166 protein-coding genes, 3 tRNA genes, 18 pseudogenes and 1 riboswitch (1 of these 188 only partly in view) are annotated in these 190,744 nt (G+C 58.4%); of the genes and pseudogenes, 97 read left to right on the top strand and 90 right to left on the bottom strand.

The annotated features are described in order from the left end of the window. On the bottom strand, positions 1-662 hold a 662-nt coding region (locus ACZ1HM_RS21085), incomplete at its 3' end, for a LysR family transcriptional regulator (RefSeq protein WP_472744532.1). A 108-nt stretch (positions 663-770) separates the two neighbouring features. On the opposite strand from ACZ1HM_RS21085, the gene ACZ1HM_RS21080 reads away from it, so the two are divergent. From ACZ1HM_RS21080 to ACZ1HM_RS21045, 8 genes are all read left to right on the top strand, one after another. Further along, positions 771-1,370, top strand: coding sequence for an amino acid synthesis family protein (locus tag ACZ1HM_RS21080; protein WP_472744531.1), 600 nt, complete (start codon positions 771-773; stop codon positions 1,368-1,370). After that, a complete protein-coding gene (locus ACZ1HM_RS21075) occupies positions 1,342-2,121 on the top strand; it encodes an alpha/beta fold hydrolase (RefSeq protein WP_472744530.1) in 780 nt (259 codons plus the stop codon). Before ACZ1HM_RS21080 ends, ACZ1HM_RS21075 begins: the two co-directional genes overlap by 29 nt. Next, positions 2,118-3,032 (top strand): flavin reductase family protein, encoded by a 915-nt coding sequence (locus tag ACZ1HM_RS21070; RefSeq protein ID WP_472744529.1) that lies wholly within the window; start codon positions 2,118-2,120, stop codon positions 3,030-3,032. The genes ACZ1HM_RS21075 and ACZ1HM_RS21070 overlap by 4 nt, the downstream gene beginning before the upstream one ends. An 11-nt stretch (positions 3,033-3,043) precedes the next feature. Then, positions 3,044-4,078: an LLM class flavin-dependent oxidoreductase gene (locus ACZ1HM_RS21065; protein WP_472744528.1), complete on the top strand. Its 1,035-nt coding sequence runs from the start codon at positions 3,044-3,046 to the stop codon at positions 4,076-4,078. An 8-nt stretch (positions 4,079-4,086) separates the two neighbouring features. Continuing rightward, complete coding sequence (locus ACZ1HM_RS21060) at positions 4,087-5,565, top strand: aldehyde dehydrogenase (protein ID WP_472744527.1); 1,479 nt, start codon at positions 4,087-4,089, stop codon at positions 5,563-5,565. Between the two features lie 665 nt (positions 5,566-6,230). Further along, complete coding sequence (locus tag ACZ1HM_RS21055) at positions 6,231-6,590, top strand: Hpt domain-containing protein (RefSeq protein WP_472744526.1); 360 nt, start codon at positions 6,231-6,233, stop codon at positions 6,588-6,590. Positions 6,591-6,644: 54 nt separating this feature from the next. Continuing rightward, positions 6,645-9,875, top strand: a complete 3,231-nt coding sequence (locus ACZ1HM_RS21050; protein WP_472744525.1) for an ATP-binding protein — start codon at positions 6,645-6,647, stop codon at positions 9,873-9,875. A 26-nt stretch (positions 9,876-9,901) separates the two neighbouring features. Continuing rightward, positions 9,902-10,297, top strand: a complete 396-nt coding sequence (locus ACZ1HM_RS21045) for a response regulator (protein ID WP_472744524.1) — start codon at positions 9,902-9,904, stop codon at positions 10,295-10,297. A gap of 93 nt (positions 10,298-10,390) precedes the next feature. On the opposite strand, the gene ACZ1HM_RS21040 is transcribed toward ACZ1HM_RS21045, so the two are convergent. Together ACZ1HM_RS21040 and motA are read right to left on the bottom strand one after the other, a co-directional pair. Then, a complete protein-coding gene (locus ACZ1HM_RS21040; RefSeq protein ID WP_472744523.1) occupies positions 10,391-10,834 on the bottom strand; it encodes a flagellar motor protein in 444 nt (147 codons plus the stop codon). Between the two features lie 3 nt (positions 10,835-10,837). After that, positions 10,838-11,707: a flagellar motor stator protein MotA gene (gene motA / locus ACZ1HM_RS21035; protein ID WP_472744522.1), complete on the bottom strand. Its 870-nt coding sequence runs from the start codon at positions 11,705-11,707 to the stop codon at positions 10,838-10,840. Between the two features lie 170 nt (positions 11,708-11,877). On the opposite strand from motA, the gene ACZ1HM_RS21030 reads away from it, so the two are divergent. Beyond that, positions 11,878-12,477 (top strand): flagellar motor protein, encoded by a 600-nt coding sequence (locus ACZ1HM_RS21030; protein WP_472744521.1) that lies wholly within the window; start codon positions 11,878-11,880, stop codon positions 12,475-12,477. A gap of 6 nt (positions 12,478-12,483) precedes the next feature. On the opposite strand, the gene ACZ1HM_RS21025 is transcribed toward ACZ1HM_RS21030, so the two are convergent. Together ACZ1HM_RS21025 and ACZ1HM_RS21020 are read right to left on the bottom strand one after the other, a co-directional pair. After that, positions 12,484-13,743 (bottom strand): flagellar motor protein MotB, encoded by a 1,260-nt coding sequence (locus ACZ1HM_RS21025; RefSeq protein WP_472744520.1) that lies wholly within the window; start codon positions 13,741-13,743, stop codon positions 12,484-12,486. A gap of 143 nt (positions 13,744-13,886) precedes the next feature. Next, positions 13,887-14,351, bottom strand: coding sequence for a Ros/MucR family transcriptional regulator (locus ACZ1HM_RS21020; RefSeq protein ID WP_472744519.1), 465 nt, complete (start codon positions 14,349-14,351; stop codon positions 13,887-13,889). 145 nt (positions 14,352-14,496) lie between these two features. Here ACZ1HM_RS21020 and ACZ1HM_RS21015 point away from each other — a divergent pair, with 145 nt between their 5' ends. The 6 genes from ACZ1HM_RS21015 to ACZ1HM_RS20990 all read left to right on the top strand — a co-directional run bounded on the left by ACZ1HM_RS21015 (position 14,497) and on the right by ACZ1HM_RS20990 (position 18,477). After that, positions 14,497-14,643 carry a hypothetical protein gene (locus ACZ1HM_RS21015; protein WP_472744518.1) on the top strand — a complete coding sequence of 49 codons (147 nt, stop codon included), beginning with the start codon at positions 14,497-14,499 and terminating at the stop codon, positions 14,641-14,643. A 460-nt stretch (positions 14,644-15,103) separates the two neighbouring features. Further along, a complete protein-coding gene (locus tag ACZ1HM_RS21010) occupies positions 15,104-15,787 on the top strand; it encodes a winged helix-turn-helix domain-containing protein (RefSeq protein WP_472744517.1) in 684 nt (227 codons plus the stop codon). 363 nt (positions 15,788-16,150) lie between these two features. Beyond that, positions 16,151-16,591, top strand: a complete 441-nt coding sequence (locus tag ACZ1HM_RS21005; protein ID WP_472744516.1) for a hypothetical protein — start codon at positions 16,151-16,153, stop codon at positions 16,589-16,591. 225 nt (positions 16,592-16,816) lie between these two features. Continuing rightward, on the top strand, positions 16,817-17,218 hold the full coding sequence (locus tag ACZ1HM_RS21000; RefSeq protein WP_472744515.1) for a flagellar biosynthesis regulator FlaF: 402 nt from the start codon (positions 16,817-16,819) through the stop codon (positions 17,216-17,218). Positions 17,219-17,223: 5 nt separating this feature from the next. After that, the gene (locus tag ACZ1HM_RS20995) at positions 17,224-17,643 is read left to right on the top strand and encodes a flagellar biosynthesis repressor FlbT (protein ID WP_472744514.1); all 420 of its coding nucleotides are present in this window, start codon (positions 17,224-17,226) and stop codon (positions 17,641-17,643) included. A gap of 9 nt (positions 17,644-17,652) precedes the next feature. Next, a complete protein-coding gene (locus ACZ1HM_RS20990; RefSeq protein WP_472744513.1) occupies positions 17,653-18,477 on the top strand; it encodes a DUF1217 domain-containing protein in 825 nt (274 codons plus the stop codon). Between the two features lie 70 nt (positions 18,478-18,547). Here the strand turns inward: ACZ1HM_RS20990 and ACZ1HM_RS20985 are convergent, their stop codons facing one another. The 7 genes from ACZ1HM_RS20985 to ACZ1HM_RS20955 form a co-directional block, all read right to left on the bottom strand. Beyond that, positions 18,548-18,682 (bottom strand): hypothetical protein, encoded by a 135-nt coding sequence (locus ACZ1HM_RS20985; RefSeq protein WP_472744512.1) that lies wholly within the window; start codon positions 18,680-18,682, stop codon positions 18,548-18,550. 10 nt (positions 18,683-18,692) lie between these two features. Beyond that, complete coding sequence (locus tag ACZ1HM_RS20980) at positions 18,693-19,580, bottom strand: flagellar motor switch protein FliG (RefSeq protein WP_472744511.1); 888 nt, start codon at positions 19,578-19,580, stop codon at positions 18,693-18,695. 78 nt (positions 19,581-19,658) lie between these two features. Beyond that, positions 19,659-20,459 (bottom strand): flagellar type III secretion system pore protein FliP, encoded by an 801-nt coding sequence (gene fliP, locus ACZ1HM_RS20975; protein WP_472744510.1) that lies wholly within the window; start codon positions 20,457-20,459, stop codon positions 19,659-19,661. Between the two features lie 12 nt (positions 20,460-20,471). Next, positions 20,472-20,828 carry a FliM/FliN family flagellar motor switch protein gene (locus tag ACZ1HM_RS20970; RefSeq protein WP_472744509.1) on the bottom strand — a complete coding sequence of 119 codons (357 nt, stop codon included), beginning with the start codon at positions 20,826-20,828 and terminating at the stop codon, positions 20,472-20,474. Between the two features lie 85 nt (positions 20,829-20,913). Next, positions 20,914-21,483, bottom strand: coding sequence for a FliH/SctL family protein (locus ACZ1HM_RS20965; protein ID WP_472744508.1), 570 nt, complete (start codon positions 21,481-21,483; stop codon positions 20,914-20,916). Further along, positions 21,480-22,538, bottom strand: a complete 1,059-nt coding sequence (locus ACZ1HM_RS20960) for a flagellar M-ring protein FliF C-terminal domain-containing protein (protein ID WP_472744507.1) — start codon at positions 22,536-22,538, stop codon at positions 21,480-21,482. Before ACZ1HM_RS20960 ends, ACZ1HM_RS20965 begins: the two co-directional genes overlap by 4 nt. Continuing rightward, positions 22,478-23,209 carry a hypothetical protein gene (locus tag ACZ1HM_RS20955; RefSeq protein WP_472744506.1) on the bottom strand — a complete coding sequence of 244 codons (732 nt, stop codon included), beginning with the start codon at positions 23,207-23,209 and terminating at the stop codon, positions 22,478-22,480. The genes ACZ1HM_RS20960 and ACZ1HM_RS20955 overlap by 61 nt, the downstream gene beginning before the upstream one ends. A 134-nt stretch (positions 23,210-23,343) precedes the next feature. On the opposite strand from ACZ1HM_RS20955, the gene ACZ1HM_RS20950 reads away from it, so the two are divergent. From ACZ1HM_RS20950 to ACZ1HM_RS20935, 4 genes are read left to right on the top strand one after another with little or no spacing between them, the layout of a single operon-like run. Beyond that, complete coding sequence (locus ACZ1HM_RS20950; protein WP_472744505.1) at positions 23,344-24,072, top strand: flagellar basal body-associated FliL family protein; 729 nt, start codon at positions 23,344-23,346, stop codon at positions 24,070-24,072. A 10-nt stretch (positions 24,073-24,082) separates the two neighbouring features. After that, positions 24,083-25,036 (top strand): flagellar motor switch protein FliM, encoded by a 954-nt coding sequence (locus ACZ1HM_RS20945; protein WP_472744504.1) that lies wholly within the window; start codon positions 24,083-24,085, stop codon positions 25,034-25,036. Further along, positions 25,017-25,388, top strand: coding sequence for a flagellar motor switch protein (locus ACZ1HM_RS20940; RefSeq protein ID WP_472744503.1), 372 nt, complete (start codon positions 25,017-25,019; stop codon positions 25,386-25,388). Before ACZ1HM_RS20945 ends, ACZ1HM_RS20940 begins: the two co-directional genes overlap by 20 nt. A gap of 3 nt (positions 25,389-25,391) precedes the next feature. After that, complete coding sequence (locus tag ACZ1HM_RS20935; RefSeq protein WP_472744502.1) at positions 25,392-26,051, top strand: MotE family protein; 660 nt, start codon at positions 25,392-25,394, stop codon at positions 26,049-26,051. Between the two features lie 62 nt (positions 26,052-26,113). Here the strand turns inward: ACZ1HM_RS20935 and flhB are convergent, their stop codons facing one another. The 9 genes and pseudogenes from flhB to ACZ1HM_RS20890 all read right to left on the bottom strand — a co-directional run bounded on the left by flhB (position 26,114) and on the right by ACZ1HM_RS20890 (position 32,292). After that, the gene (gene flhB / locus ACZ1HM_RS20930; protein WP_472744501.1) at positions 26,114-27,244 is read right to left on the bottom strand and encodes a flagellar biosynthesis protein FlhB; all 1,131 of its coding nucleotides are present in this window, start codon (positions 27,242-27,244) and stop codon (positions 26,114-26,116) included. Positions 27,245-27,246: 2 nt separating this feature from the next. Then, positions 27,247-27,920 (bottom strand): annotated as a pseudogene (locus tag ACZ1HM_RS20925) (flagellar biosynthetic protein FliR). Between the two features lie 84 nt (positions 27,921-28,004). Further along, on the bottom strand, positions 28,005-29,138 hold the full coding sequence (locus ACZ1HM_RS20920; protein WP_472744677.1) for an FHIPEP family type III secretion protein: 1,134 nt from the start codon (positions 29,136-29,138) through the stop codon (positions 28,005-28,007). Then, the gene (locus ACZ1HM_RS20915) at positions 29,056-30,108 is read right to left on the bottom strand and encodes an FHIPEP family type III secretion protein (RefSeq protein ID WP_472744500.1); all 1,053 of its coding nucleotides are present in this window, start codon (positions 30,106-30,108) and stop codon (positions 29,056-29,058) included. The genes ACZ1HM_RS20920 and ACZ1HM_RS20915 overlap by 83 nt, the downstream gene beginning before the upstream one ends. Position 30,109: 1 nt before the next feature. Next, positions 30,110-30,892: a lytic transglycosylase domain-containing protein gene (locus tag ACZ1HM_RS20910; protein ID WP_472744499.1), complete on the bottom strand. Its 783-nt coding sequence runs from the start codon at positions 30,890-30,892 to the stop codon at positions 30,110-30,112. Between the two features lies 1 nt (position 30,893). Next, positions 30,894-31,163, bottom strand: coding sequence for a flagellar biosynthetic protein FliQ (locus ACZ1HM_RS20905; RefSeq protein ID WP_472744498.1), 270 nt, complete (start codon positions 31,161-31,163; stop codon positions 30,894-30,896). 31 nt (positions 31,164-31,194) lie between these two features. Next, positions 31,195-31,512, bottom strand: coding sequence for a flagellar hook-basal body complex protein FliE (fliE, locus tag ACZ1HM_RS20900; RefSeq protein WP_472744497.1), 318 nt, complete (start codon positions 31,510-31,512; stop codon positions 31,195-31,197). A 3-nt stretch (positions 31,513-31,515) separates the two neighbouring features. Continuing rightward, positions 31,516-31,926, bottom strand: a complete 411-nt coding sequence (gene flgC / locus ACZ1HM_RS20895; RefSeq protein WP_472744496.1) for a flagellar basal body rod protein FlgC — start codon at positions 31,924-31,926, stop codon at positions 31,516-31,518. 12 nt (positions 31,927-31,938) lie between these two features. After that, positions 31,939-32,292, bottom strand: coding sequence for a flagellar basal body rod protein FlgB (locus tag ACZ1HM_RS20890; protein WP_472744495.1), 354 nt, complete (start codon positions 32,290-32,292; stop codon positions 31,939-31,941). 62 nt (positions 32,293-32,354) lie between these two features. Between ACZ1HM_RS20890 and ACZ1HM_RS20885 the strand changes: the two genes are divergently transcribed. Beyond that, on the top strand, positions 32,355-33,758 hold the full coding sequence (locus ACZ1HM_RS20885; RefSeq protein WP_472744676.1) for a FliI/YscN family ATPase: 1,404 nt from the start codon (positions 32,355-32,357) through the stop codon (positions 33,756-33,758). 127 nt (positions 33,759-33,885) lie between these two features. Here the strand turns inward: ACZ1HM_RS20885 and ACZ1HM_RS20880 are convergent, their stop codons facing one another. The 4 genes and pseudogenes from ACZ1HM_RS20880 to ACZ1HM_RS20865 all read right to left on the bottom strand — a co-directional run bounded on the left by ACZ1HM_RS20880 (position 33,886) and on the right by ACZ1HM_RS20865 (position 36,855). Beyond that, positions 33,886-34,710, bottom strand: coding sequence for a flagellin N-terminal helical domain-containing protein (locus ACZ1HM_RS20880; protein ID WP_472744494.1), 825 nt, complete (start codon positions 34,708-34,710; stop codon positions 33,886-33,888). A 168-nt stretch (positions 34,711-34,878) separates the two neighbouring features. Then, positions 34,879-35,367, bottom strand: coding sequence for a flagellar biosynthesis protein FlgI (locus tag ACZ1HM_RS20875; RefSeq protein WP_472744493.1), 489 nt, complete (start codon positions 35,365-35,367; stop codon positions 34,879-34,881). Further along, the gene (locus ACZ1HM_RS20870; protein WP_472744492.1) at positions 35,364-35,684 is read right to left on the bottom strand and encodes a rod-binding protein; all 321 of its coding nucleotides are present in this window, start codon (positions 35,682-35,684) and stop codon (positions 35,364-35,366) included. Before ACZ1HM_RS20870 ends, ACZ1HM_RS20875 begins: the two co-directional genes overlap by 4 nt. Then, positions 35,684-36,855, bottom strand: a pseudogene (locus ACZ1HM_RS20865) (flagellar basal body P-ring protein FlgI). The gene ACZ1HM_RS20870 and the pseudogene ACZ1HM_RS20865 overlap by 1 nt, the downstream one beginning before the upstream one ends. A gap of 159 nt (positions 36,856-37,014) precedes the next feature. Between ACZ1HM_RS20865 and ACZ1HM_RS20860 the strand changes: the two are divergent. Then, positions 37,015-37,719 carry a winged helix-turn-helix domain-containing protein gene (locus ACZ1HM_RS20860; RefSeq protein WP_472744491.1) on the top strand — a complete coding sequence of 235 codons (705 nt, stop codon included), beginning with the start codon at positions 37,015-37,017 and terminating at the stop codon, positions 37,717-37,719. Between the two features lie 62 nt (positions 37,720-37,781). On the opposite strand, the gene ACZ1HM_RS20855 is transcribed toward ACZ1HM_RS20860, so the two are convergent. The 4 genes from ACZ1HM_RS20855 to ACZ1HM_RS20840 form a co-directional block, all read right to left on the bottom strand. Then, a complete protein-coding gene (locus ACZ1HM_RS20855; protein WP_472744490.1) occupies positions 37,782-38,864 on the bottom strand; it encodes a flagellin N-terminal helical domain-containing protein in 1,083 nt (360 codons plus the stop codon). Between the two features lie 10 nt (positions 38,865-38,874). Continuing rightward, complete coding sequence (gene flgK, locus ACZ1HM_RS20850; RefSeq protein ID WP_472744489.1) at positions 38,875-40,290, bottom strand: flagellar hook-associated protein FlgK; 1,416 nt, start codon at positions 40,288-40,290, stop codon at positions 38,875-38,877. 22 nt (positions 40,291-40,312) lie between these two features. Further along, a complete protein-coding gene (locus ACZ1HM_RS20845; RefSeq protein WP_472744488.1) occupies positions 40,313-41,614 on the bottom strand; it encodes a flagellar hook protein FlgE in 1,302 nt (433 codons plus the stop codon). Between the two features lie 131 nt (positions 41,615-41,745). Continuing rightward, entirely contained in the window at positions 41,746-43,443 is a 1,698-nt protein-coding gene (locus ACZ1HM_RS20840) for a tetratricopeptide repeat protein (protein ID WP_472744487.1), read from the bottom strand. Positions 43,444-43,669: 226 nt separating this feature from the next. Between ACZ1HM_RS20840 and ACZ1HM_RS20835 the strand changes: the two genes are divergently transcribed. The 5 genes from ACZ1HM_RS20835 to ACZ1HM_RS20815 are packed head-to-tail and all read left to right on the top strand — an operon-like array spanning position 43,670 to position 47,113. Continuing rightward, positions 43,670-44,398, top strand: coding sequence for a flagellar hook-basal body complex protein (locus tag ACZ1HM_RS20835; protein WP_472744486.1), 729 nt, complete (start codon positions 43,670-43,672; stop codon positions 44,396-44,398). A gap of 27 nt (positions 44,399-44,425) precedes the next feature. After that, positions 44,426-45,211, top strand: coding sequence for a flagellar basal-body rod protein FlgG (flgG, locus tag ACZ1HM_RS20830; protein WP_472744485.1), 786 nt, complete (start codon positions 44,426-44,428; stop codon positions 45,209-45,211). Between the two features lie 16 nt (positions 45,212-45,227). After that, positions 45,228-45,914, top strand: a complete 687-nt coding sequence (gene flgA / locus ACZ1HM_RS20825) for a flagellar basal body P-ring formation chaperone FlgA (RefSeq protein ID WP_472744484.1) — start codon at positions 45,228-45,230, stop codon at positions 45,912-45,914. Beyond that, positions 45,911-46,630 (top strand): flagellar basal body L-ring protein FlgH, encoded by a 720-nt coding sequence (locus ACZ1HM_RS20820; RefSeq protein WP_472744483.1) that lies wholly within the window; start codon positions 45,911-45,913, stop codon positions 46,628-46,630. Before flgA ends, ACZ1HM_RS20820 begins: the two co-directional genes overlap by 4 nt. Before the next feature lie 12 nt (positions 46,631-46,642). Further along, a complete protein-coding gene (locus ACZ1HM_RS20815) occupies positions 46,643-47,113 on the top strand; it encodes a flagellar biosynthesis protein FlgH (RefSeq protein ID WP_472744482.1) in 471 nt (156 codons plus the stop codon). 6 nt (positions 47,114-47,119) lie between these two features. Here ACZ1HM_RS20815 and ACZ1HM_RS20810 read toward each other — a convergent pair whose 3' ends face one another. From ACZ1HM_RS20810 to ACZ1HM_RS20800, 3 genes are read right to left on the bottom strand one after another with little or no spacing between them, the layout of a single operon-like run. Continuing rightward, the gene (locus tag ACZ1HM_RS20810; protein WP_472744481.1) at positions 47,120-47,788 is read right to left on the bottom strand and encodes a flagellar hook assembly protein FlgD; all 669 of its coding nucleotides are present in this window, start codon (positions 47,786-47,788) and stop codon (positions 47,120-47,122) included. Between the two features lie 13 nt (positions 47,789-47,801). Continuing rightward, positions 47,802-49,760: a hypothetical protein gene (locus ACZ1HM_RS20805; protein WP_472744480.1), complete on the bottom strand. Its 1,959-nt coding sequence runs from the start codon at positions 49,758-49,760 to the stop codon at positions 47,802-47,804. Position 49,761: 1 nt separating this feature from the next. Further along, positions 49,762-50,445, bottom strand: a complete 684-nt coding sequence (locus ACZ1HM_RS20800; protein ID WP_472744479.1) for a sigma-70 family RNA polymerase sigma factor — start codon at positions 50,443-50,445, stop codon at positions 49,762-49,764. A 387-nt stretch (positions 50,446-50,832) separates the two neighbouring features. On the opposite strand from ACZ1HM_RS20800, the gene ACZ1HM_RS20795 reads away from it, so the two are divergent. The 3 genes from ACZ1HM_RS20795 to ACZ1HM_RS20785 all read left to right on the top strand — a co-directional run bounded on the left by ACZ1HM_RS20795 (position 50,833) and on the right by ACZ1HM_RS20785 (position 52,888). Then, positions 50,833-51,816 carry a response regulator gene (locus ACZ1HM_RS20795; RefSeq protein WP_472744478.1) on the top strand — a complete coding sequence of 328 codons (984 nt, stop codon included), beginning with the start codon at positions 50,833-50,835 and terminating at the stop codon, positions 51,814-51,816. 102 nt (positions 51,817-51,918) lie between these two features. Next, positions 51,919-52,338: an acyl-CoA thioesterase gene (locus ACZ1HM_RS20790; protein WP_472744477.1), complete on the top strand. Its 420-nt coding sequence runs from the start codon at positions 51,919-51,921 to the stop codon at positions 52,336-52,338. 151 nt (positions 52,339-52,489) lie between these two features. Next, positions 52,490-52,888, top strand: coding sequence for a hypothetical protein (locus tag ACZ1HM_RS20785; RefSeq protein ID WP_472744476.1), 399 nt, complete (start codon positions 52,490-52,492; stop codon positions 52,886-52,888). A 6-nt stretch (positions 52,889-52,894) separates the two neighbouring features. Here ACZ1HM_RS20785 and ACZ1HM_RS20780 read toward each other — a convergent pair whose 3' ends face one another. Together ACZ1HM_RS20780 and ACZ1HM_RS20775 are read right to left on the bottom strand one after the other, a co-directional pair. After that, complete coding sequence (locus tag ACZ1HM_RS20780; protein ID WP_472744475.1) at positions 52,895-53,800, bottom strand: amidohydrolase family protein; 906 nt, start codon at positions 53,798-53,800, stop codon at positions 52,895-52,897. A gap of 44 nt (positions 53,801-53,844) precedes the next feature. Continuing rightward, positions 53,845-54,969: an aminotransferase class I/II-fold pyridoxal phosphate-dependent enzyme gene (locus ACZ1HM_RS20775; RefSeq protein ID WP_472744474.1), complete on the bottom strand. Its 1,125-nt coding sequence runs from the start codon at positions 54,967-54,969 to the stop codon at positions 53,845-53,847. Positions 54,970-54,993: 24 nt separating this feature from the next. On the opposite strand from ACZ1HM_RS20775, the gene ACZ1HM_RS20770 reads away from it, so the two are divergent. Next, on the top strand, positions 54,994-55,752 hold the full coding sequence (locus tag ACZ1HM_RS20770; protein WP_472744473.1) for an MBL fold metallo-hydrolase: 759 nt from the start codon (positions 54,994-54,996) through the stop codon (positions 55,750-55,752). A gap of 14 nt (positions 55,753-55,766) precedes the next feature. Here ACZ1HM_RS20770 and ACZ1HM_RS20765 read toward each other — a convergent pair whose 3' ends face one another. Next, entirely contained in the window at positions 55,767-56,483 is a 717-nt protein-coding gene (locus tag ACZ1HM_RS20765; RefSeq protein WP_472744472.1) for an SDR family NAD(P)-dependent oxidoreductase, read from the bottom strand. Positions 56,484-56,647: 164 nt separating this feature from the next. Here ACZ1HM_RS20765 and ispD point away from each other — a divergent pair, with 164 nt between their 5' ends. The 3 genes from ispD to ACZ1HM_RS20750 all read left to right on the top strand — a co-directional run bounded on the left by ispD (position 56,648) and on the right by ACZ1HM_RS20750 (position 60,736). Beyond that, positions 56,648-57,334 carry a 2-C-methyl-D-erythritol 4-phosphate cytidylyltransferase gene (ispD, locus tag ACZ1HM_RS20760; protein WP_472744471.1) on the top strand — a complete coding sequence of 229 codons (687 nt, stop codon included), beginning with the start codon at positions 56,648-56,650 and terminating at the stop codon, positions 57,332-57,334. 358 nt (positions 57,335-57,692) lie between these two features. After that, positions 57,693-58,646, top strand: coding sequence for a response regulator (locus ACZ1HM_RS20755; RefSeq protein WP_472744470.1), 954 nt, complete (start codon positions 57,693-57,695; stop codon positions 58,644-58,646). Beyond that, positions 58,643-60,736: an ATP-binding protein gene (locus ACZ1HM_RS20750; RefSeq protein WP_472744469.1), complete on the top strand. Its 2,094-nt coding sequence runs from the start codon at positions 58,643-58,645 to the stop codon at positions 60,734-60,736. The genes ACZ1HM_RS20755 and ACZ1HM_RS20750 overlap by 4 nt, the downstream gene beginning before the upstream one ends. Before the next feature lie 23 nt (positions 60,737-60,759). Here ACZ1HM_RS20750 and ACZ1HM_RS20745 read toward each other — a convergent pair. After that, positions 60,760-60,845, bottom strand: a tRNA-Leu gene (locus ACZ1HM_RS20745). 167 nt (positions 60,846-61,012) lie between these two features. Between ACZ1HM_RS20745 and ACZ1HM_RS20740 the strand changes: the two genes are divergently transcribed. The 11 genes and pseudogenes from ACZ1HM_RS20740 to ACZ1HM_RS20690 all read left to right on the top strand — a co-directional run bounded on the left by ACZ1HM_RS20740 (position 61,013) and on the right by ACZ1HM_RS20690 (position 75,899). Continuing rightward, on the top strand, positions 61,013-61,999 hold the full coding sequence (locus ACZ1HM_RS20740; protein ID WP_472744468.1) for a complex I NDUFA9 subunit family protein: 987 nt from the start codon (positions 61,013-61,015) through the stop codon (positions 61,997-61,999). Then, on the top strand, positions 61,999-62,805 hold the full coding sequence (locus ACZ1HM_RS20735; protein WP_472744467.1) for an undecaprenyl-diphosphate phosphatase: 807 nt from the start codon (positions 61,999-62,001) through the stop codon (positions 62,803-62,805). The genes ACZ1HM_RS20740 and ACZ1HM_RS20735 overlap by 1 nt, the downstream gene beginning before the upstream one ends. A gap of 156 nt (positions 62,806-62,961) precedes the next feature. Continuing rightward, positions 62,962-64,435, top strand: a pseudogene (locus tag ACZ1HM_RS20730) (NAD(P)-dependent oxidoreductase). Between the two features lie 250 nt (positions 64,436-64,685). Next, positions 64,686-69,216 (top strand): annotated as a pseudogene (gene gltB, locus ACZ1HM_RS20725) (glutamate synthase large subunit). 160 nt (positions 69,217-69,376) lie between these two features. Further along, positions 69,377-70,294, top strand: coding sequence for a Hint domain-containing protein (locus ACZ1HM_RS20720; RefSeq protein WP_472744466.1), 918 nt, complete (start codon positions 69,377-69,379; stop codon positions 70,292-70,294). Between the two features lie 127 nt (positions 70,295-70,421). Continuing rightward, positions 70,422-71,063: a monofunctional biosynthetic peptidoglycan transglycosylase gene (gene mtgA / locus ACZ1HM_RS20715; RefSeq protein ID WP_472744465.1), complete on the top strand. Its 642-nt coding sequence runs from the start codon at positions 70,422-70,424 to the stop codon at positions 71,061-71,063. A gap of 57 nt (positions 71,064-71,120) precedes the next feature. Then, complete coding sequence (gene fzlA / locus ACZ1HM_RS20710; protein ID WP_472744464.1) at positions 71,121-71,786, top strand: FtsZ-binding protein FzlA; 666 nt, start codon at positions 71,121-71,123, stop codon at positions 71,784-71,786. A 91-nt stretch (positions 71,787-71,877) separates the two neighbouring features. Continuing rightward, the gene (gene queG, locus ACZ1HM_RS20705; RefSeq protein ID WP_472744463.1) at positions 71,878-72,921 is read left to right on the top strand and encodes a tRNA epoxyqueuosine(34) reductase QueG; all 1,044 of its coding nucleotides are present in this window, start codon (positions 71,878-71,880) and stop codon (positions 72,919-72,921) included. A gap of 65 nt (positions 72,922-72,986) precedes the next feature. Then, a pseudogene (locus ACZ1HM_RS20700) lies at positions 72,987-74,989 on the top strand (hydantoinase/oxoprolinase N-terminal domain-containing protein). 189 nt (positions 74,990-75,178) lie between these two features. Continuing rightward, positions 75,179-75,436 carry a YjhX family toxin gene (locus ACZ1HM_RS20695; RefSeq protein WP_472744462.1) on the top strand — a complete coding sequence of 86 codons (258 nt, stop codon included), beginning with the start codon at positions 75,179-75,181 and terminating at the stop codon, positions 75,434-75,436. 10 nt (positions 75,437-75,446) lie between these two features. Continuing rightward, positions 75,447-75,899 carry a GNAT family N-acetyltransferase gene (locus ACZ1HM_RS20690; RefSeq protein WP_472744461.1) on the top strand — a complete coding sequence of 151 codons (453 nt, stop codon included), beginning with the start codon at positions 75,447-75,449 and terminating at the stop codon, positions 75,897-75,899. Positions 75,900-75,971: 72 nt separating this feature from the next. Here the strand turns inward: ACZ1HM_RS20690 and msrA are convergent, their stop codons facing one another. Continuing rightward, positions 75,972-76,481, bottom strand: a complete 510-nt coding sequence (msrA, locus tag ACZ1HM_RS20685; protein ID WP_472744460.1) for a peptide-methionine (S)-S-oxide reductase MsrA — start codon at positions 76,479-76,481, stop codon at positions 75,972-75,974. After that, complete coding sequence (gene msrB, locus ACZ1HM_RS20680) at positions 76,478-76,921, bottom strand: peptide-methionine (R)-S-oxide reductase MsrB (protein ID WP_472744459.1); 444 nt, start codon at positions 76,919-76,921, stop codon at positions 76,478-76,480. Before msrB ends, msrA begins: the two co-directional genes overlap by 4 nt. Before the next feature lie 179 nt (positions 76,922-77,100). On the opposite strand from msrB, the gene ACZ1HM_RS20675 reads away from it, so the two are divergent. The 3 genes from ACZ1HM_RS20675 to ACZ1HM_RS20665 all read left to right on the top strand — a co-directional run bounded on the left by ACZ1HM_RS20675 (position 77,101) and on the right by ACZ1HM_RS20665 (position 78,679). Then, positions 77,101-77,574, top strand: a complete 474-nt coding sequence (locus tag ACZ1HM_RS20675; protein ID WP_472744458.1) for a glutathione peroxidase — start codon at positions 77,101-77,103, stop codon at positions 77,572-77,574. A 108-nt stretch (positions 77,575-77,682) separates the two neighbouring features. Further along, the gene (locus tag ACZ1HM_RS20670; RefSeq protein ID WP_472744457.1) at positions 77,683-78,309 is read left to right on the top strand and encodes a class I SAM-dependent DNA methyltransferase; all 627 of its coding nucleotides are present in this window, start codon (positions 77,683-77,685) and stop codon (positions 78,307-78,309) included. 70 nt (positions 78,310-78,379) lie between these two features. Next, complete coding sequence (locus tag ACZ1HM_RS20665; RefSeq protein WP_472744456.1) at positions 78,380-78,679, top strand: DUF3775 domain-containing protein; 300 nt, start codon at positions 78,380-78,382, stop codon at positions 78,677-78,679. Positions 78,680-78,744: 65 nt separating this feature from the next. Here ACZ1HM_RS20665 and ACZ1HM_RS20660 read toward each other — a convergent pair whose 3' ends face one another. The 6 genes and pseudogenes from ACZ1HM_RS20660 to ade form a co-directional block, all read right to left on the bottom strand. After that, positions 78,745-79,683, bottom strand: a complete 939-nt coding sequence (locus tag ACZ1HM_RS20660; RefSeq protein WP_472744455.1) for an MBL fold metallo-hydrolase — start codon at positions 79,681-79,683, stop codon at positions 78,745-78,747. Positions 79,684-79,770: 87 nt separating this feature from the next. Beyond that, entirely contained in the window at positions 79,771-80,769 is a 999-nt protein-coding gene (locus tag ACZ1HM_RS20655) for a GlxA family transcriptional regulator (protein ID WP_472744454.1), read from the bottom strand. Positions 80,770-80,831: 62 nt separating this feature from the next. Next, the gene (locus ACZ1HM_RS20650; protein ID WP_472744453.1) at positions 80,832-81,701 is read right to left on the bottom strand and encodes a DMT family transporter; all 870 of its coding nucleotides are present in this window, start codon (positions 81,699-81,701) and stop codon (positions 80,832-80,834) included. A gap of 153 nt (positions 81,702-81,854) precedes the next feature. Continuing rightward, positions 81,855-82,142 (bottom strand): HU family DNA-binding protein, encoded by a 288-nt coding sequence (locus tag ACZ1HM_RS20645; RefSeq protein ID WP_472744452.1) that lies wholly within the window; start codon positions 82,140-82,142, stop codon positions 81,855-81,857. A 129-nt stretch (positions 82,143-82,271) separates the two neighbouring features. Continuing rightward, positions 82,272-83,690, bottom strand: coding sequence for an AMP nucleosidase (locus tag ACZ1HM_RS20640; protein WP_472744451.1), 1,419 nt, complete (start codon positions 83,688-83,690; stop codon positions 82,272-82,274). Between the two features lie 88 nt (positions 83,691-83,778). Then, positions 83,779-85,576, bottom strand: a pseudogene (gene ade / locus ACZ1HM_RS20635) (adenine deaminase). Positions 85,577-85,663: 87 nt separating this feature from the next. Between ade and ACZ1HM_RS20630 the strand changes: the two are divergent. The 5 genes from ACZ1HM_RS20630 to ACZ1HM_RS20610 all read left to right on the top strand — a co-directional run bounded on the left by ACZ1HM_RS20630 (position 85,664) and on the right by ACZ1HM_RS20610 (position 89,801). After that, positions 85,664-86,095: an arsenate reductase family protein gene (locus tag ACZ1HM_RS20630; RefSeq protein ID WP_472744675.1), complete on the top strand. Its 432-nt coding sequence runs from the start codon at positions 85,664-85,666 to the stop codon at positions 86,093-86,095. Between the two features lie 108 nt (positions 86,096-86,203). Continuing rightward, positions 86,204-86,632 carry a VOC family protein gene (locus ACZ1HM_RS20625; protein WP_472744450.1) on the top strand — a complete coding sequence of 143 codons (429 nt, stop codon included), beginning with the start codon at positions 86,204-86,206 and terminating at the stop codon, positions 86,630-86,632. 31 nt (positions 86,633-86,663) lie between these two features. Continuing rightward, entirely contained in the window at positions 86,664-87,419 is a 756-nt protein-coding gene (locus tag ACZ1HM_RS20620) for a class II aldolase and adducin N-terminal domain-containing protein (RefSeq protein ID WP_472744449.1), read from the top strand. A 216-nt stretch (positions 87,420-87,635) separates the two neighbouring features. Beyond that, positions 87,636-88,892, top strand: coding sequence for a glycosyltransferase family 4 protein (locus tag ACZ1HM_RS20615; RefSeq protein WP_472744448.1), 1,257 nt, complete (start codon positions 87,636-87,638; stop codon positions 88,890-88,892). Between the two features lie 54 nt (positions 88,893-88,946). Continuing rightward, positions 88,947-89,801 carry an SDR family oxidoreductase gene (locus tag ACZ1HM_RS20610; RefSeq protein ID WP_472744447.1) on the top strand — a complete coding sequence of 285 codons (855 nt, stop codon included), beginning with the start codon at positions 88,947-88,949 and terminating at the stop codon, positions 89,799-89,801. Positions 89,802-89,826: 25 nt separating this feature from the next. On the opposite strand, the pseudogene dxs reads toward ACZ1HM_RS20610, so the two are convergent. The 5 genes and pseudogenes from dxs to ACZ1HM_RS20585 form a co-directional block, all read right to left on the bottom strand. Further along, positions 89,827-91,760 (bottom strand): annotated as a pseudogene (gene dxs, locus ACZ1HM_RS20605) (1-deoxy-D-xylulose-5-phosphate synthase). Between the two features lie 9 nt (positions 91,761-91,769). Then, a pseudogene (locus tag ACZ1HM_RS20600) lies at positions 91,770-92,635 on the bottom strand (polyprenyl synthetase family protein). A 6-nt stretch (positions 92,636-92,641) separates the two neighbouring features. After that, positions 92,642-92,884, bottom strand: coding sequence for an exodeoxyribonuclease VII small subunit (locus ACZ1HM_RS20595; RefSeq protein ID WP_472744446.1), 243 nt, complete (start codon positions 92,882-92,884; stop codon positions 92,642-92,644). A 127-nt stretch (positions 92,885-93,011) separates the two neighbouring features. Next, positions 93,012-93,713: a response regulator gene (locus tag ACZ1HM_RS20590; protein ID WP_472744445.1), complete on the bottom strand. Its 702-nt coding sequence runs from the start codon at positions 93,711-93,713 to the stop codon at positions 93,012-93,014. After that, the gene (locus tag ACZ1HM_RS20585) at positions 93,710-94,222 is read right to left on the bottom strand and encodes a MarR family winged helix-turn-helix transcriptional regulator (RefSeq protein WP_472744444.1); all 513 of its coding nucleotides are present in this window, start codon (positions 94,220-94,222) and stop codon (positions 93,710-93,712) included. Before ACZ1HM_RS20585 ends, ACZ1HM_RS20590 begins: the two co-directional genes overlap by 4 nt. Positions 94,223-94,378: 156 nt before the next feature. Here ACZ1HM_RS20585 and ACZ1HM_RS20580 point away from each other — a divergent pair, with 156 nt between their 5' ends. Beyond that, a complete protein-coding gene (locus tag ACZ1HM_RS20580; RefSeq protein WP_472744443.1) occupies positions 94,379-95,248 on the top strand; it encodes a branched-chain amino acid aminotransferase in 870 nt (289 codons plus the stop codon). A gap of 43 nt (positions 95,249-95,291) precedes the next feature. On the opposite strand, the gene ACZ1HM_RS20575 is transcribed toward ACZ1HM_RS20580, so the two are convergent. Genes ACZ1HM_RS20575 through ACZ1HM_RS20565 form a run of 3 tightly spaced genes read right to left on the bottom strand, consistent with a single transcriptional unit; the run spans position 95,292 to position 97,633 of the window. Then, positions 95,292-96,056, bottom strand: a complete 765-nt coding sequence (locus tag ACZ1HM_RS20575; protein ID WP_472744442.1) for an SDR family NAD(P)-dependent oxidoreductase — start codon at positions 96,054-96,056, stop codon at positions 95,292-95,294. Beyond that, positions 96,056-96,649 (bottom strand): cob(I)yrinic acid a,c-diamide adenosyltransferase, encoded by a 594-nt coding sequence (gene cobO / locus ACZ1HM_RS20570; RefSeq protein WP_472744441.1) that lies wholly within the window; start codon positions 96,647-96,649, stop codon positions 96,056-96,058. Before cobO ends, ACZ1HM_RS20575 begins: the two co-directional genes overlap by 1 nt. 9 nt (positions 96,650-96,658) lie before the next feature. Then, the gene (locus ACZ1HM_RS20565) at positions 96,659-97,633 is read right to left on the bottom strand and encodes a DMT family transporter (RefSeq protein WP_472744440.1); all 975 of its coding nucleotides are present in this window, start codon (positions 97,631-97,633) and stop codon (positions 96,659-96,661) included. 117 nt (positions 97,634-97,750) lie between these two features. On the opposite strand from ACZ1HM_RS20565, the gene ACZ1HM_RS20560 reads away from it, so the two are divergent. Next, positions 97,751-98,146, top strand: a complete 396-nt coding sequence (locus ACZ1HM_RS20560) for a RidA family protein (RefSeq protein ID WP_472744439.1) — start codon at positions 97,751-97,753, stop codon at positions 98,144-98,146. A gap of 19 nt (positions 98,147-98,165) precedes the next feature. After that, a complete protein-coding gene (locus ACZ1HM_RS20555) occupies positions 98,166-98,852 on the top strand; it encodes a helix-turn-helix transcriptional regulator (protein WP_472744438.1) in 687 nt (228 codons plus the stop codon). Here the strand turns inward: ACZ1HM_RS20555 and aroC are convergent. Together aroC and ACZ1HM_RS20545 are read right to left on the bottom strand one after the other, a co-directional pair. Beyond that, the gene (aroC, locus tag ACZ1HM_RS20550) at positions 98,849-99,961 is read right to left on the bottom strand and encodes a chorismate synthase (protein ID WP_472744437.1); all 1,113 of its coding nucleotides are present in this window, start codon (positions 99,959-99,961) and stop codon (positions 98,849-98,851) included. The genes ACZ1HM_RS20555 and aroC overlap by 4 nt on opposite strands. 141 nt (positions 99,962-100,102) lie before the next feature. Beyond that, the gene (locus ACZ1HM_RS20545) at positions 100,103-100,543 is read right to left on the bottom strand and encodes a 6,7-dimethyl-8-ribityllumazine synthase (protein WP_472744436.1); all 441 of its coding nucleotides are present in this window, start codon (positions 100,541-100,543) and stop codon (positions 100,103-100,105) included. Positions 100,544-100,621: 78 nt separating this feature from the next. After that, a riboswitch (FMN riboswitch) is annotated at positions 100,622-100,774 on the bottom strand. Positions 100,775-100,836: 62 nt separating this feature from the next. On the opposite strand from ACZ1HM_RS20545, the gene ACZ1HM_RS20540 reads away from it, so the two are divergent. The 5 genes from ACZ1HM_RS20540 (at position 100,837) to ACZ1HM_RS20520 (ending at position 105,071) form a co-directional block, all read left to right on the top strand. Continuing rightward, positions 100,837-101,463: an FMN-binding negative transcriptional regulator gene (locus ACZ1HM_RS20540; RefSeq protein ID WP_472744435.1), complete on the top strand. Its 627-nt coding sequence runs from the start codon at positions 100,837-100,839 to the stop codon at positions 101,461-101,463. 84 nt (positions 101,464-101,547) lie between these two features. Then, a complete protein-coding gene (locus ACZ1HM_RS20535) occupies positions 101,548-102,225 on the top strand; it encodes a glutathione S-transferase (RefSeq protein ID WP_472744434.1) in 678 nt (225 codons plus the stop codon). 112 nt (positions 102,226-102,337) lie between these two features. Beyond that, positions 102,338-102,913, top strand: coding sequence for a ubiquinol-cytochrome c reductase iron-sulfur subunit (petA, locus tag ACZ1HM_RS20530; RefSeq protein ID WP_472744433.1), 576 nt, complete (start codon positions 102,338-102,340; stop codon positions 102,911-102,913). A gap of 11 nt (positions 102,914-102,924) precedes the next feature. Further along, positions 102,925-104,268: a cytochrome b gene (locus ACZ1HM_RS20525; protein ID WP_472744432.1), complete on the top strand. Its 1,344-nt coding sequence runs from the start codon at positions 102,925-102,927 to the stop codon at positions 104,266-104,268. Positions 104,269-104,279: 11 nt separating this feature from the next. Then, positions 104,280-105,071, top strand: a complete 792-nt coding sequence (locus ACZ1HM_RS20520) for a cytochrome c1 (protein WP_472744431.1) — start codon at positions 104,280-104,282, stop codon at positions 105,069-105,071. A gap of 117 nt (positions 105,072-105,188) precedes the next feature. Here the strand turns inward: ACZ1HM_RS20520 and mtaB are convergent, their stop codons facing one another. After that, positions 105,189-106,442: a tRNA (N(6)-L-threonylcarbamoyladenosine(37)-C(2))-methylthiotransferase MtaB gene (mtaB, locus tag ACZ1HM_RS20515; RefSeq protein WP_472744430.1), complete on the bottom strand. Its 1,254-nt coding sequence runs from the start codon at positions 106,440-106,442 to the stop codon at positions 105,189-105,191. After that, positions 106,439-107,281 carry a diaminopimelate epimerase gene (gene dapF / locus ACZ1HM_RS20510; protein WP_472744429.1) on the bottom strand — a complete coding sequence of 281 codons (843 nt, stop codon included), beginning with the start codon at positions 107,279-107,281 and terminating at the stop codon, positions 106,439-106,441. Before dapF ends, mtaB begins: the two co-directional genes overlap by 4 nt. Positions 107,282-107,377: 96 nt before the next feature. Here dapF and ACZ1HM_RS20505 point away from each other — a divergent pair. Beyond that, positions 107,378-107,453, top strand: a tRNA-Lys gene (locus ACZ1HM_RS20505). Positions 107,454-107,500: 47 nt separating this feature from the next. On the opposite strand, the gene ACZ1HM_RS20500 is transcribed toward ACZ1HM_RS20505, so the two are convergent. Further along, the gene (locus tag ACZ1HM_RS20500) at positions 107,501-109,945 is read right to left on the bottom strand and encodes a GcvT family protein (protein WP_472744428.1); all 2,445 of its coding nucleotides are present in this window, start codon (positions 109,943-109,945) and stop codon (positions 107,501-107,503) included. 185 nt (positions 109,946-110,130) lie between these two features. On the opposite strand from ACZ1HM_RS20500, the pseudogene ACZ1HM_RS20495 reads away from it, so the two are divergent. Next, positions 110,131-111,653 (top strand): annotated as a pseudogene (locus ACZ1HM_RS20495) (trimethylamine methyltransferase family protein). Between the two features lie 28 nt (positions 111,654-111,681). Here the strand turns inward: ACZ1HM_RS20495 and ACZ1HM_RS20490 are convergent. The 3 genes and pseudogenes from ACZ1HM_RS20490 to ACZ1HM_RS20480 form a co-directional block, all read right to left on the bottom strand. Then, the gene (locus tag ACZ1HM_RS20490) at positions 111,682-112,353 is read right to left on the bottom strand and encodes a LysR family transcriptional regulator substrate-binding protein (RefSeq protein ID WP_472744427.1); all 672 of its coding nucleotides are present in this window, start codon (positions 112,351-112,353) and stop codon (positions 111,682-111,684) included. Between the two features lie 149 nt (positions 112,354-112,502). Continuing rightward, a pseudogene (locus ACZ1HM_RS20485) lies at positions 112,503-112,655 on the bottom strand (helix-turn-helix domain-containing protein); the annotation flags it as partial. 159 nt (positions 112,656-112,814) lie between these two features. Further along, a complete protein-coding gene (locus ACZ1HM_RS20480; protein WP_472744426.1) occupies positions 112,815-113,840 on the bottom strand; it encodes a LacI family DNA-binding transcriptional regulator in 1,026 nt (341 codons plus the stop codon). A 107-nt stretch (positions 113,841-113,947) separates the two neighbouring features. Between ACZ1HM_RS20480 and ACZ1HM_RS20475 the strand changes: the two genes are divergently transcribed. The 18 genes and pseudogenes from ACZ1HM_RS20475 to ACZ1HM_RS20390 all read left to right on the top strand — a co-directional run bounded on the left by ACZ1HM_RS20475 (position 113,948) and on the right by ACZ1HM_RS20390 (position 138,282). Then, positions 113,948-115,459 (top strand): tripartite tricarboxylate transporter permease, encoded by a 1,512-nt coding sequence (locus ACZ1HM_RS20475; protein ID WP_472744425.1) that lies wholly within the window; start codon positions 113,948-113,950, stop codon positions 115,457-115,459. Next, positions 115,456-115,926 carry a tripartite tricarboxylate transporter TctB family protein gene (locus tag ACZ1HM_RS20470; protein WP_472744424.1) on the top strand — a complete coding sequence of 157 codons (471 nt, stop codon included), beginning with the start codon at positions 115,456-115,458 and terminating at the stop codon, positions 115,924-115,926. Before ACZ1HM_RS20475 ends, ACZ1HM_RS20470 begins: the two co-directional genes overlap by 4 nt. Before the next feature lie 44 nt (positions 115,927-115,970). Then, positions 115,971-116,938: pseudogene (locus ACZ1HM_RS20465) on the top strand (tripartite tricarboxylate transporter substrate binding protein). A gap of 65 nt (positions 116,939-117,003) precedes the next feature. Continuing rightward, a pseudogene (sauS, locus tag ACZ1HM_RS20460) lies at positions 117,004-118,418 on the top strand (acylating sulfoacetaldehyde dehydrogenase). Further along, positions 118,415-119,902: pseudogene (locus ACZ1HM_RS20455) on the top strand (AMP-binding protein). The pseudogenes sauS and ACZ1HM_RS20455 overlap by 4 nt, the downstream one beginning before the upstream one ends. A gap of 221 nt (positions 119,903-120,123) precedes the next feature. Next, positions 120,124-120,708: an ANTAR domain-containing response regulator gene (locus ACZ1HM_RS20450; protein ID WP_472744423.1), complete on the top strand. Its 585-nt coding sequence runs from the start codon at positions 120,124-120,126 to the stop codon at positions 120,706-120,708. Beyond that, positions 120,705-121,787 (top strand): CmpA/NrtA family ABC transporter substrate-binding protein, encoded by a 1,083-nt coding sequence (locus ACZ1HM_RS20445; RefSeq protein WP_472744422.1) that lies wholly within the window; start codon positions 120,705-120,707, stop codon positions 121,785-121,787. Before ACZ1HM_RS20450 ends, ACZ1HM_RS20445 begins: the two co-directional genes overlap by 4 nt. A 317-nt stretch (positions 121,788-122,104) precedes the next feature. Then, complete coding sequence (locus ACZ1HM_RS20440; protein WP_472744421.1) at positions 122,105-123,475, top strand: CmpA/NrtA family ABC transporter substrate-binding protein; 1,371 nt, start codon at positions 122,105-122,107, stop codon at positions 123,473-123,475. Between the two features lie 183 nt (positions 123,476-123,658). Beyond that, the gene (locus ACZ1HM_RS20435) at positions 123,659-124,732 is read left to right on the top strand and encodes an ABC transporter permease (RefSeq protein WP_472744420.1); all 1,074 of its coding nucleotides are present in this window, start codon (positions 123,659-123,661) and stop codon (positions 124,730-124,732) included. A gap of 5 nt (positions 124,733-124,737) precedes the next feature. Beyond that, positions 124,738-126,423: an ABC transporter ATP-binding protein gene (locus ACZ1HM_RS20430; RefSeq protein ID WP_472744419.1), complete on the top strand. Its 1,686-nt coding sequence runs from the start codon at positions 124,738-124,740 to the stop codon at positions 126,421-126,423. Between the two features lie 127 nt (positions 126,424-126,550). Further along, positions 126,551-128,988 (top strand): annotated as a pseudogene (gene nirB / locus ACZ1HM_RS20425) (nitrite reductase large subunit NirB). After that, complete coding sequence (gene nirD, locus ACZ1HM_RS20420; RefSeq protein ID WP_472744418.1) at positions 128,985-129,320, top strand: nitrite reductase small subunit NirD; 336 nt, start codon at positions 128,985-128,987, stop codon at positions 129,318-129,320. Before nirB ends, nirD begins: the two are co-directional and overlap by 4 nt. Beyond that, positions 129,317-131,893, top strand: a complete 2,577-nt coding sequence (locus ACZ1HM_RS20415; protein ID WP_472744417.1) for a molybdopterin-dependent oxidoreductase — start codon at positions 129,317-129,319, stop codon at positions 131,891-131,893. Before nirD ends, ACZ1HM_RS20415 begins: the two co-directional genes overlap by 4 nt. After that, positions 131,890-132,825: a glycosyl transferase family 3 gene (locus ACZ1HM_RS20410; protein WP_472744416.1), complete on the top strand. Its 936-nt coding sequence runs from the start codon at positions 131,890-131,892 to the stop codon at positions 132,823-132,825. The genes ACZ1HM_RS20415 and ACZ1HM_RS20410 overlap by 4 nt, the downstream gene beginning before the upstream one ends. Next, positions 132,822-134,216, top strand: coding sequence for a siroheme synthase CysG (cysG, locus tag ACZ1HM_RS20405; RefSeq protein ID WP_472744415.1), 1,395 nt, complete (start codon positions 132,822-132,824; stop codon positions 134,214-134,216). Before ACZ1HM_RS20410 ends, cysG begins: the two co-directional genes overlap by 4 nt. Before the next feature lie 381 nt (positions 134,217-134,597). Beyond that, the gene (locus tag ACZ1HM_RS20400) at positions 134,598-135,542 is read left to right on the top strand and encodes a GlxA family transcriptional regulator (RefSeq protein WP_472744414.1); all 945 of its coding nucleotides are present in this window, start codon (positions 134,598-134,600) and stop codon (positions 135,540-135,542) included. A gap of 45 nt (positions 135,543-135,587) precedes the next feature. Next, positions 135,588-137,968: pseudogene (locus ACZ1HM_RS20395) on the top strand (DUF1989 domain-containing protein). Next, on the top strand, positions 137,965-138,282 hold the full coding sequence (locus ACZ1HM_RS20390; protein WP_472744413.1) for a globin domain-containing protein: 318 nt from the start codon (positions 137,965-137,967) through the stop codon (positions 138,280-138,282). The pseudogene ACZ1HM_RS20395 and the gene ACZ1HM_RS20390 overlap by 4 nt, the downstream one beginning before the upstream one ends. A 102-nt stretch (positions 138,283-138,384) precedes the next feature. Here the strand turns inward: ACZ1HM_RS20390 and ACZ1HM_RS20385 are convergent, their stop codons facing one another. The 6 genes and pseudogenes from ACZ1HM_RS20385 to ACZ1HM_RS20360 form a co-directional block, all read right to left on the bottom strand. Next, positions 138,385-139,098: a type 1 glutamine amidotransferase gene (locus ACZ1HM_RS20385; RefSeq protein WP_472744412.1), complete on the bottom strand. Its 714-nt coding sequence runs from the start codon at positions 139,096-139,098 to the stop codon at positions 138,385-138,387. After that, a pseudogene (locus ACZ1HM_RS20380) lies at positions 139,098-140,433 on the bottom strand (NAD(P)-binding domain-containing protein). Before ACZ1HM_RS20380 ends, ACZ1HM_RS20385 begins: the two are co-directional and overlap by 1 nt. A 79-nt stretch (positions 140,434-140,512) precedes the next feature. Beyond that, entirely contained in the window at positions 140,513-141,841 is a 1,329-nt protein-coding gene (gene glnT / locus ACZ1HM_RS20375; RefSeq protein WP_472744411.1) for a type III glutamate--ammonia ligase, read from the bottom strand. 62 nt (positions 141,842-141,903) lie between these two features. Then, positions 141,904-143,247: an FMN-binding glutamate synthase family protein gene (locus tag ACZ1HM_RS20370; protein ID WP_472744410.1), complete on the bottom strand. Its 1,344-nt coding sequence runs from the start codon at positions 143,245-143,247 to the stop codon at positions 141,904-141,906. A gap of 12 nt (positions 143,248-143,259) precedes the next feature. Further along, entirely contained in the window at positions 143,260-143,937 is a 678-nt protein-coding gene (locus tag ACZ1HM_RS20365) for a protein GlxC (protein WP_472744409.1), read from the bottom strand. Beyond that, on the bottom strand, positions 143,938-144,867 hold the full coding sequence (locus ACZ1HM_RS20360) for a class II glutamine amidotransferase (RefSeq protein ID WP_472744408.1): 930 nt from the start codon (positions 144,865-144,867) through the stop codon (positions 143,938-143,940). A 216-nt stretch (positions 144,868-145,083) separates the two neighbouring features. Between ACZ1HM_RS20360 and ACZ1HM_RS20355 the strand changes: the two genes are divergently transcribed. The 6 genes and pseudogenes from ACZ1HM_RS20355 to ACZ1HM_RS20330 all read left to right on the top strand — a co-directional run bounded on the left by ACZ1HM_RS20355 (position 145,084) and on the right by ACZ1HM_RS20330 (position 150,709). Beyond that, positions 145,084-146,472: an ammonium transporter gene (locus ACZ1HM_RS20355; RefSeq protein ID WP_472744407.1), complete on the top strand. Its 1,389-nt coding sequence runs from the start codon at positions 145,084-145,086 to the stop codon at positions 146,470-146,472. 20 nt (positions 146,473-146,492) lie between these two features. Then, on the top strand, positions 146,493-146,663 hold the full coding sequence (locus ACZ1HM_RS20350; RefSeq protein WP_472744406.1) for a hypothetical protein: 171 nt from the start codon (positions 146,493-146,495) through the stop codon (positions 146,661-146,663). A gap of 177 nt (positions 146,664-146,840) precedes the next feature. After that, entirely contained in the window at positions 146,841-147,989 is a 1,149-nt protein-coding gene (locus ACZ1HM_RS20345; protein WP_472744405.1) for an aminomethyl transferase family protein, read from the top strand. Positions 147,990-148,046: 57 nt separating this feature from the next. Beyond that, a complete protein-coding gene (gene dmmA, locus ACZ1HM_RS20340) occupies positions 148,047-148,643 on the top strand; it encodes a dimethylamine monooxygenase subunit DmmA (RefSeq protein ID WP_472744404.1) in 597 nt (198 codons plus the stop codon). Further along, positions 148,640-149,626, top strand: a complete 987-nt coding sequence (locus ACZ1HM_RS20335; protein WP_472744403.1) for a PDR/VanB family oxidoreductase — start codon at positions 148,640-148,642, stop codon at positions 149,624-149,626. Before dmmA ends, ACZ1HM_RS20335 begins: the two co-directional genes overlap by 4 nt. Before the next feature lie 16 nt (positions 149,627-149,642). Next, a pseudogene (locus ACZ1HM_RS20330) lies at positions 149,643-150,709 on the top strand (heme-dependent oxidative N-demethylase family protein). Between the two features lie 77 nt (positions 150,710-150,786). Here the strand turns inward: ACZ1HM_RS20330 and ACZ1HM_RS20325 are convergent. Further along, positions 150,787-151,446: a helix-turn-helix domain-containing protein gene (locus tag ACZ1HM_RS20325; protein ID WP_472744402.1), complete on the bottom strand. Its 660-nt coding sequence runs from the start codon at positions 151,444-151,446 to the stop codon at positions 150,787-150,789. 325 nt (positions 151,447-151,771) lie between these two features. Here ACZ1HM_RS20325 and ACZ1HM_RS20320 point away from each other — a divergent pair, with 325 nt between their 5' ends. Together ACZ1HM_RS20320 and ACZ1HM_RS20315 are read left to right on the top strand one after the other, a co-directional pair. Continuing rightward, on the top strand, positions 151,772-152,599 hold the full coding sequence (locus tag ACZ1HM_RS20320; RefSeq protein ID WP_472744401.1) for an HAD-IIB family hydrolase: 828 nt from the start codon (positions 151,772-151,774) through the stop codon (positions 152,597-152,599). Further along, complete coding sequence (locus ACZ1HM_RS20315) at positions 152,556-153,776, top strand: glycosyltransferase family protein (protein WP_472744400.1); 1,221 nt, start codon at positions 152,556-152,558, stop codon at positions 153,774-153,776. The genes ACZ1HM_RS20320 and ACZ1HM_RS20315 overlap by 44 nt, the downstream gene beginning before the upstream one ends. Here ACZ1HM_RS20315 and ACZ1HM_RS20310 read toward each other — a convergent pair. Next, positions 153,773-155,518: a sugar phosphorylase gene (locus ACZ1HM_RS20310; protein WP_472744399.1), complete on the bottom strand. Its 1,746-nt coding sequence runs from the start codon at positions 155,516-155,518 to the stop codon at positions 153,773-153,775. The genes ACZ1HM_RS20315 and ACZ1HM_RS20310 overlap by 4 nt on opposite strands. A gap of 246 nt (positions 155,519-155,764) precedes the next feature. Between ACZ1HM_RS20310 and ACZ1HM_RS20305 the strand changes: the two genes are divergently transcribed. Further along, positions 155,765-156,148: a hypothetical protein gene (locus ACZ1HM_RS20305; protein WP_472744398.1), complete on the top strand. Its 384-nt coding sequence runs from the start codon at positions 155,765-155,767 to the stop codon at positions 156,146-156,148. Here the strand turns inward: ACZ1HM_RS20305 and ACZ1HM_RS20300 are convergent. Both ACZ1HM_RS20300 and phnN read right to left on the bottom strand, forming a co-directional pair. Continuing rightward, positions 156,145-157,275 carry an alpha-D-ribose 1-methylphosphonate 5-triphosphate diphosphatase gene (locus ACZ1HM_RS20300; RefSeq protein WP_472744674.1) on the bottom strand — a complete coding sequence of 377 codons (1,131 nt, stop codon included), beginning with the start codon at positions 157,273-157,275 and terminating at the stop codon, positions 156,145-156,147. The genes ACZ1HM_RS20305 and ACZ1HM_RS20300 overlap by 4 nt on opposite strands. A 75-nt stretch (positions 157,276-157,350) precedes the next feature. Further along, positions 157,351-157,902 carry a phosphonate metabolism protein/1,5-bisphosphokinase (PRPP-forming) PhnN gene (phnN, locus tag ACZ1HM_RS20295; protein ID WP_472744397.1) on the bottom strand — a complete coding sequence of 184 codons (552 nt, stop codon included), beginning with the start codon at positions 157,900-157,902 and terminating at the stop codon, positions 157,351-157,353. Between the two features lie 159 nt (positions 157,903-158,061). Between phnN and phnF the strand changes: the two genes are divergently transcribed. Then, positions 158,062-158,784: a phosphonate metabolism transcriptional regulator PhnF gene (gene phnF / locus ACZ1HM_RS20290; protein WP_472744396.1), complete on the top strand. Its 723-nt coding sequence runs from the start codon at positions 158,062-158,064 to the stop codon at positions 158,782-158,784. A gap of 128 nt (positions 158,785-158,912) precedes the next feature. On the opposite strand, the gene ACZ1HM_RS20285 is transcribed toward phnF, so the two are convergent. Together ACZ1HM_RS20285 and ACZ1HM_RS20280 are read right to left on the bottom strand one after the other, a co-directional pair. Continuing rightward, a complete protein-coding gene (locus ACZ1HM_RS20285; protein ID WP_472744395.1) occupies positions 158,913-161,201 on the bottom strand; it encodes a DUF4214 domain-containing protein in 2,289 nt (762 codons plus the stop codon). A 277-nt stretch (positions 161,202-161,478) separates the two neighbouring features. Next, positions 161,479-161,868: a DUF3307 domain-containing protein gene (locus ACZ1HM_RS20280; RefSeq protein WP_472744394.1), complete on the bottom strand. Its 390-nt coding sequence runs from the start codon at positions 161,866-161,868 to the stop codon at positions 161,479-161,481. Positions 161,869-162,051: 183 nt separating this feature from the next. Here ACZ1HM_RS20280 and ACZ1HM_RS20275 point away from each other — a divergent pair, with 183 nt between their 5' ends. Further along, positions 162,052-164,997: an ABC transporter transmembrane domain-containing protein gene (locus ACZ1HM_RS20275; protein ID WP_472744673.1), complete on the top strand. Its 2,946-nt coding sequence runs from the start codon at positions 162,052-162,054 to the stop codon at positions 164,995-164,997. Positions 164,998-165,150: 153 nt separating this feature from the next. On the opposite strand, the gene ACZ1HM_RS20270 is transcribed toward ACZ1HM_RS20275, so the two are convergent. From ACZ1HM_RS20270 to ACZ1HM_RS20235, 8 genes are all read right to left on the bottom strand, one after another. Further along, on the bottom strand, positions 165,151-165,918 hold the full coding sequence (locus ACZ1HM_RS20270; RefSeq protein WP_472744393.1) for a LamB/YcsF family protein: 768 nt from the start codon (positions 165,916-165,918) through the stop codon (positions 165,151-165,153). Positions 165,919-165,928: 10 nt separating this feature from the next. After that, a complete protein-coding gene (locus ACZ1HM_RS20265) occupies positions 165,929-166,945 on the bottom strand; it encodes a 5-oxoprolinase subunit C family protein (RefSeq protein ID WP_472744392.1) in 1,017 nt (338 codons plus the stop codon). Further along, complete coding sequence (locus ACZ1HM_RS20260; protein WP_472744391.1) at positions 166,942-167,679, bottom strand: 5-oxoprolinase subunit B family protein; 738 nt, start codon at positions 167,677-167,679, stop codon at positions 166,942-166,944. The genes ACZ1HM_RS20265 and ACZ1HM_RS20260 overlap by 4 nt, the downstream gene beginning before the upstream one ends. After that, positions 167,672-168,598 carry a hypothetical protein gene (locus tag ACZ1HM_RS20255; protein ID WP_472744390.1) on the bottom strand — a complete coding sequence of 309 codons (927 nt, stop codon included), beginning with the start codon at positions 168,596-168,598 and terminating at the stop codon, positions 167,672-167,674. Before ACZ1HM_RS20255 ends, ACZ1HM_RS20260 begins: the two co-directional genes overlap by 8 nt. 12 nt (positions 168,599-168,610) lie before the next feature. Beyond that, on the bottom strand, positions 168,611-169,921 hold the full coding sequence (locus tag ACZ1HM_RS20250; protein ID WP_472744389.1) for a TRAP transporter large permease: 1,311 nt from the start codon (positions 169,919-169,921) through the stop codon (positions 168,611-168,613). 3 nt (positions 169,922-169,924) lie between these two features. Then, positions 169,925-170,446 (bottom strand): TRAP transporter small permease, encoded by a 522-nt coding sequence (locus tag ACZ1HM_RS20245; RefSeq protein ID WP_472744388.1) that lies wholly within the window; start codon positions 170,444-170,446, stop codon positions 169,925-169,927. Positions 170,447-170,509: 63 nt separating this feature from the next. Continuing rightward, positions 170,510-171,499: a TRAP transporter substrate-binding protein gene (locus ACZ1HM_RS20240; protein ID WP_472744387.1), complete on the bottom strand. Its 990-nt coding sequence runs from the start codon at positions 171,497-171,499 to the stop codon at positions 170,510-170,512. 30 nt (positions 171,500-171,529) lie between these two features. Then, on the bottom strand, positions 171,530-172,768 hold the full coding sequence (locus ACZ1HM_RS20235) for an NAD(P)/FAD-dependent oxidoreductase (RefSeq protein ID WP_472744386.1): 1,239 nt from the start codon (positions 172,766-172,768) through the stop codon (positions 171,530-171,532). A gap of 166 nt (positions 172,769-172,934) precedes the next feature. On the opposite strand from ACZ1HM_RS20235, the gene ACZ1HM_RS20230 reads away from it, so the two are divergent. Further along, positions 172,935-173,627, top strand: coding sequence for an aspartate/glutamate racemase family protein (locus tag ACZ1HM_RS20230; RefSeq protein WP_472744385.1), 693 nt, complete (start codon positions 172,935-172,937; stop codon positions 173,625-173,627). A gap of 237 nt (positions 173,628-173,864) precedes the next feature. On the opposite strand, the gene ACZ1HM_RS20225 is transcribed toward ACZ1HM_RS20230, so the two are convergent. Further along, positions 173,865-175,460 (bottom strand): GMC family oxidoreductase, encoded by a 1,596-nt coding sequence (locus tag ACZ1HM_RS20225; RefSeq protein WP_472744384.1) that lies wholly within the window; start codon positions 175,458-175,460, stop codon positions 173,865-173,867. Positions 175,461-175,579: 119 nt separating this feature from the next. On the opposite strand from ACZ1HM_RS20225, the gene ACZ1HM_RS20220 reads away from it, so the two are divergent. The 4 genes from ACZ1HM_RS20220 (at position 175,580) to ACZ1HM_RS20205 (ending at position 179,973) form a co-directional block, all read left to right on the top strand. Beyond that, positions 175,580-176,812 carry a TRAP transporter substrate-binding protein gene (locus ACZ1HM_RS20220; protein WP_472744383.1) on the top strand — a complete coding sequence of 411 codons (1,233 nt, stop codon included), beginning with the start codon at positions 175,580-175,582 and terminating at the stop codon, positions 176,810-176,812. A gap of 104 nt (positions 176,813-176,916) precedes the next feature. After that, the gene (locus ACZ1HM_RS20215) at positions 176,917-177,762 is read left to right on the top strand and encodes a TRAP transporter small permease (protein ID WP_472744382.1); all 846 of its coding nucleotides are present in this window, start codon (positions 176,917-176,919) and stop codon (positions 177,760-177,762) included. Beyond that, positions 177,762-179,153: a TRAP transporter large permease gene (locus tag ACZ1HM_RS20210; protein WP_472744381.1), complete on the top strand. Its 1,392-nt coding sequence runs from the start codon at positions 177,762-177,764 to the stop codon at positions 179,151-179,153. Before ACZ1HM_RS20215 ends, ACZ1HM_RS20210 begins: the two co-directional genes overlap by 1 nt. A gap of 46 nt (positions 179,154-179,199) precedes the next feature. Continuing rightward, positions 179,200-179,973 carry an IclR family transcriptional regulator gene (locus tag ACZ1HM_RS20205; protein WP_472744380.1) on the top strand — a complete coding sequence of 258 codons (774 nt, stop codon included), beginning with the start codon at positions 179,200-179,202 and terminating at the stop codon, positions 179,971-179,973. On the opposite strand, the gene ACZ1HM_RS20200 is transcribed toward ACZ1HM_RS20205, so the two are convergent. Both ACZ1HM_RS20200 and ACZ1HM_RS20195 read right to left on the bottom strand, forming a co-directional pair. After that, positions 179,953-181,173 (bottom strand): winged helix-turn-helix domain-containing protein, encoded by a 1,221-nt coding sequence (locus tag ACZ1HM_RS20200; RefSeq protein WP_472744379.1) that lies wholly within the window; start codon positions 181,171-181,173, stop codon positions 179,953-179,955. The genes ACZ1HM_RS20205 and ACZ1HM_RS20200 overlap by 21 nt on opposite strands. Continuing rightward, a complete protein-coding gene (locus ACZ1HM_RS20195) occupies positions 181,173-182,207 on the bottom strand; it encodes a LacI family DNA-binding transcriptional regulator (RefSeq protein WP_472744378.1) in 1,035 nt (344 codons plus the stop codon). The genes ACZ1HM_RS20200 and ACZ1HM_RS20195 overlap by 1 nt, the downstream gene beginning before the upstream one ends. A 122-nt stretch (positions 182,208-182,329) precedes the next feature. Here ACZ1HM_RS20195 and ACZ1HM_RS20190 point away from each other — a divergent pair. After that, positions 182,330-182,406, top strand: a tRNA-Arg gene (locus tag ACZ1HM_RS20190). 281 nt (positions 182,407-182,687) lie between these two features. On the opposite strand, the pseudogene glpK reads toward ACZ1HM_RS20190, so the two are convergent. From glpK to leuC, 7 genes and pseudogenes are all read right to left on the bottom strand, one after another. Beyond that, positions 182,688-184,174, bottom strand: a pseudogene (glpK, locus tag ACZ1HM_RS20185) (glycerol kinase GlpK). Between the two features lie 54 nt (positions 184,175-184,228). Then, positions 184,229-185,830, bottom strand: a complete 1,602-nt coding sequence (glpD, locus tag ACZ1HM_RS20180) for a glycerol-3-phosphate dehydrogenase (protein ID WP_472744672.1) — start codon at positions 185,828-185,830, stop codon at positions 184,229-184,231. A 262-nt stretch (positions 185,831-186,092) separates the two neighbouring features. Then, positions 186,093-187,199 (bottom strand): 3-isopropylmalate dehydrogenase, encoded by a 1,107-nt coding sequence (leuB, locus tag ACZ1HM_RS20175; RefSeq protein ID WP_472744377.1) that lies wholly within the window; start codon positions 187,197-187,199, stop codon positions 186,093-186,095. 185 nt (positions 187,200-187,384) lie between these two features. Then, positions 187,385-188,323 (bottom strand): endonuclease/exonuclease/phosphatase family protein, encoded by a 939-nt coding sequence (locus ACZ1HM_RS20170; RefSeq protein ID WP_472744376.1) that lies wholly within the window; start codon positions 188,321-188,323, stop codon positions 187,385-187,387. 56 nt (positions 188,324-188,379) lie between these two features. Further along, positions 188,380-189,222, bottom strand: a complete 843-nt coding sequence (locus ACZ1HM_RS20165) for a hypothetical protein (protein ID WP_472744375.1) — start codon at positions 189,220-189,222, stop codon at positions 188,380-188,382. Between the two features lie 307 nt (positions 189,223-189,529). Further along, positions 189,530-190,135 carry a 3-isopropylmalate dehydratase small subunit gene (gene leuD, locus ACZ1HM_RS20160; RefSeq protein ID WP_472744374.1) on the bottom strand — a complete coding sequence of 202 codons (606 nt, stop codon included), beginning with the start codon at positions 190,133-190,135 and terminating at the stop codon, positions 189,530-189,532. Between the two features lie 110 nt (positions 190,136-190,245). Continuing rightward, positions 190,246-190,744 carry the final stretch of a 3-isopropylmalate dehydratase large subunit gene (gene leuC / locus ACZ1HM_RS20155; protein ID WP_472744373.1) on the bottom strand. 908 nt of this gene lie beyond the right edge of the window, so only the last 499 of its 1,407 coding nucleotides appear in the window; its start codon lies beyond the right edge, outside the window; its stop codon occupies positions 190,246-190,248.

The following is a 190,744-nucleotide window of genomic DNA, read 5'->3' as shown; positions in this document are numbered from 1 at the left end:
TGGGCGGCCAAATGCAGGGCGGCCCCAAAGGAATCCACATAAAGGGAGGGGTCTCTTTCCCCGCCAAAGCGATCGTGCCAAGCGGCCCATCCCCCCGATGTTCCCACCGCTTCGATCAGGGGCAGAGTGTCCAAGTCACCTTCTAGGGCAGGTGATTTGAGTGCGACGAGGTCATTGGGAATAAGAGGTGTCGCATTCTTGCCGACCTGGCGTTCAGACCCAAACCGTATCTCCACATCCGCGCGGGACGTGGTGAAATCATCGGGCCAGATCGCGCTGAGAAAGCGCAAACGGATATCCGGATGGCGGGCGCGGAAATCTGGCAGATGCGGCGACAAAATCCACTGCGCCACACTGACAGAGGTAGCGATGGTCAGCAGATTGTCGGACATCCCTGTTTCGAACTGCCGCGTCGCGCCGGCCAGCGTTTCCAACGCAGATCCGACCTGCGGCAAAAGCTTTCTGCCCTCATCGGTGATCGACAGCCCGCGCGCATGACGGTTGAACAGCGCCACGCCAAGGCGGGTTTCCAGGGCTTTCACCTGTTGGCTGACAGCGGATTGGGTCATGCCAATTTCATCCGCCGCCGCGGTAAAGCTCAGACTGCGGGCAGCCGCCTCAAACGTGCGGAACCAGGTCAAGGGAGGAAGCGATTTGGCCATGGGTTAAGTGAGCCATTAGTCTTGCTAATAGACAAGCCCCCAATTCATTCGTTTGCGCCAAAACGACAGGCTGAGGATAGTGCTTTGACACATGCACAAGGACCACCAATGCAGCCTGAAATCCGCAAAATCGTGACTTATGACGAAGAGACCATGATCGAAGGCTTCCGACCGGCCGCTCAGCCGTGGCGCATGTTCGCGGTGGCGGCTGTTGTCAAAAACCCCTGGGCTGGTCGGTATGTCGAAGACCTCAAGCCCGAGATACAGGCCTACGGTCCCGTTCTGGGTGAGATGATGACACAGCGCATGATCGCCCTTGCGGGCAGTGGCGCGGCGATTGAGGCCTATGGCAAAGCGGCTGTGGTTGGATTGAACGGGGAGATTGAGCATGCGTCCGGCCTGATCCACACGCTCCGCTTTGGGAATTTCTACCGAGAGGCCGTTGGCGCGAAGTCCTACCTGGCCTTTACCAACACACGCGGCGGGGCAAACGCGCCGATCATGGTGCCCTTGATGGATAAGAACGATGCGGGGCGCCGTTCGCATTACCTGACCATCCAATTCGCCATTCCCGATGCGCCCCGCGATGATGAGATTGTTGTGGTGTTGGGCGCGGCGCTTTCGGGCCGTCCGCATCACCGGATCGGAGACCGCTATCAAGATTTGAAGGACTTGGGCCATGACGTGGACAACCCAGCCGCGGTCTGACGTCGGTGGTCTGGCGGGGATCGTCTCGGGCGATGGGCCGCTGGTGCTGATGATCCATGGCGTTGGCCTGCGGGCTGAGGCTTGGGGCGCGCAGAAAACGGCTCTAACAAATGGCCATCGTGTTATTTCGGTTGATCTGCCGGGCCATGGGCAAAGCGAAATGTTGGGCTCCGTGTCGAGCCTCACCGATTATGTAGAAGCGGTTGAAACTGCTTTAATAGAGCCTGCTTTTGTGGTGGGCCATTCGATGGGCGCGTTGATTGCATTAGCTCTGGCGGTCAAACGCCCTGAGCGTGTCAGGGGCGTTTGCGCGATGAATGCCATCTACCGTCGGGATGCAAAGGCCGAAGATGCCGTTCAGGCGCGCGCGGCGGCGTTGGATGGGGTGCACCCCGCAGATCCTGACCCCACGCTGGTGCGCTGGTTCGGTACGGAGCCCTCAGCAGCGCGTGCGGCCTGTGAGACATGGCTGCGTCAGGTGGACCCGGCAAGCTACAAAGCCGCCTACAGTGTTTTTGCCCATGGTGATGCGCCAGCAGATGGCGCGCTTAGCCAATTGCAGATGCCCGCGCTTTTCATGACAGGCGGATTAGAGCCTAATTCGACGCCTGAAATGTCCAAGGCGATGGCGGATTTGGTGCCGCAGGGGCGGGCAGTCATTGTCCCAGAAGCGGCGCATATGATGCCGATGACGCATGCAGATGCCGTCAATCAAGCGTTGGTCGATTTCGCCCAAGAGGTCTGGACATGAGCGGGTTGGACCCCAAAGCGCTCCGCGCCGCCTTTGGCCAGTTCATGACCGGTGTAACGGTTGTCACGGCGTGCCAGGATGATGGAACGCCAGTGGGCTTTACCGCCAATTCCTTCACCTCAGTATCGCTTGATCCGCCGCTTTTGTTGGTGTGCCCTGGCAAATTTCTGTCCAGCTATGAGGTGTTCCGCCATTGTCGCCAGTTCGCCGTGAACATCCTCGCGGAGGGGCAAGAGGATGTTTCAAACATCTTTGCCCGGTCCGGCGCGGACCGTTTTGGCCAGGTGTCGCATGCCCGTGATCATAACGGTGTTCCAGTGATAGACGGCGCCATCGCGCAATTTTCCTGCACCACCCATCAAGCGCTTGATATGGGCGATCATTGCCTTCTGATCGGAGAGGTTACGGCCTTTGAAACGGGTCCGGGCCAGGGTTTGGGATACGTTGGCGGAAACTACTTTAGCCTAGGGCTTGAGCGCGCAGCGCTTGAAGTGGCTGAGGCCAATTCCATTTGTGGCGCGATCATCGAAACGGGCAATAGCGTTTTGTTAGAGACTGTTTCTGACGGGCTCAGGCCCATCCAAGCCACATATGATGCGATGGGAGATTTGCTGCCCAACTTGCGAAACGCCTTTGCCGCGCATGGGATAGATCCCAAGCTGGGGCAGACCTATTCGGTCTTTGATGACGCGGCCACGGGCGTACATTCAACCTATTTTCTGGCCGCCACGGACCAGCGCCCCGACACGCCTGACTTGGCGGTTGTGCCAATCGCTGACCTGCCCGACCAAACCTTTGCCACCCCTGCCATCGCGCGGATGATGGCCCGTTTTGCCACAGAGGCACGAACCCGCAGCTTTGCTCTCTACCTCGGAGATGCAGAGCGCGGCGACGTGCACAGCCTGCCTTAAGGAGATTTCGGATGGAGTTTTCGCTTTTCGCTCATATGGAACGGATCACACCGGATCAGCCGCATGACGTCCTGCATCAAGAACTGATCTCGCTTTGTCAGATGGCGGATGATGGTGGGATGCGGGCGGTTTGGACGGGCGAGCATCATGGGATGGAGTTCACCATCGCGCCAAATCCCTTCCTGACGCTGGTCGATCTGGCGCATCACACCAAAAACCTGCGCCTGGGCACCGGCACTGTAATTGCACCGTTCTGGCACCCGATCAAATTGGCGGGGGAAGCGGCAACAGCGGATTTGCTCACCCAAGGGCGGATTGAGATTGGCGTGGCGCGCGGGGCCTATTCCTATGAATACGAACGCATGATGCCGGGCATGGACGCTTGGGAAGCAGGCTTGCGGATGCGAGAGACGACACCCCTGCTGCGGCAGCTCTGGGAGGGGGATTGCGCCCATGAGGGGGAGTTCTATCAGTTTCCGGCGACAACCTCAGCGCCCAAGCCGGTACAGGACGGCGGCCCGCCTATTTGGATCGCGGCGCGGGATCCAAACAGCCATGAGTTTGGCGTTCACAATGGGTTCAACATCCAGGTGACCCCATTGTGGCAGGGCATGGAAGAGATTGAGACGCTGATGCAGCGCTTTAACAATGCCTGCGCAACCTATGACGGGCCAAGGCCAAAAGTGATGTTGCTGCATCATACCTACGTCGGCTCCGACACGACGGATGTGGACCGCGCCGCGCAAGAGCTGTCGCGCTTTTATTGCTATTTCGGGGCTTGGTTTCAGAACAAGCGCCCCGTTGAGCAGGGGTTGATCCAAGAGCTGAGTGCCGAAGAAATGGCCGCGAATGAGATGATGTCCCCGGCCAATATGCACCGGGATTTGACCATCGGCACCGCGCAAGAGGTCATTGACCAGATCAAACGTTACGAAGACCTTGGGTATGACGAATTTTCGTTCTGGATCGACAATGGGATGAGCTTTGAGCGCAAGCGCGCTTCCCTTGCGCGGTTCATTGATGACGTCATGCCAGCATTTCAATGAGGACCCAGATGTCAGAACAACCGCATTACCAACTCTTCATTGATGGCACCTGGTGTGAAGGCAGCGCGGGCCAGGTCATGACCTCGCAAAACCCTGCGACGGGGGCGGATTGGGCCAGCTTTGCCTGTGCCGCACCTGCGGATGTGGAACGGGCAATTGCGGTGGCACGGCGCAGTTTGAACGATCCGGCCTGGCGCGACATGACGCAGACCCAGCGGGGCAAGTTGCTTTACCGGTTGGCAGAACTGGTTGAGGACCACGCGGAGGTGATCGGCAGGGTTGAGACCACCGACAGCGGCAAGCTTTTGGCCGAGACAGCGAGCCAGACTGCCTATGTTGGGGACTACTACCGCTATTATGCCGGTTTGGCCGACAAGATCGAAGGCGCGGTGCTGCCCATCGACAAGCCGGACATGCATGTCTTTACCCGGCAGGAACCCATTGGTGTTGTGGTGGCGATTGTGCCGTGGAACGCGCAGATGTTCCTGACGGCGACCAAGCTGGGCCCCGCGTTGGCGGCAGGCTGTTCGGTGGTTCTGAAAGCGTCCGAGATTGCGCCCGCCCCGATGTTTGAATTTGCCAAGCTGATTGAGCAGGCCGGTTTCCCGCCGGGCGTGGTGTCTGTCATCACAGGGGATGCGGAAAATTGCGCCATTCCGCTCACCCGGCACAAAGATGTGGACCGTATCGCCTTTACCGGCGGGCCAGAGACGGCGCGCCATGTGGTGCGCAACTCGGCTGAGAATTTCGCGGTCACAACGCTGGAACTGGGCGGGAAATCCCCGATTGTTGTCTTTGAAGACGCCGATCTGGACGGCGCGGCCAATGGGCTGATCGCGGGGAATTTCGGTGCCTCGGGGCAAAGCTGTGTTGCGGGATCACGTGCATTGGTGCACCGCCCGATTTTGGCGGAGCTGATCAAAAGGGTCAGCGAAAAGGCCGCCGGTATCGTGATTGGCGATCCTTTGGATGCGCAGACGCATGTGGGGCCTTTGTGTACGGCGGCGCAGGTGGACAAGATCAAAGATACCTTGGCCAAGTCACAAGCGCAGGGGGCCAAGATCCACTTTGGCGGCGCGCCGGTGGATCGTCCGGGGAACTTTATGGCTCCCACTTTGGTGGAATGCGCCGGGCCGCAGACAGAAACGCTTAAGGTCGAGATGTTCGGCCCAGTGATGTCGATGTTGCCGTTTGACACCGAAGAAGAAGCCATCGCGCTGGCGAATGCGTCTGACTTTGGTTTGGGCTCTGGCGTGTTTACCCAGAACCTGGCGCGGGCGCACCGGGTGTCGGCACGGCTAAAGTCTGGCATTTGCTGGATAAATACCTATCGCGCGGTGTCCCCGATTGCCCCATTTGGGGGGTACGACCAATCCGGCTATGGACGCGAGGCGGGCTTGGATGCGATCCGGGATTACACGCGCACCAAAACCACCTGGATCAGCACCTCTGACACCCCGATGGCGAACCCATTTGTGATGCGGTAACGGCGCTGGGCCTTACCGCCGTTGTTTCGAAAGCTGGCATAAAGCGGCAAATTCTCATATTTTGTTGCCTGCGCCCTACTTTCGCCACATTTCCTTTGCAGTGTGTTTCTGCACGAAAGACGGCTCCCGCATTCTTAGGCGTTCGGAGCCTTCGCCAGAAGGCGAGAGCTTTCCCGTTGACCCGTGGTCACGGTTGAAAGTGGATCAGCACTTTGAGCGGTGTGACATGATTTTCCCCAGCGCGGTAACAGACCATAGCTATTTGGATTGCGTAGCAAAGTTCCAGATTGGTCTGAGCGGCGCGCAGGCATGCAGGGCGCATTACAGGATGGCTTCCCTCCACATCCATCATGCGCGGCAGGTCTTTTCGGGCTCCTCCGCCTCACACGATCCACTGACGAAAGCCACACCTCTGGCGCGCCGTCCGGCTCTCTCATCCGGGATGGCAGGCACTTATGCAGGGTGTGACAGTGCAACCTTCGCCAAAGGCATTGCCTTGGCGCGATAGGAAGACCCCTGGCAGAACGCGGGGCAGAAGAAAGCAAGGCAGTTGCAGGCTAAGGATACAGAGTGATCCGTCTGCAAGGCGCGGTGCGCATCATGGGTAAGAGCAGACCCAGCACCGCCATGGGACCAAGACCTTGCAATAAGAACTGAGGCTAAAAATGCAGCAGGCGATTGAACAAGATAAGCTTGCCCTTCTTCAAGCAGGGCTGGCCAAGATCAAGGCCGCGTTCATCGAAGGGCTTCCTGGCAAGGTCGCCGAATTTGATGCGTTGATGGACCGGCTTTTTGATGAAAGCGAAGACACCGACAAAGTGCTCGAAGAGATCGGGCAGAAGGCACACAAACTGCATGGTCAGTCCGGATCGTTCGGCTTTGACCACGTGGGCAAGATCGCAGCCAAGGTCGAATATGAGGTCGTTCGCGTTCTCGAAGGGCCCAAGCCGCGGGATGTGGATGGTGTTGAGGCCTTTTTGGTAGCGCTTCTGGATCAGATCGAAGCCAGTCTGGACAACGGTTGATCCAGGATGTTTGGCCGTTTGGGCAATAAGCTAAGCGCAATCCGCACGCGGTTTATGACTGCGTGTACCGTGCTGATGGTGGCGCTATTGAGCGCGCTCACCTCCTCTTCGCATGCACAACAGACACTTACCACGCCAGAGACGCTCAGAATGGGCGTACTCGCCGCTGAGGGGGCCACACGCACGATTGAGGCATGGTCCCCCACCATTGAGCTGCTGAACCGCGCCGCAGAGGCCGAGGCGCTGCCCTACCGGTTTAGCATGGAACCCCATACCGCCGCCTCATTGATCCGAGAGATGGGCGAAGGGGAGTTAGATTTGATCCTGGGGGATCCGGCAGCCTTTGTGGTGGCCGAAGTCGAAGAAGGGGCGCGGCCCATCTTGTCCGTGGGCAAGGTGTGGGAAGGGCGGTCTTATGATTTGACAGGTGCGGTGATCTTTGTCCGTGCTGACAGCCCGGTCAGCCGGATGCAACAAATCTCAGGCCGCAGCATCATGGGGGTCACCCAGGATGAGCTGACGGGTTGGAAGCTGGCGTTGCAAGAGCTGCGGAAATACCGGCTGACCTATGATGAGATTGAGCCGAACCTGCTGTTCTCTGGCGGCAATGAACGCGAAGTTGTCTATGCCGTGCAAAACGAACTGGTTGAGGTGGGTGTCATCCGGGCCGGCGTGCTTGAACGGTTGGCGTCACAAGGCGTGATTGACCTCGCTGATTTCCGTCCCATCGCGCCGATTGAACATCAGGGATACCCTTTCTGGGTCAGCACGCCGCTGTATCCGGATTGGATCATGGCGGCCCTGCCCAATGTCGAGGATCAGGCCTTGGCGCTGATGATCGACACATTGTTGGGGGTGCGCGAAGGCGATGCCGCATCGCAGGCGGCAAATGGCGTGGTGTGGCAGGCCCCGCAAAACTACCAGAGCATTCATGAACTGCTGATTTCCCTGCGCGCGCGCCCCTATGAGAATTACATTCAGCAAGCCGCCTACCGGATCTATACCGCCTACAAATGGCCAGCCATCGGGCTGTCGCTGTTTATACTGCTGTCGTTGGTTTTTCTGATCTACGAGCTGCGCCGGAATGCCAAATTGGCAGAAGCCCGGAAAAACGTTCTGCAGTCCGAAGTCCGTTCCAAGCATTTCTACCGCCGCGCCATCGAAGACCACACGGTGTTCTGCATGTTGACCAAGGATGGCGTCGTTTCGCATGTGAACGAACACTTCTTGAAGGTACTTGGCCGCACGCGCAGTAACGTCATGCACAGCCAGCTTTCGGAAATCATGCGCGATGTTGGCGATGAAACGCTGCAGAAAAGCATCATGAGCGCGATGGAGGCCGGTGTGCCCTGGCAGGGCGCGCTTCAGCTGATCAAAGAGGATGGCAAAGCGGCCTGGGTGCAAAGCACGTTCATCCCCGTGACCGGCACCTCAAACAAGCTGAGCGAAATCGCGATCGTTGCGTCAGATGTGACCAAAACCCGCGCTGGTGTTTCTGAGACCCGCTTTAACAACACGCTTGAGCTGATCCAGGATCAGGTTGTGGTGATGCGTCCGGGCAAGCTGGAAGTGATGTACGCCAACTCTGCCGCCGTGAAACTATTGGTGACAGAGCGCATGGGTGGCGATTGGAAGGGCAAGCGGGTCGCTGATTTCATCTCGGAGGAGGATTACGATGCGCTGAAGGTCCGTTGTGAGGCCTTGGAGGCCGGACCACAGCGCCGCATGACCTGGGAGGCAGAAGGCAAAGGCGATACCACCTATGAGATCAGCCTGGAGTACGCCCAGCCGGATCAGGATGAACCCCGCTTTATCGCCATCTACCGCGATGTGTCTGAGCGTAAGTTGATCGAAAAGGCGAAGAACGAGTTTATCGCCACCGTCAGCCACGAATTGCGCACACCGCTGACCTCTATGAAAGGGGCCTTGGGGCTGGCCAAATCCGGAGCGTTGGGTGAGGTGCCTGACAAGATGAACCCGGTGATCGACATGGCGGCCACCAGCTGCGACCGTTTGGTGGTCTTGATCAATGACATTCTGGATCTGGAAAAGATCGAAGCGGGCAAGATGGATTTCCAGATGATCCACTTCGATCTGAACGAGGTGGTTTCAAGCTCTGTTGAATCCAACCAGTTCTATGCTGAAAAGTTCGATGTTAAGGTTGAGCGGATCGACGAAGTTGAAGGCGAAGAGTTCAACGTTTACGGCGATCCATCCCGCCTGACGCAGGTGATGGATAATCTGTTGTCAAATGCGGCCAAGTTCTCAGAAGGCGGGTCAAAGATCGAAGTGGCCTTGCTGAAAATGCAAGACCGGGTGCGCGTATCCATCCGTGACTACGGCGAAGGCATCCCAGAGAAAGCCCAGGCCACGATCTTTGACAAATTTACGCAAGCCGACAGCTCTGACACACGGTCAAAGGGTGGCACCGGGCTTGGCCTGTCGATCGTGCGCTTGATCGTGGAAAATCACAAAGGGGCCGTTGATTTCCACAGTGTGGAAGGCGTGGGCACCGAGTTCTTTGTCGACCTGCCACTGGTGGAAGGGGAAGAGGTCGTGCCGATCCCGCGGGTAAGTGGCCAAATCGAAATGCCCAAGGCGTTCTCAAACGCTGAGGACATGCCGCTGGTCAACGCTGTACCGGAAACGGCGGCGCATCGTTTGATTGATCTGCTGCGCCAAGAGGGGTGGAGCCCTGAGTTTGAAATTGGCCGGACGACCGCCAGCGAATTGGCAGCAGGCAGCACGGCCAACAGCGCATCGACTGCCCTGAATTGGATGGGCCCCGCGCAGCGCACCTTCCTCGGCGATCTGGTTCAGTCTGGCGATCTGGCCGACCGTGAGGTTTGCATGGTTGAAGTAACGCTAGACGCAGACCCCGCCGCCACCTTGGCCAGCCGCAACATCCAAGGTTTCGGTTGGGCCGAAGATTGGCTGAAGGCCTGCGGTGATCTGATTGAGGGTGCCGCAGATCCCAAGATGCTGGCCGTTGTGCCAGATAATGAAGTGAAAGATGCGGTCACAGAACGTGGCGCAGTTGCAGTGGATGATCCGGGTCAAGCGCCCGCACATCCAGAGTGGGCAGGAACGGACGTTGCCGTGCAGTTTGGTGCAGCCGTCGATGCGATTACCGTGGTGATCTACCCCAAAGAAAAGGGTGCATTGCCACAAGATTGGCCCGTCATGCTGATCGTTTCCCGGATGGAAGCGGCGCAGACCGGGCGTGGTATGGTTTCCAAGTTCTCAAGTGGTGGCGGGGGCCGTGGCCGCCGCAGAGTGTCCTAATAGAAAAACGCGAACAGAGGCATGAAATGACAGAGCTGACAAAGATATTACACATAGAAGATGACCCTGAGATCCTTCAAATCACTGGCATGGCGCTGGAGCTGATTGGTGGCTTTACCCTGCGCCAGGCGGACCGGGGCGAAAAGGCGTTGGCCTTTGTGCAGGAATATCAGCCGCAGATGATCCTGAGCGATGTGCAGATGCCCGGCCTCACTGGGCCAGAGACGGTGAATGAAATCCGCAAGATGCCTGGGTTTGATAATATCCCCGCGGTTTTCCTGACGGCGCGTCTGATGGACGGCGGATCAAGCCTGCTGGTGCATCCGATGGATTTGGAAGTGATCGGCAAGCCTTTTGATCCGACCACTCTGGCAGATCAACTGCGCGACATCTGGAACAACAGGGTCGATCAAGCCGCCTAACGGCTTTGCCGGCAGAACGCTCTGTTCGTGACTGTTGTTTCTGTTCTGCCGGGATTTTGTGGCCAGCCAGGTCTACAGCCGAAAGCGCCGACGTTATTCGTCGGCGTTTTGTGCTTTCTGAAGCTGATAAAGCGCGCGGGTTGCGTCATCCATGCGGGCCGTTTCGGCCCGGTCTTCTTCGATAGCGATGTCTTTGCTGATCCAGTTCATGACAGCATCATTCGTCTTGGATGCGCGGAACACTTTAAGAAGCTGCGCTTCTGTTACAACCACGTCTTGTTCAATCCGGTCATGGTCTTCGGTCAGCGCGCGCTGGGCGGCATCCACTGATGTCAGATAACTGGGCAGGTAGGGGCGGCTTTCGACCGTGCTTTCATTCGCTTCGCGGATGGCGTCATCGGTCAGGGCAGCTTTCTTCTGTTCGATCTCTGTCTGAGATGCCCTCAGGGCCACCAAAGTGGCCCCGATGGTTTCCATTTCATGGCGGTTGATGCGTTCCAACAGCTCAAGCGCTGCCAAACGTTTCCGCCCCGCCATACCTTACGCCGCCTCTGGCATGTTCTGGCGAGCTTCTTCCATCTCGTAGAAGCTGGGCTGAAGCGACGTTGGGATGTTGCCGCGCCCGATTTCTGTGCAGATGGCAGGCGAATGGTTGTGCAGGATCGCGATAAAGATGTCGCGGATCACGTTGTAGTACATGCCGTCCTGCTCCTCGATCGCTTCAATGCGGTTGGCCAAGGGTGCCACAAAACAATAGGCAAGGAAAACCCCAAGGAAAGTACCAACAAGAGCGCCACCAATCATCTTACCCAAAACCTCTGGCGGTTTGTCGATAGAGGCCATGGTTTTGATCACGCCCAAAACCGCCGCAACAACCCCAATCGCGGGCAGAGCATCTGACACAGTGGTCAACCCGTGGGGCGCGGTCAGCGCCTCATGATGGTGCTTTTTCAGTTTGCGGTTGATAACGTCTTCTGCCTGATAAGGGTCATCAAACTGCAGCGCCAACATGCGGAAACTGTCCGTGATCAGATCCACCGCAAAGTGGTCTTTCTGCAGTTTCGGGTACTGCGAGAAGATCGCGCTTTCCTTTGGATTTTCAATATGTTCATCCAAAGACAACATGCCGTTTTGCTGATACATCTTGGCAAGGGTGTACATCAGATTTAGCAAATCAATGTAGTCCTGGCTTTTCCACTTGGGGCCTTTGAAGGCCTTGATCAACGCCTTGCCCGCGCCTTTCAAATTGCCAAGTGAGTTTGCTGCGATGAACGAGCCAATGGCCGCCCCGCCGATCATCATAGATTCGAACGGAAGGGCATACAAAATGATGTCCATCACGCCGCCCGCCAGCATATAGCCACCAAAGACCATGCCGAGGACGACAATAAATCCTAAGATTACTGTCATGTTATACCTGCTCTCTTATTTTTGCTCAGTATACCTCTTTTTCCTTATTTTCTGGAGCGATAGTTGGTTAAGCCAAGGTTAAATTGATCTTATCAAAGACAGTTGACACCCGAATCCAACACAGTACATGATTCAAGGAGTTGCCACCCTGATGACGGAGCTGCCCCCGGATGTCACAGACAGAGAGCACATTGGTCGTTTTGATTGACGCGGATGATGTCAAAGACGCGTTTTCGGCGTGGCCTGATGACATCTGTCTGGCGGTCTGTCTGCACCGCGACGGGGAATGCAGCATGATCGTGTTTCGCCGTGATGAACGCCCGCATATTCCTGGACGCCTGATACAGGTGTTGGATATCCCGCACGAAGACGTGTGTTTTGTGCCCAAGGTGCATGGCTATCCCACCAAACATTTCCTCTATTCAGATGAGCGTCGTCTGATGGCCTTGGTCGGGTCGGACCCTGCGGTTTTGGACGAAGCCATCGATTATGCGGTAAACTACACCTACGCCTTGGAAGAAGGGTTGGACCCGGCGGCTGTTTTGGGCTGGCCGCCGGCGGTGAACCCCAGGATCACGGCCGCCGCGGAACGTGTTGCGCGCCGCAGGCTGTCAGAAGCCGACACCCCAAATGCGCAAGAGCGGACCCGCTCAGGAGAGCTTGGCCCGCTTTTGCCTGACTTCTTGCGTCGCTCGGCCGAGCAGAGCCGCCGACCCAAGTTTGCCAGTGTACGTACATCCAAGTTGAGATTGCTGGCCAGCCAGCTCTAGGCGCGCTTAGCGCAGGGCGTTCCGAAGGTTTTGGAAGACCTCGTCATTCAGGGATTGAATTTTATCTCCTGAGTGGTCGGCCGCATGCTGGACGGTGTCGCTCATGTCTTGCGCCGGTTTTGGCTCTGTCGACATTTGTGGCTTCTCCGCCTTTTGCATTTGGTCCGGCTTGGCTTCTGCCTCTGGCGTTTCTGACCCAGCCTCTTGCACAGGCTTTTCCATCTTTTGCGGTGCATCTGTTTGATATTGCACCAGAATCGAAATGCGGCGGTTGGTCGGGTCTTTGGTATCTTCTGGCACCAGCGGATCGGTATCGGCCATGCCTGAGACACGGATGAAACGGCTGCGGTCGACACCTGCGGCTTCAAACGTGCGCCGCGTGGCGTTGGCCCGGTCGGTGGAAAGATCCCAGTTGTCGTACTTTGCGCTGTTGGCGAAAGGCACGGAATCTGTGTGACCTGACAAGACGATCTTGTTGGGCAATTCGGCCAAGGAGCCACCCAGTTCGCTCAGCAATTCTTGGGTTGGGCCCAGCATTTCGGCACGGCCGCTGCGGAACATTGGCTTGCCTTCCTGGTCGATGATCTGAATGTGCAGGCCTTCAGGGGTTTCTTCAAAGATGACATTCTGCTCAAGCGCATCTAGCTCAGGATTGTTCTGCATGGCTTGCATGATCTCTTCGCGAAGCTCTTGGAACTTCATGTCATCGACAGGATGCTCGGCCTTCGTTTCCGCCTCGCCAGTGGTCGCGCCTTCATTCTGCCCGCCATCGGCTTGCCCGGCACCGGCCCCTTGGGATTTGGACATTTGGCCATCTTGAGAATCGGCGTCCAACCCAGTCCCTTGATCTGCGGCGGCAGGGTTGTCATGTGCACCCTTGTTGGTTCCGATGACCTTTTCCTGTGGATCAGCCGTTGGCGTGGTATCGCGCACTTCCCATTTCGCGGGGGAAGGATCATCCACTTTGCCAAGTTCAGAACCGCGGGCCACAACACTACCGTTTGACGCCGACAATGTTCCGGGTGGGCCAAGCGTGGCCCCATCAAGAACGCCGCTGCCGCCAGGTTGGGTTGCACTGGTAAAGTATTCCGCAATGCCGCGAAGCTGTTGTTCGTCAGAGCTGGCAAGGATCCACATCAACAGGAAAAACGCCATCATCGCGGTCATAAAGTCCGCGTAGGCAACTTTCCAACCGCCGCCATGGTGGCCACCGCCTTCGACGATTTCCACCTTCTTAAAAATCTTTGGCTGTGCTGCCGCTGCCATTTGCTCTGCCTTAGTACGTCGAATTGTTCGATCGTGTAGGCGGAAGCGCTTCTGCAGCCCCGCGTTTGAGTGCAGATATGTCTGTTAATGATGTGTTAACGAGGACCAAACTGTGTCAATTTGGCGGCAGCCCCTCTGCCCCCTTATGCAGAGGGCAGTACATTCTCCTCAGGCATGTCGTCACGGGCATATTTGCCAAGGCCAATGCGCTTGGCATGCTCCGCTTTGCGCAGCGAATAGTTCGGTGCGACCAATGGATGATCTTCTGACAATCCAAACCGGGCGCGATAATCGTCCTCGGTCAGCCCGTGTTCCGCTTTCAAATGCCGTTTCAGCATTGTGAATGACTTGCCACAGCACAAGCATGTGACCAGATCATCCGAGACGGATTGTTCAATTGCAACGGCTGGTTTTGACCAACGTGTGTCCGTGTTCGCCGTTTGTTGCGGGGCCACTGTGATACCAGAGGGTTTGGCGAATGCGTTTGGCAAACGCTGTGCCAGTTCTAGCACCTCTTCTACTGTGGCCTGCTCTCTCCCTGCAAAACTTGCTACAATTTTTACAACCGCTTCAGATACGCTGAGCGCTTTTGTTTCGTTGATGTTCACTTGTAATACCTCTCGCTCCTCCGCGTCTCCCGCACGAAATCGCAGTCCTGTCCGACGACGAATGTATTTGCTTTACGTTCACACAAGTCAAGGAAAGGTTGAGAATAGACGTCTCATTTTCATCATTTTCAACCATGAGTTAGGAATGTTAACCTTATTACGCGAATTATGTCTTTCAGCTGCAAGAACAGCTTTGAAAATCCAAACATACCGGCAAGAAATTGCGGAAGATTTGGATGCCAACGGCGCGGATTTGCCGAAGGTGCTCGCGTTAGTGCAGGCGGTTGTGTGAGCGTTCTGCTTGCAGAGGGTGACGCGCAGGAATGGCCGGGCCCAATCGAAGGTCGGCGTGCATAAATATGTCCAACACACTAACAAGCGTTTGATGAACAAGGGTATCTTCCTGCGTTACCCTGATTAAGGTCTTCACCCTATGCGCCGCTTCAGTGGCTGTCAGACGTTTTGCTTTCAATGCGCTGGCGTGCGTCATGTTCTGTACCTTTCGCAAGGTGCACACGATGGCTTCTGCGCTCGTACAATTAATCATGTAGGGAACAAGGTTAAGCGAGGGTGAATTTTGTGATTTTCCCTTCAAGCCTATGCTCATGTGTAACTAGTTACGCCACGATAGTTACGAAAATCGGTTGAAACTGGTTGTCTTAGGCGGCTTGGCATAGTTCAATAGTAATGAACATAATAAGTAACTGCGTGAATGAGTCCCTTTGCTGAATGCATTAGCAAGTGAGCCGGCTATGTCCTATCTTTTGGTGTCTAAGAGTGCGGAGCTCTCACATTCGCTGAACTACTTGTTCTTGATTATCCTCAAGCAGGATTTCACAGTCGTTCAGGAATTTGCTCAGGTTGATTTCAAAAGCGGTCGTCGGCGGAAGTTTGACGCTGTTTTTGTCCATTTATCTGAGGATAATGAGGGTGCTCTGGATGGAATCCAGGCTCTGTCTCAGATGCCTGGTCATCCGGTGATCATCGCGTTGCGCGATCAAAACACCGATGCGGGGGCCAATGCCTTCTTGGCCGGTGCTGATGATGTGGTCGAATGGCCCTGCCCCATGCGGGAGCTTGCCGCGCGTGTAAGCATTCGTTTGGGTCATACACTTAACGGTACAATGTTCTCCAGCCCGGACGTGAAATGGGAAACTGAGGCCTATATCGCAGAGCGGGCCAAGCTGACCGCGGCAGAAGCACAAGTGATGAGAGTGCTTTGCAGCCACCCGGGTCAGATTGTGACGCGGGATGACCTCAGCTATGCCGTTGACGCGCGGCCCTGGGAATACGGCGACCGCAAGTTTGACGTGCACGTCGCCAAGATCCGCAAAAAGCTTTCCACGGCCTTTGGGACTAAAATGTCGGTGTCTACCGTGCGTTCAGAAGGCTACCGGCTGTCGACCGAATGGTCAGGCAGCTTCTTGCGGTTCTAACCAACTCTCCTACTAAATGTTCTACTGATTCGGGCAACATGCAACCCTGGATTGCATCTGCAACATCGTCTTGTTTCGAGCAAATATAGAAATGTAAACGTTTAAATCCGACCGAAGATACCTCAACTTGTGTCAGTTGGCATAAATTGGCCTGAAACATACTTTAGCTACCACATCTAGGACTCTCTAAAGTAAGGAAAATTCCCGGAATGAGCGAAGCGCTGACGCTCTTTAGCGTCATTAACGCGGGGTTAAAGTACGGTAAAATATAAGAAAAATAAGCTGAATTAGTTAACAAAAGGGGGGTTCAATAAGTGTTAACGTTGGCCTAACTTCAAGTTGAGGACCTGGAGGGTTTGGCACATGACGCAGAAGCTGTTGGAGCACATTTGGAGCGATAATTTCGAGGTGAGAGATGCGAGCGAAATTTCGCTGGTCGCTCGGATCCTCAAGCCCATCCTCGCTGCGCCTATCCTATGCTGCACCTCAGAGATGTTCCCCACCTCGCGGACCGCGATCGCGACATATGCTGGCACGGAAGTCATGCCAGGTGCCACGCTCGCGGATGTTCTGTTCGAAGAACACGGGATCGAAACGTCAGACGAAACCATCATCTATATTGAGCCGGTTGAGCTGGGCAGTGGGCCCGCCCCATCTTCAGAGGAAATGGGCTGGATCATTGGTCAGGTCTTGTTGAATCTGGTGCGGCCAGACGCGGAAATCAGCGCAGATGCGACGCCGACCATGCCCACCGGCCAACAACTGTATGTGCCGCGCATCGCGACGGATGCACTGGTTCAGTAACCACGCACACATTTTTAACTGAAGCGGCGGCCAATGGCCGCCTTTTCTGTATCTGGTGTCTGTTGTGAATTCAGCCACAAGAGCTGTGACATCTCTGCCATGGTTAAACTGCTGGATTGGTTAAATACCTCTTTATTCAGCAAATATTCATCAACATTAAATTCGTCTTAACTCTCACACGCTAAAGTTATCCTTGAGGCAGATAAAAAATAAAAGGTGACGAGAATGAGCGTAGCCGCGTACAAGCGGACGATCTCGCACACGGAAGCGCCGCGCCAGATTGAGCGACGCATCCTTGCGCAGGTAACGTCAGAATTAGAGCAGTACTATGAGGCCTTCGACCGGTCGGACCGGCGGATGGATCGTTTGCAGCTTTTGGCCGACGGATTGCGTCATACGTTGTGGAAAAACCAGATGGTCTGGATGACCTTCAAGGTCGATCTGCTGGAACGTGACAACGCACTTCATCCAAACTTGCGGGCGTCTTTGGTTTCCCTGGCCGTCTGGGTGGAGAAACACACGCAAAGCGTGATGGCTGGCGGAAAGAACGTCAAACCCCTGATCGATATCAACCGAAGCATCATTGATGGCCTTTCTGGCCGTAGTTTTGACACAGCAGCGGAGTAAGAAGAATGCCACTAAGACTGACCCTGAAACCGAATGAGCGCATTTTGATCAACGGCTGTGTTGTCCGAAACTCTGACCGTCGGCAAATGCTGACGATAGAAACGCACGCGGACATCGTGCGGGAGGTTGACCTGTTGAAAGAGAATGAGGCCCGTACGCCGGTCAAAGAAGTTTACTTCTTTATCCAGGCCGCGTTGCTGGATCCTGACAAGCGGTCAAAGCTGGTGCCGATCGTACAACGTAAACTGGGCAAGCTGGTGCCAGTTTTTCACGATGATGTCGCGCAGCACATCTTTGAGGCGGCGAATTTTGTTTCTCAGGCGGACTTTTACAAGGCGATGCGCGCACTGAAGCCGCTGATGGATTATGAGGCGCGCCTCTTTGACATGATCAACGCCAAGACAGCTGCGACAGCGGCGGAATAGGATACTGACATGATCAGCATCAATGGATTGCCATCACAAACAGCGCTGCGTCTGATCGATTCAACGCGGGATCGGCAGATTGAATTGATGCAGAATGATCCGGTGAACAAACGCGGCGAAGAAGCGTTCCGTGAGCGGATTGCCAACATCAGCACGCCCGAAGAATTTGTTGCCGATTTCGAAGTCTACAGTTTTGTCATGAAGGCCTTTGACCTCGAAGATCAGATTTTCGGCAAAGGCATGATCCGCAAGATCCTTGAGAGCGATCCCGAAGATGCGACATCGCTGCTGAACAGGTTGACTGACTCGCGGTTCCGGGAGCTACATCTTTCGCTTGGTTTCACGACAGCTGAAGGGCCACAGACCCCTGATTTTACAGGTGAGGCGTTCAAGGATGCTGTCGTGGACCGGTTCTATAACCGCCAGTTGATTAACGATAACGATGCGCAGAACAGTACCGTTGGCACCGTGCTTGAGTTCCGCGACGCTGCAGATGACCTTGATAGCTGGTTTGAAGTTCTGCAAGACGAGAAGCTTACGAACTTCTTCCAAGTGGCCTTGGGTCTGCCCAGTCAAATCTCATCGCTGGATTTGGACAAACAAAGAGAGCTTTTTGAAGAAAAGTTCGATCTGGCTGATCTGGCAGACCCAAGCGAGCGTGAGCGTCTGATCAGCAGATATATGGCCATATCGGATGTTACGAACCCGCAATCCTTCACGTCGAATGATGTGGCGGTCAGCATCCTGCAATCGGCCAGCTTTGGGTCGCAATTCGTGCCGATTACGTTGAACGTATCGACCGTGAACTTTTCCGCGATCCAGCTTTATCGCTAGAACATCGGTTACAGCGCTGGCGTGGTGTCCGAGCCTAATTTAGGGGAACCCCGGACGTGCGCCGACGCGTTTAGTCAGGCATTTCATCCATCATGTCTTCGCCAGTTTCCGGCATTTCAACTGTACCATCAGCCATCAAACGCATGGCTGCCTCAACCAATTGCGCTTGGGCGTCTTTCACATCGCGTGCCTTAACCGGCCCCATCTGAGACATCTCATCCTGCAGCATCCCACGCGAACGCGCGGGCAAGGAGCCAGGCGAAGTGCTCTCGCACTTCTTTCTTGGCCCCACGCAGCGCCAGGGGCAGTGTGTTGCCTGTCACTTCGCGCATGATCTTGCCCAGCTGGTTTTCTGGGAACTTCATCATATCGTCAAAGACGAACATCTGCTGCTGAATGGTCTTGAAACGGTCCGGCTGTCGCTTTTCCAGATCTCTGGAAATCGTGCTGAACAGCTCCTCATCCAGCTTGTTGAAGATTGACACCAACTGCCCCTGAATGCGCGCCTCACCACTACGTCCGGCCTTGGCCAGCACATCCTCTCTTAGGGTGTTTTCGATGCTTTGGATCGTATCATTGGGCAGATTATCCATCTGCATGATCCGCTCAATGATATCCGGTGCACGGTCCGCGCCCAGCATCGGCAGGACCTTTGCAGCGGTTTCCGCCTTGATCCGGGTCAGGATGACGGCAACGGTTTGATTGTGCTCGCGGCGCAGGAACTCTACCAGCTGCTTTTCATCCAGCTCTGAAAGATCTTTCCAGACGTTTCCTACGGTGTTGCCATCAATCTCTGACAAGATCTCTGTCACGCGCTCTTCGGGCAGGAATTCTTTCAGCAGCCCGCGGGCCGCTTCAATTGAGCCGACAACGCTGCCTTCGTGGGTGATCTTTTCGTCAAACTCCTCAAGGATCTCTTCGACGATCGTGGCATCAATTTCGCCCATGGTGGAAATCGCCATGGTGATTTGCCTGATTTCGGCCACATCAAGCTGCTGCATCAGCGCGCCGCCGCGTTCTTCTCCCAAGCACAGGAACAGGATCGCAGACTTCTGCGCGCCCGACATCCGCCGGTGTTTTCGGAAGGGGACAAACTGGTTCACTGCTTCGATTATCCTTGTTGGGACAAGGATAATTCATCACTGGCTTGATGAACATCACTTTTTGCAAGGATTGTACGATTATCCGCCCAGATATGAGGCTATCAGCGATCCGGCCAGCATGTACCACCCATCAATCAGCACGAAAAAGATCACTTTGAAGGGCAAAGAGACAAGGACAGGTGGCAACATCATCATCCCCGCGCTCATCAGGACCGAGGCCACGATGAGGTCAATGGCGATGAAAGGCAGGTAGATCAGAAATCCAATGGTAAAAGCGGCCCGCAGTTCTGAGATCATGAAGGCCGGCACAAGCGTGCGCCAGCTTGGCGTGGCATCAGGGCCATCGGCCGGCGCAGGGGCCTCTCCTGCGATGTCCTGGAACAGCATCAGGTCCTTTTCGCGGGTGTTGACGATCATGAACTCGCGAAACGGTTCTGCAATCGCCATCATTGCTTGTTCTTCTGTGATGGCGTTGGCCAGCAGGGGGCGAATGCCGCCTTCCCAGGAATCCTCAAACACCGGTTGCATGACAAAGAACGTCATAAAGAGCGCCATGGCGTTCAGCACGATGTTTGGCGGCGTCTGGTTCAGGCCAAGCGCCAGACGCAGCATCGAAAACACGATCACAAACCGGGTAAAACTGGTCATTACAACCAAAAGCCCCGGTGCGACGCTAAGCGCCGTCAGGACCGCAAAGAGTTGGATTAACCGCCCTGAAAGGCTCGCTCCTTCGTCGCTGCCGGGGGGCACGTCGCCGAATTGCGCAGACAGATCCCTGATCAGGCTGCCAAACTCGGTTTCTTGGGCTGCGGCACCACCGCTTAAGGCCAGCACGGCAAAACCTGCCGCGATCGCGAGTCTAAGCGCAAAGGGGTGCATCGCGCCCGCATCTTAGGCTTCGGTCACAAAATCTTTGACGATTTCCCGCAGCGCCACGCCCAGCATGTCGCCTTTGACCTTCACCAGATCACCGCGCGCGACAATGCGGTCATTGATCATCAGATCGACGGGTTCGCCCACACGACGGTCTAGTTCGATGACGGAGCCTTTGGTCAGGTTCAACAGCTCGGAGATTGGCATTTTTGACCGGCCCAGCACCACCCGTACGTCAAGCTTGACCCCAAGAATGGCATCCAGGCTTTTGCCATCTGCAGCAGCAGCTGCGTTGGCCTCGGCCACGCCTGATCCGTCGTCTACGATAGGGGCTTCAACACTTTCTTCGGTCACTTCTGCTTCGTTATCTGACATTTATTCAGCTTCCTTAGGAGGTTGATCATAGTCTTCTGCTGCTTTTGACAGCGCCTGCAAAACCGCAAGGCACGCGGCATGCATGTCATATTCCAGTGCGTCCGCCCTTCCATTTGACGGTTGCAGCACCAGGGTTCATGTCGGCTGCGGGGACCAATTCAATGTTGGCTTGACCCTCGGGCGCGGACAACCATTGCGGCGGATCGGCTTGCAGCTTTTCGACAATCGCCGGGCTGGCCTTGATCGCCAGCACTGGATCGGTGCGCGCCTGTTCTATGCTTTCACGGATGCGGGCAATGGCCAGGTCAGGGCCGTAGGTCTCAAGCAGCTCAGGCACCAGCCGTTCGGCAATGCCTGAAAATAGTTCAACAATGTCGCGTTCCATTTGGTGCGCCATGTCGGCATCTGCGGCGGACAGGCGCGACAATTCGGTTTGAATGGCAGCTTGGGTCGTGCTGATCCGGTCCGCTTCGTGTGCGTCCGCTTCGGTCTGCGCCTCTTGGCGGCCAATGCGGCGGCCTGCGTCAAAGCCTTCCTGGCGCGCTGTTTCCAACCGTTCGTTCAGATCCGCATCAGGGTCAGGCGCGTCTTGGGCGTTTTCCTGCGGATCGTCCACTGGCGATGCATCAAAGTTGCGCGCAAAGAGGTTGATCATGCGTCTGCCTCAGCCATCAGCCAAGACCGTAACACCCGCAACACGTCATCAGGGTTTTCGTCAGCCAACTGCTGAATGCGGTCGATCTTTTTCTTGCGTAGATTGCCGCGAATGCCCTGTTTGGTCACGAATTCCGGCTGCTCTTCGTCCTCATATTCAGGGTCGAGCAGGCTGCCGGGGGCGGCACCTGCAACGGGGCGGCTAGCGGGGACATAGTCCGGCATGGTGCCATCAGGCAGCGGCGTCGGGGCCATGCCAGCGACGGCTGGGTTGGCGTCATTTTGCAACGCAGGCTGTTCGTTGTCGCCCTCTAGCACAGGCGCTTCGCCGTCTTCGGGGGCGGCCAGTTTGGCGGGGTCATCCAGTTTGCGCAGCATCGGGCGCACGCCCAGGATCAAGATCATGGCGACCAGCGCCAGACCCAGCAAACCTTGCAGAACGCTTACGATGTTTTCGCTGATCCGGTCCATCAGCGTCAGCTCAACCGGTTCACCCAGATCCATTGAGTAATCCATAAACCGCATGCTATCGACTGAAACGGAATCTCCGCGCCGTTCTTCAAAGCCAACGGCGGATTTGACCAGCTGCTCTAGCCGCGCCAGTTCCTCAGGTGTGCGTTCGGTATATTCGACCGTGTCGTCTTCGACGTTGTAGATGCCGTTGACCAAGACGGCGACCGTCATGCGGCGCACTTCACCGGCTTCGCGCACGATCTCGCGGCGGGTGTTGCCGATCTCATATTGAACGGTTTCTTCGGCCTCTGAACGGCTAGAGGTTGTCCCGCCGCCTTCGCCATCGGCCAGCGCGGCAGGGATGTTGTTTTCCACGCCTACGTTGCCGCCGCCTTCGTTGCCGGATTGGCTCTCGGAATTTGTTTCCGTTGAACGCACAACCTGCTGATCGGGATCAAAGCTCTGCTCAACGATGACTTCCCGTTGGGTGGTCAGATCCACATTGACGCGGACGCGGGCGTTGCCAGCGCCCACGCGGGCGGTCAGGATGTTTTCGATTTCCTGGGCAAGCCGATCTTCGATGTTGGATTTGGCGGATGCCATGCCCGCTTGGCCCTTGCCGTCCCCCCTTCGGAGAGAATGGTTTCACCGTTAGCTGACAGCACGGTGACACGCGCCACATCCAGTTCTGCCACGGCGGAGGCCACCAAGGTCCGCACGGCGATGGCCTGCTTGCGGTTAACCGCGCGCCCTTGCTCAGGGCGCACAATTATGGACGCCCGCGGTGCAGGCGCTTCGCGTGAGAACGGCTCACGATCCGGCAGCACAAGGTGCACGCGGGCAGTTGAAATGCCGTCCAGCGTTTGAATGGAGCGGGCCAGCTCGCCTTCCATTGCGCGGGTGCGGTTGATCTTCTGCAAGAAGGAGTTCATCGCGATGCCGCTTTGCTCGTCAAACAGCTCCCAACCGGGATCGCCGTCGATGGAGACGCCACTTTCGGCCAGAACCATCCGGGCACGCGCGCTGTCAGAGCGGGGGACAGAGACGGATGACCCATCTTCTGAGATGGCAACGTCAAAGCCCGCGTTTGCCAGCGTTGCCTCAATCGCGTTGGCCGATGTGACCGAGAGGTTGGAGTAGATCGGCGCGTAATCAGGGCGCGTGATCGCCCCAAATCCCATGAGGAGCGTTAACAAAATCCCGACGGCCGTTGCGCCAAGAATTGCCAGACGCCGCTGCCCTAATGATGCAAGATTTTCGAATAATCCTTGCATGGAAAACTCCGTCCATTGCTTTATCCATTGTAAATCATTAAAGTCAGGTTAAAGGCAAGTATAAAGCGAAGTATAAACTTGCAAATAACCTGAATAATGCCGATTATTCTTGTTGAGCAGGCAAAGAGGCATTCATGGCGAAAAAGCCAAAGGAAAAGGCACCCGAGCCCCCCGCCGACACCGAAGAAGGTGCCGTCGAAAAGCCGCGTGGTTCCAAGAAAATGCTGATGGCTGCGGCGGCCATGTGCCTGCTGTCGCTCAGCGGTGGCTTCTTCCTTGCGCGCATGGCTTATGTCCAGGATGCCGAAGCCTATGAGCCTGATTACAAGGCAGAGGAAGAGGGCGAAGCGAAAGAAGGCGATGACTATGCCGACAAGGACGGCGACGGCAAGGACAAGGGCAAGGACAAAGACAAGACCAAGCTGCGCGAAGACATCACAGACCCATTGGCCAAAGATGGCCACGACGCTGAAAAGGCGACGGCCCTTCAGGAAAAGGACAAGGGCAAAGACGGCAAGGATGGCAAAACCGAAGAGGTCATGGATACGGGCCTGCTCGATTTTGGTGAGATCCTGACCAACATTAAGGGTTTTGACACCCAAGGGCGGCCAACGACTGCGTTTTTGAAGGTGCATCTGATGGTGGCATACCGGCCAGACACCGGGGCCGGCCAAATCATGCAGGACCGCCAGCCGTTTATGCGTGATCTGTTTAACGGGTATCTGCGCGGTATTTCTGTCGCTGATGTGCGCGGCATGGCGGGGATCATGTACATCAAGGCAGAGCTTTTAAAGCGCGCCCGTGCCGCTGTGGGCAGTGACCTGCCCCAAGAAATTCTAATCCGCGATCTGATTGTGCAATAGGGGGATTGGCATGAACGATATCGCATCTCCTCCGACACCTGATGGCGAAGGCACGCATCTGATAGATGAGATCATTCATCTTTCCGATTTCACTTTCGACCGTCTGCCGATGCTCGATATTATCGGGGGGCGGTTGGTTGAAAACCTGTCGATGGCCTTTCCCGATCTGACGGGTGCTATGTGCGAAACGGATTTGCTGGCGCTGGACTATATCCCGCTGGAGCAGATCATCGAAGGTCTGCCATCGCCCGTTTTCCTTGCTGTTGGGACAGGCAAACCATTCGATGGTGAAGTGCTTCTGGCCATAGATCACACGCTGCTGTTGACCTCTGTTGAGTTGATGCTGGGCGGGACGGCGAACGAAATTGCAGCCGAAGCGCCATCTGGCTTTACCGCGATTGAGCTGGGCTTTGGTGAACGGCTTGCGGCAGCGATTTTGGCAGAGCTGCAGCTGGCGCTTTCAGTGGTTGGTGCTGCCGAGCTTGAGCTGGACCGGGTGGATACCGACCCTGATGGGGCCGCCGTGGCCAAGGGCGCCAGCCTTTGTGCGCGGCTCAAGCTTTCATTGGCTATGTCCGGCCATGTGGGTGCCTTGGACGTGATCATTCCCTACGACGCGCTTGAAACGATCCGGCCTGACCTGAGCAAGATCTATTTCGGCGACCGTGGAGAAGACCAGAGCACCTGGCAAGAACTGATCAGCGGCCAGATTGAGCGCGCGCATATGGAGCTGGAAGTGGTTCTGGCCGAGGAAGCGATATCACTCAAACGTCTGACCAGTTGGAAACCGGGTGATGTGATCGACTTTGGGATTGAGGACGGCGAGGTCGCGACCATGACCTGTGCAGATACGCCCATGTTCAAAGTGACTTTGGGTCACAAGAACAACGGCTTTGTCGCCGCCCAGATCACCGAAGAAATCAAAATAGAAGAGGAGCAGGAAAGTGTTGGCAGCGATAATTGACGGGGTGATCATTCTGCTTCTGATCGGAAGCATTTCTTACGGCTACATGGTGTCGCGCAAGGTGCGCGTGCTGATGGCCACACTGAAAGACCTGGAACCGTTGGTGGAAGAGTTTTCAACGGCGGTTGATAAATCCGAATATTCCGTGGCCCGGATGCGGGAAAATCTGGCCGAGGCAGAACGCCAGCCAGAGCCTGCGCCAGCCTGGCAGCCGCAAGCACCCGAAGAAACGGCGTTCAGCAGCCGCCGGGGGGCCGCACCGGCGCAGGAAATGCCGGGCCGCCGCGTCGTGCGCGACAAGAAAGACCTGGTGCGCGCGTTCTTTGAAACCTCAGGTGCTGCAAGGGTGTAGGCGATGTGGAAACTGGTCAACGGGAAGCTGATTTTGGGGGGCCTTGGCCTGACCCTTTTTGCGAAGGCGGCGCTGTCGTTCCCTGAGCTGCCAATGTTCAATGACACCGTGGCACCAGATAACCCTGTCGCGCTGCAGGCCGCCGCAGAGGATAAGAAATCTGACGGGCCTGCACCTGCCACTGATATCCCGCCATTGGTCGAAGACCTGCCCGAAAAGATTGCGGCCCTAGGGGTGCCCGAAGAAGTGCTGCAATCGCTCATGCGGGAACGCGAGCTGGTGGAGCAGCAAAAACAAGACATCGAGGTGCGCAAAACCGAAGTGGCGCTGGCGCTTGAGCGGTTGGAAGAAGAAAAGATGTCTCTGACCGAACTCAAGGTCTCCATTGAGGATCTGTTGGCCCGGGTTGAGGCTGCAAAGACGGACGATTTGAACCGGCTGATTGAGTTCTACAAGAACATGAAACCTGCAGATGCAGCGCGGATCATGGATGACCTTGATATCGAAACCACCGTGATGGTGCTGGGTGAGATGAACCCGCGCACCGCCGCACCGATCCTTGCAAAGGTATCCCCTGTGCGGGCGCGTGCGGTGTCCAAGATTATTCTGGAACGCTCACAGCTACCTGGTGATCAGGATCTCAATGGCATCCGCCTGAAGTAGGGTGCCATCCCCAACCAGTTTTGCCGGTTAACCACCCAAGCGGCGCTCATGTTCACCAGCGCCTAGTGAACCGTTGTGCGCAGTGTTGATCCTGCGGGTGCTTTGCGGTCGATGTTCTTTTTCAGATCAAACACAAAGCTGATGATCTCAGCGACAACTTCCCAATGCTGCACGGGGACAACCTGATCAATCTCAACAGTGTCATAGAGCAGCCGGGCAAGTGGCTTGTTCTCAACAATTGGGATGTCGTGTTCAAAGCCGATCTCGCGAATGCGCAGCGCCACCAGATCGGCGCCCTTGGCGATGCAAACCGGCGCGTCATCCTCATCTGGATTGTATTTTAGCGCGACGGAGAAATGTGTGGGGTTGGTCAGGATCACGTCAGCGATTGGCACCACTGACACCGTTCGCTGCTGCGACAGCTCGCGCCGCCGTTGCGCACGCTTCTGGCGGATCTCGGGCGAGCCTTCGCTCTCTTTCATTTCGTCTTTTAGGTCTTTCTGGCTCATCCGCAGCTTTTTGCGCCACTCAAACCGGCGCCACAGGATGTCAGCGATGGCGATGGGCACCAGCAGAATGGCCGCCGCCATCAGCAGCTTCTGAGAGGCTGCAACCAAGTAGCCAGGCAGAAATTCGGGCAGGAACCCGGCGGTCAGCCAAATCTCATTCACCGCTTCATAGGTGATCCAGACGGCCAAGGTGCCGATGGCAAACACTTTGATGATGCTTTTGACAAACTCCACCAGTGAATTGGCAGAGAACAAGCGTTTCAGCCCCTCCAGCGGAGAGATCTTGGACATCTTGGGCTTGATCCGTTCCAGGGCGACAACCGTCTCCCCCTGGATCACGGCCCCAATCGCGCCGCCCAACAAAAGAATGCCAAACAAGGGGGCCAGCCCAATCACCAGGTTTGTCGCAAACTCCGTTGTGATCTGGCCCAGCCGGACAAGGCCGGGCGTTCCGGTTGCAACGTTTAGCGACCCGGCGTGCCCGATCAGGCTGCTTAGGGCTTCGACAACGCGTGGTGTCTGAAAGGGCAGAACAAAGGCGATGATGCCCAACAGCGCCATGACAACCACCATATTGCCGGTTTCACGGGAACTGGGAACATCGCCTTTCTTGCGGGCGTCGGCCAGACGCTTTGGCGTCGGGTCTAAGGATTTTTCTGTGGCGTCGTCGTTATTCTCGGCCATCTCTAAAACCTAAATCCAACAAGCCATTCTTGGAACTTCATGATGAAGTAATCCAGGATCGCGGGCATCGACACCGCCAGGATCAGCAGGCCTGCAGCGATGAGCAATGAAGCGGCCACAAAGAACACCGGCAGCTGGGGCATCATCCGGTTTGCCAGGCCCATCCCCAGGTTCAGCACCACGCCCATCACAAAGAAAGGCACAGCAATCGCCGTGCCGATATACAGGCTTTGCCCCCCGCTTTCAGGATCTGGTTTGACATGTCTTGCAGCATAATTTCGCCAGGCGGGAACAGCGTATAGCTCGACATCAGGGCGCGCAGGATGATGTGGTGGGTGTCGGTGATGAAGATCATTGTGACAGCCGAAATTAGCATCAGGGTTGCAACCATTGTCGCCCCTTCAAACGAGCCAAAGGAGGGGCCGAAGGCATTGGCAAGTCCGGCCACCTGACCCACCTGAAAGCCTGCGAATTGCAACGCAGACAGAATGATACGGGCGCAAAGGCCAATCCAAAGCCCGATGGTGACCTCTTTGGCAAAGAGCAGAGCCACTTCGACAGGATCACTGGGCATTACGGCCTGAATTGGCGTGGCAGGCAGCAAGGCCGCGCACATCACCAAGGCAAAGGAAAGACGCGCACGCACCGGGATCTGAACCTCACCAAAGGAGGGCATGAAGATCAGGGCAGAGCCCAGCCGCGCAAAGACCAGCAGATACGAGAAAAAGAGTGTGGTGACGTAGGTTTCAAGCGGCATCCCCTAGGGCCCCACGGTGCCGACGGTCCGCAAATTGGCTTTGCGGTGAACCTCATTGTGCGAGATGACCTGGGTCATCGGGCTGACCCGTTCCAGGATGGAGCGCACATAGGGCCGTGCCTGCGGGGCCACCAGAATGGCGGGCCATTCGTCTGCTGCTGAGAATTTCTGGATCTCTTGGCGCATGGCCAAAACCAGCTCTTGCACGCGCGACGGGGACATCAGGAATGTTTCTTCCCCGTTATTTGTGGAGATTGAGCTTGCCAGTTCTTTTTCCCATTCACCGCCCAGGTTGATGACCGGTACGTATCCCTGCGCATCTGTCAGGGATTGGCAAATCTGCTTGGCAAGCTTGCCGCGGGCGTGTTCGATCACAGTGCGGATGTTTTTGGTGTTGGCGCTGGCCTCTGCAACCGCTTCGACGATTTTGGGCAGATTGCGGATGGAAATCCGTTCGGCAAGCAGAGCCTGCAACACATGCTGTAGCATCACCGAAGGTGAGCTGCTGGAGCTGTCGGTGAGCAGCTTTTGGTAATCCTTATCCAACCCTTCAATCAGATCCTGGGTTGCGGCGTATGTCAGGATCTCTGGCATATGCTCTTTGATCACCTCAGTGAGGTGCGTGGTGATGACGCTTTCGGGGTCTACCACGGTCATGCCTTGCAGCTCAGCCTCAGACGCGCGGGTTTCATCAACCCAGATTGCATCCAGCCCAAATGTGGGTTCACGCGTCTTTTTGCCTGAGATGTCGATGTCTTCGCCGGTGGGATTGATGACCAGCATCATCATCGGCTCAATCTCACCTTTTGCGGCTTCGACGCCTTGCAGAGAAATGGAATAGGTTGTGGGCGACAGCTCTGCGTCATCTTTGATGCGGACGGGCGGCAGAACGAAACCATAGTCCTTGATAAAGAGCGATCTGAGGCTTTTGACCTTGCCCGGCAGGGCCGCGTCAACGGTTGTAATCATGGGGACCAGCGCTGAGCCGAGATCCAAGCGGACATCATCAACGCGCAGCATTTCGGCCACTGGATCAGCGGGCGTTTCAGGCACCTCATCTGCGATGTCGGCTGCTTTTGCGTCGCGGTCTGCGCGTTCTTGCACCTGCCGCTGCATCACGTAGCCAAATACGGCGATGCCTGCGGATAAAGGAATGAAAATCGTCAGTGGGAAGCCAGTGCAGCAGGCCAATGCCGAACATCAGTGCCGCGGCCATGTAGAGCGCTTTGGGAAAGTTTGACAGCTGGCCCAACACCGCTTCGTTGGCCGCACCGGTTGTCCCGCCTTTGGTTACCAGAAGGCCCGCAGCAAGCGACACGATCAGGGCCGGAATTTGCGTGACCAGACCATCGCCAATGGTCAGCACGGTGTAGTTGTTCATGGCCTGACCCACGCTCAGACCATGGCTGAGCATCCCGATCAGAATGCCGCCAAAGATGTTGATCAGGGTGATGATAATGCCAGCAACCGCGTCCCCCCGCACAAATTTGGAAGCACCATCCATGGCCCCGAAAAAGGAGCTTTCTTCCTCAACCGTCTTGCGGCGCACCTTGGCTTCTTCTTCATTGATCACGCCTGCGGCCAGGTCCGCATCAATCGCCATCTGTTTGCCGGGCATCGCATCCAAAGAGAAACGCGCGGCAACTTCGGCGATACGGGTAGAGCCTTTGGTGATCACGATGAAATTGATGATCACAAGGATCGTGAAGACGATAATCCCAATGATGAAATCACCACTGACAATGAAGCTGGAAAACCCTTCGATCACATTGCCGGCCGCCCCCGGTCCGGTGTGGCCCTCGCTTAGGATCAGGCGGGTTGACGATACGTTCAGCGCCAGGCGCAGCATTGTCACCACCAGCAGGATCGTGGGGAAGGAGTTGAACTCAAGCGGGGTGCCGATCCACAGTGCCACCATCAGGATCAGCACTGAAAGCGAAAGCGAAATGGCCAGGCCCAGGTCCAACAGGATGGGGGGCAACGGGACAAAGAGCATCGCCAGAATAAGAACGACGCCCAAGGCAAAGCCAATGTCGCGGTTGTTTGAACCGAAACGCGCCAGACTAAAGACCGGGCGCCCGCTGATATTTGTATCTGGCGTCGCCATCTCAGTTCGCCTCAACGTAGTCTGGCAGCAGAGGACGCAGCGGTGTGGAGGAATAGATTGAGTGGATCTGGCGCAGCGCTGTGGGCGCGCTGCCGGTCATCTCAGCGCTCCAATTGAACGATGGCTGTGTTTGCGCCTGTTGTTGTGGTGCTGCCGGGGCCGCGCCCGCGATGGCAAACCGCTCAATCTGCGTATTTGCCAGCAGTTGGTTCTGCGTGAGCTTTTGCAGGTAGATGTCTTTGAATTCTTGCGTTGAGGAATGATACCGCCCCGCCGCTTCCCACCAGTCACCGGTTTGCTGATAAAGCGACCGCAGGAACCGCGCGGCATAATCTACGTTTGTGAGTGGCTCGGTCGCGGCCTCAAGTGATGCAAACTCTTGCGCGTGCCAGCGTTGGTTGACCTGCATACAGCCCACATCGATGGACCGCGTGCCCTGCGCTTGAGCGGTGCGCACCCACGCCTCAAGCGCTGCTTTGGTCTCAAAAAACGCCCCCTTGCCATTGGTGTTCGCGGTCCAGGGCCAGACGGTCAAGCGCCCGTTTACTTCGCGACCGGCCTCTTGGATGCCGATGGCAAGCAGCAGATTGTCAGGGATGTTGTGCCGCAATTGCGCGTCAAAGATCGCACCAAGACAGACATCCACATCCGAGCCTTGGGTCTGGGTAGGGGCGGTGGGCGCGGGTTTGTAGAAGCCCTGCCAATCCGTGGGTTCCGCCGCTTCGGATGTCAGCGCCAGGTATGCCAATGACATTCCGACCAAAGAGGCCCGCACCAGACGCATCTCAGATGCCTCCGCTGATGATCAGGTCAAATACCCGATCTGACAGACGATTGAGCGTGGAAAAAATAAACGGCAAGGACAGGGCGAGCGTGACAAAGATTGCAGCAATCTTGGGCACAAAGGTCAGTGTCATTTCCTGAATTTGGGTCAGCGCCTGAAAAAACGCGATGATCAGGCCCACGCCAAGCGCCACGGCCAAAACCGGGCCTGACGCCAGCAACGTAGCCATGATGGCCTGCCGGATGATTTCATATGTCGTAACCGGATCCATGCGGCAGCTGTCATCCTTCGTATTTTGCGGATTAGATCGGCATCCGCATCACGTCCTGATAGGCCTCAACCAGTTTGTCGCGCAGCGCGACTGAAACCTGGACCGTGCTTTCCATAGCCATGGTTGCTTCAACCACCTGCTGCAGGCTGGCTTGCCCCTGTAGCCCGGCCAGGGCCATCCGGTCGCCTTCGCGCACTGTCTCCACGGCATTCTGGGCGGCGTTGGCCACCATGCTGGAAAAGTCCTGGGGCGGCTGCTGGGTTGGATCTGTTGGCGCGGGTTTGGTGTCGGCTGCTTTGGCATAAGCGGCCTGGACGTAGGATGCGCGCACTGATGAAAAATCAGTCATCCGTTACCTCAGCATATCGACAAGCTGCCGCCGCATGTCACGGGCGCTTTGGATCATGTTCAGGTTCGCCTCATAGCTGCGCGCGGCTTCCCGCATGTTGCTCATTTCAATGAGGGGGTTCACGTTTGGCAGCTTGATATAGCCGTTTTCATCTGCCGCAGGGTGGGACGGATCAAAGCGCAGCTCAAACGGGCTTTTGTCTCGTTCAATATCGCCGGCTTGAACGATGGCCGCACCTGTGCGGGCATCCGTGCCACTGTCAAACTGCATGGTTTTGCGCCGGTAGGGATCACCACCTGGGGTCTGCGCGGTTGAGCTTGAGTTCGCGACGTTTTCAGAGACCACCCGCAAGCGTTCGCTTTGCACGCGCATGCCGCTGGCGGCGGTGACGTTGACACTGCTCAGTGCATCCATGGTTTATCCCCTTTACCTGCGGCCAGCGACGGCTTGCACCAGCTCATGTGCTTTGCGGTAGAGGTTCGCGGCCAAGCGGAATTGCCCCGCATTGGCGTTCACCTCCATCATCTGCTCTTCCAGCACGACGTTGTTGCCGGAAAGATCAGCGGACCAGCTGACCTCTGCTTCTGTTTCCTTGGCGCTGGGCAGGACGGCATTGGCGTGCGTTTTCTCCATGTAATTAGAGAAACTCTCGACGTCCTTGGCCCGGTATCCTGCAACATCGGCGTTCGCGATGTTCTCAGACACAGCCTTTTGACGGTCCGAAAGCCACTTGAGGCGTTTCGGCGCAAGATCAAAGATTGACTGAGGTTCTGTGTTCATCGTGGACTCGCATTTTATTCTTGGTGTATAGCAAGTATAGAAAGATTAAAAAAGGTTTAAACCTGATGTCAACGTTTTTAAATTTGCAGGATGCGGTCTATTCATCCTCAAGTTCAAGGATCGTTGGCGGTGTCCGGGCGATCGTGGGGCTGACCCTGACAGTCACCGGATTGGAAGCCGTCGCAGGCATCGGCAGCCGCTGCCGTGTGATCGGGCGCAAAGGTTCCGTTGACGGGGAAGTGGTCGGCGCGCAGGGCTCTGATCTGTGTCTCTTGCCGTTTGGTAGCTGGGATGGCGTGGCAGTAGGTGACCAGGTTGAACTGTTGCAGCATGATGATCTGGTCTACCCGGATGACAGCTGGATCGGATCGGTCGTTGATGCCCTAGGGCGGCCCCTGTCGGGCTATGCTCGGGCGCGCAGGCCGCGTCGAAAATCCACATTTGCCGCCCAACCGCCCGGCGCGTTTGAGCGCAAAAAGGTTGGGGAAAAGCTGGAGACGCAGATCAAATGCGTTGATGTGTTCACCCCTCTGTGTCAGGGCCAGCGCATGGGTGTCTTTGCGGGGTCCGGCGTTGGTAAATCGACCCTTATGGCGATGCTGGCCCGGAATACGGATGCGGATGTGATCGTCATTGGCTTGATCGGTGAACGGGGCCGCGAGGTGCAGCAGTTCATCACCGAAGATCTTGGCGTTGATGGCATGGCGCGTGCGGTTGTTGTCGTCTCAACCGGAGATGAGGCACCGCTTTTGCGCAAGCAGGCCGCGCTGACGACCACGGCGATTGCCGAATATTTCAAATCAACCGGCAAGCAGGTCTTGCTGCTGTTGGACAGCGTCACCCGTTTTGCAATGGCCCAACGTGAGATTGGCCTGGCACGGGGGGAGCCGCCAACGCTGAGGGGCTATCCGCCTTCTGTTTTCAGTGAGCTGCCGCATCTGCTGGAGCGGGCCGGGCCAGGGCGTCAGGGCGAGGGCGACATCACCAGCCTGTACACGGTTCTGGTTGATGGGGACGACATGAATGAACCCATCGCAGATGCGGTGCGGGGCATTGTGGATGGCCATCTGGTGCTGGATCGCCGTATCGCTGAACAAGGGCGTTTCCCGGCGATTGATCTGCAACGGTCCTTGTCGCGGATGCTGCCAGGGTGCCATTCACCCGAAGAGTTTGAGATCACCAAGACCGCGCGAAAAGTACTGGGCCGATATGCCGACATGGAGGATTTGATCCGCTTGGGGGCCTACAAGGAAGGATCTGATCCAAGCACGGATGAAGCCATTCGTTTTTTTCAGGCGGCGAGCCCGTTTCTGTCCCAGCAGCGGGGCGATCAGATGCCAGCAGACCACAGCTTTGCTGAGCTGTACCGCATGATCCTGGAGGCAGGTATCGCCGATCCCTTGAAGGAATTCTTCAAGGCGGCAGAGCAGGCCGAGGCAGAGGCCGCGACCGTTGCCGCTCAATGAGGTAACATACTGTCTTATATAATAAAACCGGCCCTGAGAGAGCCGGTTTATCTCTGGAGAGAGGGTCTTGGAGGCATTGCCCCTGATGCCAGGGACAATGCTGTTTTTACCGAGCGGTTGGTTTGGATTAACGGAAGAGGCTCAGGATGTTCTGTGGTGACTGGTTCGCGATCGACAAGGACTGCGTCGCCAACTGCTGTTGCACCTGATAGGCCTGCAATCTGGCGGCCTCTTCTTCCATGTTCGCATCCACCATCGAGCTTACACCGGAGTCCAGTGTATCTGTCAGGCTTTCCAGGAACTCCATCTGGCCGTCCAGCGTGTTCTCAGTCACACCCAGGGATGTTGCCGCAGTAATGGCGTTCTGCAGCTGGCCTTCCGCTGTGACCAGATCGGCCGCCAGGTCGGTTGAGGTTACCAGGTTGATGCCGTCAAGGGCCGTTTGGATGGCCTGAAGATCAACGGAGTTGAAGGTGATGGTGGTGGCGGCAAATGTACCGCCTGCGCGGGTAATACCTGTCACAACCGTCTGAGCGGCGGCGGCACCCCCCACAAGGTCATCACCGTTAAAGGTTGCCTGGTCGATGGCGGACTGCATGTTGCTGGACAAAGCGTCGAGTTCTGACTGAACGTCTGCGATGTCGATGCCGTCGCTTTGGGCAAAGGCAATACGCTCAACCATCTGCTGCGCCAGGTCTTTGACTGATTCAGCACCAAGGCGCGCTGTCGCAACCGAGTTTTTGGTCGCGGTCATGCCTTCGTTGATGGCCTTAAACATGCCGCTATCACCCTTCATCGTCTCGGAGATAGCGAAGTAGGCGGCGTTTTCCTTACCGGACCGAATGGCCAGACCGGAGGATACGCGGTTTTGGGTTTCTTCAAGGCCACGGTTGACCATGTTCAAAGTGGACAGAGCCACCATTGCGGAATTATTCGTGAGAATTGACGACATTTCTGCTCTCCTCATTTCTCTTATATCTTCAGTCTTTCTGACTGAATGCAGCTCTCTGGCTGACTGGCCGGTCTTCTGACGCGGCGCGGCTCTTTTGGCCGATAAAACTTACTTAGCAGAATTTGTTAAAGGACAGTTAAAGAAACCAGAAAATTTGGTTTTTTCGTGTCAAAGTTCGCGATCAACGTTCACACGTTGGGCTTTTTCGCCACTGACCTTCTGACCGGACTTACCGTAAACTCCGCCTAAGTTATTGCGATTGTTAATTTTTTCAACTTCGCGCAATACCGTCCGGGCGGCGACGGCCATGCGTGACAGCAATGCACCATCTTCCTCAATTTTATTCTTGAGCTCAGCAAGATGACCTTTGATGTTCAGTTTTTGGGCGAAGTCATGATGAAAGAACGGCTCAACCACCGGTGTGCGCAGCTCAAGCCACTTCAGGATTTTTGACTTTTCTTCAAAAACCTCGCTCACGACTTCCAAATTGCCCTCTTTGATCCCTGCGATCTCCTTGCGAAGGATATCAACCGTTTCGCGGATCTTGCCCACATAGGCGTCGAGGTTCTGTTCATCCTCGGCGGTCAGAACCATCTGACCTGCCTGATTGGCTTGCTCCATCCTTTCGCCGAAACGAAACTTCTTTGGGGGGATCATTTTGTGCCCTCCGTCGGTGGTGTGGTGTTTGTTGTGTAGGCTTCCAAGATCTGATTGACGCTGCCCGCTAGGCCAAGCCCACCTTGTTCAACCAGATGTTTGGCCACAGCTTCTGACATGAACGAACGCCACATCTCGGCCTGTTTCTCACCGCCAAAGGCGGTAGAACTGCTGGTCTTCATCATCTCATCGACAAATTGCGTCAGAAAGACCGCCTCAAAATCCTCTGCGGTCTGCGCGGTTTGCGTCTCTTGCGGTGCGCGTAGCTGGCCTGACAACACGTTTGACGAAGATAAAAGATCGGTCAGCGTCGTCATCAGATGATCTCTAGGTCAGCATGTAGTGCGCCTGCGGCCTTGATGGCTTGCAGGATGGCGATGGTTTGACGGGCGCCGACGCCGATTGCGTTCAGACCGTCCACCAGCTCTTGCAGGCTGACGTCGCCCTGCAGGATGGTAAAGCTGCCGTCGCGTTCGGCGATGTCGATCTCTGTTTCGGGGACAACAACGGTCGTCCCGCCGATCTGGATCGGATCACCTGCGATCACGGCGGTGTTTCCGCCAAAGCTCACGGGGCCTGGCTGGCTGACCTGGAAATTCTCTTGCACCCGCACCGTCAGACCACCTTGGCTGATCGCGACCTGGGCAATGCGCACGTCTGCGCCCATGACAATGGTGCCAGACTTTTCGTCAACAACCACGCGTGCAATGGTATCGGGCGTTACGGTCAGGTTCTCGATGGCCATGATGGTTTCTGGCACATCGCTTTTGCCTTGCACCCAAACCTCTACGGTGCCTGAATCCAGCACCTCAACCTTATTGGCAGGCAGCGCGCCCGATACGGCGTCACGCACGCGGGAGGCGGTGGTAAAGTCAGGCACGCGCAAGGCGACCCGGATGCTGTCCATCTGGAAAAGGTTGAAATCGACTTCGCGTTCAACAATGGCCCCATTTTCCACCTTTGCGATGGTTGGAACCCCTTCAACCACTGTCGCGGCATTGCCCGCCACGCTGAAGCCAGAGGTTGCGATCGCTCCCTGCGCGACGGCATAAACAGCGCCATCGGCACCGGTCAGGGGGTGACAAGGAGAGTGCCGCCGCGCAGGCTCGTCGCATCACCGAGGGAGGAGACGGTGATGTCGATCGGGGAACCCCGCCGGGCAAATGGTGGCAATTTGGCTGTCACCATTACAGCAGCAGTGTTCTTGGTCTTGAGTTCGGTGCCATCCAGGTTTGCGACGCCCAGGCGTTCCAGCATCCCTCGGATGGATTCACGGGTAAACGGGCTTGAGCTTAGCTTGTCGCCCGTGCCCAGAAGGCCCACAACCAGCCCGTAGCCGATCAGGTGGTTTTCGCGGACGCCCTCGAAATTAGCGATATCTTTGATACGGACTTGCGCGTCAGCCACTGACCCGCACAGCAGCGCCACACCGGCAGAGACAGCCAATGCGATGCCACGAAGGGTGCGAAGCGTCGGTCGATGCAGCATTCTGTCAACCTCGAACATTAAAGACGAGCAGCAAGTCCAACTCATATAAAGATTAAAGCCAAGTAAAATGCAACAATAAATTTGATTTAATCATTGTCTAGAAATTCTTTCCTTGATACCACTCAAGGATAAATAAGAACAATTGAGGTTGGCAGTGGCATGCGGGTCTATGTTTTTGAGCAGCAGCAAGAGCGACGCGCCGGGTTAACGGCTGAGCTGCGAAGCGCTGGGATTGAGCCCCAGTTCGTCGGAGATGACTTTTTCGTAACGGGGCTGGGTGTCCTGATGCAGCCTGGGCATGAAACCCGGGCTGTTTTGTTAGGGGAAAGTGATGACGTGCGCACCTACATTCGCGCGATGCGCAACGCGGGCTGTGAAAACCCGATCCTGGCCTTGCGGAACTTTCGGAATGCACAGCAGACATCTGATTTGCTGAACCTTGGGGCGGATGATGTGATTGTCAGCCCGATCCGCGGCACCGAAGTGTTGTCGCGTACAAATTCCATCATTCGACGTCTTTGCGGCCATGCCGCCGATAGTGTCGTGGTCGGAGAGCTGACAGCATTCTTTGACGGTCGTGATCCGATTGTCTCAGGCAGCCGGATCAAGCTGTCCAAGCGTGAGCATTCGGTGTTTCAGCATCTTGCGCTGAACTCCAACAAGGTCATCTCAAAGGATGCGATATACGATGCGGTCTATGGGGCCAGCATTGATCAGCCCTTTGACAAGGTCATTGACGTCTACATCTGCAAGCTGCGCAAAAAGATCGCGTCCGCCTCTGAAAGCGGTTGGCAGTATATCGAGACGGTGCATGGCCGCGGCTATAAGCTCAGCACGCCGGAGCAAATGTCGCAGGTCGGCTAACGCGGACCTGATCTCACTTTTACGCGCAGCGTATGCAGCGGCACTTCGGTGCCGCCAAATCTCTACCTTAGGAAGTTCAGGATCGACAGCCCTGCCAGGCGGGAGGATACCTGATAGCTGGCTTGCAGCTGAGTTTCGAGGTTGGTCATCCGCGTGATTGCCTCATAGGGATCAACGCTTTCGTAGTTTGCGATTTGGGTGCGCTGAACCAAGGATAGATCCACCAGCTGCTCTTGCGTTGTCTCAACAACCTGCTGGCTGAAACCAATGCGTGCAGATGCATCCAGCATCCCTTCCTGCGCGCCGGTTAGCGCGTCTACGACCCGCCCCATCCAGGTGGCATAGGCCTGTTCATCCATTTCGCTCACATCGGTAACCGCCAGCATGGCTAACCCTTTGTAGGCATCCCGGAAAGCTTCATCATTGGCGCGGACGCCATAGACAATCTCTTGGCCGACGTTGACCCAGGCATTCACATGTCGTGTGGGTTGACCGCCACTGTCTACTTCGGGTGAGCCGTTGTAGAACGTTGCCTCATAATTGCGGTTGGGATCGGTTGTGTCATTTGACGCGAAAGCCAGATCAATGGCGTCCGCAATGCCGTCGGCCGTTGCCGCATCCACCGGTCCTGTCCCGAATATGGACGCAAGCGCATCCTCGGGTGACAGACCCGTTGCCACGTTGGTTTCTTCCCACCGCATCAAGGGAGAGGTATCAGATTTGAGGCCGGAAAAGAGATGGTCGCCATTGTAGCTGGTGTTCAAAGTCGCCACGAGGCTTTCCAACGCCGCACGCGCATCGCGTTGCAAGACGTCCGCGCCATTCTGCGGGCGGGTCACATTCGCCAGCGTTGTTTCCAGCACCGCTTGGATCCGTCCGCGCGCGGCATCAATGGAGGTCAGCGTGGCCTGCAGTTTGTTTTGCAGCACCTCATTGCTTTGCATAAACGTCTGCGTGTCGTTTTCATTGGCGCGCAACCGCATGACCGATGCTGAGCGTGACCCAAGATCGGCAAAGACGTCATGTTTGCGGCCCGTTGAAACCTCTTGCCCGGCCTGCTGCAGTTCGAGCGACGTGCGCTGCACGTTCAAACGGTTAAAGAGGTTGAACTGCATGGTGGATAGCCCACCGACACCAAAGCTCATCTCTCTCTCCTTAAATCGAAATCAATGTGTCGATCATCTCTGACACGGTCGACAAAACACGAGAATTTGCGGCGAAGCTCTGCTCAATCACCAAGAGCTGCTGCATTTCGTCGTCGATGTTTACGCCTTCTGCGTTGCTGCGGGCGGCGTTCACAACCTGTGCCGCTGAGCTGGCCGCGTTATAGTCATTCTCAGCGCGGACCCGTGCCGTTGCTTGTGCCGTTACCATTTCGGCGGCGAAATCCTGTACCGTGAGTGAGCTTGGCAGCCCCGTCGCAGAAGAGGCCCCAAGCGGGTTGGTCAACGCGGAAATGAAGGCTGAGATTTGACTTGAGTCAGCGGCATCCCCTTCGCTGGTGACGCCAAAGCCGTCCCGCATGCGCCAAACCTCAGCATCGCCAGAAATGGAAACACTTTCGTTCACGCGCAGGCGGCTGGCCAAACCATCAAGGTTTGCGGCGTTAAATGGCGAACCGTTATCGGTGAACAGGCCCGTATCCCCAGCAGACAACGACGCGTCTGCGCCTTCAAATGTTTCAATTAGCCCGCGTGCAAATTCGTCCAATTGGGCATTGAAACGTGGAATGGTTTCCCGCTTCAGCTCTGACAGGCCAACAAGGCTGCCGTGCCGCAGGCCGCGAATGCCGTCCTTGTAGGGGGTGATGTCTTGGTTTCCGGCCATCAATGTCCCGTCGCCCGGCTGATAGGTGACGTCTTGGACCAGATCACCTTCCATCAAGGCCGCGCCGCCTAAGGTGAACACACTCAGCGACCGGTCAGATGAGACAGACGTGCGGATGTCCACAATGCCCGAGATTTGATCGAGCATGTTGTCCATTGCTTCTTCGGTTTTGATCGCTTCTTGCGAGCCGGGCTCATAATCTCTGAGCCGGGCGTTCAGTTCGCCCAGCCGGTATAGTGACTGATTGAGATCCGCGACCTCGTACCGGATTTCCATGTCCACTTCAGATGCGGTCGTGCCCAGTGTTTGCGCGGCACCGCGTACCGCGGCGGCCAATTCCTCTGCTGCTAAAACGGCCCCTGATTGCGCACCTGTTGAGGACGGCATGTTCACCAAGGTCGTCATGCTGTTCTGAAAAGCGCTGAATTTATCCGCAGGTGAGGCACCGTCGCCCGGTTGCCCCAGATAGGCGGTATAGCCGCTGAGACCTTCGTTGATGGCCTGGTGTTGCGCCATCTTGCTGTTTTCCAACCGCGACATGCGTTGCAAAGATGCGTTCACCTCGCGGCGGATTTCGCTGACGATGGAGCCGCCAAGGCCGGCGTTCGGCGTGACGACATGGCCGCGCCGTCGCACGTATCCTTCGGTCATCGCGTTGGAAACATTGTCCGCTGCAATACGCGACAGGGTCTGCGTTGTACGCAGACCCGAAGCTGAGGCGCTCATGGCCGCCGAGAGGCTCATGTTTTACTCCGATTGGTTAGGATTAGCGTTTCAGTCGTGTTGTTTCATCCATCAGATCGTCGACGGTAGTAATAACCTTCGCATTGGTCGAGAACGCCCGCTGCGCCTTGATCAGGTCAGTCATTTCCTGGGCGATATCCACGTTAGAGGCTTCCAATGCGCCCGCGTTGATCGAGCCTACTGTTGAGGAATTCGCCTGGAAGGCGGTGAAGGCGCCGGTTTCAGCAGTGAGCTTATATGCGTTGCCCTTTGCCTCAATCAGGCCATTGGGGTTGGCCACATTTGCGACCGGTATTTCAAACAGCGGGCGGCGTAGTCCGTTATCAAAGATCCCGAACAGAATGCCGTCTTCAGAAATTTCACTGCGCACCAATTCCCCAACGCTTGATCCGTCGCGGTCAAACGACAGGCTGAAGTCACCAGCAAATTGCGTCACGCCTTGGAAGGTGTTTGGGGCGCCCAGCACGATGTCGAGGGTCTGGGGGACTGCGCCGTTGTTCAGCGTTACTGTTGCAATGCCTGTGACGTCGTCAAAGGCAAAAGCGGCGGGGGCGGTCGCTGTGGATGTGGCACCCGTGTAGGCCAGCGGGCTGCCTGCTTCTGCGCCGGAGTCGTTGAATTCAACCGTCAATGTCCCGAGTGAAACGTCATCGTTGTCAAAGATCTCAAGATCCCAGGTGTTTGCGGTGGTCGTCGGGGACCAAGAAAAGCTCAACCGCTCGCTTGCCCCCAAAGGCGTGAAGTATTCAGAGGAGGTTGCGAAGGGCGCGCCGGGCGTGGTGACGCCTGTGTCCTGAGACGGCAAATTGCCAAAGGCATCCACTTCGGTTGTGACACCCGCGGAGATGTTGAAATTGCCAATGTTGACGGTTTGCATCTGGTCAAATGAACTGCGGTCCACCGATCCAACAGTGCCGTCCAACCCATAGGGAAAACCAGCAAGGTAGTATCCCGCCGCATTGCGCAGATTGCCCTCTTCATCGGGCAAGAACGATCCCGCGCGGGTCAGCATGTAATTTGTGGCGACCGTTTCATTCGGGGTTAGCGAAACGGCGAAAAATCCGCTGCCGCCGATTGCCATATCTGTGGGTGAGTTGGTGGAGATCAGACCGCCCGCGGTTTCAATGTCCAACTGGTCCACCGCGCCAACTGACAAGACACCTTCGCCGTTGCCGCCTGACGCTGTGGTTGTCACCAAGTGTGAAAAGCCACGACGGTAACCAACGGTGTTCGCGTTTGCGATATTCTCTGAGATGCTACCGACCTGCTTAGAGTTCGCTTTCAAACCACTCACGCCAGTTTGAAGTGCACTTGAAATGCTCATCTGCCCACCTTTTTATGTTTTTTATTCTTCTGCCTTTGAAGGAAAGATACACGCAGGAGTTTTAAGTAAGGTTAAATTCTCTTAAATTATCCTTACAGCATGCTAATTTAGCGAATTTATCTTTAATTTATTCATTGGCTGATGCCGGTGTTCTTGATGCTTTCAAAGGCGTTCTCAAGGCTTTGCAGCCGTGTCGCGGCATCATCCGCGCGCAAAGGAAAGAGTTCTGGCTGTTCGTTCGACAGGCTTTTTGCCAGCATTATCAAATCTTTATCGTCGCTTAGCCCCGGAAAGGCTTCGGTGATCTTGGTCACGGTTTCCGCGTCATTCGCGCGGTTGGCACCGATCAGCAAGCGGGTCGCATCTTGGAGTGAAAAGTCAGTTGGGTATTTCCGCCACAGCTGCAGAAAAACATCATTGGACTGCGCCCAGTTTTCTTCTTTTGCCAAGGCAAGCGCCAGCTGCCTCAGGTGATCGGCTGTTGGGTCTGCCAGCGTGGTTTGCAACAGGGCAGGTGTATCGCCCAATTTGGCAAGAACAGTTGCTTTGAGAGCAGCATGGCGTTCCATGTTCTCGGCACCCTCTGGCAGGTCCACCAATTCCAGGGTTAAGCGGGCATCTTCTGCCAGGCCTGCTTTCAGTTTTGCCTGTGCCAGCTTGAGCGTCAGATCAAAGACTTCTTGGCCCGTGTCTTCACCGTCTTCCGCTCTGTCACGGGCCAGCCGGATGGCGCGCCGCAGCTCTTGTGCGGCCAGGTCAGTGGCGCCCAGGCCCAGAACGTAATCGGCAAAGGTTTCAGTATGTCGGGTGAAGCTTGGATAGTATTTGAAAAACGGCATCAGTTGCAGATGCGCCTGCATCCAGTCCCCAATCGCATACTCCCCCATGCCGCCCTTTTGATAGACGGAGGCCAAGAGTTCCTCAATGCGGGGACCAGAGGCTTGCGTATAAGGGGCCTGAGGAAAGCGGGTCACAAGTTTGCCCATGGTCAGCAGTTCGTTCACCGGATCTTCGAGGCCCGCGTATACTCGGGCGAGCCGGATGTGCAACTCCAACTCATATTCTCCACCACGCCAGGCTTCGCGGCCATCCTCCAGCGTGCTTTTTGCCGCCAGCAGGGCCCCTTGGCTGCCGTTTCGCAAAGACATGTCCGCAACAGCCAGCCGGGCACGAGCGGCATAGGCATCCCAGCCGCTTACGGCCTCAAAGTATTGTGCCAGCGCAGAGGATTCATTGCCGCGTCGTTCTTGGGCGCGGCCCCGCAGGAAATACCCGGTTGAGGATGAGGACAGATCCGGCAGCTCAGCCATCAACCTGATGGCTGCATCGGCGTAGGTGTCTTGGCGAAGTTCAATCGCGGCCTCAATGAAGACAGGCAGCATCGCACGCAGAACAGCGCGGGATTGCATTCCCAATCCTGCAAAGCTGCCTTGGATGTTGCCAGACAGCATTGCGACATCTCCGTCAGCAATCGCTTGCAGGCTCCGCCAAAAGGCCACATCGCCCCGCGATGGATCCAGCAGGGGTGAGGTTTCAAACGCTTCGACAGCCTCCCCATCCAGCAGCTGTGCGGCATGGCTGAGGGCCAGATGGCGGCGCTGTTCATCGGGCTGCTCAGGGGTGATGCCCTCCAGGGTGGAGCGCGCTTCAAACACAAGCATATGGGTCAGATAAAGCTCAGCGGCGCTGAGCAGCAGCGACGTATGTTCCTGTCCATGTGATGCCCCCAGCATCTGAACAAGTTGCACCATGTCGGGGTAAAAGGTTGTCCGGGGCCAATATTGCAGGTCCAGATCACTGGGCCATCCCGCTTCGCGGGGCGGCAGCATCCGCGGCTCATGTCCTGCATATTTTTCCGCCAGCGGGGCAGTGGGTGCGCTGAGCACCGCAAGGATAGTCGCCGCTGTATATAGATTTGCTCGGATCATCTCGATACTTGTTCTTGTATATTACAATATATCTTGTGTTATTCTTGTACTTGTGAGACTTTGTTTTTGCAACAGACTGCCATCTGCATGACATACCTCGGTACCTGCTCCGCCGACGGAGGCTCTAATGAGCAACATTAGCTACATTTCGCTGTCCCAAGCGACTGCGCTTGAGCGCAATCTGAACCTGACTGCGCATAATTTGGCCAATGCCAACACCGCGGGGTTCAAGGCGCTGCATCCGTTGTTTGAATCCGTCGAAGACGGCTCATCAGGGACCGGCATCAGCTATGTCCAGGACCGTGGAACATATCTTGATACACGCGAAGGTGCGCTGACCCCGACAGGCAACCCTTTTGACGTGGCCTTGGCCGGTGAGGGTTGGTTCTCCTTTGATATCGGGGGGGATGAACCGGCCTATGGTCGGCATGGTCGGCTGGTTCTTGATGTTGATGGACAGCTCAAAACCTCGGGCGGCTTTCCAATTCTTGACGCAGGTGGTGGACCGGTGGTTTTGCCGGATGACATCGGGCCTGACGTCTCCATCACCACCGGTGGTGCCATCACTGACAGTACAGGCGCAGTGCTGGGCAACATCGGTGTCTTCACAATCGAGCAGGGGGCAAACATGTTGTCCCTGGGCGGCGGCATGTATCAGATCCCCACTGGCGCCGCCGCCCCACAACCTGCCGAAACTGCACAGATCAAACAGGGATTTGTGGAGGGAAGTAACGTGCAGGCCGTGCTTGAGATGACCCGTCTGATCGACATTCAGCGCGCATATGAAAACGCCGTAAAACTGATGAACGAAGATGATGGTCTGACCAAAGGGGCAATTCAGAAACTTGGGCAGTAAAGCAAAGCCAGAAGGTAGAGCAGTAAAATGAAATCACTCGGTATCGCAGCAACAGGGATGTTGGCGCAGCAAACCAACGTCGACGTCATCGCCAACAACATTGCAAACGCCAATACGACCGGGTTCAAAAGCGGGCGGGCGGCGTTTCAGGATCTGATCTATCAAGGGATCAGCAGCGCGGGCACGCTCACGTCTGAGGAAGGCACCGCGCGTCCCGTGGGCACAGACGTTGGTCTGGGCGTGCAGGCCGCTGGTGTCATCCGTCACAACACCCAAGGCGGTTTGGTACAGACCGAAAACCAGTTGAACCTGGCTATTGATGGGCGCGGATACTTCATCGTCAACCGCCCCGACGGCTCTCAGGCGTATACGCGGGACGGTAATTTTCAGCTCAGCTCAACCGGGCAGCTTGTGACGTTGAACGGGTATGAATTGGAGCCGGCCGTGGTTGTGCCGGAACTGACCCGCCAGGTGGAGATAAACCAATCAGGCGTCGTCATGGCCTATGTGGAGGATGATCCCACGCCGGTGGAATTGGGCCAGCTCACGCTTGCCACGTTCCTGAACGAGGCCGGGCTCAAGCCTGTTGGCGACAACTTGATGGAGGTCACAGGTGCCTCAGGTGATCCGGTTGAAAACACGCCCGGCACGCCTGGTGTGGGGATCACCCGGCAAGGTTATTTGGAAAACTCCAACGTCAACATCATCCAGCAAATCACCGATCTGATCTCGGCGCAGCGGGCTTATGAAATGAACTCAAAAGCGATCGAAACCGCGGATCAGATGATGACCACAACCAACCAAATCAAGTAACTGAATTGATCTTCGGATGACCCAGAATTCAACTTTCCTAAAGCTGCTGCAACTGGCCTTGCTGGTGTTTTTGCTGACCTCCATGCCGGTTTGGGGAAACGTGGCCAAGGTCACCGACCTCATCGAAGAACGCGCTATGGCTGAGCTGGATCTGCTTTTGCCAGACAACGCGCGGATTGATATCCGCCTGGCTGAAGGCGTGGTCACGGAGGGCCAGTTTATCCAGGAATTCTGGATGGATCAGGACACCGGCCAGTTCATCGCCAATGTTGTGACTGAATACGGTGGCACGCAGCGTGTCTGGGGCCTGGCGATCATGACCGTTTCGGTGCCGGTGCCGACGCGCCGCATGCTGCCTGACGAAATTGTATCGCGTCAGGACATCTCGCTCATTGATTTGCCGATGCAACGGTTGGGTGCCTTCGCGATTGATGATGCAGAGCTTTTGGTGGGCCAGCAGGTCCGGCGTACCTTGGTGCCGGGCCGCCCCGTGCCGCGCCAATCGGTGATCCCGCCGCGCATCATTGAGCGGGGGGATAAGGTGAAGATCGTGCTGAAACACGGGGCCTTGGCGTTGACTGCAAGTGGCCGGGCCATGTCGGACGCGCACGAAGGGCAGGCGATCAAGGTTGTGAACCTGTCCAGCAACAAATCAATTGATGCGATTGCCACAGCAGAAGGCGTGGTGGAGGTATGGCAATGAAGATCAGATTGGCAGTTTTGGCAGGGCTGGCGGCGGCTTTGACGGCCTGCACACAGTTTGAGGATGCGCGTAATCCACGGGTAAGCGATCTGGTGTTGGATCCAAATACGATGAGTGAGGTTAATCGGATCAACGTGCCCATGCCCATGGTTGAGCCGACGTTACCCCCGCAGCGGGCAGAGGCGTCCAGCCTTTGGTCCAGCAATACCACCAGTTTCTTTAAGGATCGGCGCGCGCAAACCGTTGGTGATCTGGTCACCGTCCTGATCAACATCAACGACCGCGCGCAGCTGCAAAATGCAACGGCGCGCAGCCGCGATGCAAAGCAGAACGTGTTGGATGCCGATATCCTCAATTTCGATACCGCCACAAACAGCGGCACCTCTTTGGGGTTGGAAAGCAGCTCTGAGGCGAATGGCACCGGCAGCATCAGGCGGACAGAGAGCATTCAGTTGCGGGTGGCAGCCCTGATTATCCAGACATTGCCCAACGGGAACTTTGTCATTGCCGGACGGCAAGAGGTGAAAGTGAACCAGGAACTGCGCGAATTGAGGATTGCCGGGATCATCCGTGAGGCCGACATCGGGGTGGCCAATACGATCAACTACGACAAAATCGCCGAGGCCCGCATTTCCTACGGTGGCAAAGGTCAGATTTCCGTCGTGCAATCCCCGCGCGTTGGTCAGGATGTTCTCGAAGTTATTCTGCCGTATTGATGTGAGGGTGCGGTGATCAAGTTTGCGATCATCGGAGTGCTTGCTGTTGGTGCAGGGGCGGCGGGGTATTTTGCCGAAGCGATGTTTCGGCCTACCTCAGCGCCTGAGCCCGAGCAGAAAGCCATGGCTGAGAAGAAAGAGGATCAGGACCTGTTTCTGATGCCCCTGGGCAAGTTCACGATGCAAATCCCGCAGAACAAGAACACGCTTTACATGGTGTTTGACCTCGATGTTTTCGTGATGGGTGCCAAGAACTTTGAAGAGATCAATGGAGCGTCGGGCAAAGCCAAATTGCGGGATGCCACGGTGACGGCAATGGCTGAGTTGGCACAGACCGAACCTAGTTTGAGCGAACCCTTGGAAGATGACCAAAGCAAACATGAGTTTGCCGCTAAGTTGGTGCGCAAGATCTATGTTGATTTTCCGATGGTGCGCACGGCGCGCCTGAACTCATTCAATTCGGATATCGCTGCGGGCAAATAGCCGTGCTTATCTCGCAGCCAGTACCGTCACGGATGAGACGGTCTCTTCTCCTTCCAAGGTGAAAAGAATCTCGCCTTCCTGGAAGATCACTTCTTTCACCTCAGCGGTGCGGGAGACCTCGGTATCAACTGGATCCCCATTGGCATCGCGCGCCAGCAACTGGACCGTGTATCGTCCTTCAAGCTGCGCCACCCCGGCGTCATCTGTGCCGTCCCATTCCAGCGGGAATTCGGTGAAGGGCGTTGTGGACAGTCCGTTCAACGTCCGCACCACCCGCCCCAGTGGATCGCTGATCCGGGCCTCAACCGATACCGCCCCATCGCCAACGGCATAGGATGAATTGATGCTCCCGTTCTCCAGCCACAGCACGTTAGAGGTGGATTTCACCTGCCGACCGATCAGGTCTGTGCCATTCAGGTTCAGCAAACCCGCCATCTGGTTCGACAAAAGTTCAATCTGATCGTTGGTTTGCACGGCCTGCTCCACCTGCGAAAGTTGCGCCAGCTGTGAAACAAACTCAGTGCTGTCAACAGGGGCAAGCGGATCTTGGTTCTGGATCTGCGCTGTCAGCAGGGTCAGAAAGCTCTCATAGTCCTCGCCCAACTGCGAAAGAGAATTGTCAGCCGTCGCGCTTGTTGCGTTCACGTTGTTCAGAAGGGCGGGCGTGGTGAGCATGGTCTGATCCTTCTTACGTTAAGATGTTCAAATTGCCATTGGCGATGACGTCGGTGTGCTCCGGGGTGGGATCATCCGACGCGCTCACCTGGCCGAGGTCTGAAGACGTGTTGTTGTTCTTGGCCTGCTGATCGGTCTGGGCATTGCTGTTTTGGTTCTCGAATTCCATCACAGTGCTGTCTGCAACGCCGATGGCCTGGGCCAACATCTGGCGATCATCGCGCAGCACCTGCAGCACGGCGGGATTGTCCACTCTGACAACCACCTTGGACGCCAGATCTTTGTCGCCGATCACCTCGATTTCAATCGCGCCAAGCCCTCTGGGATGCAGATTTACGGTCGTGCGTCCATCTGACACCTCAACGGCGCGCACCTGACTGACCAGCGCCTCTGCAAAGGGCTTGGTTGGCTTCGGTTGGGTGCCGGTGGTCGCCGTCACCGATGCTTGGGCGATGGGGCGTGTTTCCGATTGCAAGGCTTGCAGCACTTCAAGTCGCGGTGCCTCAGCCGGATCAACCAAGATGGGCTCGGCGTTGGCATTCAATGCGGCAAGGAAGGTAGGCTGCGGTTGCGTGCCCAGGTGTGTCGGCGCAGTGGTTTTGGTAAGGCTGACTGGGGCAGCGGCTTTGAGCGTTTCAACGGTGTCCGCACCCGCTTCGGTCTCACTCACGACCGCCGTTGCAGCGCTCGTCAGTGTTGATGCCGCAGGTTCAACCCGTGGACCTGACGCGCGCAGTGGCTGCGGGGCCGGGGTGCTGAGCGTTGGGGCCACCGACAGGGTTTGCGTCGTTGCGGTTTCTGCGGTCAAAGGAGCGGGTGTCCCTGCTGCCGCAGTCACCGGCGCTGCGGCTTGTGTAGTAAGGGATACGTTGGCCGCCACGGGAACTGGTTTCGTTGCGGCAGCAGTGGTCGGTTGGACCTGCGTTACAGTTGGTGTCGCAGCTTTCGCCACACTTTGCTGAGCCGCTAGGGATTTAGCCCCTGGCTGCGATGGTACGGGGGCCGCTGCGGCCTGACGCAGGGGTGATGCGTCCAGGCGTGTCTGAGCTGGAATAGCCGGTGGTGCGGTCGTGAGCGGGCTGGTTGGCGCGTCAATCTCATGCGCAGTTTGTGTGGTGCCAGCCGTCGGCAAGATTGTGCCTTGGGTCGCTTGCGTGCTCACGGATACGATGGCGGGTTGCGGCGCTGCGGGTGTGGGAGCAGCGGGCAACTGGCTGGTCGCTGTGACTGACGTGCTCTTGGATGGCACAGTCGCGGCGACAGTTCCCTTTTGCGTGTCAGTGAGCGGCACAGATGCTGCAGGAATGACCTTCGCTTGCGGTAGTGTTTCAGGTGCCACCGCCAAGGCTGGCGTTTCAGCGACTTGGGCTGCACTCACCGGCACAGTTTGGACCGGCACTTGAGCGGGTGGCCCAGCTGTCGTGGCACCCTGTTCATTGACCACAGGTGCGATAACTGCCGTTTGTATCGGGTTTGTGGGGGGTCCTGTGCTGATGATGTTTGCCGTCGGCAAGATCACCTTGTCGCTGGGCACGCCTGGAGTTGAACCTGGGACGCTAGGAGGTACCACCACCAGACCGGTATTGCCAGAAGGCGCTGAGACGTCCGTTGCAAGCGCTGTCTCGCCCGGTATCTGGGGCGCTTCAAAGCTGCCAGGAACAGCGACCGTTCTTTGGTCAGCAACTGTGGTAGGTGTGCCGGACAGCTGCTGAGATGCCCCGTCTTTTGGTGTTGCAATAGCGTCTAGCTGCACGGTGCCATCTGGTGCCAACGCCAATTCCTTGGATGCGTCAGTGGTTGTCACCAAAGCAGCTGTGCTTCCCGCACCCGGCGTGTCCTGCGGTTTGGCCACTTTCAGACCAGCGGATTGCACCAACAACCCAAACTCTCCTGCGCCGGGCGTCGTCTTGCCCTGCCCGTTTGGCACAGCCGCTTGGGGCGTTTCCCCCAGTGCTTGGATCAAATTCATCATTCTATTGCAGCCTGCCGGTCAAAACGCCTTGCGCCATCAGCGCATACTTCAGGCGTGACAACGCGCGGCGCTCCAGCTGGCGCAGCTTGCTGGCGGTGACACCCAAACGGGTCGCCAAATCCCCAACGCTCTCGGGCGGTTGTTGCAGGCTGCGGCACACAACCACCTCGCGGTCGATGGCATCCAGACCTTCCAGCGCGCGCGAGATGTGGCCCCGCATCATCTCAACGGACGATTTAGTAATGGCCTCTTCCTCGGGGGTGGGGGCCTCTGACACCAAACGGTCTTGCCCGTCTTCATCTTCGAGTGATTGCTTGATGCAGGGCAGTTTCTGATTTTTGCCTGTACTTGGCGTCTCAACAATAGTTCGAAGACTATCCAGTGCCGTAAAGACCGAGTGCTTGACCCACCAACGCGCGTATGTCGAAAATCTGACGTCGCGGGACAGCTCAAACATGTCGGCGGCCCGGATCAGGCCAAGCAAGCCCTCTGAGACCAACTCTTCTTGTTCTGCTTTGTCCTGGCTTAGTTTTTTTGCCCAATAGTGAACGATACGCGCGTGCGAAACCAAAAGCGCTTCCAGCGCATTGCGGTCTTGTCGCTGTTGCCAATCGGCGATCAACAGGCGTTCGTCCTCCCATTCCAGAAGGGGCGCGCTCCTTGCGGCCGCGTATGAAATTGTCATTGTCTCTGCCCAATAGGTTTTATTGTTTTTTTGCAAAGAACCATGAATTCTTGGTTTGGCAAAGATAAAAATTGTTAATATAAGAATAAACATCCCAAGAACTGTGGGATTGTCGCCACGCTGTGTGGGGATCATGGCCAGAAGGCCTTACGTTAAGTGATGATATCGGAGCGATCGGGTGGCAGGCACCCAGCGGCAAATCCGTGGCAAAATCCACACGCTTTCTGCGGTGTTCTTCAAGAATTGCGCACCCGTAGAAACGATCTTCGAAGAATAGCCGGATTGTTCAAAGGTGCCCCAATTTCGCCACTTTTCTAGATAGAATTGAACTTTAAGAAAGCAGACACCTGAGCGCCAAGCCAAGCGTATCTGGAAACGGAGGCAAAAATGAAAGTTCTGGCGGTTGATGACGACCCGCTGATCCTTGAGTTGCTCAAGCAATTCATGTCAGCCATTGGCGACCATGAATTGACGACAGCCCCCTCGGGCCCCGATGCCTTGGCCATCCTGGAAACAGCGGTGGCAACGGATTTTGACTGCTTTATTTTTGACATCCAGATGCCGGGCATGGACGGTGTTGAGCTGATTGGCAAAGCCAAAGAGTTCCGTCCGTTTGTGGATACACCGATCCTGATGCTGACAGCGATGTCGGAAAAACGCTACATCGATGCGGCCTTTACCGCCGGTGCGACCGACTATGTCACCAAGCCTTTTGAGGTTGCTGAGCTTCGCTCGCGGCTGGAATTGGTGGAAGGTCTGATCAAGCGTGGTAAAATCTCATCTCGCAAAGTGTTTGCGGCCAATGGCTTGGGCGAAGGCGAGGACGGGGCCGAGCAAGAGATTGGGCTGTTTGATCCTGTATCCATCTATGACGTGGACAACGTGATTGATCACACGGCGCTGGAGAACTATGTCGCTCAGCTCACACGCAGTTCCCTGTTTGGCTCAACTGTCTTTGCAATCTCTATTCGCAAGATAAATGAGTTTCACCAGGGCCTGTCAGGCTTTGAGTTTTGCAGTCTGATCTCAGACGTGGCTGAGGTTATTTCGGACACGCTGATCAATCACCAGTTCCTGATGTCTTACGCGGGCAACGGTGTTTTTGTGTGCATCGCTGACGGTGGATGGCGGCCAGATATGGAAAAGCTGCGCGACTATGTGAACCTGTCGCTCAGCCGGACTGAGATATTCAACAATAGCGGTCAACAGCTGGCACCACGTGTCGTGACCGGCGATGCCATTCGCCTTGTTTGGAAAACCGGCAGATCGCTGATGGAATCCCTGGCCGAAGCGCATATCAGCGCTGAGGAAGCGAGCATCGCTTACGAAAACCAACAGCGCAATCTGTGGAGCGATTCCCAGATGGCCTAGGGCCAGCCCTTGTGGCATGTGTTCTGGGCCAGCGGGGCTTTCGTGCTAGGTTCGACGCTACGCGCGGATATACCGGCACAGCAAAGCAAGTGAGCAGGACAGATGTGTGCATCGCCCACACCCCAAACCCATCACTATTTTCAGAAGGTGATGTTTCGCCACTGCGACCCAGCTGGCATCGTCTTTTTCCCGCGATACTATGAGATGATAAACGATTGCATCGAAGACTGGTTCGCCAATGCCGTCGGGGTGCCCTGGGACGTTTTGCATCGCAATCATGCTACGCCCACCTTGAAGATTGAGACAACCTTCACCGCCCCCAGCAGGCATGGGGATGATCTAAGTTTGGCTTTGAACGTCACGCAGATTGGCCGCACCAGCCTTGGTTTGCAGATTGTCGGCAGTGGGCCTGATCAGGAACGGTTTGCGTCCAGGTCTTCGTTGGTCAATGTTGATCTGGATATTCGGCCAGCGCCCTGGCCTGATCAGATGCGCAAAGTATTTGAGGCCTATCTGATCTGACAGTTGGGCACCCCAGCTTTGCAATCATCCTCCCCAAAGCGTGATGGGCAGAGAGGTGGCATGCCCTTGTTCCCGCTGTGAATGCGCCCATCTTTCAAAGACGCCTGACGCGAAACGTTCAGGTCATTCGTTTGGTCCTTTGGAGGATGATATGCATAAATTTTCAATGGCTCTGGCGGCTGCTCTGACCCTGACGGCAGGTATCGCAGATGCGCAGACATTTCGCGCGGAGAACCGCGTTACAGTGACAGATCAGGGCAATGGCCTGTTTTCGGTGCCATCTGGCAACCGATATGGCGCGCGTGGTGCTTGGTGTGCCGCGTCTGATTATGCCCAGGATGTGCTGAATGCGCGCGGCACCGACCGTCTGTACGTCCGCATGCCGCAGACAACAAACAGCGGGCCGGTCACCTTTGGTTTGGCACCTGGCAATACCACGCCTGTCTCTGTGACAGGGGTTTCGTCAGCACTGCGGACGGCAGGCGCGAACCTGTCTGTCGATCACGCGTTTCAGTTTTGCTATGACGCGCGGCTGATCAACACCCGCTAACGGTTGCTATCCCATCGGGATGGCATAGAAACGCGCGGCAGTGGCACCAAAGACCTGCTGCTGCGCGCCCTCGTCATCTTGCGTAATTTCGCGGATGAAGCTGAGGATGTCTGGATACCGCAGATGCAAGCTATCTACGGGAAAGTTGCTTCCGAACATCGTCCGGTTTGCGCCAAACATCTTTAGAATGTCACGCGTCACCTGCTTTGCAGGGCCAGTCAGTTGGCCGCCAAAAAACATAGCATAGCCAGATAATTTGACGCTGACCTGCGGCAGCTGCGACAGGGCGTGCATCCCCGTCGCCCAAAGCTGAAGGCCGCTGGGTGAACTGTCATAGGGCGATCCCAGATGGTCAACCACCACAGGTATCTGTGGGTGCGCTGCCAACAAATCGGCCGCTTGCAACATCTGTTCTGGATAGAGCTGCAAATCAAACCGCAATCCACTGTCTGCCAATCGGGCGAAGTTGTCGCGCCAGAGCGGATCATCCAGACGGTTTCTGGGGGCAAAGCTGATGTCAGGCCGGTCTGGCAGATAAGAAATGATCTGCCGGATGCCCCTGAGGTTTGGATAGGCCTGGTGGCGGGTGAGCTGATCAGCAAAGGCTTTTGACGTCAGATCGGCAAAGCCGACACTATATATCGGATGCCTCGATTGATCGCTGATCCTCTGAACGAAGGCTGTTTCAGCCACAGGATCTGGAATTTTCGGATCGGCCTGGACATGGACAGAGGCCTGCAAAGTGTCTGGTGACGGCTCTGCCAGAAATTCATCCAGAAGATAGTCACGCTGAATTGGTGTGGGATCCCCAAAGGGTTTCATCGCCCCGATGTCTTTGATCCAGACATACCCGACATCCAGTTCAGGTGTGTTGGGGGCCCATAGGTGATGATGCGCGTCGATGATCTGCAATGGGAACCTCCTGAGGTGTCTGTGACTTGTCCAACAAAGCGTAGCTATTGCCAGTCCCGCAGCGCCTGCGCAACACGGTCAAGACCGGTTGCAAGGTTCACTGCAGCGCCGCCGCCGACGCCCAGTCGGATATGGTTTGGTTGGTCATAGGCGCTGCCGGGCAACAGGAAGGTGCGGTAGGGATCCGCCAGCAGACGTTTTGCAAAGACATCACTGTCGATCCCGTCAGGCAGCCGTCCCAGTCCGATAAGGCCCGCTTGGGGGCGCACCCAGGACAGGCCGTCTTGCCCCGTAACCCAGGTATCCATTTCGGCCAGGTTTGCCGCGCCCTCATGCCGGGCTTGCGCCATGGCCGTTTGGTATCGATCAGGGCGCAGCGCAATCTCGGCAATGACTTCACCAAGGATGTTCATGATCTCTGAGCTGTTTTCACGCAAGATCACGGCATCCATCACCACATCGGGATCTGCGCTGATCAGCCAACCGGTGCGCAGGCCTTGTAGGCCAAGTGCCTTACTGACGGAACCGGTCGTGATCCCGCGCGCATAAAGGCCCGCGATGGCCGGAGCACGCGGGCCTTCCCATTCCAGACCGGCATAAACCTCATCCACCAACAGCCAGGCCCCAACCTTGTCAGCGATACGCACCAGCTCTTTCAGCTCTGTGCCGGACAGCAATTGACCGGTGGGATTGTTGGGGTTGCTGATAAAGATCATCTTTGTGCGATTTGACACAGCTTTGGCCAAAGCATCCAGCGGCAGCCGCCACCCGTCTTCTTCGCGGCGTGTCACTTTGGTGATTTTCGCGCCGATGGCTTTGGCCAGAACCTCCGCCTGTGGCCAACCTGGCGTTTCAATGATGATCTCATCTTGGGGCTGAAGCAGCTGCATGATCGCAAGGTAGTTGGCTTCTGCCGCACCTGCGGTGATCAAGACGTCATCGGCAGTACACAGGTTTGTCAGCCCCGCCTGGGCAAGGACGTGACCGCGCAGGTCTGGCAGCCCCCGAAAGTCCTTGTTGTTCCAATCAAGCGAAAGATCCGGGTCCATCTCATCCAGAAAATCACCCAATCGTGGGGATTGCGATAGTGAGAACCCGACAACCGCTTCTGGTGCGGCTTCGGTTGTCTCAAGCAGATATTGGAACAACGTGTGTATCTTGACTTTCATGCGGCCTCTTTCCCCAATGGTGACATGAGTATCGCGATCCCGCTGAAGGGAAAACCGAAACGGCTCGCCATATTGGATTATGGCCTATTTGAGGTCCACGCAGGCCCCAGGACAATCGGCATTTGTGGCTTTGTCATCGAAACGGATGCGGGTGAATACGTTCTGATTGATACCGGATTTCCTGCAAAATACGCAGAAAACTCAGATGCTGCGACGGCAGAAGATGATCTGGGCAGTTTTGGACGCGTGGTGTCCGTGACGCCGAACAACCTACCTGAGGCGCAGCTTGCCAAACTTGGACTGCGAAAATCAGACATCGGCCTCATGATCCAAAGCCACACGCATATTGATCACTTGGGCGACATGGACGGCTTTCCGGGCATCCCGATCCTGATTGCAAAGGCTGAGCGTGCCTTGCCCAAGCCGCTTTATTGGTCTGGCAAACAACCAATGGACTGGCCTGATCGGGACTATCTGCTCGTTGAGGGTGATATGGTGCTGGGCGATGGGTTTGAGGTTTTGCTGTGCCCGGGCCACGCCCCCGGTCAGCTGGCCTTTTTGATCCATCTGCCGCAAAGCGGTTGGATCATGCTGACCTCTGACGCGATCAGCCGTGCCTCTGAGATTGAAGAGGGGTTTGCGGGTTCATGGGATGTCGACCAAGCCGTGTATCACGGGGCGCGGCTGCAGACCCTGGCCGCTAAGCGAGAGGCGTTTGTGATCTATGGTCACAGCCCCACCCAGTGGCCTGCCTTGAAAAAAGCGCCCGAGTGGTACAGCTGACCCCGTCTTGGGCCTTAGCGGACGTCGCGCCCTTGGTTGAGGATAATCACATTCCCGCTTGAAACATCCCCCGCGGATGAGACCAGAAACCCGACCCAAGCGGCGATCTCTTGGGGTTGCATGGCGCGGCCGTGGGGCATTTGTGCGATGGCTTTTTCCAATACATCTTCTGTCAGGACGCCAAACAGCGGGGTTTCCGTCATCGCAGGTGCGATAGAGTTCACAGAGATTTTTTCGCGGGCATAGCGGCGTGCCAGGTCTTTGGTCAGGTTGTCCAAAGCCGCCTTGGACGCGCGGTAGTGCGGCGGGTCAAAGACATCAAAGTTGTAGGCACCGTTGGACGAAATGTTCACGATCTTGCGCACACCTTTGCGGCCTTTCATGAGCTTGATCGCAGCCTGACTGCAATGGAACGCAGCGCCAAAGTTCAGCGCCATCTGTCGGTCAAACTCATCTTCGGGAATGTCGGGGAAATCGGACATATAACAGGTGCCCGCGTTATTGACCAAAACATCAACGCCGCCGTGCTGTTCGGCGATCTGGGCAAAGGCTTGCTTGATGGCGCTGGGCTCCAACAGGTTTACGGTTAGGCCCGTAAAGCCGGGCGCGGCCATTTCAGCCAGGCCACCGGCATCCACATCCAGCCCAACCACGTCATACCCGTCTGCCAAAAGACGTGTCACAATTGCGCGGCCCATCCCACCTGCGGCTCCTGTTACGACTGAGATCATCTGGTTCCTCCCTTTGCTGACGTTAAACATGATCGCGGGTGCTGGAACAGGCCGTTTGAGCGCAATCATGATCTGAAAATCCGCTGCTGCCCCTCGACGGAGTGGCAGGGCTGTGGCATCCCTTAGGGCTATGTACCGATCTACCCTCTCAAATTCAGGCTGATATGCAGGTTGCAGCGCTCATCGTGGCTGCGGGACGTGGGACACGTTTTGGCGGCGACATCCCCAAACAATACGTGCCTTTGCATGGTGCCTGCGCGTTCCGCCGGTCTTTGGAACGGTTTCTGGAGCATCCTGCGATCGCTTTGGTGCAACCTGTCATCCACGCCGATGATGCAGAGCTTTTTGCCCTAGCGACATCTGGATTGGCGCATCCCAACCTAAAGCCAGCCGTGCATGGCGGCGCCACGCGGGCGGGGTCTGTTTTATGCGGATTGGAGGCGTTGCAGAACGAAGGTGCTTCGCATGTTCTGGTGCATGATGCGGCCCGGCCGTTCGTGACCAGCGATGTGATCAGCGATGTGATTGCGGCACTCAACAGCAACGAGGCTGCATTTGCCGCTCTGCCTGTGGTTGATGCGCTATGGTCCTCTGATGCGGGCATGGCGGTGTCTTCGGTGCCGCGCGATGGGCTTTGGCGGGCGCAAACACCACAGGGGTTTGGGTTTGAAACACTGTTTTCGGCGCACCGGTCCTATGTAGGCGAGGCGGCAGATGATGTGGCCATTGTCAGGGCGCAGGGCATACCCGTCAGGATTGTCGAAGGACATACTGACAATTTCAAAATCACGACGCCAAAAGATCTGGCGCGGGCGTTGAATCTGGCCGGGCAAATGCCGGATGCGACCTAAAGTGGTGTTCTGGGGCGGGTTCTGTTAGGCTTGGTTTATCGGCACCACATGTCGGCAGGAGGATGGTTGTGGCGGCAAGGGACAAGAATGCGCCGCCACGCCACAAAGACGAAAACTCACAATATTCCCTCATTAGTGGAACCGTCAGTGTCGTTTTTGCCGTGAATTGGTGTCTTCCAACAATTTTCTGGTTAAGCCTAGGTTAAATTGTGAAGTTTCCTATTGGTAAAATTAACTGACTGGCGGATATCCTTCTTGCCAACGAATTAAAATATTCGATTAAACGGGCAGCGGGCCAAAACAAAAAAACAGCCGCTGATGCAGAAGCACCGTTAAGAGCAGGTAAAACAGGTGCGACATGAAGATCCTCATTGTGGATGACGATACGCTCATCCTGGAGATTCTTGAGCTCTATCTGAGCACAATCGACTATGATGATGTCACCTGCGCGCAAAGCGCGGGGGATGCGCTTGCGCTCATGCAGCGCGCGGTTGTGCCGTTTGACTGCATCTTTCTGGACATAAGCATGCCTGAGATGAACGGGGTGGAAATGGTCCCGCACATCCGCAGTTTGCCGGCCTATGCCGACACGCCCGTGATTATGATGACCGCCGTGAGCGACAAACGTCACATTGCATCTGCCTTTGTTGCAGGTGCGTCGGATTATATCGGCAAGCCCTTTGAGTTCTTTGAGCTTGAAAGCCAGCTGCAGGCCGCAAAAATGCACGGGCAATCCATGGCCTTTTCCCGCCAAAAGGCTGGGCGCGCTCTGGATGATACGATCCGGCAGTTCATCGCGCAGCAGCGGCCCCAACCTGGTGATGACATTCCGCAGAGCGGTTTGATGGCAGAAGGCGCGTTTGAAAATTGTCTGCGCAACCTCAAAGGTGAGATGGGGCGCAAACCTGAGATGCTGACCTTGCAGATGCGCAACCTGTTGCACGACAAAGACGGTGCCGTGAATGAAGACGCCGAAGGTTTTCTGTTCACGCTGTGCCAGCACATCCGCGATGGCATTCACGATATCCAAGCCATCGCCACTTACGTTGGCGACGGCACGTTCCTGGCGATGACTTTCGCGACGGATCGCCGAAACGCTGGTGCGTTGATGAAGGCCATGCGCAAAGCCGTCAGCCTGACCGAAACCACCTTTGAGATGGAAAACCAGCGCAAGCCCCGGTTCGCGTTTTCTGAGATTAGGCTGCACGGCGAGCCAAAGCAGGCCGAACCCACGTATTTGATTTACGCCGCGAAGTATGCGGCCAACCCTTCACTGGATCAAAGCACCAGTGCGGTAGGAGAACTCTCATGACCGATGGAACGCCAAAGAACCGCTCCGATAGTGTTCTACACTATGCGAAAGCCGCGATGGTCGGCATTTTCTGCGTCGGGCTCTTTATCATCTACGAACGAGAGTTGATGGCTGACCGGCATCACGAACAAGAGCTGCGTTTGCAAACGGTGCAAGAGCTGTCCGTTGTCCGGGAGAAAATCCAATCCGTCATTTTTGATCGCATCCTTGAGATGCGCGAGCTGGCGACGATCGTCGAACGCAATCCGCAGATTTCGGATGAAGAATTTGGCCAATCGGCAACAGACTATATCGAAGCAAACCCTGATGTGATCAACATCGCACTGGCCCCAGATCTGGTGGTGAGCAGCGTCTTCCCAAAGGAGCGCAACTCAGCAGCGCTGGGATTGGATTACCGTCAGCGGCCCGATCAACTGCCCCTGGTTCTGGAAGCCATTGCGCGCGAACATGGGGTGGTCACAGGACCAGTGGATCTGATCCAGGGCGGCCAAGGTTTAATCCTGCGCCAGCCCATTTTTCTAGAAGCGCAAGACCCATCCGTTTCCGAAAAGGTGAACTGGGGCATCATTTCGATGGTGCTGGATTACGATAGTTTTGTTGGTGGACTTGGACTGTCCGACATAGCCGACGCCTATGATCTGGTCATCCGGGATATCGGTGGTGAAACATATGACCAGCAGATCTTTTTTGGCGACGTCGCCGTGCTGGACAAGGATCCGGCGCGCTTGATGTTTGAATTTCCCTTCGGCACTTGGGAGCTGGCCGCAACCACCAAAGGCGGGTGGCCGGCGCACCGCCCCTCCTTTACCTGGAGCGTTACAGCCGAACTTCTACTCTTGATGGTTGTCCTTTTCGCCATGTGGTGGGGCGCGCGGATGATCGAAGCGCGCCGGTCGGCCCAGACCACCCTGCAAAACGCCATCGAAGCCTTGCCAGACGCCTTTGTCATGTTTGACCGCAACGACCGGCTGGTGCATTGGAACAGCCGCTATAAGGCGCTTCAGGGCGAGAATGGAGACATCCTGAAACCCGGTGTGACCTACGAAGAAATTCTGCAGGCCGGGCTGGATAAGGGGCTCTTCAAAGACGCGATTGGCAACGAAGATGCCTGGTTGGAGGACTGGCGCGAGCAGCGCAAAGAGCCCCGCTACGATTCGGAATTGCAACGTGCGGACGGGTCCGTTTTCCGCGTCTCAGACCAGCTGTTGCCAGATGGCAGCACCGTGGGGCTGCGAATCGACGTGACCGAAATGAAAGAGGCACGTCTGGTTGCTGAGGCCGCAAACCGTGCAAAATCTGACTTTATGGCAGTGCTCAGCCACGAGCTGCGCACACCACTCACTGTGATGCTTGGCATGGCGCGCCTGTCAAAGAACATGGACCGCCTGCCCGCAGCAAAGACCCTGCTGGCTGGCATTGAGGCGCTACCGGAAGAACAGCAGAAAACCTTGCTCGACAGCTCCAACGGGATGTTCAAAACCGTGGCCGACATGATGACCAAGCTTGAGAATTCGGGCGAGCATCTGCTGTTTCTGGTCAATGAAATCCTCGATTTTGCCAAGATGGAAGCCAGCGGCATGTCTCTGGACGCAGAAGAGGTCGACATCGCCGAGATCATCAAGACAGCGACAGATCAGATCGCCCCAATGGTCGAACAGAAAAATCTTGAGCTGATCGTGAAACCAGAAAGCTGTGCTGTGAACGTTGACAAAAAGCGGGTTCAGCAGGTGCTCATGAACTTGCTTGGCAACGCTGCAAAATTTACCCCCGAAGGTTCAATCACGGTCAGCTGTGACTTGACCGAGGATCACATCGCCATTCACGTGACCGACACCGGATTTGGCATGCCAGAAGACCAGGTGGAGAAGGTGTTCGAACCCTTCCATCAGGTCGACGCGTCCAACAAGCGTGGCATCGGCGGGACGGGCCTCGGCCTCGCCATCTCACGCGAGATCACAGAAGCCCATGGTGGCACGCTCACCGCGACCACGAAAGAAGGCGAAGGAAGCACGTTCACCCTGCGTCTGCCACAAGCCTCAGCCGCGACGAACGAAGGGCGTGGGGCCAGCAAATTGGCACCTGCGGCATAGTTGGGTCGTTGTTGCGAGGGATATGGTGCCCAGGAGAGGACTCGAACCTCCACGTCCATACGGACACTAGCACCTGAAGCTAGCGCGTCTACCATTCCGCCACCTGGGCAGGTTGCGTGCGTGGTGCTCTAAGCGGGACAACGTGCAGTGTCAATTGCATTTTGAACGAAAACCCGGTTCTTTTCCGCCCTGTTTGGCCCGCGTCAGAATTGCCGCTTGTTCGGGGGCGGGGTGCGCGGTACATCAACACCAGTACTGCACGAAGGGAGCGGACTCATGTCCAAGCTTGTCACCATCTACGGCGGATCCGGTTTTGTTGGCCGCTACATCGCACGGCGGATGGCCAAGGCTGGCTGGCGCGTCCGTGTAGCGGTGCGCCGTCCGAATGAAGCGCTGTTTGTCAAGCCCTATGGCGTTGTCGGGCAGGTAGAGCCGGTGTTGTGCAATGTCCGCGATGATGCCTCTGTGAAAGCGGCACTGATGGGCGCCGATGCGGTTGTGAATTGCGTGGGCATTCTGGCAGAGGCTGGCAAGAACAGATTTGATGCGGTTCAGGCAGAAGGTGCCGCGCGTATCGCCCGGCTTGCTGCTGAGAATGGCGTGGCGCGCATGGTCCAAATCTCGGCGATTGGTGCTGATATGGACGCAGACAGCGACTATGCGGCAAGCAAGGGTGAAGGTGAGGCGGCAGTGCTCAAGCATATGCCAGAGGCGGTTATCCTGCGTCCCTCGATTGTCTTTGGCCCTGAGGATGAATTCTTTAACCGGTTCGCCAGCATGACGCGGCTAAGCCCGGCAGTGCCTGTTGTAGGCGCTGATACGAAGTTCCAGCCTGTCTATGTTGACGATGTGGCGCAGGCGGCGGTTATGGGTGTGCTGGGCGAAGCGGGTCCGGGCATTTATGAACTGGGTGGGCCAGAGGTCGAAACATTTCGCGGACTAATGCAGCGCATGCTGACGGTCATTCACCGCCGCAGGCTGGTTTTGGGCCTGCCCATGTGGATCGGGCGCATCATGGCCTTTGGCTTTGATATGATGCAGGCGATCAGCTTTGGTTTGATCCCGAACAAGATGATCACGCGTGATCAACTTAAGAACCTGGCAATCGACAATGTGGTCGCAGACGGGGCCAAAGGGTTTGAGGATCTTGGGATTCGCCCTGTGGCGATGGGATCTGTGCTGCCTGAATACCTGTGGCGCTTCCGTCCGTCGGGTCAGTACGACGCAATCAAGGATTCCGCGCAGAACCTGCGCAACAGCTGATGGACGGCAATACCACCCTTGTGGCGGCCTTCCTGGGGCTTCTGGAGGGGTTGACGGAATTCATTCCGGTGTCCTCTACGGGTCATCTGTTGCTGGCCGGGCATTTCCTGGGGTTTGAAAGCGCCGGGAACGCGTTTGAGGTGGTGATCCAGCTGGGCGCGGTCTTGGCTATTCTTACGGTTTATGCCGCGCGGCTGTGGGCAGTTTTCTCTGCTGCCCCTTCAGACCCGCAAGCGCGGCGGTTTATTCTGTCAGTCCTCATTGCCTTCATGCCAGCGGTGGTGATTGGCGTCTTGGCCCATGACTTTATCAAAACGGTTCTGTTTGAAACGCCGATGCTGATTGCCGTGATGTTGATCATCGGCGGGGTCATCCTGCTGGTCGTTGACCGCATTGCGCCTGAGTCGCGGCATGAGGATGCGATGGCCTTTCCGCTGCCGATGGCGCTGAAGATTGGGTTCATTCAGTGTTTGGCGATGATACCGGGAACATCGCGCTCCGGGGCCACTATCGTGGGCGCGCTGATGCTAGGGGCGAGCAAGCGGGCAGCGGCTGAGTTTTCGTTCTTTCTGTCGATGCCCACGATGGCTGGGGCGTTCGCTTATGACCTCTACAAGAACCGCGATGTCTTGGATGCCTCTGCATTGGGCGAAATTGCGGTTGGATTTGTGTTTGCCTTTTTGTCAGCCGTCTTGGTGGTGAAGTGGTTGCTGAACTACGTCAGCAAGCATGGCTATGCCCTGTTCGGCTGGTGGCGAATCGCTGTGGGGTGTGTCGCGTTGGCGCTGCTTCTAGCTGGAATTTAGCACATAGGTCCGATACGGACTTAAAAAACTAACGCTCGCCGCAATATTCTCTTCTAAATCGCTTCTTTACCTAATAATAAGTCAGCAGTGCTGTCTTTTATTCCGTGCCATCGTCTTATACTCGATGGGTCTGGCAATAGCGATCTGGAGAAAGCCATGGCTGAGCAGCCGATGCTGAAGTTTGTGAAGATTGAGCGGGACATGCCTGAAAAGCGTCCGCCAGATCTCAGAAAAGCGGACTTCAAAGAGATTTATGCCGAGTACGCAGATACCAAGGCCAAAGAGCAATCCAGCCGGTGCTCGCAATGTGGTGTGCCCTATTGTCAGTCCCATTGCCCGCTGCACAACAACATCCCTGACTGGCTGCGCCTGACCGCCGAAGGGCGGTTGCAGGAGGCTTACGAAGTCAGCCAGGCAACGAATACCTTCCCTGAGATCTGCGGCCGCATTTGCCCGCAGGACCGGCTTTGTGAAGGCAACTGTGTGATTGAACAATCTGGCCACGGCACAGTGACAATCGGATCGGTTGAGAAGTACATCACCGATACCGCTTGGGAAGAGGGCTGGGTCAAGCCGATTACCCCAAAGGCTGAGCGCGCCGAAAGCGTTGGCATAATCGGGGCGGGCCCAGGTGGGTTGGCCGCGGCAGATGTGCTGCGCCGTCAAGGCGTGCAGGTCACCATCTATGATCGCTATGACCGTGCGGGCGGTTTGCTGACCTACGGCATCCCCGGCTTCAAGCTGGAAAAAGACGTGGTGGTGCGCCGCAATGAACAGCTTGAAAAAGGTGGTGTGAACTTTGTGCTGAACTGCGATGTGGGGCAGGACATCAGCTTTGCTGATATTCGCGCCAAGCACGACGCAGTGATCATCGCTACAGGCGTCTATAAATCCCGCGCGCTGGAGCTGCATGGGTCAGGGGCGCAGGGCATTGTGCCTGCGTTGGATTTCCTGACGGTCAGCAACAAGAAAAGCTTTGGGGATGACGTGCCCGCCTTTTCCGACGGCAGCCTGAATGCCGAAGGCAAAAAGGTCGTGGTGATTGGGGGGCGATACGGCGATGGACTGTGTGCGCACCTCCATCCGCCAGGGTGCGGAAAGCGTCAAATGCCTCTACCGCCGCGACCGGGCCAACATGCCAGGCAGCCAGCGCGAGGTGGCCAATGCCGAAGAAGAAGGCGTGGTTTTCGAATGGCTCAGCGCGCCCAAAGGGTTTGTCACCGACCTGCGGGTCACCGATGCCCAAGACCCCGGCAAAGCGGCCGGGCCCGTGACCGGTGTGCAGGTGCAAAAGATGCGCCTGGGTGCCCCTGATGCCACAGGGCGCCAGGCCCCTGAGATCATTGAGGGTGCCGACTACGTGGAAGAGGCCGATCTGGTGATTATGGCGCTGGGTTTTGAGCCTGAGGACCTGCCCACGCTGTGGGGTGAGCCGGATCTGCCGGTCAACCGCTGGGGCACGATCAAGGCGGCCTATACGACAGGGGCCACCGACATGGACGGCGTCTATGCGGTTGGTGACATCGTGCGCGGCGCTTCTTTGGTGGTATGGGCCATCAAAGACGGGCGGGATTGCGCAGAGGCTATCTTGGAGCGGTTCAATACCAAAGAGGTGATGGCGGCGGAATAGTCAGGGTCAGCATTTGTTGAGTGGCGAGGCAAATCAACGCCCTCGCTGCTGAACCCCCTACGCCAAAGTTGCAAAGGGTGGCTGTCGGGTTTCACGCAGTAGCGGACCGACGATCGCACGGGCGCGAAAGCACCGCCGAGAACGAAGACATATCAGTGCAGGCCCGCCAAACACGCGGCCACATGCACAATCAGAAATGCGCATTGCGGGGGTTCATAGAACCTGCCGCATTTGATGAAGGAGAAGCCAGATGACCAAATATGATGAAGCATGGGTCGCACGCGAAGAAGCCAAACGCGCCAAGATGGCTGCGGAGGGTCTTTATGATCCCCAAGAAGAGCATTCCTCTTGTGGTGTAGGTCTGGTGGTCAACGTTGACGGGACGCGCAGCCGTGCTGTCGTTGAAAACGGCATCAAAGCGCTGAAAGCAATTTGGCACCGCGGGGCTGTGGATGCCGATGGCATGACCGGCGATGGCGCGGGCATTCATGTTCAGATCCCGGCTAATTTCTTCTATGATCAGGTGCGCCGGACCGGGCATCAACCCAAGACCGATTTGCTGATGGCGGTTGGTCAGGTGTTTTTGCCGCGCACCGACTTTGGTGCGCAGGAAACCTGCCGGACCATCGTTGAAACCGAAATCCTGCGCATGGGCTACTACATCTACGGATGGCGCCATGTGCCGGTGAATGTCTCTGTTCTGGGGGATAAGGCCAACGCCACCCGTCCTGAGATTGAGCAGATCCTGATCTCAAACATCAAAGGCGTGGATGAAGAAACCTTTGAGCGTGAGCTTTATGTGATCCGCCGCCGCATTGAAAAGGCGGCAATCGCCGCCCAGGTGCCGACGCTTTACATCGCTTCCTTGTCCTGCCGGTCCATCATCTACAAAGGCATGATGCTGGCCGAGCAGGTGGCGGAATTCTTTCCAGACCTGCAGGATGAACGCTTTGAAAGCGCTTTCGCGATCTATCACCAGCGTTATTCCACGAACACCTTCCCGCAATGGTGGTTGGCCCAGCCGTTCCGCATGTTGGCGCATAACGGGGAAATCAACACGCTTAAGGGCAATCTCAACTGGATGAAAAGCCACGAAATCCGCATGGCTTCCTCCACTTTTGGCGATTACGCCGATGATATTAAGCCCATTGTCGCCTCTGGTTCATCGGATTCAGCCGCACTCGATTCCGTATTTGAGGTGCTTGTGCGCGCAGGGCGCTCAGCGCCGATGGCCAAGACAATGTTGGTCCCTGAAAGCTGGTCCAAACAGGCGGTGGAGCTGCCGCAGTCTTGGCGGGATATGTATTCCTATTGCAACTCTGTGATGGAGCCGTGGGACGGGCCTGCCGCGCTGGCCATGACAGATGGCCGCTGGGTCTGTGCGGGTCTTGACCGGAATGGCTTGCGGCCGATGCGCTATGTCGTGACCGGTGATGGTATGCTGATCGCCGGGTCTGAGGCGGGCATGGTGCCGCTGGATGAGGCGAATGTGGTGGAGAAAGGCGCGCTGGGCCCCGGTCAGATGATCGGTGTGCACATGCGCAAGGGCAAGCTCTTCCATGATCAGGAATTGAAGGACAAAATGTCCGCCGCCCTGCCGTTTGGTGAATGGGTCGGCAAGATCACTGAGCTGGACACGCCCCTTGCCGCTGTCGAAGAAAAGCCCGTGTTCACCGGGAATGACTTGCGCAAGCGGCAGGTGGCGGCGGGCTATTCGATTGAAGATCTGGAACAGATCCTGGCCCCAATGGCGGAAGACGCAAAAGAATCCCTCGCCTCAATGGGCGATGATACGCCTTCGGCGGTGTTGTCCAAACAGTACCGCCCGCTGAGCCATTTCTTCCGCCAGAATTTCTCTCAGGTCACCAACCCGCCGATTGACTCCTTGCGCGAATACCGCGTGATGAGCCTGAAGACACGGTTTGGTAACCTCAAGAACGTGTTGGATGAAGACAGCTCTCAGACAGAGATCCTGGTGCTGGACAGCCCCTTTGTTGGCAATGCCCAATTTGATGAACTTGTCAGCCAGTTCAACGCGGATGTAGTGACCATTAATTGTACTTTTGCCCCGGGTGAGAGCCTGGATGCTGCATTGAAGGGCATTCGTGCCGAGGCCGAAGATGCCGTGCGTTCAGGCGCTGGGCATTTGGTGCTGACAGATCACCTGAGCGACGGTGCGCATGTCGCGATGCCAATGATCCTGGCAACCTCTGCGGTTCATTCGCATCTGACCCGCAAAGGGTTGCGGACCTTCTGTTCAATCAATGTGCGCTCCGCAGAATGCGTTGACCCCCACTATTTCGCGGTGCTGATCGGGTGCGGTGCCACTGTGGTGAACGCCTATCTGGCCGAAGACTCTCTGGCTGATCGGATCGAGCGTGGCCTGTTGGATATGTCTTTGACAGATGCCGTGGGCCGCTACCGCGAGGCGATTGATCAGGGCTTGCTGAAGATCATGGCCAAGATGGGCATCTCTGTCGTGTCCTCATATCGCGGCGGTCTGAACTTTGAGGCCGTGGGCCTCAGCCGTGCGATGTGTGCGGAGTATTTCCCTGGCATGACCAGCCGCATTTCCGGCATCGGTATCTTTGGCATTCAAAAGAAAGCCGAAGAAGTCCATGCGAAAGGTTGGGAAGGTGACGGCGTGGTGCTGCCCATCGGTGGTTTCTACAAGGCCCGCAAAACCGGTGAGACCCACGCCTGGGAAGCGTCCTCAATGCATATGATGCAGATGGCGTGTAACCGCGCGTCCTATCAGATGTGGCAGCAGTATTCGCAAAAGATGAAGAGCAATCCGCCGATTCACCTGCGCGATTTGCTCGACATCAAGCCCTTGGGCGAACCCATCGGGCTGGAAGAGGTGGAAAGCATCACCTCCATCCGCAAACGCTTTGTCACGCCGGGGATGTCCCTGGGCGCGCTGAGCCCGGAGGCGCACAAGACGCTGAACGTGGCGATGAACCGGATCGGGGCCAAATCTGATTCCGGTGAGGGTGGCGAAGATCCGGCGCATTTTGTGCCAGAGCCGAATGGTGACAACCCATCGGCCAAGATCAAGCAGGTCGCGTCGGGGCGCTTTGGCGTGACGGCAGAGTATCTGAACCAGTGCGAAGAGCTGGAGATCAAGGTCGCGCAGGGCGCCAAGCCCGGTGAGGGTGGGCAGCTGCACTGGTATGAAGGTCACCGACCTGATCGCGCGGCTGCGGCACTCCACGAAAGGTGTGACGCTGATCTCACCTCCGCCGCACCACGACATCTATTCCATCGAGGATCTGGCGCAGCTGATCTACGACCTCAAGCAGATCAACCCGCGCTGCAAGGTGACTGTGAAACTGGTGGCCTCTTCTGGCGTTGGCACGATTGCTGCTGGTGTGGCAAAGGCCAAGGCGGATGTGATCCTGATCTCAGGTCACAACGGGGGCACAGGTGCCTCGCCTGCGACCTCGATCAAATATGCCGGTCTGCCGTGGGAGATGGGCCTGACCGAGGCGCATCAGGTCTTGTCCATGAACAACCTGCGTGAACGCGTGACCCTGCGCACCGATGGTGGTTTGCGGACTGGGCGCGACATCGTCATGGCGGCGATGTTGGGGGCTGAGGAATACGGCATCGGCACCGCAGCTTTGATCGCCATGGGCTGCATCATGGTGCGCCAGTGCCAGTCCAACACCTGCCCCGTGGGCGTTTGTACCCAAGACGAAAGCCTGCGTGAAAAGTTCACCGGGAATGCGGACAAAGTGGTCAACCTCATCACCTTCTACGCCACTGAGGTGCGTGAGATTCTGGCCTCCATCGGGGCGCGCAGCCTTGATGAGGTGATCGGACGCGCAGATCTGCTTACCCAGGTGTCCCGCGGTGCGGCACATCTGGATGATCTGGATTTGAACCCGCTTTTGATCACCGTCGATGGTGCGCAGGACGTTGTCTATAACCGTGATAAAGAACGCAATGCTGTGCCCGATACGCTGGATGCGCAGATCGTGCGCGATGCGGCGCGTTTCCTGAGTGACCGGGAAAAGATGCAGCTAAGCTATGCGGTGCAAAACACGCACCGCACCGTCGGCACGCGGGTTTCAAGCCATATCGTGAAAGCCTTTGGCATGCGGAATGATCTGCAGGACGACCACCTGACGGTCAAGCTGACGGGATCTGCGGGGCAATCCCTTGGGGCCTTTGCGGCACCGGGGCTGAAACTGGAAGTGTCAGGGGATGCCAACGATTACGTGGGCAAAGGCCTGTCAGGCGGCACGATCGTGGTGCGCCCGCCGATGGCCAGCCCAGTTGTCGCGTCTGAGAATACGATCATTGGGAACACCGTGCTTTATGGTGCGACGGATGGCTACCTCTTTGCCGCTGGGCGGGCAGGGGAGCGATTTGGCGTGCGCAATTCAGGTGCAAAGGTTGTCATTGAGGGCTGCGGGTCCAACGGTTGTGAATACATGACCGGTGGCATTGCCGTGATCTTGGGTGATATTGGTGCCAACTTTGGTGCGGGTATGACCGGCGGTATGGCCTATCTCTATGATCCTCAGAACAAGGCGACCGCGATGATGAACCATGAAACGCTAGTGACCTGCCCGGTCACGGTGGATCACTGGATGCAGTCCCTTGAAGGGTTGTTGCGACGTCATCTGGAGGAAACCGGCAGCCGAAAAGCCGCCGACATCCTGCAGCACTGGGAGACGGAGCAGCACAACTTCTTGCAGGTATGCCCGAAAGAGATGCTGCCACATATCCCGGTCCCCCTTAGCCTGGATGAGACGGCAGTACCTGCTGAATAAATTGGATCGCCTGATTTCAACCTACTGAAATCAGGCGATTTTTCCCCCATTTTGGGGAAATGTAAACGCGACGCATTCCGGACAAATTTGGCGCAAAACCTGCCCAAAAGGCTCCTTTTTCCTTCGTTAGCTTGAACAGGCTAATCGATGGGAAAAGAAAATGCCTACGACATATCAAGACCAGTTCTTTACGGTTGATCCAGGCGCGCCGCCTTCGGTCGGCACACAGCTTACGTTTCAGATTGTCGACTTCACCGACCAGGATGATGACGGCAATATTGAAACGGGCGCTGGCGATACCTTTAACGGGACCACAATCACACGGGTCTGGCAGGACGATACGCTGACCGTGAATGTGCCTGGTGTTGGCGATGTAACCTACACAGGTGTGACGTTCTATTTGTCGGGCGGTCAGCCTGCGGTCTTTACCCCAACCGATGGTCAGGTTCTGCAAAACGGCACATTTGTAAGTTCCACCTACGTCACCTCAGCCACGCAAACGCCGGTAACGGATTTTGGGCCCACCTGCTTTACCCCCGGCACCATGATCGAAACGCCAGATGGCCAGCGCCGGGTCGAAGATCTTGTCCCCGGTGATCTTGTGTTGACCAAGGATGCTGGCGCACAGCCCATCCAGCAGATTTTTGACGACACGTTCCGCGCCGTCGGTGACGTGGCGCCGATCCTTTTTGATGTTGGTGCCATCGGCAATACCGCGCCCCTGATGGTCTCCCCACAGCACCGAATGTTGGTCACCGGTTGGGAAACGGAGCTGTTGTTTGCAGAAGATGAGCTGTTGGTCGCGGCCAAACACTTGGTGAACGGTCAAACTGTTCGCCGGGTTGAGGGCGGCACCGTGCGCTACATCCATTTACTCTTCTCAGATCACCAGATCATCTGGGGTCAGGGCATCCCATCAGAAAGCTTTTATCCCGGAAACCCAAACGGGATGCCTGAGGAAATGGTCCAGGCTGAGTGTGAGACGCTGTTTCCAGAAGTTGCGACACTCTCTTTGGATGCGCATCCCTTTGTGCGGCCGGTCTTGCGTCGACACGAAGGGCGGGTGCTTGCCGCCTAAGCTTGATCGTTCACAAACTGTTATAACCGGCCTATAGCTGAACCATGGCGCGGGCAGGAAAAAGAAGAAACCCCAAAAGGGCAAAAGCCGGTATTTCGACTTGGGTCGATGGCTACGGCGCTGGACCTTGCGGGTTATCTCGGCTGGGTTTTTGCTGGCCGTTGCTTTGATTGTGCTGGGCGCGCTGATCAATCCGCCGACCACCCCTTATATGTTCAGCGAAGGGCGCCGATTGGACGGTGTGGCGCAAACCTGGGTCCCCATGGAAGATATTGCGCCGGTGATGGCGCGTGCAGCGGTGGCCGCTGAAGACGCCAATTTCTGCCAACACTGGGGGTTTGACATGGCCGCCATCCGCCTTGCGATTGAACAGGGTGGCGCGCGCGGGGCCTCAACCATCAGTCAGCAGACGGTCAAGAACGTCTATCTTTGGCATGGCCGTGCCTGGCTGCGCAAAGCGCTTGAGGCGGGCATGACCCCATTGGTGGAAGCCATCTGGTCCAAGCGACGGATCATTGAGGTTTACCTGAATATCGCGGAATTCGACGAAGGCGTCTTTGGGGTTGAAGCCGCCGCCCAGCATTATTTCGGGGTCTCCGCCGCTGATCTCAGTGCCACGCAGGCTGCACGCCTGGCCTCAGTTCTGCCGTCGCCCAAGACGCGTTCTGCCTCACAGCCCAGCGATTTTGTCCGCAAACGCAGCCGTCAGGTGCGCGACGGTGCGGCAACAATCAGCAAGGATGGCAGGGCTGCTTGTTTCGAGAGTTGAAACTCACCCCTTAAGCGGGCATTGAAGGGCGCAATCCAATTTGCATAGGTCCTTTCTATGGCACGCTTGTTCCATGTCCCCCTGTCCCCGTTTTGTCGCAAGGTCCGGCTAAGCCTGGCGGAGAAGAAGATTGAGGTGGAACTGGTCGAAGAACGCTATTGGGAGCAAGATCCAGATTTCATGCGCCGCAATCCTGCAGGCAAAGTGCCGGTGCTGCGGCTGGACGGGATCATGATGTCAGAAAGTGCGGCGATCTGCGAATACATCGAAGAGACGCGGCCCGAACCACCGCTATTGCCGCAAGACCCGGCTGAACGTTTGGAAGTGCGGCGGTTGGTCAGCTGGTTTGATGACAAGTTCCATCACGAGGTGACGTCGAAACTGCTTTATGAGCGGGTGAATAAAAAGCTGACCAAACAAGGTTATCCCGACAGTGCGAATGTGAAATCGGGTGCCAAGGCGATCAAGTATCATCTGGATTACATGGCCTGGCTTTTGGATCATCGCCGCTGGTTGGCCGGTGACCGCATGAGCCTTGCTGATTTTGCTGCCGCCGCGCATCTGTCGGCGCTTGATTATATCTCGGACGTGGATTGGAACCGATCAGAGGCTGTTAAGGATTGGTACGCCAAGATCAAATCCCGGCCCGCGTTCCGTGCCCTTTTGGCCGATCAGGTGCCCGGTTTCCCGCCACCGCGCCACTACAACGATCTGGATTTCTAATGGGCACCGCGCCCACCGGCATCACCTACGGTGCCCGTGCTAAGGTTCGATAACCTACGCTGCCCTGCCAAACCCCGCCTGAGGAATTGATTTGGTCCAAACGCAAACCGAATTGAAAGAACGGGTGGTGGCCCAGGCATTGGCCGAAGGCTTTGTGATGGCGCGGGTCTGCCGACCCGATGCGGTGCCCGACGTGCCTGACCGATTGGCAGCATTCGTTGCGGCAGGATACCACGGGCAAATGGGCTGGATGGAAGAGCGGATGGCCTGGCGCGCCAACCCGGCTGCTTTGTGGCCTGAGGCACGTTCAGTGATCATGCTCGCCGAAAGCTATGCCCCCCAGCATGATCCGCTTGCTGTGCTGGAGCAGCCGGAAAAGGCGGCGATCTCGGTCTATGCGCAGGGTCGTGACTACCACGATATCGTCAAGAAACGGCTCAAGCGTTTGGCACGTTGGCTGATTGCCGAAGCGGGTGGTGAGGTGAAAGTGTTTGTCGATACAGCACCTGTGCCCGAAAAGGCTTTGGCGCAGGCTGCGGGGCTGGGCTGGCAGGGGAAACATACCAACCTTCTCAGCCGAGAATGGGGCAATTGGGCCTTTTTAGGGTCTGTTTTTACCACACTCACGCTTGAGCCTGACGCGCCAGAGGCTGACCACTGTGGATCGTGCCGGGCCTGTCAGAACATCTGCCCGACCGATGCTTTTCCGGCCCCCTACCAATTGGATGCGCGCCGATGCATTTCTTATCTGACGATTGAGCATAAAGGGCCGGTGGACGCGGATTTGCGCGCCAAAATGGGCAACCGGATTTACGGCTGTGACGATTGTCTGGCGGTCTGTCCGTGGAACAAATATGCCGTCGCCGCCAGCGATCTGCGCTATCACGGGCGTGAGGTCGCGGCGTCAGATCTGGCCGATTTAGCCAAATTGGACGACGCTGCCTTTCGCGCGCGATTTTCAGGATCGCCCATCAAGCGGATTGGGCGGGACCGCTTTGTGCGCAACGTGCTTTATGCCATAGGGAACTCTGGGCTTGAACGCCTCCAACCGGTCGCCGCCGGCTTGATGGGCGATCCCGATCCCGTCGTGGCGGATGCCGCGCGCTGGGCAGTGGCGCAACTGGCAAAGACATGACGCAATCGGAGGGGACCGGGCCCCGACGAAAGACTAGCTTGCCCTGAACGACGAAAGGAGACGCCATGGCCTTGCTTTTGGGGGTGGATACCGGCGGCACATATACGGATGCTGTGTTGATGCGCGATGAAGAGGCCGTGATCGCCTCGGCCAAATCGCTGACCACCCGGCAGGATCTGGCCATCGGTGTGGGGGCTGCGGTGCGCGCTGTGCTTTCAGAGGCGGCTGTGGACCCCAGTGAGATCGCTTTGGCATCGCTGTCCACAACCCTTGCCACCAACGCATTGGTCGAAGGGCAGGGCGGACGCGTGGCGCTGATCTATATCGGATTTCGGGAGCGTGATTTAGAAGCGCACGGGCTTTCAGAGGCGCTGAAAGGTGATCCTTCGATTGTGCTTGCCGGGGGGCACAACCACGCCGGAGGCGAAGCAACACCGCTGGATGAAGAACAGCTTTTGGCCTTTTTAGAGACACATAAAGACGATGCCAGTGGCTTTGCGGTTGCCAGCCAATTCGCCACCCGGAACCCTGCCCATGAACTGCGTGCCGCTGAGCTGGTGGGACAGATCACCGGGCGTCCGGTTTCGGCCTCGCATCAACTCTCAGCCAAACTGAACGGTCCAAAACGGGCGATGACTGCGGTGTTGAACGCGCGGCTGATCGGGATGATTGACCGTCTGATTGGCCGGGCAGAAGACACTCTGGTGGATCTGGGCATTCATGCCCCTTTGATGGTGGTGCGGGGTGATGGCGCGTTGATCTCATCTGCGCAGGCCCGCGAGCGTCCCATTGAAACGATCCTGTCCGGGCCTGCGGCCTCCATCGTGGGGGCGCGTTGGATGACAGGTGCAGATCTGGCCTTGGTGTCTGATATCGGGGGCACAACCACGGACGTGGCGCTGCTGAAATCAGGGCGGCCCAAGATTGATCCCGCAGGGGCCCGTGTGGGGCCATACCGCACCATGGTTGAGGCCGTTGCGATGCGGACCACGGGGCTGGGTGGTGATAGCGAGGTGCATTTTATCTCTGAGGGCCTGCAGGGGGGTGTCACCCTGGGCCACGGCGTGTGTTACCGATCTCTCTTCTGGCGGTAGAAGCCCCTGAAGTGGTGCATGCCGCGCTGGACATTCAGGTGCGTTCCACAACGCCGGGCGAGCATGATGCGAGGTTTGTCCGCGCTGTTCCGGGTCTAAGCCGGGAAGGGTTGGGGGCGCGCGAAGAGGCGCTGTTGGACCGCATTGGCGATGGCGTTCATCCTATGGCCGACGTGTTGCGCGCGCGCATTGAGCAGGGGGCGCTGAAACGGTTGGTGGCCCGCGGTCTGGTCCAAGTGGCAGGCGTCACCCCATCGGATGCCAGCCATGTCCTGGGCCGCGTGATGGAGTGGGACGCCGGTGCCGCGCGCAAAGCGCTGTATCTGTTGGGCCGCAAACGCACGGGCTCTGGTACGGTGCTGTCCAATGATGCAGATGACGTCGCACAGCGGATCATTGACCAGCTGACCCATCAGACGGCTTTGGCCCTGTTAGAGACTGCTTTTGCCGAAGAGGATCATCATTTTGACGCGGCAGCCGAGGATTTGGCGCGCCATGAGTTGATGCAACAGGGGCTGTTTGGAGGGGGCGGTTTGGTCAAATTAGAGACTGGTTTGCGTGTCCCCGTGGTGGGCTTGGGTGCCTCTGCCCCAAGTTATTATCCCGCTGTAGGTGAGCGGTTGGGCTGTGAGATGATTTTGCCTGAACACGCCGGGGTGGCAAATGCCATCGGTGCCGTTGTGGGCCGCGTGACCATGCGCCAAAGCGGCACGGTGACAGCCCCGTCTGAGGGCAAGTACCGGGTCCATCTGGTCGATGGTCCCCAGGATTTCGGCGATCAGGACGCAGCGCTTGCCCTGCTTGAGGACGTCTTGCGCGCAGCTGCTTTGGACCAGGCGCAGGCAGCGGGGGCCGAGGATATCCAGGTCAGTGTAAAGAAAGACATCCGCACCGCAGGCGTTGAAGCGCGCGAAGTTTTTGTTGAGGCGGTCATTACAGTTGAGGCGGCAGGCCGACCACGCGTGGCAGCCTAGGCTTGCTTGCACAAGTTTCGTAGGCTATCAGCCTAAAAGGCCCTGCTACGGTGCAGGGTATCGGAGATTTTATGTTAGAGAATGCGGCACGCCGCTAAGGCCCACCACATGGGGCCTGTTTGAAACCAAAGACTTCCGCGCGTGATGCCGGAGGCCTTTTTGGCTGACATAATCCTACGAGATAATCCATTGAATATATCGAAACACGAACAGCGTGTTTTGCATGTGTTGGCGCAAGGCGGTGCGATCCATTACGACCGTCTGCCCAACGGCAAAGTCAACCATGTGAACTGCCATACCCGAGAGGGGTATGTTCTGGCTGACTGCACGCTGAAACTCTTTGATCGCCTCAAGAAGCGGCGGTTGATCAAATCCACAAATGGCCGGCCTTACCGCGTGACGCAGTTGGGCTTGCGCGCGGTAAACGCGCAACTCGACAACAGATAAGGTGAAAGACATGACACAACATACAATCAAAGAAACTGTCGCTGAGGATGTCCCAGCGTTGCAGCGGGTGCTGGATGAGACAGCGTTGTTTCCCAGCGAGATGCTGCCGGAGATGCTGGAGAATGGTGCGGAATCCGTTTGGCTGACGTGCCATGCCGATGGGAACCCTGTCGGGTTTTGCTACGCCGCGCCTGAGATGCTGGCGGAAGGCACCTGGAACATGCTGGCGCTGGCTGTTTTGCCCGCTTGCCAAGGCCAAGGTGTCGGTGGTGCCTTAACGGCTGGATTGGAGGCCCATTTGCGTGACGCAGGTCAGCGCATTCTGATCGTTGACACCTCTGGCGGGGAGGATTTCGCCCAGGCGCGCGGCTTTTATCAAAACGCAGGGTACGAGCAGGAAGCGCGCATCCGCGATTATTGGGCCGCAGGCGATGATAAAGTGACGTTCCGCAAGGCGCTTTAACCGGGCAGCGGCCCCCCGGCGCAAAAAGGGCCGCGCAATTGATGCGCGGCCCTGATTTTCTAACCAACGGGTCTATTCCGCCGCTTGCCGCTTGGGCAGTACCCAGTCAGACCGGGCGAAGTGGCAGGTGTAGCCATGCGGGATACGCTCCAGATAGTCCTGATGCTCGGGCTCGGCCTCCCAGAAATCGCTGACGGGTTCGACTTCTGTCACCACCTTGCCGGGCCAAAGGCCAGAGGCATCGACATCCGCAATGGTATCAAGCGCTACGGCCTTTTGAGCCTCATCGACATAATAGATCGCTGAGCGGTAGCTCATGCCAACATCATTCCCCTGCCGGTTTGGGGTGGTCGGATCATGGATCTGAAAAAAGAACTCCAAGATCTCGCGATAAGAGGTTTTCGCGGGGTCAAAGACAATCTCAATCCCTTCCGCATGTGTGCCATGGTTGCGGTAAGTGGCGTTTGGCACATCGCCGCCGGTGTATCCCACCCGGGTCCGCAAAATGCCGGGGCGTTTGCGGATCAGGTCCTGCATGCCCCAAAAACATCCCCCCGCCAAAACTGCGCGTTCTTCGCTCATGCGACGTCCTCCACTTGATCAAGATATTTGCCATAGCCTTCGTCCGCCATGTCATCACGGTGGATGAAGCGCAGCGAGGCTGAGTTGATGCAATACCGCATGCCGCCGCGGTCAGCCGGTCCATCGGGGAACACATGGCCCAAATGGCTGTCCCCATGCTTTGAACGGACCTCAACCCGGCGCATCCCCAGCGAATTGTCTTCGTGTTCGGTCACATTATCGATGGGCTTGGTAAAGCTGGGCCACCCACATCCGCTTTCGTATTTGTCCGCTGACGCAAACAGCGGTTCGCCGCTGACGATGTCCACATAGATGCCCGGCTCTTTGTTGTTCAACAGTTTGCCGGTGCCGGGGCGTTCTGTGCCGCTTTCCTGGGTCACATAGTATTCTTCGGGCGACAGGGCCGCCACGGCTTCGGGGCGTTTTTCATAAGCTGCCATAAAGTCCTCCATTTCCCCGCATAAGATGGGGTGCCGCGCGAGATTTCAAAGGGAGTATTGACGCAGCGCACCCCCTTGTGAAGGCCCCTCGCAATCTGCATCTGCTGACATATATCAAAAGGATGGGACAATCATTTCGTTTGATGGCGCTGGGCGCGCTTATGCTAGGGGGTGCCGCGATGGCGGATACTAAGGACGTCACCTTTTCCAACATTGATGGCGGCACGCATGCCATGCAGGATTGGGCGGGTCAGCCGGTGCTGGTCGTGAACACGGCGTCGCAATGTGGTTTCACCCCGCAGTATCGCAGCCTGCAGGCGCTCTATGACACCTACCGCGCGCGGGGATTGGTTGTGCTGGCCGTGCCCTCTGATGATTTCAACCAAGAGCTGGACAGCGCCGAAGAGGTGAAAGAGTTTTGCGAAGTGGCCTTTGGCCTGGATCTGCCCATGACGGATATCACCTCTGTCAAAGGGCCCGATGCACATCCGTTTTATCAGACGGTGAAGTCTGAGACGGGGTTTTCGCCAAAATGGAATTTCAACAAGGTTCTGATCGGCCCTGACGGCGCGGTGGCAGGCACCTGGGGGTCCAGCACCAAACCGACGTCCCGCAGCATCACCAAGGTGATTGACGGATTGCTCGAAGATTAGGTCCTGACCCTAGGCGCTGCCATTGGGCGGGGCGCATCGGCGGCCACATGCATCAACCTTGTTCCGTGCGGCTGTCCTGCGGCATAGTCCTGAGACAGGAGGAAACCCATGTCACAGGATCAGCCCAGCCTTGATGCCGCCTATGCGCTGCAAACGCCTGAAGATAATCGCAGGCTGTATGCCGAATGGGCGGATAGCTATGACAGCAGTTTCGCTCAGGAAAACGACTACCGGCTTCCCCAGATCGTCGCGATGATCTTGTCTGAGGTTTATGAGGGCGCGGGTCCGGTGCTGGATGTTGGGGCCGGAACCGGTTTGATCGCGGATCATTTGCTTGGTTCATTTACCATTGATGCTTTGGATATCTCACGAGAGATGTTGGCCGTCGCCTTGGAAAAAGGCCGGTACAGAGACGCAATTGAAGGGGATCTTACGGCGACCCTCCCAATTGCTGCGGGGCGCTATGATGCGGTTGTCAGCTCCGGGACGTTCACCCACGGCCATGTGGGACCGGATGCGTTGGATGAACTGCTAAGGGTTGCCAAATCTGGTGCGATTTTTGTGCTGTCCGTGAACGCCACGCATTTTGAAGCGCGTGGGTTTGCAGCCAAATTCGCTAAGTTAGAGCCACAAATCACCTCTCTGACCCACCGGTTGGTTGATATCTACGGCGCGGGCGCGCAGGCGGCGCATAAAGACGATCAGGCGCAGATCACCACCTTTGTAAAACGTTGATCCAGATCATAGCGGCCGGATCAGCCACCCGGCATGGTGTTGTCAGATAGCCAATTTTGGAGGGGACGACATGCTGGAGATTTCGCCGGAAAAAATCGGACAGATCGTGGCCTTTGGGCACGAGGTGGACCGCGCTGAAAACGAATTGCGCGGATTTCTGGAAACACTGAATGAAGATGAAGCCGTCAGCCTGATTGCAGTGATGTGGATCGGACGCGAAAGCTTTGCTGCTGATGAACTGGCCGAAGCGCTTGCCACCGCACGCGAAGAGGCGGTGACGCCAACGGCTGACTATCTGATTGGGACGCCGCATTTTGCAGATCACCTTGAGGCCGGACTAGAGGCTTTGGGGATCGTGGCAGACGCCTAAAGCGAAATGCGAAACGGCTTTAGGTAAGGATGGCCCCGGACAGGTGATGCCCGGGGCGCAGTCTATTACATCAATTGCTGATAGCTGTGGGGCACGTAGCGGAACCCGTCTCCTTGCGTGTCGACATATCCCACACCGGGGAACGGCATGTGGTAGCCCACGAAAGGAATGCGGTCCGTGGCCAGCATCCCAAGCACCTTGCGGCGCGTCGCTGCGGCAGCGGCCTTGTCCCGGTCAAAGCGGACTTCCCAATCAGGATATGCAAGGGACCAGACATAGTGGTTGGTCATATCCGCCGTCAGCAAAAGCTGCTGGCCCGCGCTTTCCAGCATATAGATCATATGGCCGGGGGTGTGGCCAAAGGCGGCCATCCCCGTGATGCCAGAGGCCACGCTGCCGCCGTCACCGATGAATGACATCTTTTCAGCAAAGGGGCGCACTTTGGCTTCAAACGGGTCATTGCCGGAGGCCGCTGTTGTATCAAACTCCATCTGGCCGGTGACGTATTTGGCGTTGGCAAAGGTGGCAGAGCCGTCATCGCCTGTCAGACCGCCAATGTGATCGCCATGCATGTGGGTGATCACCACTGTGGTCACGTCCTCGGCTGCAATCCCGGCGGATTTCAGGGCGGCGGTTGTGCCTGCCGCGTTCAGGCCGGCATCAAACAAAATGATCTCACTGCCGGTGTTCACAACTGTGGGTGTGAAAAAGAACTGCACCTTATCAGACGGAATGAAATTCTCAGCTGAGGCGGCTTCAAACTCTTCGGGTGAGACGTTCATGCCAAAGATGTTCTGCGGTTCTTCTACGGTGCGGGAACCGACCAAAAGGGTCGAAACTTCAAAATCACCAACGTTGAAGGTGAACTTATTGGCGTTGGGCGGTGTGCCGGCGTGTCCGTCTGCCGCTGCGGGTGTTGGGGATGTCAGCGCCGCTGCACCCAACGGCAGCGCTGCGCCAGCGGCCAAAGCGGCGCGGCGGGTCATCTTGGGGGAATTGGTCATGGGGCCTCTCTCCTTGTGATATCTGGAGGAGAGGTAGACTGTTGCCTGAGACAATCCACCGCAGGCCATGTGCGCTTTTGTAAAGAGCTAGGTGCGTTTTTCCACATCCGACCAAAGCACTTTGCCGTCTGAGGCCTCCATCCCAGGCGGATTACCATAAGCCGCCCGGTAGCTTTTTGAAAAATGCGACAGCGATTGAAAGCCGCAGGCGACGCAAACGTCAGTGACACTTAGGTCCGTCTGTCGCAGCAGATTGCGGGCCTTTTCAAGGCGCAGATGAAGGTAATAGCGTTTGGGAGAGGTGTTCAGATAGCGTGCGAACAGTCTTTCCAGTTGCCGCGTCGACAGGTTCACCACGCCAGAGATTTCATCGGGGCGCAGCGGGTCTTCCAGGTTGTTTTCCATGATCTGCAGGGCCAACAGCAGCTTGGGATTACGTACCTCTGGCCGGGATTGCAAAGACATCCGTTGGCCTTGTGAATGGGCGCGGGGCACGGTGTAGACCATCTGGTCGGCAACCCAGGTGGCGATGTCTGTGCCGTAATCGTCTCTCACCCGTGAAAGCATCAGATCCATGGAGGCCGCGCCGCCCGCCGTGGTGAAGACCCGACCGTCAACGGAATAAAGCGTGTCTTCCATGATCACATCAGGCAGCATTTCGCCCAAAGCGGTCTTGTATTCCCAGTGGGTGGTCACACGTTTGCCACCGATCAGCCCGGCCAGGGCGAGCGTATAGGTGCCCGACGACAGTGCTCCAAAATCCATCCCCTTGCGGGTTTCGCGGCGCAGCCAATTCAGGATGGGCTTGGTGCTGCCTTCGCCCGCCCGTTCACCGGCGCAAACAACAAGCGTTTCGGAGCGGTCAAGCGCGGGCAGAGCATCGTCGGCCTCAATCCGTACCCCGTTGTAGGCGGTCACTGGCGCGCCATCTTCTGAGATCAGTCGCCATTTATAGAACTCGCGCCCAGACGGGTGGTGATTGGCCAAGGACAGGCAATCCAACGCACAAGACAGGCCTAGGGTGGAAAACCCCGGGATCAAAAGAAAGGCGTAGGCACGCGGCTGGCTGTCGTCGGCTTGCGTCATTTCGGTGGTTTAGCCCCCGAAATTCAGTATATGCCGCTATGAAACGGCATGTCATGTCGTGTTCAGGCTTTGCTCTGCCGAGAGAGCTGCACGGCAAGGATGCCTGCGGTGATGATGATCACCCCCAGAATGTCTCTGCCCCCCAACGGTTCTGACAGCAACAGCGCGGCAATGGCCACGCCGAAGAAGGGGTTCAGAAAGTGGAACGTCGCAGCCCGCGTGGCCCCCACCCGATTAACAAGCCAGAACCAGATCACCGTCGCGGCAAGCCCGGGGAACAAGCAGGTATAGGTGAAAGCAAAGAACAGCGGCCAACTAGGATCAAACCGAGGGGTTTCGAAAAGGAGCGTGGACAAGGACAGCGCAACGCAGCCAGCCAGCATCTGCAAGCCCACGATCATCAGGAAATTGCCGCCCGATGTTGCCCCCCGCACCAAAAGCGTGGCGGCGGTCAGCGCCAGCACGCCAATCAGGCAAAGCCCCACACCGAAAAGGTCCGCCCCGCCGCTCAGCCGTGCGCCCATGATGAGTGACACGCCAAGGATACCCGCGATCAGACCGAAGATCCCCAAGGGCCTGAGCCGTTCGCCCAGCAGGGTCCAGGCGGCAAACCCGACCCACAAAGGCAGGGTGGAGGCGATGATGGCCGCCAAGGAGGCCTCAATCGTTTGCATCGCGACAAAGTTTAGGCCCAGGTAGACGGCGTTCTGCAGCACGCCAAAGATGATCGTTGCGCGCCATTGGGCCGGGGTCAGCCGCATGCTTTGGCCCAAGGCCAGCGCGATGCCGACACCCAACAGGCCTGAGATCAGATAGCGGACAGAAAGCGCAAAGAGCGGCGACATATCCGCCACGATGATCCGCGCTGAGCTGAATGCTGAGGACCAAATCACCGCAAAGGTGATCCCCATCAAAATTGCGCGGATGTCCATTGGTGTTGTTCCTACTGCCCGTGGCCGGACCTTTTCGAAGAACGCGGGTAAGGGCAAGGGGCAGATTATGCATGCCTTTGGACCCGGCATGCTGCCTCAAAACAAAAAGGGCCGCCCCCAGGGCGACCCTTTTGGTAAGCTCTTGGGCAGAGCTTAGCCGTTCACGCTGTCTTTCAGCGCTTTGGCAATCGTCATTTTTACGACCTTGTCAGCTTCTTTCTTGAACTGCTCGCCTGTCGCTGGGTTGCGCACCATACGCTCAGGACGTTCGCGGCAGTAGATTTTGCCAACACCTGGCAGGGTCACTGCGCCACCGCCGGATACTTCGCGGGTGATCAGACCGCAGATCGCTTCCAGCGCTGCGCCTGCAGATTTCTTGTCGGACCCCATCTCTTCCGCCAGTGCGGCGACGAGCTGGGTCTTCGTCATTGGTTTTGCCATTTTATTTTCTCCTTAGACCGCCCGATGTTGGGCCTCCTGTCGGGAAAGTAACGGTATGTAGTGGGGTAACACAACGAATTTTACGCCAAAAAGCGTGAAAAATAGGGGTTTTTCCCACTTTTGACGGGGTTAAAGGAACGCCGTCTCATCAAACGACCGCAATTTCCGGCTGTGGATGCGTTCCAGGGGCATGTCCCGCAGAATTTCCATGGCGTGCACGCCGATCATCAAATGCCGTGAAACCTGCGTTTTATAGAAGGCAGAGGCCATCCCCGGCAGCTTAAGCTCGCCATGCAGAGGCTTGTCAGAGACACATAAAAGCGTCCCGTAAGGCACACGGAAACGATAGCCGTTGGCGGCAATCGTGGCACTTTCCATATCCAAAGCGATGGACCTGGATTGGCTCAGGCGTTGCACGGGGCCGGATTGGTCACGCAGTTCCCAGTTGCGGTTATCGATCGTCGCTACCGTGCCCGTTCGCATGATGCGTTTCAGCTCATAGCCTTCAAGTTGGGTGACTTGGGCCACCGATTTTTCAAGCGCGATTTGAATTTCGGCCAGTGCGGGGATGGGCGTCCAGACCGGCAGATCATCGTCCAGCACATGATCTTCGCGCAGATACGCATGGGCCAGTACGAAATCGCCCAAGGCTTGGGTGTTGCGCAGGCCCGCGCAGTGGCCGACCATCAGCCAGGCATGCGGGCGCAAGACGGCGATGTGATCGGTTGCGGTTTTGGCGTTAGATGGGCCAACGCCGATGTTGACCAGCGTGATGCCCCCGCCATTCGGCCGCTTAAGGTGATAGGTGGGCATTTGCGGCATTTTCATCGTCTCAGGGATCGGCGTATCGCCGTCCGTAATCTCAACGTTGCCGGTTGAGACAAAGGAGGTGTAGCCGCTTGAGGGATCGTTCAACTGCTGGCGCGCATACTCCTCAAACTCAGTCACATAGAACTGGTAGTTGGTGAACAGCACATGACACTGGAAATGTTCGGCATCTGTGGCCGTGTAATGTGACAGCCGCGCCAGTGAATAATCCACGCGCTGGGCGGTAAACGGGGCCAACGGGCGCACGTCATCCACCGGTTTGTAGGTGCCATTGACGATATCATCGTTCGTGGTGGACAGATCCGGTACGTCAAAGATATCGCGCAAGGTGAAATCAGCAGCTCCATCTTGGGGGATCCCCGCAGCCGCGTCTCCGGTGACGGCAAAGTGCACGGGGATTGGGGTATCTGAGATCCCGATGGTGACAGGCTGGCCATGGTTTTCAATCAGCAGTCCGATCTGCTGGATCAAATACTGTCGGAACAGGTCTGGCCGCGTGATTGTTGCGGCGAACTTGCCGGGCGACGACACATGGCCAAAGGCGAGGCGGCTGTCGACCTGCGCATAGCTTTGAGTGCGAAAACGGATTTCGGGATAAAACGCGCGAATGCGCTCATCCGATTGGGGGTCTGAAAGGATACGCGCGAAATGCGTCCGCAGAAATTCCGTGGCTTGGGTATAAAGAGCGGTCAATCGGTCTACCGCTGCGGTGGCGTCCATGAACTCTTCTGGGGGTTCGCGTCAGGTGTGAGTATTTTCATTGTTGTCTTTCTTTTTGGGGCGGTCGCGCCCATTGGATGTGTGAGCGTCACGTGACGATCACTTCGGTGAATTCAAAAGTGCGCACATCGACAAGCCCCAAATCAGAGATCCGCAGTTCTGGGATCACGACAAGTGCCAGCAATGAGTGCTGCATATAGGCATTGTTCAAGGTGCAACCGCAGTCGCGCATGGCTTGCATCATCTGATCCGCTTTTGCCGCCACTTCGGCAGCGGGACGATCAGACATCAGCCCTGCGATTGGCAGCTCAACCAACGCGCGTTCCTGGCCATCACGGAAAAGCGTGATGCCACCGCCAACCTCGCGCAGGCGGTTGGCAGCGCGGGCCATTTCATCACGGTCGGTGCCCACAACGATCATGTGGTGGCTGTCATGTGCCACGGTGGAGGCCATGGCCATGTTGCCCTGATACCCAAAGCCCGACACAAAGGCGTTGACCACATGGCCGGTGGCGCGGTGCCGTTCAACAAGGGCAATTTGCGCCACCTCACCAGTGGCCTGTACCCGGCCCTCTGTAACAGGCAGTTCGAATTGCAGCGCTTTGGTCGGTGCCTGGTTTTCCACCACACCGATAACATTTGCGGTCACGGCATTGGCCCCGGCGGGCGCTTGGATCGTGAAATCCTCAGCTGTGAGTGTTTTGCCCATGTTCACGGTTTGCCGCGCTTGGCCTGGCCAATCAAAGTGGGGGCAATCCACCACGCAGGTGCCATTTTCGGCAACCACCTGACCCCGGGCCAGCACCATTTCGATGGGCAGGCTTTTAAGGTCAGAGGTCAGGATCACATCCGCCCGCCGCCCTGGGGTAAGAGAGCCGATGTCGCGCTCCAACCCAAAATGGGTGGCGGTATTGATCGTTGCCATCTGAAGAGCGATCAACGGATCGCAACCGCAGTCAATGGCATGGCGCACGACCCGGTTCATGTGGCCGTCATTGATCAACGTGCCTGAGTGACAGTCATCGGTGCACAGGATCATATTGCGCGGATCCAGACCCTTTTGCGTGATCGCGGTGATCTGGGATTCAACGTCATACCAGGCAGAGCCCAGCCGGATCATGGACCGCATCCCCTGCCGCATCCGCGCGACGGCATCCGCTTCGCAGGTGCCTTCGTGATCATCGGCTGGCCCGCCCGCGACATAGGCAGCAAAGGCAGGGCCCAGATCGGGTGAGGCATAGTGCCCGCCAACCGTTTTGCCCGCCCGTTGCGTGGCGGCAATCTCGGCCAGCATCTGGGGGTCGGCATTGGACACGCCGGGAAAGTTCATCATCTCACCCAGGCCAATGATGCCAGGCCAGGTCATCGCCTCAGCCACATCCTCGGCGCTGATCTCAAAGCCGGTGGTTTCCATCCCGGGTGCGGAGGGCGCGCAAGAGGGCATTTGCGTGAAGATGTTGATAGGCTGCATCAGAGCCTCATCATGCATCATGCGCACCCCGTTCAACCCCAGCACATTGGCGATCTCATGTGGATCCGTGAACATTGATGTGGTGCCATGCGGGATCACGGCGCGGGCGAATTCAGCAGGTGTCAGCATGCCGGATCTCGATGTGCATATGCCCATCGCACAGGCCAGGAATCATGTAGCGGCCTTTCGCCTCAATGATCTGGGTGCCTTCGCCTTTGCAATGAGAGGCATCCGGCCCGACAAAAGCGATACGGCCCTTGCGAATGGCGATATCGTGGTCAGGCAGTGCTTCGCGGGTGTGGACGTTGACCCAAATGCCGCCTGTGATGATCAGATCAGCGGGCGCGCGCCCGGCGGCTGTGTTGACCAGATCAGCGGCGACATCGGCCCAGGAGGGGAAAAGTTCTTGCGTCATGTCCCATCGGATCAACTTTCCCGGCGGGCCGCAAGGGGGGCGGTGGTATTTCTTCAAACTGTCATGTTTTTCGCTTATCCCGGTGCCATGGATATCGTTCTGTTTCACAACCCCGATTGCGGCACGTCCCGCAATGTTCGCCAGATCATACTGGACGCAGGCTATCGCCCGACCGTGATCGAATATTTGCAAACCGGCTGGACCCGCCCACAGCTTTTGGCGCTTTTTGCGGCGGCGGGTGTGACGCCCAGGGAGGCCTTGCGCACCACCCGCAGCCCGGCAGAAGAGCTGGGTTTGTTGGATACTGCCGTGCCGGATGAGACTATGCTGGATCACATGCTGGTGCATCCGGTCCTTGTGAACCGCCCGATTGTGGCCTGCGCGCAGGGCGTTCGGCTGTGCCGACCTTCCGAAACCGTGCTGGAGCTGCTGCCAGAATGGCCACCCGGACCCTATTACAAAGAAGACGGTGAGATGCTGATTGACGGCGATGGAAACCGCGTGTTCCCGTCGTCTTAGGTCGTGCCCCTGATGCCGTGTCCCTAAATTCCCGTCCCTGTATTTGCTGGGGTGATTTTTGGCGGCAGACCGTCTAGCGTCATCTCGGTTTAGGTGTGTGGGGGGAATATGGATTACGAAACCGTTGATGCGGAAACCTTTGGCGCGTCCCTCAAAGGGATCGGGCTGAACCTTCTGGTGCGGGACGTAAAGCGCCAAGTTGCCTTTTTGAAGGCGATCTTTGATATGCAGGCGTTTCAGGTCACCGCAGATTTTGCGATCGTGACCTATGGCGATCAGGTGTTTCAGCTGCATTCAGATGGCACGTATCATTCCAACCCGTTGCAAACGCTCTTGCCAGAGAACCCACCGCGCGGTGCCGGTCTTGAGATCCGCTTGTATGACACCGACCCAGAAACCGCCTGCGCGCGGGCCAAAGGCACAGAGGCGACAATCCTGCAGTCGCCAACGGACAAGCCTCATGGGCTGCGCGAAGCCTACATTTTATGTGAGAACGGATACGCTTGGGTGCCCAGCCGTGTAAAAGACGGCCTGTAACCGGCGCCCTTTCATCAAAAGGAGAATCGCGATGAATGTGACCCAGATGAAGCCCAACATGGATCACTGGCAGGCGCGGGTAGACCTGGCTGCCGCCTTTCGTTGGACCGCACGTCTGGACATGCACGAAAGCGTGGCAAACCATTTTTCCTTCGCGGTGAATGACGACGGCACGCAGTTCCTGATGAACCCCAACCAAATGCATTTTTCGCGGATCAAAGCCAGTGACATGCTGCTGATTGACGCCAATGATCCCGCAACGCTGGAAGGGCCAAATGCGCCTGATCCCACGGCCTGGGGTTTGCATGGCGGCGTGCATCGGGCCTGTCCCCATGCGCGCTGTGTGATGCATGTGCATTCGATCTACGCCACCGTGCTGGCCTGTCTTGAGGACAGCCGTCTGCCCCCGATCGACCAGAATTGCTGCACGTTCTACAACCGGATCGTGATTGACGAAGACTATGGCGGCCTGGCCTTTGAGGATGAGGGCGCGCGCTGTGCTGCATTGCTGACGGACCCCAAGAAAAAGGTCATGGTCATGGGATCGCACGGTGTCATGGTGCTGGGCGACACGGTCGCGGATACGTTCAACCGGCTCTATTATTTTGAGCGTTCAGCAGAGACCTATATCAAAGCGCTCCAGACCGGGATGAAACTGCGCCGGATCCCCGATGATATTGCGGAAAAGACAGCGCAAGAGCTGGAAAACTACCCCGATCAGGATCAAAAACACCTTGCGGAGCTTAAGGCGATTTTGGACGCGGAAGGGTCTGATTATGCCCACTGATTGTGGTGCAGAGGCGACAGAGGGGCGCTGGTATCGCCATCGTCCTCTGACTGCCCTGGTGGGTTCGGCTGGATGCGCGTCCGCCTGCTGACGTGGTCTAATGATAGTCATTTTGACTGCTGCATGTTGCGGCCCACAATCGCAGCTCATGCGTTGCGCCTGTGTGGTTGCGCGGGTTAACTGCCGCGAAAGACATGCAGCAGTAGGGTCAGCCCCATGAACATTCTATTCGTGCACCAGAACATGCCGGGGCAGTATCGCGAATTGGTGCAATGGCTTGCCGCACAGGGGCTGCACCGCATCTATTTCCTAACCCAGCGACGTGATGCCCCAAAGCTTGCCGGGGTTGAAACCCGGATCTACCAAAAGCATCGCGCACCCGCCAAAGATGCGTACGGCCTATCCAAAGTCTGGGAAGAGGCTGCGGGGAATGGTTTCGGCGCGGCCCTGGCCGTGCGCAAGATTGAGGCCGATGAGGGGTTCAAGCCAGACATCGTTATTGGCCACGTTGGTTGGGGGGAGCTTACGTTTTTCAAGCAGGTGTGGCCCGATGTGCCGATCATCGGGTTCTTTGAATACTACTACAACATCACCGGTGGCCTTGTTGGGTTTGACCCCGAAGAGACCGTGAATGACCACGCGCCGTTCTTGATGCAGGCCCGAAATGCCGTGCCGCTCGCGAATATTGAGACGGTGGATCAGGGGCATACACCCACCTATTGGCAACGCGACCGGTTCCCGCCAAGCTTTCATGACCGCATGTATGTGTGCCATGACGGCATTCGCACTGATTTGCTGCAACCCAAACCGGATGTGTCGCTGGAACTTGGTCGGTTGGACCGTCCGCTGACCCGCCAAGATGAGGTGCTGACCTTTGTGGCCCGCAATCTTGAGCGCGCGCGGGGCTATCACATGTTCATGCGTGCCCTGCCCAGGATCATGCGCGAACGGCCCAATGCGCGGGTGATCATCGTCGGCGGGAATGAAAACTCCTATGGCGGCAAAAGCGCCAGTCCAAAGGGTTTGCGTGCTGAAATGGAAGCGGAGGTCGGCGATGCGCTTGATTGGGACCGTCTGCACTTTCTGGGGCGTGTGCCCTACAGCCACTACCAAAAGATCATCCAGCTTAGCCGCTGCCACCTTTATCTGACGATGCCCTTTGTTTTGTCCTGGTCGATGTTGGAATCCATGTCGATGGGGGCTGTGATCGTGGGATCCGATGTTGCACCCGTGCAAGAGGTGATCACCCATGGTGAAAACGGGCTGTTGGTCGATTTTCATGACAAAGATGCAATCGCCGCCCAGGTGATTGAGGTGCTGGCGAACCCCGATAAGTTCGCTCATCTTGGCACCGCTGCCCGCGCACATGTTGTTGAGAGATACGATTTCCTCACCAAATGCCTGCCCGAGCATATTGCCCAAATCAACCGCTTGGTCCCCGATGATAAACGGATTGAAATGACTGGATCCTGACCCCAGGGCGTTTTTGCTCTTGTTGCCGCCGGTGGGGCAGGCCACTTTCTGAGCATGGATAAGGTTCTGTTTTCATTTGGTCATGGGTTCAGTGCCCGCGCGTTGGCAGAGGTTTTGGTGCCGCGCGGTTGGCGGATCTATGGGACAACCCGCAGCGCGGACAAGATGGACGGCATCGCCGCAACCGGTGTGGAACCGGTGCTTTGGCCCGGTACAGATGTGACGCCGCTGCTAAAGGCGTCTCCCTATCTGTTAATATCGGCAGGCCCCGGCAAAGACGGTGATCCGGTTTTGGCCGCCCTGCACGATCAGATTGCGGCGCATGCGCGCGATTTGCGGTGGGCGGGCTATCTTTCAACAACCGGCGTTTATGGCGACCACCAAGGCTGTTGGGTGGACGAAGACACGCCGCTCACACCCGCCACCAAGCGCGGCCAGGCCCGGGTTGAGGCAGAGGCCGCCTGGCAAGCCATCCCGGATCTGCCGCTGCACATTTTCCGTCTGGCGGGCATCTATGGACCGGGCCGTGGCCCCTTTGCCAAGGTGCGCAACGGCACTGCGCGGCGCATCATCAAAAAGGGCCAGGTGTTCAGCCGCATCCATGTCGAAGACATTGCCCAAGCGCTTGATCTGTCGATGGCGCGTCCCATGCCGGGGGCGGTCTATAACCTGTGTGATGATGATCCAGCGCCGCCGCAGGATGTGATTGGCCACGCCGCTCAGCTGCTGGGCCTTCCTTTGCCAGAAGCGGTGGATTTTGAAACGGCCGATATGACACCCATGGCCCGCAGCTTTTATGCCGAAAGCAAAAAGGTGCGAAATGATCGGGTTAAACGTGAACTCGGCTGGCAGCCCAAGTACCCCGACTATCACACTGGGCTTGCCGCATTGCTGGCGCAAGAAGGCTAACGCCCAGGATGCTTCTGGCCGAGGCTCAGCTCTCAGCTGTGCGCAGACCAATCTGGGCCACACCCAACACATCAAGCACTTTGGCCTCAATATGTTCTGCGTTCATGCCTGCCACCGCATACATATCCGCAGGAGAGGCTTGATCAATAAAGGTATCGGGCAACACCATGGACCGGTATTTGAGGCCTGTGTCAAACACAGCCTCTTCTGCCAAAAGCTGTGCCACATGTGAGCCAAACCCGCCAACAGCACCTTCTTCGATGGTGATCAGCGCCTCATGCCGGGTGGCAAGATCAAGGATCATGTCCCGGTCCAGCGGTTTGGCAAAACGTGCATCGGCAATGGTGGGTGTAATCCCCTTGGCCGCCAGGCTTTCAGCGGCCTTTTCCACCTCAGCCAGCCGCGTGCCGAACGACAGCAGCGCCACACGCGCGCCTTCCTGGATCATCCGGCCCTTACCAATCTCAAGCGGGACGCCCCGCTCTGGCATATCCACGCCTTTGCCTTCCCCCGTGGGAAACGGAAGGCAATTGGCCCGTCGTCATGGGCCGCGGCAGTGGCGACCATGTGCTTGAGCTCCGCTTCATCAGCGGCGGCCATCACAACAAAGCCAGGCAGGTTGGCCAGATAGGCCACATCAAACGCGCCCGCATGTGTGGCCCCATCCGCGCCCACAAGGCCCGCACGGTCGATGGCAAAGCGCACAGGTAAACGTTGGATCGCCACATCATGCACCACCTGGTCATACCCGCGCTGCAAAAAGGTGGAATACATCGCGCAAAACGGCTTCATCCCGCCAGCGGCCAATGCGGCTGAAAATGTCACACCATGCTGTTCGGCAATCGCCACGTCAAAGCAACGCGACGGATAGCGTTCCGCAAAAAGGTTCAGCCCCGTGCCGTCAGGCATCGCAGCGGTCACCGCGCAAATCTTATCGTCTTCGGCCGCTTCTTCCAGCAAAGCTTTTGCAAAAACAGACGTGTAGCTGGGCGCGTTCGATGGGGCCTTTTTCTGCTCACCTGTCAGCACGTCGAACTTCGCGACCCCATGGCCCTTGTCACGCGCGGTTTCAGCCGGGGCATAACCTTTGCCCTTTTTGGTCAGCACGTGAATAAGGATGGGCCCGGTCGCCCGCTGCTTGACGGTGCGCAGCACCGGCAACAGCTGGTTCATGTCGTGACCATCGATTGGCCCCAGATAGGAAAAGCCCAATTGTTCGAAGAGTGTGCCGCCAACGGCCATGCCTTTCAGGATGTCCTTGGCACGTTTGGCCCCCTCCCGAAAAGGTGGCGGCAACAGGCTAACCGCCCCCTTGGCCGCCGCTTTGAGATCCTGAAAAGGCTCTTCGGCGTACAGCCGGCTCAGATAGCTCGACATCGCGCCGACGGGCGGTGCGATGGACATTTCATTGTCGTTCAGGATGACAATCATCCGTTTGCCCAAATGCCCTGCGTTGTTCATCGCCTCATAGGCCATGCCCGCAGAAATGGAGCCATCCCCGATCACCGCAATGGCATCGCCTGCCCCCTCGGGCGGGTTCCCGCCAAGATCGCGGGCCACAGCAAACCCCAGCGCTGCAGAGATGGAGGTAGAGGAATGCGCCGCCCCAAACGGATCATAGGGAGATTCGCTGCGCTTGGTGAAACCGCTCAGACCATCCTTTTGGCGCAAGGTGCGAATGCGGTCCCGCCGTTCGGTGAGGATTTTATGCGGATAGCACTGATGGCCCACATCCCAGATGATCTTGTCGCGCGGCGTGTCAAAAACCGCGTGCAATGCCACGGTCAGCTCCACCACGCCAAGCCCCGCCCCAAGGTGCCCCCCGGTGACGGACACAGCTGAAACCGTCTCGGCGCGCAACTCATGCGCAAGCGTTGCCAGTTCTTGGTCAGACAAGGGTTTCAAATCTGCGGGTCGGTGGATTTGATCCAGCAGCGGGGTATCAGGGCGATCTGTCATGTCAGTCTCTTAGTTCTTGCGGGCCACGACGAACTGCGCGGCCTCTCTCAGGGCATCAGCGTCCTGCCCATATACATGTAAGGCGTCACAAGCCGACTGCACCAGCTCACCTGCGCGGCGTTTAGCCCCATCTAGGCCCAACAAGGACACAAAGGTCGCTTTGCCTGCGTCCGCGTCCTTACCGGTGGCCTTACCCACCGTCTCTGTGTCGCCTTCGACATCCAGGATGTCATCCGCGATCTGGAATGCCAGTCCCAGCGCCTTGGCATAGGCGTCAAGCGGACCCGTATCCGCCTGTGCCATGCGCGGCCCTGCAAGCGCGGACCAGACAATCAGTGCGCCGGTCTTGCCTTGTTGCAGCGCGGTGATTTCTTCCAATGATAGGGGGCGTCCGCTGTTTCAGCGGCAATATCCAAGGCTTGACCCAACACCATGCCCTGCGCACCTGATGCCACGGCAAGGCTGCTGGCCAATGTCGCCCGCACCTCAGCACTGCCGACCTCGGGCCGGGTGACCAGCTCAAAGGCCAGAGTTTGCAACGCATCCCCCGCAAGTACAGCGGTCGCCTCATCCCATTTGCGGTGCACGGTGGGCTGGCCGCGTCGCAGATCGTCATCGTCCATGCAGGGCAGATCATCATGTACCAGCGAATAGGCGTGCAAAGCCTCAATCGCCGTTGCAGGCCACAGCGCAGCTCCCGCATCAAGGCCATGCAGGCGTGCGGTCTCCATCACCAAAAAACCACGCAGCCTTTTGCCGCCGTTGGTGGCATGGTCCATCGCCTGCACCACTGGCAAATCCTGGAACGCGGACAGCACCACTTTGAAATGTGCCGTTATATCTTGGGCTGCCGTTTCCAGCCTTTGGCGGAACATCCTGCCCTAAAGCCCTTCGACCGGTGTCAGCCCAGCCGGATTGCCATCGCCATCTAAGGTGATCGCGCGGACCTTCTCTTCGGCTTCCTTCAGCTTGGTCTCACACCGCGCTTTTAACGCAGCGCCGCGCTCATAAAGCGCAATAGAGGCGTCCAGTTCGACAGTGCCGCTTTCAAGCTGCGCCAGGACTTTCTCAAGTTCCGCCATTGCAGTCTCAAAGCTCATTTCTTGGATGGGGGTATCAGACATCTGCTCAGAATCCATTTCAGTTCCGCTGAACCATAGCCACACCGGCCACGAGCTTCCAGACCACCGCGCGCTTCATCTTTCCAATATAACTTCTGCACAGCCTCTGCCACAGGTGCCGGGCTCACGTTCAATCCGTGGCCAGCATATATCCTGCACCCCGCACGGTTTGCAGATACCGCGGTTGCTTGGGGTTGTCCTCAATCTTGCGCCGCAGGCGGGTGATCTGGACGTCAACGGCGCGTTCCTGCGCTTGCCCCCGATCGCGTCCCAACTCTTCCACCAGCTTGGCACGGCTCAACGGTTCGCCCGGTTGGGCTGAAAAAATCTTCATCAGTTGAACTTCGGTGGCCGTCAGCCGCACCAGATCATCGCCCTGCCACATCTCGCCGCGTTCCATGTCATACCGAATGGGCCCCAGGGACAGCACCTTTGGTGCTGCTTCTTCGGCAGTGGTATCCGGCATGCGCCGCAGGATCGCATTGATCCGCAACAACAGCTCTTTGGGCTCAAAGGGTTTGGCAAGGTAATCATCAGCGCCCGCTTCCAGCCCTTCGATCCGGTCGCTTGTCTCGCCCTTGGCGGTTAACAGCAGGATCGGGGTTTCCATGGATTGGCGCAGCGACGCGGTCAGGGCCAGCCCATCTTCGCCCGGCATCATCACGTCCAGCACGATCAGATCAAAATCCAGCCCCGACAAGATCCGCCTTGCATGGGCGGCGTCTCTTGCGGCGGTGACCAGAAAACCATGACGCATCAGGAACTTTTGCAACAGCGTCCGAATGCGTTCATCGTCATCCACGATCAACAGGTGGGCGTCCATCTCCATCATGTGCTGCTGTCCCGCAACCGCGCATAGCTCGCGCGCATTTCAGGATCCATCATGGCCTCCAGCACCGTCCGAAACCCGGCAACGGCCTCTGGCCCTGCATCGCGAAAGGCGGCCCTTAGCCGCGCGCGCTGGGCGTCTGATAGCTTTTGTTCCAAGGCGCGTCCTTCATCGGTGAGATACAAATGTCGCTCTCTTTTGTCGGCTTTGCCAACTGTGTTTAGAACCAGACCATCTGAGATCAACGTGCGCAACACACGATTGAGAGACTGTTTTGTGACCCCCAGAATGTTCAAAAGGTTGTTCACCGTTGTCCCCGGTGCCCGCCCAATGAAATGGATCGCCCGGTGATGGGCGCGGCCGTAGGCCATGTTTGCCAGAATGCGGTCTGGATCGGCCGTGAAACCCCGGTAGGCAAAGAACATCGCTTCGCTTCCCTGGCGCAACTGTTCGTCTGTCAGAAAGAGTAAGCTGTCGCCTCGTACAGCAGAAGCTGAGCGCCCGTCGGCCATGATGTGTCTCGTTACATAGTTTTGCGCAGTTTATGTCAGCCTTGTTGACACTCCAAGAGAGAATGGCTAGGTCATCAAAGGTTTTGCGACAGAATGTGTCCGAAGTGGACCTATCTCCGCAACATTTGGAAATTTCATGGGATGGGAGCGACAACCATGGCAGGTGCATATGATGATCGGGATGGTCAAATCTGGCTGGACGGCAAGATGGTCAATTGGCGTGACGCCAATGTGCACATCCTGACCCATGCGATGCACTACGCCTCTTCGGTTTTCGAAGGGGAGCGGGCCTATAACGGCAAGATCTTCAAAAGCCGTGAGCATTCTGAACGGCTCAAGCGCTCTGCCCAGATGATTGATTTTGAAATCCCCTGGACCATTGATGAGATTGAGGCCGCCAAGGTAGAAGTGCTCGCCGCATCCGGTCTGCAAGACGCCTATGTGCGCGCGATTGCCTGGCGCGGCGCGGGCGAAGACATGGGTGTGGCCTCTGCCAAGAACCCAGTGCGGCTGGCCATCGCCGCGTGGGAGTGGGGGGCCTATTACGGCGATGCCAAGATGAAGGGTGCCAAGCTCGACATCTCCAAATGGAAACGCCCCAGCCCTGAGACGATCCCCAGCCACGCCAAGGCGGCGGGTCTTTACATGATTTGCACCATGTCCAAACACGCAGCAGAGGCCAAAGGTTGCTCAGATGCGATGATGTTTGACTACCGCGGCTATGTGGCCGAGGCGACAGGTGCCAACATCTTCTTTGTCAAAGACGGCGAAGTGCACACGCCCGATCCAGATTGCTTTTTGAACGGCATCACCCGCCAGACGGTTATCGGGATGCTGAAGGACCGCCAGGTCAAGGTCCATGAGCGCCATATCATGCCCGAAGAGCTTGAGGGTTTTGAGCAATGCTGGCTGACCGGCACTGCGGCTGAGGTCACACCGGTGGGACAGATCGGTGATTACAACTTCGAGGTTGGCGCGCTAACGCGTGAGATCGCCGAAGGCTATGAGACGTTGGTGCGGGTTTAAAGGGATTCCACAACGGAGTTCCTTTGCTAAGCCGGCTTGGGGGTCACCCCCGCAACGCGGGCAGCCCCACACCCGTACTCTCAAACCCACCGTCAGACGCGATGACCTGCCCGGTCACATAGCTGGCCTTGTCACTACACAGAAACGCGATGACCTCAGCGATTTCCTGTTCTGAGCCATAGCGGTTCAGTGGGATCGCATCATGATAGGATGCGATGATGTCTGGTGTATGCACCGCCATCGCCAGTTTGGTCCGCACGGGGCCGGGGCAGACGCAATTGGCGCGGATGCCATATTCGCCCAGCTCAGCCGCCTGCTGTTTGGTCAGCTGGATGACGGCAGCTTTTGACGTGCCGTAGGCCACCCGCAGGGTGGAGGCGCGCAGGCCCGAGATGGAGGCGATGTTCACAATTGCCCCCGCCGTGCCGCGCAGCGCGGGGATGGCGGCCTGGCTCATCAGGAAAACACCATCCAGGTTGGTTTCCATGATGCGCCGCCAGCGGGCGAAATCCGTTTCTTCAATGGGGCCGAAGTCCGCCACACCTGCGTTGTTCACCAGCGCGTCCAACTGTCCGAAATGATCCACACAAGACCGGATTGCCGCCGGGGCCGCTTGCGGGTCTGAGACGTCTTGCACCAGCTTAAGAACAGGCGTGCTGAACTCCGCCACGGCCTCCTCCAGCACGTCTGCGTCCCGGTCCAGCAGCGCCACACGCCATCCTGCATCCGCCATCAGATGCGCAGTGGCCAGGCCGATGCCGCGCGCGGCACCTGTGATCAGAACTACTTTGCCTTCTTCCCGCGCCATTAGTAATCGACCCCACGCTGCGCTTTGATCCCCGCTTTGAAGGGGTGTTTCACCTCTGACATCTCGGTCACTAGATCGGCATAGTCACACAGCTCCGGCTTGGCATCGCGGCCCGTCAGGATCACCCCGGTGCGCGCATCGCGCGCCTCCAGCCCCGCGATCACCTCGTCAACTGAAAGGTAGTCATAGCGCATGGCGATGTTGATCTCATCCATCACGATCAGGTCATATTCGCCGCTTTCCATCATCTCGCGCCCCTTGGCAAAGGCGGCCTGCGCAGCGGCGATGTCGCGGTCTTTGTCCTGGGTATCCCAGGTGAACCCCTCGCCCATGGTGTGCCAGGTCACCTCGCCCAAGCGGTCAAAGAACTGACGTTCGCCAGTTTTCCACTTGCCCTTGATGAACTGCACCACGCCGACCTTTTGCTTCCAGCCCAAGGCGCGGACAACGACGCCGAAGGCGGAGGAGGATTTGCCCTTGCCCGCCCCGGTGTGCACCAGAACCAAACCTTTTTCAGGGTCCTGCAGCTCGGCCACTTTGGCGCGCTGTTTGGCTTGGCGTTCTTGCATCTTTTGTTTGTGGTCGTCCGACATGGGTGGTCCTCAATTCGGGGAGCCTGCAGGCGCGAGGCTGGGTTTGGATTTGCTGCGGTCCAGCCCAAGCTGGCGTTCGCGCCAGATAATGAGCACGCCGCCAGCAATGACAAGAGCCGCACCAATCAGAATGGTGGCGGTTGGCACTTCGCTAAAGACAACCCAACCGATCAGCGTGGCAAAAATCATGGATGAATAATCAAACGGTGCCAGCATGGAGGCCCCGGCAAAGCGGAAGGAAGAGGTGATCATGATCTGTGCCACCCCACCGATGAGGCCCGCGCAGATGATCAGCCCCAGAACGCCAAAGCCGGGATTGGTCCAGGCCAAAGCGGGCACCGGAAAGAGCCACCCAAGCGGCAGGGTGAACAAGGACACGGTGGTTGCGGTCAGCGAAAAATAGAAAACAATGGCGGAGGTGCTGTCGGTCTGCACCAAGCGTCTGACGTGGATCTGTACCATCGAACGCAAGATTGACGCCGCAAGCACAAAGAACGCCCCCATGGTGGCCGCCGCACTATACCCCTCGCCCAGCGACAGGCGCGGTGCGATCACGATCATCACACCAATCAGCCCCAGCGCCACCGCCGACAGGCGAAAAAGCCGGATGCGTTCGCCCAGGAAAATCGCGGCAAAGATCACGGTGAACATCGGGGTGGCATAGCCAATCGCAGTGACCTCTGGCAGGGGCAGGATGGCTAGCCCTGCAAAGGTCAGTATCATCGCGGTGGTGCCAAAAAGCCCGCGCCAGATGTGACCCAGCACGTTATTGGCCTTTAGCCCGTCATGCAGATGCCCGGTTTGCCACAGCCACAGGCCAATAACCGGAATGGCAAAGAATGACCGAAAGAACACCGCCTGGCCCGGGGGCACAGCGCCGGATGCTGCTTTGATCAGTGCGGCCATGACCATGAACAGGAAAACGGCGCCGACCTTGAGGGCAATCGCGCGGCCAGGGCGGTGTTGGGTCATGTTTGCGGGCATAGGAGCTTCATGCGCCTGCCGTGCACAAAGTTCAAGGTGGGGTGATCTCTCTTGTCACCACGGTGACAAGAAGGGTGTGTTTCAAAGGTCCTATCAAACAGATGAAAGGACGATGTCATGAAACGCACAGCGATAAACCCTTGGGAATGGTCTTTGCCCTTGGGCTACAATCAGGCCGAAATGGTTGAGGGGGCTGGCAAACAGCTGATCTGCGCGGGCCAAACGGCGGTGGATGCAAACGGCGCGCCGCAGCATCCCGGCGATATGCGGGCGCAGATGGCCTTGGCTTTGGACAACCTGCAGGCGGTGTTAGGACAGGCCGGGATGGGGTTTGGAGATGTGATCAAGCTGACCGTCTACAGCACGGATGTGGATGCCTCTTTGGCCAATTTTGATCTGATGGGGATGCGTTTTGGGGCCGCGGGCAACCAGCCTCCGATGAGCTTGGTGGGTGTCACCCGCCTTGCGCTGGCGCCCTTGATGTTTGAGATTGAGGCCACCGCGGCCCGGTAGCTGCTGCAAGTGAGGGTGCATGAGGCGCGCAGAACGGCTTTTTCGACTGGTCAACGAAATGCGCACCCGAAATGTCAGCCGGGCAGAAGACCTGGCTGCACATTTCGAGGTGAGTGCGACGACGATCTACCGCGACATTGCGCATTTGCAGGCCTCCGGTCTGCCCATCGAAGGGGAGGCGGGTGTGGGATATCTCCTGCGTCCGGGATTTGATTTGCCGAATGTGACTTTCACCCAAGATCAAATTGATGCGCTGGCGATGGGGCTGGCCTTTGTCGAAAGTACGGCCGATGATCAATTGGCCATGGCCGCCCGAGAGGCCCGCGCCAAGATCCAAGCAGGCCTGCCCGAACCTGAAGAGCGCCGCCTGGCGGATGCGCCCTATCTCAGCGTGACGCAACGGGAAAAGGCATCGCCTGCCGTAGCGGAGCTGCGCCAGGCGATCCGCGCGCACCGGGTGGTGCGGCTGGAGTATGCAGATAAGCATGGCCAGGTCTCAACCCGGCAGGTGCGCCCGCTGGTATTGTGGAACATGGCCGAGGGGTGGATGTTCTCTGCCTGGTGCGAGTTGAGAGAGGATTTCAGAACGTTCCGGTTTGACCGCATTCACGCGCTTGAGGTCACGCAGACCACCTTTAGCGAGGACGAAGCCACAGGCATGCGCACCTTTTTGGAACTGGTCCGCAAGGATGCCCGCCAGCGTTAGTCCGGCGTGCCGATCTTGCCCCGGTTTTCGCCAATCTGCCCGCGGTGCAGCAGCATGTGATCCAGAAGGACGCAGGCCATCATCGCCTCGCCCACCGGGACGGCGCGGATGCCCACACAGGGGTCATGACGGCCCTTGGTGATGATCTCAGTCTCTTCGCCGGATTTGGTGATTGTTTTGCGGGTGGTCAGGATCGACGACGTTGGTTTGACCGCAAAGCGCACCACGACGTCCTGACCTGTGCTGATGCCGCCCAGAATACCGCCCGCGTGGTTGGAGGAATATTTGGGCAGGCCATCATTGCCCATATAGATCTCATCGGCGTTCAATTCGCCTGTGAGCATGGCCGCTGACATGCCTTCGCCGATCTCCACGCCTTTGACGGCATTGATGCTCATCATGGCGGCGGCCAAATCGGTGTCGAGCTTGCCGTAAACCGGCGCGCCGAGGCCCGCAGGCACGCCGCGCGCGGTCACTTCGATGATCGCACCTACTGAGGATCCGGATTTGCGCAGCCCGTCCAGATAGCTGGCCCAATCCTCGGCGGCTTTGGCATCGGGCACCCAAAAGGGGTTTTCCGCGATCTGGTCCCAATCAAAGGCCTCTCGGTCAATCTTGTGGGGTCCCATCTGCACCATATAGCCGGTGATCTGGAGGTTTGGCGCCAGCGCCTTGATCGCCTCGCGGGCCAGGCCGCCCGCGGCCACCCGCGCGGCGGTTTCACGGGCCGAAGACCGGCCGCCGCCGCGATAGTCGCGGATGCCGTATTTCTGGAAATAGGTAATGTCGGCATGACCTGGGCGGAACTTGTCCATGATGTCGCCGTAGTCTTTGGACCGCTGATCGGTGTTTTCGATCATCAGCTGAATGGGCGTGCCGGTGGTCTGTCCTTCAAATACGCCGGAGAGGATTTTCACTGCATCGGGTTCGCGCCGCTGGGTGGTGTATTTGTTCTGTCCTGGTTTGCGCTTGTCCAACCACTGCTGGATCATGGCCTCATCAATCGCAATGCCCGGAGGGCAGCCATCAACAGTTGCACCAAGGGCGGGCCCATGGCTTTCGCCCCAGGTGGTGACACGGAAAAGATGGCCGAATGAATTCATGGACATGGGCAGGCTCCTGTTGGCAGTATGCCTTAGCGGGCGGGGCGGATGGCCTCAAGGGGGGCGAAGTCTTTAAAGACTTCGCAGCGTTTCCTTTAAAGGAAACGCCGCATGCCGCACATGTGCCCTATGGGGGCGACCAAACCGCTAGGCCGCCGCCAAGGCCGCTGTGGCACCTGTGATCTTTAAGGCTGCAACAGCTGCTTCACGGCCTTTTTCCACAAAATGCGCACGGTAGATGGCATTGTGGTGGTCCGTTTCTTGGTAGTGATGCGGCGTCAGAGAGACGGACAGCACAGGCACGCCCGTGTCCAACCCCACGCGCATCAGGCCATCCACAACGGCGCTGGCAACAAAATCATGGCGGTAAATCCCGCCATCCACCACAAAAGCGGCACAAGCAATGGCATCATACCGGCCCGACTGGGCGAGCTTTTGCGCCATCAGCGGCATTTCAAACGCTCCGGGGACGTCAAACACGTCTGTTTGCGCGGCGGGGATATGCTCCAAAAATCCGTCCAGGCTCCGATCTACGATATCGGCATGCCACTGGGCTTTGATAAAGGCGAAGCGGGTGTTCTGTGTCATTACTGATCTCCTTTACGTCAGACACGTCTGCACCCAAGGCGATCACAACCGCGCCACAGCCCAAAGGGCTGGTCACTGCTGCATTCTCTTTCATCCGGACTATGACCGTCGGCCCCGGACTTTGACCGGGTCTGCTGACCAAGCGCCCCGTTGGGGCGCATTGCGCTCGCGGGCTTGGGGGCGCACCCCCCTACCGCCGGTGGGGAATTTCGCCCCGCCCTGAGAATGCTTGCACCCTGCAACTCAATCGTGATTTGTGCAAGTCAAACGTCCCGTCAAATGCAGGCCCTCCTATGCACCCCAACCCGGTTTTTCATGATGCTGACACTGCCCAGAACCTCGCCTTTGCACGGGAACGGGGATTTGGTGTCTTGGCGGTGCAGGGGGACGATCTGCCGCTCCTCAGCCATGTGCCCTTTCTGCTGAGCACAGAGGGCGATGTGGCTGAGTTGCATCTGGTCCGGTCAAATCCGATCGCGCGGGCGCTGAAATCACCATTGCGCGCCAAAATCGCGGTGTCCGGGCCCGACAGCTATGTGTCGCCTGATTGGTACGGGGTACCAGATCAGGTGCCGACGTGGAACTACGTGGCTGTGCATCTGTCGGGCACATTGGAACGCCGCCCACAAGACGAACTCCACGACCTTCTGGACCGGCAATCCGCCATGTATGAAGACCGCCTGTTGCCCAAGGCCCCTTGGAAGACGGAGAAAATGACGCCGGAGGTCATGGACAAGATGATGCGGATGATTGTGCCCTGCCGGATGCAGATCACCGCAGTGGATGGGACATGGAAGCTGGGACAGAACAAACCTGACGCTGTGCGCAAAGCCGCAGCTGATCAGATGCGCGGCTATGGGTTTGGTACGGAGGCTGATGTGCTGGCCGCGCTGATGCTGGGTGTGGGGCCGGGCAGCTAGGCCTTCTGCGTATCAGTACAAAGTCGGCGTTGCGCCCCATGCCCGCAGCAACAATAGTCAGCGTATGATTTACAGGAGACGCCCATGAAACTCTTCTACTCTCCCGCTTCGCCTTATGTGCGGAAAATTGCGGTGATGTTGCATGAACTAGGTCAGACCGATGCGGTCGCATTTGAAGACATTCAAACCACCGCCTTTGCCTCTGACCCCGGCCTGACGGCCAGCAATCCTTTGGGCAAAATCCCCGCGTTGGTGCGGAGCGATGGCTCAACCCTTTATGACAGCAGGGTGATTTCGCAGTATCTGAACGCCCAGTTCGGCGGCGATCTTTATCCCGAGGACAGCCGCAAGTGGGAGATGCTGGTGCTGGAAGCAACCGGTGATGGGATCATGGATAGCACGGTCTCCATGTCTTATGAGATGCGTCTGCGCCCTGAAAATGAACAATCCGCAGACTGGATTGATGCACAGTGGGATAAGGCATCGCGCGCGATTGATGTGCTGAATGCCCGTTGGATGAGCCATCTGGCCGGGCCGATGGACATGAGCCACATCTCAGTTGCCTGTGCGCTGGCCTATATTGATTTCCGCCACGGCGCGCGTGCATGGCGTGATGGAAACCCGGCGCTGGCGGATTGGTTCGCAACCTTCGATTCTGCGCGCTTCCATGGCTGCGACCCGCCCTCCGGCGGGGTAATCGGGTCAAAATGTCCCGATTCTCGCGATCTTAATATCGCAGTGCGACGCTTTGCGCGTGAATGACATCTAGACGCACGCAGGACGGCAAGTTAGATACCCGATCAATTGTGGGCTGTGCTTTGTGCGCGGCCCAGTCCGTAGTGGCCAACTTGGTCATCAAAAGTGGAGAAAACACGTGTCCAACGCAGAAGATCACGCAGGCACCCGTAGGGATTTCCTGTACTATGCAACGGCTGGTACAGGTGCCGTCACCGTAGGTGCAGCCGTTTGGCCTCTTGTAAACCAGATGAACCCATCCGCAGATGTGCGGGCTTTGTCGACCATCCGCGTGGATGTGTCCGCTGTTGAGCCTGGTACGCAGTTGCGGGTTTTGTTCTTGGGCAAACCGGTCTTTATCCGTCGCCGGACGGAAGTAGAAATCGAAGAAGCGCGTGCCGTACCCGTTTCTGATTTGCCTGATCCGGTTGCACGGAACGCAAATGATCCCGGCGCTGACGCGGCGGATGCTAACCGGACGCTGGATGAAGCGGGCGAATGGCTGGTCATGACCGGCGTGTGTACGCACCTGGGCTGCGTTCCACTGAATGACGCGGGCGATTTTGTCGGCCCCGAAGGCGGCGGCGGCTGGTTCTGCCCGTGCCACGGCTCTCACTATGACACGTCTGGGCGTATCCGTCGCGGGCCTGCGCCTCAGAACTTGCCCATCCCAGCGGCTGAGTTCGTGGACGAAACCACAATCAAACTGGGTTAAGGGAGAAAGATATGTCTGGAATTCCTCACGACCATTACGAGCCAAAGTCAAACGGCGAAAAGTGGCTTCACCGCCGTTTGCCGGTTGTTGGCCTGATGTACGACACGTTGATGATCCCCACGCCGAAAAACCTGAACTGGATGTGGATCTGGGGCATCGTGCTGACGTTTTGCCTGGCGCTGCAGATCATCACCGGCATCGTGCTGGTGATGCATTACACGCCCGACACCACGCTGGCGTTCGGCTCTATTGAGCACATCATGCGCAACGTGAACGGTGGCCAGATGCTGCGCTACCTGCATATGAATGGCGCGTCGCTGTTCTTTATCGCGGTCTATGCGCATATCTTCCGGGGCCTTTACTACGGCTCATACAAGGCACCGCGCGAGGTGACTTGGATCATCGGGATGCTAATTTATCTGCTGATGATGGCGACAGCCTTCATGGGCTACGTGCTGCCATGGGGCCAGATGTCCTTCTGGGGTGCGACTGTGATCACCGGCCTTTTTGGTGCGATCCCATTTGTGGGTGACGCGCTGCAAACGCTGCTTTTGGGCGGGCCAGCGGTGGATAACGCCACGCTGACACGTTTCTTCAGCCTGCACTATCTGCTGCCGTTCCTGATTGCGGGTCTTGTGATCCTGCACATCTGGGCGTTCCACACCACGGGCAACAACAACCCAACCGGTGTTGAAGTGCGCCGCACCTCCAAAGAAGACGCAGAGAAAGACACGCTGCCCTTCTGGCCCTACTTCGTGATCAAAGATCTGTTCGCGTTGGCGGTTATCCTGGCGGTGTTCTTTGCGGTTGTCGGCTTTATGCCCAACTACCTGGGCCACCCCGATAACTACATTGAGGCGAACCCGCTGGCGACGCCGTCGCACATCGTTCCTGAATGGTACTTCTTGCCCTTCTACGCGATCCTGCGGGCCTTTACGCCAGATGTCTGGGTTGTGATGTTTGCTGACTTCATCTCTGGTGGCATCATCAAATCCGACTTCTTCGGCGTGCTGGCGATGTTCGGTGCGATTGCGGTGATGGCGGCGGTGCCATGGTTGGACACATCCAACGTCCGTTCCGGCCGTTACCGTCCGATGTTCAAATGGTGGTTCTGGCTGCTGGTGATCGACTTCTTCGTGTTGATGTGGGTCGGTGCCATGCCTGCGGAAGAACCTTACAACACCATCGCTTTGATCGCGGCCACCTATTGGTTCGTCTACTTCCTGGTGATCCTGCCGCTGTTGGGTGTGATCGAAAAGCCGTTGCCACAGCCTGCAACCATCCAGGAAGACTGGGATGCAAAGATGGCGAAGAAAAAGGGCACAGGCGAACCTGTGACCACGCCAGCGGAGTAATGGAAATGAAAATGATCAAGAAACTTACCGCCTCCGCACTTTTGGTGCTTGGCCTTGGCACCTCTGGTGCCATGGCTGCGGGTGCCTATGACACGCATATTGAAAACTATGAGTTTTCATTTGAGGGGCCATTCGGCTCCTACGACGTCAATCAGTTGCAGCGCGGCTTGCAGATCTACACTGAGATTTGCTCTGCCTGCCACGGGCTGAAGTTCGTGCCGATCCGTACCTTGGGTGATGATGGCGGTCCTATGCTGCCAGAAGAACAGGTGATCGAATATGCAACACAGTTTGAGGTGTTTGACGCGGAAATCGACGATTTCCGTGAAGCGCGCCCAACTGACCATTTCCCGGCCTCCAACATCGAAAACGCCCCTGACCTGTCTTTGATGGCGAAGGCGCGCGCGGGGTTCCACGGCCCTTACGGCCTGGGCATCAACCAGTTCTTCAAAGGCATGGGTGGGCCTGAGTACATTGCCTCATTGCTCACCGGGTATACCGGCGAGGAAAAAGAGCAAGCTGGCGTGATCTTTTATGAAAACACGGCCTTCCCGGGCGGTTGGATCGCGATGGCACCGCCGCTGTGGGGTGATGACGTTGAATTTGTAGACGGCAGCCCAACGGAGCTGGAAAATCTGTCAAAAGATGTGTCCGCTTTCTTGATGTGGACCGCTGAGCCAAAGCTTATGGCGCGCAAGCAGGCGGGCTTTGCAGGGGTTGTTTTCCTGACGCTGCTGGCGGTTCTGCTTTATCTGACAAACAAGCGCATCTGGGCCCCCGTGAAGCGCAAAGAAACGAGCTGATCCAAAGCCGTTCGTGAGATTAGAAAGCCCCGCTTTAGCAGCGGGGGCTTTTTGCATGTGGGGGAGGGCGAACTCTTCAAAGAGTTCGTCGCCTTTCCTTTAAAGGAAAGGCCCACATCACGCTGCCAACTGGTTTGCCTTGAGACCTTTGATCTGCGCCTGCACAACCGCGCCTTCGGTTTGCTGCGCCTCAAACACGACTTCTGCAAACTGTTCCGTCCGCCCCATCGTTTCGCTTTCCATCAAGACCTGATGGGTCTGCCCAACCTGGGCGGCCAGGTGGCGCTCAACCTGCTGTTCTCCGGCGGCGCGCAGGCGGGCGGCGCGCTCTTTGATGGCACGGCCATCGACCGCGGGCATGCGCGCGGCTGGCGTTCCGGGGCGTGCCGAATAGGGGAACACATGCAGCCAGGTCAGATCACATTCCTCAACCAACCGCAGAGAGTTTTCGAACATCGCGGGGGTTTCGGTTGGAAAGCCTGCAATGATATCGGCCCCAAAGGTCATGTCAGGCCGAAGGCGGCGCGCTTCTTGGCAAAAGCCAATCGCGTCATCCCGCAGGTGGCGCCGTTTCATGCGCTTTAAAATCAGATCATCGCCATGTTGCAATGAAAGGTGCAAATGCGGCATCAGACGCGGCTCTGTGGCGATGGCCTGCATCAGGTTGTCATCCACCTCAATACTGTCGATGGAACTGATCCGAAGCCGTGGCAGATCCGGCACCAGCTTTAGGATCCGCATCACCAGATCGCCCAGCTTTGGAGCCATCGGCAGATCCGCCCCCCAAGAGGTAAGATCAACCCCCGTCAGCACCACCTCATTGAACCCTTTGTCCACCAGTCGTTTGATCTGATCCACCACAACACCGGCGGGCACCGAACGGGAATTCCCACGGCCAAAGGGGATGATGCAGAACGTGCACCGGTGGTCACAACCGTTTTGAACCTGCACATAGGCGCGGCTGCGCGTGCCGAACCCGTCAATCAAATGCCCGGCGGTTTCGGTGACGGACATGATGTCATCGACCTGCACGTTCTCCGTCTCGCCGATGAAATCTGCGGCCAGGCCCTGCCATGTTTCAGGCACCATCTTTTCGGTGTTGCCGATCACCGCATCCACTTCGTCCATTTGGGCGAAGGTCTGGGGTTCGGTTTGTGCCGCACACCCCGTCACGATCACACGGGCATCGGGATTGGCTTTGCGCAGCTTGCGGATGTCTTGCCGCGCTTTGCGCACAGCCTCTGCCGTGACGGCGCAGGTGTTGATCACAACCGCGTTTTGCAGCCCCGCGTCCCCGGCCAATTCCTTCATCGCCTCCAGCTCATAGGCGTTCAGGCGACAGCCGTGGTTGGAAAAGACGGGCGGCTTCATGACAGCCCTGCGAGGAAGGCAGGTGTAAAGACGCCGTCAAAGACATGCGCGGATGGCCCGGTCATCCAGACGCCATCATCGCGCCAATCGACCTGCAGCGTGCCCCCATCAAGATCGATCTGCACCGCACGCCCCGTCAGGCCGCGCCGGGCCGCCGCAACGGCTGTTGCGCAGGAAGATGACCCTGAAGCCAAGGTGATGCCCACCCCACGCTCCCAAACGCGCATGCGGATATGATCCGGCCCGATGATCTGGGCGATCTGCACATTGGTGCGTTGGGGAAAGAGGGGATGATTCTCAATACCGGGGCCAAAGCTGGTCAGATCCACGGCATCCACATCCTCCACAAAGAAGGTGCAATGCGGGTTGCCCATGCCGGTCGCGGTAGGAGAGCCCTCAATCGGCAGCGTCAGCGTTTCCATTTCCGAGGCCAGCGGCACATCCTGCCATTCAAGAAAGGGGTGCCCCATATTCACCGCCGTCAGCCCGTTGCCCACGTCACGCACAGGCAGCGCACCCCGGTCTGACGTCAGCGTAAGTGCGGCGGCCCCTGTTTCCTCCATCAGGTGGCGTGCAACACACCGTGTGGCGTTGCCACAGGCCCCAGCGGTGGACCCATCGGCGTTGTAAAAGGTCATATGCCCATCGGCATCGCCTTTGGTCAGGACCACAAGCTGGTCAAAGCCCACGCCAAAATGCCGATGCCCGATGGCCTGTGCCATCTGTGCGGTAATGGGTCGCGCCTGCGCACGGGCATCCAGCACGACAAAGTCGTTGCCCAGCCCATGCATCTTCATAAAGGGCAATCCATCTGCAAAATCAGCATTCATGCGGGCCATATAAACGCGCTGGCGTGACTAATCCAGCATGGCTGTTTGATTTGCAGGAATAAGGGCTTGACCGTGCGCAGAGTCCTTTCTAGATACACCCCTCGTGGGCCGTTAGCTCAGTTGGTAGAGCAACTGACTTTTAATCAGTGGGTCGCAGGTTCGAACCCTGCACGGCTCACCACTGTTTTCCTCAGCATGTCATGAAACTGTTGGCCGATAGCGCTGCGGTCAGTCCGCTATGCCGCGCAGCAGTTTGTGGTCCGGGTCGTAGGGCGATGGGGCAATGACCTTCGCTGCAACCAGATCGCCATACATGTCGAGGGTCAGTGCTGTGCCGATTTCGGCAAGCTGCGGGTCTACAAAGGCGTAGGCCAGGTTCATCCCAACGCGGTGCCCCCAATCGCCCGAGGTGATGGTGCCCACGACCCTCCCGTCTTGCATCAGCGACGCACCGCCATGTGCGGGCGCGTGGGTGGCGTCAATCTGCAAGGTAACGCGGCACTTGGCAGGGCCATTGGCGTGGCGTTCTAACAGCGCTTCTTTGCCAATAAAGTCAGCCTTCTTAAGGTTCACAAACCGCTCCAGCCCGGTTTCAAACGGGTCAAACTCCGTCAGCAAATCCGCTTTCCAGTGCAGGAAACCCTTTTCCATCCGCATCGCTTCAACAGCCCGCGCGCCGAAAAGCGCAAGCCCATGGGCCTTGCCCGCGTCGCGTAGCGCCAGATAGGCGGCATAGAGAGAGGCGTTGGGCACATGGATTTCGTAGGCAAGCTCACCCGAAAAGCTCACGCTCATCACGGTGGCGGGGGCAAAGCCGATGTAGCACTCCCGGACTGAGAGCCATGGGAAGGCGGTCTGCGACCAATCCCCGCGCGCACAGGCAGCCAAGATATCGCGGGACTTTGGACCGGCAAGCACCAGGATCGTCTGATCGTTTGTCAGGCTGCGCAAGGTGACGTCTTCGTCTGCGCGCAGGTTTTGCTGCAGCCAATCCATATCGTGATATTCGCTGGCGGCGGCAGACCCGTACCAGATGCGGTCTGGGCCACGGTCGCTGGCGGGCAGGTTTGCCACGGTGGCTTCGCCTTTGATCATGCCATGATGGTTGAGAAGATACCCCAGCCCCACGCGGCCCGCACGTTTGGTCACAGCGCCGCAGAACATGCGATCCAGAAAGCTCAGGCGATCCGTGCCTGTGATCTCAATCCGGTTAAAGCCGTTGACCTCACACAGCCCGGCATTGCTTTGCAGGTTTTTGATTTCCTGGCCCACGATGCCCGTTGCCTCATCAAAATCGAAGCTGAGAGTGGGGTGAAACGCGGGTGAAGGCTTGATGTAATCCACCCGTTCCCAGCCGTTGACCACAGTGAACTCCGCCCCTTCGGCGGCAAGGATCGGTGTCAGCGGTGTGGTTTTGGCTGGCCTGCCGGCGGGCCGATGCTCATGCGGGAAATGGAAGCGGAATTCGTTTTGGTAATCTTCAATCGCCTTCAGCGATGTCAGCTCCACATTGGCGTGGCCGGTAAAGCGACGCGGATCAAGGCACCATGTGTCATAACATGCCTCTCCGTGGACGATCTGCTGGGCCAGCAGCCAGCCATGCCCGCCGCCTTCCCCCAGACCGGCGCGCAGACCGATGATGCAAAAGGCGTTGCGTTTACCTGGGATCGGGCCGACCAGCGGCGCGCCGTCGATGGTGTAGGTGATGGGCCCGTTCACAACTGACCGGATCCCCGTTTCCTCTAGCGCGGGCATGCGTTCAAAGGCACCGGCCAACACATCCATGACACGGTCCAGATCATCCGGGCAAAGCGCGTTGACAAAATTCGGGTCAATCCCGTCCATTCCCCAGGGGCGGCAGTCTTGTTCATAGAACCCCACCAGCAGTCCGCCCTTTTCCTGGCGGCTGTAGTAATCCGAAATGGGGCACCGCAAGAGCGGCATCCGGTGCCCGGCCTCTGCAATGGCGGGGATGTCTTCGGTCAGGAAATACTGATGTTCCATGGAGGCCACAGGGTGGTGCACGCCCATCATCGCCCCAACCTCATTCACGCGGTAGCCGCAGGCATTCACGACGATGTCGCAGTCGATATCGCCATGCTCTGTCTGCACGGTCCATGTATCATCTTTGTGTTGGGTCAGCCCGGTCACTGGCGTGTTGCGGTACACCTCTGCACCCGCTTTGCGCGCGTGATAGGCCAAGGCCTGGCACAGCTGCGCGGGGTCGATATCGCCATCCAGCGGATCCCACAGCCCCCCCAACAAATTGGTGGTCGAAATCAGCGGGTGCCGCCGCGCGCATTCTTCCGCGTCAATCACCTCAAACGCGACGTCCATCCCCCGCGCCATGGAGGCAAAGTGGCGGTAGCCTTGCATCTGGGCTTCGGTATTGGCCAGGCGGATGCCGCCATCGGCATGGTGATAATTGATCGGATACTCAGGGTTTTCAGAAAGCTCTTTATACAGATTGATGGAGTGTGTTTTCAGGCCGACCATCGTTTGGTTCATGCCGAAATTGGTCACCTGTGCAGCGGAATGCCAGGTCGTGCCGCTGGTCAGCTCGTTACGCTCAACCAAGACAACGTCTGACCAGCCTTCGCGGGTCAGGTGATAGAGTGTTGAACACCCTGCAATGCCACCACCAATAACGACAACTTTGGTCCGGGTTTTCATATGATGCGCTCCCCAAATGATCGCTGAATGAGAGACCTTGTTTGGCGAAAACTACAACGGTGATGTGCTAGATACGAAAAAATCGGATAATTGATTTGATTGCTTGAGATTGATAGTATCCGGGTTGCTTTGCCACCGGTCTGACGGCTCATACTGCGCCTAAAGAACCGGAACAGGAGACTGCCTTGTCAGGCCAGGCTGGAAAACGAGGGGGGCGCAAAAAGCGATTGGCCCAACGGGCTGAGAAACCCGTCGTTGATCCATGCCCGCCCGGCCAGATCGGCGGTGTTTATAAGCCGCTCAGCGACGAGGATTTGCGCAGGATCTATGACACCGCGCTGGATCTGCTGGAAAAGCTGGGGGTCGGTGAGGTGCCAGACCGGTTGCACCGGGATTTGCTGGCCATCGGGGCCCAAGACAACGGCGCAGGTCGGATCCTGTTCCCACCAAAGCTGGTTGAAGAGGCGATAGACCAGGCCGCCAAGACATTCGTGCTGCATGGCCGTGACCCGGACCGCTCCATTGAGGTGGGCGGGCACAAGGTCTATTTCGGCACCGGCGGTGCAGCCGTGCAAACGCTGGACATCGACACAGGCGCATACCGCCCCTCCACCCTTGCCGATCTGCACAACCTCACCCGGTTGCAGGACAGCCTGGCAAATGTCAGCTGGTACACCCGCTGCTGCGTGGCCACGGACGTGCCGGATACCTTCGATCTGGACGTCAATACCGTCTTTGCCTTGCTCAAAAACACATCCAAACCAACGGCCACGTCATTCACCTTGGCCGAACATGTGGCCCCCATCGTTGAGATGCTTGATATCGCGGCGGGTGGTCCCGGTGCCTTTGCCAAACGGCCTTTCATGAAGGCCCATATCAGCCCCATGATATCGCCCATGCGCTACGGCGAGGATGCGGTTGATGTGGTCTATGAATGTATCCGCCACAACATCCCGATGTCCTGCATCACGGCCGCGCAGGCTGGGGCCACGGCCCCTGCGACGATGGCGGGGTTTCTGGCGCAATCGCTGGCGGAAACGCTGGCCAGCCTGTTGATGGTCCATTCCATTCAACCGGGATTCCCGATGGTCTTTTCAAACTGGCCGCTGGTGATTGATTTGCGCACCGGCGCCTTTTCTGGCGGCAGCGGTGAGACGGCCGTGTTGAACGCGGCATCAGCGCAGCTGTCGAATTGGCTGGGCCTGCCGTCCGGGGTTGCCTGTTCGATGACGGATGCCAAAGCGATTGATGCGCAATACGGGATGGAAAAGGGAATCACCTCAATGGCCGCCGGGTTGGCTGGCGGGAACTTGATTTATGAAAGCTCCGGGATGACGGCGTCTCTCTTGGGGGTGAGTTTTGAGGCGTTTGTCCTGGATGATGAGATGCATTCCAACACCTACCGTGCCCTGCGCGGGGTGGAAGTCACCGATGAAAACCTTGGCTTTGACGCAATATGTGAGGCGGTTCTGGGCGAAGGTCACTTTCTGGGGGGCAACATACCTATGCCGCGATGGAGCGGGATTATTTCTATCCCACCTTGGCCGACCGGGATGAGCCGCGCACCTGGATGCAAAACGGATCGCAAGATGCGTGGTCACGGGCCAGGCAGCGTGCATTGGAGATTTTGCGCGACCATAACCCGGCCTATCTAACAGCTGGGCAAGAGGCGGCGATCCGGGCCAAATTCAACATCCTTTACGGATAACGCATGCCGCCCAAGGTCGCCGCGCCTGTCATGAGATCAGTTTGAAGCTCTCCGCCAACCACCGGTTTTCCTGCGTTTGCGGAGAGATGGCGTACTGTGTGATCAGGCTGCGCAGCTTGGCATCGACCAGCTCCAGAACTGTGCGTGAGCAATCTGGCGTCGCAATCACGCTCAGCGTGCGGGAAAAGCTTTTGCCGGGGAATTTGTGCATGGCGAGCTTTGATTGAAACCGACGCGCGCGCGCAAACAACAAGGGTGTCGTGATCGTCCAGCCTGCGCCATCGGCGACCATGGCCATCAAGGTTTGATTGTTGCTGCATTCAAAGCTGGAGGTGGATTTCATGCCAAGCCTGCGCATCTGCGATTCGATTTGCCGCGCGATCAGCAGATTGCCAGAGAACCGCAGAAACGGCAGATCACCACGCCCTTCCAACACCTCTGACAAGGGCCGCTGCGCAACCCGCGGCAGCACAACAACAAAAGGGTCATTCAGCAGCGGGCGGTCTTGCAAATCGCGCATATGTTCGTGCGGGGCTGAGGTTACCCCAAGATCCAGATGCCGATTGCGCAGCATTTCGATGATCGTGTGACTGGATTCCGTCTGATAGGAAAAATCGCACCCCGGCATATGTTGTGACAGGTAGACCGCCAGTTCTGGTGCGATGTCGCTGTCAAAGTCTTCGATGCTGCCAATCCGCAAAAACTCGCCTCCGCGATGCTCCCGGCTGAGGCTTCGGCCTTTGCCTTGCGGATCATAAACAGCGCTTCGTCGATGTTGCGCAAAAACACACGGCCCTTTGGTGTCAGCACCATGGGCCGCCGCGCATGATTAAACAGCTCTACCCCAAGGTGGTCCTCCAGACTGCGCAGGTGGTGGGACACCGTGCTGATGGTCAGCCCGGTTTCCTTGGCGGCTGCCTGTAGCGATCCCTTTTGCGCGCAGATCTGAAACAGCTCCAGCCATCGCAGGCTCAGATCTTTTTTGCTGGTGCCGCGCGACATGGGCCTGCGTCCTTGCGAAGGTGGTGAGATACGTCAGAACTTCTAGGAACAATATTCCGACACTGTCAAACTAAAGCAAAGCCGCACCCCGCCAGAAACAAGCGGTCGGTTCGGGCGTCGTGGTATCGCAGCCAAGACGATGGGCCCCGCCGGACGCCATCACAGCGCGCGGGCCGAATGGCGGCTGATCAAGGTTGGCGCGCAATGCAGGCTGCGGTCTGTCAGCGGGGTCTGGTCGATGATGGCCTGGGCCAAGGCCTTGCCGGTTTCATGTCCGATCCTTTTGGCGGGCAGGCGCACTGTGGTCAGCGCAGGCTCAATCTCAGAGCTGCCTTTGAAATCACCGATCCCAACGATGGAGATATCTTGCGGGACAGACAGGCCCGCCGCCTTTGCCCCATAAAGCGCGCCGGTTGCCAAAATATCATTCCCGCAGATCAGCGCGGTTGGACGCTCCTTGCCCGTAAACAACGTTTGAGAATCCCGCTTTGAATCAGAAATGCTGTAGATCGTTGTCAGCAACCAAGGCGCAGGCACAGCAACCCCCGCATCCGCCAGTGTTTGCAGCACCACTTCACGGCGGGCATTCGCCCTGTCGTTGCCTTGGGTAGGGGGGAACATGCAGGCGATTTTCCGGTGCCCTAGGGACAAGACATGCTCTGCAATCAGGCGGCCCGCAAATTCATTGTCTGCGCCGATGCAAGGGTATCGCGCGCCTGCCGCATGGTTCCACATCAGCAAACAAGGCACCCCTTGTTGATCCAGCAGCTGAAAAACCGCCTCATCATGGTCAAGCCCCGTCAGAACAACGCCATCAACGCGGTGCTCCAAGAACTTGCGCAGGATCGCATATTCACGCTGCAGGTCATATCCGTGTGAGGCCAGCAGAATGGTGAACCCCATTTCCGCCACCGTGTCTGAGAAAGCCTGAACCACTTCGGCAAAAATCGCGTGATCCAGTGTTGGGATCAAAACGCCAATCGTTCCTGAGCGGATGCCGTGAATGGTCTGGGCCGCGCGGTTGCGAATGTATCCGGTCCGCCGCACCGCCCCATTTATGCGTTTACGAGTCGCGGGCTTGAGCAATTCAGGGTGATTGAAGTAGCGCGACACCGTTGAGGCCGAAACCCGCGCAGCCTTTGCAACAGCCAGAATATCCACTTTTTTCTTATTGTAATCAGACAACTATCCGCGATCCCGACCTAATTTATGAAAACATTTGCAAAACTATTTTCATCGCGTAGCGTTACCAGTCAAGCCCGGATCACCGGCCACGATGTTGGGAGGCATTGATGGAATTTCTGCTCTACATGGGCGATGTGTTCACGCCGATTAATTTCGGTTTGCTGCTGATTGGCACAATCGGTGGCCTGATCCTGGGGGCGACGCCGGGGCTTTCTCCGACGATGGCCGTGGCACTGTTGATCCCCTTCACGTTTCAACTGGAGGCAGCGCAGGGGCTGATCCTGCTTGGGGCGGCCTATACCTCCACGGTTGCGGGCGGCGCTGTGTCGGCCATCTTGCTCAAGATCCCCGGCGCGCCCGCCAATATCGCCACAACGCTTGACGGCCATACCATGGCGCAAAAGGGCGAGGGCGCGAAGGCGCTCCAGATCAGCTTTCTGGCCTCTGCCGTGGGCGGTGTCTTTGGGGTGCTGCTGCTGATTTTCCTGACACCCGTTTTGGCGCAATGGGCATTGGCGTTCGGGCCATCGCACCTCTTTTGGCTGGCGATCCTTGGGGTAACTGTCATTGGCTCGCTCGACAGCAAGTCGGTGGTGAAAGGGCTCTTGTCTGGCTGCATCGGGTTGTGGCTGGCGACCATCGGCTTTGACGACATCATGGGCGCACAGCGGTTTATCTTCCATCCCAGCTTGGGCGGCGGCATCAACATCATCGCAGCTCTTATCGGCCTGTTCGCGATCCCGCAGGTGATCACCATGTTCGCCAAGGGCCGTAAGGGCGACGGCGCTGAGGTGATCGCGGTACAAAAACACCCCATCGGCGGTGCCATCAAAGAGTTGTTGCGCAACAAGCGGGCCATTGGCATCGGCACGGCGTCAGGCTCCATCATTGGTCTGATCCCCGGCGTAGGCGGGCAGATTGCCGGGCTTGTCGCCTATGACCAATCCAAGAAATTCAGCGCAGAGCGTGAGAAATTCGGCACCGGTCACCCCGAAGGTGTGATCGCCGCTGAAAGTGCGAATAACGCGATGGTCGGCCCGTCCCTGGTGCCGCTTCTGACGTTGTCGATCCCTGGCTCACCCACGGCGGCGGTGCTGTTGGGGGGGCTGCTGATCCACGGGATTTTCCCCGGCACAGACCTTTTTGACAACCACCCCGATGTCGCCTGGACCTTCATCAACTCCATGCTGATCGGGCAGGTTCTGATGTGTCTCTTTGGGCTTTACGTGGCGGGGCTGGCCGCGCGCGTGGCCCAGGTGCCGCAAAGCGTGATGGCGGCGGTGGTGCTGGGCCTTGCGGTCTTTGGCAGCTATTCGGTGCAATCGTCCATGGGCGACGTCTATGTCATGGCGAGCCTTGGGGTGATGATGTATTTCCTGGAACGCTTTGGCTTTTCTGCCGCCCCTCTGGTGCTGGGCCTGATCCTTGGCCCCATCGCTGAGGCGAACTTTATCCAAGGCAGCATGATCGCGAATGCGACAGATGGCGTAGGCCCCTACTTCTTTGGCGGTGGGCTGAACATCTTCCTGATTGCGGTGGTGATCGCCTCAATCATCTACTCCGCCTACATGGAACTGCGCACGCGCCGCTACACCTCAAAAGAGGAGATCCTGGCATGAACACACCCTCACTCCCCCGTCTTCAGCATATTATCGGGTCGGGTATTGTGGCCGCTGTTGGCGTCTGGGTCACCTACATCAGCTATACCCAGCAACCGTCTGAAGCGTTCTTGTTCCCTCGGCTGATTTCCACCGTTTTCGTGGTGCTTGCCTTGTGGACCTTTGTCAAAGCTTGCCTGGGCTGGACCAAAGTGGGCAACGGCATTTCCGTACAGCAGTTCACCAATTTGCTGCCCGGTCTTGTTGTGGCGCTGGTCTATATCTTTTGGGCGGCCAAGGGTCTGGGGTTCTACACCGCCACATCCGTCACCTTTTTCATTCTCTTGAGCCTTTATGACCCGGCCCCGCATGGGCAGCTAAAGTCCTGGCTCAAGCGCATCGCCATCACGGCGGTCTTCATGATCGTCATGTACGGCCTCTTCGCAAAACTTCTGACAGTGTACACACCGCGAGAGGTCTTGTTCTGAACCGCAGCAGCGGCGGAACGTCTTATCCTAGGGAGGAAACTACCATGAAGAAACTACTTGCAGGAGCGGCCATCGCCTTGGCCTCTATGACAGGGATTGCTGCCGCGGATGGTCATGCAAACTACCCTGAACGCCCCGTCATGATGATGGTCAGCTATGGCGCTGGTGGTGCGACTGATTTCCAGGCGCGCATTGTGACCATGACCGCTGGCAACGAAGATGCCCTTGGCATGCCGATTGCGATCATCAACAAGCCGGGCGCCGGTGGGCGCGTGGGCTGGAACTGGTTTGCCACGCAGGCCGAAGCGGACGGGTACACGCTGGGGGCCTACAACATCCCGCATTTCATCGCGCAGTCCATCAAGGGCGGCGTGGAATATTCCCGCGACAGCTTTGAGCCGATTGCGAACTGGGGGCTGACCCTGCGGTATTCGTGGTCGCCGCTGACAGCGAAATGAACTCCATGGAAGACGTCGTGAACTTTGCCAAGGACAATCCAGGCAAGCTGACGTTCTCTGGCGCGGGTCTTTTTGTGGGCCACCACATTGCAGCGCTGCAGCTTGAAAAAGCCGCAGGCGTGAAGATGGCTTACATCCCCACCAAAGGTGGCGGTGCTGCTGCGATGAAGGCCGTGATTGCGGGTGAAGTCATGGGCGGTGTGAACAACCTCTCTGACGCGTTCCGCGCGCGTGAGGCAGGCAACGTCAAAATCCTCGGCGTGTTCGATCTGGAGCGGAATGACTTTATGCCAGACGTGCCCACGCTGATGGAGCAAGGCTATGAGGTTGATAATTCATCCGTGAACTTCCGCGGTGTGATGGTGCCCAAAGGCACGCCGCAGGCCATCATCGATAAGCTGGCCGCAACCGTGCCAGCGATGTTCGAAAACAAGCGCGTTGCCGGCAAGATGAAAGCAGGCGGTTCGCCCATGCACATCATGACCCGTGATGAGGTCCTTGAAATGTGGGCCGCGCGTGAAGAAACACTCAAAGAGCTGCTCGCCGGGCTTTGATACACCAACGCGGGGCGCTGTCAGGCGCCCTGCCACCCCTATGATTTTGTGACAGGACACTTCCCATGAACGCTTCTGCTTCCATCACTGACGACATCGCCGAGGTGGATGCCATTGTGGCGCGCGCGCGCCAGGCGCAGGCGCGGTTCGAAGCCAGTGGCAGTCAGGCGCTTTATGATCGCGCCGCATTGGCCGCTGGTTGGGCCATCATGGAACCTGACCGCAACCGCCATCTGGCCGAGCTGGCCGTGCAAACCACGGGCCTTGGCAACGTGCCCGACAAGATAACCAAGAACCATCGCAAAACCTTGGGCCTGTTGCGCGACATTGCAGAGGCTAAAACCTTTGGCGTCATCTCGGATGATGCGGCCACCGGGATCACCGAAGTGGCCCGGCCCATTGGTGTTATCGGCGCAGTTGTGCCCTCGACCAATCCGGGTGCGACACCGGCCAACAACATCATCAACGCGCTGAAATGCGGCAATGCCATCGTGGTGTCTCCGTCGCCCAAAGGCGTGCCCACCTGCGAAGCGCTGTTGGGCTATATTCACGCAGAATTCGATAAGCTGGGGATCGACAAAGATCTGGTGCAGATGATCCCCGGACGCGGCGCCAAAGAGAAAACGCAGCGGCTGCTTGAGATCTCTGATTTGATCGTTGTTACTGGCAGCCAAAACAACGTCAAACGGGCCTATACATCGGGCACCCCGGCTTTGGCTGTGGGGGCGGGCAATGTGGCGGTCATTGTTGACGAAACGGCTGATCTGGCCGCGGCTGCGGAAAAGATCAAAGCCTCCAAAACATTTGATAACGCCACCTCCTGTTCTTCTGAAAACGCGGTGGTTGTGGTCAACAGCATCTATGACGCCTTTGCCGCTGAAATGGCGCGCACAGGCGGGGCGCTGATCACCGATGAAACCAAAGTCACCGCCAAGCTTTGGGTCAAAGGGCATCTGAACCCGCAAGCCATTGCGCAGGACGCCGATAAGATGATTGCGGCGCTGGGGCTGGAGGGTGAGGTGCCCGCAGACACGTCCTATCTTGCTGTTGAAACCACAGGGATCGGGCCAGAGCATCCATTGTCCGGCGAAAAGCTGAGCCGCGTTTTGACGGTCTACCGCGCGCAGGATTTTGACGATGCCGTGCGCATCACGCGCGAGATTGAGATCTATCAGGGCGCAGGCCATTCTGTGGGCATTCACACCACAACAGATGACCGGCCGCTGATCTTGGCGCAGGCCATTCCCACCAGCCGGGTGATCGTCAATCAGGCGCATACCTTTGCGACGGGCGGGTCTTTCACCAACGGGATGCCGTTTTCATTGTCGATGGGCTGTGGCTCTTGGGGGGCAACTCCATCGATACCAACGTCCATTGGCGCCACTTCATGCAAACCACCAAGATCGTTCGCGAAATTGCGGAAAATGAACCGTCTTTGGATGAGATATTTGGCACCTATTGGGGTGAGGCTGGACGATGATCCTGAACCCCGCTCGCCCCCCTGAAGGGACCGTAAGGGACTGGCTTGATGCCCGCGCCGATGCAGGCGGTGTGGCGATCGTTTTTCCCGAAACCGATGAAGTTCTGACCTGGCAAGACCTGCGGTCTGAGGCCCGCGCCGCAGCCCAAGGGCTGGCAGGGGCTTGGCCTGACCTCAGGCGAAAGCGTGGCCATCGTTCACCCCAATGGCCGCACTGGTGTTGTGGCGCTTTATGCCGCGCTTTATGGCGGGTTCCGCGCCACCATGATCAACCTGGCCGCCGGGCCAGACGCCATCGCCTATGCGCTGGATCACAGCGGTGCGCGGTTTGCCTTTGTCCATGACAGCCAGCATGAGCTGATCACCAGTATCGCGCCTGAACGCCTGCGCATTTTGTCGCCTCAGATGTTGGAAAACCGCCAGCAACCCCCCGCCTTTGATCCGCTCCAGCATGCGCTTTTGATGTATACCTCTGGCACGACAGGGCGGCCCAAAGGGGTGGTGCACACCCATGCCAGCCTGCTGGCAGGCGGTTGGACGACCGCCATCGCCCATGATCTGCACCCCGGTGATCGTGGGTTCTGTGTCTTGCCGATTTATCATATCAACGGGCTCTGCGTGACCTTGATGGGGTCGCTGGTATCGGGTGGCTCGCTTGCGATGACGGCCAAGTTCTCGGCAAGCCAGTTCTGGGATCAGGCCGACCGTGCAGAGGTGACGTGGTTCTCCGTTGTGCCCACGATCATCAGCCATTTGCTGCACAGCGCCAAAAACCCCAGCGCCGCCACCATCGCCCGCCTCCGCTTTGGCCGCTCCGCGTCCTCGGCACTGGCCGTTGAAACGCAATCCGCCTTCGAAGACCGCTTTCATGTTCCCATTGTTGAAACCATGGGGCTGACGGAAACCGCGGCGCAAATCCTGTCAAACCCGCTGCCGCCCGGCGTGCGTAAAATAGGCTCGCCCGGTGTGGCATACGGCAATGACGTGCGCATCCTGACGTCCGAAATGCAGGATGCAGCCCCCTTGCAAGAAGGTGAGATCGCCGTGCGGGGGCCCAATGTCATGGTCGAATACCTCAATAATCCTGAGGCCACGGCAAAGACATTTGCAGGCGATTGGCTGCGCACGGGGGATTTGGGGCATCTGGATGAAGACGGCTATGTATTTGTCACAGGACGCCTGAAAGAGCTGATCATAAAGGGGGTGAAAACATCGCCCCGCGTGAGATTGACGAGGTGCTCTATTCTGAGCCGGACATCATCGAAGCAGCAGCCTTTGCGCGCCCCTGCAAAAGCTATGGTGAAACGGTTGAAGCGGCGGTCAGCGTCAAACCCGGCTCATCTCTGTCTGAGGCTGAGCTGATCACGCTATGTCGTGAACGCCTGGGTGCATTCAAATCCCCAGACAGCATTCATTTCCTTGATGAGCTGCCAAAAGGGCCATCCGGCAAAATCCAGCGTCTCAAACTCGCCGCTTTGGTCTAGATCACAAGGCGGGCGTCGGGCACGCGTCAAAAAACGCTCTCATCTCGCTGTGATGTTCAGCGTCTTGCACTGCCAGCCCGCAAACTCCGGTTCTAAGCCTGCCCTCAAAACAGGCTGGGCCGGGCAAGTTCCGCCTATTTTCTAAGCGAACCCCGCGACATGTCCCCGCCAAAGGGGCATGCCCCATACACATCCAGCCTCGTGCTGACTACCGAACTGGGATGGAAAAAAGTCAGCGCATCCTTGTGGTTGAGCCTGAGCAGGAAAAGGCTCAGGGCATCATTGAGGCGTTGATGGATGCCGGCTGGGACAACGTCCGCGCCTCTTCCACCGTGTCTGCCATCCGCCGCATGATTGATGAGTTTGATCCAGACATCGTGCTGGTGGATGTCGCCAACCCTGACCGCGACATGCTTGAGCATATCATTACCGTGTCAGACACCCAGTCGCGGACCGTCGCGCTGTTTGTGGACCGCACAGATGAAGAACTGACCCAGGCGGCCCTTTCTGCCGGTGTCAGCGCCTATGTGGTCGACGGCTTGCAGATGAACCGCATCAAACCCGTGCTTGATACCGCCATCGCGCGGTTTCAGGTCATGCGTCAGATGCGCTCAGAACTGGATGCGGCCAAGCAGGCGCTGGAGGATCGCAAAACGCTGGACCGGGCCAAGGGCATCCTGATGCGCCAGCGCGGCCTGTCTGAGGATGCGGCCTATAAACTCCTGCGGCAAACCGCGATGACCCAAAACCGCAAGATCATTGATGTGGCCCAGGCGCTGGTGACCGCAGCGGAGTTGCTGTCATGAGCAAGACCATTCTCAATTGCGGCTACGTGCCTTTGGTGGATTGCGCGCCGCTGATCATCGCAGATGAGCTGGGCTTTGCTGCCGAAGAGGATCTGGAACTGAACCTGATCCGCCAGCCCTCTTGGTCGGCCCTGCGCGATATGTTGGCGCTGGGGCATCTGGATGTGGCGCAGATGCTGTCGCCCCTGCCGATTGGCATGACCTTGGGGTTGGGCGGGCTTGAGGCGCAGATTGACTGTCTGATGGTTTTGTCCGTCAACGGCACTGTCTTTGGCGCGTCAAATGCGCTTGCCGATGATATCGGAGAGGTTGCCTTTGGCGATGCCAAAGAGCTGCTCCAGGCCTTTGCCACATGCGGGCGGGGGACCATCAAGGTTGGCGTGCCCTTTGGTCTGTCCATGCACCGGCTGCTGTTGGACTATTGGGCAAAAAGCAGCCCCGGCTTGCAGATTGAGGCCATCACCGTTCCGCCGCCCCGGATGGCAGATGCGGTGGCCGATGGTCTGGTGGACGCGTTCTGGGTGGGTGAGCCATGGGGCAGCGCCATTGTTCAACGCGGGGTCGGGCGCATTTTAATGACGGCGCAGGATGTCTGGGCCTTTGCGCCGGAAAAGGTTCTGGCCGCGCGCCACGACTGGGTTGAGGCGCAGCCCGATCTTGTGCGCCGCGTGATGCGGGCGGTCTATCAGGCCGCGCGCTGGCTTGATGTGGAAAAGAACAAACCGCTGGCCATCGAAATCCTCAGCCGAAGTGAGCATCTGAACCTCACCGCAGACATCATTGACCCGGCGATCACCGGCCTGTTGATCCCCGGTGCCGGGCAGCCGCCACAGTCTATTGAGCATTTCTTAGTATTTCATGCCCATGCTGCAACATTCCCTTGGCGCAGTCAGGCCGCTGTCATCGCCGCGCAGCTTGGGCTGAACGCTGATCAGGTGGCCCGTGCCAAGGCGTGTTTCCGCGCGGATATCTACCGCAAGACCCTTGGCCCCATCGGCGCAGATTTGCCCGGCGCGTCCGAAAAAGTCGAAGGCGCGCTGCACCAAGAAACGCCAGTGGCGTCGGTGCGGGGGAGTTGATTCTTGCGCGGGATGCGTTTTTTGACGGCAAGTCCTATGATTTCGCCGAAATTTCTGCCTAATTTTTTCGCAGATGTTGCGCCGCCCCTTAAACGCGATGCGGCAGTGCAGAAAAAACTTGAGATCACCCCGCACTGCGCCAATTCTCATCCCAAGACATGAGGGCAACGACGCCCACACAGATGGAGGCCGCTGCTGGCTCTCCACCTTTCAAGAGCAAAGCCGCTCGCACTGATCACGGATCCTCCTCCCCCGTGTGATTTGCGTGCGGCTTTTTTTATTTGTCGGTTCCGCCGGCACAATCAAAGGACGGTATGATGAAGAAACCTCTCTCTTTAATGCTCGCGGCAAGCACCTTTCTGGCCACCGCCGCCTCGGCTGAGCTGTTGGATCTGGAAAAGGACGAACTGACCTTCGGCTTTATCAAGCTGACGGATATGGCCCCACTGGCTGTCGCCTATGAGAACGGCTATTTCGAGGACGAAGGCTTGTTTGTCACCCTTGAGGCACAGGCCAACTGGAAGGTGCTTCTGGACGGTGTGATTGACGGACAGCTCGACGGCGCGCACATGCTGGCCGGTCAGCCCCTGGCCGCGACCATCGGCTACGGCACTGAGGCGCATATCATCACGCCTTTCTCCATGGACCTGAACGGCAACGGCATCACAGTGTCCAATGAGATCTGGGACAAGATGAAGCCAAACGTGCCCAAGATGGACGACGGCCGCCCGCAGCATCCGATCAGCGCCTCTGCGCTGGCCCCGGTGGTTGAGGAGTACAAGGACGAAGGTCTGCCCTTTAACATGGGCATGGTTTTCCCTGTTTCCACGCACAACTACGAAATCCGCTATTGGCTGGCCGCAGGTGGTTTGGAGCCTGGATATTATAGCCCGCAAGACATCTCGGGCCAAATTGGCGCTGATGTTTTGCTGTCCGTAACACCGCCGCCGCAGATGCCAGCGACGATGGAGGCGGGCACCATATACGGCTACGCCGTGGGCGAGCCTTGGAACCAGCAGGCCGTGTTCAAAGGCATCGGCGTGCCGGTGATCACTGATTACGACATGTGGAAGAACAACCCCGAGAAGGTCTTTGGCATCACCAAGGAGTTCGCGGAAGAGAACCCAAACACCACCATCGCTTTGACCAAAGCGTTGATCCGCGCGGCGATCTGGCTGGATGAAAACGACAACGCCAACCGCGAAGAAGCGGTCGAGATCCTGAGCCGCTCTGAGTATGTGGGGGCCGATTATGACGTGATCGCCAACTCCATGACCGGGTTCTTTGAGTTTGAAAAAGGCGACCGCCGCCCGGCCCCGGACTTTAACGTGTTCTTCCGCTACAACGCGACCTACCCGTTCTATTCCGACGCGATCTGGTATCTGACGCAGATGCGCCGCTGGGGTCAGATTGCAGAGACCAAGACAGATGAGTGGTATTTTGAAACCGCGAAATCCGTCTACCGTCCTGACATCTATCTGGATGCGGCACGGATGCTGGTGGACGAAGGCATGGCAAATGAGGCCGACTTTCCCTGGGACAGCGATGGCTTTAAGGCCGCGACGCCTGCCACCGATATCATCGACGGCATCCCCTATGACGGTCGTGCGCCCAACGCCTATATCGACAGCCTGCCGATTGGTCTGAAGACCGGCCAGACCATCGTGGACAGCGAAATCCAAGGCTAGGACGCTGCATCGCAGCATTCTCCGCAGCGCGTTTGCCTAAAAAGAGGGCGCGCTGCGGGGCAGAAATTGCGGCGGTTTTCCAAAGTCACACGTTGTGCACCAGACGTACACCGCCCGTACACCGCCGCGCTGCGGCATCCCAATGCATTCACATCCCCCCACCGCGGCGAGGAGACCCCAGCTATGACCGCCATCGACCCTTCAACCCTATCCGCCGAAGAGCGCCGCGCGCGCCGCTTTACGTTGATCAACAAGGCAGACAATTGGTTCCAGGTTCTGGGGCTGGCCTGGATGACGCCGATCCTAAAGGCCGCCGCCGGGGACAACCCCCGCGCCCAGATGGGCGAGATTTGGCGGCTGTTGGGGGTGCCGGTTCTGGCGATCCTGATCTTCCTGATGGCCTGGGGCACTTTGGCCCCGAAAGTGCAAACCTCGCTTGGGGCGGTGCCTGGCCCCGCGCAGGTCTGGGAGCAGGTGGGCAACCTGCACGCCGATGCGCTGCGCGAGCGTGAAAAAGAGGCCGCCTTTTACGAACGCCAAGATGCGCGGAACGCCAAGCTGATTGAGCAGGGCCGCGAGGACAAGGTCAAACAGCGGACCTACACCGGCAAGCCGACCTATTACCAACAGATTTGGACCTCCATCAAAACGGTGTTCTTCGGCTTTCTGATCGCCTCTGTTGTGGCCATTCCTTTGGGCATCATGGCGGGCCTGTCCAAGACTGCCAATGCGGCGCTGAACCCGCTTATTCAGATTTTCAAACCGGTCTCACCGCTCGCTTGGTTGCCCATCGTGACCATGATCGTCTCTGCCGTCTATGTGACCAACGATGGCTGGTTTTCCAAATCCTTCCTGATCTCGGCCATCACGGTGACGCTGTGTTCGCTGTGGCCCACGTTGATCAACACGGCACTGGGTGTCAGCAGCATCGACAAGGATCTGGTCAGCGTGTCCCGCGTGCTGAAGATGAACACCTGGACCAAGATCACCAAGCTGGTGCTGCCCTCAGCGCTGCCGCTGATCTTTACCGGGCTGCGTCTGTCATTGGGTGTCGGCTGGATGGTTCTGATCGCGGCAGAGATGCTGGCGCAGAACCCCGGTTTGGGCAAATTCGTCTGGGATGAATTCCAAAACGGCTCTTCGCAATCGCTGGCCAAGATCATGGTGGCTGTCTTCACCATCGGCATCATCGGCTTTCTGTTGGACCGCGTGATGTATGCGCTGCAGTCCATGTTCACCTTCTCAGCCAACCGGTGATCCTTATGAGCATTCTGAGCTTTAAAGACGTCAACAAAGGCTTTGGTGAGGGCACCGCCCGCACCGAGGTTCTTAAGAACATCACCCTTGATGTGGAGGAGGGCGAGTTTCTGGCCATCCTTGGGTTTTCTGGCACGGGGAAATCCACGCTGATGAACCTGGTGGCCGGGTTGGAGATGCCCGACAGCGGCACGCTGACCTACCGCGGCGCGCCCATCACCGAGCCGGGGCCAGAGCGGGGGCTGATTTTTCAAAGCTATTCGTTGATGCCCTGGTTGACCGTGGGTGGCAACGTTGGGCTGGCCGTTGATGCGGTGTTTCCCAAGCTGTCCAAGGCTGAGCGTCAGGCCAAGATCGACCACTACGTTCAGATGGTGGGCCTAAGCCATGCGATCACCCGCCGTCCTGCGGAGCTGTCTGGCGGGATGCGCCAGCGGGTTGCTGTGGCGCGGGCGTTGGCGATGAACCCCGAGATGCTGCTGCTGGATGAGCCGCTGTCGGCGCTGGATGCGCTGACCCGTGCCAATCTGGCCGATGAGATCCTTGAGATTTGGGAGCAGGACAAAAAGACCTGTATTCTGATCACCAATGATGTGGATGAAGCGATTTTGCTGGCCGACCGCATTGTGCCGCTGAACCCTGACGGGACACTGGCGGCACCGGTGAAAGTGGACATCCCGCGCCCCCGCGACCGGATGGCGATGAACAATGACGCCACCTTTAAACAGCTGCGCGCGGATGTGACCAAATACCTGATGGATGTGGGCATTGAGGCCAAGGTTGAAGAGACCAAGGTGTTGCCCTCTGTCACGCCCATTCACGGGGTGCCTACGGCGGTGGCACAGGCGCAGGAAGGGCTGATTGAAAACCGCTTTCTCGATTTTTCGCAGCTGCACAAGGTCTATCCTACACCCAAAGGTCCGCTGACCGTGGTGGAGGATTTCGATCTTAAGATCGACAAGGGGGAGTTTATCTCTCTGATCGGGCATTCGGGCTGTGGCAAATCCACGGTGCTGACCATGACGGCGGGGCTGAATGAGATTTCCAAGGGGGCGATCAAGCTGGATGGTCGCCACGTAGAGGGGGCAGACCCTGAGCGTGCGGTAGTGTTCCAATCGCCCAATTTGTTTCCCTGGCTGACCGCGAAAGAGAACGTGGCGATTGGGGTCGACAAGGTCTATCCCCGCGCCTCTCAGGCGGAGCGTCAGGATGTTGTTGAGTATTATCTGGAACGTGTGGGTCTGGCCGACAGCATGGACAAGGGGGCGGCGTCTCTCTCCAACGGGATGAAGCAACGGGTGGGCATCGCGCGCGCCTTTGCGCTGTCGCCCAAGCTGCTGCTTTTGGATGAACCTTTTGGGATGCTGGACAGTCTGACCCGCTGGGAGCTGCAAGAGGTGCTGATGGAGGTCTGGTCGCGCACCAAGGTGACGGCGATCTGTGTCACTCATGACGTGGATGAGGCGATTTTGCTGGCTGACCGGGTGGTGATGATGACCAACGGGCCGCGCGCGACCATCGGCAAGATCACTGAGGTGGATCTGCCCCGGCCCCGGACGCGCAAGGCGTTGTTGGAGCATCCTGATTATTATGCCTACCGCCAGGAGGTCTTGGATTTCCTGGAGGAATACGAGCACGGCAATGTCTCCAAAAAGGCGGCCGCCGCCCCAAAAGCGATTGCGGCTGAGTGATGACTTGCCCAGCCGCCTTTCCTGTCATGGACGCCTGCTGCGGGCTTGCGCGTGGCGTTCCCCTCACATCCCGGCCCCCGGCGCGTGGCGCACGGCGGGTGGGTAATACGCAAACGGAGGTCAGCGCATGACCCAGAAACTGATCGTGATTGGCGCGGGCATGGCCACGGGCCGGGCGTTGGAACATCTGCTTGAGGCCGATCCAACCGCCTATGACATCACCCTTTTTAACGCAGAGCCACGCGGCAATTATAACCGCATCATGCTGTCGCCCGTGCTGGCCGGTGACAAAACCTATGCCGAGATCGAGACCCATGGCCCGGCGTGGTACGCAGAGCACGGGATCACCTGCCGGTTTGGCGAAAAGGTCGCGCAGATTGACCGGGCGGCCAAGACGGTCACGGCGGAAAACGGCGACGTGCTGGCCTATGACAAGCTGCTGTTTGGCACCGGATCCAACCCTTTCATGATCCCGCTGCCGGGCCATGATCTGGAAGGCGTCATCGCCTACCGCGATCTGGAAGACACCGAGCGGATGATGGCGCTGGGGCAGGGCACCAAATGCGTCGTCATCGGTGGCGGGCTGTTGGGGCTGGAGGCGGCGGCAGGCATGGCTGCGCGCGGTGTCGATGTCACGGTGGTGCACATCATGGGCCACCTGATGGAACGGCAGCTGGATGAGGCGGCGGGCTATCTGCTGCGCAAGGCGTTGGTGGACAAGGGCATCACCATCAAATGCTCAGCCAATTCCAAGGAAATCCTGGGTCAGGACGGCCATGTGCGTGCGCTGCTCCTTGATGACGGGACTGAGCTGCCGTGTGATCTGTTGGTGATGGCCGTGGGCATCCGGCCCAATGTGGCGCTGGCCCAAGCGGCGGGTGTGGCCGTGGGGCGTGGCATTCATGTGGATGACCAGATGCTGACCTCAGATGACAGTATCCTGGCCGTGGGTGAATGTGTGGAACATGACGGTGCGCTCTTTGGTTTGGTGGCCCCGCTTTATGATCAGGCCAAGGTTGTGGCAAAGACGCTGCTGGGCGAAGACGCGGCCTTTGAGCAAAAGGAGCTGTCGACCAAGCTGAAGGTCACGGGCTGTGATCTGTTTAGCGCGGGTGATTTTGCCGATGGAGAGGGGCGCGAAGACATCGTTTTTCGCGACCCGGCGCGTGGTGTTTACCGGCGCTTGGTTATCGAAGAAAACGTGGTCAAAGGCGCTGTGATGTATGGCGATACCGCTGACAGCAATTGGTTCTTTGGCCTGATCAAGGACAAGACCGACATCGCTGAGATGCGCGAGACGCTGATCTTTGGCCCGGCCTATCAGGGGGTGCCCCCTGGACCCGTTGGCAGCCGTTGCAGCCTTACCGCCTGACGCGGAGATCTGTGGCTGTAACGGCATTTGCAAAGGACAGATTGAAGCGGCGATTGCCGCAGGCGCCACGGACCTTGGCGCGATCAAGGCCACCACCAAGGCATCTGCCTCTTGTGGGACATGCACGGGGTTGGTGGAACAGGTGCTGGCCTGCACCCTGGGCGATGATTTCGTGATGCCTGCCGCGGCCTCCATGTGTGGCTGCACGGACATGACGCACGAAGACGTGCGGCGCATGATCAAGTCGCAAAAGCTGACGTCGATGGCTGCGGTCTGGCAGGAGTGCGGGTGGAAGACATCCTGTGGCTGTCACGCCTGCCGCCCGGCGCTGAATTTCTATCTGCTGGCCGATTGGCCGTTGGAATACCAAGACGACCCGCAAAGCCGTTTCATCAACGAACGCAAACACGCCAACATCCAAAAGGATGGCACGTTTTCAGTTGTGCCGCGCATGTGGGGCGGGATCACCACCCCTGATGAGCTGCGCGCGATTGCGGATGCGGCGGACAAATACATGGTGCCCACGGTCAAGGTCACCGGTGGCCAGCGCATCGACCTGCTGGGCGTTAAAGGCGAAGATCTGCCTGCGATTTGGAAAGACCTCAATGACGCGGGCATGGTCTCGGGCTACGCTTATTCCAAGGGGCTGCGCACGGTAAAGACCTGCGTGGGCACGGACCACTGCCGCTTTGGCACGCAGGACAGCACCGGCACTGGGCATCAAGCTGGAAAAGACCCTGCACGGGGCTTGGACGCCGCATAAGCTGAAGCTGGCGGTGTCGGGATGCCCGCGCAACTGCGCGGAGGCGACCTGCAAGGACATCGGGGTGATTTGCGTTGATTCAGGCTTTCAGGTCTCCATCGGGGGGGCCGCTGGCATGGACGTGAAAGAGACCGAATTGCTGGTGCAGGTCCCCACCGAGGAAGAAGCGATCTTGGTGATCAAGGCGATCACGCAGCTGTACCGCGAAAACGCGAAATACCTTGATCGGATTTACAAGTGGCTGGCCAAGGTTGGCATGGAGTGGATCAAGGAACGTGTGGTCGATGATCTGGCCTGTCGCGCCGCCCTGGTGGACCGGTTTGAGCTGAGCCAGAGCATCTATCGCCATGACCCTTGGGCCAAACACGCCAAGGAACAGGCAGAGACCTATCAACCCCTTGCCGATTTCAAACTGGAGGCCGCGGAATGAGCGATTGGATTGATGTGGCCGCCCTAGAGGACGTGCCCCAGCGCGGGGCGCGGATGATCAAGACGCTTGAAGGCTGTGTGGCGGTGTTTCGCACCGGCGATGATGAGGTTTTTGCCCTCGACAATGCCTGCCCGCATAAGGCCGGGCCGTTGGCCGAAGGTATTGTGCATGGCAAATCGGTGACCTGCCCGCTGCACAACTGGGTAATCTCGCTTGAGACGGGCCAGGCGCAGGGCGCGGATGAGGGGCAGGTGGCCACCTATGCGGCGCGTGTTGAAGGGGGCCGGATCCTGTTGGACAGAGCGTTCCTGCGGCAGCGGAAAGCGGCATGAGCCTGACGCGCACAACCTGTCCGTACTGCGGCGTAGGGTGCGGCGTGCTGGCCGGAGCGGATGGCACGATCAAGGGCGATCCTGAGCATCCTGCAAACTTCGGGCGGCTGTGTTCAAAAGGCTCTGCGCTGGGCGAGACGATTGATCTGGAGGGTCGGCTGTTGCATCCGCAGGTGCGCGGGCAGCGGGCCGATTGGGACAGTGCGCTTGATCTGGTGGCGGATCAGTTCAGTCAGGCGGTCCAAGAGCATGGGCCAGACAGCGTGGCCTTCTACGTCTCAGGTCAGTTGCTGACCGAGGATTACTATGTCGCCAACAAGCTGATGAAGGGTTTCATCGGCTCGGCCAACATCGACACCAATTCGCGGCTGTGCATGGCGTCCTCTGTGGCGGGGCACAAGCGGGCCTTTGGCAGCGATACGGTGCCCGGCACCTATGCAGATCTGGAAGAGGCGGATCTGATTGTGCTGGTGGGCTCTAACCTGGCGTGGTGTCATCCGGTGCTGCATCAACGCATCGCGGCGGCCAAGGCGCGCAGGCCGCAGATGCGGGTGGTGAACGTTGATCCGCGCAAGACCGCAACGACAGAGCTGGCGGATGTGCATTTGGCGGTGCGGCCGGACGGGGACGTGGCGCTTTTCAATGGGCTTCTTGCCCATCTTGTCGCGCGGGGGGCGGTTGATGACGCCTATGTCGCGGCGCATGTGAACGGGTTTGAGGCTGCCGTTGCGGCGGCTCAGGCCAGTGATCCGCGCGCCTCGGGGCTAAGCCAGGCTGAGCTTGAGGGGTTCTATGCCCTTTGGGGCGGGACCGAGAAGGTCGTCACCGTTTATTCGCAAGGGGTCAACCAATCGCAGTGCGGCACAGATAAGGTGGGCGCGATCCTGAATTGCCACCTGGCGACCGGCCGGATTGGCAAGCCGGGGTGCGGGCCGTTTTCTGTCACCGGCCAGCCCAACGCCATGGGCGGGCGCGAAGTGGGCGGGCTGGCCAATATGCTGGCTAACCATCTGGACATCGAAAACCCGGCGCATCGCGCCTCTGTCCAGGCGTTCTGGGAAAGCCCGACGATCTGTGCCACCCCGGGCCTGAAGGCTGTGGATCTGTTTGAGGCTTGCGCGCAGGGCAAGATCAAAGCGCTTTGGGTGATGTCGACCAACCCGGCGGTGTCTATGCCGGATGCAGATGGCGTGGCCCAGGCGATTGCGCAGGTGCCCTTTGTGGCCGTTTCAGACATCATGGCGCGGACCGATACGGGCGATTTGGCCGATGTGCTGTTGCCTGCGGCAGGCTGGGGCGAAAAGGACGGCACCGTCACCAACTCAGAGCGGCGCATTTCGCGTCAGCGGTCGTTTTTGCCGGTCCCGGGCGAGGCGCGGGCCGATTGGCGGATCATCTCAGACGTGGCGGCGCGCATGGGGTTTGCCGCGCAGTTCAACTACCATACGCCTGCGGATGTGTTTGCGGAATATATCGCGCTGGACGCCGCAGTGCGTCCGCTTGGGCGGGACCTGGACCTGAGCATTTTTGCCGATGCGGATTATGCCGCGCTGGTGCCAACTCAGTGGCCCCGGGACAATCGCCGGTTCTTTGCGGACGGCCAGTTCTATCATGCGGATGGCAAGGCCAAGATGATGCCCGTTACAGCACCCCAAGTCCGGCGTCCCGCCTTAACGTTGAACACAGGGCGCAACCGCGATCAGTGGCACACGATGACCCGCACAGGAAAAGCCCCGCGTCTGGGCGCGCATCTGGCGGAGCCTTACGTGGAAATTCACCCCAAAGATGCAGCCACGCTGGGGGCGGCACCTGGTGATCTGGTGACGGTGCGGAGCGTCTATGGACGCGCGATCTTGCGCAGCCTGATCACGGAGCGGGTGGCACCAGGGCAGATGTTTGCGCCCATGCATTGGACCCGGCAGACCGCCAAAAGTGGCACCGTCAACAGCATCACCGCGCCTGTAACCGATCCCTATTCTGGGCAACCGGCGCTGAAATCCGCGGCTGTGACAGCGGAGGTCTATGCGGCCAAGTGGTATGGATTTTTGGCGACGGCCAAGAAACCCTCTCTTGGGGCGCCCTATGCCGCCATTGCGCGCACGGCGACGGGGTGGCAGGCGGAAATGGCGGGCAGGATTGTCCAAGAGGATTGGACCCAGACACTGCTTGAGATGACCGGGTTCGACGCGGCGGAGGTGTCTTCGTTGAACGATGACGCATCCGGCTTGACGCGCATTGCGTTGCATCAAGAGGGGCGGTTGCAGGCGCTGTTCTTTGCCGCGCCTACGCCTGTGGTTTTGTCGCGTGCGTTGGCGGTGCAACTGATCGGGACAGAGACTGCGCCGCTGGTGGCCCTTGCAGGCCGCGCCGGGGCAGATCAGCCGGATCCGGGGCCGACGGTTTGCGCGTGCTTTAACGTGGGCCGCAACACGCTGCTGCGGGCGATTGAGGGCGGTGCCGCATCCGTTGATGCGCTGGGGGCGGCGACGTCGGCAGGCACCAACTGTGGCTCTTGCAAACCAGAGCTGGCAGCCTTGATCGCGCCGCTCAAACTGCCGATGGCTGCGGAATGAGCCTGGCCCCTTTTGTCCGCATTGTGGCGCGGGGCCAGGGCCGCGCCCGTCCGCTGACGTTGGACGAAGCCCATGAGGCGATGACGCTGATCTTGCAGGGCAAGGCAGATCCTGAGGCGGTGGGCGCGCTGTTGATGGTGTTGCGGTTGCGCGGCGAAGTCGCCGAAGAGATCGCGGGTTTCACCGCCGCCTTGCAGGACTTTGTGAAAGACAAGCTGCCGCGGGCGGATTTGGATTGGCCCAGCTATGCGGCGGGGCGCAGCCGGGGTGCGCCGCTTTTTCTGCTGTCCGCGCGGTTGGTGGCGCAGGCGGGTTTTACCGTGTCGATGCATGGCTGGAACGCTTATCAATCCCCCGTAGCATCGGTGCGCGATGCGCTTGCGCTTGCCGGGCCACTGGTGCGTTATGACAAGCTGGAAGACCTGTGCCCGCAGGCTTTTGACCTGCTGGCCTTGCGCGACAAACTGGGCCTGCGGTCTTGCTTTAACACGGTGTTGCGGATGTGGAACCCGTCGCGGGCCAAGGCGACAGTGCAGGGCGTGTTTCACCCATCCTACCGCAGTCTGCAGGCCGAGGCCGCAGCGCTGCTGGGGCAGAGGGATCTGAGCATCATCAAAGGTGGCGGTGGCGAATTTGAGCGGCATCCCTCCAAGGCGGTGACGGTCTTTGGCTTGCGCGCGGGCGCACATATCCAAGAGCAGTTTGCGCCGCTGATGCAACAGGCCCGCCGCCTGCATGAGGCTGAGGTGCTGGTGGACCCTGCGGCACTGTGGCGGGGCGATATCAAGGATGAATTTGCCCAAGCCACGGTCCTGGGAACAACGGCTTTGGCGCTTTGGACGCTGACGCCCGGTGCCAGCGCCGATGAGGTTCACCAAAAGGCGCAAACGCTTTGGGCGCGCCGGCATGAAAACGAAAGTATAGCTGCATGAAAACCTTTCCCATGTTCCTGCAAATGGCGGGCCGCCGTGTTGTGATTGCTGGCGGCGGTGAGCAGGCCGCGCAAAAGACCCGGCTGATGCTGAAAACCCAGGCCCAGATCGTGATCCTGGCGGACGCCTTGGAAGACGAGCTTGCCGCTTTGGCCGCTGAGGGACGGGTGCGCCAGCAGAGCGGGGCCATTACGGCGGCGGATTTTGCGGAGACGGCTTTGGTGTTTATCGCCACCGGCTGTCCGGGCGTGGACAGTGCGCTGCATGCGCTGGCCAAAGCGGCGGGGGCTGTGGTGAACGTGGTGGACCGGCCCGATCTTTGCGATGCGATCACGCCGTCGATTGTGGACCGTGATCCGGTTGTTGTTGCCATCGGGACGGAAGGCACAGCGCCGGTTCTGGGCCGCCAGATCAAAACGCAAGTGGAGCAGTTGCTGGAGCCGCGCCTGGGCGACCTTGCCGCCTTGGCCGGGCGTTTGCGAGACAGTGCGGCGGCGCGGCTGGGGCCGCGCAAGCGGCGCGATTTGTGGCGCTGGGTGTTTAACGATCTGCCGCGCCGGATGCATGCGCAAGGCGCGCAGCGCGATACCGCCAAGCTGATCAAGAGCGCTATCCGTACGGGAGAGTTTGGTGCCGAAGCAGGTGGCAGTGTGGCGCTGGTTGGCGCGGGCCCCGGGGCCAAGGATTTGATCACCCTGCGGGGCGTGCAGCGTCTGCAAGAGGCGGATGTTATCTTCTATGACCGTTTGGTTGATCCGGAGATCCTGGAGCTGGCGCGGCGCGATGCAGAGCGGGTGTTTGTTGGCAAAGCGCCCGGCTGTCACAGCTGGCCGCAAGAGCGGATCACGCAGACGGTGGTGAATGCCGCCAAGCGCGGGCAGCGGGTGGTGCGGCTGAAATGTGGGGATCCGGGAATTTTCGCGCGCAGCTGCGAAGAGATTACGGCGCTGCGCGACGGCGACATCCCGTTTGAGGTTGTGCCGGGTGTGACGGCGGCCTGTGGCGCGGCGGCGGCTTTGGCCACACCGCTGACGGAGCGTGCAGAGATCGACACGCTGGTGTTAAGCACCGGTCATCTAACCAGCGGATCGCAGGCGCCTGCCTGTGTCAGATCACTGGTGCCCGGCACAACCGTGACGCTTTATATGTCGGTCAGCACAGCGCCCGCGCTTGCTGCGCATTTTGCGGGGCATCCGGGGGAGGATGAGATTGCGGTTTCTGTGGTCTCCAAGGCGCAGATGCCGGATGAACAGAGCTTTGCGTGCAGCCTGCCTGACCTGCCGCAGGCCCTAGGTGTGCGGGGCATTCAAGATACCGCGATGATCATTTTGAAGTGGCGCAAATCAGCGGCGGCCCTGGCGGCTGAGCCGGTGGGTGCCCGCGTCGCCTGACGGCAGTTTTCTGAGTACCGTGGTGCCGGGGGCCTCTTTGCGAGGCCCCTTTTTTCGTTCGGGTTTTGAGCAAAGGTCCACCGATCAGCAGTGCTCAAGATATTCTGATAGGAAAAATTATTGAACAAGGGTGAATTTGTGTCATTATCAGAGTGACTCGTCAGACAGGGTGGGGGGAAGGGCTGTGATGCAGACTGTGAAGGAAGCGCTGAAAAGACATATCTGGCAGAACTGCCTTACTGTGCAGGGCGGAAGACAGGTCCGGTTCAGCCCATCTGCCTGCCCGAAATGGATGTGATCACATGACCCGTATCGACCCTGATTTCAAAGCTGTCCGGTCCATCAAGCTGCCCAAGGAAAAGCGCACTGGAAGGCGTGCGCGTGGATGTCTTTGTGACGCCCGGCTATTGCGGCTTTGAGGTATCGAGCGTGTTTCACGCGTTGCAGACGGCCAATGACGTTTTGCACGATGATGTGTTTCGCATGCGCTATGTGTCGGACGTGGCGGGGATTGTGGAAGGGCGCGCAGGCCAGATGGTGCGCGCGGTGGCATCCACGGATCAAGACCCGCAGCCCGATATGATGATCATCGTCGGCGGTGACCGTGCGGCCCCCGGTGCCTGGATGCCCCGGTTGCGGCAGATGCAAAGGCAGGCGCGCTGTGTTGTGTTGCTGTCGGATGCGGCCACGGCCTATATCAAGGCAACGCAGTCTGAGGCGGGCCAATTGACGACGCATTGGCGGGATGTCGAAACGCTGCGCGAAACCGGTTATTATCCCACGCTGACCGAACACCTTGCTGAGCAATCAAACGGTGTGGTCACGGCGGCAGGGTCGGGGTGCACAGCGGAGCTGATGATCGGCTTTATCTCACCCTATCTGGAAGACACGCAAATCGCTGAGCTGGGTAATCTGTTGCTGCTGCCGACGATCCGCAAGACGGATGCGGACCAGCCCAAGGATTTGGGCGGCAATGCCATGATGTTTGACCGCCGGGTGACCGAAGTGATCCGCCTGATGGAGGCGCATATCTCAGACCCGTTGGACATCCCCACATTGGCGCAGCGCGTTGGCCTGTCATCGCGCCAGGTGGAGCAGGTGTTCCGCGAGGTTTTTGATTGCTCACCGGGGAAGTTCTACAAACAGTTGCGGACCAAGAAAGCCTGGGCGCTGATCCAGGAGACGCTGTTGCCGCTGGCAGAGATTGCAGTGGCCACTGGTTTCGGGTCTGTTCCGACCCTGACGAAATCTGTGCAGACGTTTTACGGGATCACGCCAGCGCAATCGCGTGCGCGCAAGGCCGTGAATCTGATGCATTTTGCGTGATAGGATCTGATTGTACCCGATGCGCATCCTGGAGAGGATCTGAGTATGCTCGATAACCCTTATGCCGATGTTCAACCTGGCCCCCCAAGCCAAGCCTGATCACGCAGCCGCAGGTGTTTTCACTGCCGCCGGGGACGGAACGCTATGTCGTCGAAGGATGTGGTGCGGTGCTTGTTCAGATTGAAGCGGGCGATGAGCTGCGGGTGGTGAACACCGAAGGGGGGCAGCCGTGTGAGATTTTATGCGCCGGTGCGGATGGCAAGGCGGATGCCAGTTTGCTGGGCACCACCGCGCAGGGGCCTGCCAAGGGGCTGATGGCGCTGGTGACGGGCCATGACCCGTCTTTGCGCGCCTTGCGTCTTGGGATTGAACGGCGCGGTATTGATCTGGCCCGCTCTCAGGCGTTGCACCTTTTTGACAGCACCAGCCCCGCCGGTGACACGCAAAGCTTTACTGCCGCGCGCGCGGGCGTGGTGATCATTGCCGCCCCGCATCCAAACCCAACCGGGGTGATGGACATTGAGGCGCAAGATACCGCGTCGCCTTTGACGGTCTGGATCAAACGCGCTGTGCTAAAATCAACCGCCCGGTTTGAGCTGCCCGATCCCTTGGCGGACCCGGTTGCGGACATCCGGGTGCATTCCGCCACGGCGACATCGTTTTTTGTCAAAGCAGGGGACTATATCCAGATCCAGGATGTGGATGGGCGGCAATGCACAGATTTTCAGTGTTTCAGCGCGCGCAAGCTGGATAAGGGGATTGAGCACGCGTTGGATGTGACGACCACGCGCACCTTGATGGGCCATGCCTATCCGATGCCGGGGCTGCATGCGAAATACTATGATCAGGACATGCTGCCGCTGGTCGAAGTGATCCAGGACACCTGCGGGCGGCATGACGCTTTTGCCCTGGCCTGTGCGGCGAAATACTATGATGACATCGGCTATCCCGGTCACGTCAACTGCTCTGACAACTTCAATGGTGCCCTGGCTGAGCATGGGGTGACGGCCCGCGCGGGCTGGATGGCGATCAACTTTTTCTTCAACACCGGTCTGGATGAGCACGGCGTGATGTACGCCGATGAACCCTGGAGCCGTCCGGGCGATTATGTGCTGTTGCGCGCGCTCACAGATCTGATCTGTGTCAGCTCTGCCTGCCCGGATGACACCTCAGCCGCCAATGGCTGGAACCCCACGGACATTCACGTGCGCACCTACAGCGGCGAAGAGACATTCCAACGGTCGGTTGCCTACCGGCCCACCCCTGATGCGGAACCCAAAATGACCAAACAAACCGCCTTTCACGATTGCTTTGCGCGGCACACGCGGAACTTTGTTGAATACAACGGCTACTGGCTGGCCAATTGCTTTGCCGATGCGGGGCCGATTGCCGAATATCACGCCTGCCGCGAAAAGGCGGTGATCCTGGATCTGTCGCCCTTGCGCAAGTTTGAGATCACAGGCCCCGATGCAGAGGCGCTGTGCCAATATGTCTTTACCCGCAACATGAAGACCCTTGCGGTGGGGGCCGTGGTTTATACCGCCATGTGTTATGAGCACGGGGGCATGATTGATGACGGCACAGTGTTCCGTCTGGACAAGGATAACTTCCGCTGGATTGGCGGCAATGACTATGGCGGCGAATGGCTGCGCGAACAGGCCGAAAAGCTGGGGCTGAAAGTGTTGGTCCGCTCTTCCACGGATCAGCTGCACAATGTGGCGGTGCAAGGACCGGAGAGCCGCGATTTGCTGCGCAAGCTGGTCTGGACCGCCCCGCACAACCCCGAGATTGATCAGCTGGCCTGGTTCCGGCACACACCTGCGCGGTTGCGCGATGAAAGCGGAGCACCTTTTGTGCTGTCGCGCACAGGCTACACCGGTGAGCTGGGCTATGAGGTGCTGTGCCATCCCAAACACGCGACCGAGATCTTTGATGCGATTTGGGAGGTAGGCCAGGAGCATGGGCTGAAGCCAATGGGGCTTGAGGCGCTGGATATGGTGCGGATTGAGGCGGGTCTGATCTTTGCAGGTTACGATTTTTCCGATCAAACCGATCCGTTTGAGGCGGGCATTGGTTTTACCGTGCCGCTGAAGTCCAAGCCGGATGATTTTATCGGGCGCGATGCGCTGATCCGGCGCAAAGAACATCCGATGCGCAAGCTGGTGGGCCTGGATATTGAAAGCAACGTTGGCGTGGATCACGGCGATTGTCTGCATGTGGGCCGCGCCCAGGTGGGAGAGGTGACATCCTCCATGCGCTCACCCCTGTTGGGCAAGAACATCGCGCTGGCGCGTGTTGACGTGGCGCATGCTGAGGTGGGGACCGCGCTTGAGGTTGGCAAGTTGGATGGGCAGCAGAAACGCCTGCCGGCGACCGTGGTGCCCTTTGCGCATTATGACCCCAAGAAAGAACGCCCCCGGTCATGAGTGAGACCGTCCTTGACGCTTTGGGCGGCGAGGACGCGTTGCGCGCGCTGGTTGAGCATTTCTATGATCTGATTGAGAGCGTTCCCGAAGGGGCGCATATCCTCAGCCTGCATTTGCAGGGCCATGGGTTGGTGCATACGCGCCAAGAGCAGTTCAACTTTCTGTCGGGGTTTTGCGGGGGGCGGCAGTACTACCTGGAAAAACACCGGCACATGAACGTCAAAGAGATCCACGCCCATGTTCCGATCCGTCTTGAGGATGCGGAGAATTGGCTGACGGTGATGAACCGCGCGCTGACGGACATGCGCCATTAGGGGCCTGCGGTAGACAAGCTGCGCAAGAGCCTGCGCAAGGTGGCGATGATCCTGGTCAACGACGGGGATGTATCCCGCAGCTTGGGGTGAGTGCGGTGGGGCTTAGACCTGTGCGCGCAGCCCTGAATAAAGCTTTGCCGACAGCGCGCCAAACCCTTCGGCCTGCGCCTCACCTTTGGTGACAAAAGCTTGCGCTTTGCGGGCGGAGCCCAGCCACCGTTCCGCCGCTTGGCGATTGCCATCGTCCTGCATCCATGTGGTGAGGGTGCCGGGCTCAACCTCGGGGTGGAATTGGCAGCCCCAGGCGCGGTGGCCTGCGCGCATCGCCTGATTAACGCAGCCCGCGCTGCCGCCCAGCACTGTTGCTCCGGGCGGCAGATGCGCCACCTCGACCCCGTGCCAATGCACCGCCGGAAACTTGGGCGGGAGGCTGGCAAAGACCGGGTCCTGATGAGCGCTGGGATAGAGCGTGACAGGGGCGACGGCGATTTCAGGGGTCTCCATTCGGGCGCAGATGCCACCCATCGCCTCGGCCAGCAGTTGATGGCCCGGGCAAATCCCCAGGTAAGGCCCCCGGTCCTTTTGCACCCAGTCCGCGATGGCCTGCTTTTCGGGACCAAGCGAGGGGTGCGCCTGTTCTTCCCACACGTCCATGGGGCCACCCATGACTATCAGGATGTCAAAGCCGCTGAGGTCAGGGATGGTGGGATCATCGAAAAACCGCACGATGTGCGCGGTGTCACCCGCCGCTGCAATATGCTGGGCAAATGCGGCGGGGGGTTCTACTGCGATGTGCTGAAAGATCAGAACACGCATCAGTTTTGCAGATAGACCTCAAGGCTGTCGTCGAGCGCCTCTTTCCACGGCGTATGGTGCTTGGGTGCCATGGTGCCGGTGATCACGGATTTATAGCCGTTGTCGCGGAAGGTCATGATGCCTTGTTTCTTGTGGCCCTTCCATTCCTTGAAGGCTTTGCAGGCCCCTTCGACATCAAAGCTGGGGTAATCCGTCTCATCAATCAACTCTTTGACGTAATCGCCCTGATACCAGATCGCGTCATAATCATCCTCGCCCGCGTCCTCGCGCGCGACGCGGTCTGTCACGTCTGCCTCCATCGCTGCGCGGTCGGGCAGATCAATCTTGCCCATGATCACATCACGCGCCCACCAGGCCTGTGCGTCAAACATGTTGAAGGTGAACCACTGGTCCTGCATCCCGATGTAGAAAAGCGCGGGGTTATCGATAAAGGCCACGCCTTTGTACAAATCCGCCGTCGCGAGCCGGTTCGCCGTTTTCAGCCGCAGCTCATTTGCCATGAAGGGGAAGTGGTGCTGATAGCCCGTACACAGGATCACGGCGTCCACCTCTTTGCTGGTGCCGTCTTTGAAATGTGCGGTCTTGCCGTCCATATGCGTCAGCAGCGGCACTTCTTGCCAGTTGTCGGGCCAGTCATAGCCCATGGCCGCCGTGCGGTGGCTGACGGTCACGGAGTTGCAGCCGTATTTCCAGCACTGCGACCCAATATCCTCAGCCGAATAGGAGGTGCCGATGATCAGCAGATCCTGGTCCTTGAACTCAACCGCGTCGCGGAAATCATGAGCGTGCAGAACGCGGCACTGGGAATTTCTCAAACCCGTCGAACTGCGGCACGTTTGGCGTGCTAAAGTGACCGGTGCAGCAGATCACATGGTCAAATTCTTCGGTGTAATGTTCATCTTTGGGCAGATCGCGCAGCGTGACGTGGAATTTCGACCCATCAAAGGTCACGTCCTTCACGGCCGTCTCAAACTTGATCCAGTCGCGCACGCCCGCTTTCTTTACCCGGCCTTCGATGTAGTCAAACAGGACAGCGCGCGGCGGGTATGAGGCGATTTGCTTGCCGAAATGCTCTTCGAATGAATAATCGGCAAATTCCAACCCCTCTTTGGGGCCATTGGACCACAGATAGCGATACATGGAGCCGTGGACGGGTTCGCCGTATTGATCCAGGCCCGTGCGCCAGGTGTAGTTCCACAGGCCGCCCCAGTTGGATTGCTTTTCATAGCAGACGATTTCGGGGATTTCTTCGCCGTTTTGGGCTGCGGATTGAAAGGCCCGAAGTTGCGCCAGACCCGAGGGGCCTGCGCCCAATACTGCCACGCGTTTTTTCATTCCTTGTCCTTTCTATTGCTGGTGCCCGGCGCAAACGGGTGGCCGGGCACTTGGGGTATGTTGTGCAGAAAACCGCGCCTTAGATGTCGAGCGTGTTTTCTTTTTCCCAGGCGCTGAAGTGGGAGGTGAAATCATTCCACTCCTGATGCTTCATCTTGAGGTAGGCGGCTGAGAATTCTTCGCCCATCGCCTCTTTCAGCCCTTTGTCTTTGTCGTAAGCGCGCAGCGCGTCGAGCATGTTCAAAGGCAGCTTGGGCGCGCCGCGTACCTTGTGGCCTTCGGCGTACATGTCGATGTCATACCGCTTGCCCGGATCCGCCTTGGAGCGGATGCCCGACAGGCCCGCCGCGATGATCACGGCCTGCAACAGATAGGGGTTTGCCGCCCCATCGGGCAGGCGCAGCTCAAACCGGCCGGGGCCAGGCACGCGCACCATGTGCGTGCGGTTGTTGCCGGTCCAGGTCACGGTGTTGGGTGCCCATGTGGCCCCGGACATCGTGCGCGGTGCGTTGATGCGCTTGTAGCTGTTGACCGTGGGGTTGGTAATCGCCGCCAGGGCCGAGGCGTGCTTCATGATGCCGCCCAAGAAGTGCTTGCCGCGCTCTGACAGGCCTACCTCGCCGGTGGGGCCATCGCCCGCGCCTGCGAAAACGTTGGTTTTGGAGGCCGCACCGGGCGCATCCCAAACGGAGATATGCGCGTGGCAGCCGTTGCCTGTCAGCCCCTCGATGGGCTTGGGCATAAAGGTCGCGCGGAAGCCATGCTTTTCCGCGACGCTTTTGGTCATGAACTTGAAGAAGGAGTGTTTGTCGGCGGTTTTGAGAACGTCGTCGAATTCCCAGTTCATCTCAAACTGGCCATTCGCGTCTTCATGATCGTTTTGGTAAGGGCCCCAGCCCATTTCCAGCATGTAATCACAAATCTCGCGCACGACATCATAGCGGCGCATCACCGCCTGCTGGTCATAGCAGGGCTTGGCCGCTGTATCGAAAGGATCAGAGATCTGATCGCCCTCAGGTGACAGCAGGAAATATTCCGCTTCAATCCCTGTTTTGACGTGCAGGCCTTCGGCGGCGGCCTCATCAATCAGGCGGCGAAGCACGTTGCGCGGGGCCTGGGCCACGTCTTGGCCTTCCATAACGCAGTTGCCTGCGACCCAAGCCACCTCTGGCTTCCAAGGCAGCTGGATCACGCTGGAGGGGTCCGGCACGGCCAGCATGTCAGGGTGGGCTGGCGTCATATCAAGCCAGGTGGCGAAACCGGCAAAGCCTGCGCCGTCTTCTTGCATGTCGGCGATCGCTTGGGCGGGCACCAGTTTGGCGCGCTGTCCGCCAAAAAGGTCCGTGAAAGAGATCATGAAATATTTGACGCCCTTTTCTTTTGCAAAGGCGGCGAGGTCCGTAGTCATAGAATTATCCCCATTGGTCACATGAAAGGGGCGCGTGCCAGCTGGCCGCGCCCTCGTTTTGGTTAGTAGCTGGTTCCGGGTTTTCCGGGGTACCAATCTGTGCCCGCCAGCGGAATGCGCGCCATGGCGGCGGCCTCCATGGTCAGGGCGCAAAGGTCTTCAGGCTCCAGGTTGTGCAAGTGGTTCTTGCCGCAGGCCCGCGCGATGGTTTGCGCCTCAAGCGTCATCACCTTGAGGTAGTTGTTCAGCCGCCGCCCGCCTTCTAGCGGATCAAAGCGCGCCATCAGTTCAGGGTCTTGGGTGGTGATGCCCGCAGGGTCCTGGCCTTCGTGCCAATCGTCATAGGCGCCTGCGGTGGTGCCCAGGGCGTTGTATTCAGCTTCCCAGCGCGGATCGTTGTCCCCCAGAGCGATCAGCGCCGCGGTGCCGATGGCAACCGCGTCTGCGCCCAGGGCCATCGCTTTGGCCACATCCGCACCTGTACGGATCCCGCCTGAGACGACCAGCTGCACCTCGCGGTGCATGTCTAGATCCTGCAAGGCGCGGACCGCTTCGCGGATACACGCCAGGATTGGCTGGCCCACATGTTCGATAAACACGTCCTGCGTGGCGGCGGTGCCGCCCTGCATGCCGTCCAGAACCACCACATCGGCACCGGCCTTTACGGCCAGGGTGGTGTCAAAGTAGGGGCGTGCGCCGCCCACTTTGATGTAGATCGGCTTTTCCCAATTGGTGATCTCGCGCAGCTCAAGGATCTTAATCTCAAGATCATCGGGGCCGGTCCAATCGGGGTGCCGGCAGGCGGAGCGTTGGTCGATGCCCTTGGGCAGATTGCGCATCTCGGCCACACGGTCCGAGATTTTCTGACCCAGCAGCATGCCGCCGCCGCCGGGTTTGGCGCCCTGGCCTACCACAATCTCAATCGCGTCACAGCGGCGCAGATCGTCGGGGTTCATGCCATAGCGGCTGGGCAGATACTGATAGACCAGTTTGTTGGAATGGCCGCGCTCTTCTTCAGTCATGCCGCCATCACCGGTGGTGGTGGAGGTGCCCGCCAGCGTGGCACCGCGGCCCAGAGCCTCTTTCGCGGGACCAGACAGCGCGCCAAAGGACATGCCTGCGATGGTCACGGGGATATCCAGCTCAATCGGGTTTTTCGCAAACCGGGTGCCAAGCGTGACAGAGGTTTCGCATTTCTCACGGTACCCTTCGAGCGGATAGCGCGAGATTGAGGCCCCCAGAAACAGCAGGTCGTCGAAATGCGGTACCTTGCGTTTGGCACCACCGCCCCGGATGTCATAGATCCCGGTGGCCGCGGCGCGCCGGATCTCAGCGTTGATCGGCTTTGAAAAGGTCGCGGATTGAATAGGCGTCGTCCGCGGTGCGCCGTTGTGATCGTCTTTCATATCAGGCGCTCCTTAATATGCGTTGTCGATGTTGAAGTTATAAAGCTTGCGGGCAGAGCCATAGCGTTTGAACTCAGAGGCTTTGGCGTCACAGCCGCCCCGCTCCAACAGCTCTTCCAGGATCGCGATATGCTCTGACCGCATCTCTTTTTCGATGCAGTCCGCGCCGAGGCTTTTGACAGAGCCGCGCACAAAGAGCCGTGCCTCGTAGAGGCTGTCGCCCAAGGCTTCGCCCGCATCGCCGCAGACCACCAGGTTGCCGGACTGCGCCATGAAGGCGGACATATGTCCGATGTTGCCGTGCACGATGATGTCGATGCCTTTCATCGAAATCCCGCAACGCGATGAGGCGTTGCCTTTGATGATCAGCGTGCCGCCATGACCGGTGGCCCCAGCGTATTGTGACGCATCGCCTTCGATGACGACCGTGCCGGACATCATGTTTTCCGCAACACCCGGCCCCACAGAGCCGTGCACATGCACGGTCGCCTGTTTGTTCATGCCGCCGCAGTAATAGCCGGTTGAGCCTTTGACGTTTACCTCAATCGGGGCGTCCAGGCCCACGGCAATTGCGTGGCTGCCTTTGGGATTGACGATTTCCCATGCGGTTTGATTTGTCGTCTGCGCCTGAGCGTGAAGTGCGGAGTTGAGCGCACGCAGCCCTTCGGCCTCCAAGTCAAATGTCTGCATTTATGCGGCTTTCTCTGTCGCAGTAGGGGCCGTGTTATGGCTCCAGAAGTAAACGGTGGCGGGCTCTGGCTCCCAGACGCGGGCCTGTTCGATCCCGGGCAGGTTGACCAGCGCGCGGTATTCTGAGCCGAAGGCGACGTATTGATCGGTTTCGGCCATCACAGCGGGCTTGCACGCAATTGGGTCGCGCACGACGCCAAAGCCGTCCTTGGTGCCGACCACAAAGGTGAAAAAGCCATCCAGATCATCCAGTGAGCTTTGCAGCGCCTCGCCCAGGGTGGAGCCTGTTTGCATTTTCCATGTCAGATAGGCGGCACCCACTTCGGTGTCATTCTCTGTCTCAATATGCACACCCAGGCGGCGCAGTTTGCGGCGCAGGGAGTTGTGGTTGGACAAAGACCCGTTGTGCACAAGGCACTGATCAACGCCGGTATTGAACGGATGCGCCCCCATCGTCGTCACAGCAGATTCGGTCGCCATCCGCGTGTGGCCGATTCCATGGGTGCCGCTCATTTTGCGCAACTCAAAGCGTTCTGCCACATTTTTAGGCAGACCGACCTCTTTGTAGATCTCGAGCGTTTCGCCGTGTCCCATGACCCGAATGCCGGGTGCGATGTCGCCCAAAGCGGTGCGCGCTTTGGCCACCATATCAGCGGGCATTTCCAGCACCGCATGGGTGTCTTTGGTGCGCATGGAAACTGGCGCAGAAAGCACTTTGCCCAGTGCCTCATCCAGCCCAGAAAACGCCAGATCTGGCGTATCTGATTGCACTGTCAGCTTGGCATAACCATCTGTTTCTGATCCATAAATCGCAATGCCCGCACTGTCGGGTCCGCGATCTGTCATTGTGATCAGCATATCCGTCAGCATGTCCCCCAGAGAGGGTTCAAGTGAAGCGTCTTTTAGAAAAAGACCAACAATCCCACACATCGTTCAAGACCTCCCCGAGAGTTGTCAGTTGTCCGACTCAAACGCTAGCACCAAAACTTTCTATGCTCAACAACGGGGAAACTTTTTTTCCCCAAAGGCAAAAAACTTGTAGCCAGACGCCCGCCTGCGTGTTTCAGTTTGCCCATCCTAAGCCAACAAAAGACGACAAACGTGGCTTGGGCAAAGACAACGACCAGTCCGACACGGGGGATTAACGTGGAAGAACAACTTGCTGAATTGGCAGCCCAGGTCGCCGCAATAGAGGCGAAGGGCAACCTGACGAACACCATGTTCGCAGAGACATACTATTATATCACCATCCCGCTGATGATCATCATCCACGCGGGCTTTTTGGCCTATGAAATGGGCGCCTCACGGGCAAAGAATGCTTTGTCCTCTGGGGTGAAGAACATCCTGGCCTTCGCCTTTGTGATCCCAGCCTTCTACTTCTTTGGCTGGTGGGTCTATTGGGCGTTTCCCACAGGCTTCTCGCTTGCAGAGGGTGCCAACGGCATCTCTGGTGCGGGATACGCCAACAGCATCGCGCTGGCGTGGGGGGAAAGCACCGCCTACATGGGGCCAAACCTTGCGGACCAGATTGATGGCGTGTTCTGGGGGGCGTTCACGCTCTTTGCGGCCACCACCGCTTCGATCATGTCAGGTGCGGTCATTGAGCGCATTCAGACGGTTGGTTTTGTGATCTGCGCCATCGTGCTGGGCGGTTTCTCATGGACGCTGGCAGCCGCTTGGGGCTGGCACGCGGACGGCTGGCTGGTCACTCAGTGGGGCGTGCATGACTTTGGTGCCGCCGGTCTGGTGCACGCGGTCGCGGCCTTCTTTGCGCTGGGCGTTCTGATCAACCTGGGCCCACGTATCGGCAAATTTAACGCCGATGGCACCGCCAATGAGCTGGCGGGTCACAACATGCCCTTCACTGCAACCGGTCTGATGCTGATCATCGTCGGCTTCTGGGGCTTCTTGATGGCCTGTCTGGTTGTCGGGGGTGAGGCATGGTCGTGGGGTGCAAACTTTACCACGATCTACGGCACACCTACCAACTTGGGCGCATTGGCCTTCAACATCCTGATGGCGATTGCCGGTGGCATCATCGGCGCATGGGTCGCAACCCGCGATCCGTTCTGGATGATGTCGGGCGCTTTGGCAGGGATCATCTCTGTGGCCTCCGGTCTGGATATCTACTGGCCTGCGCTGACCTTCATCATCGCGATCGTTGCCGGTCTGATCCTCAAGCCTTGTGCGACCTTCCTTGAGAACCGCGGCATCGACGATGCGGTGGGCGCGGTCACCGTGCACGGGACCATCGGTATCTTTGGCATGTTGATGCTGGGCATCTTCGCTAGCGGCTATCCTGCGGCCTTGGGGCCAGAGGGCGTGCCAACGGTGAGCTTTGTTGGCCAGCTTGTCGGGGCAGTTGTCTTCATCGCAATCGGTCTGATTACCGGTTGGGTGACATCCTTTGTCCTCAAGATGCTGGGGATGTTACGGGTGCCAGAAGCCGCTGAGATCGCAGGTCTTGATACCGTCAAAGTACCAGCACAAGCCTATCCAGAGGGTATCGCAGCCTCTGCACCGGCTGCTGAATAAGACAAGAGAAAGGACACACCATGGGTTTTCCATATGAGGTCGGCAGCTGGGATGGGGTCACCGAAGTGATCTCCACCGGCTATGGTAGCGGGATGCAGGGAATGTTTTCCCTGATCGCCATCATCATCTGCATCGTGGCCCTGGCCGCCGGGCAGATTGCTGAAAGCAAGAAGTACACCAAGTTCAAGTGATCCCTGGCCCCAAGGGCCTGGACCAACTGCACAGAAAAGGGGCCGTCCGATGGGGCGGCCCCTTTTTCGCTGCGAAAAATTGCCTGATAGGAAAAAAATTGCACCAAATTCTTGCTTTTCGATGGGGCGTGGGGCTTCATACCGGCAACAAAGACTCAAATTAAAAGGGGAGACATCATGGCCATACTCTGGAGAACATCCGCTTTGGCACAACGCCATGCCGAGATTGGTGGTGAGCTGGAAGACTGGAACGGCATGGGGACCGCGTGGTTCTACGACCATACGCCGGAACGGGCGAAAGCGGACTATGAGGCGATCCGCACCAAGGCGGGTTTGATGGATGTCTCTGGCCTGAAGAAGGTGCATCTGGTGGGGCCTGATGCGGCCTATGTCATTGACCGTGTGACCACGCGGAATGTTGAAAAGATCGCCCCTGGCCGCTCCACCTATGCCTCTATGCTGAACGCGGATGGCAAGTTTGTGGATGACTGCATCATCTACCACATCGCGGTGAATTCTTGGATGGTGGTGCATGGCACCGGCATCGGGATGGAGCAGCTGACAACCGTTGCCGCGGCCAAGAACGTGGCCGTGCTGTTTGACGATGATCTGCACGACATGTCCCTACAGGGCCCCATTGCGGTGGATTTCCTGGCCAAGCACATCGACGGTATCCGCGATCTGGCCTACTTCGGCATCATGAACACGCGCCTTTTTGGCAAGGATGTCATGATCTCTCGGACCGGGTACACCGGTGAGCGGGGGTATGAGATTTTCTGCCGTGCCAAAGACGCCGTGCATCTGTGGGACAACATCCTGAGCGAGGGCGAAAGCATGGGCATCCGCCCGGTGCAGTTCTCCACCCTCGATCTGCTGCGCACGGAAAGCTATCTGCTGTTCTATCCCGGCGACAACTCTGAGACCTATCCCTTTGCGGACGGCGATCCCGTTGGCGATACCATCTGGGAGCTGGGGCTGGAGTTTACCGTATCGCCCGGCAAAACAGGCTTTATCGGAGCCGAGGCGCATTATGCGCTTGAGGGCAAGGAGCGCTTTAAGATCTACGGCGTGCGCCTGGACGGCACGACACCGGCAGACGAAGGTGCGGACCTGCTGAAAGACGGCGAAAAGATCGGTGTTGTCACCTTTGGCATGTACTCAGAACTGAATGGCCACAACGTGGGCATCGCCCGCATGCCCAAAGACTGCGCCACCCCCGGCGTCAGCCTGACGGTGCGCAACGGCGACGGCACAGAGATTGCCTGCACCACCGAAGAGATGCCGTTCTACGACAAAGAAAAGAAAATCCGCGCCGCCAAAGGCTAAGCGTGGCAGGGCGCGTCGGGATGAACCGGCGCGCCCGTTTTCAGCAAGAGGACAAACATGTCAAAGTTTGAATTCCCGCCATCCATCAAGAGCCGCCCGGTCTACGGCACGCTCGCGGCGCGGCCCGGCAAGCATCATCTGATGATCGCGGATGCAGAAGGGGCCGAAGCCATCATGGGCATCGCCACGCCCGAGCTGATGGCCATGACCCATATCATCTACATCCCACGCGGCACGGATTACGCAGACAAGCTGCGCGCGCTGAACCCTGCGCAATTCTACGAGGGGCCAAGCTATGCGGCATCGGTCCAACGCATCCGCCGGGTGCTGCAGGACGCGCATATGGGCTTGCAGGTCTACCTGACGGGGACCGAAGGGTTGATGGGGCAGGCCCAGAATGAGGCGATGCAGGCGGGCATTCCGCACACAGCCATCCAGACAGAGCATCGCGGATCCGTGGCGCGCCGGATGCAATGTGTGCATTGCAAAGGCATCACCGAGGACGTGGAAACAGACCCCTTTGTCTGCGGACATTGCGGTTTGAACCTGTTTGTCCGCGATCATTATTCCCGCCGCCTTGCGGCCTATCAGGGGGTCTGCATTGATGCCGAAGACCCCGGAAATGTTCCTGAACCAAAGGGGATCTACGAATGAGCGCCGCCCCTCAGAAAGCCAAAGCAGGTGCCGAAAAGATCGACGTCACCGTCAGCGCTGTTGTGCCTTTGAATGATCTGGTCACCCGGTTTGAATTCCAACGCCGCGATGGCGCGCTTTTCCCGCCGTTCTCTGGCGGGGCGCATACGGTTGTTGAAATGCAAGACGGCGACCGCACCCGCCTGAACCCCTATTCGCTGATGTCTGATCCTGCGGATCTGACCACCTATGCCATCTCTGTGCGCCGCGATGATGCGGGCCGGGGCGGATCGCTTTTCATGCACCAAAACGTGAAAGTGGGCGATGAGATGACGATCACCTATCCGGTGAACCTTTTCTCGCTTGATTTGCGGGCGCGCAAACATGTGTTTCTGGCAGGGGGCATCGGGATCACGCCATTCATGTCCATGATTGCCCAGTTGGAGCAATCGAACGGCAATTGGGAGCTGCACTATTCCGTGCGCACAGAGGCGCTGGGGTCTTACGTGGATGTGCTGAGCTACAAGTACCCCAACAAGGTCCACATCTATTATGACGATCAAAACCAGGCGATTGATCTGGAGGGTCTGTTAGACGGCCAGCCCTTGGGCACGCACACCTATGTTTGCGGCCCTGCGGGCATGATCGACTGGGTGCACGCGACCGCCGCTGCCGCTGGTTGGCCGGATGAGGCGGTGCATTCAGAAGAGTTCTTGGCCCCGCAGCCCGGCAAACCGTTTGAGGTGCGCCTGTGCCAGTCCGACAAGACCATCACGGTGGGAGAGCATGAAAGCCTGCTGGAAGCCTTGGAGCGCGAAGGCGTCGATGCGCCCTTCCTCTGCCGGGGCGGATCCTGCGGGCAATGCGAAACCGATGTAGCCAGCTTTGACGGGGAGTTCATTCACCGCGATCACTGGCTGGATGAGGACGAACGTGCCGCTGGCACCAAGATCATGCCCTGCGTCAGCCGCTTTGTCGGCAAGACGCTGGAACTAGAACGCTAATCCGAGGGGAAGAGACATGACCATTCAGTTTAATGATGAGACCTTTCGGGACGACTATTCCTTCCGCAACTCAGATTGGGCGATCGACCGCTTTCCGTTCCCGTTTCATGAGGACAGCTATATGTACGCGGTCAACATGGAGCAGCACCGCGGCGGCCCTGAGGGATCGGTTTATGAAAAGCGCTTTGATGTAGACGAACACTACGTCTCAGAAATGCGCGACCGGGCGATGGTGTTGGCCGATGACCCGCTGCGCTGCCAGTCGCTGCCGCATATGACGCTGGCGGGCTGGGACCTGCTTGAGCTGATCATGGTCTCCAAATCCGAAGACTATCCGGATCTGTTTGAGCTGCACCGCGACGGCAACAACTGGCGTTGGGTGAACAAGCCGTTGGGCATTGATGACAGCTTTGTTTTCCTGGATGAAACCACGCTGCCTTATGGGCCGATGGAATACATCACGCGGCAAACTCAGGGCGATTTCTGCGTGCTGGATCAGCGCGACGATAACCTGTGGATGGACGCGGGCATGGTGACGACCCAGGCGGATTGGAGCCTGGATTTTGACATTGGTATGAACTTTTTCGAATGGCACGCGCCGGTGCCTTTGGCCCATGAAAAGGGCATCTTTAAGCGTGCGCTCAAGTTCTTGTTGAACATCCAGCAAGGTGCGCCCGCGCGGCGGTTGAACTGGACGATGACGGTGAACCCGCTTTTGGACACCAGCCCAGAGAACTACCACAAATGGGGCATCCAAAAGACCACGCTGACGCCCGAGAACATCGGTGCCAAACAGCATCTGCGGGTAGAATTGCAGACCTTCTTCCGCCTGCCGCGTTCCAACGCGCTGGTCTTTCCGATCCGCTGCTATCTGTGCAGCTTTCAGGATCTGATGACCAAACCGAAGTGGGGGCGGCGCTTGCACCGGGTGGTGCGGGACCTGCCGGTGGAGCTGGCGACCTACAAGGGCTTTATCGACAACCGCCCGATGATGCTGGATTACCTGTCGCAGTTCGACGATGGCCTGCCAACATCACCGGGGTTTTCCCGGACACTGAAACCGAACCGCCGCTGCAAAAATAAGCGGCGCGGAGGACACGGCAAAAGAGCGGCTGATCGCCGCTCTTTTTTTATTGGGACATGTTATGAGCGTTGCTGCGTTAGCTTGCCGTTTGGGGATAGCTGATCACTGAGAGATAGCGCGCCGGCAGCTCGATCAGCTTTTCCGGGCCATGCGGGGCGTCGGCATCGAAAAACAGCGTATCGCCCGCCTGTAGCGGATAGACCTTGTCACCGTGGCGGTAATCAACGGCCCCTTCGAGCATATAGATCGTCTCAATCCCGCCGTGCTGGAAGGTGGGAAAGATATCGGATTGGTCGGTTAGCGTGATCAGATAGGGCTCCACGATCACACCCGAGGCATTGGCCCCGATGTGCCCCAGCAGATTGTATTGGTGATTGGCGCGCGTGCCCTCACGCTCCAGCTCCACCCCTTCGCCGGATTTGGTATGTACCGCCTGGCGTTGCTCTTCAAAACGGCGGAAAAAGCTGGTCAGCGGCACGGAAAGCGCGTTGGCCAAAGACTGCAACGTGGTCAGTGAGGGCGAGGTGTTGCCGTTCTCAATCTTCGACAGCATCCCGATGGACAAACCCGTCAACGTGGCCAATTCGGCCACGGTGATTTCCTGTTGCTTGCGGTAGGTCCGCACCTCCCGGCCAATCGCAACCTCCAGGACCTTTTCCCGTTCCCCACTGGTGACGCGGTGTGGGTCTTGGCTCAGCTTGGTGGTGGTATCGGGCGCGGCGATTTTGGTGTCCAACGTGCAGTCCTACTCTGATCATCCAACGCGCCGGGCCTAAGCGCGACGTGGGTTTCACTATATGACATTTTATTCCTGTTGTTAAAACGGAAATGCAAATTTTGAGCAGAAATAGCTTAATTCGGCAGTCAGGCGCGTGACGCATTCACCCTCATTAAAGTCTGGCGTCACTGTTTTGCCCGTGACAGGCCCATGACAGGCAGGTGATCCGCCTTAGCTAGCTGTCCAAATAAACGGGCCCGGATGGCTGCAGAATTGCGTGAATAATCAGCATTCTGCGCTATTGGGCTTGTGATCCTATGGGTCTGAGGTCACCCTAGCTGCTATGCGGCCGTCCCTTCCCTTATTGGTGTTTTCTGATCTGGATGGCACGTTGCTGGATCATGAAACCTATCAATGGGATGCCGCGGCTGAGGCGCTGGGCGCGCTGCGCCGGATGGGGGCGGGCGTTATCCTGGCCAGCAGCAAAACCGCCGCTGAGATGCATGTGCTGCAGGCCGAAATGGGGCTGAGCGATTGGCCCGCCATCGTTGAGAATGGTGCCGGGCAATTGGGCACCGGTGCGAACGATCAGCCCTACAAAGACATCCGCCGCGCCTTGGACGGTTTGCCCGCTGATCTGCGTGCGGGTTTCACGGGGTTCGGTGATCTTGATGCCAGTGAGGTGGCAAAAATCACAGGCCTGACCCCCGCCGCCGCAGAGCTGGCCAAGACGCGGCAGTTTTCGGAGCCTGGCACATGGCACGGCACGCCCCAAGACAAGCAGACGTTTCTGCAAATGCTCGCGACCAAGGGCGTTTTTGCGCGGGAAGGTGGGCGGTTTTTGACGTTGTCTTTTGGCAAAACCAAAGCTGATCAGATGGACGATATCATTGCAGCCCACAGGCCCCGGCAGACCATCGCGCTGGGCGATGCGCCCAATGATGTTGAGATGCTGGAAAAGGCCGATACTGGCGTCATTATTGCCAACCCCCACCGGCCCCCTTTGCCGCCCTTACCGGGGAAAAAACCGGCACCATCCTTCGGACATCTCAGCCCGGCCCGGTTGGTTGGAATGGCGCTGTTCTTGAACTACTCTGCGATCTGCACGACACGAAAGGCTAAGCCACATGGCGGATTTCCATCAAAACGGAAATATCACGACCCTACATAACCTGCGCACCCAATCTGCCGATGCGCTCAGCCACGAAATTTCTGTCTTTGCCCAGACGCGCAAGATCTCTCTTATCCTGCCCTGCCTCTATTCAGAGCTGGAGGGCGACGCGATGCCCAACATCCTCGCAGAGCTGCGCAAGGTGCCCTATCTGCACCGCATCATCATCGGCCTGGACCGCGCGGATGAGGCGCAGTACCGCCATGCCAAGGCGTTCTTTGCCGAGCTGAACCAGAACCACATCGTAATCTGGAACGACAGCCCCCGCATGCTTGAGCTGGGCGCGCGGCTGGAGCAGATGGGTCTGGCCCCGGCAGAGCAGGGCAAGGGCAAGAACGTCTGGTCCTCGCTTGGCTATCTGATCAGCTGTTCAGACAGCGCGGTGATGGCGATCCATGATTGCGATATCCTGACCTACACCAATGAAATGCTGGCGCGGCTGGTCTATCCGGTGGTGAACCCGAATTTCCCCTATCAGGTGGCCAAAGGGTTTTATCCGCGCGTTGGCGAAAACAAGCTGAATGGCCGGGTCACGCGGCTGTTGGTGAGCCCTTTGTTGATTGCCTTGAAACGGGTGATCGGCGACCGCGATTACCTCGATTACCTGCGCAGCTTCCGCTACCCGCTGTCGGGCGAATTTGCGATGCGCACCGCGATCCTGCCGGATCTGCGTATCCCCTCTGATTGGGGGCTGGAGATTGGCGTGCTGTCTGAGGCCTGGCGCAACCTGGCCCCCAAGGCGGTGTGCCAGGTGGAGATTGCCGACAGCTATGACCACAAACACCAAGAGCTGAGCGTTGAGGATGCCAACACCGGGCTTAGCCGGATGTCCACGGACATCTGCAAAGCGATCTTTCGCAAGCTGGCGGCGGACGGCACGGTTTTCACCCACAACATGTTCCGCACGCTCAAGGCCACCTATTACCGCAGCGCGCTTGATTTATTGGAGGCGTACTACAACGATGCCCAAATGAACGGGCTGTCGATTGACCGGCACAAGGAAGAACGCTCCATTGAGCTTTTTGCCGAAAACATCATGCGCGCAGGCCAGGTGTTTTTGGACAACCCGCATGAGACGCCCTTTATCCCGACCTGGAACCGCGTTCATTCCGCAGACCCCGATTTTCTGCTGAACCTGCATGACGCAGCCCATAAGGATGAGGCGGAGTTCAGCTAGGCCCGGTTGGTGATCCAGCGACACTGGTAGGGGGCCATTTCAAAGGCGGCTTTGGTGGCGTCAATCACCTCCCCGCTGAGCAGGTCAACCCAGTGTTCGTCATCGATCAGGTTCATCGACAGCGGGTCCACCATCACCGTCTGATCGCTGACGTTGTGTAGGGCAAAGATGGATTGATGCCGGTCCAGGCTTTGCCGCCAGACCCCGTGGATTTCATCCACCAGGGTCAGCGTAAACTGCGTGGCATTGGGATGGAACGCGGGCTGTTGCGCGCGGATGCGCAGCCGTTCTGACAGCGCGCCAAGCACCTTTGCCTGATCCGTCGTTGCATCCTGAAGCCGTGCGCGCAGGTCGGTGTAATCCCAGCGGTGGCGGTTGATCGCGCGGTTCATGCCGCGCTTTTCGACAGAGGCGTGATCGTTTGGTGTGGCCAGCAGCGAATGGATGTAGAAGGCCGGGATCCCCTCCAGCGACATCACAATCGTCTGCGAACAGATAAAGCGCGCCAGATGATGCGCATCCTCGCCTTTGAAGGTGCGTCCGCAGGCGTCAAAGAAAGTGGTGTTCAGTTCATAAGGGGCCTCGCCCCCGCCCGGCAGCGCCCGCATCGACACCAGCCCGCCCAGATCGCGCACCGTCTGGATCATCTGTTCCTTTTCATCCTCAGGCAGCAGCCCTTCGGCCGGGCGCATCCCGATCCCGTCATGGCTGGCGGTGAAGTTGAGATAGGCGCAGCCCAATTGCGCGGGCGGCATTCCGCTTTGCCAGCGCCGCAGATGCCGGGCAGAGCCGGACATCATCGCGTGCAAGATCAGCGGCGGCAGTGGGAAGTTATAGATCGCATGCGCCTCGTTCCGGTTGCCAAAATAGCTGAGGTTTTCGGCCTTGGGCACATTGGTTTCGGTCAGCAGGATGATCGTCTCAGTTGCGTAGTCACACAGCAGGCGCATCAGCTGAATGATCGCATGGGTTTGCGGCAGGTGGATCGACGGCGACCCCACCTCTTTCCACAAAAACGCGACCGCATCCAAACGGATGATGCGCACCTGGTTGTCCACATGCAGCCGGATGATGCGCAGGAATTCCAACAGCACTTCGGGGTTGCGGAAATCTAGGTCGATCTGATCATGACTAAAGGTGCACCAGACATGGCGGGGGCCCTTCGCGGTCTCAACCTCTTGTAACAGGGGCGTGGTGCGGGGGCGGACGACCATGCTCAGATCATCCTGAGGCGTGGCCTCAAAGAAGAACTTGTCATAGGGGGCCTGCCCCTGCCGGTAGGCGTTGAACCATGCCCCCTGGCTTGAGACGTGGTTGAGTACCAGATCAGACATCAGGTGGAACGCGTCCCCAATCCGGTTGATGTCCGCCCAATCGCCCAGCTGCGGGTTCACCGTACGGAAATCAGACACGGCAAAGCCGTCGTCGGATGTGAAGGGAAAGAACGGTAGGATATGAACGCCGTTCACCACACCTTTCAGGTGGGTCAGCAGAAAGTCGTGCAACAAATCCAGCGGTTTGTGCGCGCCGTCCTGGATTGAATTGCCATAGCTGATCAGCAGCGCGTCCTGTTCAGACCACAGCGAATTGCCCGGCTTGCGCCCCAGTTTGCGGCGTTTTATGCCTTGGGGCCAAAAGGCGTCCATGATCTGGCTGGCCAGGATATCTGCATCCAGCTCAGGATAGATTTGCCGCACCAGTGCTGTCAGGCGCAGGCCAAAGGATTTTGATTGGTCAGTCATGGCAGCCCATTGCGGCGGAAAAGATCACTTGCGCCAAACAATCACAATCGCAGGCGGCCTGCACAGAAAAATCGGATTTCCACCAAACGGGGCCTGTTCGGGGCGCGAAACCTGGCAAAGGGCCTGTTTTCTGCCCTCTACATCCTGTGGCGCGCTTGGGCAAAGCCGCCACACTTGGCACGCCTGTCACACATGTTTTCAAACTGCATGCTTGACGGGCGCAAAATCAGGACCAAAGCTGAAAACATGAGCGGAATGAAAACACTCCTTTGTGCGGGCGTTTTGTCCATCTTCGGTGCGGGGTCAGTGTTGGCGTCAGGCACCATCACGGATGTTTTTGCCAGTTGCGCTGGCCGCTATTCAGCTGAGATGGAGCATGCCTGGCTGATCGGCTCGGACCGGGCGGCAGATTTTGCAGGTCAACGTCTGGCCTTTGTTGGCCTTGTGGAAAGCACGATGGCCGAAGGGCAGGGGCGCAAGGTCTTGCACCGCCGGATTGAGGCCAAGCACGCCCATGCCCGTCTTTTGCAAATCGCGACCTTTCACGAAAACGCCAAGAACGCTCAGATGGCCCGCATGACCGCGACCGCGCATCTGAACTCCTGCGGTAAGCTGCTGTTGGGCGGCTAGCTGACCCGCACGCCGTTGCACCAGACGCCGCGCACCTGTGGGGCGTTGCCGGCCAAGCCCACGCGGATCACATCACCGCGCAGCCCCTCTGCCAATTGCCCCCGATCTGTCATCCCGGACACGCGCGCAGGCGTGGCCGTCACGCAGGCCACAGCCCGCGGCAGATCCCCAAAGGTATCGGCCAGATGAAAGGCTGACATCAGCAAGGCCGACGGCACATAGTCTGAGGATATGATGTGCAACAGACCCGCGTCGGCAAGATCCTGCGCTGCGACATTGCCGGAATGGGATGCCCCACGGATCAAGTTTGGCGCGCCCATCATCACCGCGATGCCCCTGTCCTGACAGGCCTGTGCGGCCTCAAAGGTTGTTGGGAATTCGGCAAAGCCAACCCCGTTGCGGCACGAGGTTTCGACATGGGCCACCGTCGTGTCGTCGTGGCTGCACAGCACGGCACCCAGACGCGCCGCCTCGGCCACCGCTGCGGCTTCGTGCCGGGCACCGTTCTTGGCCTGTAGTTTTTTCAGCCGGGCCACATGGTCAATAAAATCCTGCGCATCCATCCCGCGCCGTTTGGCGATATAGGATTTGAGCCGCTCCAGATCCGTAAACTGCCGCTGCCCCGGCGTGTGATCCATCAGGCTGACGATGCCAATGCGGTCGTCTGCGCCGAATTGCGCCAGCTCCTCCATCAAGGTTTCAGAACAGATTTCTGCGCGCAGATGCAGGAAATGGCTGATCTTGAAATGGCCCGCCGCGCGCATCTGCAACAGCTCATCCGCCAGGCTGCGGGCATAGGGGGTATAGCGCCCCTTGCCGCCATGGATGGACCCGACCCGCAGCGCATCAAAGACGGTTGTGATCCCGACAGAGGCAAGCTCAGCGTCATGGGACAAAAGCGCTGAGGCATGGGGCCAATCCACCGACGGGCGCGGCTCAATATGGCGTTCCAGATTGTCGGTGTGCAGCTCAATGAGGCCCGGCATGACGTAATCCCCCGCGCAATCCACCGCGCCCGGCGGGACATCATCGCTGGCGGTCATCTCGGTGATGATGCCGTTTTGGATGGTCATACGCCCGGTGATCACCTGATCGGGCAGGACAAGTTGCGCATTGGCCAGCTGCAGCGTGCCAACAGCCCCGAGAGGTAGAGAGGGGTGTTCATGTCAGCAACTCCTGAGCCGTTGGGTGTTTTATCAGTCTCATCCGGGCACCTCTTTGATGCGCAGGGCCTGCACGGCCCTATCGACCGTTTCGTCCAATGCGCCGGTGTTGGGCAGCGTGATCACGTCCAACCCCGCTGGCAAAGGTTGATCCGCTTTTGCCAGTCGCTGGGCGATCTCTTTTGCGCTCTCTCTGCCCCGCGCCTTTAGCCGTTCGGCCAACACTTTTGCATCGGCCGTGATGCTGAGCACGATCAGATGTGGAAACTGCCGGTCAGCAGCCACAAGCGCGCTGCGGGAGAAGTTGACCATACAGTCGCGGCCCGCCTGCACATCCGTCAGCACCGCGTGCGGAATGCCATAGCGCAGACCGTGGGCGTCCCAATGCAGACAAAACGCGCCTTGGGCGATCTGCGTTTCAAAGGCCTCAGGCGTGGTGGCGTCATAGCGCTCGCCCGCCAGGCCCGCAGGCCGCGTGATCACCCGCCGCACCAACCGGATCTGGGGCAGGCGCTGCGCGATGGCGGTCATCACGCTGTCTTTGCCCACGCCAGAGGGGCCGACCACCGCGATAAGCCGCCCCGCGTTCATGCAGCGCGGTCGGTGGTTGCGGCCTGTTGGGCAGGCACGGGGTTGAACAAGGGGGCGTGGGGGCTTTCATCTCGACAACTTTGGGAAATACTATACAACTATACATATCTTAACGACACCCCGGCCCGCTGCCCACCCCCATTCGCAAAGATGCTGCCTATGCCCTCTGCCCAACGCCCCAAAACACCTGTCTGGTTGGCCATCGCGAACGCTCTGCGCAGTGAGATCAGCGAAGGGCGGTATCAGCCGGGGGACAAACTGCCGACAGAGGCTGCGTTGGCGGAGCGTTTCGGCGTGAACCGCCACACTGTGCGCCATGCGCTGTCAAAATTGGTTGAGGAAAATCTGGTGCGTACCCGGCGCGGTGCGGGTGCCTTTGTGGCCGCCACACCTACGGATTACGCCATTGGCCAACGGGTGCGGTTTCACGAAAACCTGCTGGCCGCAGGGCGCCGTCCGCAAAAGCAGGTGCTGGCGATTGAATGCCGCGCCGCATCGCAGGGAGAGGCGCAGGCGCTTGCCATTTCACAGGGCGCGCCCGTCTGCGCCTATCACGGCTTGTCTCTGGCCGACGGCCAGCCCATCGCCATCTTTGAAAGCGTTTTCCCCCAAGACCGCCTTCCCGGTATCGCAGAGGCGCTGGCGCAAACGCGGGGGGTGACCCAAGCGCTGGACCTGGTCGGCGTGGCGGATTTTATGCGCAGTTCCACCAGGCTCACGGCCACCCGCGCAGATGCGAGCCAAGCGCTTCACCTGCAGGTACAAGAGGGCGATCCGGTGTTGCGCTCCACGGGTGTCAACGTGGATGCGGCGGGCACACCGGTTGAATTTGGGCGCACGTTTTTTGCCGGGGACAAGGTTACCCTAACCTTGGACAGCTGAGGGGTGTGCAAGTGGCCTGTCTGGCGCCTGGCGTTTCTTGGGGCCCCATCTGCGGGTCCCAGCGATGGCGCAAGAGCATCAAGGGTTCAGGTGTCCGCGCCCCAAAGCGCGAACACCCGCATCATTTCTCACCCGTACCAAATGCCATCATCGATGGCTGGGGCAACGTTGGCCTTGTTCTCAGAGCTTTCAGAGAAATGCACCAGCATCTCTTCGCGGGAGAAATCGTTCTTTTGCTGATCGCTCCAAAACGCATAGCCCGCCTGATCAGGATCCCGGTCCAGCACGTTCTGATAAAGCAGATCAAGATAGGCGTTGTCGCTCAGATCGTCTTTTTTGCCGTAGGTTTCCGCAAACTCATCTGAGGTGAGGAAGTGATCGGCAATCTCAACCAACGTGAAATCCCCGCTGTCGAGTTGTTTGACCCAGAACTCCAGCCCCGCCTCATCCGGCGTGCGGTTAAAGCTGGCTTCATAAAGGCGGTACGCCTGACCGGCGTTGCCTTCCACATCAGCCGCCAGCACACCGTCGTTAAAGACGATGCGTTCCACGTTGTTCAACGTCACCTGCGCATCGGTGCCCGCTAGGGACATCACCGCTTTGCCAAGACCGTCAATCTTGAACGTCGCGTCTTCGCCCATGGCGTCGGCAAACACCGTATCCACGCCATCACCGGCGTCGATATAGACAACGTTTTCGGTCCAGGCGATGAGGTCATCCACACTGGTGCCAAGGATATAGTGTTTGTCCGACGTGATCAGTTCGCCTGTTGGTTCGGTTGGCGCTCCGTCGGTGATGTCTTCATCCGGTTCTTTGTCTGGCGTGTCGTCCGTTACCGGGACGTCATCCTTCATATCACCATCCGGTACATCTGCTGGCGGATCCTCAACCGCAATGGGGATGCCGCCCAGATTGATATCCAGATCGACATCCACGTTCACATCCAAATCCAGTTTGAGTTCCACCACTTCGAAAGGGTTCAGCATAAGGTCTATCTCGCTCGCGTTTTCGAACAAGAGATCTGTCAGGGTCACATCGACATCATGTTCATTGTAAAAATATGCTCCTCCGTCGATTTCGATGCTTTCTGCATCCACGCCGACCAACCACTGCTTCCCGTTGGATGTGTCGGCATCCAATGCGATCTTCACACCCTCAACCGAGCGATTCGGCAGTTTGGTAGAAAGATCAATTGTGAACGATGTTGTGTCCGTATTTCGTGAATAAATATAAAAGATGATTTCGTTTTCTGTGGCGTAGCTGCTGAACGAAACGCCTGGCACGCCGTCACTGAACGACGCCTCAATCAGCTCAGCGCCGGGCAAAGAGGCGGACATCAGATCAAATGCGGCCCCCTGAGCAGAGTTGGTCAACCGGCCCGCGTCATCCAGGCGCGGTCCCTCATCTGACACAAGCGTCAGCGCCGTGCGGGAATGATAGTCAAACGTCCAGACATGTGCGCCGTCCACACCCAGCTCAACCATGTTCTCAACTTGGTTGATCACGCTGGAGGCGGCGACAATCCCGTGCTGCTGCGTGGCCGTGGTTTTCACGTTCCACTCGGTGATGTGCAGATCCAGTTCTTTGTCAAAATTACCGGCCCAAACCTGATAATCTTTGCCAATGTTTTTGATGTTGTCGTCCTGCGCGGCCAGCTCAAAGCTGGTTTCGTTGTAATAGTAATGCTCCGTCACGCCATCTATCGCATCGCGGGCCGCATCACTGAGCTGGTCAATGATCTGCTGGTTGGCCTCCACGGTCCGGGCGGCATGGTTGGACACGCCTTTGATGGCGGGAAACTCTGATCCTTGATTCCCCGGTGTGCCCATCTGCACCAGGATATCGGGCTGCGCCTCGGGTCCGTAACCCGCCGCCTGCATCCCCAGCTCCAGCGCTTCTGCCCCGATGGAGGCTTTGATGCCATAGGCGGTTTCGCCCATTTCCCAGTATTCGTTGCCCATTTGAAAGGCAGCAATCACATCGCCGTATTCAGCCATCACCGTCTGGGCAAAGGTTTCAATCTGCGAGGCAAAGCCCGCATAGTCCTCAGCGCTCAGATGTTTGGTGGGGATGATCAGCGTCGCTTTTGTGGGGTGGCCCGCCGCCGTTTGCGCCTGACACCATTCCAGAAAGTTCACGACTTCGGCGCGCAGCTGACCGCCGGGCATGTCGACAATGTTGATCGCGCTCACGCCATCCTCTGGCAGGTCACCGGCGGCATTGGGCTTGGCCGGATCCAGATCGGCCTGCCCACCGCCAAAGCGGATGTTCTGCGTTCCAAGCGCCTGTGCGGTGGCTTCATAAGCGGGGGTTGGAGTGCCTGAATTTGTGCCCTCAAAAACCGCGTTCGCGCCGAACATATCGGCAGAGACGATCTGCCCGGTTTTCTTCAGGTTCAAAAGACTCAGTACTGTCATTAACGGCAAACCTCGGCAGACATTAGGTTCGAAATTGAATTTGTATTAGCAGCGCCCCGTGACGCGAAATTGCCAGAATTCCCCCTTCAAACTCAAGAAAACCCCGTAAAATCAGGCGATTTGGCCGAAATCGCCACAATTGCGCATAACAATGCCACAATGAATCCGGGCGTTGTCCCGCCGTCTGCAACAATCGTTGCGCAGCACACAACGCCGCCAGCGCAGAATCAGAATTGTTTCGATTTTGGAACCTAATTGTTGCCTTGGGCCTCTGCACCTAGACGGCGAACTTGACCCAGGCCCAGACCATCACGACATAGGTCAGCTGGTGCAAAAGCTGATCTGTCCCAAACGCCCGCCAATAGCCAGCGTCGGTGGGCGTGTATTTCTTGATCGCCGCGTGCCGCCCTTTGCCCCAGTCGATGTGGTAGTGCACGACGCCCTCAATCGCGCAGAGCACCAAGGTGAACCCAAGGGGCGCCCCCACCAGCACCAAACAGACAACAGAAAAGATCGCGTGTAGCCCGGCGTGCTGGCAGCGGCCCATGTGGATATACTCATCCCGGCCAGCCAACATTTTCTGCGTCTGGAAAAAGAAATCCGCAAACAGGTGTTTCACCTGCAATAGCACGAGCAAGATCAGCGCGGTTTCAAGGCCAGGGGTCAAAGAGTGATCTCCTTTAGGTGTACCCTAATGCATCCACAGGGAGGCGCAATTCATTTGATTTTGGCACCCTGCACTTGTTAAGCCTTTGGGGAATTAATTTTTTCTGCCCAGAATTGGACCTTTCCAATCGAACGCTCATTATTTTCCTTCATTTGGAAGTACTCCAAACGTGATCAGCTGATCCTGCTGGCGGTGACCCTGACGCTGTTTCCGCTGCTCTACCTGACCCTTGAGTTGCCAAAACGTATCATCAACGATGCGATCGGGGCCGGGACGGATGTGGTCAACTTCTATGGCTTCCAGCTGGACCAGATCAGTTTCCTGATGGTGCTGTGCGGATTCTTTTTGTTGGCTGTGCTGGGGCACGGCATCATGAAGATGCGCATCAACACCATGAAAGGTGTGCTGGCCGAACGGCTGCTGCGCCGCTTGCGCTATCAGCTGATCGGGCGCATTCAACGGTTCCCCGCGCCCTATTTTGAACGCACCAGCCAGGGTGAGCTGGTGTCCATGGTCACATCTGAATCTGAGCCGATGGGCGGCCTGATGGGCGACGCGGTGGCGCAGCCTGTGTTGCAGGCCGGGCAGATGATCACCATCCTGGCGTTTCTCTTTTTGCAAAGCTTCGCCTTTGGCGTCGCGGCCTGTGCGCTGATCCCGCTGCAGGCCTGGCTGATCCCCAAACTGCAACGCCAGATCAATCTGCTGAACAAAAAGCGCGTGATCCAGATCCGCGCTTTGGCGGCAGAGATTGGCGAGGGGGCCGCAGGGGCCAGCACGCTGCGCACCAATGGCGGCTGGCGTTACCGGATGGCGATGATCTCAGACCGGTTGGGCAACCTTTTTGGCATCCGGTTTGAGATCTTCCAGAAGAAGTTCTTCATGAAGTTCCTCAACAACTTCATCAGCCAGCTGACGCCCTTCTTCTTTTATTCCGTCGGGGGCTATCTGACGATTACGGGTGAAGTGACCGTGGGTGCCCTCGTGGCAGCACTGGCGGCCTACAAGGATCTGTCCAGCCCGTGGAAAGAGCTATTGGCCTATTACAACCAAAGCGCGGACATGTCGCTGCGCTGGGAAACCATCACAGAGCGGTTCGCACCCCATGGCATGGTCAACCGCGACCTCTTTGATGGGGAGCCTGAAGATATGCCATCGCTTGATGGTGATGTGGTGCTGAACAACGTGCGGGTGCAGGATGCAGACGGCAACATGGTGCTGGAAGACATCGACGTCACTTTCGCCCCTGCCACCAGCATTGCCATCACCGCCCCCAGCGATGAAGACAGGCGCGCGTTCTCAGAGCTGTTGATGCGTGAACTTGTGCCGGCCTCAGGCTCTGTCACCTATGCGGGTCATGCGCTGTCAGAGCTGCATCAGGGCGTTGTGGCCAAACGCATCGCCTATGCATCGTCGCGTCCCGTGATGTTCCAAGGCAGCTTTGGCGAAAACATCGCCTTGCCTTTGTGGGTGGAGCCTGACCCCGATGCCGCAGAAGGCGACAGGGCGTTTGAAAGCATTCGGTCGGGCAACAGCACCGATCAGCCGAACATCGACTGGATTGACCCCGAGGGGACAGTAGGTGCCGGAAACGCTGATTTGCGGGCCTGGTGGCTGGAGCTGATCAAGGGGATGCAGATTGATCAGGCGCTGTTCTTGCGCGGCATTGATCAACGCTTTGCGCCCGAAGACAACGCGGCGTTGGCCGCAGGTCTGGTTCAACTGCGCCCCCGGGTGGCAGAGCTTTTGAAGGACGCGAAGCTGGATCAGCATGTCCATTTCCTGGACCCCGCGCTTTATAATCCGGCGCTGCCTGTGGCGGACAACCTGATCTTTGCCTCCCCTGACACCAGCATCACCGCGGCCTTGCTGGAAGAGCAGACCGATTTCATGGCGCTGCTGGCCTCTCTTAACATCGAAGGGGATTTGCTGCAGCTGGCCACGGATATGGTTGATCTGCTGCGTCAGATCTTTGGCGTGGACGGCACCGACCATCCGCTTTTCCGCAAGTTGGGCGTGGATGTTGATACGTTTGAAGCGGCCGTGCGCGTGCGCGACAAACGCCGCAAGGGCACTGAGCTGAGCATCGGGGACAAGGCCACCTTGCTGGCTGTGACCTTTGCGATGTCCGCAGAAAAGCTCGGCTCTGCCTTCCCTGATGAGATCATCGAAAACGTGCTGGCCATTCGCAAAGCCCATGGTGCCGCGCTGCAAGAAAGCCTGGGCGATGTGTTCACGCCAATCCTTGAGGACCAGCCCATTGCGGGTCTGACGGTTCTGGAGAACGCGCTGTTCGGCAAGATCGCGGAAAGCGTCGGCGGGCAAAGCGATGCCTTGCGCAAGGTGGTTGTGGATGCCCTCTATGAGGCGGGGCTTGATGGGCTTGTCCTTGATCTGATCTTTGACATGCCGCTGACCTTGGGGGGCACCAACCTGCCCGCGCTTTTGACCGAAACACTTGCCATCAGCCGCGCCGCGATCAAGCGGCCACAGGTGCTGGTGCTGGATAGCGTTTTGGCCAGCTATGACGCTGAGACCCGCAGCAACCTGCATGACCGCCTGCGCGGTTTGCTGCCAAGGGCGACGATCATCAGTCTGGAGCCCAGCTTTGACGAAGATGCCGTGTTCGACGCGAAATATGTGCTGCAACAGGGGCGCATGTCATCGCTGGCGGGGGATGTTGTGGCCGAAGAGGACAGCACCGTAAGCGCCGATCTCGCGCGCAAACTGCGTGCGTTGGAGCAGACGGATCTGTTCTCCGGTCTGGCCCGCAAACAGCTGCGGCTCTTGGCCTTTGGCGCGCGTTGGTACACGGCCCCTGCGGGTGAGTATGTGTTCTACAAAGATGATGATCCCTCAAGCGGTGCGTTCCTTGTGGTCGAGGGTGAGGCCGATTTGCTGTTGCCGGTGGAAGACGGCGACGATGTGCTGATTGCCACCTCCGGGGCGGGCAAGTTGGTGGGTGAGCTGGGGGTGATCCGCAACGTGCCGCGCGCGCTGGACATGCGCGCCAAGTCTGACCTGACCTGTTTGCGCATCGGTGCTGAGGAATTCCTGGACGTGGTAGGCAGCGACGCGCGCACGGCCTACAAGCTGTTGCAGGTGGTCGCGGGGTATGTGTCAAGCTAGGCGCTTGCGGTCTGGTATTGTCTGTTGCTGGTGATGCCGCCGCCCTCAAAGCGCAGCTGTCCCCGCGGGGACAGAGGCCGCGTTTCATTTGGATTCAACGCTTTACGGCTGATTTAACACTTAAGTAGGGATTTCCCCCCGACCCCAATGCACCTACCGGTGCCCTTCAAATTGCGCCAGGCTGACCCCTGCCGCCTCCAGCTCTTTGCGCACAGAGGCGGCGATGGCCACGGCCTCGGCCGTGTCGCCATGCAGGCAGATCGTATCAATCCGCGTTTCAATATGTTTGCCACTTTCGGTGATGATCGCCCCGGCCTGCACCATCTCAACCATGCGTTTGCCCGCAAGGGCCGCGTCATGGATGACCGCACCGGGCAAGGACCGGTCCACCAAGGTGGCATCATCGTTGTAGGCGCGGTCGGCAAAGATTTCTCCGGCCCAGGCGCAACCGAGCTTTTCAACCGCCGCCTGCTGTGCTGTGGCGGCCAGCACCATGACAATCAGATCCGGCGCCACGCTCAGGGCCGCTTCGTACAGATCGCGCGCCATGGCTTCATCTTCTGACGCCATGTTGGCCATGGCACCGTGCAGTTTGAGGTGCCGCACCTGGGCCCCGACGCTGCGCGCCATGCCGATGCTGGCGGCGACCTGATAGCGCACCTGGTTTTGCAGTGTGCCGCGCGGCACCGACATGCGGTTGCGGCCAAAACCTGCGATGTCCATGAACCCCGGATGCGCGCCAATGCCCACGCCGTTTTGATGCGCCAGGGTCATCGTGGCGGCCATCACATCCGCGTCGCCCGCATGCCCGCCACAGGCGATGTTGGCGGAGGTGACGATGTTCAACAGCGCGGCGTCATCCCCCATGCTCCAGGGGCCAAAGCTTTCGCCCATATCGGCGTTCAGATCGACGGATGGCATGGCAGGTCTCCTATGCAAAGGGGTTGGCGGTGGCCGAGGTGGCCCCGCTGATAAGTTGATAGCCCAGCAGATCCTTGATCTTGGCCGGATCGCGGACCAGCGGCACCACCTTTTGCGGCAGCGTCTTTAGCTCAGCCAGATAGCGGGTTTGCAGGGCAATCGCCTCCTCCATCTCGACAAAGCTGAACTGGATGGGCGCGCCGGTCTGGGCCTGCGCCACGCGCGGCAGATCACAGGGCAGGACAGAGCCGATCCGGGGATAGCCGCCGGTGGTTTGGCATTCATACATCAGCACATAGGGCGCGCCATCGCCTGAGATCTGGATGTCGCCGGGCACAACCACTTCGGACACGATGCTGAGCTGGTCTTCGGTGGCAAAGCCGTTCCCGTCAAAGTCCATGCGCACCCCCATTCGGTTGGCACGGGCATCACGGCGAAAGGCGGTGTGTTGAAAGCGGGTGATGTCAGCGGGGGCAAAGGCCGCGGTTTGCATTGAGGCGACAAGGCGAATGGTCCCCCCGTCAAAGCGGTCATCGGGGCGTAGGATCATGCCGGTTTCGGCACCGGTGTCGGGGCCGATGGGCAGGGCTTCGCCCGTTGTCAGCAGCGTGCCGATGCCACCTGCTAAGTGGCTGCTGCGCGCCTGCATGACCGTTGGGGCATCAATACCGCCGCCCAGGTGCAGATAGCCATAGGTCCCGCGCCGCGCGCCCCCGATGGCAAGCTTGGCGCCGGCGGGTAGCAGGTGGCTGGCATGCCAGGTCAGCGGCTCCCCGTCGAGGGTGGCGGTCATCTCCGCGCCCGTCAGGGCGATGCGCAAATCGGCATCCGCCTGAAACGTGCCGCCGCTGCCTGCCATTTCAATTGCGGCCAGTGTGGGGCTTTGGCCCAGAAGGGCCGCGCCTTCGGCCAAAGCCAATCGGTCCGCTGCACCGCCGACGGTCAGCCCGCGTGCGCGAAAGCCGGGGCGGCCCTGATCTTGCAGGCTCATGGCGGGGCCCGCTTGCAGGATGGTGAGCGTGCTCATGCCAAAACCTCATGGTCTGCGCCGCCCAGACCGGTGCTGTCTTGGGCCAGGATGACATCATATTCCGCGCGGCTGATCGCGGGAAACGTCAGCTCATCCCCCGGGGCCAGGGTGAAAGGCATCGCTGCATCCGGGCGGAAGGTTTTGAACGCAGTCTGCCCGATGTGGCGCCAACCGGTGGGGGCGGCGTTGGTAAAGATGATCAATTGCCGGATTGCGATGATCAGCGCCCCTGCGGGCACGGATTTGGTCAGACCCTGCTGGCGAGGGATGTTCCAGGTTTCACTCAGCTCCCCCATGTAGGGTTGGCCGGGGGCAAAGCCCAAAGTCAGCACCCGCACGCGCGAGGTAGAGATCTGGCGGATCGCCTCGTCAGGATCCACGCCCGCGACGGCGGCGGCCTCTTCCAGCTGTGGGGCCAGATCCGTGCCATAAAGCGTTGGCACATGCCAAAGCGTGCGGCCCTCAGGCAGGGGGGCTGCAAACCAATCGCGGCTGTGCAAAAGCGCCTCAAGCCGCTCTTTCATCGCGTCGGGGGGCGTGGTGGCAAAGTCGATCTCCAGATAGGTGGAGACAAGAGATGTGCTGGTTTCGGCCACTTCAGGCCAGGCTTGTTCCTCTACCGCGGCACGAAAGGCGAGGGCGGCGCGGTTGGCAGGCTCGCTCATGGCGCTGGCGAAGGTGATCAGCAGGCCTGATAGGCCCACGGTGCGGATTTGAGGCCAATCAGTCATGTGTGAGCGCCCAGGCATAGAGTTTTGGCAGCAAGATCGGGGTAAGGTACATGGGCAGTTGCCAGCAGCCGATGAAGACCATCAGGGGCGCGATTACCTCGGGCGGCAGGGCCACCAGAAAGATCGCGATGTTGCGGTTGCCAGCCGCCAATGCAAGCGGGGCGGCAAGCGGCGTGCGTCTTAACGCGACCAGGGCCACAAGTTGCAACAGATAGCTGATGCCAAAGGCCAGCAGCGCCCATTGCGCAACTTGCCACGGGTCGCTCAGCAGCGCGGGGGTAAGTGCGGCCATCAGGCCCACCACGATGATCGCAAAGGTCAGCACCGACAGACCGTCGAGCGCTTTGATCTGATCCTCGGATGGGGCCGGAAAGCACCAGGCGCGCAGGGCAAAGCCCGCGCCGCTGGCCAAGCCAATCACCGCCAGCAGTTTGAGCGCGGCAAAGATGACGTCGCCTGCGGGGCCCAGCTGCGGCAGCACGGCCAAGACCGGCAGCACCGTCAGCGGAAAGGCCGCGGTGCCCAGCACCAAGATCTGCATCATACGCCCCGCATCCAGACGCATGATCAGCGCCAGGTTGACCGAGCCGGTGATGGCGGGTGCCGCAGCGGTCAAAATGATCGCCAAGGCGGCGGGTGTCTGTTCCAGACCGGCACCCGCCAGCAGCGCCCAGAGGCCCAAGGGCAGCGCCATCTGCAAAGTGGCCACCGCCGCCACGCCCCAGCGTAGATCGCCCAAGGCCCCCAGTGCCGCGCGGTGTCCGATCCGCAGGGCGGTTGTGCCCAGCAGCAGCGCCACCATATGCGGCAGCCAGGGCACCATGGCGGCGGCCAGACCGGGCAACGCCAGCCCCGCTGCCAGCCCGATGATCAGGCACAGGCGCGCGTGATCTGAGGCCAGCCAAAGTAGACGTCTCATCGGCCATGATCCTTACCCGGGTCCTGCGCGCATGTTGTTGGGCAGCCATGTGGCGATCTCGGGGAACCAGATCAGCACAAAGGTCATCAGCACCATGATGCCAAACATCGGCAGGGCGGCTTTGGTGATATAGCCCATCTCGTGATCGGTCATGCCTTGCAACACAAAGAGGTTAAAGCCGATGGGGGGCGTGATCTGGGCCATCTCAATCACGACAACCACAAAGATGCCGAACCAGATCAGATCAATGCCCGCATCCCGCACCATGGGTTCCACCACCGCCATCGTAAGCACGATGGCTGAGATGCCATCGAGGAACATGCCGAGGATGATGTAGAAGACCAGCAGCGCCATCAGCAGCTCAAAGCGTGTCAGCTCCATCGCGGCGATGCCATCGGCCAGGGACCGGGGCAGGCCGGTAAAGCCCATCGACAGTTTCAGGAATGCCGCACCTGCCAGGATCAGCGCGATCATCGCAGAGGTGCGCGTGGCCCCCATCAGTGAGGCGCGGAAGCTGTCCCAGGTCAGCGACCGCTGCATCGCGGCCAGCACCAGCGCGCCGATCACGCCGATGGCGGCGGCTTCGGTTGCGGTCGCAAGGCCCGCGTACATGGAGCCGATAACCACGATGATCAGGCCAAAGACCGGCAGCAGGAAGCGGGAGTTGGCAAGCTTTTCGCCAAAGCTCATCCCGCGTTCAACGGTGGGGTTCCATTCCTTGGAGGTGACGCTGACGATGGCGACGTAGGCCATGAACATGCCCGCCAGCACCAAGCCCGGAAAGACGCCCGCAAAGAACAGCTTTGAGATGCTTTCATTCACGGTCACCCCGTAGACAATAAGCGCCAGTGAGGGTGGGATCATCAGGCCCAGCGTGGCGGCCCCGGCCAGCGTGCCGATCACCATGTTCTCAGGATAGTTGCGCGCGCGCAGCTCTGGGATGGCCATCTTGCCCACGGTGGTCAGTGTCGCCGCCGAGGAGCCTGAGACCGCGGCAAAGACCGTGCAGGACACGATGTTGGTATGCACCAGACCGCCGGGCAGGCGGGCCAGCCAGGGTGAGAGGCCTTTGAACATGTCCTCAGACAGCCGGGTACGATAGAGGATTTCGCCCATCCAGATAAAGAGCGGCAGCGCCGTCAGCGTCCAGCTGGAGGAGGAGGCCCAGATCGTTGTGATCATCGTGTCGCCGACAGGGCGGGTGGTGAAAAGTTCCATCCCGACCCAGGCCACGCCCATGAGTGCCAGGCCAACCCAGACGCCGGTGCCCAGCAACAAAAACAGCACGAAAAGAAAGAGGATGATGGCATAAAGTTCGGTCATCGGTCAGATCTCCTGGCTCTCAACGGTGTCTTTGACGATGCGGTGTTCGCCTTTGAAAAGGACGTGCAAGAAGTTGTCCGTGAGTGCGATCGCCAAGAGCGCGCCGCCCACCACCATCACCGATTGGGGGATCCACAGGTGGATGGCGTCCTGGCCTTGGCTGACCTCTTTGAACTTCCACGACCAGTAGACGAACCAATAGGCGTAGTAGGTGAAATACCACGCGATGGCAGCGGCCAGCCCAAAGCACCAGACCTCAAGCAGTCGTTTGGCACCGGGGGCCACAGCGTTCAGCAAGATCGACACGCGGATATGCGCGCCCCGGTTCAAGGCATTCGCGAAGGCAAAGAAGGAGGCCGCGGCCATGGCGTAGCCTGCGTAATTTGGCGCGCCTGGAAAGATCTCTCCGGTCCAGCGGGCGACCATTTGGGCCACGATCAGTGACAGGATTGAAATTAAGCACAAGGCGGCCAACACGCCAGCGAGCGTGTAGAGAAAATCGAGAAATTTGCGAATGGCGGTCATCAGAAGCCCCCTTGGAAGGTGAAGCGGCCCCCGGATCTCCGAGGGCCGCTTAGGTCTTGGGGTTTAGTTGGAGGCTTTGAACGCATCCACGATGGCGGCACCATCGTCGCCTGCGGCTTCAAGCCATTCGGACGTCATGGTCGCACCCACTTCGCGCAGGCCGGACATCAGCGCGTCACCCGCAGGCTGTACGGTCATGCCGCCTTCGCGCAGGCCGTCCATGGTGAACTGGGTGTAATCCTTGGAGGCTTGCAGACCGCGCGCAGCGGCTTCCTCAGCGCAGGTGGTGATGGCGGCCTTGTTCGCGTCAGAGACACCGGACCACACGTCGTTGTTCACCATGACGTAGTTGTAAGGCAACCAGGCGTCGACTTCGTAGAAGTGGCTGAGGCTTTCCCAGACCTTGCGGTCATAGCCCGTGGCACCGGAGGACACCATCGAATCGGCCACGCCGGTGGCAAACGCCTGAGAGATTTCAGCCGCCTCAATCGTCACGGGCAGCATGCCTGTCAGCTCAGCCAGACGGCTGGTGGCGTTGTTGTAGGACCGGAATTTGAGGCCCGCCATGTCAGCGACTTCGTTGACTTCTTTGTTGAAATAAAGCCCCTGGGGCGGCCATGGCACGGCATAGAGCATGGTCAGGTTCTGCTCTGCCAGCAGCTCTTCCATCTTGGGCTTGGCGGCGGCAAAAAGCTTGGCGCTGTCGTCAAAAGAGGGGGCGAGGAAGGGCACGGAATCAAAGCCAAAGATTGCGTTTTCGTTCTGGTGGCCGGACATCAGACGTTCGCCGATCTGGACCTGACCGGTCTGGATCGCGCGTTTGATGTCAGCGCCTGCAAAGAGCGACCCGCCGGGGTGCACGGTGATGTCGATCTCACCGCTGGTGCCTGCGCGCACGCAGTCGGCAAAGGCCACGCCGTTCTCAGAGTGGAAGTTGGACGCAGAATAGGCCATCGGCATGTCCCATTTTTCCGCCGCAACCGCAGGCAGCGCGCCTGTCACAGCGATGGCGAGTGCTGCGGCACCTGTCATAAGTTTGGATGTCATTTTCATTTGGTACTCTCCCAGTTGGATACGATGCTTTTATGAAAAGCGTTGCGGGTGGTACGGGGCCAGGTCCGTATTGACCGGCTGGTCCGTGATCAGGCTGGCAATCAGCCGGCCTGTTTTCGGCCCCCCCGTGAGGCCGATGTGGTGATGCCCGAAGGCGGTAAAGACCCGGCTTTGTCCAACCTGCCCGATCAGGGGCAGGCTGTCGCTGGGGGCGGGCCTGTGCCCCAGCCATTCGATTTCATTGGTGGCTTTGAGATGCGGAAAGGCGCGTGCGGCCTGGCGGCGCAGCAGCGCAAAGGGCGCTTTGGAGGGGCCAGCATCCAGCCCGCCAAACTCCACAATGCCTGCACAGCGCACGCCCTGTTCCATCGGCGTGGCCACAAATTTGCCAGAGGCCAGCATGATCGGGCGCTGCGGTCCGCCTGTCGCGCCCTCAAAGACGATGTGATAGCCGCGCTCGGATTCCAGCGGCACGTTGATACCCAGTTTGGCCATCAGTGGTTTGGACCAGACGCCCGTGGCCAGCACCACATCATCACACGGAATGGACCCTTGGGTGGTTTCAAGCGCTGTGACGGAGCCGTTTGTCAGCGTGACGTCCTTAACCTCAGCCTCGCGGAGGGTGCCGCCCATGTCGGTAAAGGCGCAGGCCAGGGCCTGGACATAGCCGCCGGGGCTGCGGATGAAGCCGTGGTGTTTCATGATTGCCAGGCAGGTGGTTTGTGGCCCCAAGCTGGGTTCATAGTCTTGGACCGCACCGCCTTCGATCAACTCAGGCGCGAAGCCTGCTGCGCGGCGCAGGTTCCAGACATAGCTTTCCGCCTCAAAAGCGGCGCGGGTGTCATAGGCAAAGCAGTAATCGCTTTCGGTCACCCAATCGCCCAGGCCCAGATCCTCACACAGGGTTTTGTGTTGGTCGACCGCGTCGCCCACGATGTGGGTCAGCCCCTGGGCGATGCGCTGGGTATCGGTGTCATTGGCGTGGGCCAGATATTTGCGCAGCCAAGGCAAGAGTTTGGGCAGGTAGGGCCAACGCATGAAGAGCGGAAAGTTGGCGTCCATCAACATGCCAGGCGCCTTGCGGATCAGCCCCGGGGTGGTCACCGGCACCATGGCGCAAGCCGCCAGCACACCTGCGTTGCCGTGTGATGTGCCCGTGCCCGGCGCGCCGCGGTCCACGATTGTGACGTCCACGCCCGCCCGGCGCAGCCAGATCCCCGCAGAGACGCCGACGATGCCAGCGCCGATGATGGCAACATGGCGGGTCATTTGGCCGTCCGGTGGGTGGGCATTGCAGGCATAGGTGATTCCTCGTTTCTGTTATGATGCACCGAAATTCGAAAACATCAATAAAATGTTTACAAATTGTCATCGTATTCAAATCTACTTGTCACAAGGCGGGGCAGGCGGCACTGATGCGGGCAGGAGGACAGTCATGCCAGACGCGCAGCAGCCTGCTTTGGGCATATTGATGTTGGACACGCAGTTTCCCCGCATTCTTGGGGATGTGGGCAATGCTGAGACCTGGCCGTTTCCGGTACGCTACGGTGTCGTGCCGGGGGCCACGCCGCAGGCGATTGTTTGTGAGGATATGGAGCCTTTTGTGGCGGCCTTTATCGCCAAGGGCCGCGCGATGGTGGCCGAAGGGGCGGTGGGCATTGCGACCACCTGTGGGTTCCTGGCGCTGATCCGGCCGCGGTTGGTCGCTGCCCTTGGTGTGCCGGTGGCCGCCTCCGCCTTGGAGCAGGCGGGACAGATTGCGCCGCTGTTGCAGCCGGAGCAGTGTCTGGGTGTGCTGACGATTTCTGAACAAAGCCTGACGGCGGCGCATCTGTCGGTGGCGGGGGTGCCCAAGGATGCGGTGGTGCGCGGGATGGAGGGGAGCTGCTTTGCCAGATCCATTTTAGAGAACCACACAACATTGGATGTTGCGGCCGCGCGGGTAGAAATGGTGGAGGCGGCGCAGGGCATGGTGGCGGCGCGTCCTGAGGTGGGTGCGATCATTTTGGAATGCACCAATATGGTGCCCTATGCGCCCCAGATCGCGGCGGCCACGGGGCGGCCTGTTTATTCGATCTATAGCTATCTGCGGTGGTTTTATGCGGGGCTGTTCCCACCCGGGTTCTAGGGCTGGATGCTCATCGCTGCGCTTTTCGCGGGGGAGGGGGTGGCTCAGGCTCACCATCCCAGAAGGGCTGGAGCCCCCCTCACTTGATCCCGGCCATGCCAGCCAGCAGTCTATGGCGCAAGGCAAATAGCCGTCTCCCAGCAAGCTGGGTCCCTCGGCGATTTGTCTTGCACCCCAGCCCGCTGCCTGGCCTGTCAGTGCTCAAGCGACGGCGGCTCCAGCCCAGAAGCTGGCGGGTCAGGCGTCTTCCAGGATCAGATCGCTCGCTTTTTCGCCGATCATGATGGCGGGGGCGTTGGTGTTGCCGGAGACGATCTCGGGCATGATGGAGCAATCGGCCACGCGCAAACCGGTGATGCCGTGCACGCGCAGGCGGGCATCGACCACGGCGTCTTGGTCCTGGCCCATTTTGCAGGTCCCCGTGGGGTGATAAATTGAGGCGGTGTTGTTGCGCGCCCAATCGAGCGTGGCGTCATAATCTTCGATATCGAGGTCCGCATGGGGGCGGAATTCCTCTGAGATCTTGGAGGTGAGCGGCGCGTGGCGGGCGATGCGGCGGGCAATGTTGACGCCTTCAACAATCGTGTCGCAATCGGTTTTGGTGGACAGGTAATTGGGGATGATCGCCGGATAGGCGCGGGGGTCCGCGCTGGTGAGGCGGATCTCTCCTTTGCTTTCGGGGCGCAGTTGGCAGACTGACATGGTGAAGGCGGAGAATTTATCCGCCCCCTTGCCGGGGTTCTCTGCAGAGAGCGGTTGGACGTGGAACTGGATGTCCGGGGTGTCCAGATCGGCCCGTGTTTTCATAAAGCCGGTGGCCAGGCTGGCGGCCATGGTCATCGGGCCAGAACGGAACATCAGGTATTTCAGACCAATGCGGGCCTGACCGTAGAGCGAGGATACCTCATCATTGAGGGTGGGTTCATTGCATTTATAGACCAGGCGCGCCTGCAGGTGGTCTTGCATGTTTTTGCCCACGCCGCGCAGCGCGGCGGCGACGGGCACGCCATGTGCGCCCAGCTGCTCAGGATCGCCGATGCCGGACAGCATCAGCAGCTGGGGCGAATTAATCGCACCGCCGCTGAGCACGATTTCTTTGTTGGCGGTGATGGTTTGGACCCGGTTGCTGCGGTCGGTGTAGGTGATGCCGGTGGCGCGGGTGCCGTCCAGGATGATCTTGTCCACCTGCGCGTGGGTGATGATTTGCAGGTTGGGGCGTTTTTTGACCGGGTTGAGATAGGCCACAGCAGAGGAACAGCGCCGCCCGTTCCGTGCGGTCAGCTGGAAAAAGCCCACGCCTTCTTGCTCTGCCCCGTTGTAATCGGGGTTGAACTTGTACCCTGCCGCCTGAGCGGCCGCGACCCAGGCATCGGTGATGGGGCGTTGGATGCGCATGTTAGAGACCGACAGCGGGCCTTGATCGCCGTGGAATTCATCCGCACCGCGTTCGTTGTTTTCGGCGCGTTTGAACAAGGGCAGCACGTCTTCCCAGCCCCAACCGGTGTTGCCCATCTGCCGCCAGCGGTCATAATCCTGGGGTTGCCCGCGCACATACAGCAACCCGTTGAGAGAGGAGGAACCGCCCAAGACCTTGCCGCGCGGCCATTCGATGGAGCGGCCGTTCAGGCCGGGATCGGGCTCTGTTTTGTAGCACCAGTCCACGGCGGGGTTATGGATGGTCTTGAAATAGCCAACGGGGATGTGGATCCAGGGGTTCCAATCTGTGCCGCCGGCCTCAAGCAGGATTACCTTGTTAGATGGATCAGCGCTCAGCCTGTTGGCCAAGACGCAGCCAGCAGAACCAGCCCCCACCACGATAAAATCGGCGTTCATTTGTAAAATCCTCCCGTCCCTTGAAGAAAATTCTAGGCAGAAGCGCGTTTCTGCGCTAGCCTTTTTTGAAACTAATGGTCTCAAAAATGAGAAAAATGTCTTCAAACGGGAGGAAGAAGATGAAGGTATCAGATAAACTACGGGGCATTTCGCGCCGCGATTTGTTCCGCTTGGCGGGCCAGTACGGCATGTCATCGACGCTGTTGGCGGCGGGGACATTCGGTGGCGCGATGAGCCTTGGCAACTTGGCCAAAGCGGCTGAAAGCACCTATGAAAAGCGTTTCGCCAAAGAAGCGAAGTTCACGTTCAAATTCGGGGCTGCTGGCTTTAACGCCCGTAACCTGTTGATCGAACGCGCTGGTTGTCTTGAGTTTGCGCGCGATCTGGAAAGCCGCACAGATGGTGAGATTCGTGTCGAATTCATCGGCGACAACCAGATCTGTGGTCAGGTGTCTTGCGTGGAAAAAACCCAGCAGGGGATCGTGGACATCTATGCGGCATCTACGCAGAACTCTGCGGGTGGTGCGCCATATCTCAACGTGTTGGACTATGCGTACATGTTCCGTAACCGCGCGGATCAGTACTATTTCCTCTACTCACCCGAATCACAGAAGCTGCTGCGCGAGCCATATGAGCGTCGTCATGGTCTGAAATTCCTGTTCAGCCATGCGGAACTTCGTGGCATCCAGTTGGGTCTGGCGTGGGAAGACAAGCCTACCGTCACCTCAGTTGAGCAGCTGTTTGGCACCAAAAACCGTGTGACCGGCACGCAGCTGGGCCGGATCGCTATGACCGCGATGAACCTGAACCCTGTGCCTGTGGCCTGGGAAGAGACGCTTGATGGTCTCAAGCAGGGTCTGATCGATGGTGCGGAAACATGGGCCTCTGCTGTGGCTTATGCCAACATGTCGCCTGTGGTGTCACAGTCCGTGCACCTGAACTTCTTCTGCGGGACAGAGCACACAGCGATGTCTGCCTCTGCCTTTGATAGCCTGGGCGGTGAGCTGCAGGATGCGGTGATGGAATCATCCTATCTGGCACAGGTTCACGTGCAGGCCGCGAACGAAGCGGCGCTGGTCAAGACAGTGGGTCAGTCCGATCCACAGCTGCCAGGCACGATCTTTGCGCAGAACAACGTGCGCAACGCGTTCTTGTCCGATGCGGAACTGAAGAAGTGTGAAGAGATGTGTTCACCTGAGTTCCAGCCGCAGCTCTGGGAAGAGTGGCGCGAGCGTCTGAACGGCTGGTCCGGTGGCCACGACACGTATCAGGAAATCTATGATCACGTGCGCACGCTGCCAGCAGACACACTGCCAGAAAACGTGGAGCCACGTCGCTGGTGGAAGGCATAAACCACGCAGATGTGGTAGAATAAGAGGGCCGGCCCTGCTTGGGGCCGGCCTTCATCGACGCAGCCGTTGGAGGATGGCGGCGTGACATCAGGGAGGGGGCAGTCATGTCGATCATGACGGATATGAACGCCATCGTCAGTGCAACACTGGGTGGCGACATTACTTTCAAAACAGTGCAGGCCTACAGATCGCCCGCCGCATGGTTCGTTTTTGGACCGGTGACGTTGCTGGGTGCGATCCTGTTTTACTATCGTGAGCGGTTGGCGGAGCGCCTTGAGAACCGTCTGGGGTACGCGATCACAAAATACACCCACCCGGTCATCGCGCTGGTGTTGGTTCTGGGGCTGGCAGCGGCGTTCTTGCCGCCGGTGCAGGCCGTGATGGCCACAGCGACGGGGGATAACATCCGCGCCCTGGTGGTGTTTATCCCTGTCCTTCTGATCTTGCTGGAGCGCACGCCAGAGCGGACGATTGTGGTCTATGCCTACATCGTTATGGCCGCGATTATCTTTATCGGGGTGATCCAGCGTTTTGTCTTTTCGGTGCAGGTGCCCTGGTCAACCACGATCCCGCCGCTCTTGTTTATGGTGATGGCCTGGTATGGGGCGACCTTTAATGTGCGGCTGCGTACGCACCTGAGCTTTACTGAGTTTCGATCAAAGTTCGGACGCAAGGGACAGATGTTCTGGCTGACCTTTGATAACGTTCTGTGGGTGCTGTTCTGCATCATCGCGGTGACAACAACGTCGCGGGTGACGGTGAACACCTATGATAACTTTGCCATTGTTCTGGGGACAGATGATGTGATGCGCTGGTGGTTCCTGATCACGATGCCGGTGTGCTTTACGCTGCTGGCCGCGCGGGCCTTGGAGAATGTGTTGGAAGACTTTGCCAAATACAGAAACGGCGATGAATTGATGCAACAAGCGGTGATCGGGGGAGACTCGTAATGACTGATGGAACCTGGATCACACTCATCTCATTGGCGGTGACGTTTTTGTTCATGATGGGCACGCCCGTCCTGCTGATCATCTTTTACTGGGTGGTTGGGTGTAGCTTTGTGCTGGACCTGACGCTCGACAATACGGGCGCTGAGCTTTTGAACGTGTTCAAAGACGGCTTTGCGCTGATGGCGATGCCGCTCTTTATTCTCACTGGGGATTTGATCAACAAATCGGGGATCGCCAAGCGGTTGTCTGATTTCGCCTACGCGTGTCTGGGCTGGCTGCGCGGCGGTCTGGCGATGGCATCGCTGGGTGCCTGCGGTCTATTCGCGGCGATCTCTGGCTCCAACTCGGCCACGACAGCCACGATCGGGTCGATGCTGCATCCTGAGATGGTCAAAGGCGGTTATGACGAACGCTTTTCAGCGGCGACAGCCGCGGCGGGCGGCACCGTGGGGATCATCATTCCGCCCTCGATCATCTTTATCGTCTACGGCTTCTTGATGAACCTGCCGATCTCGGATCTGTTCATTGCGGGCCTTGTGCCGGGGGCCTTGATGGTTCTGGCGATGATGGTGGCCTGTTTCATCGTCTGTTCGATCAACGGGTGGGGCTACATCATTTCCCTGTCCATGTCGCGGATCGTCAAAACCGGCATCGGTGCCTGGCTTGGGTTCTTTGCCATCGGTCTGGTGCTGTGGGGCATCTACACCGGTAAATTCTCACCCACGGAAGCGGCGGGTGTGACCGTGGGCTTCTGTATCATCGTCGCCATGCTGAGCTATCCGGCCAACAAGGCGCTGGGGATGAGTGCCGACACACCGATTGAGGAGAAATCCGTCACCTCCATGTTTGTGGTCGAAGGGTTCACCTTGCGCGAAATCCCCTCCATCGTGGTGCGGTCTGCGCAGATCTCGGGCATCCTGGCGCCGCTGATCGCGGTTTCGGTTGTGATGCAGCAGATCCTGTCGCTGTTGGGCGCACAGCAGGTGATTGGCGGGTTCGTGACGTCCATGGGCGGCTATTATCCGGTGCTCTTTACCGCGATGGCCATTGTGTTCGTGGCGGGGATGATCCTGGAATCGCTGCCTGTGACAATCATTCTGGCCCCGATCCTGGCACCGATTGCGGCATCAGTCGGTGTGGATCCGATCCAGTTTGCGGTGATCTTCCTGGTGGGGGCTTCCATCGGGTTTATCACGCCCCCCTACGGTCTGAACCTCTATGTGGCGTCGGGTGTGACGGGCGTGCCTTACTTTAGGCTTTTGCGTTACGCGACGTTGTATCTGGTGTCTTTGGTGCTGGTGTGGTTCTGCGTGGCCCTCTTCCCATCGCTGTCAAAAACACTACTGCCGGGTGGCGGATTGTTTGAACTCTTGTCAGGGTTGGGCGGTTAAGCCAAGGTGGTGAAACTGGACGTTTGTCTCAGAAATGAGGGCAGTGATGGCCGACGCGGGCGATACAGATAAGGCGATACCAACCAACTTGCGGTTGCTGTTGTTGCTGGAAGAGATTGCCCGCGGTGGGGTCCCCCTGACCCCCACGGCCGCCAATGAGGTGCTTGGGCTGCCGAAACCCACCATTCACCGGCTGTTCCACCGGCTGGAACAAGAAGGGTTTTTGCAGCGCGACATCGACGGACGCTCGTTCTTTGCGGGGCAGCGGCTGCGTCGGTTGTCGGTGAATGTGCTGTCTTCTTCGCGGTTGCGCACCGTGCGCTCTGCGATCCTGAATGCGCTCACGGAGGATGTGGGAGAGACCTGCAACCTGGCGACACCAGACCGCGAAGGCATGGTCTATGTCGACCGGGTAGAAACCAAATGGCCCCTGCGCATCCAACTGCCCATTGGATCAACCGTGCCGTTTCACTGCACAGCCAGTGGCAAGATGTACCTATCCTCGCTTCCACCCCGGCATTTGCGCAAATACCTCGATAACGCGGTGCTGGAACGCCAGACGAACCATACCCTGGTTGATCCAGATGCCGTTGTGGCCGAGGTCGAAAAGATCCGCACGCAGGACTATTCCACCGACGATCAGGAATTCATGGAAGGGATGGTGGCCATTGCCGCCCCGATCCGGGATGATCTGGGGCGTCTGATGTCCACCATATCGGTGCATGCGCCGGTGCAGCGGATATCGCTGGCTGAACTCAAGGGCCATTTGGACCGGCTGCGGAAAACAGCCAAGGACCTGTCAGAGATGATGCTGCGCTGAGCCGCGGAACCAGCCATTCTCAAACGCGATGTTGCTGACCCCGGCAAGCCGGGTGATCCGCTCAAGCTCAGCCTCAAACGCGGCATGACGGCCTTTGCCCCAACGCGTTGTCCCTTCGGTCCACAGCGCGCGGATGCGCAGGGTGTCTGCATCGCGGAAGGCTTTCATATCCACCCGCGCCACGATCCTGTCCCCTTGCAGGATCGGAAAGACATAATAGCCAAAGATGCGTTTGGGTTCGGGCACAAACATCTCAACCCGGTAGTGAAACCCAAAGAGCCGCTGCGCGCGTTTGCGGTCCCGCAACGCCGGATCAAAGGGGCTGAGCACGCGCAGGCGGGGGGTGACCTCAGTCTCGCGCGCGGGATCATCCGCCAGGGCAGGGCGCGCGAAGGCCGCCTTGGTGCTGCCGTCCGCCCCGGTGATGTGCACCGTCATCAGCCGCCCGGCCCGCTCTTCTGCCTCACACCAGGTCTTTGCCTCTTGCGGGCTGATATGCGCCCAGAACGCTGCCAGCTCACCATGGGTGGCAAAACCCAGCCGCGCCAGCGCCTGATCGCAACACCAGTCAATGGTCTGCGCCTCATCGGGGCATTGGGCAGGATCGCACAGATGCTGCTCCAGCACCCGTTCCGTCAGGTCATAGCGTTTTTGAAAGCCATCGCGCCCCACCACGCAAAGCGCGCCGCTGCGCCACAGGTATTCCAGCGCGGTCTTGGAAGGGTGCCAATCCCACCACCCGCCTGATCCGCGCGCCTCATCCTTACCCACATCTGATGAACACAGCGGCCCCTCGCTGCGGATCTGGTCCAGCACGATCTGGAACTGCCGTTCAAACCCTTCGCGCCGGTCCTTGGCCCACCGCGACTTCAGGCGCAGGGCATCGCGCTGGCGGCGCAATTGCCAATGCGGATAGAACTTCAGCGGGATGACCGCCGCATCATGGGTCCAATGTTCAAACAGCTGCTGGTCTTTTTCGTAAAGCGTCTTGAGCGCTTTGGGCCGGTAGCGTGGCCGGCGGGAGAACAGGATCAGATCATGCGCGCGTGCGACGGTGTTGATGCTGTCCAGTTGCACAAAGCCAAGGCTTTCGATCATCTCCAGCAACGCCTGCCCTGATGCAGGGCCTGCTGGTGGTTCGGCCAACCTGTGACGGTCCAGAAAAATCCGTCGGGCTTGGGTGTTGGACAGGGTCAGCATCACCGCCTGCGGCGGCGCAGCGTATCCCCAAAAGACAAGGTCGGCGTCAGTTTGACCTGGCTGGGTATACTGTCGTCGGGCGTGTCTGACGTTTGATTAAGGATGATTTTCGCAGCCGCCTCCCCGATCTCAATCCGGCAGGCGTCCATGGTGGCCAACTGTCGGGGCAGGCCCTGCAACAGCTCAACACCGTTAAACCCGGCCAGTCCGATCTGACCGGGGATGTCGATGCCCTGATCAATGAGATAAAGCAATCCACCCGCACCAATCATGTCATTGGAATAATAAAGGAAATCCAGCTCGGGTGAGCGTTCCAGCATCTCCTGCGTCATCTCCCGCCCCTTGGCGAGCGCGGATCCACCTGAGTAGAACGCGCGGTCCTCAATCTCAATCCCGGCCTTGGCAAGGCCCTCAGTGAACCCTTCAAAACGTTTGCGCGCGCGGTGATCCAGCGGCATTTTCGTGCCCATGAACCCGATGTGTTCGTATCCCTCTTTGATGATCGCCGCGGCCATTTCACGCCCCGCCCGCCGGTGCGAAATGCCCACCATCGCATCCACCGGCTTGCCATCGGTATCCATGATTTCCACCACTGGGATGCCCGCGTTGCTCAGCATCGCGCGGGTGGGGTCGGAATGCTCCAGTCCCGCGATGATCACCCCCGAGGGGCGCCATGAGAGCATCTCATAAAGCACGCGTTCCTCTTTTTCCGGCATGTAGTCCGTGACGCCGACGACCGGCTGTAGGGGCGTGTCTTCCAGGATCTGGTTGATCCCGGTCAGCACCTCAGGAAACACCATGTTGCTCAGCGACGGGATGATCACCGCCACCAGGTTCACCCGTTGTGAGGCCAGCGATCCCGCGATCTGATTGGGCACATAGCCCAGCTCTTTTGCCGCCTCCAGGACCTTGGTGCGTGTCGCATCAGAGACATCGCCCCGATTGCGCAACACCCTGCTGACCGTCATTTCAGACACCCCGCAGGCATCAGAGACATCGCGAAGCGTGAGCGGGCGTTTGGAGGGAGTGGTCAAAGGGCAGCACCTCATTTGTTCACCCACCAGTTAGCGCGAACACGCAGGCACGATCAAGCACTGCCGAAATCTCACCCCACCCGATGACAAGCGCATCAGGCTCCGCTAGAGGTGAGCACAGCGGCCCCGTGGCTCAACTGGATAGAGCAGCCCCCTCCTAAGGGGCAGGTTGCAGGTTCGAATCCTGCCGGGGTCGCCATTTAAATTATCAACAATGCCGAACCCATTCCCGCGCCTGCGCGCATCTTGGCCGTTGCTTGGGCCGTATCTGCACTACCGCATCTCTCGTACACTCAATGCCGTGCCAACACTTTCAATAGCTTAGAACTCAGCGCTCCTGACGCTTAGCATGGACCTAGCACCGGCTGTTCTTCGCCTCTCCGAACATCGCGAGTGTTGAAATTCCGTTTCCGTCAGGCACAGCCGCAAAACCTAAGCCCTCAAAAAAGCCTATCCCAGCGCCCCAGACCCACAACCCGCTTAGACCCCAAGCGTTGCCTGCACCGCGCGTTTCCAGGCTGCGTAACGGCTGGCGCGGGTGTCTTCTGCCATGTCTGGCTCAAAATGTTGGTCCACGGCCCATCCGGCGGCGAAGGATTGCATGTCGGGATAGACGCCAACCTGATGTCCAGCAAGCCACGCCGCGCCCATTGCGGTTGTCTCCAGCACCGCGGGGCGGTCGACGGGGGCGTTGATGATGTCGGACAGGAACTGCATGGCGCGGTCGTTGGCGCTCATCCCGCCGTCGACGCGCAGGGTGGCGTCACCGCCGTGGCCTTGCCAATCGGCGCGCATCGCTTCCAGCAGGTCGCGGGTTTGAAAGCCCACGCTTTCCAGCGCCGCACGGGCAAATTCGGCGGGACCGGAATTGCGCGTCAGGCCATAGACGGCCCCCGGCATTCAGCGTTCCAGTAAGGCGCGCCCAGGCCGGTAAAGGCGGGGACGATGATGACCTCTTGGTGAGGGTCGGCGCTGTCTGCCAGGTCTGTGGTTTGTGCCGCACTCTCAATGATCTGCAAACCGTCGCGCAGCCATTGCACCACGGCCCCGGCCACAAAGATCGACCCTTCGAGGGCATAGGTGGTCTTGCCCTCCAACTGATAGGCGATCGTGGTTAGCAGGCGATTTTGCGATGCCACGGGCGTGTCCCCGGTGTTGAGCAGTGCGAAACAGCCGGTGCCGTAGGTTGATTTCAACATCCCCGGTTCAAAACAGGCCTGGCCGATGGTGGCGGCTTGCTGGTCGCCGGCCACACCGGCGATGGGCAAGGCGGTGCCAAGGTGTTCTGCTGCGGTGGTGCCAAAGTCGGCGGCGCAATCCTTGACCTCGGGCAGCATCGCCATTGGGATGTCGAAAAGATCGCAGATCGTCGTGCTCCACGCACCTTTGTGGATGTCATAAAGCAGGGTGCGCGCGGCGTTGGTGGCATCGGTGACATGGGCGGCACCGTTGGTGAGTTTCCAGATCAGGAAGCTATCGACCGTGCCAAAAAGTAGCTCACCTTTTGCGGCGCGGTCCCGTGCGCCTTCAACGTGGTCCAGAATCCATTTGAGTTTGGTGCCAGAGAAATAGGGATCCGCCAGCAGCCCGGTTTTGGCGGTGATCATCTGGTCCTGCCCCGCCTCGCGCAGGCTGCGGCAGAAATCAGCAGTACGGCGGTCTTGCCAGACAATCGCGTTGTGAATAGGCGCGCCCGTCTTGGCGTCCCAAACCAGCGTGGTTTCGCGCTGATTGGTGATGCCGATGGCGGCGATGTCAGGGGCCTGCAGACCGGCCTGCTGGATGGCGTCGCGGCAGGTTTGCAGGGTCGTTTCCCACAGATCAGCGGGGTCATGTTCCACCCAGCCGCTTTGCGGATAGTGCTGGGGGAATTCCTGCTGTGCGGTGGCGGTGACACGCATCTGGCCATCAAAGACCAATGCGCGGGAAGACGTGGTGCCCTGATCGATGGCAAGGATATGGGTCATGGTTGGCCTTCTACGGTATGGGTGACGGATGGTGACTGTGCCATGCGGGTGCTGTCAAGCGCTGCGCATCCAGTCCTCAAGAACCTGCGCTTCTGAGGTGCTAAGCCGCAGGCCCAGCTTGCTGCGCCGCCACAGGATATCCTCTGCTGTGCGGGCGTATTCATGTGTCATCAGCCAGCGCACTTCGGTTTCAGTCAGCGTGCCGCCAAAGTCCTGGCCCAAGTCCGATTGCGCCTGCGCGCCTTCCAGCATCATGGCCGCGTCGGTGCCGTAGGCCCGCACCAGCCGCAGCGCCCATCTGTCGGTCAGAAAGGGATGGGCTGCTTGCAGATCTGAGACCAGCGCCTGCACCCCATCCACCGCGAAATCGCCGCCGGGTAGTGGCACCTCAGCGGTCCAATGGGGTTTAAGCGCGGGAAAGAAGGGGGCGACCTTGTCCATCGTGTCTTCGGCCAGCTTGCGGTAGGTGGTGATCTTGCCGCCAAAGATATTGAGGATCGGCGCCCCGCCTGCTGCTTCAACCTTTAGCGTATAGTCCCGCGTTGCTGCTGCCGCCGTACTGGCCCCATCGTCATAAAGCGGGCGCACCCCTGAATAGGTCCAGACGACGTCCGCATCGGTCAGTTGTTTCTTGAAATAGCTGTTGGCGAAGGTCAGCAGATAGCTTTGTTCTTTGGGCGTGCAGACCGGTTTGACGTCCGGGTCGTCATGATCGGCATCTGTGGTGCCGATTAGGGTGAAATCCGTCTCATAGGGGATCGCAAAAATGATGCGCCCGTCGGTGCCCTGAAAGAAATAGCATTTGTCATGGTCATACAGTCTGGGCGTCACGATGTGACTGCCCCGCACCAGGCGCACGCCTTCGGTTGAGTTGACGCGCACCTTGCCCTGGATGATATCACCAACCCAGGGGCCGCCTGCGTTGATCAGCATCTTTGCGCGGTGGGTCTCGCTCTTGCCGTCAGGGGTTTGAACGGTGATCTCCCAAAGATCATCGACCCGCGCGGCTGAGGTCACCTTGGTGCGCACCTTGATGTCAGCGCCGAGGTTTTCCGCATCGCGGGCGTTTAGAACGACCAGCCGCGGATCCTCAACCCAGCAGTCGGAATATTCAAAGGCGCGTTGGAATTTGTCGTTGAGCGGGGCACCCTCAGGCGTGCCATTGAGGGACAGGGATTTGGCCCCCGGCAGGATTTTGCGACCGCCCAAGTTATCATACATGAACAGCCCCAGGCGGATCAGCCAGGCGGGCCGACGGCCGCGTGTCCAGGGCATCAGGGTGTTGAGAATGCGTGAGGTGGGCGTGCCGCCCTCAAACCGCATGTCCTTGTGATAGGGCAGCACAAAGCGCATCGGCCAAGAGATATGCGGCATCGCCTTCAGCAACGTCTCACGTTCCTCAAGGGCGTGGCGCACCAGGTTGATCTCAAAATACTCCAGATAGCGCAGGCCGCCGTGGAAAAGCTTGGTTGAGGCGGATGACGTGGCAGAGGCCAGATCATTCATCTCGGCCAAGCCAACCTTGAGCCCGCGGCCCGCCGCATCCCGCGCAATGCCGCAGCCGTTGATGCCGCCGCCGATGATAAATAGGTCATATGTGGTCTGTGTGTTCACAAGCCGTGCGTCCCTTTGCCTGTTAGCGCTGCCATAGCGCATGCGGCGCGGAGGATCAAATGAGAGGTGGGGATGCGGTGGTGCGGCGGCTATGACGATCACAAATCGCGCGGCGGGCGGTGCCGGCCCCTGGGGTGGCGCTTGCACCAGATGTTGCAGCCACTTTATGGCAGCAAAACACGGGCCTGTCTCTCAACGGAGTGCCCAGCCTCACCGAAAGCGCCGCCCCGTGGGAGGGGCCGGCGCTGCCCGGCGGCCGCAAGCGGCCTTGTTCCGGGCAGGCAGTCTTGTAACGGGGAAGGCCTTAAAGGCTCGCGTCCAACGCGGCCAGGATCGCATCGCCCATCTCAGACGTGCTGATCGGCGTGCCGCCTTCTGGACCCATCAGATCCGCTGTACGCGCACCATCTGCCAGCACCTTCTCAATCGCCTGTTCCAGGCGCGTGGCCTCATCGCCCTGATCAAAGGAATAGCGCAGCGCCATCGCAAAGCTCAGCGTGCAGGCAATCGGGTTGGCCTTGCCTTGGCCTGCGATGTCAGGGGCGGAGCCGTGCACCGGCTCATAAAGCGCTTTGGGGCGGCCTTCGGCATTGGGCGCACCCAAGGAGGCAGAGGGCAGCATCCCCAAAGAACCGGTCAGCATCGCGGCGCAGTCAGACAGGATGTCGCCAAAAAGGTTGTCTGTCAGGATCACGTCAAACTGCTTGGGCGCGCGCACCAGCTGCATCGCGCCGTTGTCGGCGTACATGTGCGACAGTTCCACATCTGGATAGTCTTCGTCATGGACCTTCTGCACAACTTCGCGCCACAGGATGCCGCTTTCCATCACGTTGGCCTTTTCCATGGAGCAAACCTTGTTCCCGCGGCGGCGCGCCAGTTCAAAGGCGGAGCGGGCCACGCGGTCAATCTCACCTTCGGTGTAGCGCTGGGTGTTGATGCCCACCCGTTCGTTGCCTTCTTCAAAGATGCCGCGCGGCTCACCGAAATAGACGCCTGAGGTCAGCTCGCGCACGATCATGATGTCGAGGCCCGCGACGATGTCCTTTTTCAAGGAGGAGAAATCAGCCAGCGCGTCAAAGCACTGCGCGGGGCGCAGGTTTGAGAAAAGGTCCATTTCTTTGCGCAGGCGCAACAGGCCGCGTTCCGGCTTGAGAGAGAAATCGAGCTCATCGTATTTCGGCCCGCCCACAGCCCCCAAAAGCACCGCGTCTGCGGCCAGCGCCTTGGCCATCGTATCGTCGTGCAGCGGCGTGCCATGCGCGTCATAGGCGGCACCGCCCACCAGGTCGTTCTCCACATCGAACTTCAGGCCACGCTTGTCGCCGAACCAATCGATGATGCGTTCAACCTGGCCCATCACCTCAGGGCCAATGCCGTCACCGGCGAGGATAAGCAGAGTTGGGTTGGCCATGGGGCAAGCTCCTTGAAAATATGCGTCTGGCGGGGCCTAGCCTGTGGGCGCGTGAGGGTCAAGGTGGGCTGCCCTACGCAGGTGTTTTGGCGGGCGGATGGGGTGGAATTGAGTTTTAGTGGAAAGATGAAGCGCGGGAGAGACCTGTGCCCTTTGGGGGGCGTTTGGGCTGTTGGCAGCGGGGGTTAAGGTTTGGGTTTGGAGATGTCCACATGGACCAGCGCATGACGGCTTGCGCCCGGGTTTGCCGGGTGTACCTGGGCTGCTGTCACGGTCCAGTCTGCAGAAGGCAGCACATAATCCACGCGCATGGGGCCGGTTTGCGCCCAGGTGACGGTTGGCGTCTGGGGCAGCGGGTCTTGCAGCGCGGGGTTGGCCAGCAGCCGCTGCATCGCTTCGCGTCTGCCATCGCCGCGCTCTGGGTCCAGGTTGGCATCGCCCAGAAGGATGAACTGGTTGGCCGGTGCGGGGCCAAAGGTGCCTGCCAAAAAGTGATCCCAAAAGAGCGTCTCATCATGGTTGCGTTTGCCGTTGCGGTCCTCTGGCCCGTCAAAGACAGGCGGTGAAGCGTGATAGGTCATCAAGGTGACAGAGCCCCAGGTGGGATGCGCAATGGGGACCACCCACGCCCCATGGGACGGCAAGCGTTGGACCGCTTGGGCCGCTGTGCTGGGAAAAGGGCCTGCGTCTGTTTCCGGCAGCAAGGCACCGGGCAGATCGCGCCAGAGCAGTGCTGAGAAATCCTGAACCTGGGGCGTGATAATAGGAAACCGTGACAGCAAGGCCATGCTGCCCTGGCCAAAGAATGCGCCGTATCCCTGTGCGTCCCCCGGCCCGCCGGTTTTGCCATCTCCGTCAAGGTCCAGATCGGTGCGCCGCCCGGCGTTGGGGGGCGCGGCAAAGTGATGAGGCAGGGCGAGGCCGCGTTTCGCTAGCGCCTCTGTGAGGGCCTTCAGGGTTTTGTGTTCCAGATCATAATCCACCCCCTGCAGGGCGATCACGTCGGGGCGGGCGGCCACTATGGTGGCGATCACCGCGTTGATCTGTGGGTCCTCGCCCCGGCGCAGATCGCGCAGCAAAAGCCCCGGCCCTTTGCGCGACAGCTCCGTGTTGAAGGTGGCCACGCGGAGCGTTTCGGCCCATCCGGCTGTCGCAAAGAGGAAGCAGAGAAGTGTCGCGATCAGGCGGTTTGAAAATCGCCGTCGCTGTCGGCGTTGGCATAGGTGCGCCGCCGCTTGTCTGAAATCAGCTCGGCCACGCGGGCCATCGCAATGCCGCGCATGATCATGCTTGCGGGAAGGAAGGCCCATGCGCTGATTGTCCAGATGATGGTTTGCGGGTGCTCTAGTGATACCGGGTCTATCAGATCAGCAGTGGCTTTGACCACCGCGGGGATGATGAAGGGCAGCAAGAAACCGATGGCGATGTTGATCCGCGCATCCCGCTGCAGCCGGTCCAGCACGTCGCCGCCTGCGGTCGGATCAAAGAGCGGCAGGTTCACCCAAACGTTAAAGGCGCCCCGGCGTGTGGGCCAGCCCATGACCCGGACCAGAACGATGAAATAGACCATTGTCACGATGGACACGGTATAAGCGATGCCAGCAACGGTTCTGAGGGTCGTGACCAGCTCAGCATCCGCGTCCGCTGGCAGCATCAGCACCACAAGCCGGACCGGAGAGAAGGGGAAGTCGATCGCGTTGCCCAGGATGGTGCCCATCGCCGTCAGCGCGCCGGTCAGCGCAGAGGGGTCCGATTGGCCGCGCAGGATCGCGCTGAGGGTCAGGACGGTGATCAGCAGGCAGACAAAGCGCAAGCGATTGAATGGGGGGGCATCGCGGAACTCAACGATGCTGGGGAAATTGGAGTTGTATTCGGCAAAGGTCATGAAGCCCGCAAGCAAGGCGACCAGCACAGTGATCTGGCTGGAGTCAGCTGCCACATCGGGCAATAGCAATGCTGGCGACGCAATACATAGAGCGACCAAAAGGCCGCGCACAGCCGCGCCTGTCATGCGTCCAATCACACGTTTACCCTTCCAAACTGGCCAGCCACGATACGATGCCGTGTGCTTATTCCAACTTGTTGCCCCCAGGGAAAATGGGAGCCTGCCTCATTCTTGCCCAATTTGTGCCTTCTTTCGCCCAATTGCTCAAGTGACTGATTAATTGAAGTTAAAACCTGGGGCGATTTGATGGTGGGGGTGGTGCGTTCTTGCATCAATTTTTGGGCAGGAAGAAGGCGGTGCCCAAGATATTGTGGGCACCGCACTGGGTGCCCACAACTTCCGCCTTAACTGGCGGTTAACGTAAAGGTCCGATTTGAGACGAAGGTTAGACCCAAGGCCGGCTTTGGGATGCGCTTGCCTCATAGGTGTCGATGGACGCGGCTTTTTCCATCGTGAGGCCGATGTCGTCCAAGCCGTTCATCAGGCAGTGCTTTTTGAACGCATCCACCTCAAAGGAGAACACCTCACCATCAGAAGACGTCACGGTTTGCGCGTCCAAATCGATGGTCATGCGGGCGTTTGCCCCTTTTTCGGCGTCTTTCATCAGCACGTCGACCTGCTCTTGTGGCAAGGCGATGGGCAGGATGCCGTTCTTGAAGCAGTTGTTGAAAAAGATGTCAGCAAAGCTGGGCGCGATGACGCAGCGGATGCCGAAATCTTTGATCGCCCAGGGGGCGTGCTCGCGGCTGGAGCCGCAGCCAAAGTTTTCACCGGCCACCAGAACTTCCGCGTCGCGGTAGGCGTCTTTGTTCAGCACAAAGTCAGCGATTTCATTGCCTTGGCGGTCATATCGCATTTCGTCAAAGAGGTTCACCCCCAGGCCAGACCGCTTGATGGTTTTCAAGAATTGCTTGGGGATGATCATATCGGTGTCGATGTTCACCAAGGGCATCGGGGCCGCGATGCCGGTGAGGGTGTCGAATTTGTCCATGTTAATGAACTCCTAATTTCGGGGCACCAAATGTTGTGGTGCTTAAGGATCAGTTAATTGTCACATCCTGTGCACAGGGCGTGCACAGGTCGTGCATATGCGGGGATGATTTACATCATCTCCCGCACATCGGTGAGCTTGCCGGTGATCGCCGCCGCCGCCGCCATGCCGGGAGAGACGAGGTGCGTGCGGCCCTTAAAGCCCTGGCGCCCTTCGAAGTTCCGGTTGGAGGTGGAGGCGCAGCGTTCGCCTTCGGTCAACTGGTCGGGGTTCATCGCCAGACACATGGAGCATCCCGCCAGACGCCATTCAAAACCGGCCTCTTTAAAGATGTCGGCCAGGCCCTCTTCTTCGGCCTGGGCGCGCACCAGACCAGAGCCGGGCACGACCATTGCGCGCAGACCATCCTTGATCTTTTTGCCTTTGAGGATTTCCGCCGCGGCGCGCAGATCTTCGATGCGGCCGTTGGTGCAGGACCCGATAAAGACCGTGTCGATTTCAATATCAGACAGCGGGGTGCCCGGTGTCAGACCCATGTAATCAAGCGAGCGCTGGGCCGCGCCGACCTTGCCGCCTTCAAAATCATCTGCCGCAGGGACGTTGGCGGTG

The organism is Sulfitobacter sp. GN1-4 (genome assembly GCF_055693825.1).
The sequence above is the reverse complement of the archived record's forward strand: the minus strand, read 5'-3'. Positions and strand labels throughout refer to the sequence as shown.

Coding starts and splice junctions, on each gene's coding strand:
- ACZ1HM_RS21080 (WP_472744531.1), top strand. CDS start 771: ATGCAGCCTGAAATCCGCAAAATCGTGACTTATGACGAAGAGACCATG.
- ACZ1HM_RS21075 (WP_472744530.1), top strand. CDS start 1,342: ATGACGTGGACAACCCAGCCGCGGTCTGACGTCGGTGGTCTGGCGGGG.
- ACZ1HM_RS21070 (WP_472744529.1), top strand. CDS start 2,118: ATGAGCGGGTTGGACCCCAAAGCGCTCCGCGCCGCCTTTGGCCAGTTC.
- ACZ1HM_RS21065 (WP_472744528.1), top strand. CDS start 3,044: ATGGAGTTTTCGCTTTTCGCTCATATGGAACGGATCACACCGGATCAG.
- ACZ1HM_RS21060 (WP_472744527.1), top strand. CDS start 4,087: ATGTCAGAACAACCGCATTACCAACTCTTCATTGATGGCACCTGGTGT.
- ACZ1HM_RS21055 (WP_472744526.1), top strand. CDS start 6,231: ATGCAGCAGGCGATTGAACAAGATAAGCTTGCCCTTCTTCAAGCAGGG.
- ACZ1HM_RS21050 (WP_472744525.1), top strand. CDS start 6,645: ATGACTGCGTGTACCGTGCTGATGGTGGCGCTATTGAGCGCGCTCACC.
- ACZ1HM_RS21045 (WP_472744524.1), top strand. CDS start 9,902: ATGACAGAGCTGACAAAGATATTACACATAGAAGATGACCCTGAGATC.
- ACZ1HM_RS21040 (WP_472744523.1), bottom strand. CDS start 10,834: ATGGCGGGGCGGAAACGTTTGGCAGCGCTTGAGCTGTTGGAACGCATC.
- motA (WP_472744522.1), bottom strand. CDS start 11,707: ATGACAGTAATCTTAGGATTTATTGTCGTCCTCGGCATGGTCTTTGGT.
- ACZ1HM_RS21030 (WP_472744521.1), top strand. CDS start 11,878: ATGTCACAGACAGAGAGCACATTGGTCGTTTTGATTGACGCGGATGAT.
- ACZ1HM_RS21025 (WP_472744520.1), bottom strand. CDS start 13,743: ATGGCAGCGGCAGCACAGCCAAAGATTTTTAAGAAGGTGGAAATCGTC.
- ACZ1HM_RS21015 (WP_472744518.1), top strand. CDS start 14,497: ATGTTAACCTTATTACGCGAATTATGTCTTTCAGCTGCAAGAACAGCT.
- ACZ1HM_RS21010 (WP_472744517.1), top strand. CDS start 15,104: ATGTCCTATCTTTTGGTGTCTAAGAGTGCGGAGCTCTCACATTCGCTG.
- ACZ1HM_RS21005 (WP_472744516.1), top strand. CDS start 16,151: ATGACGCAGAAGCTGTTGGAGCACATTTGGAGCGATAATTTCGAGGTG.
- ACZ1HM_RS21000 (WP_472744515.1), top strand. CDS start 16,817: ATGAGCGTAGCCGCGTACAAGCGGACGATCTCGCACACGGAAGCGCCG.
- ACZ1HM_RS20995 (WP_472744514.1), top strand. CDS start 17,224: ATGCCACTAAGACTGACCCTGAAACCGAATGAGCGCATTTTGATCAAC.
- ACZ1HM_RS20990 (WP_472744513.1), top strand. CDS start 17,653: ATGATCAGCATCAATGGATTGCCATCACAAACAGCGCTGCGTCTGATC.
- ACZ1HM_RS20985 (WP_472744512.1), bottom strand. CDS start 18,682: ATGGGGCCGGTTAAGGCACGCGATGTGAAAGACGCCCAAGCGCAATTG.
- fliP (WP_472744510.1), bottom strand. CDS start 20,459: ATGCACCCCTTTGCGCTTAGACTCGCGATCGCGGCAGGTTTTGCCGTG.
- ACZ1HM_RS20970 (WP_472744509.1), bottom strand. CDS start 20,828: ATGTCAGATAACGAAGCAGAAGTGACCGAAGAAAGTGTTGAAGCCCCT.
- ACZ1HM_RS20965 (WP_472744508.1), bottom strand. CDS start 21,483: ATGATCAACCTCTTTGCGCGCAACTTTGATGCATCGCCAGTGGACGAT.
- ACZ1HM_RS20960 (WP_472744507.1), bottom strand. CDS start 22,538: ATGGCATCCGCCAAATCCAACATCGAAGATCGGCTTGCCCAGGAAATC.
- ACZ1HM_RS20955 (WP_472744506.1), bottom strand. CDS start 23,209: ATGCAAGGATTATTCGAAAATCTTGCATCATTAGGGCAGCGGCGTCTG.
- ACZ1HM_RS20950 (WP_472744505.1), top strand. CDS start 23,344: ATGGCGAAAAAGCCAAAGGAAAAGGCACCCGAGCCCCCCGCCGACACC.
- ACZ1HM_RS20945 (WP_472744504.1), top strand. CDS start 24,083: ATGAACGATATCGCATCTCCTCCGACACCTGATGGCGAAGGCACGCAT.
- ACZ1HM_RS20935 (WP_472744502.1), top strand. CDS start 25,392: ATGTGGAAACTGGTCAACGGGAAGCTGATTTTGGGGGGCCTTGGCCTG.
- flhB (WP_472744501.1), bottom strand. CDS start 27,244: ATGGCCGAGAATAACGACGACGCCACAGAAAAATCCTTAGACCCGACG.
- ACZ1HM_RS20915 (WP_472744500.1), bottom strand. CDS start 30,108: ATGGCGACGCCAGATACAAATATCAGCGGGCGCCCGGTCTTTAGTCTG.
- ACZ1HM_RS20910 (WP_472744499.1), bottom strand. CDS start 30,892: ATGCGTCTGGTGCGGGCCTCTTTGGTCGGAATGTCATTGGCATACCTG.
- ACZ1HM_RS20905 (WP_472744498.1), bottom strand. CDS start 31,163: ATGGATCCGGTTACGACATATGAAATCATCCGGCAGGCCATCATGGCT.
- fliE (WP_472744497.1), bottom strand. CDS start 31,512: ATGACTGATTTTTCATCAGTGCGCGCATCCTACGTCCAGGCCGCTTAT.
- flgC (WP_472744496.1), bottom strand. CDS start 31,926: ATGGATGCACTGAGCAGTGTCAACGTCACCGCCGCCAGCGGCATGCGC.
- ACZ1HM_RS20890 (WP_472744495.1), bottom strand. CDS start 32,292: ATGAACACAGAACCTCAGTCAATCTTTGATCTTGCGCCGAAACGCCTC.
- ACZ1HM_RS20880 (WP_472744494.1), bottom strand. CDS start 34,710: ATGTCGTCAATTCTCACGAATAATTCCGCAATGGTGGCTCTGTCCACT.
- ACZ1HM_RS20875 (WP_472744493.1), bottom strand. CDS start 35,367: ATGATCCCCCCAAAGAAGTTTCGTTTCGGCGAAAGGATGGAGCAAGCC.
- ACZ1HM_RS20870 (WP_472744492.1), bottom strand. CDS start 35,684: ATGACGACGCTGACCGATCTTTTATCTTCGTCAAACGTGTTGTCAGGC.
- ACZ1HM_RS20860 (WP_472744491.1), top strand. CDS start 37,015: ATGCGGGTCTATGTTTTTGAGCAGCAGCAAGAGCGACGCGCCGGGTTA.
- ACZ1HM_RS20855 (WP_472744490.1), bottom strand. CDS start 38,864: ATGAGCTTTGGTGTCGGTGGGCTATCCACCATGCAGTTCAACCTCTTT.
- flgK (WP_472744489.1), bottom strand. CDS start 40,290: ATGAGCCTCTCGGCGGCCATGAGCGCCTCAGCTTCGGGTCTGCGTACA.
- ACZ1HM_RS20845 (WP_472744488.1), bottom strand. CDS start 41,614: ATGAGCATTTCAAGTGCACTTCAAACTGGCGTGAGTGGTTTGAAAGCG.
- ACZ1HM_RS20840 (WP_472744487.1), bottom strand. CDS start 43,443: ATGCTGCCGCCCCGCGAAGCGGGATGGCCCAGTGATCTGGACCTGCAA.
- ACZ1HM_RS20835 (WP_472744486.1), top strand. CDS start 43,670: ATGAGCAACATTAGCTACATTTCGCTGTCCCAAGCGACTGCGCTTGAG.
- flgG (WP_472744485.1), top strand. CDS start 44,426: ATGAAATCACTCGGTATCGCAGCAACAGGGATGTTGGCGCAGCAAACC.
- flgA (WP_472744484.1), top strand. CDS start 45,228: ATGACCCAGAATTCAACTTTCCTAAAGCTGCTGCAACTGGCCTTGCTG.
- ACZ1HM_RS20820 (WP_472744483.1), top strand. CDS start 45,911: ATGAAGATCAGATTGGCAGTTTTGGCAGGGCTGGCGGCGGCTTTGACG.
- ACZ1HM_RS20810 (WP_472744481.1), bottom strand. CDS start 47,788: ATGCTCACCACGCCCGCCCTTCTGAACAACGTGAACGCAACAAGCGCG.
- ACZ1HM_RS20805 (WP_472744480.1), bottom strand. CDS start 49,760: ATGATGAATTTGATCCAAGCACTGGGGGAAACGCCCCAAGCGGCTGTG.
- ACZ1HM_RS20800 (WP_472744479.1), bottom strand. CDS start 50,445: ATGACAATTTCATACGCGGCCGCAAGGAGCGCGCCCCTTCTGGAATGG.
- ACZ1HM_RS20795 (WP_472744478.1), top strand. CDS start 50,833: ATGAAAGTTCTGGCGGTTGATGACGACCCGCTGATCCTTGAGTTGCTC.
- ACZ1HM_RS20790 (WP_472744477.1), top strand. CDS start 51,919: ATGTGTGCATCGCCCACACCCCAAACCCATCACTATTTTCAGAAGGTG.
- ACZ1HM_RS20785 (WP_472744476.1), top strand. CDS start 52,490: ATGCATAAATTTTCAATGGCTCTGGCGGCTGCTCTGACCCTGACGGCA.
- ACZ1HM_RS20775 (WP_472744474.1), bottom strand. CDS start 54,969: ATGAAAGTCAAGATACACACGTTGTTCCAATATCTGCTTGAGACAACC.
- ACZ1HM_RS20770 (WP_472744473.1), top strand. CDS start 54,994: ATGAGTATCGCGATCCCGCTGAAGGGAAAACCGAAACGGCTCGCCATA.
- ACZ1HM_RS20765 (WP_472744472.1), bottom strand. CDS start 56,483: ATGATCTCAGTCGTAACAGGAGCCGCAGGTGGGATGGGCCGCGCAATT.
- ispD (WP_472744471.1), top strand. CDS start 56,648: ATGCAGGTTGCAGCGCTCATCGTGGCTGCGGGACGTGGGACACGTTTT.
- ACZ1HM_RS20755 (WP_472744470.1), top strand. CDS start 57,693: ATGAAGATCCTCATTGTGGATGACGATACGCTCATCCTGGAGATTCTT.
- ACZ1HM_RS20750 (WP_472744469.1), top strand. CDS start 58,643: ATGACCGATGGAACGCCAAAGAACCGCTCCGATAGTGTTCTACACTAT.
- ACZ1HM_RS20740 (WP_472744468.1), top strand. CDS start 61,013: ATGTCCAAGCTTGTCACCATCTACGGCGGATCCGGTTTTGTTGGCCGC.
- ACZ1HM_RS20735 (WP_472744467.1), top strand. CDS start 61,999: ATGGACGGCAATACCACCCTTGTGGCGGCCTTCCTGGGGCTTCTGGAG.
- ACZ1HM_RS20720 (WP_472744466.1), top strand. CDS start 69,377: ATGCCTACGACATATCAAGACCAGTTCTTTACGGTTGATCCAGGCGCG.
- fzlA (WP_472744464.1), top strand. CDS start 71,121: ATGGCACGCTTGTTCCATGTCCCCCTGTCCCCGTTTTGTCGCAAGGTC.
- ACZ1HM_RS20690 (WP_472744461.1), top strand. CDS start 75,447: ATGACACAACATACAATCAAAGAAACTGTCGCTGAGGATGTCCCAGCG.
- msrA (WP_472744460.1), bottom strand. CDS start 76,481: ATGAGCGAAGAACGCGCAGTTTTGGCGGGGGGATGTTTTTGGGGCATG.
- msrB (WP_472744459.1), bottom strand. CDS start 76,921: ATGGCAGCTTATGAAAAACGCCCCGAAGCCGTGGCGGCCCTGTCGCCC.
- ACZ1HM_RS20675 (WP_472744458.1), top strand. CDS start 77,101: ATGGCGGATACTAAGGACGTCACCTTTTCCAACATTGATGGCGGCACG.
- ACZ1HM_RS20670 (WP_472744457.1), top strand. CDS start 77,683: ATGTCACAGGATCAGCCCAGCCTTGATGCCGCCTATGCGCTGCAAACG.
- ACZ1HM_RS20665 (WP_472744456.1), top strand. CDS start 78,380: ATGCTGGAGATTTCGCCGGAAAAAATCGGACAGATCGTGGCCTTTGGG.
- ACZ1HM_RS20660 (WP_472744455.1), bottom strand. CDS start 79,683: ATGACCAATTCCCCCAAGATGACCCGCCGCGCCGCTTTGGCCGCTGGC.
- ACZ1HM_RS20655 (WP_472744454.1), bottom strand. CDS start 80,769: ATGACGCAAGCCGACGACAGCCAGCCGCGTGCCTACGCCTTTCTTTTG.
- ACZ1HM_RS20650 (WP_472744453.1), bottom strand. CDS start 81,701: ATGGACATCCGCGCAATTTTGATGGGGATCACCTTTGCGGTGATTTGG.
- ACZ1HM_RS20645 (WP_472744452.1), bottom strand. CDS start 82,142: ATGGCAAAACCAATGACGAAGACCCAGCTCGTCGCCGCACTGGCGGAA.
- ACZ1HM_RS20640 (WP_472744451.1), bottom strand. CDS start 83,690: ATGGACGCCACCGCAGCGGTAGACCGATTGACCGCTCTTTATACCCAA.
- ACZ1HM_RS20630 (WP_472744675.1), top strand. CDS start 85,664: ATGGATATCGTTCTGTTTCACAACCCCGATTGCGGCACGTCCCGCAAT.
- ACZ1HM_RS20625 (WP_472744450.1), top strand. CDS start 86,204: ATGGATTACGAAACCGTTGATGCGGAAACCTTTGGCGCGTCCCTCAAA.
- ACZ1HM_RS20620 (WP_472744449.1), top strand. CDS start 86,664: ATGAATGTGACCCAGATGAAGCCCAACATGGATCACTGGCAGGCGCGG.
- ACZ1HM_RS20615 (WP_472744448.1), top strand. CDS start 87,636: ATGAACATTCTATTCGTGCACCAGAACATGCCGGGGCAGTATCGCGAA.
- ACZ1HM_RS20610 (WP_472744447.1), top strand. CDS start 88,947: ATGGATAAGGTTCTGTTTTCATTTGGTCATGGGTTCAGTGCCCGCGCG.
- ACZ1HM_RS20595 (WP_472744446.1), bottom strand. CDS start 92,884: ATGTCTGATACCCCCATCCAAGAAATGAGCTTTGAGACTGCAATGGCG.
- ACZ1HM_RS20590 (WP_472744445.1), bottom strand. CDS start 93,713: ATGATGGAGATGGACGCCCACCTGTTGATCGTGGATGACGATGAACGC.
- ACZ1HM_RS20585 (WP_472744444.1), bottom strand. CDS start 94,222: ATGGCCGACGGGCGCTCAGCTTCTGCTGTACGAGGCGACAGCTTACTC.
- ACZ1HM_RS20580 (WP_472744443.1), top strand. CDS start 94,379: ATGGCAGGTGCATATGATGATCGGGATGGTCAAATCTGGCTGGACGGC.
- ACZ1HM_RS20575 (WP_472744442.1), bottom strand. CDS start 96,056: ATGGCGCGGGAAGAAGGCAAAGTAGTTCTGATCACAGGTGCCGCGCGC.
- cobO (WP_472744441.1), bottom strand. CDS start 96,649: ATGTCGGACGACCACAAACAAAAGATGCAAGAACGCCAAGCCAAACAG.
- ACZ1HM_RS20565 (WP_472744440.1), bottom strand. CDS start 97,633: ATGCCCGCAAACATGACCCAACACCGCCCTGGCCGCGCGATTGCCCTC.
- ACZ1HM_RS20560 (WP_472744439.1), top strand. CDS start 97,751: ATGAAACGCACAGCGATAAACCCTTGGGAATGGTCTTTGCCCTTGGGC.
- ACZ1HM_RS20555 (WP_472744438.1), top strand. CDS start 98,166: ATGAGGCGCGCAGAACGGCTTTTTCGACTGGTCAACGAAATGCGCACC.
- aroC (WP_472744437.1), bottom strand. CDS start 99,961: ATGTCCATGAATTCATTCGGCCATCTTTTCCGTGTCACCACCTGGGGC.
- ACZ1HM_RS20545 (WP_472744436.1), bottom strand. CDS start 100,543: ATGACACAGAACACCCGCTTCGCCTTTATCAAAGCCCAGTGGCATGCC.
- ACZ1HM_RS20540 (WP_472744435.1), top strand. CDS start 100,837: ATGCACCCCAACCCGGTTTTTCATGATGCTGACACTGCCCAGAACCTC.
- ACZ1HM_RS20535 (WP_472744434.1), top strand. CDS start 101,548: ATGAAACTCTTCTACTCTCCCGCTTCGCCTTATGTGCGGAAAATTGCG.
- ACZ1HM_RS20525 (WP_472744432.1), top strand. CDS start 102,925: ATGTCTGGAATTCCTCACGACCATTACGAGCCAAAGTCAAACGGCGAA.
- ACZ1HM_RS20520 (WP_472744431.1), top strand. CDS start 104,280: ATGATCAAGAAACTTACCGCCTCCGCACTTTTGGTGCTTGGCCTTGGC.
- mtaB (WP_472744430.1), bottom strand. CDS start 106,442: ATGAAGCCGCCCGTCTTTTCCAACCACGGCTGTCGCCTGAACGCCTAT.
- dapF (WP_472744429.1), bottom strand. CDS start 107,281: ATGGCCCGCATGAATGCTGATTTTGCAGATGGATTGCCCTTTATGAAG.
- ACZ1HM_RS20500 (WP_472744428.1), bottom strand. CDS start 109,945: ATGAAAACCCGGACCAAAGTTGTCGTTATTGGTGGTGGCATTGCAGGG.
- ACZ1HM_RS20475 (WP_472744425.1), top strand. CDS start 113,948: ATGGAATTTCTGCTCTACATGGGCGATGTGTTCACGCCGATTAATTTC.
- ACZ1HM_RS20470 (WP_472744424.1), top strand. CDS start 115,456: ATGAACACACCCTCACTCCCCCGTCTTCAGCATATTATCGGGTCGGGT.
- ACZ1HM_RS20450 (WP_472744423.1), top strand. CDS start 120,124: ATGGAAAAAAGTCAGCGCATCCTTGTGGTTGAGCCTGAGCAGGAAAAG.
- ACZ1HM_RS20445 (WP_472744422.1), top strand. CDS start 120,705: ATGAGCAAGACCATTCTCAATTGCGGCTACGTGCCTTTGGTGGATTGC.
- ACZ1HM_RS20440 (WP_472744421.1), top strand. CDS start 122,105: ATGAAGAAACCTCTCTCTTTAATGCTCGCGGCAAGCACCTTTCTGGCC.
- ACZ1HM_RS20435 (WP_472744420.1), top strand. CDS start 123,659: ATGACCGCCATCGACCCTTCAACCCTATCCGCCGAAGAGCGCCGCGCG.
- ACZ1HM_RS20430 (WP_472744419.1), top strand. CDS start 124,738: ATGAGCATTCTGAGCTTTAAAGACGTCAACAAAGGCTTTGGTGAGGGC.
- nirD (WP_472744418.1), top strand. CDS start 128,985: ATGAGCGATTGGATTGATGTGGCCGCCCTAGAGGACGTGCCCCAGCGC.
- ACZ1HM_RS20415 (WP_472744417.1), top strand. CDS start 129,317: ATGAGCCTGACGCGCACAACCTGTCCGTACTGCGGCGTAGGGTGCGGC.
- ACZ1HM_RS20410 (WP_472744416.1), top strand. CDS start 131,890: ATGAGCCTGGCCCCTTTTGTCCGCATTGTGGCGCGGGGCCAGGGCCGC.
- cysG (WP_472744415.1), top strand. CDS start 132,822: ATGAAAACCTTTCCCATGTTCCTGCAAATGGCGGGCCGCCGTGTTGTG.
- ACZ1HM_RS20390 (WP_472744413.1), top strand. CDS start 137,965: ATGAGTGAGACCGTCCTTGACGCTTTGGGCGGCGAGGACGCGTTGCGC.
- ACZ1HM_RS20385 (WP_472744412.1), bottom strand. CDS start 139,098: ATGCGTGTTCTGATCTTTCAGCACATCGCAGTAGAACCCCCCGCCGCA.
- glnT (WP_472744411.1), bottom strand. CDS start 141,841: ATGACTACGGACCTCGCCGCCTTTGCAAAAGAAAAGGGCGTCAAATAT.
- ACZ1HM_RS20370 (WP_472744410.1), bottom strand. CDS start 143,247: ATGAAAGACGATCACAACGGCGCACCGCGGACGACGCCTATTCAATCC.
- ACZ1HM_RS20365 (WP_472744409.1), bottom strand. CDS start 143,937: ATGCAGACATTTGACTTGGAGGCCGAAGGGCTGCGTGCGCTCAACTCC.
- ACZ1HM_RS20360 (WP_472744408.1), bottom strand. CDS start 144,867: ATGTGTGGGATTGTTGGTCTTTTTCTAAAAGACGCTTCACTTGAACCC.
- ACZ1HM_RS20350 (WP_472744406.1), top strand. CDS start 146,493: ATGGGTTTTCCATATGAGGTCGGCAGCTGGGATGGGGTCACCGAAGTG.
- ACZ1HM_RS20345 (WP_472744405.1), top strand. CDS start 146,841: ATGGCCATACTCTGGAGAACATCCGCTTTGGCACAACGCCATGCCGAG.
- dmmA (WP_472744404.1), top strand. CDS start 148,047: ATGTCAAAGTTTGAATTCCCGCCATCCATCAAGAGCCGCCCGGTCTAC.
- ACZ1HM_RS20335 (WP_472744403.1), top strand. CDS start 148,640: ATGAGCGCCGCCCCTCAGAAAGCCAAAGCAGGTGCCGAAAAGATCGAC.
- ACZ1HM_RS20320 (WP_472744401.1), top strand. CDS start 151,772: ATGCGGCCGTCCCTTCCCTTATTGGTGTTTTCTGATCTGGATGGCACG.
- ACZ1HM_RS20315 (WP_472744400.1), top strand. CDS start 152,556: ATGGCGGATTTCCATCAAAACGGAAATATCACGACCCTACATAACCTG.
- ACZ1HM_RS20310 (WP_472744399.1), bottom strand. CDS start 155,518: ATGACTGACCAATCAAAATCCTTTGGCCTGCGCCTGACAGCACTGGTG.
- ACZ1HM_RS20305 (WP_472744398.1), top strand. CDS start 155,765: ATGAGCGGAATGAAAACACTCCTTTGTGCGGGCGTTTTGTCCATCTTC.
- phnN (WP_472744397.1), bottom strand. CDS start 157,902: ATGAACGCGGGGCGGCTTATCGCGGTGGTCGGCCCCTCTGGCGTGGGC.
- phnF (WP_472744396.1), top strand. CDS start 158,062: ATGCCCTCTGCCCAACGCCCCAAAACACCTGTCTGGTTGGCCATCGCG.
- ACZ1HM_RS20285 (WP_472744395.1), bottom strand. CDS start 161,201: ATGACAGTACTGAGTCTTTTGAACCTGAAGAAAACCGGGCAGATCGTC.
- ACZ1HM_RS20270 (WP_472744393.1), bottom strand. CDS start 165,918: ATGCCATCCGTCGATCTGAACGCCGATATGGGCGAAAGCTTTGGCCCC.
- ACZ1HM_RS20265 (WP_472744392.1), bottom strand. CDS start 166,945: ATGAGCACGCTCACCATCCTGCAAGCGGGCCCCGCCATGAGCCTGCAA.
- ACZ1HM_RS20260 (WP_472744391.1), bottom strand. CDS start 167,679: ATGACTGATTGGCCTCAAATCCGCACCGTGGGCCTATCAGGCCTGCTG.
- ACZ1HM_RS20255 (WP_472744390.1), bottom strand. CDS start 168,598: ATGAGACGTCTACTTTGGCTGGCCTCAGATCACGCGCGCCTGTGCCTG.
- ACZ1HM_RS20250 (WP_472744389.1), bottom strand. CDS start 169,921: ATGACCGAACTTTATGCCATCATCCTCTTTCTTTTCGTGCTGTTTTTG.
- ACZ1HM_RS20245 (WP_472744388.1), bottom strand. CDS start 170,446: ATGACCGCCATTCGCAAATTTCTCGATTTTCTCTACACGCTCGCTGGC.
- ACZ1HM_RS20240 (WP_472744387.1), bottom strand. CDS start 171,499: ATGAAAATGACATCCAAACTTATGACAGGTGCCGCAGCACTCGCCATC.
- ACZ1HM_RS20235 (WP_472744386.1), bottom strand. CDS start 172,768: ATGACCCGCCATGTTGCCATCATCGGCGCTGGCATCGTCGGCGTCTCT.
- ACZ1HM_RS20230 (WP_472744385.1), top strand. CDS start 172,935: ATGCCAGACGCGCAGCAGCCTGCTTTGGGCATATTGATGTTGGACACG.
- ACZ1HM_RS20225 (WP_472744384.1), bottom strand. CDS start 175,460: ATGAACGCCGATTTTATCGTGGTGGGGGCTGGTTCTGCTGGCTGCGTC.
- ACZ1HM_RS20220 (WP_472744383.1), top strand. CDS start 175,580: ATGAAGGTATCAGATAAACTACGGGGCATTTCGCGCCGCGATTTGTTC.
- ACZ1HM_RS20215 (WP_472744382.1), top strand. CDS start 176,917: ATGTCGATCATGACGGATATGAACGCCATCGTCAGTGCAACACTGGGT.
- ACZ1HM_RS20210 (WP_472744381.1), top strand. CDS start 177,762: ATGACTGATGGAACCTGGATCACACTCATCTCATTGGCGGTGACGTTT.
- ACZ1HM_RS20205 (WP_472744380.1), top strand. CDS start 179,200: ATGGCCGACGCGGGCGATACAGATAAGGCGATACCAACCAACTTGCGG.
- ACZ1HM_RS20200 (WP_472744379.1), bottom strand. CDS start 181,173: ATGCTGACCCTGTCCAACACCCAAGCCCGACGGATTTTTCTGGACCGT.
- glpD (WP_472744672.1), bottom strand. CDS start 185,830: ATGCGCTATGGCAGCGCTAACAGGCAAAGGGACGCACGGCTTGTGAAC.
- leuB (WP_472744377.1), bottom strand. CDS start 187,199: ATGGCCAACCCAACTCTGCTTATCCTCGCCGGTGACGGCATTGGCCCT.
- leuD (WP_472744374.1), bottom strand. CDS start 190,135: ATGGACAAATTCGACACCCTCACCGGCATCGCGGCCCCGATGCCCTTG.